At 62.9% G+C, this 230039-nt stretch carries 202 protein-coding genes, 1 tRNA gene, 3 pseudogenes and 2 riboswitches (2 of these 208 running past the window's edge); of the genes and pseudogenes, 103 read left to right on the forward strand and 103 right to left on the reverse strand.

Annotation, left to right across the window (positions count from 1 at the left end):
* The 4 genes from OVA00_RS19350 to OVA00_RS19365 form a co-directional block, all read right to left on the reverse strand.
* A protein-coding gene (locus OVA00_RS19350; protein ID WP_268089475.1) for a sugar ABC transporter ATP-binding protein crosses the window boundary here: on the reverse strand, positions 1-252 show its 5' portion. Its footprint begins 1302 nt before the window's first position; the window shows 252 of its 1554 coding nt (coding positions 1-252); the start codon lies at positions 250-252; its stop codon lies off the left edge, out of view.
* A 94-nt stretch (positions 253-346) separates the two neighbouring features.
* The gene (locus OVA00_RS19355) at positions 347-1336 is read right to left on the reverse strand and encodes an ABC transporter substrate-binding protein (protein ID WP_268089476.1); all 990 of its coding nucleotides are present in this window, start codon (positions 1334-1336) and stop codon (positions 347-349) included.
* A 167-nt stretch (positions 1337-1503) separates the two neighbouring features.
* Entirely contained in the window at positions 1504-2523 is a 1020-nt protein-coding gene (locus tag OVA00_RS19360) for an aldo/keto reductase (RefSeq protein ID WP_268089477.1), read from the reverse strand.
* Between the two features lie 35 nt (positions 2524-2558).
* Positions 2559-4064, reverse strand: coding sequence for a UxaA family hydrolase (locus tag OVA00_RS19365; protein ID WP_112772874.1), 1506 nt, complete (start codon positions 4062-4064; stop codon positions 2559-2561).
* Between the two features lie 218 nt (positions 4065-4282).
* On the opposite strand from OVA00_RS19365, the gene OVA00_RS19370 reads away from it, so the two are divergent.
* Complete coding sequence (locus OVA00_RS19370; protein WP_060608961.1) at positions 4283-5161, forward strand: GntR family transcriptional regulator; 879 nt, start codon at positions 4283-4285, stop codon at positions 5159-5161.
* 20 nt (positions 5162-5181) lie between these two features.
* Entirely contained in the window at positions 5182-6270 is a 1089-nt protein-coding gene (locus OVA00_RS19375) for a mannitol dehydrogenase family protein (protein ID WP_268089478.1), read from the forward strand.
* Here the strand turns inward: OVA00_RS19375 and hpaI are convergent.
* Entirely contained in the window at positions 6264-7070 is an 807-nt protein-coding gene (hpaI, locus tag OVA00_RS19380) for a 4-hydroxy-2-oxoheptanedioate aldolase (RefSeq protein WP_060608968.1), read from the reverse strand. The two genes, OVA00_RS19375 and hpaI, sit on opposite strands and share 7 nt — an antisense overlap.
* Before the next feature lie 127 nt (positions 7071-7197).
* On the reverse strand, positions 7198-8652 hold the full coding sequence (gabD, locus tag OVA00_RS19385; protein ID WP_060521530.1) for an NADP-dependent succinate-semialdehyde dehydrogenase: 1455 nt from the start codon (positions 8650-8652) through the stop codon (positions 7198-7200).
* 246 nt (positions 8653-8898) lie between these two features.
* On the opposite strand from gabD, the gene OVA00_RS19390 reads away from it, so the two are divergent.
* A complete protein-coding gene (locus OVA00_RS19390; protein WP_113552995.1) occupies positions 8899-9495 on the forward strand; it encodes a nitroreductase family protein in 597 nt (198 codons plus the stop codon).
* Between the two features lie 64 nt (positions 9496-9559).
* Here the strand turns inward: OVA00_RS19390 and gyrB are convergent, their stop codons facing one another.
* The 5 genes from gyrB to OVA00_RS19415 form a co-directional block, all read right to left on the reverse strand.
* Positions 9560-11995 carry a DNA topoisomerase (ATP-hydrolyzing) subunit B gene (gene gyrB / locus OVA00_RS19395; protein WP_034800121.1) on the reverse strand — a complete coding sequence of 812 codons (2436 nt, stop codon included), beginning with the start codon at positions 11993-11995 and terminating at the stop codon, positions 9560-9562.
* 135 nt (positions 11996-12130) lie between these two features.
* A complete protein-coding gene (locus tag OVA00_RS19400) occupies positions 12131-12508 on the reverse strand; it encodes a helix-turn-helix domain-containing protein (protein WP_034800122.1) in 378 nt (125 codons plus the stop codon).
* On the reverse strand, positions 12505-13074 hold the full coding sequence (locus OVA00_RS19405; protein ID WP_060583750.1) for a Smr/MutS family protein: 570 nt from the start codon (positions 13072-13074) through the stop codon (positions 12505-12507). The genes OVA00_RS19400 and OVA00_RS19405 overlap by 4 nt, the downstream gene beginning before the upstream one ends.
* Complete coding sequence (gene mltA / locus OVA00_RS19410) at positions 13067-14170, reverse strand: murein transglycosylase A (protein WP_112985727.1); 1104 nt, start codon at positions 14168-14170, stop codon at positions 13067-13069. Before mltA ends, OVA00_RS19405 begins: the two co-directional genes overlap by 8 nt.
* A 15-nt stretch (positions 14171-14185) precedes the next feature.
* The gene (locus OVA00_RS19415) at positions 14186-14890 is read right to left on the reverse strand and encodes a Tim44/TimA family putative adaptor protein (RefSeq protein ID WP_034800130.1); all 705 of its coding nucleotides are present in this window, start codon (positions 14888-14890) and stop codon (positions 14186-14188) included.
* A gap of 130 nt (positions 14891-15020) precedes the next feature.
* Here OVA00_RS19415 and OVA00_RS19420 point away from each other — a divergent pair, with 130 nt between their 5' ends.
* A complete protein-coding gene (locus OVA00_RS19420) occupies positions 15021-15518 on the forward strand; it encodes an FxsA family protein (protein WP_268089479.1) in 498 nt (165 codons plus the stop codon).
* A gap of 181 nt (positions 15519-15699) precedes the next feature.
* Entirely contained in the window at positions 15700-16197 is a 498-nt protein-coding gene (gene secB / locus OVA00_RS19425; RefSeq protein WP_060521526.1) for a protein-export chaperone SecB, read from the forward strand.
* 62 nt (positions 16198-16259) lie between these two features.
* Here secB and dnaQ read toward each other — a convergent pair whose 3' ends face one another.
* The 5 genes from dnaQ to OVA00_RS19450 are packed head-to-tail and all read right to left on the reverse strand — an operon-like array spanning position 16260 to position 19861.
* Positions 16260-16964 (reverse strand): DNA polymerase III subunit epsilon, encoded by a 705-nt coding sequence (dnaQ, locus tag OVA00_RS19430; RefSeq protein WP_060521525.1) that lies wholly within the window; start codon positions 16962-16964, stop codon positions 16260-16262.
* Positions 16957-17559 carry a dephospho-CoA kinase gene (gene coaE, locus OVA00_RS19435; protein ID WP_113293390.1) on the reverse strand — a complete coding sequence of 201 codons (603 nt, stop codon included), beginning with the start codon at positions 17557-17559 and terminating at the stop codon, positions 16957-16959. The genes dnaQ and coaE overlap by 8 nt, the downstream gene beginning before the upstream one ends.
* Positions 17559-18416, reverse strand: a complete 858-nt coding sequence (locus tag OVA00_RS19440; RefSeq protein WP_268089480.1) for a shikimate dehydrogenase — start codon at positions 18414-18416, stop codon at positions 17559-17561. The genes coaE and OVA00_RS19440 overlap by 1 nt, the downstream gene beginning before the upstream one ends.
* Complete coding sequence (locus OVA00_RS19445; RefSeq protein ID WP_060521587.1) at positions 18409-19008, reverse strand: Maf-like protein; 600 nt, start codon at positions 19006-19008, stop codon at positions 18409-18411. The genes OVA00_RS19440 and OVA00_RS19445 overlap by 8 nt, the downstream gene beginning before the upstream one ends.
* Positions 19009-19039: 31 nt before the next feature.
* Complete coding sequence (locus OVA00_RS19450) at positions 19040-19861, reverse strand: pyruvate, water dikinase regulatory protein (RefSeq protein WP_034800138.1); 822 nt, start codon at positions 19859-19861, stop codon at positions 19040-19042.
* A gap of 407 nt (positions 19862-20268) precedes the next feature.
* Here OVA00_RS19450 and hemE point away from each other — a divergent pair, with 407 nt between their 5' ends.
* The 8 genes from hemE to OVA00_RS19490 all read left to right on the forward strand — a co-directional run bounded on the left by hemE (position 20269) and on the right by OVA00_RS19490 (position 29344).
* Positions 20269-21300: a uroporphyrinogen decarboxylase gene (hemE, locus tag OVA00_RS19455; RefSeq protein WP_110819707.1), complete on the forward strand. Its 1032-nt coding sequence runs from the start codon at positions 20269-20271 to the stop codon at positions 21298-21300.
* Positions 21297-21839 carry a protoporphyrinogen oxidase HemJ gene (gene hemJ / locus OVA00_RS19460; RefSeq protein WP_089044253.1) on the forward strand — a complete coding sequence of 181 codons (543 nt, stop codon included), beginning with the start codon at positions 21297-21299 and terminating at the stop codon, positions 21837-21839. The genes hemE and hemJ overlap by 4 nt, the downstream gene beginning before the upstream one ends.
* Positions 21840-22033: 194 nt before the next feature.
* Positions 22034-23299 (forward strand): transcription termination factor Rho, encoded by a 1266-nt coding sequence (gene rho, locus OVA00_RS19465; RefSeq protein ID WP_089044254.1) that lies wholly within the window; start codon positions 22034-22036, stop codon positions 23297-23299.
* Positions 23300-23668: 369 nt separating this feature from the next.
* Positions 23669-24997, forward strand: a complete 1329-nt coding sequence (gene mnmE, locus OVA00_RS19470; protein ID WP_268089481.1) for a tRNA uridine-5-carboxymethylaminomethyl(34) synthesis GTPase MnmE — start codon at positions 23669-23671, stop codon at positions 24995-24997.
* Positions 24998-25087: 90 nt separating this feature from the next.
* A complete protein-coding gene (gene mnmG, locus OVA00_RS19475) occupies positions 25088-26971 on the forward strand; it encodes a tRNA uridine-5-carboxymethylaminomethyl(34) synthesis enzyme MnmG (RefSeq protein WP_268089482.1) in 1884 nt (627 codons plus the stop codon).
* Positions 26968-27609 (forward strand): 16S rRNA (guanine(527)-N(7))-methyltransferase RsmG, encoded by a 642-nt coding sequence (rsmG, locus tag OVA00_RS19480; protein WP_034800144.1) that lies wholly within the window; start codon positions 26968-26970, stop codon positions 27607-27609. The genes mnmG and rsmG overlap by 4 nt, the downstream gene beginning before the upstream one ends.
* 14 nt (positions 27610-27623) lie before the next feature.
* Positions 27624-28418 (forward strand): ParA family protein, encoded by a 795-nt coding sequence (locus OVA00_RS19485; protein WP_060521519.1) that lies wholly within the window; start codon positions 27624-27626, stop codon positions 28416-28418.
* Between the two features lie 35 nt (positions 28419-28453).
* The gene (locus OVA00_RS19490; protein WP_034800146.1) at positions 28454-29344 is read left to right on the forward strand and encodes a ParB/RepB/Spo0J family partition protein; all 891 of its coding nucleotides are present in this window, start codon (positions 28454-28456) and stop codon (positions 29342-29344) included.
* Positions 29345-29552: 208 nt separating this feature from the next.
* Here OVA00_RS19490 and holA read toward each other — a convergent pair whose 3' ends face one another.
* The 3 genes from holA to leuS are packed head-to-tail and all read right to left on the reverse strand — an operon-like array spanning position 29553 to position 33737.
* Entirely contained in the window at positions 29553-30587 is a 1035-nt protein-coding gene (gene holA / locus OVA00_RS19495; RefSeq protein ID WP_113079595.1) for a DNA polymerase III subunit delta, read from the reverse strand.
* Positions 30588-30598: 11 nt separating this feature from the next.
* On the reverse strand, positions 30599-31123 hold the full coding sequence (lptE, locus tag OVA00_RS19500) for an LPS assembly lipoprotein LptE (RefSeq protein ID WP_034800148.1): 525 nt from the start codon (positions 31121-31123) through the stop codon (positions 30599-30601).
* Complete coding sequence (leuS, locus tag OVA00_RS19505; RefSeq protein ID WP_034800149.1) at positions 31110-33737, reverse strand: leucine--tRNA ligase; 2628 nt, start codon at positions 33735-33737, stop codon at positions 31110-31112. The genes lptE and leuS overlap by 14 nt, the downstream gene beginning before the upstream one ends.
* Positions 33738-33960: 223 nt before the next feature.
* On the opposite strand from leuS, the gene OVA00_RS19510 reads away from it, so the two are divergent.
* Both OVA00_RS19510 and OVA00_RS19515 read left to right on the forward strand, forming a co-directional pair.
* Complete coding sequence (locus OVA00_RS19510) at positions 33961-34620, forward strand: YggS family pyridoxal phosphate-dependent enzyme (protein ID WP_060583727.1); 660 nt, start codon at positions 33961-33963, stop codon at positions 34618-34620.
* 112 nt (positions 34621-34732) lie between these two features.
* A complete protein-coding gene (locus OVA00_RS19515; protein ID WP_268089483.1) occupies positions 34733-36640 on the forward strand; it encodes a propionyl-CoA synthetase in 1908 nt (635 codons plus the stop codon).
* A gap of 43 nt (positions 36641-36683) precedes the next feature.
* On the opposite strand, the gene OVA00_RS19520 is transcribed toward OVA00_RS19515, so the two are convergent.
* Positions 36684-37553, reverse strand: a complete 870-nt coding sequence (locus OVA00_RS19520; protein ID WP_442780532.1) for a LysR substrate-binding domain-containing protein — start codon at positions 37551-37553, stop codon at positions 36684-36686.
* 140 nt (positions 37554-37693) lie between these two features.
* On the opposite strand from OVA00_RS19520, the gene OVA00_RS19525 reads away from it, so the two are divergent.
* The gene (locus OVA00_RS19525) at positions 37694-38080 is read left to right on the forward strand and encodes an ectoine synthase (protein ID WP_110819702.1); all 387 of its coding nucleotides are present in this window, start codon (positions 37694-37696) and stop codon (positions 38078-38080) included.
* 75 nt (positions 38081-38155) lie between these two features.
* Here the strand turns inward: OVA00_RS19525 and OVA00_RS19530 are convergent.
* Positions 38156-38859: pseudogene (locus OVA00_RS19530) on the reverse strand (DUF1013 domain-containing protein).
* Positions 38860-39086: 227 nt separating this feature from the next.
* Here OVA00_RS19530 and acs point away from each other — a divergent pair.
* A complete protein-coding gene (acs, locus tag OVA00_RS19535) occupies positions 39087-41036 on the forward strand; it encodes an acetate--CoA ligase (RefSeq protein WP_060583722.1) in 1950 nt (649 codons plus the stop codon).
* 124 nt (positions 41037-41160) lie between these two features.
* Here the strand turns inward: acs and OVA00_RS19540 are convergent, their stop codons facing one another.
* A complete protein-coding gene (locus OVA00_RS19540; RefSeq protein WP_034800155.1) occupies positions 41161-41361 on the reverse strand; it encodes a DUF1674 domain-containing protein in 201 nt (66 codons plus the stop codon).
* Positions 41362-41486: 125 nt separating this feature from the next.
* Here OVA00_RS19540 and htpX point away from each other — a divergent pair, with 125 nt between their 5' ends.
* From htpX to purH, 4 genes are all read left to right on the forward strand, one after another.
* Positions 41487-42446: a zinc metalloprotease HtpX gene (gene htpX, locus OVA00_RS19545; RefSeq protein ID WP_268089484.1), complete on the forward strand. Its 960-nt coding sequence runs from the start codon at positions 41487-41489 to the stop codon at positions 42444-42446.
* Entirely contained in the window at positions 42446-43858 is a 1413-nt protein-coding gene (locus OVA00_RS19550) for an RsmB/NOP family class I SAM-dependent RNA methyltransferase (protein WP_060609255.1), read from the forward strand. The genes htpX and OVA00_RS19550 overlap by 1 nt, the downstream gene beginning before the upstream one ends.
* A 213-nt stretch (positions 43859-44071) precedes the next feature.
* Positions 44072-45757, forward strand: coding sequence for a heparinase II/III family protein (locus tag OVA00_RS19555; protein ID WP_268089485.1), 1686 nt, complete (start codon positions 44072-44074; stop codon positions 45755-45757).
* 223 nt (positions 45758-45980) lie between these two features.
* On the forward strand, positions 45981-47591 hold the full coding sequence (gene purH / locus OVA00_RS19560) for a bifunctional phosphoribosylaminoimidazolecarboxamide formyltransferase/IMP cyclohydrolase (RefSeq protein WP_034800161.1): 1611 nt from the start codon (positions 45981-45983) through the stop codon (positions 47589-47591).
* A 56-nt stretch (positions 47592-47647) separates the two neighbouring features.
* Here the strand turns inward: purH and OVA00_RS19565 are convergent, their stop codons facing one another.
* Both OVA00_RS19565 and OVA00_RS19570 read right to left on the reverse strand, forming a co-directional pair.
* The gene (locus tag OVA00_RS19565; protein ID WP_268089486.1) at positions 47648-49075 is read right to left on the reverse strand and encodes an MFS transporter; all 1428 of its coding nucleotides are present in this window, start codon (positions 49073-49075) and stop codon (positions 47648-47650) included.
* 132 nt (positions 49076-49207) lie between these two features.
* Positions 49208-54001 carry an NAD-glutamate dehydrogenase gene (locus tag OVA00_RS19570; RefSeq protein WP_268089487.1) on the reverse strand — a complete coding sequence of 1598 codons (4794 nt, stop codon included), beginning with the start codon at positions 53999-54001 and terminating at the stop codon, positions 49208-49210.
* A 285-nt stretch (positions 54002-54286) separates the two neighbouring features.
* Here OVA00_RS19570 and pdxY point away from each other — a divergent pair, with 285 nt between their 5' ends.
* Complete coding sequence (gene pdxY / locus OVA00_RS19575) at positions 54287-55168, forward strand: pyridoxal kinase PdxY (protein ID WP_060609297.1); 882 nt, start codon at positions 54287-54289, stop codon at positions 55166-55168.
* A 129-nt stretch (positions 55169-55297) separates the two neighbouring features.
* The gene (locus OVA00_RS19580) at positions 55298-55951 is read left to right on the forward strand and encodes a carbonic anhydrase (RefSeq protein WP_034800167.1); all 654 of its coding nucleotides are present in this window, start codon (positions 55298-55300) and stop codon (positions 55949-55951) included.
* 77 nt (positions 55952-56028) lie between these two features.
* Here the strand turns inward: OVA00_RS19580 and OVA00_RS19585 are convergent, their stop codons facing one another.
* The 3 genes from OVA00_RS19585 to OVA00_RS19595 form a co-directional block, all read right to left on the reverse strand.
* Complete coding sequence (locus OVA00_RS19585; RefSeq protein WP_034800180.1) at positions 56029-56850, reverse strand: lytic murein transglycosylase; 822 nt, start codon at positions 56848-56850, stop codon at positions 56029-56031.
* Between the two features lie 193 nt (positions 56851-57043).
* Complete coding sequence (locus tag OVA00_RS19590; protein WP_268089488.1) at positions 57044-58078, reverse strand: aspartate-semialdehyde dehydrogenase; 1035 nt, start codon at positions 58076-58078, stop codon at positions 57044-57046.
* Positions 58079-58191: 113 nt separating this feature from the next.
* The gene (locus OVA00_RS19595; protein ID WP_268089489.1) at positions 58192-58386 is read right to left on the reverse strand and encodes a hypothetical protein; all 195 of its coding nucleotides are present in this window, start codon (positions 58384-58386) and stop codon (positions 58192-58194) included.
* Positions 58387-58563: 177 nt separating this feature from the next.
* On the opposite strand from OVA00_RS19595, the gene OVA00_RS19600 reads away from it, so the two are divergent.
* The gene (locus OVA00_RS19600) at positions 58564-60453 is read left to right on the forward strand and encodes an MFS transporter (protein ID WP_034800173.1); all 1890 of its coding nucleotides are present in this window, start codon (positions 58564-58566) and stop codon (positions 60451-60453) included.
* Positions 60454-60554: 101 nt separating this feature from the next.
* Here the strand turns inward: OVA00_RS19600 and OVA00_RS19605 are convergent, their stop codons facing one another.
* Positions 60555-61244, reverse strand: coding sequence for a phosphatase PAP2 family protein (locus OVA00_RS19605; protein ID WP_060521505.1), 690 nt, complete (start codon positions 61242-61244; stop codon positions 60555-60557).
* A gap of 230 nt (positions 61245-61474) precedes the next feature.
* Positions 61475-62587 carry a 3-isopropylmalate dehydrogenase gene (leuB, locus tag OVA00_RS19610; protein ID WP_268089490.1) on the reverse strand — a complete coding sequence of 371 codons (1113 nt, stop codon included), beginning with the start codon at positions 62585-62587 and terminating at the stop codon, positions 61475-61477.
* Positions 62588-62783: 196 nt separating this feature from the next.
* Here leuB and OVA00_RS19615 point away from each other — a divergent pair, with 196 nt between their 5' ends.
* The 3 genes from OVA00_RS19615 to OVA00_RS19625 all read left to right on the forward strand — a co-directional run bounded on the left by OVA00_RS19615 (position 62784) and on the right by OVA00_RS19625 (position 65773).
* Positions 62784-62915, forward strand: a complete 132-nt coding sequence (locus OVA00_RS19615; protein WP_268089491.1) for a hypothetical protein — start codon at positions 62784-62786, stop codon at positions 62913-62915.
* Positions 62916-62962: 47 nt separating this feature from the next.
* Positions 62963-63604, forward strand: a complete 642-nt coding sequence (locus OVA00_RS19620) for a LysE family translocator (protein ID WP_268089492.1) — start codon at positions 62963-62965, stop codon at positions 63602-63604.
* A 105-nt stretch (positions 63605-63709) separates the two neighbouring features.
* On the forward strand, positions 63710-65773 hold the full coding sequence (locus OVA00_RS19625) for a M3 family metallopeptidase (protein WP_268089493.1): 2064 nt from the start codon (positions 63710-63712) through the stop codon (positions 65771-65773).
* A gap of 17 nt (positions 65774-65790) precedes the next feature.
* On the opposite strand, the gene OVA00_RS19630 is transcribed toward OVA00_RS19625, so the two are convergent.
* Complete coding sequence (locus OVA00_RS19630; RefSeq protein ID WP_268089494.1) at positions 65791-67266, reverse strand: glycosyl transferase family protein; 1476 nt, start codon at positions 67264-67266, stop codon at positions 65791-65793.
* 165 nt (positions 67267-67431) lie between these two features.
* On the opposite strand from OVA00_RS19630, the gene OVA00_RS19635 reads away from it, so the two are divergent.
* Positions 67432-69579: a TonB-dependent receptor domain-containing protein gene (locus OVA00_RS19635; RefSeq protein ID WP_268089495.1), complete on the forward strand. Its 2148-nt coding sequence runs from the start codon at positions 67432-67434 to the stop codon at positions 69577-69579.
* A gap of 88 nt (positions 69580-69667) precedes the next feature.
* On the opposite strand, the gene OVA00_RS19640 is transcribed toward OVA00_RS19635, so the two are convergent.
* A complete protein-coding gene (locus OVA00_RS19640) occupies positions 69668-70840 on the reverse strand; it encodes a dihydrodipicolinate synthase family protein (RefSeq protein ID WP_268089496.1) in 1173 nt (390 codons plus the stop codon).
* A 297-nt stretch (positions 70841-71137) separates the two neighbouring features.
* Here OVA00_RS19640 and OVA00_RS19645 point away from each other — a divergent pair, with 297 nt between their 5' ends.
* From OVA00_RS19645 to OVA00_RS19665, 5 genes are read left to right on the forward strand one after another with little or no spacing between them, the layout of a single operon-like run.
* The gene (locus OVA00_RS19645; protein WP_034803047.1) at positions 71138-72178 is read left to right on the forward strand and encodes a LacI family DNA-binding transcriptional regulator; all 1041 of its coding nucleotides are present in this window, start codon (positions 71138-71140) and stop codon (positions 72176-72178) included.
* Positions 72175-73176, forward strand: coding sequence for a Gfo/Idh/MocA family protein (locus OVA00_RS19650; protein ID WP_268089497.1), 1002 nt, complete (start codon positions 72175-72177; stop codon positions 73174-73176). Before OVA00_RS19645 ends, OVA00_RS19650 begins: the two co-directional genes overlap by 4 nt.
* A 4-nt stretch (positions 73177-73180) precedes the next feature.
* Positions 73181-74800 carry an acyl CoA:acetate/3-ketoacid CoA transferase gene (locus OVA00_RS19655; RefSeq protein WP_268089498.1) on the forward strand — a complete coding sequence of 540 codons (1620 nt, stop codon included), beginning with the start codon at positions 73181-73183 and terminating at the stop codon, positions 74798-74800.
* Positions 74793-75572, forward strand: coding sequence for an enoyl-CoA hydratase/isomerase family protein (locus OVA00_RS19660; RefSeq protein ID WP_268089499.1), 780 nt, complete (start codon positions 74793-74795; stop codon positions 75570-75572). The genes OVA00_RS19655 and OVA00_RS19660 overlap by 8 nt, the downstream gene beginning before the upstream one ends.
* Positions 75572-77080 carry an aldehyde dehydrogenase family protein gene (locus OVA00_RS19665; RefSeq protein ID WP_268089500.1) on the forward strand — a complete coding sequence of 503 codons (1509 nt, stop codon included), beginning with the start codon at positions 75572-75574 and terminating at the stop codon, positions 77078-77080. The genes OVA00_RS19660 and OVA00_RS19665 overlap by 1 nt, the downstream gene beginning before the upstream one ends.
* Positions 77081-77179: 99 nt before the next feature.
* Here OVA00_RS19665 and OVA00_RS19670 read toward each other — a convergent pair whose 3' ends face one another.
* The gene (locus OVA00_RS19670; RefSeq protein ID WP_034803036.1) at positions 77180-78244 is read right to left on the reverse strand and encodes a LacI family transcriptional regulator; all 1065 of its coding nucleotides are present in this window, start codon (positions 78242-78244) and stop codon (positions 77180-77182) included.
* A gap of 314 nt (positions 78245-78558) precedes the next feature.
* Between OVA00_RS19670 and OVA00_RS19675 the strand changes: the two genes are divergently transcribed.
* From OVA00_RS19675 to OVA00_RS19715, 9 genes are all read left to right on the forward strand, one after another.
* Positions 78559-79791, forward strand: a complete 1233-nt coding sequence (locus OVA00_RS19675) for an ABC transporter substrate-binding protein (RefSeq protein ID WP_370689582.1) — start codon at positions 78559-78561, stop codon at positions 79789-79791.
* Positions 79792-79966: 175 nt separating this feature from the next.
* Positions 79967-80845 carry a carbohydrate ABC transporter permease gene (locus tag OVA00_RS19680; RefSeq protein ID WP_060521497.1) on the forward strand — a complete coding sequence of 293 codons (879 nt, stop codon included), beginning with the start codon at positions 79967-79969 and terminating at the stop codon, positions 80843-80845.
* The gene (locus OVA00_RS19685; RefSeq protein ID WP_034803016.1) at positions 80845-81726 is read left to right on the forward strand and encodes a carbohydrate ABC transporter permease; all 882 of its coding nucleotides are present in this window, start codon (positions 80845-80847) and stop codon (positions 81724-81726) included. The genes OVA00_RS19680 and OVA00_RS19685 overlap by 1 nt, the downstream gene beginning before the upstream one ends.
* Positions 81727-81730: 4 nt before the next feature.
* Positions 81731-82846 (forward strand): ABC transporter ATP-binding protein, encoded by a 1116-nt coding sequence (locus tag OVA00_RS19690; RefSeq protein ID WP_034803014.1) that lies wholly within the window; start codon positions 81731-81733, stop codon positions 82844-82846.
* Positions 82847-82852: 6 nt separating this feature from the next.
* Positions 82853-84352: an FAD-dependent oxidoreductase gene (locus OVA00_RS19695; protein ID WP_268089501.1), complete on the forward strand. Its 1500-nt coding sequence runs from the start codon at positions 82853-82855 to the stop codon at positions 84350-84352.
* A complete protein-coding gene (locus tag OVA00_RS19700; RefSeq protein WP_268089502.1) occupies positions 84349-85128 on the forward strand; it encodes a 3-ketoacyl-ACP reductase in 780 nt (259 codons plus the stop codon). The genes OVA00_RS19695 and OVA00_RS19700 overlap by 4 nt, the downstream gene beginning before the upstream one ends.
* A 104-nt stretch (positions 85129-85232) precedes the next feature.
* Positions 85233-86888 carry a GMC family oxidoreductase gene (locus tag OVA00_RS19705; RefSeq protein ID WP_268089503.1) on the forward strand — a complete coding sequence of 552 codons (1656 nt, stop codon included), beginning with the start codon at positions 85233-85235 and terminating at the stop codon, positions 86886-86888.
* Positions 86889-86895: 7 nt separating this feature from the next.
* Positions 86896-87213 (forward strand): Dabb family protein, encoded by a 318-nt coding sequence (locus OVA00_RS19710; protein ID WP_034803002.1) that lies wholly within the window; start codon positions 86896-86898, stop codon positions 87211-87213.
* A gap of 8 nt (positions 87214-87221) precedes the next feature.
* On the forward strand, positions 87222-88487 hold the full coding sequence (locus OVA00_RS19715; RefSeq protein ID WP_268089504.1) for a glycerate kinase type-2 family protein: 1266 nt from the start codon (positions 87222-87224) through the stop codon (positions 88485-88487).
* A gap of 111 nt (positions 88488-88598) precedes the next feature.
* Here the strand turns inward: OVA00_RS19715 and OVA00_RS19720 are convergent, their stop codons facing one another.
* On the reverse strand, positions 88599-89936 hold the full coding sequence (locus tag OVA00_RS19720) for an aspartate aminotransferase family protein (protein WP_268089505.1): 1338 nt from the start codon (positions 89934-89936) through the stop codon (positions 88599-88601).
* Between the two features lie 149 nt (positions 89937-90085).
* On the opposite strand from OVA00_RS19720, the gene OVA00_RS19725 reads away from it, so the two are divergent.
* Positions 90086-90634: a cupin domain-containing protein gene (locus OVA00_RS19725; RefSeq protein WP_034802993.1), complete on the forward strand. Its 549-nt coding sequence runs from the start codon at positions 90086-90088 to the stop codon at positions 90632-90634.
* A gap of 34 nt (positions 90635-90668) precedes the next feature.
* On the opposite strand, the gene OVA00_RS19730 is transcribed toward OVA00_RS19725, so the two are convergent.
* From OVA00_RS19730 to hglS, 4 genes are all read right to left on the reverse strand, one after another.
* Complete coding sequence (locus tag OVA00_RS19730; protein ID WP_034802990.1) at positions 90669-91901, reverse strand: pyridoxal phosphate-dependent aminotransferase; 1233 nt, start codon at positions 91899-91901, stop codon at positions 90669-90671.
* A 26-nt stretch (positions 91902-91927) separates the two neighbouring features.
* Positions 91928-93460, reverse strand: coding sequence for an L-piperidine-6-carboxylate dehydrogenase (gene amaB, locus OVA00_RS19735; RefSeq protein ID WP_268089506.1), 1533 nt, complete (start codon positions 93458-93460; stop codon positions 91928-91930).
* 89 nt (positions 93461-93549) lie between these two features.
* Positions 93550-94971, reverse strand: a complete 1422-nt coding sequence (locus OVA00_RS19740; protein WP_268089507.1) for an FAD-binding oxidoreductase — start codon at positions 94969-94971, stop codon at positions 93550-93552.
* A gap of 10 nt (positions 94972-94981) precedes the next feature.
* Positions 94982-96382 carry a 2-oxoadipate dioxygenase/decarboxylase HglS gene (gene hglS, locus OVA00_RS19745; protein WP_268089508.1) on the reverse strand — a complete coding sequence of 467 codons (1401 nt, stop codon included), beginning with the start codon at positions 96380-96382 and terminating at the stop codon, positions 94982-94984.
* A gap of 113 nt (positions 96383-96495) precedes the next feature.
* On the opposite strand from hglS, the gene OVA00_RS19750 reads away from it, so the two are divergent.
* The 3 genes and pseudogenes from OVA00_RS19750 to OVA00_RS19760 all read left to right on the forward strand — a co-directional run bounded on the left by OVA00_RS19750 (position 96496) and on the right by OVA00_RS19760 (position 107850).
* Complete coding sequence (locus tag OVA00_RS19750; protein ID WP_034802979.1) at positions 96496-97389, forward strand: LysR family transcriptional regulator; 894 nt, start codon at positions 96496-96498, stop codon at positions 97387-97389.
* Positions 97390-97750: 361 nt separating this feature from the next.
* Positions 97751-106380: pseudogene (gene ndvB / locus OVA00_RS19755) on the forward strand (cyclic beta-(1,2)-glucan synthase).
* A 315-nt stretch (positions 106381-106695) separates the two neighbouring features.
* Positions 106696-107850: an OpgC family protein gene (locus OVA00_RS19760; protein ID WP_089044281.1), complete on the forward strand. Its 1155-nt coding sequence runs from the start codon at positions 106696-106698 to the stop codon at positions 107848-107850.
* A 29-nt stretch (positions 107851-107879) separates the two neighbouring features.
* On the opposite strand, the gene OVA00_RS19765 is transcribed toward OVA00_RS19760, so the two are convergent.
* Both OVA00_RS19765 and OVA00_RS19770 read right to left on the reverse strand, forming a co-directional pair.
* Complete coding sequence (locus OVA00_RS19765; protein ID WP_268089509.1) at positions 107880-108512, reverse strand: LysE family translocator; 633 nt, start codon at positions 108510-108512, stop codon at positions 107880-107882.
* 154 nt (positions 108513-108666) lie between these two features.
* Positions 108667-110424, reverse strand: coding sequence for a glucan ABC transporter ATP-binding protein/ permease (locus OVA00_RS19770; RefSeq protein ID WP_034802972.1), 1758 nt, complete (start codon positions 110422-110424; stop codon positions 108667-108669).
* A gap of 388 nt (positions 110425-110812) precedes the next feature.
* Here OVA00_RS19770 and OVA00_RS19775 point away from each other — a divergent pair, with 388 nt between their 5' ends.
* On the forward strand, positions 110813-111553 hold the full coding sequence (locus OVA00_RS19775) for a helix-turn-helix transcriptional regulator (RefSeq protein ID WP_034802969.1): 741 nt from the start codon (positions 110813-110815) through the stop codon (positions 111551-111553).
* 119 nt (positions 111554-111672) lie between these two features.
* Positions 111673-115131 carry a pyruvate carboxylase gene (gene pyc, locus OVA00_RS19780; protein WP_268089510.1) on the forward strand — a complete coding sequence of 1153 codons (3459 nt, stop codon included), beginning with the start codon at positions 111673-111675 and terminating at the stop codon, positions 115129-115131.
* Positions 115132-115252: 121 nt separating this feature from the next.
* Here the strand turns inward: pyc and OVA00_RS19785 are convergent, their stop codons facing one another.
* The 4 genes from OVA00_RS19785 to OVA00_RS19800 all read right to left on the reverse strand — a co-directional run bounded on the left by OVA00_RS19785 (position 115253) and on the right by OVA00_RS19800 (position 117726).
* The gene (locus tag OVA00_RS19785) at positions 115253-116014 is read right to left on the reverse strand and encodes an amino acid ABC transporter ATP-binding protein (RefSeq protein WP_060586573.1); all 762 of its coding nucleotides are present in this window, start codon (positions 116012-116014) and stop codon (positions 115253-115255) included.
* On the reverse strand, positions 116011-116691 hold the full coding sequence (locus OVA00_RS19790) for an amino acid ABC transporter permease (RefSeq protein ID WP_089044284.1): 681 nt from the start codon (positions 116689-116691) through the stop codon (positions 116011-116013). The genes OVA00_RS19785 and OVA00_RS19790 overlap by 4 nt, the downstream gene beginning before the upstream one ends.
* 106 nt (positions 116692-116797) lie before the next feature.
* The gene (locus tag OVA00_RS19795; RefSeq protein ID WP_268089511.1) at positions 116798-117571 is read right to left on the reverse strand and encodes an amino acid ABC transporter substrate-binding protein; all 774 of its coding nucleotides are present in this window, start codon (positions 117569-117571) and stop codon (positions 116798-116800) included.
* A complete protein-coding gene (locus tag OVA00_RS19800; protein WP_268089512.1) occupies positions 117568-117726 on the reverse strand; it encodes a hypothetical protein in 159 nt (52 codons plus the stop codon). The genes OVA00_RS19795 and OVA00_RS19800 overlap by 4 nt, the downstream gene beginning before the upstream one ends.
* A 118-nt stretch (positions 117727-117844) precedes the next feature.
* On the opposite strand from OVA00_RS19800, the gene OVA00_RS19805 reads away from it, so the two are divergent.
* From OVA00_RS19805 to ispG, 4 genes are all read left to right on the forward strand, one after another.
* Positions 117845-118627 carry a DeoR/GlpR family DNA-binding transcription regulator gene (locus tag OVA00_RS19805; RefSeq protein ID WP_090295219.1) on the forward strand — a complete coding sequence of 261 codons (783 nt, stop codon included), beginning with the start codon at positions 117845-117847 and terminating at the stop codon, positions 118625-118627.
* Positions 118624-119010, forward strand: coding sequence for a glyoxalase/bleomycin resistance/extradiol dioxygenase family protein (locus OVA00_RS19810; protein WP_060611270.1), 387 nt, complete (start codon positions 118624-118626; stop codon positions 119008-119010). Before OVA00_RS19805 ends, OVA00_RS19810 begins: the two co-directional genes overlap by 4 nt.
* Before the next feature lie 29 nt (positions 119011-119039).
* Positions 119040-120224 carry an MFS transporter gene (locus tag OVA00_RS19815; protein ID WP_034802948.1) on the forward strand — a complete coding sequence of 395 codons (1185 nt, stop codon included), beginning with the start codon at positions 119040-119042 and terminating at the stop codon, positions 120222-120224.
* Between the two features lie 163 nt (positions 120225-120387).
* Complete coding sequence (gene ispG / locus OVA00_RS19820; protein WP_034803175.1) at positions 120388-121641, forward strand: flavodoxin-dependent (E)-4-hydroxy-3-methylbut-2-enyl-diphosphate synthase; 1254 nt, start codon at positions 120388-120390, stop codon at positions 121639-121641.
* 28 nt (positions 121642-121669) lie between these two features.
* On the opposite strand, the gene OVA00_RS19825 is transcribed toward ispG, so the two are convergent.
* The 3 genes from OVA00_RS19825 to OVA00_RS19835 form a co-directional block, all read right to left on the reverse strand.
* Positions 121670-122311: a LysE family translocator gene (locus OVA00_RS19825; protein WP_268089513.1), complete on the reverse strand. Its 642-nt coding sequence runs from the start codon at positions 122309-122311 to the stop codon at positions 121670-121672.
* Between the two features lie 82 nt (positions 122312-122393).
* Positions 122394-123449, reverse strand: coding sequence for a histidinol-phosphate transaminase (gene hisC, locus OVA00_RS19830; protein WP_268089514.1), 1056 nt, complete (start codon positions 123447-123449; stop codon positions 122394-122396).
* A 4-nt stretch (positions 123450-123453) separates the two neighbouring features.
* Positions 123454-124368, reverse strand: a complete 915-nt coding sequence (locus OVA00_RS19835) for a polyprenyl synthetase family protein (RefSeq protein ID WP_034802940.1) — start codon at positions 124366-124368, stop codon at positions 123454-123456.
* A 145-nt stretch (positions 124369-124513) separates the two neighbouring features.
* On the opposite strand from OVA00_RS19835, the gene mtgA reads away from it, so the two are divergent.
* The 5 genes from mtgA to OVA00_RS19860 all read left to right on the forward strand — a co-directional run bounded on the left by mtgA (position 124514) and on the right by OVA00_RS19860 (position 127658).
* Positions 124514-125287, forward strand: coding sequence for a monofunctional biosynthetic peptidoglycan transglycosylase (mtgA, locus tag OVA00_RS19840; protein WP_060611264.1), 774 nt, complete (start codon positions 124514-124516; stop codon positions 125285-125287).
* 102 nt (positions 125288-125389) lie between these two features.
* On the forward strand, positions 125390-126124 hold the full coding sequence (locus tag OVA00_RS19845) for a DUF1868 domain-containing protein (protein WP_268089515.1): 735 nt from the start codon (positions 125390-125392) through the stop codon (positions 126122-126124).
* Positions 126121-126768 (forward strand): glutathione S-transferase family protein, encoded by a 648-nt coding sequence (locus OVA00_RS19850; protein ID WP_268089516.1) that lies wholly within the window; start codon positions 126121-126123, stop codon positions 126766-126768. Before OVA00_RS19845 ends, OVA00_RS19850 begins: the two co-directional genes overlap by 4 nt.
* 145 nt (positions 126769-126913) lie before the next feature.
* Positions 126914-127099, forward strand: a complete 186-nt coding sequence (gene rpmF, locus OVA00_RS19855) for a 50S ribosomal protein L32 (RefSeq protein WP_034802928.1) — start codon at positions 126914-126916, stop codon at positions 127097-127099.
* A 157-nt stretch (positions 127100-127256) separates the two neighbouring features.
* On the forward strand, positions 127257-127658 hold the full coding sequence (locus OVA00_RS19860; RefSeq protein ID WP_034802925.1) for a membrane protein: 402 nt from the start codon (positions 127257-127259) through the stop codon (positions 127656-127658).
* A 94-nt stretch (positions 127659-127752) separates the two neighbouring features.
* On the opposite strand, the gene phaR is transcribed toward OVA00_RS19860, so the two are convergent.
* The gene (phaR, locus tag OVA00_RS19865; RefSeq protein WP_034802922.1) at positions 127753-128331 is read right to left on the reverse strand and encodes a polyhydroxyalkanoate synthesis repressor PhaR; all 579 of its coding nucleotides are present in this window, start codon (positions 128329-128331) and stop codon (positions 127753-127755) included.
* A gap of 223 nt (positions 128332-128554) precedes the next feature.
* Here phaR and OVA00_RS19870 point away from each other — a divergent pair, with 223 nt between their 5' ends.
* From OVA00_RS19870 to OVA00_RS19905, 8 genes are all read left to right on the forward strand, one after another.
* Positions 128555-129736, forward strand: a complete 1182-nt coding sequence (locus tag OVA00_RS19870) for an acetyl-CoA C-acetyltransferase (protein ID WP_060521477.1) — start codon at positions 128555-128557, stop codon at positions 129734-129736.
* A 13-nt stretch (positions 129737-129749) separates the two neighbouring features.
* Entirely contained in the window at positions 129750-130109 is a 360-nt protein-coding gene (locus OVA00_RS19875) for a hypothetical protein (RefSeq protein ID WP_034802905.1), read from the forward strand.
* Between the two features lie 17 nt (positions 130110-130126).
* Positions 130127-130852 carry a beta-ketoacyl-ACP reductase gene (locus tag OVA00_RS19880; RefSeq protein ID WP_034802902.1) on the forward strand — a complete coding sequence of 242 codons (726 nt, stop codon included), beginning with the start codon at positions 130127-130129 and terminating at the stop codon, positions 130850-130852.
* 653 nt (positions 130853-131505) lie between these two features.
* Positions 131506-134571 carry a helicase-related protein gene (locus tag OVA00_RS19885; RefSeq protein ID WP_192493705.1) on the forward strand — a complete coding sequence of 1022 codons (3066 nt, stop codon included), beginning with the start codon at positions 131506-131508 and terminating at the stop codon, positions 134569-134571.
* Between the two features lie 8 nt (positions 134572-134579).
* Positions 134580-134993: an RNA-binding S4 domain-containing protein gene (locus OVA00_RS19890; RefSeq protein ID WP_034802899.1), complete on the forward strand. Its 414-nt coding sequence runs from the start codon at positions 134580-134582 to the stop codon at positions 134991-134993.
* A 270-nt stretch (positions 134994-135263) separates the two neighbouring features.
* The gene (fdxA, locus tag OVA00_RS19895; RefSeq protein WP_060521473.1) at positions 135264-135602 is read left to right on the forward strand and encodes a ferredoxin FdxA; all 339 of its coding nucleotides are present in this window, start codon (positions 135264-135266) and stop codon (positions 135600-135602) included.
* A gap of 411 nt (positions 135603-136013) precedes the next feature.
* Complete coding sequence (locus OVA00_RS19900) at positions 136014-136583, forward strand: CarD family transcriptional regulator (protein ID WP_034802893.1); 570 nt, start codon at positions 136014-136016, stop codon at positions 136581-136583.
* 310 nt (positions 136584-136893) lie between these two features.
* Complete coding sequence (locus OVA00_RS19905) at positions 136894-137760, forward strand: RNA polymerase factor sigma-32 (protein WP_034802890.1); 867 nt, start codon at positions 136894-136896, stop codon at positions 137758-137760.
* A 218-nt stretch (positions 137761-137978) separates the two neighbouring features.
* Here OVA00_RS19905 and OVA00_RS19910 read toward each other — a convergent pair whose 3' ends face one another.
* From OVA00_RS19910 to thiB, 4 genes are all read right to left on the reverse strand, one after another.
* Entirely contained in the window at positions 137979-139490 is a 1512-nt protein-coding gene (locus OVA00_RS19910; RefSeq protein WP_034802887.1) for a M48 family metalloprotease, read from the reverse strand.
* A 301-nt stretch (positions 139491-139791) separates the two neighbouring features.
* Positions 139792-140511, reverse strand: a complete 720-nt coding sequence (gene thiQ / locus OVA00_RS19915) for a thiamine ABC transporter ATP-binding protein (RefSeq protein ID WP_060586556.1) — start codon at positions 140509-140511, stop codon at positions 139792-139794.
* Positions 140508-142133, reverse strand: coding sequence for a thiamine/thiamine pyrophosphate ABC transporter permease ThiP (thiP, locus tag OVA00_RS19920; protein ID WP_255380607.1), 1626 nt, complete (start codon positions 142131-142133; stop codon positions 140508-140510). Before thiP ends, thiQ begins: the two co-directional genes overlap by 4 nt.
* Before the next feature lie 7 nt (positions 142134-142140).
* Positions 142141-143169 carry a thiamine ABC transporter substrate binding subunit gene (thiB, locus tag OVA00_RS19925; protein ID WP_090295233.1) on the reverse strand — a complete coding sequence of 343 codons (1029 nt, stop codon included), beginning with the start codon at positions 143167-143169 and terminating at the stop codon, positions 142141-142143.
* Positions 143170-143220: 51 nt separating this feature from the next.
* Positions 143221-143339: riboswitch (TPP riboswitch) on the reverse strand.
* 135 nt (positions 143340-143474) lie between these two features.
* On the opposite strand from thiB, the gene OVA00_RS19930 reads away from it, so the two are divergent.
* From OVA00_RS19930 to OVA00_RS19950, 5 genes are all read left to right on the forward strand, one after another.
* The gene (locus tag OVA00_RS19930; protein WP_060586552.1) at positions 143475-143960 is read left to right on the forward strand and encodes a GNAT family N-acetyltransferase; all 486 of its coding nucleotides are present in this window, start codon (positions 143475-143477) and stop codon (positions 143958-143960) included.
* Between the two features lie 84 nt (positions 143961-144044).
* The gene (locus OVA00_RS19935) at positions 144045-144695 is read left to right on the forward strand and encodes a thiamine diphosphokinase (RefSeq protein ID WP_268089517.1); all 651 of its coding nucleotides are present in this window, start codon (positions 144045-144047) and stop codon (positions 144693-144695) included.
* A 3-nt stretch (positions 144696-144698) separates the two neighbouring features.
* Positions 144699-146525, forward strand: coding sequence for an ABC-F family ATP-binding cassette domain-containing protein (locus OVA00_RS19940; protein ID WP_090295234.1), 1827 nt, complete (start codon positions 144699-144701; stop codon positions 146523-146525).
* 159 nt (positions 146526-146684) lie between these two features.
* Positions 146685-147188, forward strand: a complete 504-nt coding sequence (locus OVA00_RS19945) for a MarR family winged helix-turn-helix transcriptional regulator (RefSeq protein ID WP_034803154.1) — start codon at positions 146685-146687, stop codon at positions 147186-147188.
* On the forward strand, positions 147185-148417 hold the full coding sequence (locus OVA00_RS19950) for a multidrug effflux MFS transporter (protein WP_060521468.1): 1233 nt from the start codon (positions 147185-147187) through the stop codon (positions 148415-148417). Before OVA00_RS19945 ends, OVA00_RS19950 begins: the two co-directional genes overlap by 4 nt.
* A gap of 99 nt (positions 148418-148516) precedes the next feature.
* On the opposite strand, the gene OVA00_RS19955 is transcribed toward OVA00_RS19950, so the two are convergent.
* Positions 148517-149734 (reverse strand): argininosuccinate synthase, encoded by a 1218-nt coding sequence (locus OVA00_RS19955; protein WP_034802869.1) that lies wholly within the window; start codon positions 149732-149734, stop codon positions 148517-148519.
* A gap of 171 nt (positions 149735-149905) precedes the next feature.
* On the opposite strand from OVA00_RS19955, the gene OVA00_RS19960 reads away from it, so the two are divergent.
* Complete coding sequence (locus OVA00_RS19960; protein WP_268089518.1) at positions 149906-150547, forward strand: LysE family translocator; 642 nt, start codon at positions 149906-149908, stop codon at positions 150545-150547.
* Positions 150548-150610: 63 nt separating this feature from the next.
* Here the strand turns inward: OVA00_RS19960 and OVA00_RS19965 are convergent, their stop codons facing one another.
* From OVA00_RS19965 to OVA00_RS19995, 7 genes are all read right to left on the reverse strand, one after another.
* On the reverse strand, positions 150611-151405 hold the full coding sequence (locus tag OVA00_RS19965; RefSeq protein WP_034802864.1) for an ABC transporter ATP-binding protein: 795 nt from the start codon (positions 151403-151405) through the stop codon (positions 150611-150613).
* Positions 151402-152280, reverse strand: a complete 879-nt coding sequence (locus tag OVA00_RS19970) for an ABC transporter permease (protein ID WP_043622284.1) — start codon at positions 152278-152280, stop codon at positions 151402-151404. Before OVA00_RS19970 ends, OVA00_RS19965 begins: the two co-directional genes overlap by 4 nt.
* 209 nt (positions 152281-152489) lie before the next feature.
* A complete protein-coding gene (locus OVA00_RS19975; RefSeq protein ID WP_090295239.1) occupies positions 152490-153443 on the reverse strand; it encodes an ABC transporter substrate-binding protein in 954 nt (317 codons plus the stop codon).
* Positions 153444-153582: 139 nt separating this feature from the next.
* Positions 153583-154818, reverse strand: coding sequence for a 23S rRNA (adenine(2503)-C(2))-methyltransferase RlmN (gene rlmN / locus OVA00_RS19980; RefSeq protein WP_268089519.1), 1236 nt, complete (start codon positions 154816-154818; stop codon positions 153583-153585).
* Positions 154819-155050: 232 nt separating this feature from the next.
* Positions 155051-155554 (reverse strand): invasion associated locus B family protein, encoded by a 504-nt coding sequence (locus OVA00_RS19985; protein ID WP_034803141.1) that lies wholly within the window; start codon positions 155552-155554, stop codon positions 155051-155053.
* A gap of 397 nt (positions 155555-155951) precedes the next feature.
* Positions 155952-156329, reverse strand: coding sequence for a YkvA family protein (locus OVA00_RS19990; protein WP_034802857.1), 378 nt, complete (start codon positions 156327-156329; stop codon positions 155952-155954).
* A gap of 86 nt (positions 156330-156415) precedes the next feature.
* Positions 156416-156733 carry a 4a-hydroxytetrahydrobiopterin dehydratase gene (locus tag OVA00_RS19995; protein ID WP_268089520.1) on the reverse strand — a complete coding sequence of 106 codons (318 nt, stop codon included), beginning with the start codon at positions 156731-156733 and terminating at the stop codon, positions 156416-156418.
* A gap of 85 nt (positions 156734-156818) precedes the next feature.
* On the opposite strand from OVA00_RS19995, the gene OVA00_RS20000 reads away from it, so the two are divergent.
* Positions 156819-157295 carry a low molecular weight protein-tyrosine-phosphatase gene (locus OVA00_RS20000; RefSeq protein WP_083523857.1) on the forward strand — a complete coding sequence of 159 codons (477 nt, stop codon included), beginning with the start codon at positions 156819-156821 and terminating at the stop codon, positions 157293-157295.
* Here OVA00_RS20000 and thpR read toward each other — a convergent pair.
* Together thpR and OVA00_RS20010 are read right to left on the reverse strand one after the other, a co-directional pair.
* Entirely contained in the window at positions 157232-157822 is a 591-nt protein-coding gene (gene thpR, locus OVA00_RS20005; protein WP_060521463.1) for an RNA 2',3'-cyclic phosphodiesterase, read from the reverse strand. The genes OVA00_RS20000 and thpR overlap by 64 nt on opposite strands.
* A 114-nt stretch (positions 157823-157936) precedes the next feature.
* Positions 157937-158578 carry an arylesterase gene (locus tag OVA00_RS20010; protein ID WP_060521462.1) on the reverse strand — a complete coding sequence of 214 codons (642 nt, stop codon included), beginning with the start codon at positions 158576-158578 and terminating at the stop codon, positions 157937-157939.
* A gap of 66 nt (positions 158579-158644) precedes the next feature.
* On the opposite strand from OVA00_RS20010, the gene OVA00_RS20015 reads away from it, so the two are divergent.
* The 4 genes and pseudogenes from OVA00_RS20015 to OVA00_RS20030 all read left to right on the forward strand — a co-directional run bounded on the left by OVA00_RS20015 (position 158645) and on the right by OVA00_RS20030 (position 163563).
* Positions 158645-159370 (forward strand): ABC transporter ATP-binding protein, encoded by a 726-nt coding sequence (locus tag OVA00_RS20015; protein WP_268089521.1) that lies wholly within the window; start codon positions 158645-158647, stop codon positions 159368-159370.
* Positions 159367-161917, forward strand: a pseudogene (locus OVA00_RS20020) (ABC transporter permease). The gene OVA00_RS20015 and the pseudogene OVA00_RS20020 overlap by 4 nt, the downstream one beginning before the upstream one ends.
* Before the next feature lie 221 nt (positions 161918-162138).
* Complete coding sequence (locus OVA00_RS20025; RefSeq protein ID WP_034802850.1) at positions 162139-162885, forward strand: Bax inhibitor-1/YccA family protein; 747 nt, start codon at positions 162139-162141, stop codon at positions 162883-162885.
* Between the two features lie 123 nt (positions 162886-163008).
* Positions 163009-163563 carry a GNAT family N-acetyltransferase gene (locus tag OVA00_RS20030; RefSeq protein ID WP_268089522.1) on the forward strand — a complete coding sequence of 185 codons (555 nt, stop codon included), beginning with the start codon at positions 163009-163011 and terminating at the stop codon, positions 163561-163563.
* Positions 163564-163681: 118 nt separating this feature from the next.
* Here OVA00_RS20030 and OVA00_RS20035 read toward each other — a convergent pair whose 3' ends face one another.
* From OVA00_RS20035 to acnA, 3 genes are all read right to left on the reverse strand, one after another.
* Positions 163682-164086 carry a DUF2794 domain-containing protein gene (locus OVA00_RS20035; protein ID WP_034802844.1) on the reverse strand — a complete coding sequence of 135 codons (405 nt, stop codon included), beginning with the start codon at positions 164084-164086 and terminating at the stop codon, positions 163682-163684.
* A gap of 314 nt (positions 164087-164400) precedes the next feature.
* Entirely contained in the window at positions 164401-165174 is a 774-nt protein-coding gene (locus OVA00_RS20040; protein ID WP_060521460.1) for a DUF1223 domain-containing protein, read from the reverse strand.
* 205 nt (positions 165175-165379) lie between these two features.
* A complete protein-coding gene (gene acnA, locus OVA00_RS20045; protein WP_034802837.1) occupies positions 165380-168070 on the reverse strand; it encodes an aconitate hydratase AcnA in 2691 nt (896 codons plus the stop codon).
* Positions 168071-168341: 271 nt separating this feature from the next.
* Between acnA and ccmA the strand changes: the two genes are divergently transcribed.
* From ccmA to OVA00_RS20070, 5 genes are all read left to right on the forward strand, one after another.
* Positions 168342-168992: a heme ABC exporter ATP-binding protein CcmA gene (gene ccmA / locus OVA00_RS20050; RefSeq protein WP_268089523.1), complete on the forward strand. Its 651-nt coding sequence runs from the start codon at positions 168342-168344 to the stop codon at positions 168990-168992.
* 63 nt (positions 168993-169055) lie between these two features.
* The gene (gene ccmB, locus OVA00_RS20055) at positions 169056-169715 is read left to right on the forward strand and encodes a heme exporter protein CcmB (RefSeq protein ID WP_034802831.1); all 660 of its coding nucleotides are present in this window, start codon (positions 169056-169058) and stop codon (positions 169713-169715) included.
* 164 nt (positions 169716-169879) lie between these two features.
* The gene (locus tag OVA00_RS20060; RefSeq protein ID WP_060611226.1) at positions 169880-170650 is read left to right on the forward strand and encodes a heme ABC transporter permease; all 771 of its coding nucleotides are present in this window, start codon (positions 169880-169882) and stop codon (positions 170648-170650) included.
* Positions 170647-170823, forward strand: coding sequence for a heme exporter protein CcmD (ccmD, locus tag OVA00_RS20065; RefSeq protein WP_082566526.1), 177 nt, complete (start codon positions 170647-170649; stop codon positions 170821-170823). Before OVA00_RS20060 ends, ccmD begins: the two co-directional genes overlap by 4 nt.
* Positions 170820-171428 carry a DsbE family thiol:disulfide interchange protein gene (locus tag OVA00_RS20070; protein ID WP_268089524.1) on the forward strand — a complete coding sequence of 203 codons (609 nt, stop codon included), beginning with the start codon at positions 170820-170822 and terminating at the stop codon, positions 171426-171428. The genes ccmD and OVA00_RS20070 overlap by 4 nt, the downstream gene beginning before the upstream one ends.
* A 260-nt stretch (positions 171429-171688) precedes the next feature.
* On the opposite strand, the gene OVA00_RS20075 is transcribed toward OVA00_RS20070, so the two are convergent.
* From OVA00_RS20075 to OVA00_RS20100, 6 genes are all read right to left on the reverse strand, one after another.
* On the reverse strand, positions 171689-172273 hold the full coding sequence (locus OVA00_RS20075; RefSeq protein ID WP_113505314.1) for a DUF2585 domain-containing protein: 585 nt from the start codon (positions 172271-172273) through the stop codon (positions 171689-171691).
* A 5-nt stretch (positions 172274-172278) separates the two neighbouring features.
* Positions 172279-172911 (reverse strand): septation protein A, encoded by a 633-nt coding sequence (locus OVA00_RS20080; RefSeq protein ID WP_089044390.1) that lies wholly within the window; start codon positions 172909-172911, stop codon positions 172279-172281.
* Positions 172912-173019: 108 nt separating this feature from the next.
* Positions 173020-174834: a signal recognition particle-docking protein FtsY gene (ftsY, locus tag OVA00_RS20085; RefSeq protein ID WP_268089525.1), complete on the reverse strand. Its 1815-nt coding sequence runs from the start codon at positions 174832-174834 to the stop codon at positions 173020-173022.
* An 18-nt stretch (positions 174835-174852) separates the two neighbouring features.
* Positions 174853-176127 carry a tRNA (N(6)-L-threonylcarbamoyladenosine(37)-C(2))-methylthiotransferase MtaB gene (gene mtaB, locus OVA00_RS20090; RefSeq protein ID WP_134885874.1) on the reverse strand — a complete coding sequence of 425 codons (1275 nt, stop codon included), beginning with the start codon at positions 176125-176127 and terminating at the stop codon, positions 174853-174855.
* Positions 176124-177035, reverse strand: coding sequence for a diaminopimelate epimerase (gene dapF, locus OVA00_RS20095; protein ID WP_134885873.1), 912 nt, complete (start codon positions 177033-177035; stop codon positions 176124-176126). Before dapF ends, mtaB begins: the two co-directional genes overlap by 4 nt.
* A gap of 92 nt (positions 177036-177127) precedes the next feature.
* Positions 177128-178141 carry an MBL fold metallo-hydrolase gene (locus OVA00_RS20100; RefSeq protein WP_034802812.1) on the reverse strand — a complete coding sequence of 338 codons (1014 nt, stop codon included), beginning with the start codon at positions 178139-178141 and terminating at the stop codon, positions 177128-177130.
* 78 nt (positions 178142-178219) lie between these two features.
* Here OVA00_RS20100 and OVA00_RS20105 point away from each other — a divergent pair, with 78 nt between their 5' ends.
* From OVA00_RS20105 to trmD, 6 genes are all read left to right on the forward strand, one after another.
* A complete protein-coding gene (locus tag OVA00_RS20105) occupies positions 178220-178702 on the forward strand; it encodes a MarR family winged helix-turn-helix transcriptional regulator (RefSeq protein ID WP_268089526.1) in 483 nt (160 codons plus the stop codon).
* 255 nt (positions 178703-178957) lie between these two features.
* On the forward strand, positions 178958-180523 hold the full coding sequence (gene ffh / locus OVA00_RS20110) for a signal recognition particle protein (RefSeq protein ID WP_034803123.1): 1566 nt from the start codon (positions 178958-178960) through the stop codon (positions 180521-180523).
* Between the two features lie 14 nt (positions 180524-180537).
* On the forward strand, positions 180538-180873 hold the full coding sequence (locus tag OVA00_RS20115) for a chorismate mutase (RefSeq protein ID WP_034802805.1): 336 nt from the start codon (positions 180538-180540) through the stop codon (positions 180871-180873).
* 37 nt (positions 180874-180910) lie between these two features.
* Positions 180911-181273: a 30S ribosomal protein S16 gene (gene rpsP / locus OVA00_RS20120; RefSeq protein WP_034802802.1), complete on the forward strand. Its 363-nt coding sequence runs from the start codon at positions 180911-180913 to the stop codon at positions 181271-181273.
* 145 nt (positions 181274-181418) lie between these two features.
* Entirely contained in the window at positions 181419-181982 is a 564-nt protein-coding gene (gene rimM / locus OVA00_RS20125) for a ribosome maturation factor RimM (protein WP_034803120.1), read from the forward strand.
* Positions 181983-181993: 11 nt separating this feature from the next.
* Positions 181994-182686 carry a tRNA (guanosine(37)-N1)-methyltransferase TrmD gene (trmD, locus tag OVA00_RS20130; RefSeq protein WP_060586617.1) on the forward strand — a complete coding sequence of 231 codons (693 nt, stop codon included), beginning with the start codon at positions 181994-181996 and terminating at the stop codon, positions 182684-182686.
* Here the strand turns inward: trmD and OVA00_RS20135 are convergent.
* On the reverse strand, positions 182668-183414 hold the full coding sequence (locus tag OVA00_RS20135) for a sulfite exporter TauE/SafE family protein (RefSeq protein WP_060521571.1): 747 nt from the start codon (positions 183412-183414) through the stop codon (positions 182668-182670). The genes trmD and OVA00_RS20135 overlap by 19 nt on opposite strands.
* Positions 183415-183741: 327 nt before the next feature.
* Between OVA00_RS20135 and rplS the strand changes: the two genes are divergently transcribed.
* From rplS to OVA00_RS20160, 5 genes are all read left to right on the forward strand, one after another.
* The gene (gene rplS, locus OVA00_RS20140) at positions 183742-184260 is read left to right on the forward strand and encodes a 50S ribosomal protein L19 (protein ID WP_043625625.1); all 519 of its coding nucleotides are present in this window, start codon (positions 183742-183744) and stop codon (positions 184258-184260) included.
* Between the two features lie 126 nt (positions 184261-184386).
* Entirely contained in the window at positions 184387-185196 is an 810-nt protein-coding gene (locus OVA00_RS20145) for a transporter substrate-binding domain-containing protein (RefSeq protein ID WP_034802798.1), read from the forward strand.
* 9 nt (positions 185197-185205) lie between these two features.
* Complete coding sequence (locus OVA00_RS20150; protein ID WP_268089527.1) at positions 185206-186027, forward strand: amino acid ABC transporter permease; 822 nt, start codon at positions 185206-185208, stop codon at positions 186025-186027.
* A gap of 243 nt (positions 186028-186270) precedes the next feature.
* Positions 186271-187680, forward strand: a complete 1410-nt coding sequence (gene leuC, locus OVA00_RS20155; protein WP_060521449.1) for a 3-isopropylmalate dehydratase large subunit — start codon at positions 186271-186273, stop codon at positions 187678-187680.
* Positions 187681-187811: 131 nt separating this feature from the next.
* On the forward strand, positions 187812-188348 hold the full coding sequence (locus OVA00_RS20160) for a SixA phosphatase family protein (RefSeq protein WP_034802788.1): 537 nt from the start codon (positions 187812-187814) through the stop codon (positions 188346-188348).
* Between the two features lie 18 nt (positions 188349-188366).
* Here the strand turns inward: OVA00_RS20160 and OVA00_RS20165 are convergent, their stop codons facing one another.
* Positions 188367-188915: a L,D-transpeptidase family protein gene (locus tag OVA00_RS20165; protein WP_090295264.1), complete on the reverse strand. Its 549-nt coding sequence runs from the start codon at positions 188913-188915 to the stop codon at positions 188367-188369.
* Positions 188916-189058: 143 nt separating this feature from the next.
* On the opposite strand from OVA00_RS20165, the gene OVA00_RS20170 reads away from it, so the two are divergent.
* Entirely contained in the window at positions 189059-189742 is a 684-nt protein-coding gene (locus OVA00_RS20170; RefSeq protein ID WP_034802783.1) for a response regulator transcription factor, read from the forward strand.
* Between the two features lie 123 nt (positions 189743-189865).
* Positions 189866-190321, forward strand: a complete 456-nt coding sequence (locus tag OVA00_RS20175; protein ID WP_034802780.1) for a cyclic nucleotide-binding domain-containing protein — start codon at positions 189866-189868, stop codon at positions 190319-190321.
* 19 nt (positions 190322-190340) lie between these two features.
* Here the strand turns inward: OVA00_RS20175 and OVA00_RS20180 are convergent, their stop codons facing one another.
* From OVA00_RS20180 to tesB, 7 genes are all read right to left on the reverse strand, one after another.
* Positions 190341-192524, reverse strand: a complete 2184-nt coding sequence (locus OVA00_RS20180; RefSeq protein ID WP_268089528.1) for a TonB-dependent siderophore receptor — start codon at positions 192522-192524, stop codon at positions 190341-190343.
* Positions 192525-192758: 234 nt separating this feature from the next.
* Positions 192759-193565, reverse strand: a complete 807-nt coding sequence (locus OVA00_RS20185; protein ID WP_034802774.1) for an exodeoxyribonuclease III — start codon at positions 193563-193565, stop codon at positions 192759-192761.
* 180 nt (positions 193566-193745) lie between these two features.
* Entirely contained in the window at positions 193746-194408 is a 663-nt protein-coding gene (locus OVA00_RS20190; protein ID WP_034803111.1) for an outer membrane lipoprotein carrier protein LolA, read from the reverse strand.
* Positions 194409-194614: 206 nt separating this feature from the next.
* Positions 194615-197272: an FtsK/SpoIIIE family DNA translocase gene (locus tag OVA00_RS20195; protein ID WP_034802771.1), complete on the reverse strand. Its 2658-nt coding sequence runs from the start codon at positions 197270-197272 to the stop codon at positions 194615-194617.
* A 236-nt stretch (positions 197273-197508) separates the two neighbouring features.
* Positions 197509-198870, reverse strand: coding sequence for an ammonium transporter (locus OVA00_RS20200; protein WP_060611213.1), 1362 nt, complete (start codon positions 198868-198870; stop codon positions 197509-197511).
* A gap of 28 nt (positions 198871-198898) precedes the next feature.
* Entirely contained in the window at positions 198899-199237 is a 339-nt protein-coding gene (locus OVA00_RS20205) for a P-II family nitrogen regulator (RefSeq protein ID WP_034802765.1), read from the reverse strand.
* A 234-nt stretch (positions 199238-199471) separates the two neighbouring features.
* On the reverse strand, positions 199472-200356 hold the full coding sequence (gene tesB, locus OVA00_RS20210; protein ID WP_060521446.1) for an acyl-CoA thioesterase II: 885 nt from the start codon (positions 200354-200356) through the stop codon (positions 199472-199474).
* Between the two features lie 84 nt (positions 200357-200440).
* Here tesB and OVA00_RS20215 point away from each other — a divergent pair, with 84 nt between their 5' ends.
* Positions 200441-201655: a ubiquinone biosynthesis hydroxylase gene (locus OVA00_RS20215; protein WP_034802758.1), complete on the forward strand. Its 1215-nt coding sequence runs from the start codon at positions 200441-200443 to the stop codon at positions 201653-201655.
* A gap of 240 nt (positions 201656-201895) precedes the next feature.
* Here OVA00_RS20215 and OVA00_RS20220 read toward each other — a convergent pair whose 3' ends face one another.
* The 4 genes from OVA00_RS20220 to OVA00_RS20235 all read right to left on the reverse strand — a co-directional run bounded on the left by OVA00_RS20220 (position 201896) and on the right by OVA00_RS20235 (position 204511).
* Positions 201896-202084 (reverse strand): Trm112 family protein, encoded by a 189-nt coding sequence (locus OVA00_RS20220; RefSeq protein ID WP_034802755.1) that lies wholly within the window; start codon positions 202082-202084, stop codon positions 201896-201898.
* Positions 202085-202095: 11 nt separating this feature from the next.
* On the reverse strand, positions 202096-202776 hold the full coding sequence (locus OVA00_RS20225) for an LON peptidase substrate-binding domain-containing protein (RefSeq protein ID WP_034802753.1): 681 nt from the start codon (positions 202774-202776) through the stop codon (positions 202096-202098).
* 192 nt (positions 202777-202968) lie between these two features.
* Positions 202969-203943 carry a thioredoxin gene (gene trxA / locus OVA00_RS20230; protein WP_034802750.1) on the reverse strand — a complete coding sequence of 325 codons (975 nt, stop codon included), beginning with the start codon at positions 203941-203943 and terminating at the stop codon, positions 202969-202971.
* A 58-nt stretch (positions 203944-204001) separates the two neighbouring features.
* Complete coding sequence (locus OVA00_RS20235; protein WP_082566535.1) at positions 204002-204511, reverse strand: prolyl-tRNA synthetase associated domain-containing protein; 510 nt, start codon at positions 204509-204511, stop codon at positions 204002-204004.
* Positions 204512-204762: 251 nt separating this feature from the next.
* On the opposite strand from OVA00_RS20235, the gene OVA00_RS20240 reads away from it, so the two are divergent.
* Positions 204763-204837, forward strand: a tRNA-Gly gene (locus OVA00_RS20240).
* A 166-nt stretch (positions 204838-205003) separates the two neighbouring features.
* On the opposite strand, the gene OVA00_RS20245 is transcribed toward OVA00_RS20240, so the two are convergent.
* From OVA00_RS20245 to OVA00_RS20285, 9 genes are all read right to left on the reverse strand, one after another.
* Positions 205004-206020 (reverse strand): aldose epimerase family protein, encoded by a 1017-nt coding sequence (locus tag OVA00_RS20245; protein WP_268090346.1) that lies wholly within the window; start codon positions 206018-206020, stop codon positions 205004-205006.
* Between the two features lie 263 nt (positions 206021-206283).
* On the reverse strand, positions 206284-207468 hold the full coding sequence (locus OVA00_RS20250) for a vWA domain-containing protein (RefSeq protein WP_268089529.1): 1185 nt from the start codon (positions 207466-207468) through the stop codon (positions 206284-206286).
* Between the two features lie 6 nt (positions 207469-207474).
* Positions 207475-208401 carry a homoserine O-acetyltransferase MetA gene (gene metA, locus OVA00_RS20255; protein WP_060521439.1) on the reverse strand — a complete coding sequence of 309 codons (927 nt, stop codon included), beginning with the start codon at positions 208399-208401 and terminating at the stop codon, positions 207475-207477.
* A 61-nt stretch (positions 208402-208462) separates the two neighbouring features.
* Positions 208463-208540, reverse strand: a riboswitch (SAM riboswitch).
* 237 nt (positions 208541-208777) lie between these two features.
* Positions 208778-209221: an NUDIX hydrolase gene (locus OVA00_RS20260; RefSeq protein ID WP_268089530.1), complete on the reverse strand. Its 444-nt coding sequence runs from the start codon at positions 209219-209221 to the stop codon at positions 208778-208780.
* Positions 209218-210057: an AAA family ATPase gene (locus OVA00_RS20265; RefSeq protein ID WP_034802731.1), complete on the reverse strand. Its 840-nt coding sequence runs from the start codon at positions 210055-210057 to the stop codon at positions 209218-209220. Before OVA00_RS20265 ends, OVA00_RS20260 begins: the two co-directional genes overlap by 4 nt.
* 103 nt (positions 210058-210160) lie before the next feature.
* A complete protein-coding gene (locus tag OVA00_RS20270; RefSeq protein WP_034802728.1) occupies positions 210161-210541 on the reverse strand; it encodes a RidA family protein in 381 nt (126 codons plus the stop codon).
* A gap of 9 nt (positions 210542-210550) precedes the next feature.
* Entirely contained in the window at positions 210551-211156 is a 606-nt protein-coding gene (leuD, locus tag OVA00_RS20275; protein ID WP_034802725.1) for a 3-isopropylmalate dehydratase small subunit, read from the reverse strand.
* Positions 211157-211311: 155 nt separating this feature from the next.
* Positions 211312-211728, reverse strand: a complete 417-nt coding sequence (locus OVA00_RS20280; RefSeq protein WP_060521436.1) for a VOC family protein — start codon at positions 211726-211728, stop codon at positions 211312-211314.
* Positions 211729-211952: 224 nt separating this feature from the next.
* The gene (locus OVA00_RS20285) at positions 211953-212207 is read right to left on the reverse strand and encodes a hypothetical protein (protein ID WP_060521435.1); all 255 of its coding nucleotides are present in this window, start codon (positions 212205-212207) and stop codon (positions 211953-211955) included.
* 125 nt (positions 212208-212332) lie between these two features.
* On the opposite strand from OVA00_RS20285, the gene OVA00_RS20290 reads away from it, so the two are divergent.
* Together OVA00_RS20290 and OVA00_RS20295 are read left to right on the forward strand one after the other, a co-directional pair.
* Positions 212333-213238: an HpcH/HpaI aldolase/citrate lyase family protein gene (locus OVA00_RS20290; protein WP_060521434.1), complete on the forward strand. Its 906-nt coding sequence runs from the start codon at positions 212333-212335 to the stop codon at positions 213236-213238.
* Entirely contained in the window at positions 213235-213441 is a 207-nt protein-coding gene (locus OVA00_RS20295) for a DUF1737 domain-containing protein (protein ID WP_034802710.1), read from the forward strand. The genes OVA00_RS20290 and OVA00_RS20295 overlap by 4 nt, the downstream gene beginning before the upstream one ends.
* Positions 213442-213698: 257 nt before the next feature.
* Here OVA00_RS20295 and OVA00_RS20300 read toward each other — a convergent pair whose 3' ends face one another.
* Complete coding sequence (locus tag OVA00_RS20300) at positions 213699-214133, reverse strand: metallopeptidase family protein (protein ID WP_034802708.1); 435 nt, start codon at positions 214131-214133, stop codon at positions 213699-213701.
* Between the two features lie 169 nt (positions 214134-214302).
* Here OVA00_RS20300 and OVA00_RS20305 point away from each other — a divergent pair, with 169 nt between their 5' ends.
* From OVA00_RS20305 to OVA00_RS20315, 3 genes are read left to right on the forward strand one after another with little or no spacing between them, the layout of a single operon-like run.
* Positions 214303-215256 (forward strand): ImuA family protein, encoded by a 954-nt coding sequence (locus OVA00_RS20305; protein WP_162741134.1) that lies wholly within the window; start codon positions 214303-214305, stop codon positions 215254-215256.
* Positions 215171-216724, forward strand: coding sequence for a Y-family DNA polymerase (locus tag OVA00_RS20310; protein WP_268090347.1), 1554 nt, complete (start codon positions 215171-215173; stop codon positions 216722-216724). The genes OVA00_RS20305 and OVA00_RS20310 overlap by 86 nt, the downstream gene beginning before the upstream one ends.
* The gene (locus OVA00_RS20315; protein WP_268089531.1) at positions 216721-220089 is read left to right on the forward strand and encodes an error-prone DNA polymerase; all 3369 of its coding nucleotides are present in this window, start codon (positions 216721-216723) and stop codon (positions 220087-220089) included. Before OVA00_RS20310 ends, OVA00_RS20315 begins: the two co-directional genes overlap by 4 nt.
* Positions 220090-220377: 288 nt before the next feature.
* Here OVA00_RS20315 and OVA00_RS40055 read toward each other — a convergent pair whose 3' ends face one another.
* The gene (locus OVA00_RS40055) at positions 220378-220602 is read right to left on the reverse strand and encodes a hypothetical protein (protein WP_268090348.1); all 225 of its coding nucleotides are present in this window, start codon (positions 220600-220602) and stop codon (positions 220378-220380) included.
* On the opposite strand from OVA00_RS40055, the gene OVA00_RS20325 reads away from it, so the two are divergent.
* Complete coding sequence (locus tag OVA00_RS20325; protein ID WP_268090349.1) at positions 220504-220761, forward strand: (2Fe-2S)-binding protein; 258 nt, start codon at positions 220504-220506, stop codon at positions 220759-220761. The two genes, OVA00_RS40055 and OVA00_RS20325, sit on opposite strands and share 99 nt — an antisense overlap.
* Complete coding sequence (gene bfr, locus OVA00_RS20330) at positions 220727-221218, forward strand: bacterioferritin (RefSeq protein WP_034802698.1); 492 nt, start codon at positions 220727-220729, stop codon at positions 221216-221218. The genes OVA00_RS20325 and bfr overlap by 35 nt, the downstream gene beginning before the upstream one ends.
* 75 nt (positions 221219-221293) lie before the next feature.
* On the opposite strand, the gene OVA00_RS20335 is transcribed toward bfr, so the two are convergent.
* The 9 genes from OVA00_RS20335 to proB form a co-directional block, all read right to left on the reverse strand.
* The gene (locus tag OVA00_RS20335; RefSeq protein ID WP_268089532.1) at positions 221294-221815 is read right to left on the reverse strand and encodes an RNA pyrophosphohydrolase; all 522 of its coding nucleotides are present in this window, start codon (positions 221813-221815) and stop codon (positions 221294-221296) included.
* A 52-nt stretch (positions 221816-221867) separates the two neighbouring features.
* Positions 221868-223082, reverse strand: a complete 1215-nt coding sequence (locus OVA00_RS20340; protein WP_034802692.1) for a divergent polysaccharide deacetylase family protein — start codon at positions 223080-223082, stop codon at positions 221868-221870.
* 246 nt (positions 223083-223328) lie between these two features.
* The gene (locus OVA00_RS20345) at positions 223329-224651 is read right to left on the reverse strand and encodes a S41 family peptidase (RefSeq protein ID WP_034802677.1); all 1323 of its coding nucleotides are present in this window, start codon (positions 224649-224651) and stop codon (positions 223329-223331) included.
* On the reverse strand, positions 224641-226035 hold the full coding sequence (locus OVA00_RS20350; protein ID WP_060611166.1) for a murein hydrolase activator EnvC family protein: 1395 nt from the start codon (positions 226033-226035) through the stop codon (positions 224641-224643). Before OVA00_RS20350 ends, OVA00_RS20345 begins: the two co-directional genes overlap by 11 nt.
* Positions 226036-226194: 159 nt before the next feature.
* A complete protein-coding gene (rlmH, locus tag OVA00_RS20355; RefSeq protein WP_268089533.1) occupies positions 226195-226677 on the reverse strand; it encodes a 23S rRNA (pseudouridine(1915)-N(3))-methyltransferase RlmH in 483 nt (160 codons plus the stop codon).
* Positions 226678-226940: 263 nt separating this feature from the next.
* Positions 226941-227372, reverse strand: a complete 432-nt coding sequence (gene rsfS / locus OVA00_RS20360) for a ribosome silencing factor (protein WP_034802667.1) — start codon at positions 227370-227372, stop codon at positions 226941-226943.
* 102 nt (positions 227373-227474) lie between these two features.
* Positions 227475-228083: a nicotinate-nucleotide adenylyltransferase gene (locus OVA00_RS20365; RefSeq protein WP_089044395.1), complete on the reverse strand. Its 609-nt coding sequence runs from the start codon at positions 228081-228083 to the stop codon at positions 227475-227477.
* Positions 228084-228099: 16 nt separating this feature from the next.
* Complete coding sequence (locus OVA00_RS20370) at positions 228100-229383, reverse strand: glutamate-5-semialdehyde dehydrogenase (protein WP_268090350.1); 1284 nt, start codon at positions 229381-229383, stop codon at positions 228100-228102.
* Positions 229376-230039, reverse strand: the 3' portion of a protein-coding gene (proB, locus tag OVA00_RS20375; RefSeq protein WP_268089534.1) for a glutamate 5-kinase. The gene runs 506 nt beyond the window's last position; only the last 664 of its 1170 coding nucleotides appear in the window; its start codon lies off the right edge, out of view — the gene reads right to left on this strand; the stop codon is at positions 229376-229378. Before proB ends, OVA00_RS20370 begins: the two co-directional genes overlap by 8 nt.

Here is a 230039-nt window from a genome sequence, read left to right on the forward strand (position 1 = left end):
ACCGGACGTGCGCTTGATGACGCCGGTCAGAAGCTTGATCAGCGTCGACTTGCCGGCCCCGTTCTCACCGACGATCGCGTGAACTTCACCGGAAAGAAAGGTCAGCGACGCCGGCTTCAAGGCTTCGACGGCACCATACTTCTTCTGCAGGGCGCGCAGCTCCAGGATAGGCTCGCCTTTCGGAACCGGATGGCGTGTCGCCACATGCAGTCCTTCGGTCCTCCCGTCGCGTGCCTCTTGCAAATCGGTCATCTGCGCATTCCTCCCATCGCAGAGATCGCTTGCGGCCGGTCCTCGTTCCGGCCGCAAGCGGGTGCGGCGGGCTCAACGCCCACCGCAGCCGTCGTCACTTGACCTTCGGGTTCAAGAGAGCGTCGATCTTCGGCTCGGCCATGTTGGCCTTGGTCACCAGATTGGCGCCGGTATCGACATTCGCCTCGACCTTCTCCTTCTTCGAGACCGCGAGCGCCGTCTTCACGCCATCATAACCCATGCGATAGGGATCCTGAACGACGAGACCGGCCAGAACGCCTTCCTTGAGGAAGCCGACCGTCTTGTCGTCGCTGTCGAAGCCGATCACCTTGATCTTGTCGCCGAGCTTGTTTTCGGCAATTGCCTGGCCGATACCCTGCGCCATGATCAGGTTGGACGCGAAGACGCCGACAAGGTTGGGATTGGCGGTGATCAGGTCGGTCATGATGTTGAGGCCGGTGGTCGCCTGGCCGTCGGCATATTTGTCGACGACGACCTTGAAGCCGGGATACTTGGTCTTGACCTGATCGAGGAAGCCTTCGCGGCGCTGGTCGAGCGAGCCGACGCCCGGAAGGCTGGTGATGATGGCGATTTCACCCTCTTCCTTGCCGCTCATTTCCTTGACCGCCGCAGCGAGACCATCGGCAGCGATGCGGCCGCCCTGGACGTTGTCGGTGGTGAGGAACGACGAGAAGGCCTTGGAGTCGGCACCGGAGTCGATGCCGATGATCGGAACGGCCTTTGCCGCCTCATCGATCGGCTTGCCGAGCGCCTTGAATTCCGTCGGCGAAATGACGACGGCAGCCGGCGCGCCCGCAACCGCGTTCTCGAGAATGCTGATCTGGCCGTTGATATCGGATTCGGATTGAGCGCCGAGTTCCGGTACGTTGACGCCGAGATCCTTGCCGGCGGCGCGGGCGCCAGCGAGCACGATCTGCCAGTAGAAGGACGTGGTATCCTTGACGATGATCGGGATCGTCACGTCCTGTGCGAAGGAGGCGACCGGCGACATGCCGGCGATCATCGCGGCGCCGGCCAAGGCGGTAAAGGCGCGACGGGTAAGGCTGCTTTTCAGAATGCTCATCCCAGGTTTCTCCTCTTGGTGCACCGTGTTCCACTTCTTGGAGATCGATCGCAGGTGCTGGCTAATCGACCTTTTATCGATAAAAAACATATTGGAATGCTAATACGACAATCCCGGCTTGGCAAGCTGCCGGAACAGCATTTCAGACGGCGCTTTAGTGCCGTCCGTTAAACCCGAACCGGCTCGTCCCCGAGCTCCGGTGCGACCAGTGTGAACGGCTCGAAGGCGGCGAAATCGGCGGCGGAAAACCGGTGCTCGACGAGCGCCATGTTCCGCGCCAGGCTCTGCGGCTTGGCGGTGCCGAGCAGCACCGAGGCGACCTGCGGACTGGCGAGCGGAAACTGCATGGCGGGTGCGGCAAGCGGCACGTTCATGCCGCGGGCGACCGCGTCCATGGCACCGACCTTTTGCCGGATATCTTCCGTTGCCGGCATGTAGTCGAAATGCGCGCCTTCGACCGGTCCCGTCGCCAGGATGCCCGAATTGAAGACCCCGCCGACGACGAGCGAAGTCTGCTTCTTCTCGCAGAGCGGCAGCAGTTCGGCGACAGCCGACCGGTCGAGCAAGGTGTAACGTCCGGCGAGCAGGATGCAGTCGAGATCGGCCTGGCGCAGGACGTCGAGACAGACCGGCACTTCGTTGACGCCAAGACCATAGGCCGCAATCGCTCCCGAGGATTTCAGCTCCTCCAACGCCTTGAGGCCGCCCTCCAGCAATTGCCGCAGATAGATCGCATTGCGGGCGGCGCCATGGGTATAGACGCCGATATCATGCACATAGAGGATATCGATGCGGTTGAGCCCGAGCCTGGCGTAGCTGAACTCGACCGAGCGCATGATGCCGCCATAGCTGTAGTCGTAGGTGACGTCGAAATTGAGCGGCTTCACATAGGAATAGTCCGGCACCTTGTCTTGCGGCACCGGATGCAGGAGACGGCCGACCTTGGTGGAAAGCACGAACTGGTCGCGCGGCTTATCGCGCAGGAAGTCGCCGACGCGGCGCTCGGCAAGGCCGAGGCCGTAGAAGGGCGCAACGTCGAAGTAGCGCATGCCCGACTGCCAGGCAGCGTCCAGGGTCGCCATCGCCGACTCGCGGGTGCATTCTCGGTAGAGGCCGCCAAGACCGGCGGCGCCGAAGCTAAACTCGGTCACCGATAGGTCGGTTCGACCGATCCGTCTCGTCTGCATTTCCCCGTTTCCTCCTCCAAGGATGCCTTACGTACTTAGAGCGTTGCGCCCAGATGCCAGGGCACGAACTCATTATCGCCGTAGCCGAAAAGCTCGCTCTTGGTCTTGCGGCCCGAAGCGGTCTCGATGATCAGATCGAAGATCTCGCGGCCAAGCCCGGCAATGCTCGCCTCCCCCGAAGCGATCACGCCGCAATCGATATCCATGTCCTCTTCCATCGCCCGGTAGAGCGCCGTGTTGCTGGTAAGCTTGATCGACGGCGCGGGCCGACAGCCGAAACAGCTGCCGCGACCGGTGGTAAAGGCAATGACATTGGCGCCGCCGGCGACCTGGCCAGTGGCCGATACCGGGTCGTAGCCAGGCGTATCCATGAAGACGAGCCCGTGCTCGGTGACGCGTTCGGCATAACGGTAGACCGCGTTCAGCGGCGAGCGGCCGCCCTTGGCGACGGCGCCGAGCGATTTTTCGAGGATCGTGGTCAGGCCACCACGTTTGTTGCCCGGCGAAGGATTGTTATCGAGCGAGGCGCCATGCATCGCCACATAGCTCTCCCACCAGGCAATCAGCCCATCAAGTTTCAGCGCCACCGCTTCGTTGACTGCACGGCTGCGCAACAGGTGCTCGGCGCCATAGATTTCCGAAGTCTCGGAGAGGATCGCCGTGCCGCCGGCCGCGGCAAGGATATCGACCGCAGCACCCAGCGCCGGATTTGCGGTGATGCCCGAAAGCCCATCCGAACCGCCACATTGCAAACCGACGATGATCTCGCTGACCGGGATCGCAATACGGCGTTCCTTGCCGACTTCAGCCGCGATTTCCTCGAGAATGCCCAGCGCCTTTTCAACGGATCGACGCGAGCCGCCGGCTTCCTGGATGTTGAAATGACGTTTCTCCGCGCCGGCGCCGCTCTGACCATAGAGCGTCAACTGGTTGACCTCGCAGCCGAGGCCGACCATCAGAACGCCGCCGAAATTGACATGGCGGGCGTAGCCGGCGAGCGTGCGGTGCAGATTGGCCATGCCGTCGCCGGTCGAGGACATGCCACAGCCCTGATCGTGCACGATCGGCACGAAACCATCGATACCCTCATATCTCGGGAGAATGCGCCTGTTCGCCTCCTCGGCAATGGCGCGACAGACGGTGGTGGAACAGTTCACGCTGGCGACGACACCGATGTAGTTGCGCGTCGCTGCCCGGCCATCACCTCTTCGATAGCCCATGAAGGTGCGGGCCTTGTCGGCATCGCTTGCCGCTTCCGGCACCCCCTGTGGGCTGATCGCCAAGCGATCCTTGTCGAAGGCGAGGTTGTGGGAGTGCACGTGGTCGCCCGGCGCGATATCGGCGGTCGCCCGGCCGATCGCCTGGGCGTATTTCACGACCGGCTCGCCGGCGCGGATCGGGCGGATCGCGATCTTGTGGCCGGCATCGACTTTCGCTGCTGCATGAACATTGTTCGGCAGGGCGTCGCCAGCGGCAATCGCCAGCGTCGCCACGACGACATTGTCCTCCGGTGCGAGCAGGATGGTGGACGGCGCAGACACCCGGTTTCTCCCAAATGATTTTTGTTCTGTCTTTTATCTACAATAGACAGATAGCCGTCAATGGGTATTATAGCGAAAACATCGGCGGCAGGCCGAGACGCCCCGGAGCGACTTGAGAGGAACAGATGTGGATGACAAACGCAGACAAAACCGGAGCGACGGGATAGAGGAGCCTTCCGCGTAAGCGCAGAAAACTTCGAACGATCCGGACGTCGCCCATGGCAAAACAGAACACCGTCTTCAAGGATGCCTATAACCGCTGCCTGAAGTTGCTGGCGGACACATCCTCGCTGCCCTCCGAGCCAGAACTCGGGCAGATGCTCGGCGTCAGCCGGACGACGGTGCGCGCGATCCTCAGCCGCTTCGAGGAACTGCAGCTGATTGCCTGGGACAAGCGCAAAAAGAGCGTGCTGCGACAACCCCGGCCCGACGATTATTTTCCGACGGAAGAGACGGATTCACTCGCCGAGATCATCGAGCGCAGCTTCATGCGCCGGATTCTCGCCGGCGGCGCCGAGCCGGGCATGCAGATCAACGAACTGGAACTGGCGCGCGACATTGGAACCGGCACGACCAGCGTGCGTGAATTCCTGATCCGCTTCAGCCGCTTCGGCCTGATCGAGAAGCGGCCGAACAGCCATTGGATCCTCAAGGGTTTCACCCGCGAATTCGCGCTGGAACTGACGGAAGTGCGCGAGATGTTCGAACTGCGCTCGGCCGCGCGCTTCGTCTCTTTGCCCGACAACCATCCGGCCTGGGAAGAGCTTCGGGAGATCGAGGCCCTGCACCGGGACATCCTAGCCGACATCGACAATCGCTACCGGGAGTTCTCCGAGCTCGACGAGCAGTTTCACCTGCTGGTGCACAAGGCATCGAGCAACCGGTTCATCGTCGATTTCTACGACATCATCGCGATCGTCTTCCACTATCACTACCAGTGGAACAAGACGAATGCCCGCCAGCGCAACGCCCGCGCGCTCGAAGAACACCTCGCCTATATCGAAGCACTGCGTTCGCACGACCCGGCCAAGGCGGAACAGGCCTGCCGGCGACACCTTCAGTCCGCTCGCGAAACCCTTCTCCAATCCATTCCATAGCCAGCTATCGGAGCCTATGCATGCCGACGCCGATCGTGCAATTCGGGACAAGCCGCTTTCTTCAGGCGCATGCCGATCTCTTCATCAGCGAAGCGTTGACGAAGGGGGAAGCGCCCGGTCCGATCACCATCGTGCAAACGACAGGGTCGAGCGAACGGTCTGGACGCCTTGCAGCCCTTGCCCGGCCGGAAGGCTTTCCCGTCATCATCCGTGGCATCCAGGAAGGCGAGACGATCGACGCGACGCAGCAAGTGACAAGCGTGGCGCGCGCGCTTTCGACCGCTCAAAACTGGGGCGAGATCCGGGCGATTATCGCCGAGGAAGCCGAAATCCTGATCTCCAACACCGGCGATACCGGTTACCAGGTCGGCGACAACGACCTGATAACCGACATTCCGCTTTCCTTTCCGGGCAAGCTGCTCCTGCTCTTGAAGGCGCGTTTCGACGCGGCGCGACGCCCGCTGACGATTCTTCCTTGCGAGCTCGTGTCGCGCAACGGCGACGTGTTGAAGGCGCTGATGCTGCGGCTCGCGGCGGAGCGGATGGGAAACAGCGCCTTTATCGACTGGCTGGACAAGGATGTCGTCTGGGCCAACACGCTGGTCGACCGCATCGTCTCCGAGCCGCTCGAGCCTGCCGGTGCAATTGCCGAACCTTATGCGCTCTGGGCGATCGAAAACCAGTCCGGCCTGCGGCTCCCTTGCATCCATCCGTGCGTGAAGCTCGTGGATGACCTGACGCCTTACGAGAAGCTGAAGCTTCACATTCTCAATCTCGGCCACACGGTGCTCGCCGAGCTCTGGCTTAGGCAAGGTCGCGACCAGAACGAGACCGTTCGGAAAATCCTGGCCGACCCCGGCATTGCCGCGCACTTGGACAAAATCTACCAATCCGAAGTGATCCCCGCCTTTGCCGCAAAAGGCCTGGAGAGCGAAGCGGCAGACTACGTGACCGCGACGCTGGAACGCTTCAGAAACCCGTTCCTCAACCACCGCCTAGGCGATATCGCCAATCATCATCGCGAAAAGATCGAACGGCGGATCGTCGATTTGCGGCGTTGGAGCCCCGGCGTAGCCATGCCCGAGCTCCAGGCAATCTGCGATCAGTAGCCGGATTCCTGCTTTTTCGGAACCGACGTCGCCTCGCCGAGAAACTCCTGGCGTAATGCCGTCGTCGCGCGCACGAGCGAGGTGACATCCGTGCCGATCGCCATGAAATCGGCGCCCATCTCGCGATAGTCTCGCGCCTGTTCGAGATCGAGCGTCATGATGCCCCGCGCCTTGCCGGCCTTCTTGATGCGCTCAAACGCGTCAGCGATCGCCGCGCGCACCTCCGGATGACCCGGCTTGCCGAGGTAACCCATGTCGGCCGCCAGATCGGAGGGGCCAATGAACAGGCCGTCGACGCCATCGAGCGCGGCAATCTCGTCGATGGCGGCAAGACCTGCGCGGCTCTCGATCTGCAGGATCAGGCAGATTTCGTCGCCGGCGGTCTGAAGATAGTCGCCGATACGGCCGAACTCCGAGGCCCGCCCGAGGGCGGCGCCGACGCCGCGAATACCATGGGGCGGATAGCGGGTGGCGCGCACCAACTGCTGCGCCTGCGCCAGGCTCTCGACCATCGGGATCAGGAGGGTCTGCACGCCGGTATCGAGAATCTGTTTGATCAGCACGGTATCGCCCACCGGCAGGCGAACCATCGGGTGGCTCGCCGATGCGGAGACGGCACGAAACTGTGCGGACAGCAGCGGGATATCGTTCGGCGCATGTTCGCCGTCGATGAGCAGCCAGTCATAGCCGCTGCCGGACACCACTTCGGCCGCATAAGGGCTGGCTAGCGCCACCCAGAGCCCAAGCTGGAAGCGGTTTTCGCGCAGGGCTGCTTTGAAAGGGTTCTTCGGTGCCGGCATGGGTCGTCTCCTCCTGCTATGCGACGGGACGAGCGATGCCTCAATCCCGCAATCACGAGATTTCTACCGGCAAAGAAAAAAACCGGCCAGAACTTTCCGGCCGGTTTTTCAGATTGGGTACCGTATCTTACGCAACGCCGCCGAGGCAGACGTATTTGATCTCGGTGAACTCCTCGATGCCGTAGCGCGAGCCCTCGCGGCCAAGTCCGGAAAGCTTGACGCCGCCGAACGGCGCTTCCGCCGTCGAGATCAGCCCGGTGTTGACGCCGACCATGCCGTATTCCAGCGCTTCGGCGACCCGGAACACCCGCGCCAGGTCCTTGGCGTAGAAGTAGGACGCGAGACCGAACTCGGTGTCGTTGGCCTGCTCGACGACATCCGCCTCGTCGGTGAAGCGGAAGAGCGGGGCCACCGGCCCGAAGGTTTCTTCACGCGCAACCGCCATCGCCTGGGTGACGTCGGCCAAAACCGTCGCCTCATAGAAGGTGCCGCCGAGCGTGTGGCGCTTGCCGCCCTGGATGACGCGTGCGCCCTTCGACGTCGCATCGGCGATGTGCTCCTCGACCTTTTCCAGCGCCGCCTTGTCGATCAGCGGGCCAAGGATCACGCCTTCGTCGAGACCGTTGCCGATCTTCAGCTTGGCGACCGCCTTGGCGAGCTTGTCGGAGAAGGCATCATAGACCTTGTCCTGAACATAGATGCGGTTGGCGCACACGCAGGTCTGGCCGTTGTTGCGGAACTTGGCGATCAGCGCGCCTTCGACCGCGGCATCGAGATCGGCATCGTCGAAGACGATGAACGGCGCATTGCCGCCGAGTTCCAGCCCGAGCTTCTTGATGGTGGCAGCACTCTGGCGGTAGAGCTCGGCCCCCACCTCCGTCGAGCCGGTGAAGGTGAGCTTGCGCACGACCGGGTTCGAGGTCATCTCGGCGCCGATCTCGCGGGCAGAACCGGTGATGACGCTGAAGAGGCCCTTCGGCAGGCCGGCACGCTCGGCAAGGATCGCAATGGCGATCGCCGAGAACGGCGTCTGGGCAGCCGGCTTCAACACCATGGCGCAGCCGGCGGCAAAGGCCGGGCCGGCCTTGCGGGTGATCATCGCATTGGGGAAGTTCCAGGGCGTGATCGCCGCAACGACGCCGATCGGCTGCTTCATGACCAGGATGCGCTTGTCGGGCTGGTGGCCGGGGATCAGGTCGCCATAGATGCGGCGCGCCTCTTCGGCAAACCACTCGACGAAGCTTGCACCGTAGACAATCTCGCCGGTCGCCTCAGTGAGCGGCTTGCCCTGCTCCAGGGTCAGGATGCGGCCGAGATCGTCCTTGTTCTCGATCATCAGCTCGAACCACTTGCGCAGCACGCCGGCGCGGTCCTTGGCCGTGCGCGCTGCCCAGGTCTTCTGGGCGACGCGCGCGGCCTCGATCGCAGCCCTCGTTTCCTTGGCGCCGAGCTTCGGCACCCGGCCGATGATCTCGCCCGTCGCCGGGTTGTTCACCTCGATCGCGTTTGCCGCGTCCGCCTCGATCCACTCGCCGCCAACGAGGGCTGCCTGGCGAAACAATGATGGGTCTTTAAACGACATGATCCGTCCTCTCTCAAATCCTACAGAACTTATACAACTTTTTTCTTGGAATCGGCAATGACCTCAAGTCGCCGTTTCTGTAATTTCCTGAGGCGCACAAGGCGCGCGGGCGCTCACGTTTCCATGCATCCAACCCGTTTCTTCGCCATCCGTCCTCATGTAGCGTTCGAAGCGAATCAAACCATGGGCCGCCAGTCGGTCCAGCGACGTTCCCAGGTTCACGCGACACCGAGAAGAGGCTTGTCCATGACGGCGACCGACAACAGAAAAGCTGACCATCCGATCGATGCCATGTTCATCGAGCGCTGGTCGCCCCGCGCCTTCACCAATGAGGAAATCGACGAAAAAACCCTGCTTTCCTTCTTCGAAGCGGCGCGTTGGGCGCCGTCTGCCAGCAACCGGCAACCCTGGCGCTTCGTCTATGCGCGCCGCGGCACAGATCGCTTCCCGGTGCTGCTCGACACGCTCGACGAGGGAAACCAGCGCTGGGCGAAGAACGCGGCAGCACTTCTGGTCGTGATTTCAAGAACGCATAATGCAGCGCAGAACGGCGAGATGCGGCACGCCTACACCCACGCCTTCGACACTGGGGCGGCCTGGTACAGCCTCGCTTTGCAGGCCTCGCTCGCGGGCTGGCACACCCATGGCATGGCCGGTATCGATCGCGACAAGGCGATGCACGCCCTGAATGTTCCCGAACACTACCGGGTCGAAGCCGCCGTTGCGATCGGCCGGCTTGCCGATTCCTCGACGTTGCCGGACGATCTGCGCGCACGCGAAATCCCGAGCCAACGCAAGCCGGTCGGCGAGTTCGCCTTCGAGGGGCGGTTCAAGGGCGAATGAAGCGCCAACGAAAAATCCCGGCTCTGAGGCCGGGATTTTCTTTATGTCTCTGCATAGGCCTCGATCAGATGTCGAGGTTTGCGACGCTCAGCGCATTCTCCTGAATGAACTCGCGACGCGGCTCGACCTCGTCTCCCATCAGACGCGAGAACAGGCCGTCGGCGTCGGTGGCGTCGGTAACCCGGACCTGCAGCAGCGAGCGGACGTTCGGATCGAGCGTCGTTTCCCAGAGCTGCTCGGCGTTCATCTCACCCAGACCCTTGTAGCGCTGCATCGACAGGCCCTTGCGGCCAGCGGCAAAGATCGCGTCGAGAAGCGCACGCGGGCCGCTGACCTCCTGCGCGCCGTCACGGCGACGCAATACCGGCGGTGCCGAGTAGATCTCTTTCAACTTTGACGCCAGTTGGTCGATATAGCGGGCATCGGACGAACCGATCAGCGCCATGTCGAGTACGGCGAATTCCTTGACGCCGCGAACCATGCGTTCGAACCGCAACCCGCCTTCGCTGGTAACTGTGCCGGTCCAGCCGCGCTCGGTTTCCTCGGCGATCACGTCGAGACGACGCGCGATCTCGGCGGCGGTCTTTTCGTACTCGTCGCGCTGGCCGTTGAGCTCGACGTTCAGCGCGCCTGCGATGGCCGCCTGCTCGACAATCGCCCGATTATAGCGCGAGTGAAGCCCGTTCATGAGGTTACGCAAGCGCAGGGCATCGGTGATCACCTCGCGCAGGTCCTGCCCGGCGCGGACTTCGCCCGATTCAAGCTGCAGCGTCGCTTCCTCGAGACCCATCGAAATCAGGTAGTCTTCGAGCGCCTGCTCGTTCTTGAGATACTGCGCCGACTTGCCGCGCGTCACCTTATAGAGCGGCGGCTGGGCGATGTAGATGTGGCCGCGCTCGATCAGTTCCGGCATCTGCCGGAAGAAGAAGGTGAGCAGCAGGGTGCGGATGTGGGCGCCGTCGACGTCGGCGTCCGTCATGATGATGATCTTGTGGTAACGCAGCTTGTCGGCGTTGAACTCGTCCTTGCCGATCGACGTGCCGAGCGCGGTGATCAGCGTACCGATTTCCTGGCTCGACAGCATCTTGTCGAAGCGCGCGCGCTCGACGTTGAGGATCTTGCCGCGCAGCGGCAGGATCGCCTGGTTTTCGCGCGACCGGCCCTGCTTGGCCGAACCACCCGCCGAGTCCCCTTCCACCAGGAAGACTTCGGACTTTGCCGGGTCACGCTCGGAGCAGTCCGCCAGCTTGCCCGGCAGCGACGAGATGTCGAGCGCGCCCTTGCGGCGCGTCAGTTCGCGCGCCTTGCGGGCAGCTTCGCGGGCGGCAGCGGCTTCGACCACCTTGCCGACGAGGATCTTGGCTTCGGTCGGATGTTCTTCGAACCAGGTGCTGAGCGCCTCGTTGACGAGGCTTTCGACCACCGGTCGCACTTCCGACGACACCAGCTTGTCCTTGGTCTGCGACGAGAACTTCGGATCGGGAACCTTGACCGAAAGCACGGCCGTCAGGCCTTCGCGGCAGTCCTCGCCCTGGAGCGTGACCTTTTCTCTCTTTGTAATGCCGGACGTATCGGCATAGGACGTGACCTGCCGGGTCAACGCGCCACGGAAGCCCGCCATATGCGTGCCGCCGTCGCGCTGCGGGATGTTGTTGGTGAAGCAGAGCACGTTTTCGTGATAGCTGTCGTTCCACCACATCGCCACTTCGACGGTGATGCCGTCCTTCTCGCCGCGGATCGATACCGGCTTGTGCACCAGCGGCTTCTTCGCGCGGTCGAGATAGGCGACGTAGGCCTCAAGACCGCCCTCGTACATCATCTCGTCCTGGCGGATGTCCGAATGGCGCTTGTCGGTGAGGATGATATGAACGCCTGAATTCAGGAACGCGAGTTCGCGCAAGCGGTGCTCGAGCGTGTTGTAGTCGAACTCGGTCTTGGTGAAGGTCTCGCTGCTCGGCAGGAACGTCACCTCGGTCCCGGTCTCATCGCCGGCGTCGCCGGTAACGGCGAGAGAGCCGTCAGCGACACCGTGGGTGAAGCTCATCTCGTGAATCTTGCCTGCGCGCCGGATCTTCAGCTTGAGCGAAACCGAAAGCGCATTGACCACCGACACGCCGACGCCGTGCAGGCCGCCCGAAACCTTGTAGGAGTTCTGGTCGAACTTACCGCCGGCGTGCAGCTGGGTCATGATGACCTCGGCCGCCGAGACGCCCTCTTCCTTATGGATGTCAGTCGGGATGCCGCGACCGTTGTCGGTTACCGTCACCGAGCCGTCCGGATTGAGCGACACCGTCACGATGTCGGCATGGCCCGCAAGCGCTTCGTCGATCGCGTTGTCCACCACCTCGTACACCATGTGGTGCAGACCGGAGCCGTCGTCGGTGTCGCCGATATACATGCCCGGCCGCTTGCGTACGGCATCCAGGCCCTTCAGCACCTTGATGGAATCGGCACCATATTCGGCGCTGGCGCCGGTTTCGGTCTCAGGATTGTCGGTCATTCAGCTACGGGTCTTTCCAGGTTCTTCGGACATGGTGATTCGTTGCGAATCACGTCTCGGACGCCTCTTGGACTATAGAAAATTTGTCCAGGGTTCCAAATCCCGGACCGCCGCGCGGCGGCCGGAAACAAGCATTCATCCCCTGTCATTATCAGGAAATGTGGCTTTTTCCAAAACATCTTGCAGCTTGCGGATCGTCTCCGGAGACAAAGCGCGAATTTGTTCGCTCAATCGGTTGGCAAAGGCCGTGTGCTCCGGCGTCAGACCCGACGTGTCGAGCACCGTTTTTGGCGAGGAGACGTTGGCAATGCGGAACAGATCCTCCGCCTCGTCCCAGATCACGTTGAAGTAACCGGTGACGCGCTGGAGGAAGTCGAAGCTCGGCGCACCGCGCTTTCCATGCTCGAGCGCCGAGAGATAAGCGGCCGAGACGCCGATCGCCTTTGCCATCTCCTTCTGCGACACGCCCTTGCGGCGCCTGAGGTCGCGCAGAGCCTGGCCGAAGGGCGTCATAGCGCGCTGCCTCTCACCCGCGCCAGGCGGACGTAGAGCGCGCCGTCGCCGCCATGGTTACGGGCGGCCGGCTCATAGGACGAAATCAGCGGCCGGAATTCGGGAAGCGAGAACCAGAGTGGCACCGCCCGCTTCAAGGCGCCGTCGCTGCCGAACGAGGTGCCCTTGCCGGTAATGACGAGCACATGTCGCAGCCCCCGCTCGTGCGCCCGCAACAGAAACTGCAGAAGCAGTCCGTGCGCTTCGCTCTGGATCATGCCGTGCAGGTCGATCCGGCCCTCAAGCACCAGGTGCCCCTTTGCCAGCTTACGCTTGACCGGCCGCTCCAGTGGATGATGCACTTTTTCGCCTAGCTTCTTCGTCAGCGCTATGCCCGGCTGCTCGAGAGCTGTTGCCGGCTGGTGCGGCCGCTGCTTGCCCTTCGCCTCTTCCGGAGGTTTTGCCTGTTCGTCTTCGGCCAGAATCTCCATCAGGTCGGCGAGTCGACCGGCCATCGGTCTCGCCGAACGGGCAACCTTGCCCCAGAGAATGCGATCCTCGGCCGAGAGTTTCTTGTCCTTAGCCATGGCCGTAACGGGCCGCGGCCGCCTTGGGAACGAAGACGTAAAAGTCGGCCGCGTTGCGAACCGCTCCGGCCCGCTCACCGGCCTCGAAACCGGATCCGGTAAAGATATCGCCGCGGGCCGGGCCAACGATCGCCGAGCCCGTATCGAGCGCCAGCATCAGACGCTGGAAGGGTTTTCCGTCATCGAGCCGCGTCAGGCTCTCGCTCGCGATAAAAAAAGGAACGCCAAAGGTGTGGATCAGCCGATCAACTGCCAATGAGCGGTTCGGTTCGAGCGAGACCTTGGCGGCGGCAATCGGCCCCAGCCGCTCGTCCTCGACGTCTGCCTCGCGGAAGAAGATGAATGACCGGTTGTGCCAGAGAACCTCATCGACCTCCTCGGGATGCGCTTCCAGCCAGTCGCGAATACTCATCATCGAAACGGTGGCGGCATCGATCTTGCCGCGCTCGATCAGCAATTTGCCAACAGCTGAGAAATAGTGCCCGGTCTTGGCCGAATAAGTGACGCGGCGACGCGAACCATCCGGGAAGCGGAGCCGTGCGGCACCCTGCACATGAACGAAGAAGACCTCGACCTTGGACTTCGCATAGGCGATCTCCAGGCCGCGGCCGGCCAGATGGCCCTGCTCTATTGCTTGCCTGTCCGGATACTCGCTGATCCGGCCACCCTCGGAGAGACCGAAGGCGAAGTAGGGATCCATGCCCTCCGGCCGGTTGCCATCGTGAACATCGACCAGATCGTCCGGTCGGCGGTAGAGCGGATAACGATAGGTCTCGTCCGCTTCGGTGCGGACATCGATCTCGGGCTCGTAAAAGGCCGTGACAAAACCGGAACCCGTTTCGGGCACGATCCGGAAGGGGACGAAATGCGCTTCGAAAAACGCCCGTGCGTTCTCTCCGCTACCAACCTGCTGCCGCGAGGCGGAGAAGGCCGGCAAAAGATCGTCGACTGAAATCCCGAGAGAACCCGCTCGATAGGGTTTGACCGTCGAGACATGCTGGTGACAGCGACGCATCGCCTCGATCACCGCGATCGGATCATCATGTTGCCAGCCCGGAAGCTCGGCGAAACGGGCTGGCTCAAGTCGATAGGACATGGGTACCGCGTCCGCTCAGTTTTCGGATTCGGTGGCGATCAGCTTCCAGTTCGGATCCCGCGAACGAATGTCGCGCGCGAAGGTCCAGAGATCGTTGACCTCCGCAACCGACTCGGCGTCGCCGTCGATCAGGCCGCCCTGCTTGTCATAGGTCGCCGAAATCAGCTGGCTGACGATGCGAACGGTGATGTTCTCTTCGCTGTCCTTCACTTCGGCGTGAATGATGTCTGCCTTGTCGATGCCGACGAAGGTGGACTTGACGACTTCGCCCTTGCGCTCGCGATCGGTGATCGCCGCGTCGAAGCCTTCATAGACCTCGCGGGACAGCAGATTCTTCAGCGTCTTTCGGTCGCCATCCGCGAAAGCCATGACGATCATCTCGTAGGCCATCTTGGCGCCGTTGACGAATTCCTTGGGATCGAAACCCTGATCCGCGTCGCTCAGCGCCCGCAGCTGGGTGTTGAGCGTCGTTCCGGTCTTGGCGAAAGCGTCGATCATTTCGTAGCGGTTTGCTTCTTCGTCCGCATTCTCGCGGCGCGGCAGCTGCACGACCTTGCCCTTGTCGCCGTTTTCCGGCCCCTGGCTCATGTCGCGTGGCGAATACGGATCAAACGGCGGCCGCTCGCTCCCGGTCCGGCGGCCCAAGACGCTGCGCAGTTGGAGGAAAATGACCACCGCGGCGATCAGGAAAAAAAACGTGATGAAGTCAAAAGAGCCCATTTCCACCCGGAACCGCTGTTAGAATTTCTCGTGGCTATTCCATATAGTCCGCAAGGATAGATCATTCAAATGGCGATGTCGCACCCTTAGACGGGGATGTGACACCAGGTTTCATTTTCGGGCAGCATCGATGCGTTCATTTCTTATCCCCCTTGCCATCCTCGGGCTTCCGTTGGCCGAGATCGCCGGTTTTGTTGTCGTTGGCCGAGAGATCGGCCTTCTGATGACGTTGCTGCTGGTTCTTGCCAGTGCATTTGTCGGCGTTATCCTGCTGAGAGTCCAGGGATTTACCGTCATTCGGCGAATGCAGGACGCCACGCGCAACGGTAGCGACCCGGGCCGGGAGGTGCTTGGCGGCGCATTGCTGTTCGTCGCGGCGATCCTGCTGGTGGTGCCGGGCTTCGTCAGCGACGTGATCGGCCTCCTGCTGTTTCTGTCTTTCGTTCGAAATGCGGTTGCCGGTTTCCTGCGCAAGCGAATGACGATCGTGACCGCGGCATCCGGTGCCGGCTGGACACGGCCGCACGAACCTCGCCCCTCGCCGCGCGTCATCGATCTCGATGAGGGCGAATTCTCGCGAACGGACGACGAGGATCCGCCGCAGGTCGGCGATCGCCGCCAGCCCTAGCCAAGAGGCCACGGTGACAGAATGCGCGAACGGCACTCTATCGCCCATATTCCGGAGCATGCTTTCAGCTTTCCGCTTGGAGCAGAAACCCAGCGCCCGCTGGAAAGCGCCGGGCCCGCAGGGTTGTAAGCCCTAGGCCGAAATGCTAGATGGCCTCACCTATTTTTGTCGAGGAACCCTTATGACGACTGATACCGCATCCAACGGCAACGGCAGCGCGCAGCAGAGCCCGACGCTGAACATCCTCGCCCAGTATATCAAGGACCTTTCCTTCGAAAACCCGGGCGCGCCGCGTTCGCTGCAGGCCCGTGACAAGGCGCCGTCGATCAATATCAACGTCAACGTCAATGCCAACCCGCTCGCAGAGAACGATTTCGACGTCGTGCTCTCGCTGAACGCAGAAGCCAAGGACGGCGACCGCGTCCTGTTCAACGTCGAGCTCGCCTATGGCGGCGTCTTCCGCGTTGCCGGCTTCCCGCAGGAGCACATGCTGCCGCTGCTCTTCATCGAGTGCCCGCGCCTGCTGTTCCCGTTCGCCCGTCAGATCGTTGCCGACGCAACCCGCAACGGCGGCTTCCCGCCGCTGATGATCGATCCGATCGATTTCGCGCAGATGTTCGCTCAGCGCATGGCCGAAGAAAAGGTCCGCGCCCAGGTTTCGAACGAAACCGCAAACTGATCGAATTTCAGATTGCTGAAACGAAAGGCCCGGCCAATGTGCCGGGCTTTTTCGTATCTGCCTTAGTCCTGGGGGTCGTATTTTGCCCAGATCGCCTTGGCGCCGATCTTCGCGATCAACGCCGCGTGGGCGGCCAGGTCCGCCTCCGAGAGCCGGTTCGGCAAGGGACGCGGCCGCTGGCCGATAAGGATCGGCGCGTCGTCGAGTTCGATTGCCTGATCGGTCGATCTGCTGGACACAAGGCCGAGTGCTGCCTGACGGCCGCCGATCATCTCGATGTAGACTTCCGCCAGCAGTTCGGAGTCGAGAAGCGCGCCGTGCTTGGCGCGGTGCGAGTTGTCGATACCGTAGCGACGGCAAAGCGCGTCCAGCGAGTTCGGCCCCATCGGGTGTTTGCGGCGGGCAAGCGCCAGCGTGTCGGTCACGCGCTCGATGGCGATCGGCGGCATGCCCAGACGCGCAAACTCGGCGTTGATAAAGCCCATGTCGAAGGTGGCGTTGTGAGCGACCCAACGGGCGTCGCCGAAAAACTCGAGGATCTGGTCGACCACATCGGCAAATGGCGGCTTGTCCTTCAGGGACTCGTCGGTGATCCCGTGGATGGCGAGCGCATCCGGGTGAACCTTGCGGTTGCCGGGATTGATATAGATGTGCAGCGTACGGCCGGTCGGAAATTGGTTCTCGAGCTCGACACCGCCGATTTCGATCACTCGGTCCTCGCGATTGTCGAGGCCTGTCGTTTCCGTATCGAAGATGATCTCACGCATCCGCGTCTCCGTTGCTGGCTGCGAGTTGGTCGACGACGGCCTTCACCTGGCCCCGGGTGACGTCGAAACTGTCGCTGGTATCGATGATGTAGTCGGCGCGTTTACGCTTTTCGCTGTCCGGCACCTGACGCGCAAGGATCATCGCAAGCTTTTCCTCGGTCATTCCTGGGCGCTTCAGCGCCCTTTGGCGCTGCAGATCGGCCGAACAGGTCACGACGACGACGCGATCGACCCGCTTGTCCGCACCCGTTTCAAACAGGAGAGGAATGTCGAGGACGACGAAGGGCGCGCTGGCGGCCTGGTTTTCCGCGAGGAACTCCTGCTCCTTGCGGCGCACCAGCGGATGGACGATCGCCTCAAGCTCGCGCAGCCGTTCCGGCGCCTGCATGAGCTGGCGCGAGAGTTCGGCGCGATCGACTTTTCCATCTTTCGTACTTCCGGGAAACGCCGCTTCCACCGGCGCCACCGCCTCGGCGCTATAAAGTTGATGCACGACCTCGTCGGCATCGTTCACCGGCACGCCGAAGTCGCGAAACATCTGGGCGGTCGTCGACTTGCCCATGGCAATCGATCCGGTGAGCCCAAGGATAATCATCAGTGCCTGTCCATGTCGTCGATAATCAATTGTCGAAGGTCGGCGTCCACCGTCGGCCGACAGCCGAACCAGAGTTCGAAGCCGGGCACCGCCTGGTGCAGAAGCATGCCCAAACCGTCGACGATCGCAAAGCCCTGCACCTCTGCCTGCGCCAGAATCGGCGTCTTCAACGGAACATAGACAATATCCGTGACGACTGCGCTCGAAGCCATAACGCCGAAGTCGATCGCCGGTGCTTTGCTGCCGTCCATGCCGAGCGAGGTGGTATTGATGAACAGTCCTGCGCCGGTCATCACGTCCTTGAGTGCGCCCATCGGATGGGCTTCCACCGCCGGACCGAACCGGTCGGCAAGTTCCTGCGCCCGTTCGACGGTGCGATTGACGACATGGATCGTCTCGATGCCGCGATCACGAACAGCCTGGATGATCGCCCGGCTTGCGCCGCCGGCGCCGAGAATGACTGCCGTCGACGTCCGGTCCCAGCCGGCCGCCCGCTCGTCGAGATTGGCAACAAAGCCGCGGCCGTCGGTATTGGTGGCATGCACCTTTCCGTCCTGAACCCACAGCGTGTTGGCGGCGCCGAGTTCCTGGCTGAGCTCATCCGGCTGATCCACCAGCCGACAGGCCACTTCCTTGTGGGGGATGGTCACATTGCCACCGCAGAAACCGGATGTCCCGTCCTTGAGGCTGGCAATGAAGGCGGCGAATTCTTCCGGCTTGACCTCGTGCGCTCGATAGCTGCCGGGCAGACCGAGCTGTTTCAGCCAATAGCCGTGGATCAGCGGCGACCGGGAATGCTTGATCGGATAGCCGGTGACGAAGGCGTGGTTAACAAATGTTTCACGTGAATCACGCATCGATCGTTCCCAGTTCGCGGAGTTTGGCAAGCAGCGGCAACATCGGAAGACCGAGGATGGTGAAGTAGTCGCCCTCGATCTTTTCGAAGAGCTGGATGCCCTCGCCTTCCAGCTGGTAGGCGCCGACGCTCGAAAGCGCCTTTTCGCCGACACGCTCTAGATGACGCTCGACGAAATCTGCCGTCAGCGGGCGCACGGTCATGTGGGCGGAAGACACATGGCGCCAGATGACATCTTCGCCACGCAAAAGGACGACGGCACTGTTCAGGCGGTGCGTCTGGCCGGAGAGCGAAAGCAGATGTGCGGCAGCTTCCGCCATGGTCTTCGGCTTGTGGTAGACCCGCGACCCCAATGACATTGTCTGATCGGATCCGATCACCAGCGCGTCTGCGAAATACCTGGCGACATCGCGTGCCTTTGCTTCCGCCAGTTCGAGCGCAACGGTTTCGGGCGCAGCGCCTTTATCCTCGAGCGGCTTTTCCAGCGCCCGCTCATCGATCTCGGCTGCCTTCGCTTCAAAGACCAGGCCGGCATTCTCCAGGAGCGCCCGGCGAAACGGGCTGGCCGAAGCCAGGACGAGCGAAGATGTCATCATTCAAGTTCCCGAATTGTTCGAATCCGCTCTAACGCAGACGTGGACGCAGGGCAACGATTGCCGCTGCCGTTTCCTCTATCGAACGGCGGGTGACATCGATGACCGGCCAATTGTTGCGCGCACAGAGCGACCGGGCATATTTCAGTTCCTCGGTGATCGAGGCCTTGTCGGTGTACTCATCGCCGTGAAAGCCTTGCGTCGTTCCGAGCACCCGGTGCTGGCGCACTTGCGAGATACGGTCGGCCGTCGCGATCAACCCGACGACGAGCGGCTTCGTCGCTTCCATCAATCTTTCAGGCAACGGTACGCCGGGGACGATCGGGATGTTCGCTGTCTTGATGCCACGGTTGGCGAGATAGATGCTGGTCGGCGTCTTCGACGTCCGGCTGATGCCGATGAGGACGACATCCGCGTCGTCGAAATCCGCCGGCAGCTGACCGTCGTCATGGTCCATGGTGAAATTGAGCGCATCGATGCGCGCGAAATATTCCGCATCCATCACATGCTGAGCACCGGATCTCCGCCGCGACGGGGATCCCAGATAGGACTGAAAGAGGTCGATGATGGGATCCAGCACGGAGACGCAAGGGACGCCCATCTCGCGGCAACGGCGATCGATGATGTCGGCGAGTTCGCGGTCGACGATCGTATAGAGAACGATGCCCGGTGCGCCGTCGATCGCGTCGAGAACCTGCAGCAGCTGTTTGCGGTTCCGGATCAGCGGATAGACGTGCTCGAGCGCATGCGAGCTTTGAAATTGGGCCGCGGCGGCGCGCCCGGCAGCAATCAGAGTCTCGCCCGTTGAGTCCGAAATCAGGTGAAGGTGGAAGTAGTTTTTCTTGTTCTCCACGCAATTCTCCTGGTGCTGTTGATAAGCCGGGATGAAACACAGCTAACGACGGGGCCTGGATCCAGGCAAGTGGAAAACAGCCGAGTTATTCACAATTGGGGCTGCGGCGGACATTGTTTCGCGGCGGATGTGGACAAGACTCACGGCGCGGACAAAGTGTCACGCATATCAACTGCTTTTCCACAGGCGCGTCAAAAATCGAACGCGACTTAAAGAACTGATTCAAAATGCCTTTCTGAGATTGACCACGTTGTTTTTCCAGAGATCGAACTCATTCTCCCTTCGCTGGGCGTCGTGATCGCCGGTCGTGGACAAGTCAGTGCGTTGTTTTAATCCTTGATACCCACCGACTCTAAGAAATAGAAACCTTCTAAATATCTTTGATTTTAAATTGGGAGAGACGATCCGTGACCGAAACACGCAGAAAGGTTCTGGAGGTTTTGGCGGGGAAGACGGTGTCACCTCCTCCGATCTGGCTCATGCGCCAGGCGGGACGCTACCTGCCCGAGTACAGGGCAACGCGCGCCGTAGCCGGAAGCTTCCTCGATCTTTGCTACACGCCCGATCTCGCAGTCGAGGTCACGTTGCAGCCGATCCGTCGCTACGCTTTCGATGCCGCCATTCTCTTCTCCGACATCCTGGTCATTCCCGATGCGCTGAAACGCAACGTGCGCTTCGAGGAAGGCCATGGGCCACGGATGGATCCGATCAATGATGATGGTATCCGTCTCCTGAAGCCTGAAGGCATCGCTGAACACCTCCAGCCGGTCTTTGAGACGGTTTCGCGGTTGCGCGCAGAGCTTCCCTCGGAAACGACGCTGCTCGGCTTCTGTGGCGCTCCCTGGACGGTTGCGACGTATATGATCGCCGGACAGGGGACGCCGGACCAGGCCCCTGCCCGTCTCTTCGCGTATCGCAATCCCGAAGCCTTCGATCATCTGCTCGCCTTTCTGGCGGATGTATCGGCTGAATATCTCGTGCGACAGATCGATGCCGGCGCCGATGCCGTGCAGATCTTCGATTCCTGGGCGGGTGTTCTCGGTGAGGAGGAATTCGCCCGCTACGCCGTCAAGCCGGTGCAGCGGATCATCGCCTCCGTTCGGGCGCAGCGGCCGCAGGCAAGGATCATCGCCTTTGCGAAGGGCGCGGGGCAGCTGTTGAACGGATATCGGCAGGCGACCGGTGCTGACGCGATCGGTCTCGACTGGACCGTTCCGCTTTCCTTTGCGAAGGATCTGCAGAAGGAAGGGCCGATACAGGGCAATCTCGATCCGATGCGGGTCGTTGCCGGCGGCGTGGCGCTTGAGGAAGGCATTGACCGCATTCTCGACGCACTCGGTCACGGTCCGCTGATCTTCAATCTCGGCCATGGCATAACGCCGCAGGCCGATCCCGATCATGTCTCGGCGCTGGTTGCCCGAGTTCGTGGAGCGCGGTGATGGCGGAGAAGCAGACCGACCGGGCGCCGGGCAACAGGGCGCGGCTCAGGGCAGCGATCGCGCTTGGTGCGTTCGTGGCGCTTCTCGTCGGTCTGTTCGTCTGGCGCCCGGATGATCTCTATCTCTGGATCAAGGCGCTGCATGTTATCGCCGTGATGTCGTGGATGGCGGCGTTGCTCTACATGCCCAGGCTGTTCATCTACCACACGGATGCGGAGCCCGGCTCCGCCCAGTCGGAAACCTTCAAGATGATGGAGTTGCGGCTCCTGAAGGTCATCATGAACCCGGCCATGATGATTTCCTGGGTGCTCGGGCTTTATCTGGCCTGGAGCGTTTATGGCTTCCAGGGTGGCTGGCTGCATGCCAAGCTTCTGTTCGTGGTGCTGCTGACCGGTGTCCACATGCGTTTCAGTCGTGCTGTGCGCGCCTTTCAGCGCGACGAGAACAGGCACGATGCGCGCTATTGGCGGTTGATGAACGAGGCGCCTACCCTCTTGATGATCCTCATCGTCATCATGGTCGTCGTGAAGCCATTCTGAATTTAATCGATTTGCGGCCTGTCATAGGCGTTTCTAATTTGCGACAGCCCCTTGCAGGGTTTCACGTGAATCGCTATTTTCTGCCATCTCCTCTTCATGGCTTGTGACAAAGACAAGAGCCTGCCCCTTCCTGCTGCAGCTCCCTAACGAATACTCGCCATCTCCCCACTACCCATACCAAACATGGATCCTTCATGGCTGAAATGAAGCTACAAGAACTCAAGAACAAGACGCCGACCGATCTGCTCGCTTTCGCCGAGGAGCTCGAGGTGGAGAACGCCAGCACGATGCGCAAGCAGGAGCTGATGTTCGCAATCCTCAAGATGCTCGCGGCCCAGGATATCGAGATCATCGGTGAAGGCGTCGTTGAAGTGCTCCAGGACGGCTTCGGCTTTCTGCGCTCGGCGAATGCAAACTACCTCCCCGGTCCGGACGATATCTACATCTCGCCCTCCCAGATCCGCCGCTTCTCACTGAAGACGGGCGACACGGTCGAGGGTCCGATCCGCGGACCGAAGGAAGGCGAGCGCTACTTCGCCCTCCTCAAGGTCAACACCATCAACTTCGATGATCCGGAAAAGATCCGTCACAAGGTTCACTTCGACAACCTGACGCCGCTTTACCCGAACGAGCGCTTCAAGATGGAACTCGACGTTCCGACCTCGAAGGATCTGTCGGCCCGGGTCATCGACCTGGTTGCGCCGCTCGGCAAAGGCCAGCGCGGCCTGATCGTCGCTCCGCCGCGCACCGGTAAGACTGTTCTCCTGCAGAACATCGCCCATTCGATCACCGCGAACCATCCGGAATGCTACCTGATCGTTCTCCTGATCGACGAACGTCCCGAAGAAGTGACGGACATGCAGCGCTCGGTGAAGGGCGAAGTCGTGTCCTCGACCTTCGACGAGCCGGCGACCCGCCACGTACAGGTCGCCGAGATGGTGATCGAAAAGGCCAAGCGCCTCGTGGAACACGGCCGTGACGTCGTTATCCTGCTTGACTCGATCACCCGCCTCGGCCGCGCCTACAACACCGTTGTTCCGTCATCGGGCAAGGTCTTGACCGGTGGTGTCGACGCCAATGCTCTGCAGCGCCCGAAGCGCTTCTTCGGTGCCGCCCGTAACATCGAAGAAGGCGGCTCGTTGACGATCATCGCGACGGCGCTGATCGACACCGGCAGCCGCATGGACGAAGTGATCTTCGAAGAGTTCAAGGGCACAGGCAACTCGGAAATCGTGCTCGACCGCAAGGTCGCCGACAAGCGCATCTTCCCGGCGATGGACATTCTCAAGTCCGGTACGCGTAAGGAAGACCTGCTCGTTCCGCGCCAGGATCTGCAAAAGATCTTCGTGCTGCGCCGTATTCTGGCGCCGATGGGCACGACCGACGCGATCGAGTTCCTCATCGACAAGCTCAAGCAGACGAAGAACAACGGCGATTTCTTCGACTCGATGAACACCTAAGACGCGTTCATCATCCGACTTTGGGAACGGTCGACCACGCGTCGGCCGGTTTTCTCGTTTCAAAACCTTAGCCGGATTCTTCGATCATTCGATTCGGTTTCGCAACAATCTCCGACTAGGCCCGCAATCAGACAGACACCGTTTCTGCTGATTCACGTGAAACACGTGCGCACCGTGAAATACGAGGATACGGCGAGGCCTTGAAATTTCGGCATTCTTTCGGCATAAGCACGCCGACCCATTGAGATAGCGTTTGCCCCGCGTGAGCGCGCTCCGCGAAGCGGAACGATCCGGTCCGGAACTTCGACGATCCCCATTGCATCGACCATCGACGCGCCCTGCGTGTCCGCGGTCTTTTCAGGTGAGCCCATGACAGCGACGCACACGATTTATGCGCTTTCCAGCGGATCTCTGCCCGCCGGCGTCGCAGTCGTGCGTATCAGCGGCGGGCGCACCGAAGCGGTGTTGCAGGCGTTGTGTGGTGGTGTGCCAACACCTCGGTCGGCGACATTGAGATCGATTCGGTCCCGTAACGGCGATGTCATCGACAGCGGCCTTGTTCTCTATTTTCGCGGACCTGCCTCCTTTACAGGAGAAGACTGCGCCGAGCTTCAGATCCATGGTGGTCGGGCGGCAGTAAACGCCTTGCTTGAGGAACTCTCGAAGCTCGAGGGTTTGCGCCATGCGGAAGCCGGTGAGTTTTCGCGCCGCGCCTTCCAGAACGGCAAGCTTGACCTGGTCGAGGTGGAGGGTCTCGCCGACCTGATTGCTGCGGAAACCGAAATGCAGCGCCGGCTCGCGATCGAACACTCCGGCGGTGGACAATCAAAGATCTATGCCGGCTGGGCGAAGCGCTTGACCCATGCGCGAGCGATGATCGAGGCCGAGCTCGATTTTGCCGATGAAGACGATGTGCCGGGCGCGGTCAGCGAGCGCATCTGGCAGGATATGTCCATGCTGTCGCAAGAGATAGCAGCACATATTGCCGATGCGCCGGTCGCGGAGATCATCCGCGACGGCCTGAAGATCGTCATCGCCGGTGCGCCGAACGCCGGCAAGTCGAGTTTGCTCAATGCACTGGCCCAGCGTGACATTGCAATCGTCACCGAGATTGCCGGTACGACCCGCGACGTTCTCTCCGTGGATCTTTCCTTAGCCGGATTCTCGGTAAAGCTCTACGATACTGCGGGGCTGCGGGAAACCGACGAGAAGGTAGAGCAAGAAGGTATTCGTCGCGCACGAGAAATTATCGAGCGAGCGGATCTGATCTTGCTGTTGGCCGATGCGCCGGACGGTTTTGATGTCATGTCCGACTTCCCATGCGACACGACGCCCGTGCTGCGCGTCGGAACCAAACTTGATCGCGGCAGTGATGGCTGGCGCGAGGGGGCCGCGGATGTGTTGGTCTCGACGAAAAGCGGCGAAGGCATGGAGGGTCTGCTGGACGCGATCGCGGCGCATCTGCCGGATCTCAGTGGGCGGACCTCGCTGTCGCTGCCTTCGCGGCGGCGCCATGTCGATAGTCTCCGGCAGGCGCAGCGATCGATTGACGACAGCTTGGCAAGGCAGGACTTGGGGCTGGATATACGCGCGGAACTGTTGCGCCTTGCTGGCGACGCAATTGGACGGATAACCGGCCGCGTGGATGTTGAGAACCTTCTCGATGTGATATTTTCTGAATTCTGTATCGGGAAATAACCAGTAGGTCAGAGCAATACAACGTGTGCGAGTCCTTCGTTGTGTTTCACGTGAAACGATTCGTGCCGGGTCAACCCCGGAGAAGAGGCAATGATGCAATTTGACGTAATCGTCATTGGCGGTGGCCATGCCGGCTGCGAAGCCGCGGCTGCGGCTGCGCGTCTGGGCGCCAACACCGCGTTGATCACGCACAAGGCATCGACGATCGGCGTTATGTCCTGCAACCCGGCGATCGGCGGCTTGGGAAAAGGACATCTGGTCCGCGAGATCGACGCGATGGACGGCTTGATGGGACGCGTCGCTGATGCCGGCGGTATTCAGTTTCGTTTGCTCAACCGCCGTAAGGGTCCGGCAGTGCGCGGACCGCGTACGCAAGCCGATCGCCGCCTCTATCGCGAAGCCATGCAGCGGGAGATCGCTGCCATCGAGAATCTGACCGTTATCGAGGGCGATGCCTTCGACCTTCTGGAAGAGCAAGGCTGCATCCACGGTGTCGTCATGAAGGACGGCCGCCGCTTTCAAGCGAACTCCGTTGTTCTGACGACGGGCACGTTCTTGAAGGGCCTCATCCATATTGGCGATCAGAAGATACCGGCCGGTCGCGTCGGTGAGGAACCGTCCGTCGGGCTCTCGGGAACCTTGCTGCGTTTTGGGTTGCGGCTCGGCCGCCTGAAGACCGGAACGCCCGCCCGCCTGGATGGACGCACCATCGACTGGGCGCGTGTTGGCCGGCAAGGTCCAGACGAAGATCCTGTGCCCTTTTCGTTCATGACCGACGGGATCGTGAATCGCCAGATCGATTGCGGTGTGACGCGGACGACGGAAGAGACGCACAAGATTATTACCGATAATATCGGCAAGTCGGCGATGTACTCGGGACAGATCGAGGGTGTCGGACCGCGCTATTGTCCGTCCATCGAGGACAAGATCGTACGATTCGGCGAGCGTGATGGCCACCAGATCTTCCTGGAGCCGGAGGGTCTCGACGACGATACGATCTACCCGAACGGCATTTCGACGTCGCTGCCGGCTGACATCCAGGAAGCCTTTATCAAGACGATCCCAGGATTGGAGAATGTCGCGATACTGCAGCCTGGTTATGCCATCGAGTACGATCACGTCGATCCGCGTGAACTGAACGCGACCCTTGCCGTCCGCAAGATGCCAGGGCTTTTCCTCGCCGGTCAAATCAACGGTACGACCGGCTATGAGGAAGCCGGCGCGCAAGGTCTTGTTGCCGGCTTGAACGCCGCCTTGGCCGCGACCAACCGTCCCGAAATCGTGTTCAGCCGGACGCAGTCCTATATTGGTGTCATGATCGACGACCTGACGTCGCGCGGGATCACCGAGCCCTATCGCATGTTCACCTCCCGCGCGGAGTATCGATTGTCGCTGCGGGCCGACAATGCCGATGCGCGCCTGACACCGCTTGCAATGGAGGTCGGCTGCATCTCGGCTGCGCGGCGCGAACGCTTTGTCGATTGGCGCGCGCGTTTCGACGAAGGACGTGCCCTGTTGGAAGGCCTCTCGGTAACGCCGGCTGAAGGTAACCGTCATGGCCTTAAGCTCAACCAGGATGGCCAACGGCGCACTGCTTTCGAGATCCTGTCCTATCCCGATCAGTCGATTGCCGGCTTGCAGCCCATCTGGCCCGAGCTGTCGGCGATTGGTCCGCGCGTCGTTGAGGCGCTTGAAATCGATGCGGTCTATGCGGTCTATATGGATCGTCAGGCAGCGGATATCGCCGGCATTCAGCGCGAGGAAAATCTTGCCATACCCGATGGCTTCGACTTCGATATGCTCTCGGGCCTCTCCAACGAGCTGAAGCAGAAGCTGAAGCAGCAGGCGCCCCGCAATCTGGCTCACGTGATGAAGGTCGACGGTATGACACCGGCAGCAGCGTCGCTGATCCTGGCGTGGGTGAAGCGACAGAACCGAACCGTAGAACGTGAAGAAAAGGCCAGCGTACAATGAAGGCGAGTCCAATCGATGTGTTGAACGGACTGCGTGTTTCACGTGAAACGAATGAACGGTTGGAGCATTTTGCCAAGCTCTTTCAGAAGTGGGCGAAGTCGATCAATCTTGTTGCGCCGTCCACGATCGAGGATCTTTGGCGCCGGCACATTGTCGATAGCTTGCAGCTCGCGCAGTTGTCTCCTGGTCCGAAGACCTGGGTCGATCTCGGCAGCGGTGGCGGCTTTCCAGGTGTCATCACGGCGATCTATCTCGCCGAACTTGGCGACGGTTGGGTCCATCTCGTTGAAAGCAACAACAAGAAGGCTGCCTTTCTGCGTGTCGCCCTGGCCGAAACGGGTGCGCGCGGCTCGGTTCACCCGGTTCGAATCGAAGAAGCAGGCGCATTGATTCCCCGCGCGGACGCGGTTTCGGCGCGCGCGCTCGCGGATTTGACCTTGCTGCTCGACTATTCTGCGCCATGGATGACGGCGAAGGAGCAGAAAGCGGTCGCCTACTTCCATAAAGGGCGGGATTACCAGCGCGAAATCGACAAAGCCGTTGGCCGCTATCAGTTTGATCTGGTAAAACATCCAAGCGTGGTCGAGCCGGATTCTGTCGTGCTCGAGATCGCAAATCTGGCGCGCAGGGCCCAGTGATCGCGAGCGGAAACATGTTTGGTGGCAAAAACCGGATCATCACAATCGCAAATCAGAAAGGCGGCGTCGGCAAAACCACGACCGCCATCAATCTGGCGACCGCATTGGCGGCTATCGGCGAACACGTTTTGATCGTTGATCTGGACCCGCAGGGCAACGCCAGCACCGGGCTCGGCATTCAACGCCGCGATCGGAACCTGTCATCCTATGAGCTGATGATGGGATCGCACGGGATCGGCGAGATCGCTCAGCAGACAGCCGTTCCGAATCTCTCGATCATTCCATCGACCATGGACCTTCTCGGCGTCGAGATGGAAATTTCGCAGGAACCGGATCGTGTCTTCCGTTTACGCAAGGCCTTGGTTAGTCCCGCCGCGATGGAATATTCCTACGTGCTTGTCGATTGCCCACCATCGTTCAACTTGCTGACGATGAACGCGATGGCGGCCGCCCATTCGGTGCTTGTCCCTCTGCAGTGCGAGTTCTTCGCGCTCGAGGGTCTGAGCCAGCTGCTGGAGACTGTGGATCAGATTCGCCGAACCGTGAATCCGAGCCTGGATATCCAGGGCATCGTCCTGACCATGTTCGATTCGCGCAACAACCTGGCACAGCAGGTTGTTAGCGATGTGCGGACGCATCTCGGCGACAAGGTCTACCACACCCTGATCCCGCGCAATGTTCGCGTCTCGGAAGCGCCTTCCTATGGCAAGCCGGCCATTCTTTATGATCTGAAGTGCGCTGGCAGTCAGGCCTATCTGCAACTGGCCTCCGAAGTCATTCAACGCGAGCGCCAGCGCAAAGCGGCATAATCATTTCGGTAGCGTAATTTAACTCGGGTGACGATATGAACGACGATAGCTCGAAGAGGCGGCTTGGTCGCGGACTGGCCGCGTTGATCGGCGAGATGGATCAGCCGTTGCAAACAGGGGCAGCTGCCCCTGCCCCGGTCAATCCGGATCGGCGCGTGCCGATCGAGTTCGTATCGCGCAACCCGCGCAACCCGCGTCGTCAGTTCGACGAAGCCGAACTCCAGGATCTCGCCAATTCGATCCGTCAGCATGGTATTGTCCAGCCTGTCGTTGCTCGCACCATCGGCGTCGATCGCTACGAGATCATCGCCGGCGAGCGCCGCTGGCGTGCCGCACAACTGGCCGGGTTCACCGAAATCCCGGTTATCATTCGCGACGTCGACGATCGCACGGCGCTTGAAATCGCTATCGTCGAAAACGTCCAGCGTTCGGATCTCAATCCGCTCGACGAAGCGCTTGGCTACGAGCAGTTGATCGCCGAGCACGGCTATACGCAGAACGATCTCGGCGAGATCATCGGCAAGAGCCGAAGCCATGTCGCCAATAGCCTGCGTCTTTTGAAACTGCCGGAACCTGTTCGGGACATGTTGTCGGAAGGCGCGCTTTCGGCTGGACATGCCCGTGCACTCATTCCGACCTCGGATCCGGCTACCCTCGCCCGGACGATCATCGCCAAGGGGCTCTCGGTGCGTGACGCCGAGCGCATCGCGCAGAACGATATTCGCGCGCAGAACGATCCGAATTACGGCAAGACCGTCCGTCGCGACGAGAAGGATGCCGATACGCTAGCGCTCGAGCGCACGTTGTCGGATAGCCTCGGGCTTGAGGTTACCGTGAACCACAAGGCATCCGGTGGTCATTTGCGCATCGCCTACAAGACGCTGGATCAACTGGAAGAAATCTGCCGGCTGCTCGAGCGGCGATAAGCCACTCGTGCGTATTTTTGCTTTGGCGTATTGATGGCGCGTCGCTCCAACGAGCGGCGCGCCTAATTATTTGATATGATGAGATCTTTTGGCGTCCAGTTGAATTTCGGACGGCGAGGTCCACCCATCTCCCTCATGCAGCCTGAAGACCTGTTGGCGAAATTCGAACACTAGGCTGCGGCAACGGGACTGGATCGACAGAGGCAGGTCAGCGTCGCGCCGATTGCACCGCGATCGCCATCAGGTTCTGCAGCACCAGGCTTTCCTCCAGGCTCGCGCGGCTGCGGCTCTGAAAGATGGTCGTCTGCAGGCGATTGAGCTCGCGGCGGATGGCCGGGCTCGACCAATGCTTCAAGGCTGCCTCGACGATCGGCTTGCGGCGAAAGTGCAGCCCACGCCCCAGCGTGGCGATCACTTGCCCCGCCTGCTGGCGGCTTGCATCCATCTCGGCGCGCATCACATCGAGCTGCTGAAACTGGCGCAGGCACGCCTGCAGCACCAGAAAGGCCGGCGTCTTGGATGTGGTGATCTTCTGCATCGCATGCAGCAATCCATCGAGGTCGCCCTTCAGCACGGCATCGACGGCATCGTCGACGGAGATGGCGCTGGCATCCCCAACGATATCGAGCACGTCTTCTTCGTCTACCGTGGACTTGCCACGGCAGTAGAGCGCAAGCTTGCGCAGCTCGTTTCGTGAGGCCAGGCGGTCGCCACCGAGCGCCTCCAGCAACCGTTGCCGTGCCGCGGTGCTGATGCCCAGCTTCTCGTCGCCGAGTTCCTTGTCGATCAGCGCCTGCAGGCTGCGCGCGTCGTCACTGTAGCAAGCGATACAGGCGACCGAACGCCCGCTCTCGCCGATCTTTCGAAGTGCGGAGCCCTTCTTGAGGTCGCCGGCTTCGACGATCACATAGCTTCCGGTCGGTGGCTCGGACGAAAGGATCTGCAACGCATCGACCAGCGGCTTTTCATTGGCTGCGCCACGGACCCAGACGAGCTTTTCTCCACCGAATAGGCCGATCGAGTTTACTTCATCGAGCAGCCGTCCGGGCGATTGCGTCAGTTCGCTGACATCGAGCTTCAACAGGGAAAACGGATCGTCGAGCGGCACGCCGCAACGGGCGGCGATTGCAGTGGCACGCTCGGAGACGAGCCCGCGGTCGGGCCCGTAGAGGATGAAAAGCCGGTAGACTCCGGCTGACTTCTGGAGAAAGGAGTCGAATTCGTGCGACTTGACCTCGCTCATGCCGACACCGGTTAGCGGCTGAGAGCCGCGGCGATGTCGGCCCGGATCAGCTCGGCGAGTTCCTTGGCTGCGCGGTTTTCACCGTCACGAACGGCGCGCACCTTGGCAAATTCCTGGACCGGGAAGTCAACGAGAGCAACGGCGGTCCGGTTGCCGGACTTGATGGTCTCGCCCGTACCGATCTTCGTCAGATTGTAGTCCGCCTTGACGACGATACGGCCGGCGCCGGCGCGGTCCTTGGCCTGATCGTAGAGCACGCCCATCGACCGGTGGGTGACGGTGAGCGCCAGGTGATACTGCGGATTCACGGGCTCGCCCTGACCACCTGCGGCCAGGAAGATCAGCGCGTTACGCACTTCCTGCTCGACACGGTCGGTGGCTTCGGAAATCTCGATCGCCGCCAGTGCCGTCGAGGTGCCGACCGGGTCGGAATAGAGCGGCCGGACCTGGCAGCCGGCGAGCGCGGTCAACATGAGCGCGCCAGCCAGAACCGGAATCGACCGGATACGGAAACCAGCTCTATCAGACAACGACATTGACGATCCTCTGGGGCACGACGATGATTTTCTTGGGGCTGCTGCCGTTGAGCGCGGACTTGACGGCATCGAGCGCCAGGACGGCGCTTTCGATCGCACTCTGATCCGCATCGCGAGCGATTGTCAAATCGGCGCGCTTCTTGCCATTGATCTGCACCGGCATGGTGATTTCGTTCTCGACGACCAAAGCGGGGTTGAACGCCGGCCAGCCGCGTTCCGCAATCAGGCCCTCGCCCCCGACCTCGCGCCAGCATTCCTCGGCGAGGTGCGGCATCATCGGTGCGATGAGGTTGATCAGGATCGTCGTCGCATCCTTCACAGCCCCCGCCAGGGCCGCGTCGGCCTTGCCGGCTGCTACCTGGGTCAGCGGTGCGGCAAGCGTGTTCACGAGCTCGTAGATGCGCGCCACGGCCTTGTTGAAGGCAAGTTTGTCGTAGTCGGCCTCGACCGCGCGCAGCGTCTTGTGCGCGGCTTGCGAAACAGCGAGAGCCTCGCCTTCGAGCGCCGGGGCGGCCTCGATTGCCCGCAGCTTCTCGGCCGCTTCGCTGATCAGACGCCACACGCGCTGCACGAAGCGATGCGATCCTTCGACACCGGCTTCCGACCAGATCACGTCACGATCCGGCGGCGAATCGGAGAGAACGAAGAAGCGGGCGGTATCAGCGCCATAGGAAGCGATGATGTCGTCGGGATCGACGACGTTCTTCTTCGACTTCGACATCTTCTCGATCGAGCCGATGGTGATTTCCTCACCGGTTTCGATCAGCGTCGCGCTACGGCGTCCATCGATCTCCTCGATGCGGATCTCGGCCGGCGTCACCCATTCGCGCTGGGCGCCTTCGCCGCGACTATAGGTTTCATGCACGACCATGCCCTGTGTGAACAGGCCCTTGAACGGCTCGTCGACGGCAACATGGCCGGTGGCCTTCATCGCGCGGGTGAAGAAGCGCGAATAGAGCAGATGCAGGATGGCGTGCTCGATACCGCCGATGTACTGATCGACCGGCAGCCAGTGGTTGGCGACCTTGGGGTCGGTCGGATTGTCTTCCCAGGGTGCGGTGAAGCGCGTGAAATACCAGGACGAATCGACGAAGGTGTCCATCGTGTCGGTCTCGCGACGGGCGTCCTTGCCGCAGTGCGGGCAGGCGACGTGGCGCCAGGTGGCGTGACGGTCGAGCGGATTGCCCGGCTTGTCGAAGGTAACGTCCGGCGGCAGCACGACCGGCAGGTCGGCTTTCGGAACTGGTACCACGCCGCAGTCCTCGCAATGGATGACCGGGATCGGGCAGCCCCAGTAGCGCTGGCGCGAGATGCCCCAGTCGCGCAGGCGGAAATTGACCTTGCGCTCGGCACGCGGCGCACCGTCGAGCATTTCCTTCTCGAGCTTCGAAGCAACGGTCTCGAAAGCGTCTTCCGTCGACAGGCCGTCGAGAAAGCGCGAGTTGATCATCACGCCGTCGCCGATATAGGCCTCGTCACCAATGGCGAAGGTCGCGGCATCGCCGTCCCTCGGCATGACGACGGGAACGACCGGCAGGTCGTATTTGCGCGCGAAGTCGAGGTCGCGCTGGTCGCCGGAGGGGCAGCCGAAGATGGCGCCCGTGCCGTAGTCCATCAGCACGAAATTGGCGACATAAACCGGCAGCTCCCAGCTCGGATCGAGCGGATGCTTGGCACGGATACCGGTGTCGATACCCTTCTTCTCTGCCGTTTCCAGCGCGGCAAGGGAGGTGCCGGCGCGGCGGCATTCCTCGCAGAATGCATCGACCTCAGGGTTGCTGGCCGCCACCTGCCTTGCCAGCGGGTGATCCGCGGCGATCGCCAGGAAGGAGGCGCCGAAGAGCGTGTCCGGACGGGTGGTGTACACGGTGAGCTCGGTTGCGTCGCCGGCGGTGCCTTCGACGATTTCCCAACGCAGCGACAGGCCCTCGGAGCGGCCGATCCAGTTCTTCTGCATCAGGCGCACCTTCTCGGGCCACTGATCCAGCGTATCGAGCGCGTCGAGCAGTTCCTGGCTGAAGTCGGTGATGCGGAAGAACCATTGCGTCAGTTCGCGCTGTTCGACCAGCGCGCCGGAGCGCCAGCCACGGCCGTCGATCACCTGCTCGTTGGCGAGCACGGTGTTGTCGACCGGGTCCCAGTTGACCTTGGACTGCTTGCGGTAGACGAGGCCCTTTTCCAGGAAGTCCAGGAACAGGTACTGCTGGCGCTGGTAATAGGCGGGGTCGCAGGTGGCGAACTCGCGGTTCCAGTCGAGCGACAGGCCCATAACCTTCAGCTGCGCCTTCATCGAGGCGATGTTCTGGTAGGTCCAGCTGGCCGGGTGCACGCCACGCTCCATGGCGGCGTTTTCGGCCGGCATCCCGAAGGCGTCCCAACCCATCGGATGCAGCACGTTGAAGCCGCGGGCGCGCTTGTAGCGCGCTACCACGTCACCCATGGTGTAGTTGCGCACGTGGCCCATGTGGATGCGGCCCGAGGGATAGGGGAACATCTCGAGCACATAGTACTTTTCGCGCGGATCGTCGTTCTCGGTCTGGAAGACTTCGTTCTTGTCCCATTCCTGCTGCCAACGGGGCTCGGCATCACGCGGATTGTATCGTTCGCTAGACATGTCTTTTCGATGTTCCGGAAGTTCTGCGGCGCATAGTGGCGCCTCATGATAGTTGGGGTGACCTTCACCACGAAACCGTCTGACGGTCAAGTTTTTGAAGGGTTTGCCGCGACACTTTGGCGGATTTGAGCCGGTCCATGGCGGAGCGGCCTTGGCAATCGGCTCAACTTTGCCTAAGCCGCTCGGTCAGTGGTTTGGAAATCCCGTGTCGGAGAGCAGGTCCATGGAAGTTCAAGAGCGGTTGCAGGATGTCGTGAGCCGGATTCAGGCAGCGGAGAAGTCTGCCGGTCGCGCCAAGGGTGCCGTCACGCTGGTCGCTGTTTCCAAGACCTTCGACGCCGACGCCATCCGCCCGGTGATTGCCGCCGGGCAGCGGGTCTTTGGCGAGAACCGCGTGCAGGAAGCGCAGGGCAAGTGGCCGGAGCTGAAGGCCGAGACATCCGGTCTCGAACTGCACCTGATCGGCCCGCTGCAGTCGAACAAGGCGGCGGAAGCCGTCGCGCTGTTCGATGTCATCGAGACGGTCGATCGCGAGAAGATCGCCCGCGCGCTTGCGGCCGAAATGCAGAGGCAGGGCCGGGCGCTTAGGCTCTACGTCCAGGTCAACACCGGGCTGGAGCCGCAGAAGGCCGGCATCGCGCCGGAGGAGACCGTTGCCTTCGTGGATCTCTGCCGCAACGAGCTGGGTCTTTCGATCGAGGGGCTGATGTGCATTCCGCCGGTGGAAGAAAATCCCGGCCCGCATTTTGCCCTGCTCGCGAAGCTGGCTGCTGCCTGCAAGCTCGAGAAGCTGTCGATGGGCATGTCAGGCGACTTCGAGACGGCCGTCCAGTTCGGCGCCACCGGCGTTCGCGTCGGTTCGGCCATTTTCGGCGCGCGCTGAGGTCCGTTCGTCACATACCGCTTTCGTCGGGGTTCCCCTCGTCTCTCATTAGCCTATCCTTGTGCACGAGGAGGCCGGACATGTCCGGCAATATGCGCAGGGAGGGACGGACATGGCGAGTCGCTATGCCGACGTGTACGCGGGCTGGAAATCGGATCCGCAGAGTTTCTGGTCAAATGCCGCCAATGCGATCGACTGGTTTGAAAGACCGGCACGTGCATTTGATGCGGACGCTGGCATCTATGGGCACTGGTTCGCCGAAGGCATCACCAATACCTGCTACAATTGCCTGGATCGCCATGTGGCCGCGGGCCGTGGCGAGCAAATCGCCTTCATCTATGACAGTCCCGTCACCGGGCGGGTCGAGCGCATCTCCTATGCATCTCTGCTCGGCGATGTAGCAGCGCTTGCCGCCGTCTACCGGAAACTCGGCGTTGGCAAGGGCGACCGGATCATCATCTATATGCCGATGATCCCGCAGGCGGCGGTTGCGATGCTGGCGGCTGCGCGCATCGGCGCCGTGCATTCCGTGGTTTTCGGCGGTTTTGCCGCCAACGAGCTCGCCGTACGCATCGACGATTGCCAGGCCAAGCTCATTGTGTCCGCAAGCTGCGGCATCGAACCTGGGCGCACCGTGGCCTACAAGCCGCTGCTGGATGCGGCGCTCGACATCGCGACCCACAAGCCGGCCCATTGCCTCGTCTTCCAACGCGAGATGGCGGAAGCCGCCATGACCGAGGGACGCGACCTCGATTTCGCTGCGGCTTTGGCGGCGGCCAAGCAGGCGGGAGAAGAGGTCGGCTGTACTCCGGTCGCCTCGACCGATCCGCTCTATGTGCTCTACACGTCGGGCACGACCGGCCAGCCCAAGGGCGTGGTGCGCGACAATGGCGGCCACATGGTCGCGCTCAAATGGTCGATGGAGAATTTCTTCGGCGTGCAGCCGGGCGAAGTGTTCTGGGCTGCGTCCGATATCGGCTGGGTCGTTGGCCACTCCTATATCGTGTATGGTCCGCTCCTCAACGGCAGCACCTCGATCCTGTTCGAAGGCAAGCCGGTCGGCACGCCGGATCCAGGCACCTATTGGCGCATCATTGCCGAACACGGCGTCGTGGTGATGTTCACCGCGCCGACGGCGCTGAGAGCGATCCGCAAGGAAGATCCGGAGGCTTCCCACGTTCGCCGATACGACCTGTCGAAATTCCGCGCGTTGTTTCTTGCCGGAGAACGGGCGGATCCCGATACGATCCAATGGGCAGAAAACGCGCTCGGCGTGCCCGTCATCGACCATTGGTGGCAGACGGAAACGGGATGGCCCGTGGCGGGAAATCCGATGGGGCTCGGGCTCCTGCCGGTAAAGTACGGTTCTCCGGCGGTTCCGCTGCCGGGATACGACGTCCAGATTCTCGACGATGCCGGACATCCGGTTGGCACCGGTACGCTCGGCAATGTGGTGGTAAAGCTGCCGCTGCCGCCCGGCTGCCTGCCGACGCTTTGGAATGCTGACCGTCGGTTCCGTGCGGCCTATCTCGACGAGTTTCCCGGCTACTACAAGACTGCCGATGCCGGCTACCTCGATGAGGATGGTTACATCTTCATCATGGCGCGGACGGATGACATCATCAACGTGGCTGGCCATCGCCTCTCCACCGGAGCGATGGAGGAGGTCTGCGCCAGCCACCCAGATGTTGCCGAATGCGCCGTGATCGGCATTGCCGACGACCTGAAAGGCCAGGTACCGGCCGGCTTCCTCGTCATCAACTCCAATGTTTCCCGTGAAACGTCGGAGATCGAGCGCGAGGTCATCAGCCTCGTGCGCGAACGCATCGGACCTGTTGCCGCCTTCCGCCTGGCCATCTGCGTCAAGCGGCTGCCCAAGACGCGGTCGGGCAAGATCCTGCGCGCCACGATCCAGAAGATCGCTGACCGCCAGCCCTGGAAGATGCCTGCGACGATCGACGATCCAGTCATCCTCGACGAAATCACCGTTGCGCTGCATGGGCGCGGCATCGGTGTATAACGATTGCTAAGCCGGCTCATGAATCTGCGAGGTGCATTCCGTATTAGGCGTGCACAACGGCCGCGAACCAATCGGCGAAACTGGCTGCCGCCTTCGAGCGTGTGACTTTGGTGATCAGGAAGTAGCTCTCGTCCTCCAGGGTGGCGACATCGGACAGGATCACCAGGTCACCGTTTTCGATTTCGCGGCGGAAGACTTCGACCGGGCAAAGCGCCACGTCATGGCCGGCAATGACCGCCGTCGCCAGAAGATTGAAATCCTGGAAAACCGGGCCACGCAACGTCTGCGTGGTCTCCTGCCCTGCTCTTGCCAGCCAATCGCGCCAGCGTGACGTCGTTTCGTCGTGCAGCAGATCGGCAGACGCGATTGCCTCTGGTGTCCTCAGCGCGCCTTTCCGCTCGAGATAACGGGGGCTCGCAACCGGCCGATTGATGCGGGAGAACAGCCGATCGGAGCGGGTCCCCTCGCTCTTGTCGGCGCCGAGCGTGATGAGGACGTCGCAGCCGGTTTCCCGCAATTGCTGTTCGGCCATCGCGTAGACGACCTTGACGTCCACCTCGCGGTGACGCTGCAGGAATTCGCCGAGTGCCGGGATCAGCCAGCGCGTGGCGATCGAGGGTATGCAGGCAACGCTCAACTGCGCCTTGGCGTTCAGCCGCAGCAACTCCGTTTCCGCGGCGATGCGCTCGAATGACGATGTCAACACGGCGGACAGGTTCTCCGCCTCCGGCGCCAGACTGACCCCACGCTTCGCGCGCATGAAGAGCGGCCGGCCGAACCACGCCTCCAGCAGCCGGATCTGGTGACTGATGGCGGCGTGCGTCACATGCAGTTCGTCACCGGCGCGGGAGAAGCTCGCCAGACGCGCTGCGGCTTCGAAGGCACGCAGCATGCCGAGTGGGGGCAACATCATCTGTAAGTTTTCCTCATCAAATCCTTGAGGAATCGTCGTTTGATTGGCTGTCGATGTCAACGAATACTGGGCTTCCAACCGAGGCGGGAGAGAGCTTTTCCGTTGGCGGATATTAGAGATGTTTACAGATGGAGAGGCCCATGTTCGTCCGCAGCCTGCAGCAGATCGAAGCAACTGATCATTTCGTTGAGTGGGGCAGCGGGACCAGTCATCGGCTGCTCACCGAGAGGGACGGTATGGGTTTCACCGTCTGCCACACGGTGGTGCGCGCCGGAACGGTATCGCTGCTCGAGTACCGCAACCATCTCGAAGCCTGCTATTGCATCGCCGGGCACGGCGAGGTCGAGGACATGCAGGGCAAGGTCTTCCCGATCAACAAGGGCGATATCTACGTGCTCGACCAGCACGACAAGCATTTCTTGCGCGGCGGCAAGGACGAAGACCTGATCCTCGTCAGCATTTTCAATCCGCCCCTTCAGGGGACCGAGCGCCACAACCTCAATGATCCATCCGGTTCGGCCTACTGAGCACGTTGCTGAGCACTGACCAACAAAAAAGCCCGGATCGTCGATCCGGGCTTTTTTCAATGGGCTGGACGGCGATCAGTACTGATCGTCTTCGTCCTCGTCCTTGTGCGGTCCGACTTCAGCGACTTGAGCTTGGCGAAGACGGCATCGGCGTCGATTTCCTTCTCTTCCTCGCGCTCGTAGCTGAAGCCCAGCTTTTCGGTTTCCTGGGCCGATTCCAGTGTCTGGCCGAGTTCGGCAGCCGTCGGCAGCGGACGGCCCTTGGAAGCGCGTTCGACTTCGAGGTCGAGGTCGATCTGCGAGCAGAGGCCGAGGGTTACCGGATCCATCGGCGTCAGGTTGGCGGAGTTCCAGTGGGTGCGCTCACGGATCTGCTCGATCGTCGACTTGGTCGTACCGACGAGGCGCGAGATCTGCGCGTCCTTGAGTTCCGGATGGTTGCGAACCAGCCACAGAATGGCGTTCGGGCGATCCTGGCGCTTGGAAACTGGGGTGTAGCGCGGGCCCTTGCGCTTGCTATCAGGTACGCGAACCTTCGGCTCGGACAGCTTCAGCTTGTGGTTGGGGTTGCCTTCGGCGCGCGCGATCTCGTCGCGCGAAAGCTGACCGGTCGCAATCGGGTCGAGGCCCTTGATGCCCTGCGCGGATTCACCGTCGGCGATCGCCTTCACTTCGAGCGGGTGCAGCTTGCAGAACTGCGCGATCTGGTCGAAGGACAGCGCGGTATTGTCAACCAGCCAGACGGCGGTCGCCTTGGGCATAAGCAGTTGCTGAGCCATGGATATAGTCCTTTTGTCCGCCGCGCCGGTGTCGCGGGCCGTGGAGTCTACCACTGATTTCCGGGAAATGTGGGCCTCTATACCGTCGTTGTCGCGAAATTGCAATTCTTCAGTTCCAAATGTCCTTTTGTCTAATTGCGGCGGGCATTTGACCTGCTATGAATGTGCGCGAAACGGGGGAGCCCTAGGAGGGGCGAACCGCACTAGGAATGCGTAGGGAGGAAAATATGTCCGCCAAAATCTATCCGGTGTTGAAGTCTGCCAAGAGCCGGACGCTGCTTGATAACGCCACTTACCTGAAGTGGTACGAGGAGAGCGTTTCCGATCCGGCAAAGTTCTGGGGCAAGCACGGCAAACGGATCGATTGGTTCAAGCCCTATACCAAGGTCAAGAACACGTCCTTCAAAGGCAAGGTCTCGATCAAGTGGTATGAAGACGGCCTTACCAACGTCTCTTACAACTGTATCGACCGCCACCTGAAGACGCATGGCGAAAAGACTGCCATCATCTGGGAAGGCGACAATCCCTATATCGACAAGAAGATCACCTACAACCAGCTCTACGAGCAAGTCTGCCGCCTTGCCAACGTCTTGAAGAAGCATGGCGTCAAGAAGGGCGACCGCGTCACCATCTATATGCCGATGATCCCGGAAGCATCCTATGCGATGCTCGCCTGCGCCCGCATCGGCGCCATCCATTCGGTCGTCTTCGGCGGCTTCTCGCCGGACGCACTTGCCGGCCGTATCGTCGACTGTGAGTCCACCTTCGTCATCACCTGCGACGAGGGCGTGCGCGGCGGCAAGCCGGTCCCGCTCAAGGAAAACACCGATACGGCAATCGACATCGCGGCCAAGCAGCATGTCATCGTCAACAAGGTTCTGGTCGTGCGCCGCACCGGCGGCAAGACCGCCTGGGCACCGGGCCGTGACCTCTGGTACCACCAGGAAATCGCGACCGTGAAGCCGCATTGCGAGCCGGCGAAGATGAAGGCGGAAGATCCGCTGTTCATCCTTTACACCTCGGGCTCGACCGGCAAGCCGAAGGGCGTGCTGCATACGACCGGCGGCTACCTCGTTTACGCGTCGATGACACACGAATATGTCTTCGACTACCGCGATGGCGAGGTCTACTGGTGCACCGCCGACGTCGGCTGGGTCACTGGTCACTCCTATATCGTCTATGGACCGCTCGCGAATGCGGCGACGACCGTGATGTTCGAAGGTGTGCCGAATTTCCCGGACGCGGGGCGTTTCTGGGAAGTGGTCGACAAGCACAAGGTCAACGTCTTCTACACCGCGCCGACGGCGATCCGCTCGCTGATGGGCGCCGGCGACGACTTCGTCAAGCGCGCCTCGCGCTCGTCGCTTCGCCTGCTCGGTTCGGTCGGCGAGCCGATCAACCCGGAAGCCTGGGAGTGGTATTACAACGTCGTCGGCGAGCAGAAGTCGCCGATCGTCGATACCTGGTGGCAGACCGAGACCGGCGGCATCCTGATCACGCCGCTGCCGGGTGCGACCGATCTCAAGCCCGGTTCGGCCACGCGGCCGTTCTTCGGAGTTCAGCCGCAGCTCGTCGACAACGAAGGCAATGTTCTGGAAGGTGCTGCCGACGGCAACCTCTGCATCACCGACAGCTGGCCGGGCCAGATGCGCACGATCTACGGCGACCATGCGCGTTTCGGTCAGACTTACTTCGCCACCTACAAGGGCAAGTATTTCACCGGTGACGGCTGCCGCCGCGATGAGGACGGCTACTACTGGATCACCGGCCGCGTCGATGATGTCTTGAACGTCTCCGGCCACCGCCTCGGTACGGCCGAAGTCGAATCGGCGCTCGTGTCGCATCATCTCGTCTCCGAAGCGGCCGTCGTCGGCTATCCGCACCCGATCAAGGGCCAGGGCATCTATTGCTATGTTTCGCTGATGGCTGGTGAAATCGGCAACGACGAACTGCGCGCCGCCTTGGTGAAGCATGTCCGTTCGGAAATCGGGCCGATCGCGACGCCGGACAAGATCCAGTTCGCTCCGGGCCTGCCGAAGACCCGCTCGGGCAAGATCATGCGCCGCATCCTGCGCAAGATCGCCGAGGATGACTTCGGTGCGCTCGGCGATACCTCGACGCTCGCCGATCCGGCCGTTGTCGATGATCTGATCGCGAACCGCCAGAACAAGGCCTGACGTTGAAAACCGCCGCGCGTCTCTTGGACGTGCGGCGGTTCTCCTCTCGTCGCCAGGTGGCCGTCGAACCATTTCGTGAGCCGGATTCAGATCGAGGTTGCAGGCGCAGGCGCCCGACCTGAACTTAGAAGTCGATCGCCCGACCCTTGATCTCCCAGTCGCCGTAGCGGGCTGGATCTTCACCTCCGCGCCCGCCGATCTCCTGCGGCAGTTCCTTCTTGATCTCCGCCTGACGCCGCTCTTCCGCTTCCTTCAGCGCCCGCACAGCGGCGGGCGGCAGCGGCTTCTTCGGGCGGTCGGCGGCGTTGTCATTGTCGTTCTGCATCTGAACGGTATCCGGATTCGAGCATCAATATTGAAGAATTGGGTGTTTGCACCCATCATATAGGATGCCGTTCCCCGGACGGGAACCCTGATTCACGTGAAACGTAGACGACCCGGAGCCTCCTGATGAACCTTGTCCGCACCGCCATGCTGCTTGCAGTCATGACCGCCCTGTTCATGGCGGTAGGCTTCGCCATTGGCGGACGGGGCGGCATGATGATCGCCTTCGTCATGGCCGCAGGCATGAACTTCTTCTCCTATTGGAACTCGGACAAGATGGTGCTGCGCATGTACCGCGCGCAGGAGGTCGATGAGCGCAGTGCCCCGGAATATTACGGCATCGTGCGTGACCTCGCCCGCAATGCCCGCCTGCCGATGCCGCGCGTCTATGTGATCGATAGCCCGCAGCCGAACGCGTTTGCCACCGGTCGCAATCCGGAGAATGCCGCGGTCGCCGCGTCGACCGGGCTGCTTCACGCTCTCGACTATGACGAGGTCACCGGCGTGATGGCGCATGAACTCGCGCACGTGCAGAACCGCGATACGCTGACGATGACGCTGACGGCAACCCTTGCCGGCGCGATCTCGATGCTCGGCAACTTTGCCTTCTTCTTCAGCGGCAACCGTGAAAACAACAATCCGCTCGGCTTCATCGGCACGCTTGTCGCGATGATCGTGGCGCCGATGGCGGCAATGCTGGTGCAGATGGCGATCAGCCGGACGCGCGAATACTCGGCCGACCGTCGCGGCGCCGAGATTTGCGGCAAGCCCCTGGCGCTCGCTTCGGCGCTGCAGAAAATCGCAGGCGCCGCCCATCAGATCCACAATGACGATGCCGAGCGCAACCCAGCAACGGCGCATATGTTCATCATCAATCCGCTCTCCGGCGAGCGCATGGACAACCTGTTCTCGACCCATCCGAACACCGAAAACCGCATCGCGGCCCTGCAGCAGATGGCGCAGGAGATGTCTTCGGTCTCGACGCCGCCGGTTCGTGCTGATAATCCCGTGCGCAAATCGCGCTCTGTGCCCTCTACCGGATGGGGTCGCGGTGGTTCCGAACCGCCCAAAGGTCCCTGGTCCTGATGTCTGCAGAAAACAACAACGATTCACGTCCGAAACGATCGCACCGCAACGGCGGCGCAGCGAAATCGAAGAAGCCCGCTCCGGCGCCGCGTGGTCCGGAGAAGCCGGGGTTGAGGGCTCGTCAGGCCGCCGCGAAGATCTTGGCAGCAGTCATCGATCGCAAGACGTCGCTCGACGGCATGCTCGACAGCGAGCACGGCAACCCGGCCTATCGCGAGCTTAACGAAGCCGACCGCGCTCTGGTCCGGGCAATACTCAATTCCGCCCTTCGCCATCTCCCGCGCGTGCAGGCTGCGATCAATTCGCTGCTGCAGACGCCCCTACCGGAGGGTGCGCGGGCGCTGGAGCATGTGCTTGCCGTGGCCGCGGCACAGATCCTCTATCTCGACGTGCCCGATCATTCCGCCGTCGATCTCGCCGTCGAACAGGCGCAGAACGATCCGCGCAACCGCCGCTTCGCCAATCTCGTGAACGCCGTGCTGCGGCGCCTGTCGCGCGAAAAGGAAGCCGTTCTCGAAAGCACGCGCCATATTCCGGCGATGCCGGAATGGTTCTTCGAGCGCCTCATTGCCCACTACGGCGCAGCCGCGGCCGAGAAGATCGCCGAGGCGCAGTTGACACCGGCGGCAATCGATCTTTCCGTCAAATCCGAGCCTGCGGCTTGGGCCGAGCGGCTTGGTGGCACCGTCCTGCCGACCGGCTCTGTGCGGCTCGGCGCATTCTCCGGCTCCATCCCCTCCTTAGCCGGATTCGATGATGGCGGCTGGTGGGTCCAGGACGCGGCTGCATCGATCCCTGCGCGGCTCTTTGGCGACCTCAAGGGCAAGCGGACCGTCGATCTCTGCGCCGCACCGGGCGGCAAGACGGCCCAACTCATTCTTGCCGGCGCCGAAGTGACGGCGCTGGACCAGTCCGGCAGCCGCTTGCGCCGGCTGAAGGGCAATCTCAAGCGGCTGGGGCTCGAGGCCGAGACCAAGGAAGTCAACATGGCGGACTTCCAGCCGGAAGCCCTGTTCGATGCGGCGCTTCTCGACGCTCCCTGCTCCTCGACCGGCACGACACGACGTCACCCTGATGTGTTGTGGACCAAGGGACCGGAAGACATCGAAAAGCTTGCCGACCTGCAGGAGCGGCTGCTTCGTCATGCGCTGACGGTGGTCAAGCCCGGTGGCACCGTCGTCTTCTCGAATTGCTCCCTCGACCCGCGTGAAGGCGAAGAGGTCGTTGCCCGGGTTATCGGCTCGGGCGATAACTGTGAGCGCGTTCCGATTTCCGCAGCGGATTGGCCGGGGCTTGAGGACGCGATCACGCCGGTCGGCGAAATGCGGACGACGCCGGCCATGCTGCCGCTCGATGCACCGTTTTCGAGTGGCCTCGATGGTTTCTACGCGGCGGTGATTCGGCGCAAATAACAGCGCAAACTAAGCTTTCAGCAGCTCGAACTGGGCCTCAAGGCCCTGTTTCACCGCATCATTTGACGCTTTCGACCGGGAAGCCTATCAAAGATGGCAGGATTGATAAAAGTTTAATGGTCTTCGCGGCACCATGCGGACGCTGGCGCGAGGTCCTGGCGCGTTCCGATGATGTGAGTGATCGTGCCAGAAATGAGGTAACCGGCGGCGTTGATGTTGTTTTCCGGCAGGCAAAGGCTTTCTTACCTGTATGTGCGTGAAGGCTGGCGCCGCGTGTCGCGTCGCCTGTCGATCGGGCGCGTCTCCACTCTGCGCTTTACGGGCTCCACCCCCAATCGCCTGATTGTTGCGCCGACGGATCTGAGGGCCGTCGATCCCTTTGTCGCGGAAGAAATTCTTGCCGGGCGCTTCCCTCTTGCCGGCCGCGTGCTCGACACGGAGGGCGAGTCGCCGTTCGAGATCGATCTGCCGTCGCGCGAATTTGCTGCCCGGCTGCATTCCTTCGGCTGGCTGCGGCACCTGCGGGCGATCCGCGAGGATGCGGGTTTCGTCCGGCTGCGGCAGATCGTCGACGACTGGATCGGCACCCATGGACGCGATCTCGGCGGCATCGCCTGGGATGCGGATATCATGGCGCAGCGCATCATCGCCTGGCTGTCCCATTCGCCGGTGGTGCTGCGCAATGCCGAGCATGGCTTCTACCGCCGTTTCCTGAAAAGCCTGGCGCTGCAGGTGCGCTATCTCAGGCATATCGCCGATACGGTGCGCGACGGCGAGCAGAGGCTTCGCGTGCGGCTTGCGCTTGCCATGGCGTCGGTTTCCATGCCGGCATCGCCCGGCGCCATCCGCAAGGCATCGCGCCATCTCGATCTCGAACTCGACCGCCAGATCCTGCCCGACGGCAGCCACTTCTCGCGTAGTCCGCGCGCGGGCCTTGAGTTGTTGCTGGATCTGCTGCCGCTCCGCCAGACCTACGTTAATCTCGGGCATGACGTGCCGTCGCGCCTCATTCCCTGCATCGACCGGATGTACCCTGCCCTGCGCTTCTTCCGGCACCAGGGCGGCGAACTCGCGCTGTTTAATGGTGCTACCTCGGTTCTGGCGCATGAACTGGCGTCAGTGCTGCGCTATGACGAGACGGCCGGCGAACCCTTCCGCTCGCTGCCGCACGCCCACTACGAACGTATGGCCATGGAAAACACCGTTGTCATCATGGACACCGGCCGGCCGCTTTCCGTAGACCTGTCGCGCAGTGCCCATGCCGGCTGCCTGTCCTTCGAAATGTCCTCGGGCAAGACGCGCTTCGTCGTCAATTCCGGCGCCCCAAAGTTTGCCGGGGAGCGATTCCGCCAGATGGCGCGGATGACGGCTGCCCATTCGACCGTGACGGTCAACGACACGTCGTCGTCGCGCTTCTCGCAATCGCGCTTTCTCGGACCGATCATGACGTCGGGCGTCAAGCACGTGACGGCGGCCCGCAAGGACGAAGCGGGCGGGCTCGAATCGGTGACCGCAAGTCACGATGGCTATCTTGCCGCCTTCGGCCTGGTCCACGAGCGTGGCATCGGTGTTTTGAACGGCGGTCGCATGGTCCGCGGTCGCGACCGGCTGTCGCGCGCCGACGGCAGCGACCCGGAGGCAAGCGATACCGCGATTGCCGTGGCGCGGTTCCACATTCACCCGGCGGTCGCCATTCGCCAGAACAGCGCCCGCGAGATCTTCCTGACGGCGCCCGATGGCGAGATCTGGCTGTTTGCCTGCCAGGATGGTGACCTTGCCGTCGAGGAGGACATCTTCTTTGCCGATCCTTCGGGTATCCGGGCCTCGCAGCAGCTGACGGTGACCTTTGCGATTGCGCAGCAGCCGGAGATCCAGTGGACGTTTTCACGCGCGAACTGAGCCTTCTGTCTTGACGACAGGCACGCCCAAGAAAGCGCCTCAAGTTTTCCGTTCGCGTTTCAGGAGCGATCGCATTGATGAATTTGGATCGATCCGATCCAGATTCATCGCGATCTTCAGGCCCGGCGAGGTTCCTTCGCCCGGCAAGCTATGCTAACGGGCAGCCATCTCAACCGCCGGAGCTTCCTCCCGGGGCGTCCGGCGCCGCCAAAGGAGCATGGTTGTGGCTGTCGCCTCCAAGAAAATCCCCGCCCCGAACGAGGTTACGGTCCGCACCGCCCTCCTCTCCGTCTCCGACAAGACGGGCGTCGTCGAACTCGCGCGCGCCCTTAACGAAAAGGGCATCCGGCTCGTTTCGACGGGCGGGACCCACAAGGCACTCTCCGAGGCTGGCCTGCCGGTCAGCGACGTTTCCGAGCTGACCGGCTTTCCCGAGGTCATGGACGGCCGCGTGAAGACGCTGCATCCGGGCGTTCACGGTGGCCTCTTGGCGATCCGTGACGATGCCGATCACGTTGCGGCCATGTCGACGCACGGCATCACCGCCATCGACCTCGCGATCATCAACCTCTATCCCTTCGAAGAGGTCAGGGCCAAGGGCGGCGACTACCCGACGACGGTCGAAAACATCGATATCGGCGGCCCGGCGATGATCCGCGCCTCGGCCAAGAACCATGCCTATGTGACGATCGTCACCGATCCGGCCGACTATCCGGTGCTGCTCGAAGAGCTTGCTTCCGGCAAGACGACCTATGCCTTCCGCCAGAAGATGGCCGCCAAGGCCTATGCCCGGACTGCCGCCTATGACGCGGCGATTTCCAACTGGTTTGCCGAAGCGCTCGACACCCCGATGCCGCGTCACCGGGTGATCGGCGGCGTACTCAAGGAAGAGATGCGCTACGGCGAGAACCCGCACCAGAAGGCAGGCTTCTACCTGACGGGCGAGAACCGCCCGGGTGTCGCCACGGCGACGCTGCTGCAGGGCAAGCAGCTCTCCTACAACAACATCAACGACACGGATGCCGCCTTCGAGCTGGTGGCCGAGTTCCTGCCCGAGAAGGCACCGGCGGTCGCGATCATCAAGCATGCCAACCCTTGCGGCGTCGCGACCGCGCCGACGCTTGCCGAAGCCTATCGCCGAGCGCTTGCCTGCGATTCCACCTCGGCTTTCGGCGGCATCATCGCGCTCAACCAGGAGCTCGATGCGGAGACGGCCGAAGAGATCGTCAAGCTCTTCACCGAAGTGATCATCGCGCCTTCGGTCAGCGATGCGGCCAAGGCAGTGATTGCCCGCAAGCCGAACCTGCGTCTGCTTGCGACCGGTGGCCTGCCGGATCCACGCATTCCGGGTCTTGCCGCAAAGACCGTCTCGGGCGGCCTGCTCGTGCAGACGCGCGACAACGGCATGGTCGAGGATCTCGAACTCAAGGTCGTCACCAAGCGCGCGCCGACGCCCCAGGAACTCGAAGACATGAAGTTCGCCTTCAAGGTGGCCAAGCACGTGAAGTCGAATGCGATCGTTTATGCCAAGGACGGCCAGACGGCCGGCATCGGCGCCGGCCAGATGAGCCGTGTCGATTCCGCTCGCATCGCCGCGATCAAGGCTGAAGAAGCCGCAAAGGCGCTGGGCCTTGCAACGCCGCTCACCAAGGGTTCGGCTGTTGCCTCCGAAGCCTTCCTGCCGTTTGCCGACGGCCTGCTCTCGGCGATCGCCGCGGGTGCTACGGCCGTCATCCAGCCGGGCGGCTCCATGCGTGACGAAGAGGTGATTGCGGCTGCGAACGAGCATGGCGTCGCCATGGTCTTCACCGGCATGCGCCACTTCCGCCACTAAGATCGTCGGGGCGGGCGCTGGGCGTCTGTCCGGAATTGGCCGCTAAGGCCCAACAGTCAGAAGCCGTCGCTTCCCCAGGATGCGGCGGCTTTTTTGCGACCGTCATCGGCCGGATAGGGCGTGCGCAGAAGGATCAGCAGGCCGATCACCAGAAAAGCAATCAGCGCCATCATGCCGATCCGTGCCGAGCCGGTGGCAAGCGTGATCGTGGCAACGGATGCGGGGGCGAGGAACGAGGTGGCCCGGCCGGACAGCGCATAGAGGCCGAAGTAGCGACCGGCCTCGTCGAGGCTGACGCTGCGGGCGAGGTAGGAGCGCGACGAGGCCTGAACGGGGCCGAAGGCGACACCGACGAGCAGGCCGTAGAGAATGTAGGCCTTTTCGGCGGCCGTGCCGAACAGGCCGCCGGTATCTTCCATCGACAGCGGCAGCAGCCCGAACAGCGTGAAGCCGGGGCCCGTCGAGACGATGCCGATCGTGGCAATCGTCAGGCAGATGAGGCTGGCGGTGACGATCACCTTGGAGCCAAGGTGCGCATCCAGCCAGCTGGCGCAGAGGCAGCCGCCGATCGCGACGATGTTGAGAATGATGCCGTAGACGCCGAGCTCCAGGGTCTGCCAGGCGAACATCGCGGCCGCGAAGGTGCCGCCGAGTGCCAGAAGACCATTGACGCCGTCCTGGAAGATCATGCGCGCGATCAGGAAGCGCAGGATCCCACGCCTTTCCCGAAGCTCGACGAGGGTGCCCTTGAGCTCCCTGAGGCCAGTGACGGTTGCCTTGCCGAGCGACATCGCCGCCTTGGTGGCATCCGGCGTGAACAGGAACATCGGCAGGATAAAGACGAGGTACCAGACGGCGGAGATCGGGCCGGTAATGCGTGCATCCTCCCCCTTCGCCGGATCCAGGCCGAACAGAGGGTCGATGCCAAGTGCCGTCTTGCCGGTCTCAGGACTTCCGGCAAGCAAGGCCACGACGGCGACCAGCACGATCATGCCGCCGAGATAGCCGAGCCCCCAGGCGATGTTGGAAATGCGCCCCACGTCCTTCTCCGGCACCAGACGGGGCATCATCGAATCGTTAAAGACGATCGAGAACTCGGCCGCGACCGTCGCGAGGATCATGAAGATCGCCGGATAGAGGATCGGCGAGCCGGGGGCTGCGAACCAGAGCATAGCCAGCGATGCGATCTTGATGACGGCGAAGAAGGCGATCCAGGGTTTGCGCGGACCGGTGGCATCGGCGATCGAGCCGAGCACCGGCGAAAGAACCGCGATGATGATGCCCGAAACCGTGAGCGTGTAGCCCCACATCGCCTGGCCGACCGCATGGTCCTCCGTCAGCCGCGATACGAAATAGGGGCCGAAGATGAAGGTGGTGATGACGGTGAAGAAGGGCTGCGCGGCCCAGTCGAACAGCATCCAGCCGCCGATGCCCGCACGGGACGTGCGTGGCTGGTCTTCAGTCCCCCCGGCCGAAATCTGCAAAGTCCCCTCCCGAAACGACTGCGCCACGCGTCCCCTCGAACGCGCGGCGCAGCCTATCTTCAATTGAACCGATTCCAAAAGGTCTGGAACCGGACGCGGGCGAAAAAACTGCCCGCATCCTCTTTTGCACCGTTACTTGGCCCTTCCGCGTGCCAGGTCGTTGAGGAGACCTGCAGCGACGGTGATCTTGGCAAGCGTCGTTTCACCCTTCTCGGTCAGAAGGCGCAGCTGGCCAGTCGCCTGGGCGACACGGACGCGCTCGCTTTCTTCCCAGGCCGCAACCGGGTTGCGCTCCTTCTTCTGTTCGCGCAGGGCTGCCGCGGTGATATCCCGGCGTGCAGCGGCGATATCGGATACGGCGCGTGACAGAGCCATGGCCTCGAACTGCTCGGTTGCCGGAACGCGATCGGATGCCGCCAGCAGGCGGTTGATGCGAAGCGTGTCGGTGACGGCGAAATAACCTTGCGCCGTGCGGCTCAGCGTCTCGCCGGTTTCTGCGGCAATCTGCATGATCTCGGGCACCAGCGTCATCAGCGCCAGTTCCGAGATTTCCTCGGCGAGCTTGGCGGGAACGCCACCCTCGACGAAGGCTGCCGTCTTCAACCGGGCTTCTTCGGCGCTCTCGCCGGACACTGCAGTGCGCATGGTCGCACGCAGCTTCTGCAGGCCGTCGCCGAGGCGCGATACGGCCTCGGAGACCGAGCCGGTCGCCGCATGGGTGCGCAGCGCCCGCTCGGTGACCAGCGTGAAGATGCGGCCGACTTCCTGGTAGAGGATGTTCTGCAGGCCGCCCCCGATCTTGTTGTCGAGCGCGTCGATCTCGTCATAGATCCGCGGCAGGTCGAAGCCGTCGAGCGCCAGCACCGCCGCCTTGACGACGTCGGCCGAGAGGAAGCCGGTGGCGTCCGTCAGGGTCGAGACAAAGGCCGGACCACCGCGGTTGATGACCTCGTTGGCGAGGATCGTCGCGATGATTTCGCGGCGCAGGCGGTGACCGTGGATATCGCCGGCATAGGCCTTGCGCATCTTGCCCGGGAAGTAACGCTCGAGCGTCGCCGTGAAGTACGGATCGTCGGGCAGCTCGCTCGCAATCAGCTCATCGAAGAGAACGAGCTTGGAGTAGGAGAGCAGCACGCCGATCTCCGGGCGGGTCAATGGCTTGCCCGCCTGGTAACGCTCGGTCATGGCCTGGTCGGTCGGCAGCGTCTCGACCTTGCGGTTGAGATGGCCGTCGGCCTCCAGCCGGGTCATGAGCCGGCCGAGCGTCGTGCGGTTGCCGAGCCCTTGCATGGCGGTCAGAGAGATCGCCAGCGACTGCTCGTAGTTGTTGCGCAGCACCAGGTGGCCCACTTCCTCGGTCATCGAGGCGAGCAGCGTGTTGCGCTTCGGACGGGTCAGGCGACCATCGCGCATGGCGGAAGCCAGCGCGATCTTGATGTTGACCTCGACGTCGGACGAGTTGACGCCCGCCGAGTTGTCGATGGCATCCGAGTTGCAGCGGCCGCCATTGAGGCCGAAGCCGATGCGGCCCTTCTGGGTGACGCCGAGGTTGGCGCCCTCGCCGATGACGCGGGCGCGGACCTCTTCGGCTGCCACGCGAATGGCGTCGTTGGCGCGATCGCCAACTTCGGCGTCCGTTTCGTTGCTGCCGCGCACATAGGTGCCGATACCGCCGAACCAGAGCAGGTCGACCTGGCTCTTCAGGATCGCGTTCATGATCTCGAAGGGCGTTGCCTTCTGCTTGTCGAGGCCGATGGCAGCCATCGCCTCAGGCGTCAACGTCACCGACTTCTCGGCACGCGAGATGATCATCGCGCCGTTCGAAAGCGTCTTGCGGTCATAGTCCTGCCAGCTCGAACGCGGCAGGTCGAACATGCGCTTGCGCTCGGCAAAGGACCCATCGATATCCGGATTCGGATCGATGAAGATATCGCGATGATCGAAGGCTGCGATGAGGCGGATCTTCTCGGACAGAAGCATGCCGTTGCCGAAGACGTCGCCCGACATGTCGCCAACGCCAGCAACGGTGAAGGGCGTCGTCTGGATGTCGGTGTCCATCTCACGGAAGTGCCGCTTGACGGTCTCCCAGGCGCCGCGGGCGGTGATGCCCATCTTCTTGTGGTCGTAGCCGGCGGAACCGCCCGATGCGAAGGCGTCGTCGAGCCAGAAGCCCGCTTCCTGTGCAAGGCCGTTGGCCGTGTCGGAGAAGGTCGCGGTGCCCTTGTCGGCAGCAACGACGAAGTAAGGGTCGTCGCCGTCATGGCGCTGCGTGTCGGCCGGCGGGACAACATCCTGGCCGACGATGTTGTCGGTGACCGACAGCAGCGTGCGGATGAAGGTCTTGTAAGCTTCGGTGCCGGCCTTGAAGATTTCGTCGCGGGTGCCGCCCACCGGAAGCAGCTTCGGATAGAAGCCGCCCTTGGCGCCGACGGGCACGATAACGGCGTTCTTGACCTGCTGCGCCTTCACCAGACCGAGCACTTCCGTGCGGTAGTCCTGGGCGCGGTCCGACCAGCGCAGGCCGCCGCGGGCGACCTTGCCGAAGCGCAGGTGCACGCCTTCGACCTCGGTGCCGTAGACGAAGATTTCGCGGAACGGATGCGGTTCCGGCAGACCGTCGAGCTGCTTCGGGTCCAGCTTGAAGGCGAGGACTGCGCGCGGTTTTCCGTCGGCGTCATGCTGGAAGTAGTTGGTCCGAAGGGTCGCTTCGATCGCGTTGACGTAGCGTCGCAGAATCCGGTCCTCGTCGAGGCTCGGAACGGCCGAGAGCGCGTCCTCGATCGCCGACAGCAGCGCGTTGCACTTCTTGGCGCGCGGCTTTTCCTCGAGCTTCGGATCCATGCGGGTCACGAACAGCTTGAAGATATCGGCGGCAATCGCCGGATACTTGTTCAGCGTGTCGGCGATATAGCCCTGAGAGTAGGTGATGCCGGCCTGTCGCAGATAGCGGGCATAGGCGCGCAGCACCGTCACTTCGCGGGCGTTGAGGCCCGCAAGTAGGATCAGCCGGTTGAAGTTGTCGTCCTCGATCGCGCCGTTCCAGGCGGCCAGGAACGCCTCTTCCAACGCCGGGCCGGATTTTTCGAGGTTCAGCGCAAGGCCATCGCGATGGATCAGCTCCATGTCGTGCAGCACGACCTTGCGCTTCTCTTCGCCATGGGCATTGACGCCGATGTCGTAGGTCTGTTCGCTGATGACCCGGAAGCCGAGGTTTTCAAGCAAAGGTACGCGGCGCGACAGCGACACGGGTTCGCTGGCGTGGAAGATCTTGAGCTCGGCGGTGTCCGGCCGCGAGACGGCGCGCGGATAGTGGTAGAACTCGATGCGGATCGGATCCGGGCCCTTGCAGGCGGCGATGTCGGCCAGATCGGCATAGGCTTCCGCCGGCGTGAAGAACGACTGGTAGGCATTGTCGACATCGAGCTCGATGCCGTCCTTGCGGGCAAGCAGGTCGAACCGGTCGATCCAGCGGGTGACGATGCCGCGAACGGCTTCTTCGAGCTTGGCCTGCGGAATGCGCGGCGTCTTGCCGGCGGAGCGGCCGATGATGAAGTGGACGCGGGCAAGGCCCCCTTCCGGGAAGGCCGGGTAGTAGGCGGAGACGCGGCCGTCATAGACCGTCTTCAGGTAGTCGCCGATCTTTTCGCGCACATCCGAATCGTACTGTTCACGCGGCACGAAGACGATGACCGAGACGAAGCGGTCGAAATGGTCGATGCGTGGCAGCACGCGGATGCGCGGCCGGTCGCCGAGCTCGTTGATCTGTTCGCAGAAGGCGGCAAGCAGGCCGACATCGATCTGGAAGAGATCGTCGCGCGGATAGGATTCGAGCGTGTTGTCGAGCATCTTGCCGGAATGGCTCTGCGGATCGTAGCCGAAGTGATCGACGATCTTTTCGATCTTGTGGCGCAGCAGCGGGATCTCGGCCGCCTGGCGGGTATACGCCGAGGAGGTGAAGAGGCCAACGATGCGCAGTTCTCCGGCGACATTGCCGTCGGCGTCGAAGCGCTTGACACCGATATAATCCATATAGGCGCGGCGATGGACGACCGATTTGACGTTGGCCTTGGTGACGATCAGGAAATCCGGGCTTTCGAGGAAGGCGAGAATTTCAGGTGTAGTCAGCACCGCGTCCTTGCCCTGGCGCAGCACGCGCACATCGGGATTGGAGAGCATGCCGAGGCCCCTGCCCTTGCCGCGCTCGACCATCGCCTTTCCGCCCTTGCCGGAATAGGTGTATTCGCGCATGCCGAGGAAGGTGAAGTTGTTGTCACGCAGCCAGCGGAGGAAGGCGAGCGCCTCGTCGCGGTCGCTCTTCTTGCGCGAGGCGTTATATTCCTCCAGCTCCTGCATCGCATGATCGAGCAGCGCGGTCATCGCTGGCCAGTCGTGCACAGCCTGGTGCACCTGCTCCAGCACGTCGCGAATGCGGTTGCTGAGCTGTTCGGCCTCGACCGGCGCGAGCTTCGTCAGATGGATCTGGATGTGGCTGACGCGGTGCGACGGATCGCTTTCCTCTTCGGGATCGAAGAGCTTTGCCGGCTTGCCCGGTTCCTTGACCAGGATGGGGTGGATCGCGAGGTGAATGTCACGGTGGGTGCTGGTGATTTCCCCCATGACCGAATCATAGAGGAACGGCATGTTGCGTTCGGTGACCGCGATGATCGACACCTCGGTGCCGCCAGGTGCTACACCGGCGACGGTTTCGACGGAAACCTGCGGCTTGCCGCCATCCCAGCGGGCGAGTTCCTGATAGGCATGGGCGGCCGTCAGCGCCAGCATGTCCGCCGAATAGAGATCGAGGTCATCGTTGCTGGCCCCACCGAAGAGGATCTCCGGCGCCAGCGCCTCGACGCCCAGTTTGATGGCGGCCGCCTTCGCTGCGTCGATGTGTCTGTCCCGCTTCGGATTGTATTTCACGCCCATGAAGTCTCTCCCATTCATGATAGGCCAAACCCTATCAGAACCATGGCTAATGGCGACCGCTTTTTACGCTGATTTCGGCAAAATCGAGCCCAAAATCGGAGAATTTCACGTGAAAACAGCTTAAATCCATTTAAATCGAAGGTAATTTCGCGAAAATTGCTCGAAAATCGAAGAAAAAGCACGAAAACGCCAGAGGCTTCTCCGGAGCCTATCTGCCATCGGCTGTTGACAGGGGGGTGACAGTCGGGTGAACAGAGTTTCGAGATCGTAGGATTGGACTGGTCGATGCCCGAAATGCCTTCCCTGCCCGGCGCCGTCATCGTCATCTCGAGCCATGTCGTGCGCGGCAAGGTGGGCAACAGGGCCGTGGTCTTCGCGCTTGAAACTCTGGGGCATCCAGTCTGGGCCCTGCCGACCGTCATCCTCCCCTGGCATCCGGGCCACGGTCGCTCGACGCGGGTCACCATTTCCGATCAGGATTTCGGGTCGGTGATCGATGACCTCATGGCAGCACCCTGGGCCGGAGAGGTGCGTGCCGTGCTTTCGGGCTACCTCGGCTCGGCCGGACAGGCCGAAAGCGTGGCCCGGCTGGTGACGGCGCTGAAGGAGCGCAATCCCAAACTGATCTACGCCTGCGACCCCGTGATCGGCGATGCTGGCGGTCTCTATGTGCCGGAAACCACGGCGGTTGCCATTCGCGACCGGTTGCTGCCGCTTGCAAATCTCGCGACCCCGAACCGTTACGAGCTTGCCTGGCTTGCCGGGGCGACGTTGGAGACGAACACGGCGATCCTTGACGCAGCGCTCGGTCTCGGTCCGGCCCGCGTTTTGGTGACGTCTGCCGTGCCGATGATGAGCGGCGGGACCGGTAATCTCTTTCTCTCGGGCAACCACGCCCTGCTTGCCGAACATCGTTTGGTCGAAAACCCGCCGAATGGTACGGGCGACCTGTTGGCGGCGGTGTTTCTCGCCCGGATCCTTGAAGGACTGTCAGAGGAACGCGCCTTGCAGATGGCGACTGCGAGCGTATTTGAGATCATCGCGCGGAGCGTCAAGCGCGGCGCTGATGAATTGACCATCGAGCAGGACGCGTCGAGCCTATCGACGCCAATGGCGATGGTGCAGATGCGCCGACTGGTTCATCCGAATCAGATGCGGCGCAAGTGAAGAAGCTGTTCACGGACCGCCACCCCTATGGCATCGTGGATTGAATTTTAGATCGCGATCATTTTCATGACGGAGGCGCAGGTGGGCGAAAGCCGGCCATGCCGCCTTGAAGCACGAGCGGAGCAATCGATGGACAAGCAGCAGCAGCGTTTTCCGGACTATCTTCTGAACGGCTACCACAACTTCATGAACGGTCGCTTCAGCGAGCAGCAGAAACGCTACAAGGCGCTGGCGGAAACCGGTCAAAAGCCGAAGACGATGGTGATTGCCTGTTGCGACTCGCGTGCTGCGCCGGAAACGATCTTCGACAGCGGCCCGGGCGAACTCTTCGTCGTGCGCAACGTCGCCAATCTCATGCCGCCCTACGAGCCGGATGGTCACTACCACTCCACTTCGGCAGCCCTCGAGTTCGCCGTGCAGTCACTGCGCGTCAGCGACATCGTCGTCATGGGCCATGGCCGCTGCGGTGGTATCAAAGCGGCACTCGATCCCGATGCGGAGCCTCTGTCACCGGGCGATTTCATCGGTCGCTGGATGCATCTGCTGAGGCCTGCGGCTGAACAAATCCAGAGCAACGACGTGATGACGCAGGCGGAGCGCCAGCGTGCGCTCGAGCGGGTTTCGATCCGCAACTCGCTTGCCAATCTGCGCACTTTCCCGTGCGTCCAGATCCTCGAGGCCAAGGGCAAGCTCCACCTGCACGGCGCCTGGTTCGACATCTCGACCGGCGAACTTTGGGTGATGGACCCGGTGACGGGCGATTTTTCCCGCCCGGGAATGTAAGCGGTCAGCAAAAAGGCCCGGCTCTTTCGAACCGGGCCCTTTGTCTGGTTGGTTATGCGTTCCGAAGGACGAAAATCCTAGAGACCGTCGATCTCGGCGCCGATGATGGCGATCGCCTGCTGGTAGACGCTTGCGGCGTTCCAGCCCTGGATCGCAGCGAAGTTCGCCTGGCCCTGCTGATAGCCGGCGCCCGGCTGCCAGCCATGGCCGCGCAGGAAATTGGCGGTGGATGCCAGCGCGTCGGCCTTGGAGCGAACCATGTCGACATGGCCGTTGCCATCGCCATCGACGCCGTATTTCAGGACGTTGGCGGGCAGGAACTGGGTCTGGCCGATTTCGCCGTGGGCGGCGCCACGCGCATCCGGGCTCAGATCGCCGCGCTGCACGAGCTGCAGGGCAGCATAGAGCTGGTTGGTGAAGTAGTCCGAGCGACGGCAGTCATAGGCCAGCGTCGAAACGGCCGAGAGCGTGTGCTCCTTGCCCATGAAACCGCCGAAGCCGGTTTCCATGCCCCAGATGGCAATCAGCGGGCCAGCCGGCACGCCGTAGCGCCGCTCGATGCTGGTAAAGAGTGCGGCGTTCTGCTGCTTCATCTTCTTGCCGCGGGAAATGATCACCTGGCCGCCGCGCTTCTGCATGAACTGCTCGAGCGACAGCTTGAAGCTCTTCTGGCCGCGGTCGGCGCGGATCGTCGCCTTGTTGTAGGAGACGCCGGAGAGTGCACGGTCGAGCACCTGCGGGCTGATGCCGTTGCCGGAGGCCTGCTGCTTGAAGTTCTGCACCCAGGCCTCAAAGCCGCTTCCATCATTGCCGCATTGGGCGGCCGATGCCACCGCCGGAAAAACTGCAGTCGAAATCAGGGCGGCAAGCCCCACTGCTGCGCACTTCGCCCTGTGCATGAAATACCCCGTCATAGCCCGAATCTCGTTGCTCTTAAAAATGCCAGCCTTCGCCGGCCGTGTCACCTACCGCAAGCGGCAGGTAACTTTATCGTGGTTTCACGTGAATCCGGGAAGGATCGGCCCCTCGTGAAACAGGAAACCCGCCAGGCTCGAAAGAGCCTGGCGGGAGTGAGTGGTTCTAATGCCGTTTTCAGGCAGCGTGCTTGCGCGGCTTGATGAGGCCACGATTGACCAGCAGCTCGGCAATCTGGATCGCGTTCAGAGCGGCACCCTTGCGCAGGTTGTCGGAAACGACCCACAGGTTGAGGCCGTTCTCGACGGTTGCGTCTTCGCGGATGCGCGAGATGTAGGTCGCATCTTCGCCGGCGCACTCGTAAGGCGTGACGTAGCCGCCGTTCTCGTGCTTGTCGACGACGAGGCAACCCGGCGCTTCGCGCAGGATGTCGCGCGCTTCGTCAGCGGTGATCTCGTTTTCGAACTCGATGTTCACCGATTCGGAATGGCCGATGAAGACGGGAACGCGCACGGCGGTGCAGGTCACCTTGATCTTCGGGTCGAGCATCTTCTTGGTCTCGGCGAGAACCTTCCACTCTTCCTTCGTGTAGCCGTCTTCCATGAACACGTCGATGTGCGGAATGACGTTGAAGGCGATGCGCTTGGTGAACTTCTTCGATTCGATGGGGTCGGCGACGAACACCGCGCGGGTCTGGTTGAAGAGTTCGTCCATGCCGTCCTTGCCGGCGCCGGAAACCGACTGGTAGGTCGAGACGACGACGCGCTTGATCTTGGCGTGGTCGTGCAGCGGCTTCAGCGCGACGACGAGCTGGGCGGTCGAGCAATTCGGGTTGGCGATGATGTTCTTCTTGGTGAACTGCGCGATCGCGTCCGGGTTCACTTCCGGAACGATCAGCGGCACTTCGGCGTCGTAGCGCCAGGCCGAGGAGTTGTCGATGACGACGCAGCCCTGCTGGCCGATCTTCGGCGAATACTTCAGCGATACGGCGCCGCCAGCCGACATCAGGCAGATATCGGTGTCGGAGAAGTCGTAGTTTTCGAGGTTCTTGACCTTGAGGGTCTTGTCGCCGAAGGAAACTTCGGTGCCCTGGGAGCGGGCGGAAGCGAGGGCGACCACTTCATCCGCGGGAAAGCCGCGTTCGGAAAGGATGTTCAGCATCTCCCGGCCGACATTGCCGGTGGCGCCTGCGACTGCAATCTTGAAACCCATGATCTAAGCTCTCTTTTCTGTCTCTCCTCGTCGGGTGAGGGGGAAACCGCGCGACCTGCCGCGAGGGTTCCTGTCCCCGGCCAAACCGGGGAGAGAGCGGAGGGCCAGAGACGTCAGACGGTTTTCGTCGTCGTTTTGGCCGTTGTTTTGCAAGCGAACGAAAAATCGACATCCTGCCCCGCGGCAAGAGCCGGCAGGATCAAAGCAGCGATGGCTGGACCGATCGGTCGCATGGTGGTGATTTCCTCGTTCGTCGCTGCTCTTACGCGGTTTTGGGCAAGAGTCAAGACATTGCCGCGCGCCGGCACGCCCCCGCCCTGCCCGCGATCGATCGCCGCATTAGACGAAAGTCATAAGCCGAAAGCATCTCTGCCTGTGATGACACTTTTCTGACATCCTCATTTCAGGCGCACCACGTCCGGACGTTCGAGGGAGGAATGCTGGACCAGCCAATGGGCGCTCCTTTGGAGTGGAGGATTATCAAAATGGCAAATGTCGCGACAGCGGACGACGCAAAAACGCGTCCGATGACCGGCGAGGAGAAGAAGGTCATCTTCGCCTCGTCGCTCGGTACCGTCTTCGAATGGTACGATTTCTATCTCTACGGTTCGCTCGCCGTCTACATCGGCGCGACCTTCTTCAGTTCCTACCCGGAAACGACGCGTAACATCTTCGCGCTTCTGGCCTTTGCCGCGGGCTTCCTGGTTCGCCCGTTCGGCGCGCTCGTCTTCGGTCGCCTGGGTGACCTCGTTGGCCGCAAATATACCTTCCTCGTGACGATCCTGATCATGGGTCTGTCGACCTTCCTGGTCGGCATCCTGCCCGGCGCTGCCTCGATCGGCATTGCCGCGCCGATCCTGCTCATCGTGCTGCGCATGCTGCAGGGCCTGGCGCTCGGCGGCGAATATGGCGGTGCGGCAACCTACGTGGCCGAACACGCGCCGCATGGGCGTCGCGGCTACTTCACGTCCTGGATCCAGACCACGGCGACGCTCGGTCTGTTCCTGTCGCTGGTGGTGATCCTGCTCGTGCAGTTCGCGCTCGGCAAGGAAGCCTTCGCCGCCTGGGGCTGGCGCATTCCGTTCCTGCTGTCCTGCGTGCTTCTCGGCATTTCCGTCTGGATCCGTCTGAAGATGAACGAATCCCCGGCCTTCAAGAAGATGAAGGAAGAGGGCAAGGGCTCCAAGGCGCCGCTTCGGGAAGCCTTCGGCCAGTGGAAGAACGCCAAGATCGCGCTTCTGGCGCTGTTCGGTGCCGTCGTCGGACAAGCCGTGGTCTGGTACTCCGGTCAGTTCTACGCGCTGTTCTTCCTGACCGGCGTCCTGAAAGTAGACGGTCAGTCGGCCAACATCATGGTCGCCGCCTCGCTTTTGATTGGCACGGGCTTCTTCGTGCTCTTCGGTTGGCTCTCCGACAAGATCGGCCGCAAGCCGATCATCATGGCCGGTTTGCTGCTTGCGATGCTCACCTACTTCCCGCTGTTCAAGGCGCTGACCTGGGCCGGTAACCCTGCACTCGCTGAAGCCCAGGCAACCGTTCGCGCAACGGTGACCGCGGCTCCCGGCGACTGCAAATTCCAGTTCAACCCGACGGGCACGGCGAAGTTCACCACCTCGTGCGACATCGCAACTGCGTTCCTCACCAAGAACTCCGTTCCCTACGACGTCGTCACGACGGCAGCAGCGGGCACGGCCGCGACGGTCAAGGTCGGCGACACCACGATCAACAGCTACGACGCAGTCGCTGCTGGCGATGGTGCCAAGGCCGCAAACGCCGCCTTCGAAAAGCAGACCAACATGGCGCTCCACAATGCCGGCTACCCGCTGGTTCGTGGCGCGGCAAAGGTTCCGGACGCCAAGCTTGACGGTTTTGTCACCGCCAACCCGGAACTGTCGCTTGACGCAGCCGCTGTCCGCGGCGGCGAAAAGACCATGGTTCCGGCCGAAAAGCTCATCGCCGACAAGCTGCTGACCAAGGATGAAGTGGGCGCTGCCACCGAAATGGCCGTCTACACGATCGCCGGCGGCGGCACCTACGCGATGGTCGCGGATCCTGCCAACGTCAACTGGACGACAATCATCGCGGTGCTCACCGTGCTCGTCATCTACGTGACGATGGTCTACGGCCCGATCGCAGCCCTGCTGGTCGAACTTTTCCCGACCCGCATCCGCTACACCGGCATGTCGCTGCCCTACCACATCGGCAACGGCTGGTTCGGCGGTCTGCTTCCGGCAACGGCCTTCGCGATGAGTGCTGCCCAGGGCGATATCTACTACGGCCTCTGGTACCCGATCGTCTTTGCAGGGATCACGCTGGTCATCGGCCTCCTGTTCCTGCCGGAAACGAAGGATCGCGACATCCACGCGATGGATTAAGCCCGGCGCTCCCGGAGAGAACAAATCCCGGGAGCACCTCAAATCTTCCCCGAGCTATTATGGCTCTCCTGACTCCGGCGCGGTCTTCCGCGCCGGCTTTTTTATTGGGTCGGCTCGCTGCGTCCGGCAAGCGGCCAACCGCCCGGGCCGAGGCGAAACAGGCGACCGTATTTGGCGAAGACAAACGCCATCATCACCGATGTCCAAAGGCCGAGCAGCAGCCCGGCGGCGACGTCGCTTGGATAGTGTGCGCCAACGATGACGCGGGAAACACCGATCGTCAGCGCCAGGACCAGAAAGAGTGGCCTCAGTCTCGGCAGCAGCATGGCGAAGACGCCGAAAAACGCACCGGCCGCAGTCGAGTGCCCGGACGGAAAGCTCTCATAGAGATCACTGGCGGCGAACGGCGTCAGGCTGTAGGCGCCGAGCTCGGCAAAGAGTTCCGGTCGTGCCCGGCCGATCAGGAGCTTCAGCGTATGCACCAACGCGCTGGCGGTGCCGATCGTCAAAAGGAAATAGGCGGCGAGGTCGCGGGCAGTGCGCGCCTTGTTTTGAAGCGCCCCCTGGCTTGCCGCCCGGCGCAGCACGAAGGCCCCCGCAAGCAGGATACCGGAAAGATAGATCATCCAGCCAAAGGTACCGAAATCGGTGATCCTTTCATTGAAGGTGACGATGTTGTCCGGCAGGCCTTGCGCGCGCTGCGACAGGAAGGGATCGAGCGGGATGAGCGCGAACACGAGGATGGCTGTTGTCAGCACGATCCATCCGGTGGCCGCAAGTGGTCGGTTCATGGTTCTCCCATCCTGCCACCCAGTCGCGCGGCAATTGTCTGTTCCTGTCGGGGCACGATGCAGGGCGCTTCCCGCGCCAGACGGCCCCGGTCCGTCTTTTCCCGATGTGTCGGTTCTTTTGGCAAATTCAAGGCCGTGAAATGCAAAACACCTCCGGATGCGCTCCGGAGGTGTTGGTTTTCGTAGGCCTGTTGGCGTCAGCGTGACGCCGATCCGGGATCGGTTGTCGCTTACGCCGACAGCGCCTTGAACTCGGCAAGGATGGCTTCGCCCATTTCGACGGTTCCGACCTTCCGTGCGCCTTCGGCCATGATGTCGCCGGTGCGGATGCCCTGGTCGAGCACGGTGGCGATCGCCTTCTCCAGATTGTCGGCTTCCGTCACCAGGTTGAAGGAATAGCGCAGGCACATGGCGAAGGAGGCGATCATCGCGATCGGGTTGGCAATGCCCTGGCCGGCAATGTCGGGTGCCGAGCCATGCACCGGCTCATAGAGCGCCTTGCGCTTGCCGCTGACCGCATCCGGTGCGCCGAGCGAGGCCGACGGCAGCATGCCGAGCGAACCGGTGAGCATGGCGGCCACGTCCGACAGCATGTCGCCGAACAGGTTGTCGGTGACGATGACGTCGAACTGCTTGGGCTGGCGCACCAGCTGCATGCCGCCGGCGTCCGCCAGCATGTGCTCGAGCTGGACGTCGGAATACTTCGCCTTGTGCGTCTCGGTCACCACCTGGTTCCACAGCACGCCCGACTTCATGACGTTGCGCTTTTCCATCGAGCAGACGCGGTTGTTGCGGGTGCGGGCCAGCTCGAAGGCGACGCCGGCGATGCGCTCGATCTCGTAGGTGTCATAGACCTGGGTGTCGATGCCACGCTTCTGGCCGTTGCCGAGATCGACGATCTCCTTCGGCTCGCCGAAATAGACGCCACCGGTCAATTCGCGCACGATCAGGATGTCTAGGCCTTCGACCAGTTCCGGTTTGAGCGACGAGGCGGCGGAAAGCGCCGGGTAGCAGATCGCCGGGCGCAGGTTGGCGAAGAGCTCGAGATCCTTGCGCAGGCGCAGCAGACCGGCTTCCGGGCGAACCTCGTAGGGCACCGCATCCCACTTCGGACCGCCGACGGCGCCGAACAGCACCGCATCGGCGGCAAGCGCCTTTGCCATGTCCTCTTCCGAGATCGCCTGACCGTGGGCGTCATAGGCCGAACCGCCAACCAGGCCCTCGTCCGTCACGAAGCCGGCACCAAGCTCGGCATTCATGTAGGCGATGATTTTGCGGACTTCCGCCATGGCTTCCGGGCCGATGCCGTCGCCGGGCAGAAGGAAGAGGTTGCGCACAGTCATGGATAGTCCTTCTCGCGGGGGAAAACTCGGCCGCGTTCTAGCGCAACTTCGTATCGAGGGAAATCGGCGAAACGAAAGATTTGTGCGCGCCCGCGAGCGGAACGTTCCCTACGGAACAGCTGATCGGTCGGGGCACTGCGATCATGGCCCAGAAGCCGCGTACCTGCCTGGCCGTCGATCCCTCGAGGAGAAAAACATGCGCAATTTTGTTCACGCCGTCGCCGCCCATATCCGCGCCACGACCAAGAACCTGACCTTTACTGGCCGGCCTTCCGGCAAGCGCTCACCCGCGTCGTCCTATAGTTGGCTTAGCTTTCCTCTTGACTGAAACGGTGCCTCCGGATCGAATGCGGGTAACACAACTGGGAACCCGCCATGTCCGAGACGCTGCTGATTGGAGCCTTTCTCGCCGCCCTCTCCTACGTCCTTATTCCCGGACCGGCGTTTCTGGCGCTGCTCGGCATCGGCGCCGGCCAGGGGCGCAAGGCAGGCGCCTTGTTCATGGGCGGACACCTTGCCGGTGACGTTATCTGGTCGACCCTGGCGCTGGTCGCAATCGTCGGCGCGCGCTCCGTCGGCACGACGATTTTCGATATCCTCGGTCTCTTCTGCGGCGCCTATCTCGGCTGGATCGGCTGGACGGCATTGCGCGCACGCCCCGCCGGCGAGAACCGCGCGTTCGTGACAGTCGAGCGTCCTTTGAGGCGCGGACTGATTTTCGGACTCACCAATCCCAAGGGCTATCCGGTAGCGCTCGCAACCTTCACGGCGCTGCTTGCCAGCTCGGCCAACGCGCTCGAGTTCGATGCGCTGCCGGCGCTGCTCGGCGTCTCGCTGATCGGATTTCTCGTGGCCGATCTGATCCTGATCGTCATCATCGGCACCTCCGTCGTGCGGCGTTTCTACCGACGCCACGAACTCGCGATCGTCCGGCTCTCCGGTCTCCTGTTCATCGGCTTTGCCGTTCAGGCGGTCTGGCACGCTGCCCCCGGGCTTCTCGGTTTGCGCAGGCCTTGACGGCAAGCCCCCTCACGACCACCTCCATTGCCTCCGCGTCCTGATGTCATAGATCAGCGACGCCCTCCCCGGCCCCGCGTCGGACCGCATGCGAAAGGATTTCTGATGACCACCAGCACCCCGCTCAATCCCGCGCTCACCGCATGGACCGGCCACGAAGGCCTGCCGCGTTTCGACCTGGTGAAGGACGAGGATTTTGCTCCGGCGTTCGACGCGGCTTTCAGGGAACATGAGGCGGAGATCGACGCGATTGCCGAAAACCCGGCGGCGCCGACCTTCGAAAACACGATCATTGCGCTGGAGATCGCCGGTGACGGACTGTCGCGCGTATCCTCGATCTTCTGGAACAAGGCCGGCGCCGACACCAACGAGACGATCCAGGCGCTGGAGCGCGATATCGCGCCGAAGATGTCCCGGCACTATTCGAAAATCGGCATGAATGCGGCGCTGTTCAAGCGCATCGACACGCTGTGGGAAGGGCGCGCAGGGCTTGGCCTCGATCTTGAAGCGACGCGCGTACTCGAGCGCCACTGGAAGGGTTTCGTAAAATCCGGCGCCAAGCTCGCAAAGCCGGAGCAGGAGCGGCTGGCAGCGATCAACGAGAAACTCGCCGGTCTCGGCGCCAGGTTCGGGCAGAACGTGCTCGCCGATGAGAAGAGCTGGGTTCTGTTCCTGGAGAGCGAGGAACAGCTCGCCGGCCTGCCGGACTTCCTGCGCGACGCCATGGCGGCGGTCGCCGAAGACCGCGGCCAGAAAGGCAAGTATGCGGTCACCCTGTCGCGCTCGATCATCGAACCGTTCCTGACCTTCTCCGACAATCGCGAGCTTCGCGAGCAGGCCTTCCGCGCCTGGATCGCGCGCGGTGAAAATGGCGGCGACACCGACAATCGCGGGCTGATCGCCGAGATGCTGGCGCTGCGGGCCGAAAAGGCGAAGCTGCTCGGCTATGACAACTTCGCGTCGCTGAAGCTCGACGATACCATGGCGAAGACGCCCACTGCCGTGAACGGCCTGCTGATGCAAGTCTGGGAAAAGGCGGTTGCCCGCGCCCGCGAGGAAGAGGCCGAGCTTGCCCGGCTCGTTGCCGAAGAGGGCCGCAATCACGACGTCATGCCCTGGGACTGGCGCCATTACGCCGAGAAGCTCCGCGCCGAGAAGTTCAATTTCTCCGAAGGCGAACTCAAGCCTTACCTGCAGCTCGAAAAGATCATCGAGGCCTGCTTCGATGTCGCCAAGCGTCTGTTCGGCATTACCGCGACGGAGAAGAAGGGCATTGCCGCCTACCATCCCGACGTGCGCGTCTTCGAGGTCAAGGATGCATCCGGCAAGCTGGTGGCATTGTTCCTTGGCGACTACTTCGCCCGGTCTTCGAAGCGCTCCGGTGCGTGGATGAGTTCGTTCCAGTCGCAGCACAAGCTCAAGCTGAAGAATGGCGCCGAAGGCGAGCTGCCGATCATCTACAACGTCTGCAATTTCGCCAAGCCCGCCGAGGGCAAGCCCGCGCTGCTGTCGCTCGATGATGCCCGAACGCTCTTCCACGAGTTCGGGCACGCATTGCATGGCATGCTATCCAACGTCACCTACCCTTCGGTGTCCGGCACGGGTGTGTCGCGTGACTTCGTCGAGCTGCCGTCGCAGCTTTACGAACATTGGCTGACGGTGCCGGAGATCCTGAAGCGTTATGCGGTGCACTACCAGACCGGCGAGCCGATGCCGCAGGCGCTGCTCGACAAGGTGCTGGCGGCGCGAACCTTCAACTCGGGCTTCGCAACAGTCGAGTTCACGTCGTCCGCACTGGTCGATATGGCCTATCATACGGCCGCGGTGACGGCGGAACCGATGGCGCTCGAAGCCAAGAAGCTCGATGAGATCGGCATGCCGAAATCCATCGTCATGCGCCATCGCAGCCCGCACTTCCTGCACGTCTTCTCGGGCGACGGCTACTCGGCCGGCTACTATTCCTACATGTGGTCGGAAGTGCTCGACGCCGATGCCTTCGCCGCCTTCGAGGAAACCGGCAACGCCTTCGATCCGGCCATGGCCGCCCGCCTCAAGGACAACATCTATTCGGTCGGAGGCTCGATCGATCCGGAGGATGCCTACAAGGCCTTTCGCGGCAAACTGCCGAGCCCGGATGCGATGCTCGCGAAAAAGGGCCTGGCTGCCTGAGCCACGCCGATCTCCGATCACGCCATCCGGCGTGATCGGTTGTTCCAAAGTCCCCGCACTGTCTCGCAAGCAGCCTCGAAGTCGTCGTGATTGCGCAGACTGACAAGGGCGGCAGCCGCCGTCGTAATGATGGTGGTTTCCGCGCGCTCGTCGCGGGCAGCACCAGTCCAAACCGCCTGCCAGTATTCGCGGCTGCTCAAGCCGGTGCGCGGTTCGGCCGGCGGCGCGATTTTCGCGGGAATGATGACGTCGGAAGCTTCGCCGCCGACAAGGCGGAAAAGGGGCGTCTGGCGGTAGGGCGTGAACTCAGCGTGGTCGCGGGTATTGCCGAGGATCGTCAACTCTCTCGTGCCGAGCAGCATGGCGATGTCGCGGCTGAGCGTTCGGCTCGAGGGATTGGCGACTCCGAGCAGGCTTGTCCGTCCGCCCATCGGATTGCTGAGGTGAATGGCGGCGTTTAGCGGCATGCGCATCTCCATCAGCCGATAGAGCCCCAGCAAGCGATAGACCTGCGGCGCAAAGGCCGAGAGCGGCAGATAGGCGATGCCTGCCGACCGAAGCGCTGTCTTGGCGGCCGTGATCGACGTGCAGATCGGGATGCCGGCTGCGGAAGCGGCCACCTCCAGCTTGTGCCGATCCGTACCCTCTTCACCGTAACTTCCATGCAACACGACGCGATGCCCGGCATCGACGACAAGCCGTGCCGCATGCAGGAACCAGGGCGCAGTCTTCAATTTGGGCGAGAGGTAGCAGGGCCAATCGAGGTCGGCGATGCCGTTTCCCGGTTCAATTGCGCCGATATGGCGGCGCATGGCGCGCACGAAACCGGCCACCTCCACCGCCGTCGGTCCGCGATAATGCAGCACCGTCATCAGCGCACCGATCTGCACCGGGTCCGCTTCGCCGGCAAGGATGATCGCCAGCGCGTCCTCGGCCTCCTCTTTGCTCAAGGGGCGGCTGCGGCCGGCGCCGGTGCCGACAGTCGCGATGCAGCGAGCCAATCGTCGTTCAGGGGCGGCATCGTCCCCGATTTCGGCCAGCTTTGCGGCGAACTGTTCCGGTGCCGGCTCCCCCTCAAGCAGGCGGCTTGGCCGGGCCGCCAGCGGTGGTGCGTCGGTCAGTGCCTGCCCTCCCCAGCCGGCGTGACCTGTCTGTGTGGGTGCGGACGCAGAGCCAGCGGAGCGTGCGTCAAGCAGGGCTTCGGTCTCTGCGGCAAGAGCGCGCACGCGTAGCCGCAGAGACTCGGCAAGCGGGGTCGGGCGCAGGCCATGACCTGTGCGCAGGAACAGCGGATCGGCATAGTCCTCACGCAATTGACCGAGCAAGCGGCTCATTGCCGAGGGCTGCAGACCGACGCTTGAAGCGGCACGGCTGACGCTGTTTTCGCGTAGCAGTGCGTCCAGCGCCAGGAGCAGGCGCAGCTTGCTCAGATCGGTCTGACGTTCGTTGGAGGCCGACGCGCCTCCTGTCACGCTCGCCGTTGCTTTCGCCATGGTTCCGTCCCGCCTTTCTGTCTCATCCGGCATATTCGCGGGCGCTGTTTTGCGTCGTTTCGTATTTGGAACGGTTCCAAAACAGCGTCGTTGACCGTCTCCCTCGCCAATAACTAAGTGGAGTTCATTACTCAAGATATATGCGGGGCGAAGATGATGAAGCGGATGGGGCCTGAGACCGAAACCGAGGGGCAGCGGCAAGGGGCCCGTTGGAACCGGTGCGGCTCGGCCGGATGGTCACGTCGTTTCGTCTGCGCCTGCCTCGCCGGCACGGCGCTGACGGCGCCGACGGAAGCCTTGGCACAGAAGGCCAAGGAAAAGGAGAAGGCGACCGAACTCGAGCAGATTGTGGTGACGGCGACCGGGTTCGAGCAAAACGTCAAGGATGCGCCGGCGAGCATCACGGTGATCTCGGGCGAAGACCTGCAAAAGCGGTCGTTCCGCGATCTCACCGATGCGCTTCGCGACGCGCAAGGGGTTGCGGTGACAGGTGTCGCCAACGAGCGCGACATCTTCATCCGCGGCCTGCCGGGTTCCTACACGCTGATTCTTGTCGACGGAAAGCGCCAGAGCACGCGTGACGCGCGCACCAATGGCAACTCCGGTTTCGAGCAGAGCTTCATTCCGCCGGCCGCCGCCATCGAGCGTATCGAGATAGTCCGTGGGCCGATGTCGTCGCTCTACGGTTCTGATGCCATGGGTGGGGTCATCAACATCATCACCCGCAAGGTCGCCGACAGCTGGACCGGCTCGTTCACCACCGACGGCACGATGCAGCAGCACAAGCAGTTCGGCAATTCGGGCCAAATGTCGTTCTACACCAGCGGGCCGATCCTGAAAGACACGCTCGGCGTACAGATCTGGGGCCGCGGCCTGAAGCGCAGTGAGGACAGGTTCCTTTCCGGCATCACCGGTTCGAAGGAACACGATCTGACGGCGCGGCTTTCCTATACGCCGAACGAGGATCATGACTTCTTCCTCGAAGGCGGGACCGCACGGCTTCGCCGCGATGCCAATGTCGGCAAGACGATCGAGCCCGGACCGCGCGCGGTCAGCACCTACAACGACAACGACCGCGATCACTGGTCGTTCTCCCATACGGGGCGCTGGGGACCGACGACGTCTGACTTCTCCATCCTGCAGGAATGGGCGGAGCGCCGGACCTACAACTACAGCCAGGCAGACGGTCGCTTCGTCAAGCAGCCGCGCGCGCCCGAGGTGCGCAACACCGTCATCGACGGCAAGTTCACCACCCCCTTCGATCTCGGCGGCAGCCACACGCTGGTGACTGGCGGGCAATATTTCGAGGCGCGGCTTTCCGACCAGAACCCGGGTCGACGCACGGGCTTGAACGAGACCTTCTCGGCGACGCAATGGGCGCTGTTTGCCGAAGACGAATGGCGCATGGTCGATGACTTCGCGCTGACTACGGGCCTGCGTCTCGATCATCATGAGGAATATGGCTACCACTTGAGCCCGCGCATCTACGGCGTCTGGAACGCGACCGACATGCTGACGGTAAAGGGCGGCATTTCCACCGGCTTCCGTGCGCCCGATATCCGCAGCATCGCGCCGGGTTATGCCTATACGACCGGCGGTGGCGGTTGCTCCTATGGTCCGACCGGCACCTGCGGCGTGATCATCGCCGACCCGAACCTGAAGGCCGAATCGAGCACGAGCTATGAAATCGGCGCGGTTTGGGACAATGGCGACGTCATTCTCGGCGGTACCTATTTCTATACGGATTTCCGGGACAAGATCTCCAACTCGATGGTGCTGGATTCGGCCGGCAATCCGGTGCGCTGGAGCGAGGACCCGAACTACCGCCTCTGGTACAACTACAATATCGACGACGCGATCATTCAGGGCGTCGAGCTGACCGCGACCTGGAATGCGACGCCGGATCTGACACTTCGCGCGAGCTACACCTACACGCAGTCCGAACAGAAGACCGGCACCTTTGCCGGCTTCCCGCTGGCGCGAACGCCGGAACACATGGCCAATCTCAGGGCTGATTGGTACACGCCGGTCGAAGGGCTAGAAGCTTGGGCTTCCGTCAACTATCACGGCGAAGAGATCGCCGCCGGCCCGCGCATCGGCACCAACGGCAAGCCGGTGACGATCAACGGCCAGCAGGGCCGCAAGTACGACGCCTATACGACGGTCGATATCGGCACGAAATATGATGTCGGCGAGGGCCTGACGCTGAACGCCGCGGTCTACAATCTCTTCGACAAGGAAGTCGAGCAGACCGATTTCAACACGGTCATGGAAGGCCGCCGCTTCTGGATGAGCCTAACGGCAACATTCTGATCATCCGGCCGGCCCCTGCCCGGCTCCCGATCGAAAACAGACGGCGCCCGGAAGGCGCCGTCTGTCATTTCTCAAGCGCCGCTCTTTCTCAGGCGCTTTGGTCCACGCCGAGGGTCGATAGCAGGCTTTTCATTCTCTGGAGCGCCAGTTCCGGCCGGTCGAGCACATTGGCGCGGTCGGCGAGGCGGAAGATATCGGCGTAGTGCAGCACCCCGCGGGCGGACTGCATGCCGGCGGGCATGGTGAAGTGGCGCTGGTGGCCGTTCAGCCAGACGAGGAGAACGACGCCGGCCTTGTAATACTGTGTCGGCGCCTCGAAGATCTTGCGGGACAGGGGCACGGTCGGCTCGATCACGCCGCGGAAGGTGGCGAGATCGTCCTTCGCCAGCGCCGCGAGTGCCTTGGAGGCGGAGGGCGCCACCGCATCGAAGATGCCGAGCAGCGCGTGGCTGTACTTCGTGCCGTCGCCCTCGATCAGCTCGGCATAGTTGAAGTCGTCGCCGGTAAAGCAGAGCACGCCTTCGGGCAGGCGATTGCGCAGTGCCACTTCCTTGGCGTTGTCGAGCAGCGAAATCTTGATGCCTTCGACCTTGTCGCGGTTGGCTTCGATGATCGAGAGCACCGTATCGAGCGCCTGGTCGAAATTCTCCGAACCCCAATAGCCCCGAAGTTGCGGATCGAACATGTCGCCGAGCCAATGCAACACCACCTTGTGCCTGGTCTGGCCGAGGATGCGGCCATAGACGAGGCGATAGTCGTCGGCCGATCGCGCGACGCGGGCGAGCGCCCGGCTTGCCATCATGATCGCCCTGCCCCCCTCGCCTTCGACGAAGCCGACCTGTTCCTCATAGGCGGCAATCACATCGTCAAGCGAGCGTGCATCGGTGGGCGCAAGATGGTCGGTGCCGGCGCCACAGGCAAGATCGGCGCCCGCTACCTGCCGCGCATCGCTGAGCGATCGGCGGATCAGCTCCTGCGCGCCCGGCCAGGCAAGGCCCATGCCGCGTTGGGCGGTGTCCATCGCCTCGGCGATTTTGAAACCCAGGCTCCAGAGGTGATGGCGAAACGCCATCGTCACGTCCCAGTCGATCGCCGGGTTGCCCCAGGGATCGAGATCCTTGAGCGGATCCGAGACCACATGGGCGGCCGCATAGGCGATGCGGTTGAAGGTCGGCGGCGTGTTGGGCCGTTCGATCGGCGTTCCGGTCAGGCGATACTGTTCAAGCGAGCCGTCTTGGCGCGGCAGCGTCAGGCTTGTCATTGGGGTTGGTCTCCTCCGCGGACGTTTGTCCTGGAATACTTTGGATCGTTCCAAATGGCAAGCGGCAATGTTTTTCAGGCGAGGCGATCCTCCTCCAGGCGATTGCGGATCTCCAATAATATCATTGAAATTCAATTAAATAATCCGTCAAACCGCAGATCGCGACGCTTCTCAAGGTGCCTTTTGTCTAGACCGAGCGCGGCTGGACGGGAAAAAAGTGATCAACCAACTCTTGACGAAATTGGAACGTTCCAATTATGAAAGAAGACAGCAGGCAGAAGAATTCGGGAGGATGCTGTGGTCAAGGAGAGGGTAACGGTCATCGATATTGCGCACGCTGCCGGCGTGTCGAAGTCGACCGTGTCGCTCGTTCTTCAGGGCAGCTCGCTCGTCAATGAGGCGACGCGCGCCAAGGTGAATGCCGCCATCCGCGATCTCGGCTATGTCTATAATCGCGGCGCTGCCAATCTTCGGCAATCGAAGTCCAAGATCATCGGCATCGTCGTCAACGATCTCACCAACAGCTTCTTTGCGGAACTCGCCGTCGGCGTCGATGCGGTCGTGCAATCGGCAGGCTTCGTGCAGTTTCTTGCCAATACCGGCGAAAAGATCGAGCGCCAGCGCGAAGTGGTCGCGTCGATGCGCGAGCATGGCGTTTCCGGCCTGATCATCTCGCCGGCGCGTGGCACCGAAGCGGCCGATCTTGCGCCTTTGGTCGAGAGCGGCATTCCCGTCGTGCTCGTCGTCCGCGACATTGCCGGTGCAAATGTCTCTTCGCTGATCTCCGACAACCACGCTGGTGCCGTGGCCGCGGTGCGTCATCTGATCGAACGTGGTCACCAGCGCATCGCCTTCCTCGGCGGCTTTTCCGACACCGCCGTCTTCGAGGCGCGCATGCGCGGCTACCGCGATGCGCTCGTCGAGGCCGGCATGCCGGTTTCGGAATCGCTGATCATCGGTTCGGCGCCGTCGCGTGCCGGCGGGGTGACGGCGGTGGAGCAGGCGATGATGCTCGCCGATCGGCCAACGGCCGCACTCTGCTTCAATGATGCGGTCGCTTTCGGCGTCTGCGATGGCCTGAGGGCCCGGCGGCTTGAGCCGGGTGCCGATTTTGCCGTTATCGGTTTCGACGACGTGATCGAGGCGAAGACAGCAGTTCCAGCGCTGACGACGGTGTCTGTCGATCCGCAAGGCATGGGCCAACGGGCGGCCGAACTGCTGTTGAAGCAGATCAAGGCCGGCAAGGCGGAGCCGGAAGCGATCGTCGGTTCGGTTCGTCTCGTCGTTCGCCAGAGCTGCGGCGCAGCAGTCGAGAGAAAAAGGGAGGCACTGGCATGACACGGTGGGGTCTGATCGGCGCAAGCACGATTGCGCGCGAATGGGTGATCGGCGCAATCCGCGCCGCCGGAGGCGAGGTCGTCTCCGTCATGAGCACGAGCGCGGAGCGCGGCGCGGCTTACGCCGAGGAGAACGGCATCGCCAAGTCGGTGACCACTGTTGCCGAACTCGTCGGCGATCCCGATGTCGACGCCGTCTATGTCTCCACCACCAACGAACTCCATCGCGAGCAGACGCTGGCGGCGATCGCTGCCGGCAAGCATGTGCTCTGCGAGAAGCCGCTGGCGATGACGCTGGAGGATGCGCGTGACATGGTGAGCGCAGCGCAGGAGGCGGGTGTCGTTCTTGCTACCAACCACCACCTGCGCAATGCCGCCAGCCACCGCGCAATGCGCGATGCGATCGCCGAGGGCAGGATCGGCCGGCCGATTGCAGCCCGCGTCTTCCACGCCGTCTATCTGCCGCCGCATCTCCAGGGCTGGCGACTGGAGAGGCCGGACGCCGGCGGCGGCGTCATTCTCGACATCACCGTGCATGACGCCGATACGCTGCGCTTCATCCTCAACGACGATCCGATCGAGGCCGTTGCCATCAGTCACAGTGCCGGCATGGGCAAGGAAGGCCTGGAGGATGGTGTCATGGGTGTCATCCACTTCCGCTCCGGCGTCATCGCTCAGTTCCACGATGCCTTCACCACCAAATACGCAGAGACCGGTCTTGAGGTGCATGGCACCGAAGGATCGCTGATCGGCCGCACCGTGATGACGCAGAAGCCGATAGGCACGGTGACGCTGCGCAACGCCGATGGCGAGAGCGAGCTCGCCCTCGACCACCGCAATCTCTACGAAACAGCGCTTTCCGCTTTCCATGCCGCTGCCCAAGGCAACGGCCGTCCATCTGCGACGGGCGAGGATGGCGTCTGGTCGCTGGCAACGGGCCTTGCCGTCGTCAAGGCGGCGGCCACCGGCCAGGCCGTGGCGATCGAAACGGGACTTTGAACTCATGTCGATGAAAAAGCACATCTCGCCGGCCGAAGCGGCTGCCCTGATCCCGGATGGCGCGGTGGTTTCGGTCTCCTCGTCCAGCGGCCTCGGCTGCCCGGATCTGATGCTCAGGGCGATCGGCGAGCGGTTCGAGACGACCGGCCACCCGCGCGACCTGACGACGCTGCATCCGATTGCCGCCGGCGACATGAGCGGCATCAAGGGCGTCGACTTTATCGCCAAGAAGGGTCTGCTGAAGAAGATCATCGGCGGCTCCTATCCCTCGGGTCCGTCGAGTGCGGAACCGCCGTTGATCTGGCAGATGATCGGCGCTGACGAGGTGGCGGCCTACAACGTGCCCTCCGGCATCCTGTTCGACATGCACCGCGAGGCCGCGGCCAAGCGCCCGGGCGTGATGACCAAGGTCGGCCTCGACACCTTCGTCGATCCGTCGCGCGAAGGCTGCGCCATGAATGCTTCGGCCGCGGCTGAGCCCATGGTTAAGAAGGTCTCGTTCGAAGGCGAGGACTGGCTCTATTTCAAGGCGATCGCGCCGCAAGTGGCGATCATCCGCGCGACGACGGCGGACGAGCGCGGCAATCTCACCTATGAGCACGAGGGCGCCTATCTCGGTGGTCTCGACCAGGCGCTCGCTGCCCGCAACAATGGCGGCATCGTCATTGCCCAGGTCAAGCGCATCACCAAGGAAGGCTCACTGAAACCCCACGACGTGCGCGTGCCGGGCGTGCTGGTGGATTATGTCATCGTCGATCCCGACCAGAAGCAGACGACCCAGACGCTCTACGATCCGGCGATTTCCGGCGAGATCTTCCGGCCGCTCGACAGTTTCCGGGTGCCGGAATTCAATATCCAGAAGGTCATTGCCCGCCGCGTGGCGCAGGAGCTTGAAGCCGGCAGCGCCGTCAATCTCGGCTTCGGCATTTCGGCCAATGTGCCGCGCATCCTGCTCGAAGAGGGGCTGCACGGTGCGGTCACCTGGGTGATCGAGCAGGGCGCTGTCGGCGGCGTGCCGCTGCTCGACTTCGCCTTCGGCTGCGCCTCCAATGCCGATGCCTTCATGCCCTCGCCCTATCAGTTCACTTATTTCCAGGGCGCCGGCTTCGATGCCTCGCTGCTCTCCTTCCTTGAGATCGATCGCAACGGCTCGGTCAACGTGTCGAAACTCTCTTTCCGCCCGCATGTGACGGCCGGCGCCGGCGGTTTCGTCGACATAACGGCACGGGCGAAGAAGATCGTCTTCTCCGGCATGTTCAATGCCGGCGCCAAGCTCGCGGTCGCCGACGGCAAACTGGTGATCGAAAAGGAAGGCAAGCTGAAGAAGCTGGTCAACGAGGTCGAACACGTCACCTTCTCAGGCCGTCGCGGCATCGAGCAGGGCCAGGACATCACCTATATCACCGAGCGCTGCGTGATGAAGCTGACGCCCGAGGGCGTGATGCTGACCGAGATCGCGCCGGGCGTCGACCTGCAGGCGCATATTCTCGACCAGTCGGAATTCCCACTGATCGTTTCCGACAGACTGAAGACCATGGATGCGGGTCTGTTCCAGGATGCGTTGCTTGGTCTTGAACTGCCGAAGAAGCCGGCGCGCCGGCTTCAGGGAGGCGACCGTGGCTGAAGGCCGTATCCGCATCGAGGTTGATGGACCGATCGCGATCATGACGATCGCCCGTCCGGAAAAGCTCAACGCTTTCGATATCGACATGCTGAAGGCGTTGGCATCGGCTTGCGACGAGATTGAAGCCGACCGCAATGTGCGTGTCGTCATCCTCACCGGCGAGGGCAAGGCATTTTCGGCCGGCGGTGACATCAAAGCCTGGGGCGGTATGGATGCGCCTGCCTTCGGGCATGACTGGGTACGGTTCGGTCATCGCGTGTTCGAGCGGCTGGCGACGCTGCGCATGCCCGTCATCGCCGCTCTTAACGGCCATGCGCTTGGCGGCGGGCTGGAACTGGCGGCGGCGGCCGATATCCGGCTGGCCGAAGCGCAGATCAAGATCGGCCTGCCGGAAACGAGCCTCGGCATGGTGCCCGGCTGGTCGGGCACGCAGCGCCTCGTCTCTCGCTTTGGCGCCCAGATCGTCAGGCGCATGGTGCTGGGCGGCGAGATGTTCACCGCCGAGGCTGCTCTGCGCGAAGGTCTGGTCGATGCCGTCGTCGAGACCGGCACGGTGCTTTCAGCTGCCCGCGATTACGCGGCGCGTGTCGCCAAGCGCGGGCCTGCGGCGCTTGAGATTTCGAAACTGATGCTCGCGTCGGCGAATGGCGAAGACAACGGATCCGCAGTCGAAGCGCTCGGCTCGATCCTTGTCGCCAAGACCGGCGACCTCAAGGAAGGTGTCGCCGCCTTCTCCGAAAAGCGTGAAGCCCAATTCAAGGGAGAATGGTAATGACCGTGCTCGTGAAACCCAAGCCGATCGAGGGCCAAAAGGTTCGCGCCTTCCAGATGCTGATCGACGGCAAATGGGTGGACAGCGCCGAGGGCCGTACGATCGAGCGCGTGGCGCCGGGCCACGGCGTCGTCGTCAGCCGCTATCAGGCGGGCACCAAGGCCGACGCCGAAAAAGCGATTGCTGCCGCACGCCGTGCCTTCGACGAGGGCACCTGGCCGCGCATGACCGCTTCGCAGCGCTCGCTGGTGCTTTTGCGCGCAGCCGATATCATTGCCGAGCGCGCCGATGAGCTTGCCTATCTCGATGCGATCGAATCCGGCAAGCCGATCAGCCAAGCCAAGGGCGAACTCGGCGGTGCCGCCGATATCTGGCGCTACGCCGCGGCTCTCGCCCGCGATCTGCATGGCGAAAGCTACAACACGCTCGGTGACGGTACACTTGGCGTCGTGCTGCGCGAGGCGATCGGTGTCGTCTCGATCATCACGCCCTGGAATTTCCCGTTCCTGATCGTCAGCCAGAAGCTGCCCTTTGCGCTGGCCGCTGGCTGCACCACTGTCGTCAAGCCGTCCGAGCTGACCTCGGCCTCGACGCTGCTGCTCGGTGAAATCCTCGAAGCCGCCGGCGTTCCCGCCGGCGTGGTCAACATCATCACCGGCACAGGGCCGGAGGTCGGCGCGCCAATGACGACGCATCCGGATGTCGACATGGTGTCCTTCACCGGCTCGACCGGCGTCGGCCGCCTGACCATGGCCAATGCTGCCCAGACGCTGAAGAAGGTCTCGCTGGAACTCGGCGGCAAGAACCCGCAGATCGTCTTCCCGGATGCCAATCTCGACGAGTTCATCGATGCCGCCGTCTTCGGCGCCTATTTCAATGCCGGCGAATGCTGCAATGCCGGCTCGCGATTGATCCTGCACCGTGACATCGCCGACGAGGTGACGCGCCGCATCGCCGAGCTCTCGGCCAAGGTGAAGGTCGGCGATCCGCTCAATCCGGAAACCCAGGTCGGCGCAATCATCACGCCGCAGCATCTGGAAAAGATCGCCAGCTATGTTTCTGCTGCTTCCAAGGATGGCGCTGCGGTTGCCCATGGCGGCGCCGCGCTCGATCTCGGCATGGGCCAGTTCATGGCGCCGACGATCCTTTCTTCCGTGCGCCCGGACATGGCGGTGGCGCGCGAAGAAGTGTTCGGCCCGGTTCTCTCGGTGCTGACCTTCGAGACGACGGAAGAGGCGATCGGCATCGCCAATGCGATCGACTATGGTCTTTCGGCCGGTGTGTGGAGCCGCGACTTCGACACCTGCCTGACGATCGGCCGCCGCGTGCGCGCCGGCACCATCTGGATGAACACCTTCATGGATGGCGCGTCGGAACTGCCCTTCGGCGGCTACCGCCAGTCCGGCCTCGGCCGCGAACTCGGCCGGCATTCGGTCGAGGATTACACCGAGACCAAGACGCTCAACATGCATATGGGGCCGCGTACCGGCTGGTGGATGCCGCGCTAAGGCTGAAACAGGGGAGGAGAGGACATGCGGACGATGGGGAGAACATTGGGGCAGGAGGCGGCGTCACGTGACGCCGCCTTGCGTGCCGTGTTCGCCCGCTCAGCCGGCCGCGCCGAAGCTCGATGGGATCTGCGGACAGAGCAGCAGCTGCAGCTTGCTGACGTCGCTTTCGCCGCCGATCTTCTGCAGGAGCACCCGGCCCATGTCCTCGCCGGTCGCCGTCAGGTCCTCGTAGATCGTCTCGACCTGCGGCTGGATGGCGCTCAGGAGATGCGAGGTCTGCTTGGCGACGATGTCGTATTCGCGTCCGAGCGTCAGCCCGCAATCGCTCATGCCGGTGATGGTTGCGAGCGCGCAGACTTCGCCGCCACACATGAAACTGTCCGGCGGATCGGGCTCGGCATAGCGCTGGCGCACGCGGTCGCGGATGGCGCCTGCCGGGCTGTCGAGATCGATGCCCGAGAGGATTTCATAGGCGCAGCCCGCCTCGCGCACGGCGGTCATGAAGCCGTGCTGAAGATGGCCGGCAAAGGTGAAATCGGCGGGACCGCTGATCAGTGCGGGCTTGCGCCTGCCCTTGGCGATCAGGCGCTTCGTCGCCTGGTACGAGAAGGTGAAGTTGTCGTAGTCGACATAGGGATGTGGGGTGGAAAGCTCCGTGCGCCCATGGGTGACGAAGGGAAAGCCGAGATCGGACAGCAATCGGACCCGGGGATCGAGCGGTTCCGTGCGCGAGAAGATCAGTCCATCGGCCATCGCGTTGCGGGTAATGTAGTTGACCGCCTCGACATTGGTCGAGTTCAGGAAGTTCGGCATGACGATCAGGTGGTAGGCCGTGCCCTGAAGTGCCTTGGCGATGCCACTCATGATCGAGGTGCCGTAGCCGAGGATTTCCTCGTGCGGGTCGAGCAGCACGCCGATGACATTGGTGCGGCCGGTCTTCAGGCGCTGGGCGGCGCGGTCGGGCGAATAGCCGATCTCGTCTGCGACCTCGCGCACTCGCTTGCGGGTATCGAGCGAGATCTGCGGAGCATCGGAAAGGGCACGCGAAACGGTGGTGACCGCAAGGCCGGTGATTTCCGCGATCGTGCGAAGGGTCGGCTTGCCGCGCTTGACGGCAGAACCAATGTCTTCGGCGTGGGCGGGCTTGGAGGGATCGGCCAATGCTAGTCTTTCTGAACGCGGGCGGGAGCGGTGTTTGTATCGTGGTGCGAGGGCATAGGCAATCGAATCATGAAAACGTTTTAAATCTCGCATTGCGGCATGGCTTGCTGCACCGCAATAGCTAATGTGAGCTATATAATTCAGTAAATTCAAACGGTTCCGAAGGTGCTAAAATACAAAATGGCGGAATGCTTGACTTGCTGAATTTATAACGTTTTAAATGGCCAGCCGCTGGCTGAAGCGGCGCGAATTCCGGGGTGGAGGAGGTTCCGCCTCGTTAACTTGCAAACGGGAGGAAAACGATGCGCAAGTTGATGACGACGACGGCCGTTGTGGCGCTGATGATGGCGGCCACCGCCGCGCGCGCAGCCGAAAATGTGGAAGTTCTGCACTGGTGGACATCCGGTGGCGAAGCCGCCGCACTCGACGTTCTGAAGAAGGACCTGGAAAGCAAGGGCATCACCTGGACCGACATGCCGGTTGCCGGCGGTGGCGGTACGGAAGCGATGACGGTTCTGCGCGCTCGCGTCACCGCGGGCAACGCTCCGACCGCCGTGCAGATGCTCGGCTTCGACATTCTCGACTGGGCCAAGGAAGGCGCACTCGGCAACCTCGACGAGACCGCTTCCAAGGAAGGCTGGGACAAGGTGATCCCGACCGCCCTGCAGCAATTCTCGAAGTATGACGGCCACTGGATCGCAGCGCCGGTCAACGTGCATTCGACCAACTGGGTCTGGATCAACAAGGCCGCCCTCGACAAGGCTGGCGGCAAGGAGCCGACCAACTGGGACGAACTGGTTGCCCTGCTCGACAACTTCAAGGCCCAGGGGATCACCCCGATCGCCCATGGCGGCCAGCCCTGGCAGGATGCGACGATCTTCGACGCCGTCGTGCTTTCGCTCGGCACCGACTTCTACAAGCAGGCTTTCATCGATCTCGACCCGGCCGCGCTCGGCGGCGACAAGATGAAGGAAGCCTTCGACCGCATGACGAAGCTGCGCTCCTATGTCGACGACAACTTCTCGGGCCGTGACTGGAACCTCGCTTCCGCCATGGTTATCGAGAACAAGGCCGGCCTGCAGTTCATGGGCGACTGGGCCAAGGGCGAATTCCTGAAGGCCAAGAAGGTGCCAGGCACCGATTTCGTCTGCATGCGCTTCCCGGGTACGCAAGGGTCCGTGACCTTCAACTCCGACCAGTTCGCGATGTTCAAGGTTGCCGACGACAAGGTTCCGGCCCAGCTCGCCATGGCTTCGGCGATCGAAAGCCCGACCTTCCAGTCGGCCTTCAACGTGGTCAAGGGCTCGGTCCCGGCCCGCACCGACGTTCCGGACACGGACTTCGACGCCTGCGGCAAGAAGGGCATCAAGGACCTGGCAGAAGCCAACACCAACGGCAAGCTCTTCGGCTCCATGGCCCATGGCCATGCCAACCCGGCTGCCGTCAAGAACGCGATCTACGACGTCGTGACGCGCGAGTTCAACGGCGAACTGACGTCCGAAGAGGCCGTCAAGGAACTGGTCTCGGCCGTCGAGGCCGCGAAGTAACGGGCTCGCTCCGGGGCGCACTCTAGGCGCCCCGGACACCCCATTCCGACATGCAGGCGCCGTCGAACCGCCGTGGCCAACAGGACGCGGGGAGGGGCGCTTTGATACCCAGAACCTCGCGCGGATGCCGATATCAGGGATTTCCCGACGGCCGCGCCAGAAGTGGTGAACGTTCATGGATAGCCGCAGTCGCCTGCAGGACCTGATACCGAAGCTGGTGCTTGCCCCGAGCTTCCTCATCGTCCTGATCTTTGTCTATGGCTTTATTGCCTATACCGGCTTTCTGTCGATGACGGACAGCAAGATGCTGCCGTCCTACAATTTCGTCGGGTTAAGCAATTATTCGAAGCTGTGGGCGCTGCCGCACTGGTGGCGGGCGGTGAGCAACCTGGCGATCTTCGCCGCGCTCTATATCGCCATCTGCTCCGTGCTCGGCCTTGGGCTGGCAATCCTGCTCGACCAGAAGATCCGGGCCGAAGGTTTCCTGCGGCCGATCTACCTCTACCCGATGGCACTCTCGTTCATCGTGACCGGAACGGCCTGGAAGTGGTTCCTCGATCCCGGCATCGGCCTTGAGAACACCATGCACCTCTGGGGCTGGGAGAGCTTCTCGTTCAACTGGATCAAGGACCGCAACTACGCGATCTACTGCGTCGTCATTGCCGCGGTCTGGCAGTCGACCGGCTTCATCATGGCGATGTTTCTGGCAGGCCTTCGCGGTGTCGACAACGAGATCATCAAGGCAGCGCAGATCGACGGCGCCAAGACCTCGACGATCTATCGCCGGATCATCATTCCTCTGATGCGGCCGGTGTTTCTCTCCGCCTTCGTGGTGCTCGCACATCTGGCGATCAAGGCCTACGACCTGATCATCGCACTGACGGGTGGAGGACCAGGCCAGGCGACCGAACTGCCGGCGACCTTCATGTATTCCTACACCTTCACCCGCAACCAGATGGGCATCGGCGCGTCCTCGGCGATCATCATGCTGGTGATGATCTTCTCGATCATCGTTCCCTATCTCTATTCCGAAATCCGGGGAGCACGACGCTGATGAGCGCTCCGAGCCCAGACAACATCATTTCGCACAACCGCCTCACCCGCGCGTTGATCTACACCGCGCTGATCCTCTTTGCGCTCTATTCGCTGTTGCCGCTCTACGTCATGCTGGTGAACTCGGTGAAGCCGCTCGACGAGATCCGCCAGGGCGGCATGCTCAACCTGCCGCAGACCTTTACGGTCGAGCCGTGGCTTCAGGCCTGGTCGACGGCGCAGATCGGCGTGCAGCCGACCGGCCTGAAACCCTTCTTCATCAACTCGATCCTGATGGTCGTGCCGGCCGTGGCGATCTCGACGATCATCGGCGCACTCAATGGCTATGTGCTGACGAAGTGGCGCTTCCCCGGTGCCAACATCTTCTTCGGCATGCTGCTGCTCTCATGCTTCATCCCGTTCCAGATCGTGCTGATCCCGATGGCACGCATCCTCGGCATCCTTGGGATAGCCGGTTCGATCTGGGGCCTGATCTTCGTCCATGTGATCTACGGCATCGGCTTCACGACGCTCTATTTCCGCAACTACTACGAGGCCTTCCCGACCGAACTGGTGCGCGCAGCGCAGATCGACGGCGCCAGCTTCTTCCAGATCTTCTGGCGCATCCTGTTGCCGTCCTCCGGTCCGATCATCGTCGTCTCGGTCATCTGGCAGTTCACCAACATCTGGAACGACTTCCTGTTCGGCGCGTCCTTCTCGGGACCCTATTCGACGCCGATGACGGTCGCGCTGAACAACCTCGTTTCGTCCTCGACAGGCGTCAAGGAATACAACGTCCACTTCGCGGGCGCGATCCTCGCCGCCCTGCCAACGCTCATCGTCTACATCGTGTCCGGCCGCTACTTCGTTCGCGGACTGATGTCGGGCGCCGTGAAAGGATAAGCTCATGTCTTTCTTGAAAATCAGCAACCTGCGCAAATCCTACGGCTCGCTCGAGATCCTGAAGGATATCAACCTGGAGATCGAAGAAGGCGGCTTCCTGGTGCTGGTCGGCCCCTCCGGCTGCGGCAAGTCCACGCTGCTCAACACGATCGCCGGGCTTGAGCCGATCACCTCAGGGGAGATCGCCATCAACGGCCGCTCGGTTGCCGATCTGCATCCCTCGAAGCGCGACATCGCCATGGTGTTCCAGTCCTACGCGCTCTACCCGAACATGACGGTCGCCGGAAACATTGCCTTCGGCATGGAAATCCGCGGCGTGCCGAAGGAGGAGCGCGAAAAGGCGATCAAGCAGGTCTCGGAAATGCTGCAGATCGGCCATCTGCTCGATCGCAAGCCGAGCCAGCTCTCGGGCGGTCAGCGTCAGCGCGTCGCCATGGGCCGGGCGCTGGTGCGCAACCCGCAGGTCTTCCTGTTCGACGAGCCGCTCTCCAACCTCGACGCAAAGCTGCGCGTCGACATGCGCACCGAAATCAAGCGGCTGCACAACCGCATGAAGACGACGATCGTCTACGTGACCCACGACCAGATCGAGGCGATGACGCTGGCGACCAAGATCGCGGTGCTGAAGGACGGCGTGCTGCAGCAGTTCGGGACGCCGGCCGAGATCTACAACAACCCGGCCAACATGTTCGTCGCCGACTTCATGGGCTCGCCGGCGATGAACCTGCTGACGGCGCGGATCGAAAAGAGCGGCTCCGACATTGCGGTCACGCTGACGCGTCCGAATGCCGAGCCGCTGAAGCTTGCGGTGCCTCAGGCCAACGGCGCACTGTCTGCCTATGCCGGCAAGGACGTCGTCTTCGGCATCCGTCCGGAAGCGCTGACCGATCCTGATGGCGCCGACCGCAATGCCAAGGTGGTCGCCGAGGGCGAGTGCCTGATCGAGGTGGTCGAGCCGGCCGGCTCCGATACCTTTGCGGTCACCCGTCTCGGCGGCAAGGAAATCGTTGCCCGGCTCAGGGCCGACGCCCGCATCGCGCCCGGGCAGACCTCGCGCCTTGCCTTCAATCTCGACAAGGCGGTGTTCTTCGATCCGCAGAGCCAGCAGCGGATCGCGTAACCAACGATGCAGGAGCAGCCGGACATCGTCATTATCGGGTCGGGGATCGGCGGCTCCACGCTTGCGGCGGGGCTTGCCGGCTCCGGTGCCCGCATCGCCATCCTCGAGCGCGGCGAGCGCCTGCCCGATACGCCGGAGGCGCGCAGCTACAGCTCGATCTTCGTCAAGGGCCACTTCCGCCCGAGGGAGATGTGGCGCGAACCCGACGGCACCGAGTTCAACCCCGGAAACTTCTACTTCGTCGGCGGCAATTCCAAGCTCTTCGGTGCGGTGCTCCTGCGCTACCGGGCCGAAGATTTCACCGAGATGCAGCATCTCGGCGGCGTTTCGCCGGCGTGGCCTTTTCCTTACGAGGAGCTGGAGCCCTGGTACGGCAAGGCCGAGCAGCTGTTCGAGGTGCGCGGCGAATTGGGCGACGACCCGACGGAGCCGTTCCACAGCTCGCCTTACACTTTCGGCCCGGTGCCGGACGAGCCGGCGATTGCGCGGGCCCGTGCAGAGCTGAAGGCGCAGGGGCTCAATCCGGCAACGCTGCCGCTCGGCGTCGACATCGACGCCTGGCTTGCCGGCGGGCGCACGCCCTGGGACGGGTTTCCGAACACCGGCAACGGCAAGATGGACGCTGAAACCGCATCGCTCGCTTCCGCACTGAAGGATCCCAATATCGAGCTCATCACCTCGGCGCATGTCGACACGCTGGAGGCGGGACCCGGCGGCCGGATCGAGGCGATCCACTACACCCACAGGGGCGAGAAGAAGAAGCTGTCGCCGAAGCTGGTAATCCTGTCGGCGGGCGCGATCAATTCGGCCGCCATCCTCTTGCGCTCCGGCGACGGCAAGGGGCTCGCCAACGCCTCCGACCAGGTCGGCCGCAACTTCATGAACCACAATTGCAGCGCCATGCTGGCAATCAACCCGTTCAAGCGCAACGACAGCATCTACCAGAAGACGCTGATGCTGAACGACTATTACCTCACCGGCGGCAGGGATGGCCTGCCGCTCGGCAACGTCCAGCTGCTCGGCAAGATCAACGGCGACATCCTCAAGGCCAATGCGCCCCTCTGGGCGCCGCGGTTTGCCTTCGATTTCATGGCCGGCCGTGCGGTCGACTGGTACATGATGACGGAGGACCTGCCGAACCCGGAAAGCCGCATCATGGTCGACGGCAACGGCATCATCATGCAGTGGCGACGCTCGAACATGGAAGCGCTGTCCGGGCTCGAAACGAAAATGCGCGCGCATTTCAAGGCGGCCGGCTATCCGATCGTGCTGTCCCAGGCTTTCGACAAACGTACGCCGTCACACCAGTGCGGAACGGTGCGGATGGGCAAAGACCCGAAAGACGCACCGCTCGACACCTATTGCCGCGCCTTCGACCACCCGAACCTCTTCGTCGTCGACGCGAGCTTCCTGCCGACATCGGCGGCCGTCAATCCGGCGTTGACCGTTGCCGCTCAGGCGCTCAGGGTCGCCGACCATATCGCCACTAGGGAGTTTCGATCATGATGTCATCGACGCGCCCCGTCGCCATCGTCACCGGCGGCCGCCGCGGCATCGGTCTCGGCGTCGCCCGTGCGCTCGCCCGCGAGGGCTTCGATATTGCGCTCACCGGCCTCGGTGCGGCGGACGCGACGACCGCCCAGACGCTGTCGGAACTTTCCGGCGACCACGGCCGGGCGATCTACATCGAAGCGAACCTTGCCGATATCAGCGGCCATGCGGCGACTGTCGAGCGTGTTCGCGCCGAGCTCGGTCCGATCCGCTGCCTCGTCAACAATGCCGGCATCGCCTCGGTGATGCGGGGTGATTTCCTCGATCTGCTGCCGGAAAATTTCGACACGATCGTCGCCACCAACCTGCGGGGAACGGTGTTCTTCACCCAGGCCGTGGTCGTCTCGATGCTGACGGATCCGGCTGATGTAGCACCGCGGTCGATCATCAACATCACCTCGGTTTCGGCAACGATGACGTCGCCCGAGCGGCTCGACTATTGCATGACCAAGGCCGGCCTTGCCGCCTTCAGCCAGGGGCTGGCGCTCAGGCTTGCCAATACCGGCATCTCGGTTTTCGAGATCCGGCCGGGTATCATCCGCTCCGACATGACCGCCGGCGTCTCGGCGAAATACGATGGCTTGATTGACGGCGGGTTGGTGCCGATGCGGCGCTGGGGCGAGCCCGATGACATCGGCAATATCGCGGCCGGGCTTGCCGGCGGCAAATTCGCCTTTGCCACCGGCTCGGTCATCCAGGCGGATGGCGGGCTTTCGATCGGCCGTCTCTAGGAAACGCGCAGGATTTTTGAGGCTCGCAAGCGGGCAGGGTTTGAATTGAACACGTCGAAAATTTGGAACGTTCCAAATTGGTGACGGCGGAGGGAAGACAGGGAATGAGCTACGACTACATCATCACCGGCGCCGGCCCGGCCGGCTGCGTTCTCGCCAGTCGCCTCTCCGAGGATCCATCGGTCCGTGTCCTTTTGCTGGAGGCCGGTGGCGGCGACTGGAATCCGCTGTTTCACATGCCGGCCGGTTTTGCCAAGATGACCAAGGGCGTTGCCAGCTGGGGCTGGGAGACCGTGCCGCAGAAGCACATGAAGGGCAGGGTGCTACGCTATACCCAGGCCAAGGTCATCGGTGGTGGCTCGTCGATCAATGCCCAGCTCTATACCCGCGGCAACGCCGCCGACTACGACCTCTGGGCGTCCGAAGACGGCTGCACCGGCTGGGACTATCGCAGCGTGCTTCCCTATTTCAAGCGCTCAGAAGACAACCAGCGCTTTGCCGACGACTATCACGCCTATGGCGGCCCGCTCGGTGTCTCGATGCCTACGGCGGCGCTGCCGATCTGCGACGCCTATATCCGCGCCGGTCAGGAGCTCGGCATTCCCTACAATCATGATTTCAACGGTCGCCAGCAGGCGGGCGTCGGCTTCTATCAGCTCACCCAGCGCAATCGCCGCCGCTCGAGCGCATCGCTTGCCTATCTTTCGCCGATTAAGGATCGCCGCAATCTGACGGTTCGCACCGGCGCGCGCGTGGCGCGGATCTTGCTTGAGGGTACACGTGCCGTCGGCGTCGAAGTCGTCACGGCCAAGGGCAGCGAGATCATCCGGGCGGAGCGCGAGGTGCTGGTAACTTCCGGCGCCATCGGTTCGCCCAAGCTCTTGTTGCAGTCCGGCATTGGGCCTGCCGATCACCTGAAATCGGTGGGTGTCGCGGTAAAACATGACCTACCGGGTGTCGGCGGCAACCTGCAGGATCACCTCGATCTCTTTGTCATTTCCGAATGCACCGGCGACCACACGTATGATGGCGTCGCAAAACTCCATCGTACGCTATGGGCCGGCCTGCAATATGTACTCTTCCGCTCGGGCCCGGTGGCGTCGTCGCTGTTTGAGACCGGTGGCTTCTGGTATGCCGATCCGAACGCCCGCTCGCCCGATATCCAGTTCCATCTCGGTCTCGGCTCGGGCATCGAGGCGGGCGTCGAAAAGCTGAAGAATGCCGGCGTGACGCTGAACTCCGCCTATCTGCATCCGCGCTCGCGCGGAACGGTGCGGCTTTCCTCCTCCGATCCGGCGGCAGCGCCGCTGATCGATCCCAACTACTGGGAGGATCCGCATGATCGCAGGATGTCCATCGAAGGCCTGAAGATCGCCCGCGAGATCATGCAGCAGGCGGCGCTAAAGCCCTTCGTGCTGGCGGAGCGCCTGCCGGGCAATTCGGTCGTCAGCGATGAGCAGTTCTTCGACTACGGCTGCGCCAACGCCAAGACCGACCATCACCCCGTCGGCACCTGCAAGATGGGCACGGACGCGATGGCGGTGGTCGGGCTCGATCTCAAGGTGCGTGGCCTTGAAGGCCTGCGCGTCTGCGACAGCTCGGTGATGCCGCGCGTTCCCTCTTGCAACACCAACGGGCCGACGATCATGATGGGGGAGAAGGGCGCCGACATCATCCGCGAGCGCCAGCCCCTGCCGCCGGCGATCTTCGCCCACGAACGCAACGACAGCCGCCCGCGCGCCCGCGCCGATATCCGTTGAGGTCCCCATGATCCGCCATTGTGTCTTCATTCGCTTCCGCCCCGAAATCTCCAGCGAGGAGAAGGCGGTGATCTTCGGGGAGATTGCCGCGCTGAAGGCCCGGCTACAGGGATTTCTTGCCGCCCATATCGGCGCCAATGTCAGCCCGGAAGTGGGCATGGACAAGGGCTTTGCCGAAGGCTTCATCGTCGACTTCACTGACGCGGCGGCGCGCGATGCCTATCTGGAAGACGAGGAGCACCGCAAGACCGGCGCCAAGATCGTTGCTGCGGCCGAGGGCGGCATTGCCGGCATCTTCGTCTACGATCTCGAAATCGCCGGCTGAGGGACGCCATGATCGATGCGCGCCTCTTCCTGACCCGGCTTTTCGAGGAAGCCGTTCGCGCCGCCGACCCCTATGAAGCGATCAAGGCGCGTCTGCCCGAACCGCCCAAGGGAAGGACCGTGGTCGTCGGTGCGGGGAAGGCTGCAAGCCAGATGGCAGCCGCCTTCGAGAAGCTCTGGCACCATCCCTTCAGCGGCACGGTTGTCGCGCGCCACGGACCGGTGGAGCGATGCGACCATATCACGGTGCTGCAGTCGGCCCATCCCGTGCCGGATAAAGCGGGGCTTGTCGCATCGGATGCATTGCTGAAGGCGGTTTCCGGCCTGACGTCCGACGACCTTGTCATCGCGCTGATCTCTGGCGGCGGTTCCGCTCTGCTGCCAGCGCCGCCCGCCCACTTGACGCTCGCCGACGAGATCGCCGTCAACAGGGCGCTGCTTGCCTCGGGCGCGCCGATCTCGGCGATGAACGTCGTGCGGAAGCACGTATCGCGGATCAAAGGCGGCCGGCTCGCTGCCGCCGCGTTCCCGGCGCGCGTCGTCAGCCTCGTTGTGTCCGACGTGCCGGGCGATAACCCGGCCTTCGTCGCCTCGGGGCCGACCGTTCCCGATCGGAGCACCGCCGAAGAAGCGCTCGAGATCGTTGCCCGTTACCGCATGGAGCTCCCGGATGCCGTGATGGTGCATCTGCGCTCGGAGGGGGCTGCGGCACCCACCCCGGACGATCCACGGTTTGCCCGGCATGAATGCCACGTCATCGCTTCGGCTGCCGTTTCGCTCGAAGCGGCCGCGGCCAAGGCGCGTGAATTCGGGATCGAGGCTCGTATCCTCTCCGACGCGATCGAAGGAGAGGCGCGCGACATCGGTCGCATGCATGCCGCCCTTGCCCGGGAGGTGGCGCTGAAAGATCGTCCCTTCGGCAAGCCGGTGGTGCTTCTGTCCGGCGGCGAGACGACGGTGACGATCTCCGGCAAGGATCATGGCAAGGGCGGGCGCAACAGCGAGTTCCTCTTGTCACTGGCGCTCGATATCGACGGTGTGGCCGGGATCGATGCGCTTGCCGCCGATACGGACGGCATCGATGGCTCCGAAGACAATGCCGGTGCCTTTGCAAATGGGCAGAGCATTGCCCGCATGCGGGCGGCTGGCATCGATCCACGTCTACATCTTACCCGGCACGACGCCTGGTCGGCCTTTGACGTGAGCGGCGATCTCTTCGTGCCGGGACCGACCGGAACCAACGTCAACGATTTCCGGGCGCTGTTGATTCGTTAGGACGCGCCTCGCGCGTAGAGACGTTAGCCGGATTCAGGTGTGCAATCGAAATGCAGACGCCGCCGCCGAGATCTTCGGCGGCGGCGTTGCCTTGTCGTGCGTCGCGTGGGCTTACTTGGCGCGCTTCAGCGCATCGCCGAGGATCGAGACGATCTCGCCAAAATGTTTCTCTTCGGCGATCAGCGGCGGCGAGAAGGCTATGATGTCGCCGGTGACGCGGATCAGCAGGCCCTTCTCGAAGCAATCGACGAAGACGTCGTAGGCGCGGGCGCCGATTGCGCCGTCGCGCGACTGCAACTCGATGCCGGCGATCAGGCCGATCGTGCGGATGTCGATGACATGAGGCAGGCCCTTCAGCGAGTGCATGGCGTCGTGCCAAGCGTCCTGCAGCTCGACGGTGCGGGTCATGAGGCCCTCGTCGCGGTAGATGTCGAGCGTGGCGATACCGGCAGCGCAGGCGGCCGGATGGCCGGAATAGGTGTAGCCGTGGAAGAGCTCGATCGCGTTTTCGGGCCCATGCATCAGCGCGTCATGCACCTTGCGGCTGGCAAAGACCGCGCCCATCGGGATCGCACCGTTGGTGAGACCCTTGGCCGCCGTCACCATATCCGGGGTTACACCGAAGAAGTCGGTGGCAAAGGCGGCGCCGAGGCGGCCGAAGCCGGTGATGACTTCGTCGAAGATCAGGAGGATGCCGTGCTTGTCGCAAATGGCACGCAGGCGTTCGAGGTAGCCCTTCGGCGGGATGAGGACACCGGTCGAGCCAGCGACCGGCTCGACGATGCAGGCGGCGATGGTTTCGGCGCCATGCAGCGCCACCAGCCGCTCGAGATCGTCGGCAAGCTCGGCGCCGTGTTCCGGCTGGCCCTTGACGAAGGCGTTCTTCGCGGGGTCATGCGTGTGGCGCAGGTGGTCGGAGCCAGGAAGCTGCGGGAAGACGCGGCGGTTGTTGAGGATGCCACCGACCGAAATGCCGCCGAAGCCGACACCGTGATAGCCGCGTTCTCGGCCGATCAGGCGCGTGCGGGTGCCCTGGCCGATCGCGCGCTGATAGGCGATCGCCATCTTCAGGGCCGTGTCGACCGATTCAGAACCCGAACCGGTGAAGAAGACGCGGTCGAGCTTCTGGCCTTCCGGACCCGGCGCGATTTCGGCGAGGCGCTCGGCGAAGTCGAAAGCAATCGGATGGCCCATCTGGAAAGACGGGGCGAAATCCATGGTCGACAGCTGGCGCTCGACGGCCGAGGCGATCTGACGGCGGCCATGGCCAGCGTTGACGCACCAGAGCCCGGCAGTGCCGTCGAGGATCGTGCGGCCATCGGTGCTGGTGTAGTGCATCCCCTCGGCGGACGCGAGCAGGCGCGGAGCCTGCTTGAACTGCCGGTTGGCGGTAAACGGCATCCAATAGCTGTCGAGAACGGGGGCGTTGGGTTTGGTGTGCTGGTTCATGGCATCCTCCTGAGTTCGGCGATTGACGCCATGATTTGATTTGCCAAACAAGTCCTTTTCTGATGTCAGTTAAGTCATTGAAATTTATTGTACCGTTGTAGCGTTTTTGCGCTATTTCGAACAACCTGAACACCAAGGGTTCGGATCATATGACCGTCGATATCGGAAGCCGGCTTCGTCATCTCCGCCTGATGCACAATCTGTCGCAGCGCGAACTGGCCAAGCGCGCCGGCGTCACCAATTCGACGATCTCGCTGATCGAGTCGAACGCCTCCAATCCTTCCGTCGGTGCGCTGAAGCGTATTCTCGACGGCATTCCGATTGGGCTTGCGGAATTCTTCTCCTTCGAACCGGAACGACCGCGCAAGGCGTTCTATGCGGCGGAGGAACTGGTCGAGATCGGCAAGGGGCCGATTTCCTACCGGCAGATCGGCGAAAACCTCTTCGGCCGCAGCCTGCAGATCCTGAAAGAGGTCTATCAGCCGGGCGCCGACACAGGGAAGGTACCGCTGGTGCATGACGGCGAGGAAGGGGGCATCGTGTTGTCGGGCCGTATCGAGGTCACCGTCGACGATGAGCGGCGGATCCTGGGACCGGGGGATGCCTATTATTTTGAAAGCCGGCGGCCGCATCGTTTCCGCTGCGTCGGGCCGGTGCCTTGCGAAGTGATCAGCGCCTGCACGCCGCCGACGTTCTAGGAGCGGACGGCGCCGAGGCGCCGTCCGGAGTTCGTCAAGAAAGCCGAGCGCAGGCGTCGGCGATGCGCTTGAGCGCTTCCTTCAGTTCCGCTTCCGAGGTCGCATAGGAAATGCGGAAGAACGGTGACAGACCGAAGGCCGAGCCCGGAACGACGGCGACATGGGCGTCGTCGAGCAGGTAGGCGCAGAAGTCCGTATCCGTTGCGATTGCCTTGCCCGAGGGCGTGACCTTGCCGAGCATGCCGGCGCAGCCGGAGAAGGTGTAGAAGGCACCTTCCGGGACGCGGCAATCGAGACCGTCGATGGCATTGAGGCCGGTAACGACGAGATCGCGGCGGCGCTGGAAGCTGGCGGTCCGTTCCTTCAGGAACTCCTGCGGACCGGTCAGCGCTGCAACCGAAGCGGCCTGGCTGACGGAGGAGGGGCAGGAGGTCGCCTGGCTCTGGACGACAGCCATCGCCTTGATCAGGTCGCGCGGACCGCCGGCATAGCCGATGCGCCAGCCGGTCATGGCATAGGCCTTGGAGACGCCGTTGACCGTGAGCGTGCGGTCCTTGAGGCGGGGCTCGAGCTGGGCCGGGGTGACGAAGCGGAAGCCGTCATAGACGATGTGCTCGTACATGTCGTCGACCAGCAGCCACACATGCGGATGCTTGAGGAGCACGTCGAGCAGCGGCCGGTAGTCGCTCGCGCTGTAGGCGGCACCCGACGGGTTCGAAGGCGAGTTCAAAAGCACCCAGCGCGTCTTCGGCGTGATTGCGGCCTCGAGCTTGTCGGCGGTCAGCCGGAAGCCGGAGGAGGCGTCGCAGGGGATCAGAACCGGCTTGCCTTCGCAGATCTGGACGATATCCGAATAGGAGGTCCAGTAGGGCGTCGGGATGACCACCTCGTCGCCCGGATTGATCGACGCCATCATGGCGTTGAACAGGATCTGCTTGGCGCCGGTCGAAACCGTGATCTCGTCCTGCTCGTAGGCAAGGCCGTTTTCACGCTGGAACTTTTCGCGGATCGCCTTCTTCAGTTCCGGCGTGCCGTCGAGGGCGGTGTACTTGGTGTCTCCGCGCTTGATCGCCTCGCAGGCGGCGTCCTTGACGAAGTCGGGTGTGTCGAAATCCGGCTCGCCCGCACCGAGGATGATGACCGGCTTGCCTTCGCGCTTCATGGCCTGCGCGCGGGCGCCGATCTTCAGGATTTCGGACACTCCGATCGAGGAGATCCGCGAGGCGGGCTCAAAGCCCGCCTCCTTGACCGTTGCGTTGATGGTCATGGTCTCTACCTACCTGGGTGCGCCGATTATTCGATGTCGAACGACACGCCCTGCGCCAGCGGCAGAGCCTTCGAATAGTTCACCGTGTTCGTGGCGCGACGCATGTAGGCCTTCCACGAGTCCGAACCGGATTCGCGGCCGCCGCCGGTTTCCTTCTCACCGCCGAAGGCGCCACCGATTTCGGCGCCCGAGGTGCCGATGTTGACGTTGGCGATACCGCAATCCGAGCCATCGACGGCGAGGAAGCGCTCGGATTCCTGCATGTCGCGGGTGAAGATCGAGGACGACAGGCCGGCTGCGACCGCATTGTGGTCGGCAACGACGGCGTCGAAGTCGCTGTACTTCATGACGTAGAGGATCGGCGCGAAGGTTTCTTCGAGAACCGGTCCGGCCTGCTTGGGCATTTCGACGAGAGCGGGCTTGGCGTAGTAGCCGTTGTCATAACCGAGCTCGACGCGCTCGCCGCCGGTGACGGTGCCGCCATGCGACTTGGCTTCAGCGATTGCCTTCTGCATGCCGTCGAAGGCAGCCTTGTCGACGAGCGGGCCGACGAGGGCGGTGGTTTCGAGCGGGTTGCCGACAGAGACCGAACCGTAGGCCTTCTTCAGGCGCGGAACGAGCTGGTCGTAGACGCTTTCATGCACGAACAGGCGGCGCATGGTGGTGCAACGCTGGCCGGCGGTGCCCATGGCGCCGAAGGCGATGGCGCGCAGCGCCATGTCGAGATCGGCCGACGGGCAGACGATGCCGGCATTGTTGCCGCCGAGCTCGAGGATGGCGCGTGCGAAGCGCTTGGCGAGGCGCGGACCGACGTCGCGGCCCATGCGCGTCGAGCCGGTGGCCGATACGAGCGGAACCTTGGGGTTGTCGACGAGAACTTCACCGACGGTGCGGTCACCGATCACGACCTGCGACAGGCCTGCCGGCGCGTCGCCAAAGCGGGCGAGCGCGCGCTCGAAGATCGCCTGCGAGGCAAGCGCCGTGAGCGGGGTCTTTTCAGACGGCTTCCAGACGACGGAGTTGCCGCAGACGAGCGCCAGTGCGGTGTTCCACGACCAGACGGCGACCGGGAAGTTGAAGGCGGAGATGACGCCGACGACGCCGAGCGGGTGCCAGGTTTCCATCATGCGGTGGCCGGGACGCTCGGTGGCGATTGTCAGACCGTAGAGCTGGCGGGAAAGGCCGACTGCGAAATCGCAGATGTCGATCATTTCCTGGACTTCGCCGAGGCCTTCGGAGGTGATCTTGCCGGCTTCGATCGAAACCAGGCGGCCGAGGTCGGCCTTGAAGGCGCGCAGTTCTTCGCCGAGCAGGCGGATCAGTTCGCCGCGCTTCGGGGCGGGAACCAGGCGCCAGGCCTTGAAGGCTTCATGGGCCTGGTCGATCTTGGCGGCGGCTTCAGCGGCCGAAACCGTCTTGAGGGCCGCGATCTTCTCGCCGGTAACCGGGCTATAGGACGGCATGTCGCCGCCGGTGTAGAGTTCCTTGGCGACGCCCATCTTTTCGAGAAGCGCTGCGGCTTCCTTGGTCACGTCGACTTTCTTGGTTGCGATGTTCATGGTCTGACTCCCGTTTTATTGGTTTAGATCATTCGTTGGAGCGAAATGTCGGCGGAAGACCGCACACACTTTCCTCATTCCGCTCTGGCCTATCCGAAACGCACACTGCCGAGCTTTCCCGGCGAGGTCAGCGTCTTCAGGCCCGCGGCCATGTCCTTGAGTTTGTCTGGTGTATAAAAGTCGTAGTAGGCCTGATTGCGGCGGCCGATCGCATGTTCCGCGCTGAAGCTGCCGTGATATTCCTCGACGGCGACGGCGAAAACCCATTCGCGTAGCCGGGGTTCGAAAGTCTCGTCCTTGAGAAGATCGCTGTTCTTCGGCACGACGAGGTTGAAGTGCACGCCGCCGTCGCCGATATGGCCGAAATCGCAGACGGTCACGTCGGGGAATTTCGAGGGCATTTCGGCCTTCATATGGTCGCAGAAGGCCATGATGTCACCCCGGCGGAAGGAGACATCGAAGGCGATCAGCTTGCCCAGGTGCTTGACGCCCTCAGACAGCGCGTGGCGTAGCGCCCAGATTTCGTGCGGCGGACCGACGAAGGCGTCGGCGAGCGGTGCCTCCTCCATCTCCCAGATTTCGGCCAGCGCCGTTTCCAACACGGCGTCGAGCGACTGTTCGCCTTCGCGCGGTGCCCAGGTGCGGTTGATCTCGGCGAGGATGACGTAGTCGGGGACTTGGCCAGCCTGGAACGGGTTTTTCAGCGACGGCACGTGGGCAAAGGCTGCCTTGACGGCATTGCTCGACATGCCCTCGAAGGCCGAAAGGTAGGCGCCGAGGCGTTCTTCCATGGCGCGCAGCAGCGGCATCACATGGGCGCCGCTCGCCGGAACCAGCAGTGCCGTTGCCGTCTGCTGCGGCAGGCGCTCGAGGTTGAGCACGCATTCGGTGACGATGCCGAAGGCGCCCGAGGTGCCGACGAAGATCTGCTTCCAGTCAACGCCGGTGTTGTTCTTGCGCAAGTCGCATTGCAGGTCGAGCACGGTGCCGTCCGCGTCGGCCAGCACCACCTTGAGGCCGAGCGTGTTTCGGCGCACGTCGCCGTATTTCAGGAAGCGTGAGCCGCCGGTATTGGTGGCGATCATGCCGCCGATGCGCGGGTCGGCGCCGAGATCGATCGGGAAGAACAGGCCGTGCTCTTCCAGCCGCCGGTTGAGATCGGACAACCGGAAGCCGGCGTCGAGCCGAACCGAGCGGTTGTCGAGGTCGAGTTCGAAGCGTTTTGCCAGCCGGTCGAGGCTGAGGATGGCTTCGTCGCCCGACTGATCCGGCGTCGAGCCGGAGACGAGGCCGGTGTTGCCGGACTGCGGGATCAGCGCGATGCCGTTGGTGACGCAATAGGCGACAGCGGCGGAAACCTCTTCGGTCGTCGCCGGCCGCAGCACGAGCGGCGTCCGGCCGCGATCATAGCGCGCGCCGGTCTCGTAGGCTTCCAGGTCTTCCAGACGCGTGACGACACCCTTGTCTCCAAGGATGTCGGTGAGCGCGTCGATGTGCAGTTGGTCGATCATCAGGGAAACATCATTCCGCAGCGATGGCGCCGGTCAAGGCCTGAATGCAGCTTTCGATCGAAGCCTGCTCAATACCGGCATAGTGATCGAACTCGTTGAGCACGGTCGCACCGAGATCGGCCTCGAAGCGCTTCTGGTTCGGGCTGGCGACGAAATCCTGCTGCGCCCCGTCGCCGAGGTTCGACTGGAAGATGCCCGCGGCGCTGACCGGCAGGAAGTCTTCATAGACGATCGCGTCGAACTGGACGAGGCCAGCGGCGATCAACGCTTCGATGTCGTGCTTGCCGGAGACGCCGGCCTTGCGGCCTTTTTCCGTCAGCGAATAACTGAAGTAGCCGAGCCCGGCTTCGCGGATGCCTGCCCAGGTGTCCGGGAAAGGCTCGAAAGCCCCGGCAAGTGCCGCTTCGTATTCGCGCGCGTTGGAACCGTCGGCCGCCGGGCGGACGATCTTGCGCGAGGCGTCGAGCAGTTCGTCGTAAAGCGCGCGGCCCTTGGGTGTCAGCGCGATGCCGCGCTGTTCGATCTCGCCGAAGCGGGCGGTGTGCGAACCTTCCTTCCAGATGCCGTCGGCATCCTTGAAGGAAACCGGCTCTTCGAGCGCCTTGAACGAGGTCTGGCGCAACAGGATCGGGCACTCGCGGGTCGGCGGGCCCTCGACGACGGCCTTCGGGGCAATCGCGTATGCCGGCATCAGCGCCTGCACCTTGTCGATGTCGAGCGTGCGCGGCGTCAGGTGGTTGATGTGGGGGCCTTTGAAGGAGACGACGTCGGCGATCAGGCGATGGGCGTCATGCAGGCGCTTGTACATGTCGGGGCTGACATTGGCCTTGTCGTGCCAACGAAATGTTTCGAGCACTTCCGAGACGAATCGCTCTGCATCCACCTTGTCGAGACCGCCGTCGCGCTCGGCCTTTTCCGTGAGTTCGACGGCGCCGGCGGTGAAGATCTGGCGCGCGGCCAGAATAACTTCGGCTTCGGCACGCAGCGCTTCATCGGCGATGAGGTCGAGACGGAGCAGCGAGGTGAAGACGCGGAACGGATTACGCTTCAACGCGGCGTCGCCGACCGGGCGGAAGGCGGTCGAATGCACGGGAACGCCAGCGGTCGAGAGATCGTAGTAGCCGACCGGGTACATGCCCATGACGGCGAAGACGCGGCGCATCATAGCGAGTTCGGCGGGGGTGCCGAGCCGAATCGCGCCGTGGCGCTCCTCGGAGATGCGGTCGAGCGAGTCCGTCGCGTCGAGGCGCTCCTTCAGCTTGGGGTCGGCGGCGAGCGTATCGTCGTTGACCTTGGCGACCAGCTCCATCAGCGTGCCGTAGGCCGGCACCTCTTCGCGGTACATGACCGACATGGCTGCGGAAAAGGCCGAGCGGATGTCGTCGGCGGATACGAAACTATTCTCTTTCACTGGGGCTCGCCTCGCGCTATGGGTGAAGGACAAGGTCATTCTCATTTCGGATCATATCCGATCGAACTGGCCATTGATCGCGTTGCTTCTGACTATGTTGATGCGAGGGCGGAATGAAGTTGAGCCGAAGACTGGTTCCCGACGTGACTACGCTGCAGGCGTTCGAATGTGCGGCGCGACACGGCAGCTTCACGCAGGCCGCAGCCGAACTGAACCTTACGCAGAGCGCCGTCAGTCGCCAGATCAAGGATCTCGAAAACCAGCTCGGGGTACTCCTGTTCGAGCGTGTGCGCCAGCGTGTGATCCTGTCGGATGCCGGGCAGAAGTTTCTGCCGGAGGTGCGCCGCCTGCTCAACCAGACCGAGGAACTGATGGTGCGGGCGATGGCGTCTGCCCGGGCGGATTCGACGCTCTCGATCGCGTCATTGCCGACTTTCGGCAGCCGCTGGCTGGTGCCGCGTCTCCCCGATTTCCTCAAGCGCCATCCGGACACGGTGATCAACATCGCCTCGCGCTCTGCGCCGTTCGATTTCGAGGAGCAGAATTTCGATCTGGCTATCCATTACGGGCAGCCGGTCTGGGCGCGCGCCACCTGCAGCTATCTCTGCAGTGAGATCATCGTGCCCGCCGCAAGTCCCGCCATGCTGGCAACCCATCCGGTTGCCTCCCCTGAAGATATCGTCACGGGGCCGATGCTCCATCTCGCCACAAGGCCAAAACTCTGGGCGCAATGGTTCGAGGCCAACGACATGGACGGGCGCGGCGCTTATCGCGGCAACCGTTTCGATCAGTTTTCCATGGTGATCGAGGCGGCGACCGCCGGGCTCGGCTTTGCTCTTTTGCCACGCTACCTGATCGAGCAGGAAATTGCCGCCGGCACGCTGCAGATCGTGCTCGACCGGCCGATGCAGACGGAAAACAGCTATTACCTCGCGGTGCCCGAGGGCAAGCTTGAAAACCCGATCAGCCTGGCGTTTCGCGAGTGGATCACCGAGCAGGTGGGCTGACCTGCGGTGCTTTTGTCGAAAATTCGTGGGAACCTTCCTCGCCCCATCACGTTTCGCCTCGTCTGCCACCCGCGATGAAGCTTGAAAGAGGGCATTTGAAAGAGTTGTATCGAACTGCCACTGGGGGCGCGCACAGCGGCCGGTTCCGGCTTGATTCGGCTGTGCGCAAAACGTCCGATCTTGTATGAGCAATCCTTGCAAGCTGTTGGCACCACGGCTAAAAAATGCCATTTTCATGCATCACCGCGGCCTTGAAAACCAATGCGCCGCCGGCTTTGCGATCTCCGATGCCCAGTCGAGGGCGGTGCCTGTTACCGCCAGATCCCGGTTTCCCGGGAAATGACGGTGGATGGGAGGACACATGACCGTGTCTAGCAACGCGCCGGCTCAGCCTGATTTCTCAGGACCGCAGCCAACCCGGCACCCCGACGAGGGCCGGGCCGATCAACCCCGGTTGGATTCAGAACCCGTACCCATGCAGCTCCAAACTACGCCGCCCACCTCACCGCGCGAACCGGAAGCGAAGCAGATCGATTACAACGATTCGATCCGCTCCACCTTCTTTTCGATGGAGGACCTCCGGCAATGCGGCGAGGATCTCGCGGCAAAGGGTGTCTCCTCGCTGCCGGGCTTCTTCCCGTTCGAGTTCCGTCCGCGGCATCGCGAGAACGAGAACGAGATCCTGCGCGTCTACCGGGCGACGGCCGCGGACGTCGAGGCCGGGGCAACGATCACGCCGGCCGCCGAATGGCTGCTCGACAACCATCACGTCGTCGAAGAGGCGATCCAGGAAGTGCGGCGCGATTTCCCGCGCCGGTTCTATCGCCAGCTCCCGACGATTTCGGTTTCGGGCACGGTGATCCCGCGCACCATGGCGCTCGCCTGGCTCTACGCTGCCCACACCCACAGCACGGTGACGCGCGAAAGCATCACGGCGATGGTCGAGGGCTTCCAGAAGCACGAGACCTTCAAGATCGGCGAACTTTGGGCCTTGCCGTCGATCCTGCGCTTCGTGCTGATCGAAAATTTGCGGCGGATTGCCATCCGCGTCGAACGCTCGCGCGGCATGCGGCGCAAGGCAAACGACGTCGCCGACCAGATCATTCGCCTCAGCGATCCGGAAAAGTCGCGCACGCTGCTTGCGGAATCGGAAGCGCTGGCGGCCGACAACACCTTCGTCGCGCAACTGCTCTACCGCATGCGTGACGGGTCGCAGACCTCGGGCGCCGTGATCGGCTGGATCGAGGATCAGCTCGAGAAGCGCGGCAGCGATGTCGAAAGCGCGCTGGTCGCCGAGCAGAACCGTCTGTCGTCCGGCAATGCGACGATGAGCAACATCATCCGCAGCCTGCGCGAGATCGACGACACCGACTGGGCCGTCTGGTTCGAAAGCGTCAGCAAGATCGATGCGGCGCTGCGTGAAGGCTCCGATTATGCGGCGCTCGATTTCGGGTCGCGCAACAAGTATCGCGACACGATCGAAAAGCTGGCGCGCCGTTCGGGGCATAGCGAATTCGAAGTGACGCAAATCGCCATCCAGATGGTGCGCGAGGCGGAAGTCGCGGCCGAGACGGAAGCGCCGCTGCAGCAGCCGAATGTCGGATCCTTCCTCGTCGGCAAGCAACGCAAGCTTCTGGAAAAGAAGATCAGCTACCGGCCGTCGGTGCTGCAGACCATCATTCGCCTCAGCCGCAGGCTCGATTGGTTTGCGATCGCCGGGCCGAACATCCTTCTGACCATCCTGGCGATGATCGCCGTCTACTCCTTCGTCAGCCCGATGGCGATCCCGAGTGGCGCGAAACTGATCATGCTGCTGCTTTTCGCGCTGCCGGCCTCGGAAGGCGCGATGGGCCTGTTCAACACGCTGGTGACGCTGTTCGTCAAACCGTCGCGGCTGGTCGGCTACGAGTTCCTCGACGGGATCCCCGAGGACGCCCGAACGCTCGTTGCGGTGCCGTGCCTGATTTCCAAGCGCGATCACGTCGACGAACTGGTGCGCAATCTCGAGGTCCACTATCTCGCCAACCCGCGCGGCGAGATCTATTTTGCGCTGGTCAGCGACTGGGCTGATAGCAAGGACGAGGAATCGAGTACCGACGCCGATGTGCTCGATTATGCCAAGCGCGAGATCGCTCAGCTTTCGGCGCGTTATGCCTATGACGGCAAGACCCGATTCTACCTGCTGCATCGCCGCCGCCTGTATAACGAGCAGGAAGGCGTGTGGATGGGCTGGGAGCGCAAGCGCGGCAAGCTGCACGAGCTGAACATGCTCTTGCGCGGTGACCGCGACACCTCGTTCCTGCAGGGCGCCAACACGGTGCCGGACAACGTTCAGTACGTGATGACGCTCGATTCCGACACGCGCCTGATGCGCGATGCGGTGACGAAGCTCGTCGGCAAGATGTACCATCCGATCAACCGTCCGGTCGTCGATCCGAAGACGCAGAACGTAATCGCCGGCTACAGCCTGCTGCAGCCGCGCGTCACGCCGTCGCTGACGACGGGCAGCGAAGCCTCCGCCTTCCAGCGCATCTTCTCCTCCAACCGCGGCATCGATCCTTACGTCTTCACCGTTTCGGACGTCTATCAGGACATTGCCGGTGAAGGCAGCTTCACCGGCAAGGGCCTCTATCATGTCGACGCCTTCGAGGCGGCGCTGAAGGGGCGCATCCAGGAAAACGCCGTTCTCAGCCACGACCTGCTCGAAGGCTCCTACGTGCGTTGCGCGCTGGTGACCGACGTCGAACTCGTCGAGGACTTCCCGACCCGCTACGAGGTGGAAATGTCGCGCCAGCATCGCTGGGCGCGCGGCGACTGGCAGCTGCTGCCCTATATCTTCAATCTGTCGAACGGGCTGTCGATGCTCGGACGCTGGAAGATGTACGACAACCTGCGCCGCTCGCTGATCCCGCTTGCCTGGCTCGTCGCCTCGGTCATGGGCTGGTACTACATGGAGCCGACCGAAGCGCTGATCTGGCAGATCGTGCTGATCTTCAGCCTGTTCGTGGCGCCGACGCTGTCGCTGATCAACGGCCTCCTGCCGCGCCGCAACGACATCGTTGCCCGAGCGCACCTGCATGCGGTGTTGAACGAAGTCCGTGCCGCCAACGCGCAGGTCGCGCTGCGCATCGTCTTCATCGCCCACAATGCGGCGATGATGGGCGACGCCATCGTGCGTTCGCTCTACCGCACGTTTGTCAGCGGCAAACTGATGCTGGAATGGCGCACGGCCGCGCAGGTGCAGAGCGCCGGCCACGGCACCATTGGCGACTATTACCGCGCCATGTGGGTTGCGCCGGCGCTGTCGGCGATCTCGCTGGCCCTTGCGGCGATTTCCGACACCGGCCTGCCCTTCATCGGCATTCCCTTTGCGCTGCTGTGGGCCCTGTCTCCAGCCGTTGCCTGGTTCGTCAGCCAGTCGGCCGAAACCGAAGACCAGCTTGTCGTTTCCGATGAGGCGATCGACGAGATGCGCCTGATCGCGCGCCGCACCTGGCGATACTTCGAGACCTTCGTCACCGCCGAGCAGCACTTCCTGCCGCCGGACAACTTCCAGGAAACGCCGCAGCCGGTTCTCGCCGAGCGGACGTCACCGACGAATATCGGCGTCTACCTGCTCTCCGTCATGTCGGCGCGCGATTTCGGCTGGATCGGCTTCGAGGAGACGATCAACCGGCTGGAGCAGACGATCGCCACCATCGACCGGATGCCGAAATATCGCGGCCACCTGTTCAACTGGTACCGGACGAATACGCTCGAAACCATGGAGCCGCGCTACATTTCGTCGGTCGACAGCGGCAATCTGGCCGGTCATCTGATCGCCGTGTCGTCGATGTGTCGCGACTGGGCCGAAGCGCCGTCGGCGCATGTCCAGGGCAGTCTCACCGGTATCGGCGACGTCGCTGCGATCCTTCAGGAAGTGCTGCGCGACCTGCCCGACGACCGCAAGACGGTGCGTCCGTTGCGTCGCCTGATCGAAGAACGCATCGTCGGCTTCCAGAACGCGCTCGCTGCGATCATGCGCGAACACGAGTTCGCTTCGATCCGGGTGATCAACCTGGCCGTTCTGGCGCGCGACATGCACAAGCTCACCGTCAATCTCGACCATGAGGTGCGCACGCCGCAAAGCAGCGAAGTGACGAAGTGGGCCAACTCGCTCGTCACCACCTGCGAAGCCCATATCGCCGATGGCGTCTTCGATCTCGGCGCAATCGAATCGCTGCGCCAGCGCCTGCTGGTGATGAAGGACCGGGCACGCGACATCGCCTTCTCGATGGATTTCGGTTTCCTGTTCCGTCCGGAGCGGCGCCTGCTGTCGATCGGCTTCCGCGTCAACGCCAACGAGCTCGACGAGGCCTGCTACGATCTTCTTGCGTCGGAAGCTCGTCTCACCAGCCTGTTTGCCATCGCCAAGGGCGATCTTCCGACGGAGCACTGGTACAAGCTCGGCCGGCCGATCGTTCCGATCGGCGCACGCGGTGCGCTGATCTCCTGGTCCGGCTCGATGTTCGAATACCTGATGCCGCCTTTGGTCATGCAGGAGCGTCAGGGTGGTATCCTCAACCAGACCAACAATCTGGTCGTGAAGGAACAGATCAACCACGGCCGTCGCCTCGGCACGCCGTGGGGCATCTCGGAAGCCGCCTTCAACGCGCGTGACCACGAGCTCACCTACCAATACACCAACTTCGGTGTGCCGACGCTCGGTCTCAAGCGTGGTCTCGGCCAGAACGCGGTCATCGCGCCCTACGCCTCGATCCTCGCCTGCATGTACGATCCGAAGTCGGCGCTCGCCAACCTCGGGCGTCTCCGCGAGGTCGGCGCGCTCGGCGCATACGGCTACCACGACGCCGTCGACTTCACGCCGACGCGCGTGCCTGAGGGCCAGAAGTGCGCGGTGGTTCGCAACTACTATGCCCACCACCATGGCATGTCGATCGCGGCTGTCGCCAACGTCGTCTTCAACGGCCGCCTGCGCGAGTGGTTCCACGCCGATCCGGTGATCGAAGCCGCCGAACTGCTGTTGCAGGAAAAGGCGCCGCGCGACATTCCGATCATGAATGCCAAGCGCGAGCCGGAATCCGTCGGCAAGGGCCAGGACGATCTCCTGCGCCCTGAGGTCCGCATCATCGAGAACCCGCTTTCGCAGGACCGCGAGACCGTGTTTCTCTCCAACGGCCACTACTCGGTGATGCTGACGGCCAACGGCGCCGGTTACGCCCGCTGGAACGGCCAGTCGGTTACCCGCTGGAAGCCGGATCCGGTCGAGGACCGTACCGGAACCTTCATCTTCCTGCGCGATACGACGACCGGCGACTGGTGGTCGGCGACGTCGGAGCCGCGACGCGCGGCCGGTGAGAAGATGCTGACGCGCTTCGGCGACGACAAGGCGGAATTCGTCAAGACCGTCGGTGATCTCACCAGCGAGGTGGAATGCATCGTCGCCACCGAACACGATGCCGAAGGGCGCCGGGTCATGCTGCTCAACACCGGCACCCAGGACCGCTTCATCGAAGTGACCTCCTATGCCGAGCCTGTGCTTTCGACAGACGAGGCCGACAGCGCACACCCGGCGTTTTCGAAGATGTTCCTGCGCACGGAAATCAGCCGCCGCGGCGATGTCATCCGCGTCAGCCGCAACAAGCGCAGCTCCGGCGATCCGGACATGGAAGTGGCGCATCTCGTCACTGACAATGCCGGCAGCGACCGCCATACGGAAGCCGAGACCGACCGTCGCCGCTTCATCGGCCCGGGCCGCACGCTTGCCGAAGCCGCTGCCTTTGATACGGATGCGGTGCTTTCCGGCACGGACGGCTTCACGCTCGATCCGATCATGTCGCTGCGCCGGGTTGTGCGCGTACCCGCCGGCAAGAAGGTCAGCGTCGTCTTCTGGACGATCGCCGCCCCAAGTCGCGAGGAGGTCGATCGCGCGATCGACCGCTACCGCCATCCGGAGACCTTCAACCAGGAGCTCATCCACGCCTGGACCCGCAGCCAGGTGCAGATGCGCCATGTCGGCGTGACCTCGCAGGAAGCGGCAAGCTTCCAGATGCTCGGCCGCTACCTCGTCTATCCGGACATGCATCTGCGCGCCGATTCGGCGACGGTTCAGGCCGGCCTCGATTCTCAGTCGAAGCTCTGGCCGCTCGCGATTTCGGGCGACTACCCGATCTTCTGCCTGCGCATCAATGACGACGGCGATCTCGGCATCGCCCGTGAGGCGCTGCGCGCCCAGGAATACCTGCGCGCCCGCGGCATCACCGCCGATCTCGTGATCATCAACGAGCGCGCCTCGTCCTATGCCCAGGACATGCAGCACGCGCTCGACTCCATGTGCGAGAACCTGAGGCTTCGCGGTCTCTCGGACGGTCCGCGCCAGCACATCTTCTCGGTGCGCCGCGACCTGATGGAGGCGGAGACGTGGTCGACCTTGCTGTCGGCCTCGCGCGCGGTCTTCCATGCCCGCAACGGCACGATCTCCGACCAGATCGCCCGCGCCAACTCGCTCTATTCGCCGGCACCGGTGAAAGGCTCCGAAAAGAGCGCCGAGTTCTCAGGCCCGCTGCTGGCAGCGCCGCAGGAGAACGGGGATGCCGCTCCGGCGGAAATCAAGGGCGATGGCCTTTCCTTCTGGAACGGCTTCGGCGGTTTCGCCGATGGCGGTCGCGAATACGTCGTGCGCCTGCGCGGCGGCGAAGCGACGCCGCAGCCGTGGATCAATGTCATCTCCAATGATGCTTTCGGCTTCCACATCTCGGCCGAGGGTGCGGCCTATTCCTGGAGCCGCAACTCGCGCGACTACCAGCTGACGCCCTGGACCAATGATACGGTCGTCAACCGGCCGGGCGAAGCCATCTTCATCCGCGACATGGCAAGCGGCACGGTCGCCACGCCCTATGCGGCGCTCTCGCGCCGCCGTTCCGTCGTCTTCGAGACGGCGCACGGGCTTGGCTATTCGATCTTCCGCAGCACCCAGGACGACCTTGAGATCGAGGTTGTCCAGACGGTGCATCGCAACCTGCCGGCCAAGCTCGTCCGCGTGTCTGTCCGCAACCGTGCGGCGTCTGCGCGGCAGTTGAGGCTCTACGGCTACAACGAGTGGGTACTTGGCAACAACCGTGCCCGTTCGGCGCCCTTCGTCCTTTCGAAATGGGACGAGACGGCCGAGGCGCTGGTGGCGACCAACCCTTACAGCATCGATTTTGCCGGTACCGATCCGCCTTCTTCGCCGTCGATGGCGGCGATGCGGCCGGCTACACCGCCAGCCGCCGGGAGTTCCTGGGCGCGATCGGCGGCATTCTGGCGCCGCAGGCGGTCACTTCGGGTGCCGATCTTTCGGGCTCCGTCGATGTCGACGGCGATCCTTGCGCCGTGGTCGCAACGGACATTTCGATCGAGCCCGGTGCCGAACGGCAGGTCACGTTCATCCTCGGCGATACCGATACGGACGATCAGGTTCGAGCCATCATCGGCGAACTGCGTGAGACCGCGTTCGACACGGTGCTTGAGGCGAACAAGACGTTCTGGCGCGAATTCACCGACATCGTGAAGGTGGAAACGCCGGATCCGGCCTTCAACGCCATGATCAACAACTGGCTGCCCTATCAGAGCCTCGGTTGCCGCATCATGGCGCGCTCGGCCTTCTATCAGGCAAGCGGTGCCTTCGGTTTCCGCGACCAGTTGCAGGATACGCTGGCGTTCCTGATCCATCGTCCGGAACTCGCCCGGGCACAGATCCTCAACGCTGCCTCCCGCCAGTTTACCGAAGGCGACGTGCAGCATTGGTGGCTGCCGGGAACAGGCGCCGGCGTGCGCACGATGATCTCCGACGACGTCGTCTGGCTCGCCCATGCCGTGACCCGCTATTGCACGGTGACCGGCACGTCCGATCTCCTTGCCGAGAAGCTTGCCTTCATCACTGGCCCGGCGCTCGAAGCGGGGCAGCACGACGCCTTCTACAAGCCGGAGATTTCCGAAGAGGTCGGCGACGTCTACGAGCATTGCGCCCGTGCACTCGATCTTGCGATCAAGCGGACCGGTGAGAACGGCCTGCCACTGTTCCTTGCCGGCGACTGGAACGATGGCATGAACCGGGTCGGCGAGAAGGGGCAAGGCACGAGCACCTGGCTCGGCTGGTTCCTCGCCGGCACGCTGCGTGGCTTCCTGCCCTTCGCGCGCGAGCGCAAGGACGAGGCGCGCATCACGCGCTGGGAGGCGCATCTCGAAGCGCTCAAGAAGGCGCTCGCGACTGCCGGCTGGGATGGCGACTACTACCGTCGCGGCTATTACGACGATGGCACGCCGCTTGGCACCAGTGAGGCTCTGGAGTGCCGGATCGATTCGATCGCTCAGTCCTGGAGCGTGCTTTCGGGCGAAGGCGATGAGCAGCGTTCGCTGAAGGCGATGGACGCAGTCATGGCTGAACTGGTCGACCCCGACCAGCGCATCGTGCGGCTGTTCACACCGCCGCTCGAGCGGACGTCGCAGGATCCGGGCTACATCAAGGCCTATCCGCCGGGCGTGCGCGAGAATGGCGGGCAATATACTCACGCCGCCACCTGGGTCGCCTTGGCCTTTGCCGAACAGGGCAGGGCGGAAGAGGCCTGGCGGGTCTTCCAGATGCTGAATCCGATCTCGCATGCCGAAAACCGCGAAGCGGCGGAACACTATCGCGTCGAGCCCTATGTCGTTGCCGCAGATATCTACGGCGAAGGCGATCTGGCGGGGCGTGGCGGCTGGACCTGGTATACGGGATCTGCCGGCTGGCTCTACCGTGTCGGCGTCGAGGGCATCCTCGGTATTCGCCGGCAGGGCGACAGGCTGGTCATCCGTCCGGTGCTGCCGGCAGCCTGGAACGGCTACTCGGCCGAAGTGACGCTCAATGGCGCGCGGCACAAGATTTCGGTCGAACGCGACAAGAAAAGTGGCGAGCCGATCGTCAGCGTCAACAATAGTGTCACAAAAAACGCGCATGAAGGCATTTTGCTGTAACGGCCGGCATTGAAGACAGGATGAAACCGGCTTTGTTCCCGCAAGGGCAAGGCCGGTTTTTCTTTGCGGATTTGCCGGCGGCGCGACCTCGACGGCTGAGCGTCGTGCAGGAATTCAAAGTCCTGCAGCGACCTTTGCGCGTCTGATAAGACGCGCGGCGCTGTAGATTTCGTGAGCGGGGTGCCGGGCGGGAAACCGCCTGCAGATGGCCTCCCGCTCTCCTTCATGGTGCCGGGCATCGCGCGAAAGGCGGGACGTCGGTACCCGTTTCAACAGGGATGGGGCAGGGGCGCCAAATCCTGGAAAACGGACCGCATGCTGCAAAAGACTTTTCAGGGTGGCGTCGACCCGATGTCCGCCCGATTGGTTCCGAAGGAGCGTGACACACGCCTTGATGTGTTCAGGGCGCTGTGTCTCCTGACGATTTTCGTCAATCACGTTCCCGGGCAATATCTCGAATACCTGACCCACAAGAACTTCGGCTTTTCCGATTCCGCTGAAGCTTTCGTCCTGATCTCGGGCCTCTCGGTCGGGATCGCCTATGGCGGCAAGTTCGTCTCCGGCGGTCGGCTGGCTATGACGCTCAAAATCTGGCGCCGGGCCCTGGCGCTTTACGTCGCCCACATCATGACGAGCATCGTAACGCTGGCGATCTTTGCCGGCGGCGCGATCTACTTCGGAAGGCAAGACCTGATCGGCGAGATCAACATCCGCCCGATGGTGGAGCAGACGGAGCAGGGCATCGTTGCCATGGTGCTCTTGGGACATCAGCTCGGCTACAACAACATCCTGTCGATGTATGCGGCGCTGTTCCTGCTGCTGCCGGGCATCCTCTGGCTGAACGGCGTCAGCAAGAAACTGCTGCTTCTGCTCTCGGCCGCGCTATGGTTCGCCGCGGGCATCTTCAAGTTCGTGCCGTCGAACTTCCTCGACGAGGGCTACTGGTTTCTCAATCCCTGGTCCTGGCAGTTCCTGTTCGTCATCGGCGTGGTGATGATGACCTATGTGCGCAATGGCGGATCGCTGCCGCGCTGGCCCTGGCTGGTCATGCTGTCCTGTGCCTATCTTGCCGTTTCCGCCGTCTGGGTCTTGTTCTCGTTCTGGAGCATCGACCTCTCCTTCGGTCTTCCGGCCGTTCTGACAGGCTTCGATAAGACCTTCCTGTCCACGCCGCGATTGCTGCATGTGCTGGCGCTCGGCTACGTCATCGCGGTGACGCCTCGGATCAGCAACCTCGCCAAACTCGACCGCGACCATCCGCTGGCGGTGGTCGGCCGGCATTCGCTACCGATCTTCATCTTCGGCACGATCCTGGCGATGTCCGGCCAGGTGCTGCTGTTCGTGACAGGGAAGAACCCGGTCTTCGGCAGCCTCTTCGTGCTCGCCGGCATCGGCCTGCACTTTGCCTATGCCTATTATCTTGAATGGCTGCGCGGCATCGCGTCTGCCAAACCGCTAAGGGCGGCGTAGCAAACGCCGCCCTTGACCGCGCGTCAGCATCAGGTTCGGGAACCCAGCGCCAGGCGGCAGGCAAGCCCCGTGAACACGCCGGCGAGAAGGTATTGCGGCATTTTCGGGAAACGCCGGAAGCCGGAAAGTCTTGCGCGCAGATGGCTGCCGACAAGGATGACCGAGCCATTCACGAGGAGGCCGATCCCGTTAAGGATGGTCGCAAGCAGAAGCATCTGCAGGACCATCGACCCGCCATTCGGGTGCACGAACTGGGGAAACAGGGCCAGCACGAACAGCGCCATCTTCGGATTGAGCAGGTTCGTCATCAGTCCCTCGCCGAAGACCCGCCGGCGTGAGAGCCGCTTGAGCGTCGACGTCGGGGACGCGCCCGAGGGATGCGAACGTACCGTCTTCCAGGCGAGATAAAGCAGATAGGCGCAGCCCGCCCAGCGCACGATCTCATAGGCAACCGGTACGGTGAGGAAGAGCTGCGAGAGGCCGAGCGCCGCCGCGAGCGCATGGCAGTAGGTGCCAAGCGCGATGCCGGCATAGGTGAGAAACCCGACGGCACGGCCCTGGCTGAGGCTGCGAGACGCAATCAGCAGCATGTCAGGGCCGGGCGTTGCGGTCAGCACGAGGCTTGCGGCGGCAAACAGAGCGATGGTGGAGATATCCGGCATTGGTGATTCCCTTGGAATTGAAGCCGGAATTCCCGTCTACCAACAATTTGGTGAATGACAAGACTTCCTGATGCGGCGCTTGTCCAAAAAGAAAAGCCACCCGCGGCTGACCGCGGGTGGCTTGATGTACGATTTGCCTGACGTCGGGCGAGCGTTACGCTGCCGTGTGGCTCATGCGGACGTCGTCGTCCGTCAGGATGCCGCTGGCGCGGAGCAGGGCTGCAAAGCGGCCGTTGCTCTGGCTGAGCTCGTTGAAACCGCCCATCTCGACGATCCGGCCCTGGTCCATGAAGACCACCAGGTCGGCCTCGCGCACCGTCGACAGGCGGTGGGCGATGATGAAGGTCGTGCGGTTCTTGCGCAGCGCATCGATCGCATCCTTGACGCGGTTCTCGGTTTCGACGTCGAGCGCGCTGGTCGCCTCGTCGAGCACCAGGATCGGCGCGTTCTTGAGGATGGCGCGAGCGATGGCCACACGCTGGCGCTCGCCACCCGACAGACGGTTGCCGCGCTCGCCGACGACCGTATCGTAACCGGTCGTGCGGCCCTCGATGAAGTCGCAGGCAGCAGCCGCTTCGGCGGCAGCCATGACTTCCTCGATCGTCGCGTCGTCACGGCCAAGCCGGATGTTTTCCGAGATCGAGCGGTTCATCAGGCCCGCATCCTGGAAGACGGTGGCGATCGAACGGCGCAGCGACTTGCGCGTCACCTTCGAGATGTCGTTGCCGTCGATCAGGATCTGGCCGTCGCGCGGATCGTGGACGCGTTGCAAGAGGTTGACGAGCGTCGTCTTGCCGGCACCCGTCGGGCCGACGATGGCGATCGTCTGGCCGGCCTTGGCGGTGAACGAGACGTTGTGCACGCCCTGGTTCGTGTTGGCAAAGTCGAAGGAGACGTTGCGGAACTCGACCTCGCCGACAACCGGCGGCAGCTCGGTCGCACCGGCCGGCTCGTCGCGTTCGCGCACGGCGTCTTCGAGGGTGAAGAAGTCCTCGAGCTTGGCACGAGCTTCGAAGATCTGCGTGACGAAGGCTTTCATCTGGTCGAGGCGGCCGATCAGCAGGTTGGCAAAGCCGATGAAGGCGATGACTTCGCCGACGCCGAGTTCGCCGCGCTGCACCAGCACGGTACCGATCACGAGGATCGCCATCATCGAGATGGTCGAGGCGACGCGGTTCAGCCCGCTTGCGAGTGCCCACCAGTCGAGTACCGGGAACTGGGCCGAGATCAGCCGCTCGGTGAATTTCTTCAGCTCGCGGGTTTCAGCCTCGATGCGGTTGTAGCTGTGTACAACCGAAACGTTGCTGATCGCGTCGGAAACGTGCGAGAAAACCGTGTGGTAGTGGTTCTCGACCGAAGCCTGGCCTTCCTTGGTGCGGCTCATGACCACCTTGCTGATCACCACATAGAGCGCGCCGAGAACGACGAGCACGAGCGACAGGCGCACGTCCATGGCAAAGGCGGTCGGAACGAGCAGAACGAGGGCGACGGCGGTCGCCAGATGCTGGCGCATGAATTCGAGCCAGAGACCGAAGAGGGTTTCGCAGGCGCGAAGCAGCGTGTGCAGGGCGTTGGACGTGCCGCGCTGGCTATGCCAGGCAAGCGGCATGGAAACGATGCGGCCGAAGGCTTCCGTCAGGAGTGTGGCGCGGCGGCCATGGGCCAGCCGGTCGGCCTCGCGGGCGACGAGCACGAAGGCGACGGTGTTGAAGACGCCGAGGCCTGCCCACATGAGCAGCATCGGCGTGACTTCGCCCTTCGACGAGATGGCGTCGATGATACGACCGAACAGGATCGGTTCGGCAATTGTGATCGCTGCCAGAACGACGTTGGCAAGCACGATCGCTGAGACGCGAAACTTGTGAACCGCAAGATACTGGAGCGCTCTTGCATACACCTGGAACAATGACACTGTCTCACCCCTTCCGGGTACCGGATTTGACGCGCCGCAGACCTTCTGCGGCGGATGCACCCGCGTCCTCGAGGTTCCTCATGGCGAGCATTAAAGCCTCGCGCCGTTAGAGCACTCGGGGCCGCGCTGAGACGGTCTTTTGCGGCAATGGGAAGCCGTAGCCGGACGCAGGACAGCCACTCGTTTTCCCGTTTCGCTCGTCTGTGAGCTTGGCGAGAATATTCATAGTCTGCTATCTGTCGTGCCAACTCCGATTTCTTGCATATTTCGCATAAGACCGGGCGTGGTATGACGGATTATCGCGGGTGCAACATGAATGGTCGCTGAACGGTGCCTTTATGTCCGGATTCGGAAATGCGACCATATGCATCGACCTGGAAGGTGATCCATGAACATTACGCTGCTCGTACAGTTTCTCGCGCTTCTGGAGGAGATGAAGACACGCGAGGAAATCATCCCGGAATTCGAGCGCCTGCTCGATCGCTGCGGCTTCGACTTCTACGGCGTCGTGCGCCAGCCCAAGCCGCATGACAACCCGCTGAGGCTGCTGCTTGCCGGTCGCTGGCCCGAGGGCTGGCCGCAGATCTATATCCGCAAAAAGTTCGTGGTGATCGACCCGACCATCCGCTATCTCGGCCATGCCCAGCGCGGTTTCCGCTGGCGCGATACGCTGTTTGCTTTCCGCTCCGATCCGCATCGCAAGCGCATGGAAAGCATGATGATCGAGGCCCGTAACCACGGTCTCTACGACGGCTACATCTTCCCGGTGCACGGCCGGCGCGGTCTGCTCGGCAACCTGACGGTCGGCGGCCGCGTCGTCGACTTGAGCCCTGTCGAGATCAGCCTGTTCGACTCGATCGCCAAGCGGCTGTTCTGGAAGCTCTTGGACCTGACCGACCCCGAGGTTTCGGCCGAGCTCGGTTCGCGCGTCGAAGTGCAAATGACGCGGCGCGAAATGGAAGCCCTCAATTATCTCGCCGACGGACTGACCTCCAACGACATCGGCAAGGTGCTGGATATTTCGAGCCACACGGTCGATTGGTACATGAACGGAATCCAGGAAAAGCTGAAGGCCAAGAACCGCCACCACGTCGTGGCGATCGCCTTCCGTCTCGGCCTAATTTCCTAAAGTCGAAAGGCATTCGGTTTCCTGTCGCATCTGAAATTGCGCTCTGCCCGGTGACCCGCTAATACTTTATTTCGCGGGTGCAGCATTTCCCGCAATATCAAGTCATTGAGGAGACCGACTTGCCTATCTCGAAGATCCTTGTTGCCAACCGTTCTGAAATTGCCATCCGCGTTTTTCGCGCTGCAAACGAACTCGGTCTGAAAACGGTCGCGATATGGGCGGAAGAGGACAAACTCGCGCTGCACCGCTTTAAGGCGGATGAAAGCTACCAGATCGGCCGCGGCCCGCATCTTGCGCGCGACCTCGGCCCGATCGAAAGCTACCTGTCGATCGAGGAAGTGATCCGCGTCGCCAAACTCTCGGGTGCCGACGCCATTCATCCGGGCTACGGCCTGCTGTCGGAAAGCCCGGAATTCGTCGATGCCTGTGACGCCGCCGGCATCATTTTCATCGGTCCGCGCCCGGCGACGATGCGCCAGCTCGGCAATAAGGTCGCAGCCCGCAACCTCGCCATTTCCGTCGGCGTTCCGGTCGTGCCGGCCACCGATCCGCTGCCGGACGACGAAAAGGAAATCCATCGCCTGGCCACCGAGATCGGCTACCCGGTCATGCTCAAGGCCTCCTGGGGCGGCGGCGGACGCGGCATGCGCGCCATTCGCGATCCGAAGGATCTGATCCGCGAGGTGACGGAAGCCAAGCGCGAGGCCAAGGCCGCCTTCGGCAAGGACGAGGTCTATCTCGAAAAGCTGGTCGAGCGCGCCCGCCACGTCGAAAGCCAGATCCTCGGCGACACCCACGGCAATGTCGTGCACCTGTTCGAGCGCGACTGCTCCATCCAGCGCCGTAACCAGAAGGTCGTCGAGCGCGCGCCGGCGCCCTACCTCTCCGATGCGCAGCGGCAGGAACTGGCCAACTACTCGCTGAAGATCGCCAAGGCGACCAACTACATCGGCGCCGGCACCGTCGAGTATCTGATGGATGTGAATACCGGCAAGTTCTACTTCATCGAAGTGAACCCGCGCATCCAGGTCGAGCACACCGTCACCGAAGTGGTGACCGGCATCGACATCGTCAAGGCGCAGATCCACATTCTCGACGGCGAGGCGATCGGTACGCCGCAATCGGGTGTGCCTGACCAGGCTGACATCCGCCTCAACGGCCACGCGCTGCAGTGCCGCATCACCACGGAAGATCCGGAACAGAACTTCATTCCCGACTACGGCCGCATCACCGGCTATCGTTCGGCGGCCGGTTTCGGCATCCGTCTCGACGGCGGCACGGCCTATACCGGCGCCTACATCACCCGCTACTACGATCCGCTGCTGGTGAAGGTCACGGCCTCGGGCAGCACGCCTCAGGAAGCGATCAGCCGCATGGACCGGGCGCTGCGCGAATTCCGTATCCGCGGTGTGGCGACCAACCTCACCTTCCTCGAGGCGATCATCGGCCACGAGCAGTTCCGCAACAACACCTACACCACCCGCTTCATCGATACGACGCCGGAACTCTTCCAGCAGGTCCGGCGCCAGGACCGTGCGACGAAGCTCTTGACCTATCTCGCCGACGTCACCGTCAACGGTCATCCGGAGGCCAAGGGCCGTCCGAAGCCGCCGGCGGATGCGGCCAAGCCCGTCGTGCCGTTCATCCAGGGCGAAATCCCCGCCGGTACCAAGCAGAAGCTCGACGCGCTCGGCCCGAAGAAATTCGCCGAGTGGGTGCGCGGTGAAAAGCAGGTTTTCCTGACCGATACGACGATGCGCGACGGCCATCAGTCGCTGCTTGCGACCCGCATGCGTACGCATGACATCGCCCGCGTCGCCGGCACCTATGCTCGTGCCCTGCCGCAGTTGTTCTCGCTCGAATGCTGGGGTGGTGCGACCTTCGACGTTTCCATGCGCTTCCTCACCGAGGACCCGTGGGATCGTCTCGCCCGCATTCGCGAGGACGCGCCGAACCTGCTGCTGCAGATGCTTTTGCGCGGCGCCAACGGCGTCGGCTACAAGAACTACCCCGACAACGTCGTGAAGTACTTCGTGCGCCAGGCGGCGAAGGGCGGCATTGACGTCTTCCGCGTCTTCGACTGCCTCAACTGGGTCGACAACATGCGCGTGTCGATGGAGGCCGTTGCTGAAGAGAACCGCATCTGCGAGGCGGCAATCTGCTACACCGGCGACATCCTGAACTCGGCCCGCCCGAAGTACGATCTCAAGTACTACACGGCATTGGCGGCCGAGCTCGAAAAGGCCGGCGCGCACATGATCGCCGTCAAGGACATGGCGGGCCTGTTGAAGCCGGCCGCCGCGCGCGTGCTCTTCAAGGCGCTGCGCGAGGCGACGGACCTGCCGATCCACTTCCACACCCACGACACCTCGGGCATTGCGGCTGCGACCGTGCTTGCCGCCGTCGACAGCGGCGTCGATGTGATCGATGCGGCGATGGACGCACTCTCCGGCAACACCTCGCAGCCCTGCCTCGGCTCGATCGTCGAGGCTCTGCGCGGCTCGGAGCGTGATCCGGGCCTCGATCCCGAATGGATCCGCCGCATCTCCTTCTATTGGGAAGCAGTGCGTTACCAGTACGCCGCCTTCGAAAGCGACCTCAAGGGACCGGCGTCGGAAGTCTACCTGCACGAAATGCCGGGCGGTCAGTTTACCAACCTCAAGGAACAGGCCCGTTCGCTCGGGCTGGAAACCAAGTGGCACCGCGTTGCCCAGGCCTATGCCGATGCCAACCAGATGTTCGGCGACATCGTCAAGGTGACGCCGTCCTCCAAGGTGGTCGGCGACATGGCGCTGATGATGGTCTCGCAAGACCTGACGGTTGCCGACGTCGAGAACCCGGCCAAGGATATCGCCTTCCCGGATTCGGTCGTCTCGATGCTGAAGGGCGATCTCGGTCAGCCTCCGGGCGGCTGGCCGGAAGCGCTGCAGAAGAAGGCGCTGAAGGGCGAGAAGGCTTACACCGCCGTTCCCGGCTCGCTGCTGCCGCCGGCCGATCTCGACGCGGAGCGCAAGGCGATCGAGGACAAGCTCGAGCGCAAGGTCGACGACTTCGAGTTCGCCTCCTACCTGATGTACCCGAAGGTCTTCACCGATTACGCGGTCGCGGCCGACACCTATGGTCCGGTCAGCGTGCTGCCGACGCCGGCCTATTTCTATGGGCTTGGACCGGGCGAGGAGCTGCAGCCGGAGATCGAGCGCGGCAAGTCGCTGGTTATCCTGCACCAGGCCAAGAGCGAGCCGGACGAGAAGGGCATGGTCAAGGTGTTCTTCGAACTCAACGGCCAGCCGCGCCTGATCAAGGTTCCGGACCGCAACCGCAGTGCGACGAGCGCCGTGCGCCGCAAGGCCGAGGGCGGCAACGCCGCCCAGCTCGGCGCGCCGATGCCGGGCGTCATCTCGACCGTCGCGGTTCATCCGGGCCAGGCGGTTAAGGCCGGTGACGTGCTACTCTCGATCGAGGCGATGAAGATGGAAACGGCGCTGCATGCCGAGAAGGACGGCACGGTCGCCGAAGTTCTGGTGCGCGCCGGCGACCAGATCGACGCCAAGGACCTGCTGATCGTCTTCGACGCGTAAGCGTTTGCCACACGGACAGACAAAAACGGCCGGATGCGAATCCGGCCGTTTTTGTTTTGCGATGGATGAGACGACGGCTGCTTAGCGCCTAGGCCAATGGAACCGGTCCCAATGCTTCCCTTCAGATCTCGTAGTCGTGCGGAGCGCTGAGCGAGGCAATGAACTTCTTCGTTCGCTCGCGCTCGGGCGCCGAGAAGATCGTCTTTGGCGCGCCGCTTTCGACGATGAGGCCGCCGTCGAGGAAGATCACCTTGTCGGCAACGCGCGAGGCGAGCCGGAGGTCGTGGGTGGCCATGACCATGGTGGTGCCTTCGCGGGCAAGCCGGCTCAGGACTTCGACCACTTCTTCCGCCAGTTCAGGGTCGAGCGCCGAGGTCGGCTCGTCGCAGAGAAGCACGCGCGGCGAAGGGGCAAGGGCACGGGCGATCGCCACGCGCTGCTGCTGGCCGCCGGAAAGTGTTGCCGGCCAGGCGTCGGCCTTGTGCGCCATGCCGACCTTTTCGAGCAGTTCCATTGCCCGGGTCTTTGCCCTGTCCGCCGGCCATTTCAGCACGGTGACGAGGCCTTCCATGACATTGCCGAGTGCGGTCTGGTGCGGGAAGAGCTGGAAGTTCTGGAACACCATGCCGGTCTGCCGGCGCAGACGCTGGATCGCCGTCCAGCCGATCTTGCGGCCAGGGGCGAATTCAAGCTTCTCGTCGCCAAGCTTGATCGATCCGGAGGTCGGGATCTCCAGAAGGTTGATGCAGCGCAGCAGCGTGCTCTTGCCGCCGCCGGACGGGCCGACCAGCGCGGTCACAGTGCCCTCGGCGAGCGTCACGGAAATATCCTTCAGCACGAGATTGTCGCCGAAGCGCTTTTCGATGTGGGAGAGCTCGATCATGTGCGTGCCTCCAGGAAGCCGCCATAGCGGGCGAAGCGTCGCTCCAGCCTGACCTGCAGGGCGGAAAGAACGGAGCTCATGGCAAGATAGATCAGCGCCGCCTCGATGTAGAGGATCAGTGGCTCGTAGGTGGTGGCGACGATGCGCTGCGCTGTCTGGAACATCTCGGGCACAGTAATGGCGGCGGCAAGCGACGTATCCTTCACCAGCGAGATGAATGTGTTCGACAATGGCGGCACGGCGACGCGGGCTGCCTGCGGCAGGATCGTGCGGCGCATCGCCTGGCTCCAGCTCATGCCGATCGAATAGGCTGCCTCCCATTGTCCGCGCGGGACCGACGAAATCACCGCGCGAATGATCTCGGAGGTGTAGGCGCCGACATTCAGCGAGAAGCCGATGAGCGCTGCGGTGAAGGCGTCGAGCAGGATGCCGGCGCTCGGCAGGCCGTAAAAGATCACGAAGAGTTGGACCAGCAACGGCGTGCCGCGGATCACCCAGACGTAAAAGCGCGCGATCCAGGCGACCGGTGCCGGCCCGAAGAGCCGGGCGACGGCGGTGACGAGCCCCAGGATCAGGCCGAAGATGAAGGAAAGCAGCGTCAGGGGGATGGTAAAGGTCAGGCCGGCCCAGAGCAGGGACGGCAAGGATTCCAGCATCAGTGGGAGCCAGGTGGTCAAGGGCGAGCCTTTCAAAAAGCGCGATCCGCCCCGGGGTCCGGAACGGATCGCTTTTCATAGCCGAGAATGGCCGGCTGAGAAACTGGCCGAGGGCCCAGTGATCGGGTTACTTCGAGACGTCGGCGCCGAAGTACTTCTGCGAGATCTTGTCGTAGGTGCCGTCGGCCTTGATGTCGACGAGCGCCTTGTTGATCGCCTCGAGAAGCTCCGGCTCGCCCTTGCGGATGATGATGCCGGAGAAGTCGGCATCGGCCTGCTCAGCGGCGATCTTGACCGGGGCGTCGGGCTTCTTCTTCTTGAAGTCGAGGAAGGAGAGGCTGTCGTTGATCGTCGCGTCGGCACGGCCGGTCAAGACGAGCTGGATCGACTGGTCGAAGCCGTCGGTGCCGACGAGTTCGGCGCCGGACGCGGAGGCGAGCTTGCCGAAGTTGCTGGTCAGCGACTGGGCCGACTTCTTGCCCTTGAGATCGGCAAAGCCCTTGATCTCTTCGTTGTCGGACTTGACGATCAGCACAGCCTTGGAGGCGATATAGGGTTCGGAGAAGTCGTACTTCTTCTTGCGCTCCTCGGTGATGCCGACCTGGTTGATGACCGTGTCGTAGCGGTTGGCGTCGAGGCCGGCGATCAGGCCGTCCCACTTGCCTTCGAGGAATTCAGCCTTGACGCCGAGCTTCTCGGCGACGGCCTGGCCGATCTCCACGTCGAAGCCGACAAGCGCGCCGGAGGCGTCGTGATAGGTGAACGGGGCATAGGTGCCCTCGGTGCCGATCTTCAAGACACCGGCAGATTTGATCGCATCGAGGTTCTCGCCGGCTTCAGCGGAGCCAAGTGCGGCAACCTGCATCAGAGCGGCGGCAAACAGCGTGGGGAGGAGTTTCATCGTGATTTTCCATCTTCTTTCTTGCCCGGCCCGTCGTCCGGATTGAGCGGACAATCGCATAAAAAATCGGCGATCTGAGCGTATAAAACACCAATTCCTGAGCGTTTTGATGAAGAATTTTCCTCGAATTGACCCCGATTGCGCGCAAAAGCCACGGTTTGTCGAAATTCGCGCGCCGCTCCGATTTGGGCGCTACGCCGGCTTGAAAACGGTTTCAAAAGTTGCTATGCGCATTTATGGCGATTCATGCACGTTTATGCACGGTTGGTGAAAATGTCAGGGGAACTCCTTCTTCGTGAGCGAAAGACGCTGATCCAGGAGCGGTTGAAGGCCAATGGCCGGGTGCTGGCTGCTGATCTTGCGGCCGAGCTCAGCGTTTCCGAAGACACGATCCGCCGCGATCTCCGGGAAATGGCGGCGGCAGGACTGTGCGAGCGCGTCTATGGTGGCGCACTTCCGGTCGCGCCGGCGGCCCACAGCACATTGCGAGAACGGGTGGCGATGGCGCCGGAACGCAAGGCGGCGCTGGCGCGCACGGCGGTCGGCCTGATCAAGCCTGATATGACCGTGTTCCTCGATGCCGGCTCGACCAATCTTGCGATCGCGCAACTGATCGAGCCGGAGCTGCCGGTCACCGTCGTCACCAACACACCGCTGATTGCCGTCGCGCTCATGGAGAAGCCGGGCGTCGATCTGATCCTGCTCGGCGGCCCGCTCAACCGTGCCGTCGGTGCGGCGATCAGCGCGCGGGCTCAGCGCGATGCGGAGCTGCTCCGACCCGATCTCTGCTTTCTCGGCACGTGCGGCGCCGACGCCGTTGCGGGCCTGACGGCGATCTATTTCGAGGATGCGGAATTCAAGCGGCTCATTGCGTTGCGCAGCCGGCGCCTGGTTGTCGCCGTCACCAGCGACAAGCTCGGTACGGCCGCCGCGCACGGGGTCGTCGATATCAATGACAAGGTGACGCTGCTGCTCGAGGCGGATGCGTCGGCCGAGCATCGGTCGGCCTTCGAGGCGACAAGGGCAGAGGTCCTGATGGCGGGAGAGACGGAATGACGACGATCACGCATGTGGCGCTCTGGACGCGGGACCTCGAGGCGATTGCCAGCTTCTGGTCGTCCTTCTTCGGCGCTGAAGTCGGCGAGATCTATGAAAGCCGACGGCGGCCGGGCTTTCGCTCGCGGTTCCTGACGCTTGGCGACGGGCCGGCATTCGAGATCATGGAAGGCCCCTGGGTTGGGCAGGCCGATCCGGCTGAAGAACGTACCGGCCTTGCCCATGTGGCGCTGTCGCTCGGCAGCGAGCAGGCGGTCGAGGCGATGGCCGCGCGCGCCGAGGCTAAGGGCATTCTGGTCGCAAAACCGCGATGGACCGGCGATGGCTTCTATGAGGCTGTTGTTCGCGACCCCGATGGAAATCTGATCGAAATCACAATTTGAGCCGGGCGACCCGGCACAGAGGCAAGACCATGGACCAACGTTCTCCTTCCGCGACCGTCCGCCAGGGCTACATGACCCGCAACCGGCTGGCGGTTTCGCTGCTCTTCCTATTGAACGGCTTCGTCATCGGCAGTTGGGCGCCGAAGATCCCGGAATTCAAGGACCGGCTCGGCATCAGCGAAAGCGTGCTCGGCCTGTTGATCCTGATGTTCGGTATTGGCTCGCTGGTGCTCATGCCGATTGCCGGCGGCTACATCGCCCGTGTGGGGTCGCAGAAGGTGGTCAAGGTCACCGCCATCATACTGTCGCCGTTGCTTCTGCTTCTGACGCTTGTCCCCGATGTCTGGACGGCGGCTGTCGCCATGTTCCTGCTTGGCGGTTTTGCCGGCGCAATGGACGTCGCGATGAACGCCAATGCCGTCGAGGTCGAGAAATCCATGCGTCGGGCGATCATGTCGTCCTGCCATGCCTATTGGAGCCTCGGCGGCCTGATCGGTGCCGGTATCGGCGGCTTCCTCATGGCCCGCTTCGGTGTGCTGCCGCATGTCCTCGTCGTCACTGCGATCTGCCTGGTACTGATCGTCGCCGCTTGGCCGATGATCCTGGCTGACAAGCCGCATCCAGGCGCAGCCAAGGAAAAGCTGCGCCTGCCGATGACGCCGCTCCCCTGGCTGATCGGCATCATGGCGCTGTTCTCGATGGTGCCTGAGGGCACAGTGCTCGACTGGGGTGCGCTTTATCTGCGCAACGAGCTTGGCGCCTCCGTTGAGCTTTCCGGCTTCGGCTTTGCCGCCTTCTCCGCCACCATGGCGACCATGCGTTTTGCCGGCGATTTCGTGCGGGATCGCTTCGGCGCCAAACGGACGCTCCGCATCTGCACCGTCACGGCACTCGTCGGCATGATCGTCGCGGGCACGGCGCCCAATGCCTATATCGCCATCCTCGGTTTTGCGATCGCCGGCATCGGCATCTCCAACATGGTGCCGATCGCGTTCTCGGCCGCCGGCAACATGCCGGGCCTGCAGCCGGGCATCGGGCTCTCGGTCGCGACCTTCATGGGCTATTCCGGCATGCTGTTCGCACCGTCGCTGATCGGCTTCGTTGCCGAGCATACGGGCTTTGCCATCATCTTCGCCTCGGTGCCGCTGCTCTTCATCGTCGTGCTTCTCTTGTCGCACCATGCGATCCATGCGGATCACGCTAAGGGGCACTGAGACGGAACGGCGCCATCAAATCGCCGTCAGGGCATGATGTCGCCGTTGACAATCAGGCTTTCCTCATCCACCTGATGGGCAAATGGCCAGGGCGAGTTGAGAAAAGTCCATGCGGGTTCTGCCCGCATCCTCGCCCGGCTCAGTGACCCACGAAGAGGCCTTCATGTCTTCCGCCTTCGATTTCGATCCGCAGCCCCGCCGCGCCTCTGTCGCCGTCGATGTCGGCGGCGTCATCGTCGGGGGCGGCGCACCGGTCGTGGTCCAGTCGATGACCAACACCGATACGGCCGATATCGATGGGACCGTGGCCCAGGTGGCCGCGCTGCACAAGGCCGGTTCCGAACTGGTGCGCATCACCGTCGACCGCGACGAGAGTGCGGCGGCGGTGCCGAAGATCCGCGAGCGGCTCGAGCGCCTTGGTCTCGACGTGCCGCTCGTCGGCGACTTCCACTATATCGGCCACAAGCTGCTTGCCGATCATCCGGCCTGCGCCGAGGCGCTGGCGAAGTATCGCATCAATCCGGGCAATGTCGGGTTCAAGGACAAGAAGGACAAGCAGTTCGCGGAGATCGTCGAGATGGCGATCCGCTACGACAAGCCGGTGCGCATCGGCGTCAACTGGGGTTCGCTCGACCAGGAACTGCTGACGCGGCTGATGGACGAGAACAAGGCGAACGGTTTTCCGCTGACGGCGCAAGAGGTGACGCGCGAGACGATCGTGCAGTCGGCGCTGCTCTCGGCGGAACTCGCCGAAGAGATCGGTCTGCCGCGCAACCGCATCATCCTTTCGGCCAAGGTTTCCGGCGTTCAGGACCTGATCGCCGTCTATGCCATGTTGTCGGCCCGCTCGGACCACGCACTGCATCTCGGCCTCACCGAGGCCGGCATGGGCACGAAGGGCATCGTCGCCTCGTCCGCTTCGCTCGGCATCCTCATGCAGCAGGGCATCGGCGATACGATCCGCATTTCGCTGACGCCTGAGCCCGGCGGCGACCGCACCCGCGAGGTGCAGGTGGCGCAGGAATTGCTGCAGGTCATGGGTTTCCGTCAGTTCATCCCTGTTGTTGCCGCCTGTCCCGGCTGCGGACGCACCACGTCCACGGTGTTCCAGGAACTCGCCCAGAAGATCCAGGACGACATCCGCCGCAACATGCCGGTCTGGCGCGAGAAGTATCCCGGCGTCGAGGGCCTGAAGGTCGCGGTCATGGGCTGCATCGTCAACGGCCCGGGCGAAAGCAAACATGCCGATATCGGCATCTCTTTGCCCGGCACCGGCGAAATGCCGGCCGCCCCCGTATTCATCGACGGGGAGAAGGCAATGACGCTGCGCGGCCCCAACATTGCCGGCGACTTCGAGACGCTGGTTTCCGATTATATCGAGAAGCGCTACGGCCGCGGTCAGGCGGCCGCTGAGTAAGCAGCCGCGCTTTGTCTACGCTGTGGCCTCAGAGCCGTGATGTCAGCAGCTTGAAGCCGGCAAAGGCGAAGAAACCGGCCATCAGGCTTTCGATCAGCCGCCTGGACTTCAGATAGGCGCGGTGTACCGGCGTGAGCGAGAAGACGATCGCAAAGCCGCAGAAGGTCATCAGACCCAAGACCATGCAGCCGCCGATAAAAGTGGCGGTAACGCCGACCGGCGCGCCCGCGGGCATGCCGAGTGACACCAGCATGATCCAGGAGAAGATCGCCTTGGGGTTCGTCAGGTGGATGCCGAGCCCCTTGAGATAGAGCCGCTTCAGCGAGGTCTGCACCTTTGCCGTCGGCACGATCGCGCTCTTGTCGCTGCGCATGGCATCGCGTAGCGCGTTATAGGCGAGCCAGAAGAGATAGCAGGCGCCGGCGATCTTCAAGACGATGATCGCGTGGCCATAGGCGCGGATCAGCGCCGAGAGACCGGAGGCCGTCAGCATTGCCCAGGTGTAACTTCCCGTCAGAACGCCAAGGGCAAGCGCCAGGCCCGCCTTTCGTCCCTGGCTGACGGAGGTGGTGATGATCGCCAGGATCGCCGGCCCCGGCGATGCGGTCGCGATCAGATAGGCGGTCCAGGCAATGAGAAGCTGCGGCAGATAGGGCGTCAGGTCGAACATGTAAGACAAGCTCCGGCTCGGTCGCCGGAGGCTAGATCAGTCCATCGCTTGTTTGAAACGGCGAAAATGTCACCGAGACAACTTAGAGGATCTCGTCTAGCGCCTCGATCAGGCGCGCGCATTCGGCATCGGTGCCGATGGTGATGCGCAGGAAATCGGAGATGCGCGGCTTGGCGAAATGGCGCACCAGCACGGCGCGCTCGCGGAGCGCCTTCATCAGCGTTTCTCCGCTATGGCCGGGATGCCGTGCGAAAACGAAGTTTGCCGACGAACGCAGCACCTCGAAGCCGCGCGCTGTCAGTTCGGCCGTGAGCCGGTCGCGCGACGCGATGATCTTGGCGCGAGTCTCCTCGAACCAGGCTTCATCCTCGATCGCGGCGATGGCGCCGGCCTGGGCCGGGCGGCCGAGCGGATAGGAGTTGAAGCTGTCCTTCACCCGCTCCAGCGCCTCGATCAGCGGGCGCTGGCCAATGGCGAAGCCGACGCGCAAGCCCGCAAGCGCGCGCGACTTGGAGAAGGTCTGGACGACCAAGAGGTTCTCGTATTTCGAGACCAGTTCTGCGGCCGACTGGCCGCCGAAATCGACATAGGCCTCGTCGATGACGACGGGCTGGTCCGGATGGCTTGCGACCAGCCGCTCGATGTCGGCGAGCGGCAAAGCGATGCCGGTCGGGGCATTCGGGTTCGGCAGGATGATCGCGCCGCAGGGCCGGTCGTAGTCGGCGAGATCGATCTCGAAGCGATCGCTGAGCGGGATCTCGACCGTGTCGATCTCGAAGAGCCGCGCATAGGTCGAATAGAAGCTGTAGGAGATATCCGGATAGAGCAGCGGCGCGTCGTGCTTCAGCAAGCCGGCGAAGATGTGCGCCAGCACCTCGTCCGAGCCGTTGCCGACGAAGACTTCTTCGGCGGTCACGCCATAGCGTACGGCGATGGCCTGGCGCAGCTTCAGCGCCAGCGGGTCCGGATAAAGGCGAAGATCGCTGCTCGCTGCCGCGGCGATCGCGTCGAGCACCTTCTCAGACGGGCCGTAGGGGCATTCGTTGGTGTTGAGCTTCACCAGGTTGGCGATGCGCGGCTGTTCGCCAGGCACGTAGGGCTTCAGCTTGGAGACGATCGGCGACCAGTATTTGCTCATGGATCTAGCTCCTGCGATTGGCGATGAAACGGGCGGCTTCGACGAGAATGGCCGAGCGCACTCCATAGGGCGCAAGCAGCGCTTCGGCTTCGGCGACCAGTTGCTCCAGCCGGTCTTCCGCCCAGGTCTGGCCGTTGAGCGCGACCAGCGTGCCCTTGCCACGGGCGGCGTCCTTGCCGGTTGCCTTGCCCATGGTCTCAGCATCCGCGGTAAGGTCGAGCAGGTCGTCGGCAAGCTGGAAGGCAAGGCCGATCTTTTCGCCGAAGGCGCGAAGCCGCGCGCGGTCCTCCTTCGCGGCGCCGGCGACGATGGCGCCAGCCTCGCAGGCAAAGCGGATCAGGGCACCTGTCTTCATCGCCTGCAGCGTGACGATCCCGGCCTCGTCCGGTGGCGACTTTTCCGCGGCCAGGTCGAGCGCCTGTCCGCCGGCCATGCCGCCGTGGCCGGCGGCGCGTCCGAGCGCCAGGATCAGTTCCACCTTCTGCGCATCCGAAAGCGCTGTCTCGGGTGCTGCGATGATATCGAAGGCGAAGGTCAGCAGGCTGTCGCCGGCAAGAATTGCCGTCGCCTCATCGAAGGCCCTGTGCACGGTCGGCTGGCCGCGGCGCATGTCGTCGTCGTCCATCGCCGGCAGGTCGTCATGGACCAGCGAATAGCAATGCACGCATTCGAGTGCCGCGCCGACGCGCAAGGCCGCATCGCGATTGCCGCCGAGCAGATCGGCGCATTCGATCACCAGGAAGGGGCGCAGACGCTTGCCGCCGTTCAGCACGCCGTGGCGCATGGCCGCGAGCAGGTTTGCCGGCCGGGCGATTTCGTCGGCTTCCGTCGTCTGGCCGAGCAGACGTTCCAGCAGACCCTCGACGGTGCGGGCATTGGTGGCGAGGCGACGGGTAAAAGGCGATGTGTCCTGGCTCATGCGCGCTCTTTGACATGGGCGAAGAGGGCTTTCAACGGGGATTCGTGTCGCAGCCGCGCGCTTTCCCTGGGACAGCCTTCTCCGCGCCTTGCCTTTTGCCAGAAAGCCCGTTCAACTCTGCCTGCGCATGCACTAAGAGAAGCGGATGGACAGCGAGGTGAACAGTCAGGCCGCGAACGTCGTTCCGGAAGCGCGCGAGGAGGGCGAATTGCCTTCCAGTCGCTGGTCTTCGCTTCGCCGGACGTTGCGCACGCGTCGCCGCCAGATCGTCCTGGCTGTCCTGGGCTTTCTCGTCCTTCCCTACGCGCTGATCGTTCTCTACCTGGTGGAGTTCATCCATCCCGTCTCGACGCTCATGCTGCGCGATCTCGTGCTGCTGCGCGGCTACGATCGGCAATGGGTCGAGTTCGATGATATCGCCCCGGTTCTCGTGCAGTCGGTGATGATGTCGGAGGACGGGCAGTTTTGCGCCCATGACGGCGTCGACTGGGGCCAGATGCGGGGCGTGGTCGAGGATGCGCTCGAAGGGGAATCCACCCGCGGCGCGAGCACCATTCCGATGCAGACGGTCAAGAACCTCTATCTCTGGAACGGTCGTTCCTTCCTGCGCAAGGGCATGGAACTGCCGCTGGCGGTCGCCGCCGACTTCGTGTGGAGCAAGCGGCGGATGATGGAGATCTATCTGAATATCGCCGAATGGGGCGACGGGATCTATGGTATCGAGGCGGCCGCCCGCCATCATTTCGGGGTTTCAGCGTCGAAGCTCTCGCGCCGGCAGGCGGCGCTGCTTGCGGTGTCGCTGCCCAATCCGAAGGAGCGCATCGCCGGAAAGCCAGGCCGCGGGCTCAAGCGCCTGGCGAACCTGATCGAGCGCCGCGCCAGCCGCTCCGGCGGTTACATCACCTGCCTTTATAATTAGGATCAGACCTTTTCATTGGATGGGCTCGTCGGGCGATGTCATGCTCGCGTTGTAGAGTTCTGCCATCTGGGCCTCTCTCCCTTCGAAAGGCCCGATTGCTCCATGACCTTGATTTCCCCCTCGCTTCTCGCCCTTGGCCGCAGCGCCAACGATGTCCCGCCGAGACATCTCGGCACGCGCTACAACACCCAAGGCCTCTTCCTGCTGGAACCGGGCAACACGGTCGTGTCTCACGTTGCCGCCGGATCGCCGTCCGAGGCCGCCGTGCTTGCGGTGCGCGACCGGTTGATGGCGATGCCCGAGGCGCGGCAGTTCGCCTTTACCCAACCGTCCAGCCTGCACATGACGATCTTCCAGGGCATCATCGAACACCGCCGGAAGCTCCCTTACTGGCCGGCTGACATGCCGCTCGATACGCCGATCGCGGTGATGACGGCGCACTATTGCGAACGCCTTGCGCATTTTGCGCCGCTGGAGCAGTTCCGCGCCCGCGTGACCGAGATTACGCCGACGGGCCTTGCACTCGAAGGCGACGGTGCCGCCGACCGCGCCTGTCTCAAGGCCTGGCGCGACGCTTTCGCGGAAGCCTTCGGCTATCGCCATCCGGATCATGACGACTACCAATTCCACATCACCTATGCCTACCCCGTCGACTGGCTCGACGATGCGGCGCTGCCGCGCTGGCAGGCGATGCTGGACGAGCAGCTCGCTTTTCTGCGCGAGCAGGCGCCGGTGATCGCGCTCGATCCGCCGGCCTTCTGCTCGTTCGAGGACATGAACCATTTCGAGGAACTGATCGTTTTCTCGGAGAGACCAGCAATCAAGGAACAGAAATGACCGGACTTACACTCTATGTCGGCAACAAGAACTATTCGTCCTGGTCGATGCGGCCATGGATCGCGATGACGGCAGCCGGCATCGATTTCTCGGACGTGGTCGTTCCGTTCGATTTCGCGGCCGGCAATCCGGAGATCCGGGCAATCTCGCCGACCGGAAAGGTGCCGCTGCTGCGCCACGGGGACCTGCTTATCTGGGAATCACTGGCGATCATCGAATATGTCGCCGAACTCTTTCCCGACGCCGGGCTGTGGCCGGCCGACCCTCAGGCGCGCGCCCGGGCTCGCAGCTATTCGATGGAGATGCTGTCAGGTTTCCGCGCTCTGCGTGGTGCCTGCCCGATGAACATCCGTCGGCCAAAGCAGGCGCTGGACGTTGGCGCGGACGTCCGCGCGGACGTGGCGCGTATCGAGCAGATCTGGACGGAGGCGCTTGTGCTTTCCGGTGGCCCGTTCCTCTTCGGGTCCTTCAGCGCGGCCGATGCGATGTACGCGCCTGTGGTCAACCGCTTCGACGTCTACGATCTCGTTGCGGATCGAGAAACGCTCGGCTACATGAACCGCGTGAAGGCACATCCGGCGTTTCTGAAATGGGAGGAGGCCGCCCGCGCAGAGCCGTGGGTCGTCGCCGAAGACGAGGTCTGAAAAGGTCGAGTCGAAAAATTGCCCGTGGGGACTGGTCAAACGGCAGTTGTCCATGTATAAGCGCGCCAAATTTCCGTGATTAACATCTGTTTTACACGGCCATTTCGGCTGCTGAACAGTGTTTGCCCGATAAGTGGAGAATGAAATGGCTGTACCTAAAAGAAAAACGAGCCCGTCCAAGCGTGGCATGCGCCGTTCGGCTGACGCTCTGAAGACCCCGACCTACGTCGAAGACAAGAACTCCGGCGAACTGCGTCGCCCGCACCACATCGACCTGAAGACCGGCATGTACCGTGGCCGTCAGGTTCTGACCCCGAAGGAAAGCGCATAAGCGTTTCCGTTCGCGGATTAGGTTCAAAGGGCTGGCTCTGCCGGCCCTTTTGTTTTGCATCTGACATGATCTTGCTTGGACGCCGTGGTATCGCTGGCGCCTTGCGTGACGACGCCGCATAAACATGGTCCACCATAAACGCGGTCAAGGAGTTCTGATGCTTGCTGCCATACCGCTGCTGATCCTGCCTTTTGCAATCTACAATCTCGCGATGATCGGAATGTTCGGCGGCCTCGCCGGCCTGAACGCCGACATGGTGTCGCTCTCCATGCTATCAGGCGCGACCTGGACGATGCGCTTCGGCGACCTTCTGATCGTCGGCGCCCTGCTGTTGCTCTTCGTCGAATTGCTGAAAGCGACGCGCACGAGCAGCCGCGCACTGATGGATCATCTGCTCTCGATGATCCTGTTCATCGTCTTTTTGATCGAATTTCTGCTGCTCGCACCGGCGGCAACGCAGCTCTTCTTCATCCTGATGACCATCAGCTTCATCGATGTTATCGCCGGCTTTGCCGTCTCGATGCGCTCGGCCGGCCGGGACGTGTCGATCGGCCTCTAGGTCCAGACGGTTCGGGGCGACGCCGCCCCGATTTCCGCGATCTCTGTTCAGGTGAGGTGAAGGCAGGAACCGTATTCCTGCCTGGTGGTCCTGCTTAGCCGAGATTGTCGAGCTTGGTCTGGAGCGCGCGAAGCTGCTCCTTCAGCTCGTCGATATCCTTGGCTTCGGCCTTCTTTGTTTCCTTCACGGGCGGCGCGGTGATGAAGGGCGAAAACATCTGCATGGCCTGATGGAACATCTCGGTGTTGCGACGCACCTGCTCTTCGACAAGTTGCAGCGGAACCTGCAGGTTTTTGCCGAGCGGCGTGTCGCCGAAGGCCTTGTTGATCTGCTCGCGCATCTGCGACTGCTGCTCGGTGAAAGCCTGCATCGAGTGTTCGAGATAGCTCGGCACCACCATCTGCATCTGGTCGCCGTAGAACGAGATCAGCTGGCGCAGGAAGGAGATCGGCAGCAGCGTGTTGCCGGTCTTGGACTCCTGCTCGAAGATGATCTGCGTCAGCACGGAATGGGTGATGTCCTCGCCGGATTTTGCATCCTGAACGATGAAGTCCTCACCCTTCTTCACCATCACAGCCAGGTCGTCGAGCGTGACATAGGTGCTGGTCCCGGTGTTGTAGAGCCGCCGGTTCGCATATTTTTTGATAACGATCTGGCCTTCGTGCTTCGCCATCAGGGTCTCCTCTCCCCCATCATCCCGTCTTTATTGCGTTTTTCAGAGTATCCGCAAAAGCGCGCCGCTGACAATGTCTTTGTGCGTTGCGGCGACGCAAGTGCAAAATCTTGCGGTTGCGTTTTAGGTGACGCTTTTGTGGCACTGCATCAAGGCGTTTGACTTGCGTCGCGCGCTTTGCCAGTCTGCCTGCATTAGGCAAGAAGATCTGAGGAAACGTCCCATGAGCAATCCCTCCATCGTGATCGCCAGCGCCGGCCGCACCGCGGTCGGTTCCTTCAACGGTGCCTTTGGCAATACGCCGGCGCATGAACTTGGCGCTGCCGTCATCAAGGGCGTGCTCGAGCGCGCAGGCGTCGAGGCTGCCGAGGTCGACGAGGTGATCCTCGGCCAGGTGCTGCAGGCAGGCGAAGGCCAGAACCCGGCGCGCCAGGCGGCGATGAAGGCGGGCGTTCCTCAGGAAAAGACCGCCTGGGGCATGAACCAGCTCTGCGGCTCGGGCCTGCGCGCCGTCGCGCTCGGCATGCAGCAGATTGCAACCGGTGATGCTGAGATCATCGTCGCCGGCGGCATGGAGTCCATGTCGATGGCGCCGCATTGCTCGCATCTTCGCGGCGGCGTGAAGATGGGCGACTTCAAGATGATCGACACGATGATCAAGGACGGCCTGACCGACGCCTTCTACGGTTATCACATGGGCATCACTGCCGAGAACGTCGCTCGCCAGTGGCAGCTCAGCCGCGAGGAGCAGGATGCGTTCGCGCTCGCCTCGCAGAACAAGGCCGAAGCCGCCCAGAAGGCCGGGCGCTTTGCCGACGAGATCATTCCCTTCATCGTCAAGGGTCGCAAGGGCGACGTCACCGTCGACCAGGACGAATATATCCGCCACGGCGCAACGCTCGATCAGATGACGAAGCTGCGCCCCGCCTTCGACAAGGAAGGCACGGTCACCGCCGGCAATGCCTCCGGCCTCAATGACGGCGCCGCAGCCACCCTGCTGATGACCGAGGCGCAGGCCTCCAAGCGCGGCATCCAGCCGCTCGCCCGTATCGTTTCCTGGGCAACCGCCGGCGTCGATCCGCAGGTCATGGGCACCGGCCCGATCCCGGCGTCGCGCAAGGCGTTGGCAAGGGCCGGCTGGGCGATCGGCGATGTCGAACTGGTGGAGGCCAACGAAGCCTTCGCTGCCCAGGCCTGCGCGGTCAACAAAGACCTCGGCTGGGATCCGTCGATCGTCAACGTCAATGGCGGCGCGATCGCCATCGGTCACCCGATCGGCGCGTCCGGCGCCCGCGTGCTCAACACGCTGCTGTTTGAAATGAAGCGCCGCGGCGTTTCCAAGGGGCTTGCAACCCTCTGCATCGGCGGCGGCATGGGCGTCGCCATGTGCGTCGAGCGGCTCTGATCGGTCTGGCGGCATGAACAGCGCCAGGTGGGTTCCATTTTCCCTGCTTCTGGCCGGTTCGCCGATCGTTTCTGCACATGCCAATCCCGCGCCTCTTAACGAGGCGCGGCTGGTAGAGTGCATGCTGGAACATACGACTTCCGACGAGGAGAGCGTTTTCAAGGACGTGATGGTCGCGGCCTTGAACGATGACGGCGGCGCATTGAAGGTGTCGCTGGAGCAGCTCTCCGCGGTGATGATGGGTCTCGCGCTGGAGAAGTGCGAGGTGGCTCTGTCCGCGCTGGCTACGCCGCAGTTTCAAGCGGCCGCCGGGCTCTACGGGCAACAGGTCGGCGAAAAGCTGATGCAGAAGGCATTCGAAAAACTGAACTGATCAAGTGGGAGGCGCATATGAGCAGGGTAGCATTGGTCACGGGTGGGTCGCGCGGCATTGGTGCGGCAATTTCCATCGCACTCAAGAATGCCGGCTACAAGGTGGCTGCCAACTATGCCGGCAATGACGAGAAGGCTCAGGCCTTCAAGCAGGAAACCGGCATCCCGGTCTACAAATGGGACGTTTCCAACTATCAGGCCTGTGCCGAGGGCATCGCCAAGGTCGAGGCCGATCTCGGTCCGGTCGATGTGCTCGTCAACAATGCCGGCATCACCCGAGATGCCATGTTTCACAAGATGACGCCGGAGCAATGGGGTGAGGTGATCGGCACCAACCTCACCGGTCTCTTCAACATGACGCATCCGCTCTGGTCGGCCATGCGTGACCGTGGCTTCGGTCGCGTCATCAACATCTCGTCGATCAACGGCCAGAAGGGCCAGATGGGTCAGGCCAACTATTCGGCGGCCAAGGCCGGCGATCTCGGCTTCACCAAGGCGCTCGCCCAGGAAGGGGCTGCCAAGGGCATTACCGTGAACGCGATCTGCCCCGGCTATATCGGCACGGAGATGGTGCGGGCGGTGCCGGAGAAGGTGCTCAACGAGCGCATCATCCCGCAGATCCCGGTTGGCCGCCTCGGCGAACCGGAAGAAATCGCCCGCTGCGTGGTGTTCCTCGCCTCCGACGATGCCGGCTTCATCACCGGCTCGACGATTTCGGCGAACGGCGGACAGTTTTTCGTCTGAGCATCAGACAAGCCGAACATTACCAGACGGCGCCTTTCGAGGCGCCGTTTCCATGCGGCGGCAGCGCTGAGAATCCCGCTCGAAATCCTGAAGTTGCGCTGGCAGTTCCGTTGCCGGAGGGGGGCGTAGACACTATATCTTGTGGAGAACAAAGGTGGAATGACGCGCGGTCTGCGAGTCGCTGCCGAATGTTCCCGCACTGGTCGCGACTCTAAACTGCGATTCTCATTCTCTCTCTTGGGTGAATCCCTGACGAATTTCGTGAAAAATTTTCCAGGCTTTCCAGAGTCTTGGATTCGGAATCCTTGGACCTGTCAGGCAATGGCAGAGCCGGGATTGTTGCGCGCCAAAGGGCCTGATGCGCGGAATCAGCTCCAGATTCAGCATGTGGTGCAACGTTCGGCGTTGAAATCTATATGTAGTCGTGAACATACAGTGAATCACAATGAGTCGTCGATTCGTCGCCGATTCGTTCCACGGCTGTTCCAATTGTCGATTGCGCCGACCACAACAGGTGGTGCAATGGGCTGAGAGATGCCAAGCGATGGTTTTAGTTGTCGGCGCCCCTTGCGTTTGGCTCGGTGCGTGGGCATGTGTTTGCCGCCAGCGTGAAAAGACGCTGCCGTAATTTCTGAATGCCCGGGATCGATGACGTGTCCGTTCACCCCATGATCCTGAGCGGCCGCGGTGTCACCGCGGTGCTCGGGCCTACCAATACCGGCAAGACGCACTACGCGATCGAGCGCATGATTGCGCACGACAGCGGCGTCATCGGCCTGCCGCTGCGGCTGCTGGCGCGCGAGGTCTATACGCGCCTGGTCGAAAGGGTCGGCCACCACAACGTCGCGCTGATCACCGGCGAGGAAAAGATCACCCCGCATCGCGCGCGCTATTCGGTCTGCACCGTCGAGGCCATGCCGCGCGAGACGACGGCGTCCTTCGTCGCGATCGATGAAGTGCAGCTTGCCGGAGATCTCGAGCGCGGCCATATCTTTACCGATCGGATCCTGCACCTGCGCGGTCGCGGCGAGACGCTGCTGCTCGGTGCCGGAACGATGCGGCCGATCCTCGAGCAGTTGCTGCCCGGCATCACCGTCGTCGAGCGGCCGCGCATGTCGCAATTGCTCTATGCCGGTTCGAAGAAGATCACCCGCCTGCCGCACCGCACGGCAATCGTCGCCTTCTCTGCCGACGAGGTCTATGCGATCGCCGAGCTGATCCGCCGCCAGCGTGGCGGTGCCGCCGTCGTGCTCGGCGCGCTGTCGCCGCGCACGCGCAATGCGCAGGTGGCGCTCTACCAGGAAGGTGACGTCGAATACCTGGTCGCGACCGACGCGATCGGCATGGGCCTCAATCTCGACGTCGACCATGTCGCCTTCGCGCAGGACCGCAAGTTCGACGGCTATCAGTTCCGCAATCTCAACCCGGCCGAACTCGCGCAGATCGCCGGCCGCGCCGGCCGGCACTTGCGTGACGGTACGTTCGGTGTGACCGGCCGCGTCGATCCCTTCGACAACGAGCTGGTCCACCGTATCGAGGCGCATGAATTCGATCCGGTGAAGGTGCTGCAATGGCGCTCGAAGGCGTTCGACTACGCGTCGATTGCCGCTCTGAAGAAGAGTCTTGAGGCCGCGCCGACGGTTCCCGGCCTTGCCCGGGCGCTACCTGCAGTAGACCAGCAGGCGTTCGAGCATTTGGCCCGCTACCCTGAGGTCGTCGACATCACGACCAATGCGGAGCGGGTGGAAAAACTGTGGGAAGCCTGCGCGCTGCCGGACTATCGGCGCATTACACCGGCTCAACATGCCGACTTGATCTCGACGATCTACGCGGATCTTGTCCGCCGCGGTACCGTAAACGAAGATTTCATGGCCGAGCAGGTCAGGCGGGCCGATCATACGGACGGTGAGATCGACACACTTTCGGCGCGAATCGCGCAGATCAGGACATGGACTTATGTGTCGAACCGGCCGGGATGGCTGGCCGATCCGACACACTGGCAAGAAAAGACGCGGGAAATTGAAGATCGATTATCCGACGCACTACATGAACGGTTGACGAAACGCTTTGTTGATCGCAGGACATCTGTGCTCATGAAGCGCCTGAGAGAGAATGCTATGCTGGAAGCTGAAATCAGTGTGAATGGTGATGTCTTCGTTGAAGGTCATCACGTAGGACAACTAACCGGTTTCCGGTTTACGCTGGCGACCGGCGGCGATGGCCCGGATGCCAAGGCTGTGCAGGGTGCTGCCCAGAAGGCGCTGGCGCTCGAGTTTGAGGCACGCGCCGCGCGGCTGCATGCTTCCGGCAACAACGACCTGGCGCTTTCGTCGGATGGTCTTGTGCGCTGGCTCGGCGATCCCGTCGCCCGTCTGACGGCAAGCGACCACGTCATGCGCCCGCGCGTCATCCTGCTGGCCGACGATCAGCTGCAGGCGAACGCCCGCGAGCACGTTCTGGCGCGCATCGAGCGTTTCGTGAACCATCACATCGGAACGGTCTTGAAGCCGCTCGACGATATTTCGCGCGCTGAAGATCTCGAAGGTCTCGCCAAGGGCCTCGCCTTCCAGCTCGTCGAAAACCTCGGCGTGCTGTTCCGCCGCGATGTCGCAGACGACGTCAAGTCGCTCGACCAGGACGGTCGCGCTTCGATCCGCAAGTACGGCGTTCGCTTCGGCGCCTACCACATCTTCCTGCCGGCGCTCCTGAAGCCGGCTCCGGCTGAACTCATCACGCTCCTCTGGGCGTTGAAGAACGACGGCCTCGACAAGCCCGGCTATGGCGACCTCATCCCGATGCTCGCCGCCGGCCGTACGTCTGTCGTTACCGATCCGTCTTTCGAGCGGACCTTCTACAAGCTCGCCGGTTTCCGCTTCCTCGGAAAGCGTGCGGTGCGCATCGATATCCTCGAGCGCCTCGCTGACCTCATCCGACCGCTCCTTCAGTGGAAGCCGGGCACGCAGCCGCGTCCGGAAGGCGCCTATGACGGCCGCCGCTTTACCGCGACCACCTCCATGCTCTCGATCCTCGGTGCAACGCCCGACGACATGGAAGAGATCCTGAAGGGCCTCGGCTACCGCGCAGACAGCGTCAAGGCCGAGGAGGCCCAGGCCTTCCTCATGGGTCAGGATGGTGGTGCTGCCGTTGCTGCCGCCGCTTCCGAACCGGTCGCTGCCGTTGATGACGCCGATGCCGGCGACAGTGCGGCAGAAGCCGAGACTGCAGTCGTCGAGGCACCTGCTGCCGAGGCCGAAAAGGCCGAAGCTGACGTTGCCGTCGCTGCCGACGGGGCCCAGCCTGCTGAGGCTCAGGTGACCGAGACCCAAGTGACGGAGACCGGCGAGCCGGTCGAAGCCAAGCCCGTTCTGCTCTGGCGTCCTGGCACCCGTCAGGACAACCAGCGCCAGGGCGGTGGCCGCCACGAGGGCGACCAGCGTCGCGGCGGTCAGCGCCACGGGCGTGGCCAGGGCCAGGGCCAGGGCGAAGGACGTGAAGGCGGGCGCAAGGGTGGTCAGCAGGCGCGTGGCAAGCGCCATGACGGTGGCAAGCCGGAAGGCGGCCTGCGCCAGGATCGCGGCGAGCGTCATGATCGTCACGACCGCGGCGGCAAGCCGGGTCAGGGCAAATTCGAGGCGCGTCCGCCGCGTCGCGAAAAGCCGGTGGATCCGGATTCGCCCTTCGCCAAGCTTGCTGCTCTCAAGGAGCAGATGAAGAAGTAAGGTAGACCATGGAAAAACAGCCTGCGTCCAACCCGGCATCGCGCCAGCGTCTCGACAAGTGGCTGTTTTTCACGCGGCTGATCAAATCCCGATCGCTTGCGCAAAAGGCGATCGAGGGTGGCCGTGTCGCCGTCAACGACGAGCGCGTGACGCAGTCGTCGTTTCAATTGAAGACGGGCGATATGCTCGAACTTGCGCTCGACCGGCGCAGTCTGATCGTCCGGGTCGTGGGCCCGGGTGAGCGGCGCGGTCCCTATGAGGAAGCGCGTCTGCTTTACGACGATCTGACGCCAGAGCAGCCGAAGGAGAAGTTGTCGGCCTACGAGCTTGCCACGCGCGAGCGCGGAGCGGGCCGGCCGACGAAGAAGGAGCGGCGGGAAACCGATCGGCTAAAGCCCGATTTCGATCCGCGCGAGGACTGATAGGCGCCGCCAACCCTGCCCGCCGCTGGCTGTAAAACACGAGGCGCTTTTGCGCGACAGCCTTTAGAAAACTCTGCCTTTGCCGTGGCGTTTCGCGCATTGAATATTCTTGCAAAGGGTCCATAAAGCCTTTACCTGACAGACCCACGTTGGGTGCATCGGGTTTGCTTCGGCAGCTATGCGCGCCGGACATTCCTAGCATGCGCGGACGACGAGCATCACCATTGATTGCCGTCTGCCATCAAACGTGAGCATTGGCTGGAGTACCTCATGACGTATGTCGTGACCGACAATTGCATTCGCTGCAAGTATACCGACTGTGTTGAAGTCTGCCCCGTGGACTGCTTCTACGAGGGTGAGAATTTCCTCGTCATTCATCCCGACGAGTGCATCGATTGTGGCGTTTGCGAGCCGGAATGTCCTGCCGAGGCGATCAAGCCGGATACCGAGCCGGGTCTTGATATGTGGCTGAAACTGAACGCGGATTTCGCTTCGAAGTGGCCGAACATCACCGTCAAGCGCGATCCGATGCCGGAAGCGAAGGAGATGGACGGCGTCGAAGCCAAGTACGAGAAGTTCTTCTCGACCGAGCCGGGCCAGGGCGACTGAGACGAAGCGGTCGCCGCCGTTCGTCGAGGCTGACGAAGCAAAGCTGCCCCCGGGGCGCAAAGCTGGGGAAAACACGAGCCGCGCTCGCAGTTGCGAGAATGGTGGCTTGATGGCTGCCATGCAGCAAATTATTGATTTCGGCACTTTTTTGTGATAGGTTCCTTCTACTGATCCACAGAGGGTGTTTTTGCGCGCCCGAAAACCATCACGAAAGCAAACGATCTCCAAAACGCGGTTTCTCCCTAGTACGCAACATGGCGTTGCTCTGTTGTGACCGCATTTTATGAGGCTGTTTGCATTCCTTGGACGGACCAGGATGTACCCACCCGGCGGTATCCCCGTCTATCCCGGGCCTCACTGACCCGGCCCCGGCCAGAATGGCCGGCGCGAAACAGGGAGTTTTTGAAACGAATGACGACCCAGCAGAAAAAATCTTCGACACGCCAGGGCTTCAAGACCGGTGAATCGATCGTCTATCCGGCCCACGGCGTTGGCCAGATCGTGGCGATCGAAGAGCAGGAAGTCGCCGGCATGAAGCTTGAGCTTTTTGTCATCGATTTCGAGAAGGACAAGATGCGCCTGAAAGTGCCAGTGGCCAAGGCCGTCAGCATCGGCATGCGCAAGCTCTCCGAAACCGATTTCGTCGACCGCGCGTTGAAGGTTGTGCAGGGCAAGGCTCGCGTGAAGCGCACCATGTGGTCGCGCCGCGCCCAGGAATACGATGCCAAGATCAATTCCGGCGACCTGATTTCCATCGCGGAAGTCGTGCGCGATCTCTACCGCGCCGAAAACCAGCCGGAACAGTCCTATTCCGAACGCCAGCTCTACGAAGCTGCCCTCGACCGCATGGCGCGCGAAATCGCTGCCGTCAACAAGATGTCGGAAACCGAAGCTGTTCGCCTCGTCGAGGCCAACCTCAGCAAGGGTCCGAAGCGCGGCAAGGCGATCGACGAAGACGACGCTCAGGACGAAGCTGCATAAGCTGTCCGACTGCACTGAGACTACCAAAAAGCCCGGCCATCGCGCCGGGCTTTTTCTTTGATCGCATGGAACTTTTGCCGTCCGGGCGCATTTATAAAGGCCGGCAGAAGTGCGCCGCTTTCGCGCCGGGCGATCTTGCTTCTGTGATCCCGTCACCGTTCAGGTTCGTGACTTCGAAGTTAGGGCGCCGCGTCGTTTCTTCAAGTTTCGACATCGCGGCGCGAGACGCCCCCTGCTGCCGGACACTGCATCCGTCCGGCCTTTTGGACTTCACACGCAATGGCGCCCGGCGCCAGTCACGGAGTGATCGATGAAGACTCTCACTGCAGACCGGCGGATGATCAAGATCGCAATGGAGGCGCCCTATCTCGAGCGCGACGAGGAGCACAAGCTGGCGCAAGCCTGGCGAAACGACAACGATCAGGAAGCCCGCAACAAGATCGCCATGTCGCATATGCGTCTGGTAATCTCGATGGCCGCGAAGTTTCGCAATTTCGGGCTGCCGATGGGCGATCTCGTCCAGGAGGGCCATATCGGTCTCCTGGAGGCGGCGGCCCGTTTCGAGCCGAGCCGCGAGGTCCGCTTCTCCACCTATGCCACCTGGTGGATCCGAGCGTCGATGCAGGACTATGTCCTGCGCAACTGGTCGATCGTCCGCGGTGGCACCAGTTCGGCGCAGAAGGCCCTGTTCTTCAACCTTCGGCGTCTTCGCGCCCGGCTTGCCCAGGGCGACAGGCAGCTTACATCGCAGGCTATGCATGAGGAGATTGCGGCTGCCCTCGGCGTCAGTATCGCCGACGTGCAGACGATGGATGCACGTCTCTCCGGCAGCGACACCTCGCTGCAGGCGCCGGTCGGCGGCAGTGATTCCGATGGCGGTGAACGGCTGGATTTCCTCGCCAGCGACGCGCCGCTGCCGGACGAGCAGGTGAGCGAGATGATCGACGGCGAACGGGCACGTGTGTGGCTGCGCGACGCGCTGTGCGCGCTGACGGAGCGCGAAATGCGCATCATCCGCGCCCGGCGGCTGACGGAAGAAGGAGCGACGCTCGAAGAGCTCGGCATCGATCTCGGCATATCCAAGGAACGTGTGCGCCAGATCGAAACTCGGGCGCTGGAGAAGCTCCGGGCGGCCTTGGCGACGCGAGCGCCGGCGCTGACCGCAGGCATTCATTGACCGCCTGACGCCGACCGTCTGCCGCCATGCCCGTACTATTCGCCGGAACCCCGCATTGCGCCGGGAAGCGGCACTGTCCGCTGTCAATTTGGCGATGACGATTGGCGCAGCGTGCTTTCGTTCGTGACCGTTCAGGCGCCTCGCGACGTGCTTGCCTAGCAGATGGCAGGCAATTCACGCCCGCAACCGAACGCGCTTCAGCTGCGCCTGTCTCAATCCTATTCGGAAACGATCTTCACCCTGTCGCCCGGCTTCACCGTCGAGCTGACCTGCATCGCATTGATCACCCGGAAGAGGTCGAGCTTACGATCGGTTCCCATCATGCGGGCCGACAACGTGGTGATCGTGTCGCCGGGCCGGACCGTCACCACCCGGATCCGCAGCGGCTTCAGCGACTGCGTCTCAGCGGCCGTCATGCGGCGGAACGTGCTGCGCAACTGGTTTGCGGTCGGCTCGAGTGCGCTCGACCCCTTGGGCACGGCGGTCAGGAAGCGGTAGATCCGCGTGTCGATGCGGATGACCGTCACGTCGAAATCCCAGCGGTCGGCGGAGGCGCGCGCGGTTGCGGCTTCCAGGCCGTTGACGCTGATCTGCCGGATCGTGTCGGGCTTCAGGCCGGTGACCCAGCCGCTGGCGATATAGTCCGTCAGGCTTCGGCCGCCCGTGTCGGCGACGCCATCGAAGCGCACGGCGATGTCGCCGGCGCCGGTCGCCAGAACCGCTTCGGCCTTGTTGTCGATCTGGAACCCGGCGGGCACGTCGAAGCGGATGCCGAGCTGGCCGTGCAGGAAGGTCTGGCCGCGCACGTAGCCCTCCTGCGGGCTGTCGCCATAGAGCAGGCCGTCGATGCCGGCGAGATAATAGTCGCGACCGCGGTCGCCGCTGGTGCCTTCCGGACCGAAGGCGCGGGCGTGCCGACGCGCGAGATCGACACGCTGCGGCGCGTTCGGGTGGCTTGACAGGAAGTCGAGGCTCTGGTCGGATTCCGGATCGACCGCCGTGAAGCGGCTATAGGCGGCCATCGAATCGAGGAAGCGCGCCGCTGCATAGGGGTCGTAGCCGGCTTCGCCGAGCATGCGCACGCCGATCACGTCGGCCTGAAGTTCCTGGTTGCGCGAGAAGGCCGCGAGCCGGAGCTTGCCGCGCGCGAGCGCCTGCTTGCCGGCGATATCGGAGGAGAGGACTTCGGAGACCACGCGGCTGGCGATCACTTCGGCTTCCTCGCGCTGCTGACGCTCGATGCCGTGGTTGGCGGTGACGTGCGCCATCTCGTGCGACAGCACGGCTGCGACCTCGGAGGCATCGTTGGCAAGCGCCAGCAGGCCGCGGGTGACATAGAGATAACCACCGGGCAGCGCGAAGGCGTTGATCGCCGGCGAGTTCAGGATGGTGATGCGATAGGACTGCTGCGGATTCTCGGAGACCGCCGTCAGCGCGCCGGTGATGCGCGCGACCAGGCGCTCGGTCTTGGCGTCCTTGTACTCGCCGCCGTAGCTTGCGACGATGCGCGGATGTTCGCGCGCGCCCAGCTGCGCCCGCGGATCGTTCTTCTGGACTTCCTCGACGATCTGCGGATTGGAGGAGGGCGAAACGGTCGGCTGGTAGGTCTGCTCGATCACGGATTGGCATGCGGAAAGGAGCGTGGTCGCAAGCAATGCAACCACGGCGCGTCCACGCAGCCGTCCGCCCTTCGGCGGGAACCGGTCGTGTGTGACTGTATGCCTCTCCATGCCTCAGCCCGTTCCCATCCATCGCTCCGCCCGCATCCTGCGGACAAGTGGTACGACAGCGTTGAAAGTCCTACTTTTTCAGCCCGGCAGCGTTGCTCTGCCGCGACCTCTCAGTCCTGGTCTTGCTGTATCTGATTTCAGCGCCACCTGCCTAGTTTGTCTCGGTAGAAATAGTTGCCCCGTGGTATCACGGCAACGGATGCGGGAATATTCGCGCCCTTGCCGGATATTTCGCGCGTCGCATGGCGCCGCGGTCAAATTGTGGCAATCGGCCAAGGGCGTGGAGAATCCGATCCGTCCTTCAAGTATTGCCGAGAAAGCGGTCGATCGCCGCATTGTCCCGCCGCGCCAGGAAGCGGTCGAGGGTGTCGTTTGCGATGATACGCCCCTGGTCGAGAAAAAGCACGCCGTCGGCCAGGGCCTTCACGTCTTCGGGATGGTGTGTGATCACCAGGATCGTGTTGCCTTCCTCCTCGTGCAGTTCCCGCAGGAGCGTGCGCATGCCGGCGCGCATGCCGGGATCAAGCGCTGCGAAGGGCTCGTCGAGCAGCAGCAGGGGGCGCTTTCGCACAAGCGCGCGGGCGAGGGCGACGCGCTGGCGCTCGCCGCCTGAAAGCGTCGGCGGCAGCCTTTTCCCGAAGCCTTCGAGCCCGACGCGGCGGAGCGCGTCTTCAATCTTCTCGCGGTCGGTTGCGCTCAGCCGAAGCGCCGGGTCGATGCCGAGTCCGATGTTGGTCGCGACGTCGAGATGGGCGAAGAGGTTGTTGTCCTGGAAGATCATCGAGACCGGCCGTTCCGACGGCGCCCGATCGGCAACGTTCTCGCCGAGAATGCGCACCTCGCCGCGATCGGGATCCTCGAACCCGGCAATGAGGTGGAGCAGCGTCGATTTGCCGGAGCCCGAGGCACCGGCGACAGCGACGATGCCCCCCTTGGCGATGGTGCAATCGAAGGTGAGCTTGGCCGTTTCGAAACGGACCTCGACATCGCGCAACTCTATCGCGGGAACGGGATCGATCATGCTTTGCGTCCTTCCGGCCGGCTGTCATTGGCCGTGCCGAGGATGGTGAATATCAGGCAGAGAAGCCCGAGGAAAAGGGCGAGACCGGCGGCGTCGGCGGTGCGGTAGCTGCCCATACGGCTATAGAGCAGCCACGGCAGCGTCACCATGTCTTGGCTGCCGAAGAGAGCGACGGCGCCGAGGTCGCCGAGCGACAGCGCCATGGCGAAGGAAAGGGCCATCAATAGCGGCTTGCGCAGCGCCGGAAAGTCGATCCATCGCAGACGATCAAAACCACGAATGCCAAGGCTTGCCGTCAGCCGTTCGGACCGTGCCGCATGGGTCGCCATTGCCGGCGCGAGGATGCGGTGGACGAAGGGCAGCGCCATCAGCGCGTTGATCGCAACGACGATGGCAGGTGCAAAGCGCGCGACGTCACCGAAGGGACGCAAAAGCAGAAACCATCCGGCGCCGAGCACCACCGGCGGCACCAAGAGGATCAGCGAGGTGCTGGCACCGATGGCACCGGCAAAGCCGCGGGAGAGCGACGTCGCGTGACGCGGCGCGGTGGCGGTTGCCGCCGCCCGGATCATCACGGCTGCCATGGTGACGGAGGCGAGTGCCGAGGCGAGCGCGATTGCCGCACTCGTCCGCAGCGCCCGGTGCACCGCCGGATCGCGGGCGAGCTTCAGCAGATCGGCTTCGAGTCCGGAGATGAGAACCGCGACCAGCGGCGCGCCGAGAAACAGAAAGGCAAGCGTGATCCAGGTGCCATCACTCAGGCGCGCGATCCTTGACGCGCCATCGAAACGGCGCACAGTGCGGCCACCGGTCATGCCCTCTTCCGGCTCGGTCGCCAGATGACGAAGCAGGAGCAGCAGCAGGCCGGTCATGGCGATCTGCAGGGCTGACAGCGCGATCGCGCGCGGCGGATCGAAATCGAAACGCAGCGCCTGGTAGATCGCCACTTCGATTGTGCTGGCCGCAGGCCCGCCGCCGAGCGTCAGCACGAGGGTGAAGCTGGTGGCGCAGAGCATGAAGACGAGGCCGGCGGCACCCGGCAGGAGGCCGCGCAGCACGGGCCATTCGATGAAGCGAAAGAGTGCGCGTGACGGCATGCCGAGATTGGCGGCGCTGCGCCAGTATTCGGCGGGGATGCGCTCGAGCCCGGCCAGGAACAGGCGCGCTGCAAGCGGCATGTTGAAGAAGACGTGGGCAAGCAGGATGCCGAACAGGCCGTAAATGCTGACGGGCTGCGCGAGGCCGAGCCAGCGCAGGCCGGAATTGAGGAAACCCTGCCGCCCCCAGATCTCGATCAGCCCGAGTGCGCCAACCAGAACCGGCAGTCCGAGTGGCAGCGCCATCAAGCGCAGCAGCCAGATGCGGCCGGGGAACTGCGGTCGTCGCGCTAGCGCCCGGGCGACGGGGATGGCAAAGAGCACGGACAGCAACGTCGAGAGGGTCGCCTGCAGCAGCGTGAAGCGGGTGACGCGCCAGATGTAGGCGTCGAACAGCGCATCGTCGCTCGCGCCGCCCGTCTGGCTCAGCAAGGCGACGATCGCAAGACCGACGAAAAGGACGAAGACGCCGAGGCAGGCTGCCCCGGCGACCACTGTCATACGATTTTCGCGCAGTGCGAACAATCCGGCCTCAGTTCTTGCTCATGGCGGCAAGCCATTCGTCGATCCAGGCCTTGCGGTTCTTGGCGACGTCCTCCGAGGGCAGGAGGAAGGTGTTTTCCGGCTTGACCAGCTTATTGAAGGCGTCCGGCAGCGGCTCCTTGGTCGCTGCGACCGGCATCATCCAGTTCGTCGTCGGGATGATCGACTGGAAGTCCGGACCGGTCATGAAGGCGAGGAACTGCTTTGCCAGTTCCGGCTCCTTGGCGTTCTTGGTCATGCCGGCGACTTCGATCTGGATGTAGTGCCCTTCGGAGAAGGCAGCGGCCTGATAGCGCTCGGTGTTTTCCGCGACCATGTGGTAGGCCGGCGACGTGGTGTAGGACAGCACCATCGGCGCCTCGCCCTTGGTGAAGAGGCCATAGGCTTCCGACCAGCCGGGGGTGACGGTCAGAACGCGGTCCTTCAGCTTCGTCCAGGCGGCACCCGCCTCATCGCCATAGACGGCCTTGACCCAGAGCAGGAGGCCGAGGCCCGGCGTCGACGTACGCGGATCCTCGATGACGATCTTCTGCGACGGGTCGCCTTCTACCAGCTCCTTCAGGCTCTTCGGCGGCGTCTTCAGCGTCTCGGTGTCGTAGACGACGGCGAAGTGGCCGTAGTCATAGGGCAGGAACGTGTCGTCGGAGAAGTTGCCGGGAACGGTGACGCCGGTTGCCTCGACGCCGTGCGGCGCGAAGAAGCCCGTTGCCTTGGCTTCCGCAACGAGGTTGGTGTCGAGGCCAAGCACGATGTCGGCCTTGGAAGCCTCGCCTTCGAGCTTCAGGCGGGTGAGCAGCTCGACGCCGTCGGCCACGCCGACATAGTTGACCTTGCATTCGCAGGTCTTCTCGAAGGCTTCTGCGACCTTGGCGCCCGGGCCCCATTCGGTGATAAAGCTCTCATAGGTGTACACCGTCAGCGTCTTGTCGGCGGCGGTCGCGGCGCCGGAGAAAACAAGGCTCGCGGCCGTCGCAAGGGCTAGCCGGCTAAAGAATTTAAGTTGCGATGAATTGGACATGGCGAGGACCTCTCTCCCAAAGTTCGTTGTTGCATGGGAAAAGGGCGTATCGATCCGATCGCGTCTAATCCCTCCGCCGGTATGAGCCGGATCAGGTTCCGCGGGTTGGCGTTTTGACGCCTCTCAGCCTCCGGCCGCAATGCGGTCGGGAGGCACCCCGTTAGAGCGGCAAGAGATTTACCGCTGCCTCGGTCCCATGGCAAGCGATGTTTACGGCGAAGCAAGGGGACGCCTGGCCAGCACAATGGCTCGTGTTTGCGTATGCCGCCAACTGCGCTACACAACGGCAGCGAGGAGGAAATGTCATGCCCGATATGCTTGTTCGACTTTATGCCCTGCCGGCTGAACCTCAGTCGAAGCTTGGCCTTGGCATCAGCATTCGCCGCGCCATGGCGCCGGAGCGCCGCCTGGTCGTTTCCTGGATTGAAAAGACTTTCGGTGCCGGATGGGCGGGCGAGGCGGAAGCCGCCTTTTCCTCCACCCCGACGCGCATGCACGTCGCTGTCCATGACGAAAAGATCGTCGGCTTTTCCTGCCACGACGTAACGGCACTCGGCTTCTTCGGTCCGACCGGCGTCGACGAAAGCATGCGCGGGCAGGGGATCGGTGAGGCACTGTTGCTTGCAAGCCTCACGGCCATGCGCGAGGCCGGCTATGGCTACGCGATTATCGGCGGCGTCGGGCCGGCGAAGTTCTACGAGCGGGTGGCCGGCGCCGTCGAAATTCCGGATTCGACCCCCGGCATTTATGCCGGCATGCTTTTTCCCGATCCGGTGCCCGAGGGGCATTGATGGTCTGACCAAAATATCGAGAACCGCTCGTTCGACGGTTTTCTTCGTTTTCCTTCGGCGGTCCTTTGCGCTATGGGCTTTGCCATGGCTCGATCGACCTTCACCATTCTGCTTGGCGGCGCCCTTTCGCTGACCGACCGGCTGGCTCACCAGCTGGCCGCAAGTCGCTTCATTGCGGCTGACGGCGGCATGCGCCATGCCCGATTGCTCGGCATCGTGCCGGATGTCTGGGTCGGTGATTTCGACTCGACCGAGGAAGCCCTTCTTGCGGACTACGCCTCCGTCTCGCGCGAGCCCTATCCGGCGGCGAAGGCCGCGACGGACGGGGAGATCGCGGTCGAGGCGGCGCTGTCGCGTGGAGCCGATCGCCTGATTTTCGCCGGCGCCCTCGGCGGTACCCGCAGCGATCACGCCTTCATGCACCTGCTGCATGCCGTCGCCCTTGCCGAGCGTGGCCTTTCCGTGTTGATGACCTCGGGCGAGGAAGAGGCCTATCCGCTGCTGGCCGGCTCGCTCGACCTCGACCTACCCAAGGGCTGCCTCTTCTCGGTGCTCGGGTTGACCGAGCTTACCGGTCTTTCGATCGTCAATGCGCGCTATCCGCTCGACGATTTCACCTTGCCGTTCGGCTCGTCCCGAACCGTTTCCAACGTTGCGGAGGGTCCCCTTCGCTTCACTCTCCAGAGCGGTCGCGCCATTGTGCTCGCCCGCCCCTATGATCTTTCCGGAGCCTGAGCCTTGGCGCCTCCCATTCTGAAACTCGACGACATCTTCCTCACCTTCGGCGGCGCGCCGCTGCTAGCCGGCGCCAATTTTCAAGTCGAACCGGGCGACCGCATCTGTCTGGTCGGCCGCAACGGCTCGGGCAAGTCGACGCTGATGAAGATTGCCGCGGGCCTGGCCGAGGCGCAGTCGGGCGAAATCTTCCGCCATCCCTCCGCGACCATCCGCTATCTGCACCAGGCGCCGGATTTCGACGGCTACGACACGGTGCAGACCTATGCCGAGGCAGGACTCGGCCCGAGTGACGATCCCTATCGCGTCGCCTATCTGCTGCAGCACCTGGGGTTGACCGGCGAGGAAGACCCGAAGCGCCTTTCGGGCGGTGAGGCGCGTCGCGCGGCGCTTGCCCGTGTCATGGCGCCGGAGCCGGATATCCTGCTGCTCGACGAGCCGACCAACCATCTCGATCTGCCGACGATCGAATGGCTGGAAGACGAACTGATCCGCAGCCGTTCGGCGCTCGTTCTGATCTCGCACGACCGGCGCTTCCTGGAGAAGGTCTCGACCGCGACCGTCTGGCTCGACCGTGGCCAGTCGCGGCGGCTCGACCGCGGCTTTGCCCATTTCGAGGCTTGGCGTGACGAGGTGCTGGAGGCCGAGGAGCTGGAACAGCACAAGCTCGGCAAGGCGATCGAGCGCGAGGAACATTGGCTGCGCTACGGCGTGACCGCTCGACGCAAGCGCAACATGCGCCGCCTCGGTGAGCTGCAGACCATGCGGGCGACCTATCGCGGCCACAAGGGGCCGCAGGGAACGGTACAGGCGACGGCCGCCGACGCCAAGGAATCGGGCAAGCTGGTGATCGAGGCGGAGAAGGTCACCAAGGCCTATGGCGAGCGCACCATCGTCGCGCCGTTCTCGATCCGCGTGCACCGCGGCGACCGCATCGGTCTGGTCGGCCCGAACGGCGCCGGCAAGACGACGCTCCTGAAGATCCTGACCGGACAGATCGAGCCGGATACGGGCACGGTCAAGCTCGGCACCAATCTCGAAATCGCGACGCTTGACCAGAAGCGCGAAGACCTCAATCTCGACGACACGCTGGCGCACTACCTGACGGACGGGCGCGGCGACAACCTGCTGGTCAATGGCGAGCAGCGCCACGTCACCGGCTACATGAAGGACTTCCTGTTCCAGCCAGAGCAGGCGCGCACCCCGATCCGCGAGCTTTCGGGCGGCGAGCGCGCAAGGCTGATGCTGGCGCGCATCCTCGCGCGAGCAACCAACCTTCTGATCCTCGACGAGCCGACCAACGATCTCGACATCGAGACGCTCGACCTTTTGCAGGAGATCGTCGCCGGTTTTGCCGGAACTGTCATCCTCGTCAGCCACGACCGCGACTTCCTCGACCGCACCGTCACCTCGACGATTGCGCCGGCCAATCCGGAGGCGCCGGATGGACGCTGGATCGAGTATGCCGGCGGCTATTCCGACATGATGGCGCAGCGCAAGGGCGCGATCGAGGAGAAGCGCAAGGCCGAGAAGGCGGAAAAGGCCAAGGCCGATGCAGCCGCACCGGCCGCCGAAGCGCCGAAGGCTGCCAAGGGTAAGCTTTCCTACAAGCAGAAATTCGCGCTCGAAAACCTGCCGAAAGAGATTGCCAAGGCGGAAGCCGAGGCTGCCAAGCGCGAAGAAAAGATGGCGGACCCCAATCTTTTCACAAAAGATCCAAATGCTTTTGCGAAGCTGGCGCAGGAGCTGGAAAAGCTGCGTGCCGACCTCGCTCGCATGGAAGAGGAATGGCTGGAACTCGAAATGCTGCGCGAGGAGCTTGAGGGCTGAGACACAACAAAGACGGTCCCGCGCGGGATTGCGAAGGTAATACGTTGAATCCTTGCGAGTTTTACCGTTAAACTGGCAAGGGAAAGATGGCCTTCCGCGTTGAACGTTTTCACAGGGTATGATAAGTAAAACTTATTATATCACCTGTGAACGATCATGATGCCCTTCAAGCTAGAATCCGAAACCATTGGAATGCTTCTGACCGATGTCTCGCGCCTCTTGCGCGGGGCCTTCGACCGCAAGGTCAATGCCATGGATCTGGGCATCACGCCTGGCGAGGCGCGCACGCTGATCCAGGTGGCGCTCACCGAGGGCATCAAACAGGCCGAAATCGCCACACGCATGGGCATTGAGCCTATGACGCTGTCGGCCTATCTCGACAGGCTGGAGGCGAACGGGCTCGTCGCCCGCGTTCCCGATCCGGCGGATCGCCGCGCCAAGAATGTCGTCATCACCGAAAAGGCCGGTCCGTTGTTCAACGAGCTGATGACCGGTCTTCGCGAAATGATGGATGCCTATACGGAAGGGCTGGACTCGGAAGCGCGCGCGCTTCTCTGTTCCAACCTGCGCATCCTGCGTGACAATTTGCGTCAGCTCGATCCGTGCCTTGCCGGTAAGGAGACAGCGGAGAAGGCCGAAGTCCGGGTCGGAGCCGCGCAATGACGCGTCGCATGAGCGAGCGGCGCACAAGCATCATCGGTGCCTTCCTGGTGGCGCTCGGCCCCGTTTCCATGGCGCTGTATACGCCGGCGATGCCTGAACTGGTGCGCGCCTTCTCCTCCAGCGAAGCGGCGATCAAGATGACGCTGTCGCTCTATTTCGCCGGCTTCGCCTTTGCCCAGTTGGTGTCTGGCACGCTCTCCGATGTCATCGGTCGCCGCCGCGCGACGCTGATCTTCATGGCGATCTACCTCGTCGGTAGCCTGATGGCGGCCTTTGCGCCTTCCGTCGCGGTGCTTTTGGCCGGCCGCCTGGTGCAGGGCATCGGCGCCTCCGTCGGGATGACCGTGGCGCGGGCGATCGTGCGCGACCAGTTCACCGGGACTGAGGCCGCACGCATCATGAACATGATCGGCATGATGCTGGCCCTCGGACCCGCCGTGTCCCCGACGCTTGGCGGCCTGGCGCTCGGTCTCTTCGGGTGGCAGTCGATCTTCTTCCTGATGGTCGGCTTTGCCGCCATGGCCTGTCTCACCGTGCAGTTTTTCATGGCCGAGACCGCGACCCCGGATCCGGCCAAGGGCCACTTGAAGCCCATCCTTGCGGCCTATCGGCGGTTGGTGAGCGACAGCCGCTTCGTTTCCTCGACACTTGTGATCGGCGGAGCGGTCGGCGCACTTTATGCCTGGGCGACCATGCTGCCCTTCGTACTGATCAATGCGGTGGGGCTGACACCGACCGAGTTCGGCGTCGGCATGCTGATGCAGTCGGGCCTTTTCTTTTCGGGAACCGTGGTGGTGCGGCTGCTGATGCGGCGTTTCACGCCGCAGGCGCTGGTGCCGGCCGGCCTCGTCTTCATCGGTGCGGCCAGCCTCGCGCTTGCCTACACCATGCACATTCTGCAGCCGAGCTTCCTCTCGGTCATGCTGCCGATCGGGATTTATGCCTTCGGCATCGCCTTCGTCATGCCCTATATGATGACGGCGGCGATGGCGCCGTTTCCGGACATCGCTGGCACGGCGTCGGCAGTGATGGGTTTCGTACAGATGGGCTCGGGGCTGCTTGGTGGCGCGATCGCCGCTGCGGTCGGCGCTCCGGTGCTGGCGCTCGGCACGATCATTCCATGCTTCGGCCTCGTCTGCATCCTGAGCTATGTCTGGTATAGCCGCAATGTTCGCTCGCAGCCGCTCGCCGTGCCGGTCAAGGATCCGCTTTCGGAAGCGGCGGAGTAGAAATCTGGTGCGGCATCGGCATCGATACCGCTTCGGCCTGCATATGAAAAAGCCTCCGCGAACGGGTCGCGGAGGCTTCTTTTTTCAGAACGCGTCGTCTTAGCGGTTGCGCGCGGCCAGCGTGCGCAGGCGCAGCGCGTTGAGCTTGATGAAGCCGGCGGCATCCTTCTGGTCGTAGGCGCCCTGGTCGTCCTCGAAGGTGACGAGCTTGTCGGAGTAGAGCGACTTGTCGCTCTCACGGCCGATGACCATGACGTTGCCCTTGTAGAGCTTCAACGTCACTTCGCCTTCGACATGCTCCTGGCTCTTGTCGATTGCGGCCTGCAGCATCTCGCGCTCCGGTGAGAACCAGAAGCCGTAATAGATCAGCTCGGCGTAGCGCGGCATCAGCTCGTCCTTGAGGTGGGCGGCGCCGCGGTCGAGCGTGATGCTCTCGATTGCGCGGTGCGCGGAGAGCAGGATGGTGCCGCCGGGGGTCTCGTAGACGCCGCGCGACTTCATGCCGACGAAGCGGTTCTCGACGAGGTCGAGACGGCCGATGCCGTTGTCGCGGCCGTACTCGTTGAGCTTGGCAAGCAGGGTTGCCGGCGACAGGCGTACGCCGTTGATCGAGACGGCGTCACCGCGCTCGAAGCCGATCTTGATGACGGTGGCCTGGTCGGGAGCGGCTTCCGGCGAGATCGTGCGCATGTGCACGTACTCAGGGGCTTCCAGTGCCGGGTCTTCGAGAACCTTGCCCTCGGAGGAGGAGTGCAGCAGGTTGGCATCGACGGAGAACGGCGCTTCGCCCTTCTTGTCCTTGGCAACCGGGATCTGGTGCTTCTCGGCGAATTCGAGCAGGTCGGTGCGGCTCTTGAACGACCAGTCGCGCCACGGCGCGATGATCTTGATGTCCGGGTTCAGCGCATAGGCGGAAAGCTCGAAGCGAACCTGGTCGTTGCCCTTGCCGGTCGCGCCATGGGCGATCGCGTCGGCGCCGGTCTTCTTGGCGATATCGATCAGGTGCTTGGAGATCAGCGGGCGGGCGATCGAGGTGCCGAGCAGGTAGACGCCTTCATAGACGGCGTTGGCGCGGAACATCGGGAAGACGAAATCCTTGACGAATTCCTCGCGGACGTCCTCGATGTAGATCTCCTTGATGCCGAGCATTTCGGCCTTCTTGCGGGCCGGCTCGAGCTCTTCGCCCTGGCCGAGGTCGGCGGTGAAGGTGACGACTTCCGCGCCGAGTTCGGTCTGCAGCCACTTCAGGATGATCGAGGTGTCGAGACCGCCCGAATAGGCGAGAACGACCTTTTTCACGTCTTTATGCGATGCCATGGTTTCCGTCCGTCTGGTCTTGGGGAGGGCGGCGATGCCGCGTGCAAATCTGCGGCACTTTAGCCAGAACCTGCGGCGATACAAGCGCTAGAACGCTTGACGATGCGAATCCGCTGGCAAAAGCGCAGGCGCAGGATTACTGGAGGCGACCCCCGTGCCGAGGAAACGACGATGGACTTCATTCCCAGCCTGCCGACCCTCCTGACCTTTGCCGCTGCGACGCTGCTTCTGGCGGCCACACCCGGCCCGGACATGACGCTTTCGATCAGCCGGGCGCTCGCCCAGGGCAAGAAGGCCGCGCTCTTCGTCGTGCTCGGCACCAGCTTCGGCATCGTCGTGCATACGCTGCTCGTCGCGTTCGGCATCTCTGCGCTGATCACCGCCTCGCCAACCGCATTCACCATCCTCAAGACCGGCGGTGCCGCCTACCTGCTCTGGCTTGCGGTGCAGGCGATGCGCTTCGGCTCCAGCATTTCGGTGCAGAAGGTCGAGCCGGCGGAAGGCAAGGCGCTTGCCAACATCTCGGCCGGCTTCTGGGTGAACCTGTTGAACCCCAAGGTCATCATCTTCTTCATGACTTTCCTGCCGCAGTTCGTCAGCGCCGATGATCCCTCGGTCACCGGCAAGCTTCTGTTCCTCGGCCTGTTCTTCATCACCATCGGCATGCCGGTGAACATGCTGGTCGTCTTCACCGCCAACTGGCTTGCCTCCTGGCTGCAGCGCAACAAGGGCGTGATGCGGGCACTTGATTTCAGCTTCGCCGGCGTCTTCTCGGTGTTTGCGGTGAAGATTTTCATGACGACGGCTCGGTAAACAAAAACAAAAAGCCCGGACATCTTGGATGCCCGGGCCTTGTTGTGAATTAGTCTTCTGTACTCAGCCGATCAGCAGCGCATCGTCGTCGAGCGTCTGGCCGCGGATGCGGCGGAACATGGCGATCAGGTCCTCGACCTGCAGTTCCTTGCGGCTGTCGCCGGCGACGTCGAGCACGATCTCGCCGCCGTGGAGCATGATGGTGCGGTGGCCGTAGTCGAGTGCCTGGCGCATCGAATGGGTGACCATCATCGTCGTGAGCTTGCGCTCGGAGACGATCTTCTGCGTCAGGTTCATCACGAACTCGGCCATGCCAGGGTCGAGGGCTGCCGTATGCTCGTCGAGCAGCAGCACTTCGGAGCCTGCGAGCGTCGCCATGACCAGCGAGACCGCCTGGCGCTGGCCACCGGACAGAAGGTCCATGCGGTCGCCCATGCGGTTTTCAAGGCCGAGGTTGAGCTCGGCGATGCGTTCGCGGAAATGTTCGCGGCGCTTCGGGCCGAGGGCGGCTGTGAGGCCGCGGGCTTCGCCACGCTTGGCGGCGAGTGCCAGGTTTTCCTCGATCGAGAGCGCGCCGCAGCTGCCGGTCAGCGGATCCTGGAAGACGCGAGCGACGAGGCCCGCGCGCGCAGCGGTACCCTTGCGGCTGACGTCTGTCTTGCCGATCGTCACCTGGCCGGCACTCGGCAGCACATCGCCGGCGAGCACGCCGAGCAACGTCGACTTGCCGGCGCCGTTGGAGCCAATGACGGTGACGAAGGAGCCCTGCTCGATCGTCAGGCTGACGCCGTTCAGCGCCTGCTTCTGCAGCGGCGTGCCCTTGCCGAAGATGACCTCGATGTTGTTGACGCTGATCATGCCGCACCTCCACGACGCAGACGGGGAAGGACGAGGGCGAAGGTGACGAGTGCCGCGGTCACGAAGTTGAGGTCGGAGGCCTGCAGGCCGAGCATGTCGGTCGACAGCGCCAGCTGGATCGCTATGCGGTAGAGGATCGAGCCGAGCACGCAGCCGATCAGCGCAATCAGGATGCCGCGGGCACCGAGCAGCGTCTCGCCGATGATGACCGCCGCAAGCCCGACGACGATGGTGCCGACACCCGAGGTGACGTCAGCAAAGCCGTTGGTCTGGGCGAACAGCGCGCCACCGAAGGCGACGAGCGCGTTGGAGATCGCCATGCCGAGATAGATCTGGCGGTTGGTGTCGACGCCCTGTGCGCGGGCCATGCGGGCATTGGCGCCAGTGGCGCGCATCGCAAGGCCGGCATCGCTCTCAAGGAAGCGCCAGACGATGATGACGGCGACGACCACGAGCACGCCGATAAACAGCGGCCGGACGTAGAAATCGCGCAAGCCGAGGCCGTAGAAGGGTGACAGCATCGTGTCGGCGTTGATCAGCGCGACGTTCGGCTTGCCCATGACGCGCAGGTTGACCGAGAACAGCGCGATCATCGTCAGGATCGAGGCGAGCAGGTTGAGGATCTTGAAGCGCACGTTGAGCATCGCCGTGACGATGCCGGCTGCGGCACCCGCGACCATCGCCACGCAGGCGGCAAGCCACGGATTGACGCCGGCGATGATCAGCACTGCGGTGACGGCGGCGCCCAGCGGAAACGATCCGTCGACCGTGAGGTCGGGAAAATCGAGAACCCGGAATGCGAGAAAGACGCCGAGGGCAACGAAGGCATAGACCAGCCCCAGCTCCACGGCTCCCCAGAAAGCAATTAGACTCAACCCCAGACCCTCTTTTCTACCTGTCGCGCCTGATTGTGCTTATGAGCGCGACGCTCCCGCTTGGCACATGGGGCGCACGGCCGGGCGCATGTGCGGCTTAGAAACTTGGAGCGGCCTCCGGTATTCCGGGCCCCTCATAGCGAACCGCCCCCGTATGGAACGGAGGCGGGCAAAACGCAACAAACTTGAACCTGAAAAGGCCTAAAGCCTTATTCAACGACGCGGGTTGCGCGCTTTACGACACTTTCCGGAAGGGTGACGCCCATTTTCTCGGCGGCCTTCTTGTTGATCACCAGGTCGGAACCGGCGGCAACCTTGACGCCGATATCACCCGGGTTTTCGCCCTTGAGGATGCGAACGACGATTTCGCCAGTCTGCTTGCCGACGTCGTAGTAGTTGAAGCCGAGGGCTGCGAGCGAGCCGCGGGCAACCGAGTCCGTGTCGGCGGTGAAGAGCGGCAGCTTGGCTTCTTCGGCGACGGCGACGGCACCTTCAAGTGCGGAGATGATCGTGTTGTCGGTGGGTACGTAGATCGCATCGGCGCGGCCGACGAGGGCACGGGCAGCACCCTGGACTTCAGCCGACTTGGTCGCGGCGGACTCGACGACGGTCAGGCCGGCCTTTTCGGCCTCGGTCTTCAGCACCGCGAGCAGCGAAACGGAGTTGGCTTCGCCGGAATTGTAGAGGTAGCCGATCGACTTGGCGTTCGGCAGGATTTCCTTGATCAGGGCGACGTGTTCGGCAACCGGCGACATGTCGGAGAGGCCAGTGACGTTACCGCCGGGCTTGTCCATGTCCTTGACCAGCTGGGCGCCGACCGGGTCGGAAACGGCGGTGAAGACGACCGGGATATCGCGGGTCGAGGAGACGACCGCCTGTGCCGACGGCGTCGAGATCGGAACGATCACGTTCGGCGCTTCGCCTGCGAACTGGCGGGCGATCTGCGCGGCGGTCGCCGGGTTGCCCTGGGCCGACTCGTAGATGAACTTGAGGTTCTCGCCTTCCTTGTAGCCGGCGGCGGTCAGCGCGTCCTTCACGCCGTCGCGTGCCGCGTCGAGTGCCGGATGCTCGACGATCGCGGTTACGGCGACGGTCACCTCATCGGCACGGGCGGGCAGGGTGAATGCCACCGTGGCGGCAAGGGCGATGAGAAGTGAGCGCATGGGTTGTCCTCCAATTGATGTCCCGCTTTCTTAGGAAACCGATGACATGAAATCAATCGATAGGAACTGCATCACCCATCAAAGTTCTTCATCGATGGGTGATGGGCGAGGAACGAAGGACCCGAGGAGGCGCTTCGTCTCAATCTTCGCCGTGATTGGCGATCATCATCGCTTCGAAGGCGAGGCGGTCGACCTTGCGCATGCGCTCGGATTCCGACTTCAGCTGGCCGCAGGCGGCAAGGATGTCGCGGCCGCGTGGTGTGCGGATAGGCGAGGCGTAGCCGGCCTGGTTGATGAAGTCGGCAAACTTCTCGATGTGCTCCCAGTCGGAACACTGGTAGTTGGTGCCCGGCCAGGGGTTGAAGGGGATGAGGTTGATCTTCGCGGGCACACCCTTCAGGAGCTTCACCAACTGCTTGGCGTCTTCGAGGCTGTCGTTGACGTCCTTCAGCATCACGTATTCGAAGGTGATGCGGCGGGCGTTGGAAAGGCCGGGATAGGCGCGGCAGGCGTCCATCAGTTCCTTCAGCGGGTACTTCTTGTTGATGGGCACCAGCATGTCGCGCAGGTCGTCGCGCACGGCATGCAGCGAGATCGCCAGCATGACGCCGATCTCTTCGCCGGTGCGATAGATTTCCGGCACGATGCCTGAGGTCGACAGCGTGATGCGGCGCTTGGACAGCGACAGGCCTTCGCCGTCAGAGGCGATCAGAAGGGCGGTCTTGACCTGCTCGAAATTATAGAGCGGCTCGCCCATGCCCATCATCACGATGTTGGTGATCTTGCGGCCTTCGGCCGGCACGATCGCGCCCTGCGGGGTGTCGCGCTCCGGGAAGTCGCCGAGCCGGTCGCGGGCAAGCAGCAGCTGCGCGAGGATTTCCTCGGCCGTCAGGTTGCGCACCAGCTTCTGCGTGCCGGTGTGACAGAAGGAGCAGGTGAGCGTGCAGCCGACTTGGCTCGAAATGCAGAGCGTGCCGCGGCCTTCCTCGGGAATGTAGACGGTCTCGATCTCGACCGGTCGTCCGGCGCCGCGCGCCGGGAAGCGCAACAGCCACTTGCGGGTGCCGTCGCCGGAAATCTGTTCCTCGACGATCTCCGGGCGCGCGATGGTGAAATGCTGCTTCAGCATCTCGCGCATGTCCTTGGACACGTTCGTCATGTGATCGAAGTCGGAGACGCCACGCACGTAGAGCCAGTGCCAGAGCTGGCTGACGCGCATCTTGACCTGGCGTTCTGGCACGCCCTTTTCGACCAGTGCCTTGGCCATGTCCCCGCGCAGAAGTCCGATCAGCGACGGCTTTTCCGCCTCTACGGCTGCGCGCACCTGCGGCGCCTTGGCGATTTCCACCCGGTTCAGAATTTCAGTGGCTGCCATGCTCATGATGTCCTGTCATACGGCGAGAGGCCGTCCGGAGAGCGGGTCCGGAAATCGTCCTGATGCGCGAATTGAAATCGGTCGAGCCATCGAAAGCGGCCTATCGGGGCGCGGAGGCTCTCAAGTTGGCCGCCCTTTAGCATTGTTTTGGCTGGGAGTCACGAGGCAGGCCCCTTGAACGCAAAAGGCCGGCTTTGCAGCCGGCCCCTACGCGTGACTTTCGGTCTCGCGATTACTTGCAGGCTTCGATCTGCTTCAGCGCAGCGGAGATGCCCGAGAGCGAGTAGGAGTAGGAGGTCGCGGTACCCTTGCGCGACTTGGCGTTGACCGACATGGCCTTGCCGTTCTTCATGGCGGCAACCAGTGCCGGCTCTTCGGCAGCATTTTCGACCCAGGCCGAATTGCCCTTGGTGAACATCACGAAGGTGCGGCCGTCGATGACGACGTTGACCTTGGAGTTTTCCTGCAGAGCATAGCCCATCATTGCCTGAGGCTCGTAGCTGATGTTCTGGCCGGGGCGCTGGGAAACGAGGAAGAAGATGTCGCCATGGTCGACGCCGGCCGGGCTCTTTTCCTTCGGAACCGAAAGGACGTAGCAGACCTTGCCGCCGCCGGCATTGTAGGAATAGGCGCCCCAGGCGTTGAACTGCTGGATGCGCGTCGGAGACTGGGCGGCAGCCATGCTGGCGGTGGCCAGAACGAGTGCGATTGCGGTTGCGATCTTTCTTACAAACATGAGGTCCTGCCGCTTTTCTTGCTTTTCGATCACCCGAAACAGGTCAGACGGGCGACGCGTAGTCATGATTTGATTTGTTTTGACTTAATTCAGGTTACCAAACCGTCAACGGTGGCCGAAAACCGCGGCTTTAGCCCCGAAATGGAGCGGTTTGCCCCATCGCACAGTGCCTTTCGACCGCCGATTCGCGCCTTCGCCGAACCGGGCTCGATCGAGGATGCGCGTTGCCTCGGAATGCCCGTTCCAGAAGGTTTCCTGCCCCAAGCCATTGCATGGCGTCAGCCGCACCAATGCGCGCGACCAGCGTCACTTGCAGATCTATGCCACAAAGAATTGGGCAAGAGTTTGACTTTCGGGCGGGAATGCGGCGCCACAACCGGACAGGCGGCGTCCGGCGTCAGCTCTCCGGCGTATCGGCCAGCGTCTCGTCGGCCTTGGTATAGTGCGTTTCCTTGATCTGCCCGCTGATGGCAGCAAAGGCCGCGGTCAAGACGGCAACGTCATCGGAGAAGCCGACGACGGCCAGCACGTCGGGGATGATATCGATCGGCAGCACGAAGTAGGCGAGGGCTGCAAGCAGGATGCCGCGGGTGCGTGTCGGGGTCTTCGGATCGATGGCGCAGTAATAGGCGGCAACCAGGTCGCGGCTGAATGGGATCTGGCGGGCAGCTCGGCGAAAGGTCGGCCAGAAGCGGCGCTTCACGCGCTTTTCCCGCCGCTCCTGCTCGGATTCTTCGCCAGGCAAGAGAATTTCACCAATCTTGATGTCGTCCATCGTCCCGCTTCCGCTATATTCTCGGGCGCCAGGCGTTCTCGTGAACGCGCGGCGCTCCGGCGCTTTCAATATGGGAATTCCGCGTCCTATTTCAAATGATCGGGCATGCGGCCTGCCGCAGCCTTGTCCATGCGCGTCGCCAGCTTGAAGTCGAGTTCGCTCAATCCGCCGGCGTCATGGGTCGTCAGCGTCACGTCGACGCGATTGTAGACGTTGAACCATTCCGGGTGATGGTTGAGCTTCTCGGCGACGATCGCGCATTCGGTCATGAAGCCGAAGGCCTCGACGAAGTTCTTGAAGCGGAACGCCTTCCAGATCGAGTTGCCGTCTTCGGCCCGCACCCAACCTTCCATCTTGTGAAGGTTGTCGGCAATCGTCGCTTCGTCCAGTCTCTCCGCTGCCATCGCTTGTCTCCTCCCATGCGCCTGTTCGAAGCCCGAGCTGTCGCGTATAAGCGTCAACTGTCTCCAGCCTTCGAATCTGAATAGCATGAAACCGGTCAGAGTTCTTTTCGTTTGTCTCGGCAACATCTGTCGGTCGCCGCTTGCCGAGGGCGTGTTGCGCGCATTGGCGGAGCAAAAGGGATTGGCTCTAGCGCTGGAGATCGATTCGGCCGGAACCGGCGCCTGGCATATCGGCGATCCGCCGGACCGGCGATCGATAGAGACGGCGCGGCGGCACGGCATCGATATTTCTACACTGTGCGGACGCCAGGTGGCGGAGGCAGATTTCAGTGATTTCGACCTCATCCTCGGCATGGACGAGAACAATGTCCGCACGCTGAAGAGGCTCGCGCCGGATGGCACGGCGCAGAAGGTGCATCTCTTTCTCGATTATGCGTCAGGCGACCTGCGGGACGTGCCGGATCCCTATTACGAAGGGCGGGAAGCCTTCGAGGCGCTTTACCAGATGCTGGAGGCCGGATGTTCGTCGTTGCTCGAAAGGCTCGGCGAACGCACCTCGTGAAGCGGGAAAACCTCTTCCGTCAGGTACGGTCCGCCGCCGACTGAATCGCGCGACGAGAGCAGCACGAAGCGGGAGACCGTGAACAGCGAGGTCATGAAGTTGCCGCGCCCCGAGAGGTACTCGACCACGTCTTCGACACGGCTGGAGCGCAGCCGCGCCAGCGTCACGTGCGGGGTGAACTTGCGCGGGTCCGGCCCCAGTCCGAGCCTTTGGCAGATGCGCTCGATTTCGGCCTGCAGCGCATACATTTCCGGATGGTTGGTAACGCCGGCCCAGACCGAGTGAGGCTTCTTCGAGCCGAAGGCGCCGGTGCCGTTCAGTTGCAGTTGGAATTCAGGACGTTCGATGCGATCGAGTTTGTCGATGATCTCGTCGGCGGTGCGCCAGTCGACGTCACCGATGAAGCGCAGGGTGATGTGGTAGTTCTCCACATCGATCCAGCGAGCTCCGGGAAGACCTCCGCGCAGCAATGAAAGACTCATTGCAGCATTGCGCGGAATTTCGAGGGCGGTGAATAGTCTCGGCATGGCGAGCTCCCCGAATCTCTTGCAGATGTCTTAGCGAATCACGCATCGCATCTGCACGCAACTGGTATTTGACGCTTCAGAATATTAACGTTGCCTTAACTGTGGACGATGTCATCACTCCGTCTTGTTCAGCGTTGCCAGAAACCGCTCGACGACGGGCAGGGCCTTCTCGACCATGACGCCGACGCCGTCGCCATTGGGATGCATGCCGTCTTCGAGCTTGAGCTTGGCCTCCGTCACCACGCCGTCGAGAAAGAACGGATAGAGTTCCAGCCCATATTTTTTGGCGAGTTCCGGATAGATCGGGTTGAAGCGGGCGGCGTAGTCGGCGCCCATGTTCGGCGGCGCCATCATGCCGGCGAGCAGCACGGCGATGCCGCGGTCCTTCAGCCGGGTGATCATCGCCTCGATGTTCTTGCGGGTCTCTTCAGGCGCGATGCCGCGCAGCGCGTCGTTGGCGCCAAGCTCGAGGATCACGCCCTTGGTACCATCCGGCACCGACCAGTCGATGCGGGCAAGACCGCCGGAACTCGTGTCGCCGGAAACGCCGGCGTTCGCGATCGTCACGTCGAAGCCCTTTTCCTTCAGCGCCTTTTCGAGCCGGGCCGGGAAGGCGTCCTCCGGCGGGAGCTGATAACCCGCCATCAGGCTGTCGCCGAACCCGATGAGGCTGATCGTCTCGGCGCGTGCCGTCCATGATAACGCAAATGTCATCATCAGTGCCAAGAAAACCCGTTGAAATCCTTTTAATGCCATGGGCCTGTTCCTAAATCCCGAATGCCGTTTCTGTTCCCCACTTCGTTTCATATAGGGTTGTTTCGCTTGGCCAGCACCATCATCGAACTTAAAAACGCGGATCTGACGCTGGGCGAGGCGGCCGCCTCGGTGCATGTGCTGAAAGGCATGAGCCTGACGATCAATGCAGGAGAATCGGTCGGCATCGTCGGCCCGTCCGGTTCAGGCAAGTCGACTTTGCTGATGGTGCTTGCCGGGCTCGAGCGGCTGGATTGCGGCGAGATCGTCATCGACGGCACGCCGCTGCACCGGCTCGACGAGGACCGGGTGGCGGACTTTCGCGGGCGCAACATCGGCATCGTCTTCCAGTCCTTCCACCTCATTCCCAACATGACGGCACTCGAAAACGTCGCCGTGCCGCTCGAACTGGCCAATGTGTCGGGCGCCTTCGAGATCGCGCGCAAGGAGCTTGTCGCCGTCGGCCTCGGTGAGCGGCTCAGCCATTATCCCGGCCAGCTCTCGGGCGGCGAGCAGCAGCGGGTGGCGATCGCCCGGGCGCTTGCGCCCTCGCCGAAGCTTCTGATCGCCGACGAACCAACCGGCAACCTCGACGCCGAAACCGGACGGCAGATCGCCGATCTGCTTTTCGCCGAACAGCGTGACCGCGGCATGACACTCGTGCTCGTGACCCATGACGCCGCCCTTGCCGACCGCTGCGCGCGGCAGGTGCGGGTGCGCTCGGGCGAGATCGTTGCCGGCGGCGCCGCGGACCCCGTGGCCGTGGCGCCGGTCCAGCAGGCGGCCTCGGCATGATCGGCGCGCCTTCGGTACGGCTGCGGCCGCTGCTTGCCCTGCGGCTGGCGCTGCGTGAAATGCGCGGCGGGCTCAAGGGCTTCTACATCTTCCTCGCCTGCATTGCGCTGGGTACGGCGGCGATTGCCGGCGTCAACTCGCTGTCGCAATCGATCACAGCGACGATCGCATCGCAGGGTCAGGAACTGCTCGCCGGCGATATTCGCTTCGAGCTTAACAATCGTGTCGCAACGACCGAAGAGCGCGCCTATCTCGATGGTCTTGGAACCGTTGCGGTTTCCGCTGGCCTGAGATCTATGGCGCGGCTGCCCGACGGTTCCAATCAAGCCCTGGTGGAACTGAAGGCCGTCGATGCGGCCTATCCGCTCTATGGCACGCTGGAAAGCGAACCCGACAGGCCGCTGCACGACCTCATCGCACGCGATGGCGACGTCTTCGGTGCGGTCGTGGCGCCTCTGCTGCTCGACCGCCTGGACGTTAAGGTCGGAGACGAAATCCTTCTCGGCAACGCCCGTGTCCGGATCGCCGGCACGATCACGCGCGAGCCGGATGCGCTTTCCGACGGCTTCGGCTTCGCGCCCCGCCTGATGGTCTCGGACGAAGCCCTGGCGGCGACGGGACTGGTGCAGACCGGAAGCCTCGTCGAGCACACATACAAGGTGAAGCTCGCCGATCCGGCAGGGGTCGCGGCCGTTCGCACCGAGGCGGAGAAAAGCCAGCCGGCAGCAGGCTGGTCGATCCGCACCAGCGGCAACGCAGCACCGGCGCTGACGGCCAACATCACGCGTTTCTCGCAGTTCCTGACGCTTGTCGGCCTGACGGCGCTGATCGTCGGCGGCGTCGGCGTCGCCAATGCGGTGCGCGCCTATCTCGATGCCAAGCGCAGCGTGATCGCGACCTTCAAATGCCTGGGCGCGCCCGCGGCGTTGGTGGCGATGATCTATCTCGCACAGATCCTGATGATCGCCTTGATCGGCATCGTCATCGGGCTCGTGATCGGGGCTCTGATCCCCTTTGTCGCGGCGCAGTTTTTGGCCGACCTGTTGCCGATTTCGACCGCCTTCCATCTCTATCCGGGCGCGCTCGGGCTTGCCGCCCTGTTCGGCGTGCTGACGGCGCTGACCTTCGCCATCCTGCCGCTCGGACGGGCGCGCGCCATTCCTGCGACCGCACTCTTCCGCCAGCAGGGTTTCGATCCCTCGGGTTTTCCGGCCTGGCCCTATCTGCTCGGCGCCGTCGCGTGTCTTGCCGCGCTCGCCGGCCTGGCGATCTTTACGGCTTACGACCGCTATATTTCGCTCGTCTTCCTCGGCGCGATTGCCTTCGCCTTCATCGTGCTCAGGGCCGTTGCGCTCGCGATCGCCTGGCTCGCGCGCTGCAGCCCGCGGGTCAATTCGCCGGCTCTCAGACTGGCGATCGGCAACATTCACCGTCCGGGTGCGCTGACCTCCTCGGTCGTGCTGTCGCTTGGGCTCGGTCTGGCGCTTCTGGTGACGCTGGCGCTGATCGACGGCAATCTGCGCCGCGAACTCACCGGAAGCATGGCGGAGCGAGCGCCGAATTTCTTCTTCGTCGATATCCAGGGCAGCGAGATTGAAGGTTTCCGCTCGGTGCTGAACCAGGCGATCCCGAAGGGCAAGGTCATCGAGGTGCCGATGCTGCGCGGCCGCATCACCGCCTTCAACGGTGAGGACGTGAACAGCCGCAACGTGCCGCCTGCGGGCCAATGGGTGCTGCGCGGCGACCGCGGCATCACCTACGCCAAAAACAAGCCGGAGAATTCGACGCTGTCCGAAGGCGCCTGGTGGCCGGCCGACTACAGCGGCGAACCCCTGGTTTCGTTCTCGTCCGAGGAGGCCGGCGAACTCGGCCTGAAGATCGGCGATACGGTCACCGTCAATGTGCTCGGCCGCAACATCACCGCCAAGATTGCCAACTTCCGCAATGTCGAGTGGGAATCGCTGTCGATCAACTTCGTCATGGTGTTCTCGCCGAACACCTTTGCCGGCGCGCCGCATGCCTGGCTGGCGACTGTGATCGATCCGTCGGCGACGCCGGAAGAGGAGGCGGCGGTCCTGAAGGCCGTCACCAATGCCTATCCGACGATCACCAGCGTACGGGTGAAGGACGCTCTCGACATTGTGAATGGGCTGCTCGGTCAGCTGGCAACGGCGATCCGGGCGGCCGCCCGTGGCGCTCGTCGCCTCCGTGCTGGTGCTGGCCGGCGCGCTTGCGGCCGGCAACCGGGCGCGCGTCCATGATGCGGTGGTCCTGAAGACGCTGGGGGCAACGCGGGTGACGCTGATCAAGGCGTTCAGCTACGAATACGCGATCCTCGGTCTTGCAACCGCAGTTTTTGCGCTGTTCGCCGGTGGTATCGCCGCCTGGTTCGTCGTCAACCGCATCATGACGCTGCCGTCGAGCTTCCTGCCCGACGTGGCGATCGTGACGGTTGTGGCAGCGCTGGTGATGACGGTCGGCATCGGACTTGCCGGTACATGGCGCATTCTCGGGCAGAAGGCGGCGCCGGTCCTGCGCGAACTTTGACCGGACCGAGTTAACCGTAAATCCCTATTGCGCCGGCCTGAATCGGCCCGGTGCAACGGAATCCGGGAGTGCCGGGTCTTGTGTGCAGCGGGTTTCGGCATCATATTTGTCCACAGGCATGCTGGAGCTCCGCAGCGGCGCCTGGGCGTGGAAGCTCATCTTCCAGGGCGATACTCGCCGCCCGACACCGTAACTTCCACCGGAGCTTGAATGAGGAAACAATGGCTGATCTGAGAAATTACCAAACCCGAATGTCGCCCGCCGGCGCTCAGGCGGGTGCCGTGATTGACGAAGGCCTTCGCGCATACATGCTGAAGGTCTACAACCTGATGGCGCTTGGTCTGGCGATCACTGGCGTCGCGGCCTACCTGGCCTTCCAGATGGCGTTTTCGGATGGCCAGCTGACTGCCTTCGGTGCTGCGATCTATACGAGCCCGCTGAAGTGGGTGGTGATGCTGGCGCCGCTGGCGCTCGTGTTCTTCATGAGCTTCCGCATCAATAGCATGAGCGTTTCTGCCGCGCAGACAACGTTCTGGATCTATGCGGCCCTGATGGGCCTGTCGCTGTCGTCGATCTTCCTGATCTACACCGGCCAGAGCATCGTTCAGACGTTCTTCGTGACGGCCGCCTCGTTCGGCGCCCTGTCGCTTTACGGCTACACCACGAAGAAGGACCTGTCCGGCATGGGCTCGTTCCTGATCATGGGTCTGTTCGGCGTCATCATCGCGTCGATCGTCAACATCTTCCTCGCCTCTTCGGCGCTCGCCTTCGCGATCAGCGTGATCGGCGTGCTGATCTTCGCTGGCCTCACCGCCTACGACACGCAGAAGATCAAGGAAATGTACTACGAAGCCGATGACAGCACCGTTGCCGGCCGCAAGGCGATCATGGGCGCGCTGACGCTCTACCTCGACTTCATCAACCTGTTCATGTTCCTGCTCCAGTTCATGGGCAACCGGAACAACTAAGTCTGAACAGCACACGGAAAAGGCGGCTTCGGCCGCCTTTTTTGTTTGCTGAAGCAGCTTGAAAGCGTCCGGACTCCGTGGGAGTGAAAGGACGACGAAACCTTGGGATCAAAGTCTTTAGCCATGTCCCTGACCCTGCGCGACGCCACCCTGGCCGATCTTCCCATTATCACCGAGATCTATCGCGAATCCGTGTTGCACGGCGTTGCGACCTACGAGATCAACCCGCCATCCGAAAAGGAGATGCGGGCCCGGTTCGAAACGATCATCGGCAGCGGCTACCCGTACATGGTTGCGGTAGACGCGGGCGGGACGATCATCGGTTATGCCTACGCATCCGGCTTCCGCACGCGCACGGCCTATCGTTTCCTGGTCGAGGATTCCGTCTACCTGGCGCCGGAAGCGCGCGGCAAAGGTGCCGGCAAGGCGCTGCTGGTCGAGCTCGTCCGGCGTTGCACTGAACTCGGCTTCCGCCAGATGGTCGCGGTGATCGGCGGTGCCCATCCAGCCTCGATCGCCGTGCACCGGTCGCTCGGCTTCGAACTCCAGGGCACGATGAAAGCGACCGGCTTCAAGCATGGCCGCTGGCTCGACACGACGATCATGCAGCTCGCGCTCGGCGAGGGCCAGGCGACCGACCCGCCGGAAGACGTCTATCCGGACACCCTCTACCAGTGACCATCGCTTGCTGAAGAATGTCAGTCGGCGAAGCGCCTCGCAGCGCGCCGTAGGCAGGTCGTGCCGTTGCTGCCCGTGACGTCGGCGTGCGTCTCCTGATGGCACCCTTTCCCGCTGGTCAGGTTTCCACCAGCCTCAGCACCTTGTCGAATACCTTGAGCACCTGGGCGAGCTCGTGACCGCGCTTCAGGATCGTGCCGTGAATGTTCAGCACGCTATAGGCGCCCTGTTTCGCGGCCAGTTTCGGGTTCTTCTCGATCCGGTAGAGCGGCATTTCGCCCGAACGCTTGAACACTGAGAAGACCGCGCGGTCCCTCAGGTGGTCGATCGCGTAGTCCCGCCACTCGCCTTCGCCGACCATACGGCCGTAGACCCACAGGATCTGATCCAATTCGCGGCGATGGAAAGTGATGGGGGGAGCGTTCTTGGCGTTCTTGTATTCGTGAAGATCGACGACCACTTCGGAAGTGGTTTCGCGCTGATGGCGCGCCTCGCCTTGCGGCAAATCCGGCTCATCGGTCATCGGCAATCCGGCCTTCTGTTGTGACAGAACGATTACAGTGTGCCTGACACGAGCCGAAAAGCAAGCCGGAAGCCATGGGACGATGAGGTCATTTCTTGCCTCTGCCCCATTTCAGTCAAACCGGCGCCCCAATTCATCGCAAAACTCGCGGGCGCTGACGGACAGAGTCGTTGCCACCGTATGTCCGGTCAGATCGTCATGCTGCGGGAGTTCACCGAACGCAGTTATGGCCGGTTCGGTCCGGTAACTTCGAACCCTCAGCCCCAGCCCCTCGATGCTGCCGGGCCGAACCAACCCCTTGCGCTTCGCCGTCCCTACAATTTGCCCTGAGGGCCGGCGAGCACGGCCGCAGCGCCGATGATGGCACCCGGCGTTTCCTTGTCCTTCATCGATTGCAGCAGGATCGCGCAGCCGCTGTTTCCCGGGCGCTCGGTCAGCACCGTCGCCGGCAGCGTGAAGGACGCGGGCTGGCCGTCCCACATGCCGATCGTCTGTATGTCCCGCACCGCATGCCAATAGGGGACTTCCTTGCCGCTGTTCTCCCCCTTCTCCATCTTCACGATCTTGGCGCGGTCGAAATAGACGACGACGACATTGGCCTTGCCGATGCCGCTACCGATTGTGATCTGGATTTCTTCGCCGAGGATCTTGGCGTCGACGGGAACGGCAAGCCCTTTGCCTTCCGCCTTCATCGTTTCCAGCCGCGTCTTGATTGCCTGCAGGTTGCCGCCGTTCAAGTGGTCGCGGCCGTTCAGGATCGCCTGGGGCGTGTAGACGCCGTTGCGCCCGAGCATGCGCGCATAGGCATATTGCCGCTCGGTGTTTTCCTTCGATGCCAGCGTGTCGGCCCAGCCGAGATAGTTCCAGTAGTCGACGTGATAGGCGAGCGCCACCACATCGCCCTCGTCGACCAGCGACTTCAGCGCCGCATCCGCCGGCGGACAGGACGAACAGCCCTGGCTGGTGAACAGTTCGACAACGCCCTTGACCGCCTGTTTCTCCTGCGCCCCGGCAGGGGCACCGGCGGCTGCGAGCAGCCCGAAAGCCAGTGCAACAGGGCGAATGAAAGAACGGTCTGCGGATGTCATGGCGTCACTTCGTTACCGGCCGGCGGCCTACTCCTTGTGGGGGAGTTCACTACATACGACGCCCCTGCATCAACGGGAAGTCACGTTGGAGTGAGATGGCAAGTGAGCGCGATCCAGCACCCGATCGTTGGCCGGTGCACCTCAAAGAAAGAGCCGGGGCGCCTTTCGGCGTCCCGGCTCCAGAGCCTTGTATGCGCTCGCGCGATTAAGCGGCGAGGTCGCGCAGAACCGTCTGCAGGATGCCACCGTTGTTGACGTAGGTCACTTCATCCAGCGTATCGATACGGCAGACGAGCGGCACATCTTTCACGCTGCCGTCGCCGTAGGTTACCTTGGCAACGCGCTTTTCGCGCGGCTGGACATTGGCGAGATTTTCGATCGTGACGATCTCATCGCCCTTGAGGCCAAGCGATTCCCAGGTCGTGCCTTCCTCGAAGACGAAGGGAATGACACCCATGCCGACGAGGTTCGAGCGGTGGATACGCTCGAAGGACTGCGCGATGACGGCCTTGACGCCGAGCAGGTTGGTGCCCTTGGCAGCCCAGTCGCGCGACGAACCGTTGCCGTATTCGACGCCGGCGAAGATGACGAGCGGAACGCCCTCTTCCTTGTACTGCATGGCGGCGTCGTAAATCGACATCTCTTCCTTGGACGGATAGTGGATGGTGTAGCCACCTTCCTTGCCGTTCGGGCCGAGCATGTGGTTGCGGATGCGGATGTTGGCAAACGTGCCGCGCATCATCACCTCATGGTTGCCACGACGCGTGCCGTACTGGTTGAAGTCGGCAACGCCGACGCCGTGACCGATGAGGTAGGCACCGGCCGGCGAGGCCGCCTTGATCGAACCGGCCGGCGAGATGTGGTCGGTGGTGATCTTGTCGCCGAAGAGACCAAGCACGCGGGCGCCCTTGATGTCGGAGATGCCCGAACCGGACTTGCCCATGCCGACGAAGTAGGGCGGGTTCTGCACGTAGGTCGAACCGTCGTCCCAGGCATAGGTCTGGCCCGGAGGAACCTGAACGGCCTGCCAGTTTTCGTCGCCCTTGAACACGTCGGCGTACTTGGTCGCGTAAAGTTCGCGGGTGACGTACTTGAAGATGAACTCCTGGATTTCCTTGGAGGTCGGCCAGATGTCCTTGAGGAAGACTGGCTTGCCGTCCTGGTCTTCGCCGAGCGGCTCGTTGGTCAGGTCCTTCTGGACGGAACCTGCAAGCGCGTAGGCGACGACGAGCGGCGGCGAAGCGAGGTAGTTCGCCTGGACGTCCGGCGAAATGCGGCCTTCGAAGTTACGGTTGCCCGAGAGAACGCCGGCGGCGATCAGGCCCTTGTCGTTGATCGTCTTCGAGATCGGCGCCGGCAGCGGGCCGGAGTTGCCGATGCAGGTCGTGCAGCCGAAGCCGACGAGGTTGAAGCCGAGCGCGTCGAGGTCCTTCTGCAGGCCGGACTTGGCGAGATATTCGCCGACGACCTGCGATCCCGGTGCGAGCGAGGTCTTGACCCACGGCTTGGACTTCAGGCCCTTGGCGACCGCGTTGCGGGCGAGCAGGCCGGCAGCGATCAGGACCGACGGGTTGGAGGTGTTGGTGCAGGACGTGATCGCAGCGATGGCAACGTCGCCATGGCCGAGATCGAAATCGGTACCTTCGACGGCATAGCGGTTCGAAAGCTGCCCCGGCTTCTTGTAGTCGCCTTCAAGCGAGGTTGCGAAGCCCGATGCGATGCTTTCGAGCGGGATGCGACCTTCCGGACGCTTCGGGCCAGCCATGGCCGGAACGACGTCGCCGAGGTCGAGTTCGAGGGTGTCGGTGAAGACGAGCTCGGAACCGTCACCGTCACGCCACATGCCCTGAGCCTTGGAATAGGCTTCGACCAGCGCGATGCGCTGCTCTTCACGGCCGGACATGGTGAGGTAGTTGATGGTTTCGCTGTCGACCGGGAAGAAGCCGCAGGTGGCGCCGTATTCCGGACCCATGTTGCCGATGGTGGCGCGGTCGGCGAGCGTCATGTTGTCGAGGCCCGGGCCGAAGAATTCGACGAACTTCGAGACAACGCCCTTCTTGCGCAGCATCTGCACGACCATAAGCACGAGGTCGGTCGCGGTGACGCCTTCCTTGAGCTTGCCGGTGAGCTTGAAGCCGATGACCTCAGGCAGGAGCATGGAGACCGGCTGGCCGAGCATGGCAGCTTCCGCTTCGATGCCGCCCACGCCCCAGCCGAGAACGCCGAGACCGTTGATCATGGTGGTGTGGCTGTCGGTGCCGACGCAGGTGTCCGGGTAGGCGGTGACGACGCCATCTTCTTCACGGGTCCAGACGGTCTGGCCCAGATACTCCAGATTGACCTGGTGACAGATGCCGGTGCCGGGCGGAACGACGCGGAAGTTCTTGAACGCCTGCTGGCCCCACTTCAGGAAGCGGTAGCGCTCGCCGTTGCGCTCGTACTCGAGCTCGACGTTGCGGGCAAAGGCGTTCGGGGTGCCGAATTCGTCGACGATGACGGAGTGGTCGATGACGAGGTCGACGGGAACGAGCGGGTTGATCTTTTCCGGGTCGCCACCGAGCGAGACCATGGCGTCGCGCATCGCCGCGAGGTCGACGACAGCAGGCACGCCGGTGAAGTCCTGCATCAGAACGCGGGCCGGACGGTAGGCGATTTCGTTTTCAGCCGTGCCCTTGTCGTTGAGCCAGGCGGCAACGTTCTCGATGTCCTTCTTGGTGACGGAGCGGCCATCTTCGTTGCGCAGCAGGTTCTCGAGCAGAACCTTCATCGAATAGGGCAGCTTGGAAACGCCGGCGAGACCGTTCGCCTCAGCCTTGGGCAGGCTGTAATAGACGTAGTCGACACCGTTGACGGTGAGCGTGGAGCGACAATTGAAGCTGTCTAGGGATTTGGACACTGGATAATACCCCGTTCCGTCTGATCGCCAAAAACTGACGTACGAACGCCCGAGCGCCTGTGAAGCGCGAATTGGGATGCGGGTGCGGCCATTTCCGCTGTCCGTACGTGGAAATTCATTCCATGTTCGGCGCTAGGATGAAATTCACGCCGACCGCTGGCGTGTTGGCCGCCTTATAGATAATTTCTCCAAAACGTGCCAGAGCAACGAAGGTCGAAACGGGACTTTTTTTTGCCCTGCGACAAAGAGAGTGAAGGGAAGCTGAAAATTCATGCGCCTCATGGCTGAAGGGTTGAGCGCGACGCGCGGTGAGGACCTGATTTTTAACGATATTTCCTTTATTCTCGACGCCTCGGAAGCCCTTGTCGTGACGGGTCCGAACGGCTCCGGCAAGTCCACTTTGCTGCGGGTTCTGGCGGGGTTGTTGAGGCCCGAAAGCGGGCACCTGAAACTTGAGAATGGCCCCTCGGAAATCGCCCATCCATCCGAGCTCAGCCACTATCTCGGACACCGCAACGCGATGAAGCGCGAACTGACCGTCGCGGAAAATCTTTCCTTCTGGCGAGACTTCATGGGTGATTCGCCCGGGGGGCGCGGCGCCGCGCTCACCGAGGCGGTCGAAGCGGTCGGCCTGCCGGATATCGCCCATCTGCCCTTCGGTTATCTCTCGGCCGGCCAGCAGCGGCGCATGGCGATGGCCAAGCTGGTCATTGCCTATCGCCCGATCTGGATCCTCGACGAGCCGACCGCAGCGCTTGACGCCGGCGCCGACCGGCTGTTTGCCGATCTGGTGAAGGCGCATCTTGGCAAAGGCGGCATCGTCATTGCGGCGACCCACCAGCCACTCGGGCTCGACCGCACGAAGGAGCTGCACATGACGGGGTTCGAGCATCTGGCAGGAGATCGCTGGCATGATGCATAGGGTCGCAATGCCTGGAAGCCCATTGCCGGAAAACGCGCGCGTGCCGATCCGGAGGTTGCCGCTATGATCGCGCTCTTTTTCCGCGATCTCAAACTGTCGATCCGCGCCGGCGGCGGGGCGATGATCGGCGTGCTCTTCTTCATGACTGTGGTGGCAGTCATTCCCTTCGGTGTCGGTCCCGACCTGAACCTGCTTTCGCGCATCGGTCCGGCGATCCTGTGGATCGGCGCGCTGCTCGCCTCGCTGCTCGGCCTCGACCGGCTGTTCCAGGCGGAGCGCGACGACGGCTCGCTCGACCTGATGCTGATGCAGGAAACGCCGCTGCTTTTCACCGTCTTCGTCAAATGTGCGGCGCATTGGGCGGCGACCGGCCTGCCGCTGGTGATTGCCTCGCCCTTGCTCGGCCTCTTCATGAACATGAGCGAGATCGCCATCGGCGCCACCATGCTGACGCTTCTGATCGGCACGCCGGCGATCACCTTCATCGGTGCAGTGGGGGCGGCCGTTGCCGTGTCGCTGCCGCGTGGCGGGCTGCTGGTTTCGATCCTTGTTCTGCCGTTGGCGATCCCGGTGCTGATCTTCGGTGTCAGCGCTGTCTATGCGGCGATCGAGGATCCGGCGCCGTTCCTGCCACCTTTGATGATCCTTGCGGCAATCACCCTGTTCTTCGCCGTCATCGGCCCGGTTGCCGCCGCCGCAGCACTTCGGCACGCGTCCGATTGACGCAATCGGGTCAGAACGGGCGAAAGTGTTTGCGGCATTCCCATGGATTTGTCGCTAAGCCGTTCAGATCGATAACATTTATGATCCGCGTTCCAACTCGATCGTGATCGGGCGATTGACGCGGATCAATTGCAGGCGGGCGCCTTAAGCGCTAAAGAGCGACCATGAGCGAAAACAGCCTGGCCATCCGCAAATTCAGCGATCTCGCCAACCCGACGCGGTTCCTGGCGCTGGCCGACCGTTTGTTGCCCTGGCTTTCCGGGCTGACGGCGCTGTTCTTCGTTGCCGGCGTCTGGCTTTCCTTCACGACGGAAGGTGATTACCAGCAGGGCGAAACGGTGCGCATCATGTATGTGCACGTGCCCGCGGCCTGGCTGTCGATGATGTGCTATTCGGTGATGGCCTTGGCAGCTCTCGGTACGCTCGTCTGGCGCCATCCGCTTGCCGACGTCTCCTCGCGCGCGGCAGCCCCGATCGGCGCCTGTTTCACTTTCCTGGCGCTCGTCACCGGCTCGCTCTGGGGCAAGCCGATGTGGGGCACCTGGTGGGTCTGGGACGCGCGGCTGACCTCGGTCTTCGTGCTGTTCCTGATGTATCTCGGACTGATGGCGCTCAACCGCGCGATCGACGACCCGGCGCGGTCCTCCAAGGTTTCGGCCATTCTGGTTCTCGTCGGCTTCGTCAACATCCCGATCATCAAGTTCTCGGTCGAGTGGTGGAACACGCTGCATCAGCCGGCGAGCGTCATGCGGCTCGACGGACCGACGATTGATCCGGAGTTCCTGTGGCCGCTGATCGTGATGGCGGTCGCCTTCACGCTGCTGTTCTTCACGCTGCACATCGCCGCCATGCGCAACGAAATCCTGCGCCGGCGCGTCACGGCGCTCAGGCGCCTTGCGGCCCGTGCTGCCGGACGGGGAGCCCGCGCACAATGATGAGCCACGCCGCCTACGTTTTCACGAGCTATGGAATAGCCACGCTGACGGTCCTCGGTCTGATTGCCTGGGTCGTGCTCGACGGTCGTGCCCGCCGGCGTGAACTCACCGAACTCGAAGCCGCAGGCATCCGCCGGCGCTCGGCCGAACCGGCTTCCGGAGAAACACGATGAGCAACGCACCCGCTCCGGGTAACGAGGAGCGCAAACCCGGCCCCATGCGTTTCGTGCTGGCGGCGCTGCCGCTCGTCATCTTCGCCGGGCTTGCGGCGATCTTCTGGAGCCAGCTCAATTCCGGCAAGGACGTGAGCGAAATCCCCTCCGCGCTGATCGGCACCAAGGCGCCAAAACTCGACATGCCGGCGCTCGAAGGTGCGACGCGCGATGGCCAGCCGATGCCGGCTTTGACCGGTGCGGCGATCAAGGGCAAGCTGACGCTCGTCAACGTCTGGGCCTCCTGGTGCGTGCCTTGCCGGCAGGAGCATCCCTTCATCCTGGAACTGTCGAAGGATCCGCGGCTGACCGTCGTCGGTATCAACTACAAGGACCAGAACGAAAACGCGCTCAGGTTCCTCGGCGAACTCGGCAATCCCTTCTCCGCCATCGGCGTCGACCCGCGCGGCAAGGCGGCGATCGATTGGGGCGTCTACGGTATTCCGGAATCCTATCTCGTCGGCGCTGACGGCACGATCCTCTACAAGCGCGTCGGCCCGTTCGACGAAAACAGCGTGAAGACGGGTCTGCTGCCGGCGATCGAAAAGGCGACTGCGGGTTCGTAACCGCTCCCGGCATTAGCTCTCATTCGGATGGGAGGGATTTGCTCCTCATCCGCCTGCCGGCTCCTTCTGCCCGCAAGCGGGGCGAAGAAGACACGTAGCGCTCGGTTGCCCTAAACTCTCGCATCGCATCGACGGCATAAAACCGTGCTTCCCTGCCGGGCAGTCGTGGAATGAAGTGAGTGCCTCAAGTCCCTTCGCCCCATCTGCGGGAGAAGGTCGCGGATGCGGGATGAGGGGCTGCGACGGCGACCGAAGCCCGCTTAAATCCCCGCCTGCCAGTCCCTGACCGCATCCAGCGGCCAGACGAGCATCAGTACGTTGAGCGTGAGATTGTCGCGGATCAGCCAGCCGGTGAAGAGCTCGAAGACGATGGCGACCGTTACGGTCAGCCAGACGGGCATGCGGGCGGCAAACAGGAAGCCGGCGGCCATGGCCAGTGTATCCATCGTCGAATTCAGGATGCTGTCGCCGAAATAGTCGAGCGAAATCGTTGCGGAGCGGTAGCGGTTGATCACCATCGGCGTGTTTTCGGCGATCTCCCAGGCGGATTCGATCACGGTCCCAAGGAGGAGCTTTGCCGTCAGCGGCTTGCCCCGCAGGAGCAGATGGCCGAGGCCGTAGAACAGGAAGCCGTGGATGATGTGCGACGGTGTGTACCAGTCGGCGATATGCTGCGAGTTGCCGCTGGATTTGACCACGGGCTCGAACAGTTTGACGTAGCCGCATTCGCAGATCCAGAGGCGACCCATCAGATGCTGGGTGACGATCTGGATGATGAGAACAGCAAAACAGGCGGCGAGCCAGAGGAGTGCGTGCCGGTTGCGGCTGTCATTCTCCTCGAGCATCGTGCTCACTCGGCGTTCTCCTGGTCAAGCGAGTGCTTCATGATCAGCGGCATCTGGGCGAGCGTAAAGAGAATGGTGATCGGCATCGTGCCCCAGACCTTGAAGGCGACCCAGAAATCGGTCGTGAACGAGCGCCAGACCACTTCGTTGAGCACGGCGAGGACCAGGAAGAACAGGCCCCAGCGCAGCGTCAGCTTGCGCCAGCCGGCCTCATCCAGCTTGAAGGCGGAGTGGAAGACGTAGCCGAGCAGCGACTTGCCGAACAGCAGGCCGCCGAGCAGGATCGTGCCGAACAGCGTGTTGACGATCGTCGGCTTCATCTTGATGAAGGTGTCGTTCTGCAGCCAGAGCGTCAGCGCGCCGAAGACGAAGACGACGATGCCCGAAATCAGCGGCATCATCGGCAGGGTGCGGGTCAGCACCCAAGAGACGGCAAGCGCGATTGCGGTCGCGGCCATAAACAGGCCGGTGGCGATGAAGATCGGACCGCCGAGTTCGGCGAGCGCCGGAAAATGCCCGGCCAACCATTCGCCACGCGAATTGGCAAAGAAGAAGACCATCAGCGGCCCAAGCTCCAGCACCAACTTGAGCAAGGGGCTGACTTCCTTCTGCGGCTTGGCAGCCTCGATCGACGACATCTGGGGGTCCTGTTTCTGCATGTACCTGCTGCTCATAACACCAGCTTTGCGGCAAAACCATATCAAGGCAACGGGCCGGCGTAACTACGCGCAGGCCCGATCGCCCCGTCAGGCGGCAACGCCGGCGATCGCCTCGGCAAAATCCTTGGCTTCGAACGGCTCGAGATCGTCGATCCCTTCGCCGACGCCGATGAAATAGACCGGCAACTTGTGCTTGGCGGAGATGGCGACGAGGATGCCGCCGCGCGCCGTGCCGTCGAGCTTCGTCATGATCAACCCGCTGACGCCGGCGACGTTGCGGAAGATCTCCACCTGCTGCAGCGCGTTCTGGCCGGTCGTGGCGTCGAGCGTCTGCAGCACGGTGTGCGGCGCATCCGGATCGAGCTTGCCGAGCACGCGCACGATCTTTTCGAGTTCGGCCATCAGTTCCGCCTTGTTCTGCAGGCGGCCGGCGGTGTCGATGATCAGGACGTCGGACTTCTTCTCGCGCGCCTGCTGGAAAGCCTCATAGGCAAGGCCAGCGGCATCGGCGCCGAGTTTGGACGAGACGATTTCGGAGTTGGTGCGCTCGGCCCAGATCTTCAGCTGCTCGATCGCCGCGGCCCGGAAGGTGTCACCGGCGGCGAGCATGACTTTCAGGCCCGCGCCGGAAAGCTTGGCGGCGAGCTTGCCGATCGTCGTGGTCTTGCCGGTGCCGTTGACGCCGACCACCAGGATCACGTGCGGCTTGTGGCTGAGATCGAGTTCCAGCGGCTTGGCGACGGGCGAAAGCACCTTGGTGATCTCGCCGGCCATGATGCGCGACACGTCCTCGCCCGAGACATCCTTGCCGTAGCGTTCCGAGGCGAGCGTGTCGGTGATGCGCATCGCCGTTTCGACGCCGAGGTCGGCCTGGATCAAAAGGTCTTCGAGATCCTGCAGCGTCGCTTCGTCGAGCTTGCGCTTGGTAAACAGGCTGGCGATCTGGCCGGTCAGTTGCGACGAGGTGCGCGCGAGGCCGCGGCGCAGGCGCTGGTACCAGCTGAGCTTTTCCTTCGGCGCGGCGACGAGTTCTTCCTTGGGCTTGCGCTCTGTGGCGGAGAAGCCCTTGGGCAAAGCGGGCGTAGCAGTGGGCTCGGCCTCGGCTGTCTCGGTCGGCGCGACGTCGGTGGCGGCTTCTGCTGCGTTGGCTTCTGCGGTCTCGATGCTTTCGCGGAGGGCTGCGGCTTCACCCCCGTCTGCCCTGCCGGGCATCTCCCCCACAGGGGCGGAGATCACGCTGGGCTCGCTCTCGAGTTCGGAAGCAAGCGTTTCGGTTGGCGTGACCTCGTCTGCTTCGGCAGTCGTGACGTCGCTTGCCGTGGGTTCGGCATCGTCAGCAGCTTCCTCGATTCTCTCGACGATTTCGGCCTCGCGGGAGGCTACGATGATCTCATCGGAGGGAGCAGGCGCCTTGTGCGCAACAGGCGCCGCAGTCTCGGTGGCAGCTGTTGCTTCCTCAGCTGTGGCCTCGGTCTCCGTCTGCTCTCTCCCCTTGAGGGGGAGATGTCCCGAAGGGACAGAGGGGGGTATCGCGGCTTCAGTCTCGGCCGGCGTTACCACAGCTTCGACCGGGGCGGCTTCGTCGCGCGCCAGCTCTTCGGCGTCGTCGGAGGCCGGGCCACCGGCCGTCTCGATCTCGGCCTCAAGCACCGGATCGTCGTCGGACAACGGCAGGGTCTCGATGTCGACAGGTGGTTCGAAGGCGGTTTCCGGGCTCTCTTCGACGATCTCTGCCTCGGCAACGGCGGCAGGCGGTTCGACCGCCTCGGCGCTCGGCTCCGGCTGCGCCTCGACTTCGGGCGCAGAGACGATCGTCTCCTCCGGTACACCTTCCGGCGGCTTCGTTTCCTCCACCGCGCCCTTGCCGAAGGTGAAGATCCTCTTGATGAAACCCATTGCCATTCAGGAATTCCGCATAAATCAGGCCGCAGCCATCTGTTTTACCTGCATCGTCAGATGCTTGCCATTGTGGCCGGTGATTGAGACCGGGACAAGCGCACGGGGCGTCAGGTCAGCCGCGTCGACGAGCGTGAAGTTTTGTGTGTGGGCAAGCCCGTTGTTCTCGACCAGGATCGTCTGCTCGCTGCCGACCATGCCTTCGAGGTGGCGGGCGTAGAGCGTCGCGCCGACGGCGCGAAGCCGCGCAGCACGATCCTTGACGAGCGCCCGGTCGAGTTGCGGCATGCGTGCCGCCGGCGTGCCGGGACGCGGGCTGTAGGGAAAGACGTGCAGATGCGCGATGCCGCAGTCCTCGGCGAGGCTCGCGGCATTTTCGAACATCTCTTCGGTCTCGGTCGGAAAGCCGGCGATCATATCGGCACCGAGGCTGATATCGGGGCGCAAGCGCCGGACCTGATCGGCAAAGGCGCGGGCGTCGGCGCTCGAATGACGGCGCTTCATGCGCTTCAGGATCAGGTCGTCGCCATGCTGCAGCGACAGGTGCAGGTGCGGCATGAAGCGCGCCTCGTCGGCGATCAGGTCGAAGAGGTGTTCGTCGGCCTCGATGCCGTCGATCGAGGAAAGCCGCAGGCGGCGGATTTCTGGAACCTGTTTCAGAAGCGTCTTCGCCAGCAGCCCGAGGGTCGGCGTGCCCGGCAGGTCGGCGCCGTAGCTGGTGGCATCGACGCCGGTCAAGACGATCTCGCAATAGCCACTCTCAACCAGCCTGCGCGCCTGGTCGACGACGGCGCCCATCGGCACGGAGCGGGAATTGCCGCGGCCATAGGGGATGATGCAGAAGGTGCAGCGGTGGTCGCAGCCGTTCTGCACCTGGATGAAGGCGCGCACGTGGCCATCGATGTGCTTGACCATCTGCGGCGCGGTGGCGCGCACGCTCATGATGTCGTTGACCCGCAGCTTTTCTTCAGCCGAGACGCCGAAATCCGGCAGTGAACGATAGGAGGCGCTCTTCAGCTTCTCCTCGTTGCCGAGCACGGCGTCGACCTCGGCCATTTCGGCAAAGGTCTCCTTTTCGGTCTGCGCCGCGCAGCCGGTGACGATGATGCGGGCATGCGGATTGTCGCGCCGGGCACGGCGGATCGCCTGGCGCGCCTGGCGCACCGCCTCGCCGGTGACGGCGCAGGTGTTGACGAGGATGGCGTTGTTCAGCCCCGCCTTTTCGGCTTCCGCCCGCATCACTTCGGATTCGTAGGTATTGAGTCGGCAGCCGAAGGTTATGACCTCGACGCCGCTCAAAGCGCTCGGGCTCCGCCCGTTTCGGCTTCGTCGCGCTGCCAGGTGCCGGTCGTCGGGTTCAGCGTGCCGGACCATTCCCATTCGGCAGGTCCCGTCATGACGACATGATCGTCGTGCTCACGCCATTCGATCGTAAGCTTTGCCGGGGCAGGGGCGGATGCGACGTCGATCGCCACCTTGCGGCCGGTGCGGCCGGTGCGCGCGGCGCTGACCGCAGCCGCGCAAGCCGCCGAACCGCAGGCAAGCGTCAGCCCGGCGCCGCGTTCCCAGGTGCGGGTGCGCAGCGACGAGGGCGAAAGCACCTGTGCCAGCGTGATGTTGGCGCGCTCGGGGAACATCGGATGGTTTTCAAGAAGCGGGCCGAAGCGATCGAGATCGAAGGACATCGGGTCCTTGTCAACCCAGAAGACGGCGTGCGGATTGCCCATCGACATGGCCGAGGGCGAGTGCAGGACGGGATTGTCGATCGGTCCGATCTGCAGTTCGATGCGGCTCGTATCGGCAAATTCCTCGGCAAGCGGGATCTTGTCCCAGGCAAAGACCGGCTTGCCCATGTCGACCGAGATCGTGCCGTCCTCATGCTCGGTGGCGTTGAGGATGCCTGCAATGGTCTGGAAGGTGAAGACCTTCTTGCCGGTTTCGGCGGCCAGTGCCTGGACGACGCAGCGCGTGCCGTTGCCGCAGGCCTGGGCCATGGAGCCGTCGCAATTGACGATATCGATCCAGGCGTCGGTGCCCTGAGCCTTGGGGTCGTGGATCGCCATGATCTGGTCGAAGGCGGTTGCCGGATCGGCATTGAGCGCGATCGCAGCGGCCGGCGTCACCCGATCCTTCCGACCGCGCATGTCAACGACGAGGATCTTGTTTCCAAGCCCGTTCATCCTGGCAAATTGCACGTTGTCGGTCATGTCGCGATTGTCCAAACGGGCCCGCTCCGGGCGGGCCATCCTTCATTCGGGCTGTATATGGCGGAAAAGCCCGGAAAATACCAGTGCCGCCTTTATTCGGCTCCCTCGCCGCCGGTCGGTACATCGAAGATTTCGCCGGGGCGAAGCGGCCGGAAGCGGCTGCGGGCGATGCCCGCCGCATCGAGCGCCCGTTCCAGCGCCTGTCGCGGCTCTTCGACGCCTTCGTCGGTCAGGCGAAACGTACCCCAATGGTGGCCGGCGACATGGGCGGCGGCGCAATCGACCATGCCGCGCACGGCTTCCTCCGGGTTCTGGTGCTGGTCCTGCATGAACCAGCGCGGCTCGTAGGCCCCGAAGGGCAGGTTGGCGAGGCGGAAGGCGCCGTGTTTTTCGCGGGCGGCGCGATAGTTGATGCCGTCGTGAAAGCCGGTATCGCCGACGTGGTAGATCTTGCCGGCCGGCGTCTCCACGACGAAGGCGGCCCAGAGCGCCATGCGCCGGTCGCGCGAGCCGCGCGCCGACCAGTGGTGGCAGGGCTCGGCGTGAAGAATGACGTCATCGCCGCAATCGAGCTGGTCGCCCCAGTCGACCACGTCGATCTCGACGTCGGGAACGGCGCGGCGGATGATCGTGTCGTTGCCGAGCGGCGTGACGATGCGGGGAGCATGTTCCTCGTGAAGGGCTGCCAGCGTCTCGACATCGAGGTGGTCGTAGTGATTGTGGGTGACGAGCACGATGTCGATCGGCGGCAGGTCGTCGAGTTCGATGCCGGGCGCGTTGCGGCGCTGCGGGCCGGCAAAGGCAAACGGGCTGGCGCGATGCGACCAGACGGGGTCGGTGAGAATGTTGAGCCCATGCACTTGGATGAGCAGCGTCGCGTGTCCGACCATCGTCACGCGCAGGCGATCGCCTTCGACGCTGAGTTCAGGCTTCACCGGCGCGAACGGGCTTGGATTGTGCGCGGGCCAGCGCACCTTGCCGCTGCCGAACTGCCAGCGCAGGAGATCTGCCGCGCCCTTGGGCGGTTTGCCGTCGGGATTGAAGAACCTGGTGCCGTCGAAATGATCGGTGACGGGACCTTGGTAATAGGGATTGCGTGTCTTCATCCGGGCGGTTCGCCTTGGTTGAAAGGTCAAGGTTTAATAAATTCTTGAAGACAGCAACTGGATTGCTATCGTGGTTCCATGCTCGTTCGATTCGACCCGCAAGAACGTCTCTACAAGACCCTGAAGCTGGTCCGCTCCATCCATCTCAATATGCAGCGCTCGGCAGAACATATGCTCGACGGTGCCGGCATATCAGTGGCGGAGCGGGCGGTTCTCGAACTTTTTTGCGAAACGCCGCTGACGGTGCCGGAAGCCGGACGGCGCCTGTCGATGAAACGGCAGTTCGTGCTCAGGGTCGTCAACGGGCTGATGGACAAGACGTTGCTGGAAAGACGGCCGAACCCGGAACACCGCGGCGCCTATCTTTGCGCGCCGACGGCGGCCGGGCGTGATCTGTTCGCGGAAATCCATCGCCGCGAGGTGGAGTTGCTGCATGCCCTGCTCGGCGATATCAACCAGACCGAAGTGGTGGCCGCACTTCGGGTGATGACGCGGGTGTCGACCGCCTTCGAGCAGCTGGCTGGCGAACTCGACGACGCCGGCAAGGACGAGGCGCTCTGAGCCGAAAGCGCCTCATTTGCCTGCCGTCCTTGACTTTTGCCGCGCTTTCCTGTTTATCCGCGCCAATTCCTTCGCAAGCTCAAGTCTTCGAAGCCACCGACCGGGTCCCGTAAAGGTATAAAGAGAACCCGGAGGTCAACACCCGACAGCGCGTGGCGCCCTCGGGTGGTTTTTGGCTTTGCGCCTTGTTTTCTGCGCGAAGGAACCCACGTTTCCGGCGAGTTGATCGCCACCGGAAACCAGAAGGAAGTGAGAATGTTCGAGAGCCTCCAGGACCGCCTTGGTTCCATATTGAATGGACTGACCGGCCGCGGCGCATTGTCGGAAGCCGATGTTTCCGCTGCGCTCCGCGAGGTTCGCCGTGCGCTGCTCGAAGCCGACGTCGCGCTCGACGTCGTGCGCTCCTTCACCGAGAAGGTTCGTGAAAAGGCCGTCGGCGCCGAGATCCTGAAGTCGATCAAGCCCGGCCAGATGGTCGTCAAGATCGTCCATGACCAGCTCGTCGAGATGCTCGGCTCCGAGGGCGTAACGATCGACCTCAATGCGCCGGCGCCGGTCGTCATCATGATGGTCGGTCTGCAGGGCTCCGGTAAGACGACGACCACCGGCAAGATCGCCAGCCGGATGAAGACCAGGGACAAGAAGAAGGTCCTGATGGCTTCGCTCGACACGCGTCGTCCGGCAGCCCAGGAGCAGCTTCGCCAGCTCGGCGTGCAGACCGGCGTCGACACGTTGCCTGTTATTGCCGGCCAGTCGCCGACCGATATCGCTGCGCGCGCCGTTCAGGCTGCCAAGCTCGGCGGCCACGACGTCGTCATTCTCGACACGGCGGGCCGTACCCATATCGACGAGCCGCTGATGATCGAGATGGCGGAGATCAAGCGGAAGTCCAATCCGCATGAAATCCTGCTCGTGGCAGATGCGCTGACCGGTCAGGACGCCGTCAACCTCGCCCGCAACTTCGACGAACGCGTCGGCATCACCGGCCTGGTGCTCACCCGTATGGACGGCGACGGCCGTGGCGGTGCAGCGCTGTCGATGCGTGCGGTCACCGGCAAGCCGATCAAGCTCATCGGCGTCGGCGAAAAGATGGGCGAACTCGAAGAGTTCCACCCTCGCCGGGTCGCCGACCGTATCCTCGGCATGGGCGACATCGTCTCGCTCGTCGAGAAGGCTGCCGAGAACATCGACGCCGAGAAGGCGGCCGCCATGGCTGCCAAGATGGCCAAGGGCAAGTTCGACCTGAACGACCTCGCAGACCAGCTCGGCCAAATGCAGAAGATGGGCGGCATGGGCGGCATCATGGGCCTGATGCCCGGCATGGCCGGCATGAAGGACAAGATGGCCGCGGCCGGCCTCGACGACAGCCTGTTCAAGCGCCAGCTCGCCATCATTTCGTCGATGACCAAGGCCGAGCGCGCCAACCCGGATCTGCTCAAGCACTCGCGCAAGAAGCGCATCGCCGCCGGTTCCGGCACCGATGCCGCCGACATCAACAAGCTTCTGAAGATGCACCGCCAGATGGCGGACATGATGAAGATGATGGGCGGTAAGGGCAAAGGCGGCATGATGAAGCAGATGATGGGCGGCCTTGCCAACAAGATGGGCCTTGGCGGCCTCGGTGGCGGCGGCATGCCTGATCTCTCGAAGCTCGACCCGAAGCAGCTCGAAGCCCTGCAGAAGCAGGCGGAAGCCGCCGGTCTGAAGCCGGGCGGTATGCCGGGCCTTGGCGGCGGTGGCCTGCCAGGTCTGGGCGGCGCCAAGCTTCCGGGTCTTGGTGGCGGCTTCCCCGGCCTTCCCGGCCTGCCGAAGAAGAAGTGAGGATCGCTTAAAAGATGATTGATCCCGAAATCAAAAAGGAATTGGCGGGCTACCGGCAGTCGATCGACAATATCGATGCCGCGCTCGTCCACATGCTGGCTGAACGCTTCCGCTGCACCCAGGCAGTCGGCGTTCTGAAAGCCAAGCACGAACTGCCGCCGGCCGACCCGGCGCGCGAAGAATACCAGATCGAACGCCTGCGCCGCCTGGCTAAGGATGCCAATCTGGATCCGGATTTCGCCGAGAAGTTCCTGAACTTCATCATCAAGGAAGTCATCCGGCATCATGAAGCCATCGCCGCCGATCGCTCGCATTCCGCGGGCAACGCCGGCACAAACCATTCCGCTTGAACCAAGCGGTCAAGAAAGCCTGCAAGGAGTTACTCAAATGGCACTGAAAATTCGTCTCGCCCGTGGCGGTTCCAAGAAGCGTCCTTACTACCAGATCGTCGTTGCCGACGCCCGCAGCCCGCGTGACGGTCGCTTCCTCGAGAAGATCGGCTCGTGGAACCCGATGCTCGGCAAGGACGACGAAAAGCGTGTCGAGCTCGACGCCGAGCGCGTCAACCACTGGATCGCCCAGGGCGCCCAGCCGACCGACCGCGTTCTGCGCTTCCTCGACCAGGCCGGTCTCGCAAAGCGCCCGGCTCGCAGCAACCCGACCAAGGGTGCCCCGGGCAAGAAGGCTCAGGAGCGCGCTGCTGAAGCCAAGCAGAAGGCTGAAGACGCCGCTGCTGCTGCTGCTGAATAACAGCCGGCGAACGGTCCGGAGAGTGATCGGCGGGCATCTGCCGACGCAGCTCTCCGGCTGGCCGTGACTTAAGGAAACGGGTGGCATTTCCATGCCGCCCGTTTTCCGTTATGTGCACCGAGATATACCGAAACGGACGCGGACGATGAGCAAACTCGAAAACCCGGTTCTGATGGCGACGATCGGCGCGGCGCAGGGCCTGCGCGGCGAGGTCAGGGTCAAGTCCTTTACCGATGATCCGACGGCGCTCGGCGAGTATGGCAATCTGCACAGCGCAGACGGCCGTGTGTTCGAGGTGCTGGAGATTCGCGAGGCGAAAAACGTCGTCATCGTTCGCTTTCGCGGCGTCAATGACCGCAATGCCGCCGAGGCGCTCAACGGCCTCGACCTGTTCATCGAGCGCGACAACCTGCCCGACGACGATCTCGACGAGGACGAGTTCTTCTATGCCGATCTCGAGGGCCTGGAAGCGATCGACGGCAATGGCACGAGCTACGGCAAGGTCAGCGGTGTCTTCGATTTCGGCGCCGGCGATCTCCTTGAGCTGAAGGGGCCAGGCCGACGTCCGGTGCTGATCCCGTTTACCGAATGGTCGGTGCTGGAGATCGATCTGGAAGCGGGGCGGCTGCTGGTCGATCCGGTTGCGGCCGGCCTGACCGACGACAAGGACCAGGATCCGGGTAGCCCGTTTTCCGCGAAGCGCAAGTGAGCGTTGCGGCCATGACGTTTCGCGCCACCATCCTGACGCTCTATCCCGAAATGTTTCCGGGCCATCTCGGCGCCTCGCTTTCCGGCAAGGCGCTCGAGCGTGGCCAGTGGTCGATCGAGCCGGTGCAGATCCGTGATTTCGCCGAGGACAAGCATCGCACTGTCGACGACACGCCGGCTGGCGGCGGCGCCGGCATGGTGCTGAAGCCGGATGTGCTCGCGCGCGCGATCGATCGTGTCTCGGAGAACGACGATCGGCCGCGATTGCTGATGAGCCCGCGTGGCCGACCGCTGACACAGGAGCGGGTGCGTGAACTCGCCGTCGGCCCCGGCGTCGTCATCGTTTGCGGACGCTTCGAAGGTGTCGATCAGCGGGTGATCGACGCCCGCGGCCTCGAAGAGGTTTCGATCGGCGACTATATTCTTTCGGGCGGCGAGCCGGCGGCCCTCACGCTGCTCGATGCCGTGGTGCGCATCCTGCCGGGTGTCATGGGCAACGAGCTTTCGGGTGTGCATGAGAGCTTCGAAGGCGGGCTGCTCGAGCATCCGCACTACACCCGCCCACAGGTCTTCGAAGGCCGCGAAATCCCGGCAGTGCTGACCTCGGGCAATCACGGCGCCATTGCCAAATGGCGCGAGGCGGAGGCGCGGCGGCTGACCGCCGAGCGCCGGCCCGATCTTCTTAATCAGCCCGTGAAGAAGTAATAGGCGGCAAGCAGCAGGCCGACGGCGACGACCAGCGCGCGGATGACCGCCTGCGGCACGCGTCTTGCTGCCCAGACGCCGCTGTAGCCGCCAAGGGCGGCCCCTGGCACCATGATTGCCGCGTGCAGCCAGGACACGACTCCGCCGGCGGCAAAGACGACGATGGCGATCGCGGCAATGACGATCGAGATGAAGTTCTTGAGCGCGTTCAGCCGGTGATAGCCGCCGCCGGTCGCAAGCCCCAACACTGCCAGCATCATGATGCCCATGCCGGCGCCGAAGAAGCCGCCGTAAATGGAGGTGACGAACTGGGCGCCGATGCCGACCGGATTGATCGCATGCTCGTCGACGCGGGCCTTGGGCTTCAGGAGCGGCCCGGCAGCGAAGATCGCCGTTGCCGCCAGCAGCAGCCAGGGCACAAGCGCGCGGAAGGAGGCATTGGAGAGCGAGATGAGCAGCAGCGCGCCGGCCAGACCGCCAAGTGCGGAGATGACGCCGAGCAGGATCGCATAGCGCTTGTCGGCGCGGATCTCCTTGGCATAGGCGAGCGCCGAGGTGATGTAGCCTGGAAACTGGATGATCGACGAGGTCGCGTTGGCGACGATTGGCGAGAGACCGCCAAGCGTCATCGCCCCGAAGGTAAGGAAGGTTCCGCCGCCGGCAATGGCATTGACGACGCCGGACAGGAAGCCGGCCGCAAACAGCATGAGTATTTCGAAGATGTTCATGGTCTCCCCCGACCCCTCATGCTCGGGATAGCCGGTGGTTGTGCCGGCCGCAAGTCCGTTGCATCGGACAATCATCACGCGCGTGTTTGCGTATTTTCTGATAAATTCGGCTTTCCTGGCGCGGATGCCTTAGAAATTATGGCCTTCGGGGATGACAAGGCAGTGCGATTGGTGTAAGTGCCGGCCCGGTTCGGGTTCCATGCCCGCCGACCAAAACAAAGAATGGCGAATCCGCTCCTGCCGGTATCCGGCAAGACCTGAAGGCTGGCCCGACAGGTTCATCGAGAGCGCTCTGGCTGTTTCAGAAGAACTTGAAAGGTTAGACCGATGAACATCATCCAGCAGCTGGAAGCCGAACAGGCCGCCAAGATCGCCGCCAAGCGCACGCTCCCGGAATTCTCCGCAGGCGACACGCTCCGCGTCAACGTCCGCGTTGTCGAAGGCAACCGTACCCGCGTCCAGGCCTATGAAGGCGTTTGCATCGCTCGTTCGGGCGGCGGCATCAACGAAAGCTTCACCGTTCGCAAAATCTCCTACGGCGAAGGCGTCGAGCGCGTATTCCCGGTTTACTCTCCGCTCGTCGAGAGCGTCGAAGTGGTTCGCCGCGGTAAGGTCCGTCGCGCCAAGCTCTACTACCTGCGCGACCGTCGCGGTAAGTCGGCTCGTATCGTCGAGAACACCGGCACGCGCGCCCGCAAGCTGAACGAAGCCGAGCGTCAGGCGATTGCCGAGGAAAAGGCACGCATCGAGGCTGAAAAGGTTGCAGCAGCTCAGGCGCTCGCCGCCGAGAAGGCAGCAGCCGAAGCCGCCGAAGCAAAGGCAGCAGCGGAAGCCGCAGCAGAATAACATTTCAATCCCTAGGGATTGTTGGAAAGGCGGCCTCGGCCGCCTTTCTTTTTTGGTACTATCCGCTTGTCTTTTCGACGGAATTTGTGACATTTTCCGCTGCCACACTTTTCGGGAGCTCCTCCAATGACAATCCGTCGCCACGTGCTTGCGGGCATCGCAGCCGCACTTGCAGCACCTTTTGCGTTTTCTGCACCGGCGCTGGCCGCCGACCTGCCTGACCTCGGCGGCAAGACGGTCGTCGTCGTCACGGAGAACGCCTACCCGCCGCTGCAGTTTGTCGATCCGAAGTCCGGCGAAGCCAAGGGCTGGGAATACGACGCGATGAACGAGATCGCCAAGCGGTTGAATTTCAAGGTCGAATACCAGAACACCAGCTGGGACGCGATGATCCAGGCGGTGCATGACGGTCAGTACCAGATCGGCATGACGGGCATCACCATCAAGGACGACCGCAAGGAAAAGGTCGATTTCTCGGACCCCTACATGCGCTCGCAGCAGTTCATGCTGGTGCGCAGCGACGAGGCCCGCTTCAACGATGGCAAGAGCTTCGGCGCCTTTGCCGACGGTCTCGTCGGCGCACAGCCGGGTACCTCGCCGTTCTACACCGCCGTCTACGAAATGCTCGACGGCAACGAGCAGAACCCGCGCATCAAGCTGTTTGAGACCTTCGGCGCGACCGTTCAGGCGCTGAAGGCCGGCGACGTCGATGTGGTCCTGACCGATAGCGTCGCCGCCAAGGGCTATGTCGATTCCTCCGAAGGCAAGCTCAAGGTCGTCGGTGGGCCGCTCGGCACCGAGGATTTCGGCTTCATCTTCCCGAAGGGCTCGGATCTCGTGGCTCCGGTCAACGCCGCGATCAAGGCGCTGAAGGAAGACGGTACCTTCGACGCCCTCGATAAGAAGTGGTTCCTCGAATACAAGATGGGCGGCTGATAGCAGGCTATGGCCGCTCCACAATCTTCAGACATGTCCGGCAAGGGCGACTATCCCTGGTGGTTGGTCGCCCTTGTTGTGATCGCTGTGGCGCTCGCCGCCGTGATCATCAGCAATGACATCTTCTCGGAAGTCTTCACCGTCGTCTTCAAGGGCCTTGGCGTCACCGTCTTCGTGACCCTCATGGGCTTCGTGCTGGCGACGACGCTCGGCCTCGGCATCGCGCTGATGGCGCTCTCCGAGCACTCGTCCCTTCGGCAGATCGCCCGCTTCTATACGGAAGTCATCCGCGGCGTGCCGATCCTGGTGCTTCTGTTCTACATTGCCTTCGTCGGCGCGCCGGGGCTCGTCGTCGCGGCCAATTTCATCTCAGCACCGCTGATCAGCGCCGGCTGGATGGAGCCGGTTGTCGTGCGCGACATCTCCTTGATGTGGCGGGCGATCCTGGCGCTGATGATCGGCTATTCTGCGTTCATCGCCGAAGTGTTCCGGGCGGGCATCCTCTCGGTAGACAAGGGGCAGGTCGAAGCCGCCAAGGCGCTGGGGTTTTCACGCTACCAGCGCTTTCGTCTCGTCATCTTTCCGCAGGCGATCCGCGTGATCCTGCCGCCGCTCGGCAACGATTTTATCGCCATGGTCAAGGACAGTTCGCTCGTCTCGGTGCTCGGCGTCGCCGACATCACGCAGATGGGCAAGGTCTATGCCTCCGGCTCCTTTCGCTTCTTCGAGACCTATTCGATCGTTGCCTATGTCTATCTCGTGCTGACCATCGGTCTGTCGCTGGGATTGCGGGGGCTGGAGCGGCGGCTCAGGCGCGCGGAGCAGCGCTGAGTCCGTTTCCGGCAATTGCCGACCTGTCAGAAAATTGATATGAACACGGCCATGGAATCCAAATTCGGATGTAGCGAGCAGAAAATCGTCGTGCTGCAGGACCACAAGCGCCTGCCGGCACGCTTCTTTGCGCGCGTCCACGGGGCGCTTACAAGCCGCCTATCCTGATCTCCTGATCAGTGCTTCCGGCCGCCTTGCCGCCGGCTTTCCTACTTTTTTTGAAAACTCGATGGATATACCGCCATGAGCGCACCGCGTACCCTCTATGACAAGATCTGGGACGATCACCTGGTCAACGCACAGGACGACGGCACCTGTCTTCTCTACATCGACCGTCACCTCGTTCACGAAGTGACGAGTCCGCAGGCCTTCGAAGGTCTGCGCATGGCCGGCCGCAAGGTCCGTGCGCCTGAAAAGACGCTCGCTGTCGTCGACCACAATGTTCCGACTTCGGCCGACCGTCACCTCGGCATCAAGAACGAGGAAAGCCGCATCCAGGTCGAGGCGCTCGCCAAGAACGCCGCCGACTTCGGCGTCGAATACTACTCGGAAAACGACAAGCGCCAGGGCATCGTGCACATCGTCGGCCCCGAGCAGGGCTTCACCCTGCCGGGCATGACCATCGTGTGCGGTGACAGCCACACCTCGACACATGGCGCCTTCGGTTCGCTGGCCCACGGCATCGGCACGTCGGAAGTCGAGCACGTGCTCGCGACCCAGACGCTGATCCAGAAGAAGGCGAAGAACATGCTGGTGCGCGTCGACGGCCAGCTGCCGCCGGGCGTCACCGCCAAGGACATCATCCTCGCCATCATCGGCGAGATCGGCACTGCCGGCGGCACCGGCCACGTCATCGAGTTTGCCGGCGAAGCGATCCGCTCGCTGTCGATGGAAGGCCGCATGACCATCTGCAACATGACGATCGAAGGCGGCGCCCGCGCCGGCCTGATCGCGCCTGACGAAACGACGTTCGCCTATATCAAGGACAAGCCGCGCGCACCGAAGGGCAAGGCCTGGGACATGGCGCTCGACTACTGGAAGACGCTGCACACGGACGAGGGTGCGCATTACGATCGCGTCGTCGTGCTCGACGCCGCCAACCTGCCGCCGATCGTCTCCTGGGGCTCGTCGCCGGAAGACGTCATCTCGGTTCAGGGCATCGTTCCCAATCCGGATGAGATCCAGGAAGAGAACAAGCGGGCCTCCAAGTGGCGCGCGCTCGACTATATGGGCCTGAAGCCGGGCACGAAGATCACCGACATCGCCGTCGACCGCGTCTTCATCGGCTCGTGCACCAACGGCCGCATCGAGGACCTCCGGGCCGTGGCCGAGGTGGTCGAAGGCCGCAAGGTCGCCTCGACCGTTTCGGCGATGATCGTTCCGGGATCCGGCCTCGTGAAGGAACAGGCCGAGGCCGAAGGCCTCGACAAGATCTTCCGCGAAGCGGGCTTCGACTGGCGCGAGCCGGGCTGCTCCATGTGCCTGGCGATGAACGACGACCGGCTGAAGCCCGGCGAGCGTTGCGCCTCCACATCGAACCGCAACTTCGAGGGCCGTCAGGGCTTCAAGGGCCGCACGCATCTGGTCTCGCCGGCGATGGCGGCAGCCGCTGCGGTCGCGGGTCATTTCGTCGATATCCGCGAATGGAAATAGGCCGGGTCTGAGCTTTTCCGGCGTCAATGGCCGCCCTTCGGGGCGGCCTTTTTTATTTGGCGCTCTCCCCACCCGCGCGCCTGAAATGGGTTAAGCTGTGCGGGCCGAGGCACCTTGGGGAGAATGATGGGATGAGCGACGATCTGCCTGTGCAACGCTACCGTCTGCTGCTGTTGCGCCATGCCAAGTCCGCCTGGCCGGACGGCGTCGCCGACATCAACCGACCGCTCGGCGAGCGAGGCCGCAAGGCGGCGCCACTGATGGGGGGCTATATGGCTCGGCATGCGCTCGTGCCGGATCTCGCCCTCGTCTCGACCGCGAAACGGGCGCAGGAGACCTGGACACTGGTAGCCGCTGCCTTGCCGCCCGGCATCACGGTCGAAAACACCCGGGCGATCTATGAGGTGGAGGCCGCCCAGATCCTCAGCGTGCTTCGTGCAACCGACCCGGCCATCAGGACGCTGCTGATCGTCGGCCACAATCCCGGCATGGAGGACCTGGCGCATGAACTCGTCGGCTCCGGCGATGCGGATCTGCGTATGCGCATGGCGGACAAGTTTCCGACGGCGGCGCTTGCCGTCCTTGAATTCGAAGCGACTGGCTGGCGTGAGCTTCTGTCCGGCGGGGCCAGGCTCGCGCGCTTCGTGACGCCGCGTTCGCTCGATTGAGCCGATCGGACGTCGAGGTCAGATTACCTTCACGACGGTGCCGCGGCGCATATGCGGGATCAGCCGACGCATCGCCGGCAGGCTGACGGCGACGCAGCCCTGCGTCGGCTCGTAGCCCGGCCGGATCAGGTGAAAGAAGATCGCCGAACCGGCATTTCGCCGGCGCGCGAGCAGGTTCCAGTCCATCACCAGGCAGATGTCGTAGAGCCCGTCGTCACGCATTAATTCCTCATGGCTCGGCTGGAAGGGCGCCTTGACCGGGCGATTGTAGAGCGCGTGGCGTGTCGCGTCGCACCACAGCATGCCCGTGCGCGTCGTCCGGGTCGGCAGCGGCGTCGGCGGCAGGAGGAGGCGGTCGCGCCTGACATAGCCGCCGATCAGCTTCATCGCGGCGCGTGGCGTGGCGCCATCGCCCTCGCGCTTCAGGCTGGTAATGCCGCTTCGCCCGATGGCGGCGTGCTCGACGCGGCCGTCGAACGAGACAAGTGCTCGCTTGCGATCGCGCGGTGCGGCGCGCACGGTGATGACAGATTTGGCTGGTCTTCTTCCCGACGTTTTCTTGAGCATCATTCTCACGGATTTTTGCTTTGCCCGTGATTTGGGGGGCACCATAAGCACGGTTACGGATATAAAGAGGTAGCAACGCTGGTTCGCTTGCCAACACAGGCATTTGAGCTAGTTTGAAAACGGAAGCAAACAGGAATTGTCCCATGGCGACCCGTACCATTCTTCTTGTCGATGACGACAATGACCTGCGCGAGACCCTGGTCGAGCAGCTCTCGCTCTACGAGGAATTCGACCTCATCCAGGAAGCGACTGCCGGCAAGGGCATCCAGACGGCGCGTGCCCAGCAGGTGGACCTGTTGATCATGGATGTCGGCCTGCCGGACATGGACGGTCGCGAAGCGGTGAAGCTGCTGCGCAAGGGCGGCTTCAAGGCGCCGATCATCATGCTGACCGGCCACGACACCGATTCCGATACGATTCTCGGCCTTGAGGCCGGCGCCAACGATTATGTGACGAAGCCGTTCCGTTTCGCCGTACTGCTCGCCCGCATCCGCGCGCAGCTGCGCCAGCACGAGCAGAGCGAGGACGCAACCTTCAGTGTCGGGCCCTACACGTTCAAGCCGAGCCAGAAGCTGCTGACGCTCGAAAACGGCCAGAAGATCCGGCTTACCGAAAAGGAAGCGGCGATCATCCGCTATCTCTACCGCGCCGACCAGAAGGTGGTGACGCGCGACGTGCTCTTGGAAGAAGTCTGGGGCTACAATTCCGGCGTGACCACCCACACGCTCGAAACCCACGTCTATCGTCTGCGCCAGAAAATCGAGCGGGACCCTTCCAATGCCGAGATTTTGGTGACAGAGAACGGCGGCTACAAGATCGTTCCGTAGCCGGGGTGCGCAGGGTGGCAATCCACTTCTCGCGCGTTCTCCGTAGACTGTTGTTTGCATGGGTCGCGTGCGCGATCCGGTCCATCGGGACCGGCACTGGCGTGACCGTGGGAGGTTAGCCGCTTGGCGCTCAACGACGATATCGTGCTTCTGTCCAACGTGCCGCTGTTTGCCGATATCAGCGAGGACAAGCTGAGGCTGATCGCCTTCGGCGCGGAGCGGCGCCGCATCTTCAAGGGACAGGAGCTGTTTCGCGAGGGGGCGCCGGCCGATTGCGCCTATGCGATCGCCAGCGGCAGCTTGTCCCTGTCGAAGGCCGGTTTCGACGGTTCTGAGACGACGGTCTCGACCGTCAGTCGCGGAGCGCTTCTGTCGGAACTGGCGCTGATCTCGATGGTCGAGCGTAAGTTCACGGCAACGGCCGAGGAAGACAGCGAAGTCATTCGCATCAATCGGCCGCTCTTCCGCCGCATGCTGGAGGAATATCCTGAAGTGGCCGAGCTCGTCGAAGCGCGCATCCGCGAAAACCTGCAGGCGATGATCCGCCGGGCCGGCGCGCTCGCCGGCCGTTTTGCTTGAACCGCGCTACGGTTTCTCGCTACCACCGATATTTCAGCGAACCGAGCACGGTGCGGCCCTGGCCGAAATAGCAGTAGCCATCGGTGCAGACCTCTTCGCGGCGATCGCCGAGATTGGTAGCGCTGACGGCGAGCAACAGTCCGTCGAGTTCGGGGTTCTTGACGCCGAAGTCGTAGGCGATCGAGGCGTCGAAGTAGACGGCGCCGCCGTTCTTGGCGGTGTTGGCATCGGATGTGTAGGAGCTTGACGCCAGCCGTACGCCGCCGCCGAGGCTGAGGCCCGCAAGCTGCGTGTCTTCGGGCAAAAGATAGTTCACCCACAGCGATGCGACATGGCGCGGCTTCGTCGACGGCACGTTGCCGATCAGCGACGGATCGACGTTTCCGGTGATTTCAGCGTCGTTGTAATTATAGGCGGCGATGAAGCTCAGGCCGTTGTCGAACTCCCGGCGTCCTTCCACCTCGAAACCATTGGTCGTCACCTCGCCGGCCGACTTGTAGTAGTAGCCGACGGGAAGGGACGGGTCGGACACGTATTGCGGCGCGCCGCTTTCGACGATCCGGTAATAGGCCGCGCTCAGTGAATAGGCTTCGCCTTCCGGCTGGTACTTCACGCCCAGTTCGACCTGCTCGCCGGTCGTCGGATCGAGCACGCGGCCATCGGCCGAAAGCTCTGTGCGCGGCACGAAGGAGGTGCTGTAGCTGGCATAGGGCGCGATGCCGTTGTCGAAGAGGTAGAGCAGGCCGGCCTGCCCGTTGAGCTCGCCATCGTCCTTGCGATCGAAGACGCCGGTGTTCTTGTTGGTGCTGGTCTGGTCGACCCAGTCGTAGCGAAGGCCACCAACGGCGCGCCAGTTGCCTACCTCCAGCTGATCCTGGACATAGATGCCCGTCTGCCGCAGGTCCCGCCCGCTGAAGCTGGTAAGCGCTGGCGTCGGACCGCCGACGCCGAAGGTCGGATTGTTGAGATCGAAGCGATAGGCCGGATCGACGGCGCCGAAACCGAGGCCGAAGTCCGCGGTGATCCAGGTGTAGTCGAGGCCGGTCAGCAGCGTGTGCGAGGCCGCACCGGTGTCGAAGTTGGCTTCGAGCTGGTTGTCGATCTGGTAGGCGCGCTGGTCGTCCTTGATGGCGACGGGTGAGCGGTCAAAGACGCCGGGCGCGACCTCCGTCCCGAACTGCAGGTAACGGGCCTTGACGTCCAGATCGCTGACGCGGCCGTGCTGGCGGAAGGTCAGGCCGTTGTCGAACTCGTGCTCGAACTTGTAACCGGCCTGGACCTGGCCGACCTTCTGGTAGTCATAGTCCGGGTCGCTGTAGCGCAGCAGCCGGCCGTCATGCTCGAGCACCCGCGGGCTGGCGTCGCTTTCGCCCTTCTGCCCCAGGCCGTAGACCGTCAGCGACGTGCCTTCGTCCGGCTTCCAGGTGAAGGAGGGCTGCAGCAGGTAACGATCGTCGGCAACGTCGTAGTTGGTCTCGCCGTTTCGCAGAAGCCCGACGATGCGATAGAGGACGTCGCCGTCAGCCGTTACCGGCCCGCCGACATCGAAGGCGGCCTGGGCGCGACCGATCGTGCCATATTGCAGCTCGACCTCGCGGTGGGGCTCCTCCTCCGGCATCTTCGAGATGCGGTTGACGATGCCGCCGGCGCCGGCAGCACCGTACATGACCGAGACCGGACCTTTCAGGATCTCGATCCGCTCGAGGCCGTAGACCTCCGTCGGGAAGGTGCCGTAGTTCATGTAGGGCTGGCGCAGGCCGTCACGGAAATCGCCGGTCGTCGTCGTCTCGAAGCCGCGGATATAGATCTGGTCGAAACGCGGATCGAAGCCGAAGGCGCCGGTCGTGACGCCGGCGGCATAACGCGTTGCCTGGATCATGTCCTGCACGCCGCGTTCTTCGAGCTCCTTGCGCGTGACCACCGAGACCGAGCGGGGCGTTTCGATCAGCGGCGTGTCGGTCTTCAGCGCCGAGACGTTGCGTGTCGGCACGATCGTGTCGTTATCCTCGGCTATCGTCGCAGCTGCCTTGCCGGCCGTCGCTTCGATCTTTTCCAGACGGGTGGTCTTCTGGCTTTCGGCCGATTGCGCATGGGTCGCTGTCGGCGAAAGGATCACGGCGACAGCGCTTGCGGCGAGCACGGTGGTTGCGGACAGCGCGCGGCGTGAGGCGCGCAGGAAGGTGGTCGGCAAGGTCTTTGGCATCTCTGGCCCTCTTGCGGGCGCACGAAAACCCTCCGGCCAAAGCCAGAGCAAAGCACCCGAATATCAGTGAAAACGACGGCTGAGCGGCCATCGGAGGCGGTGTCCCCGCCGCCCGACAAGAGGGATAGTCCGTTTGGAAATGCGCATCAAGAAAAATATGATTCTTTTAGTCATGTTTATCTTGATGGAACAGCGGGCGCCGAAGGCGCGTGCCGCCGCCCAGAAAATGACGTCCTAGATGTCGAAGTGCGCGATGACGGGCACGTGGTCTGAGGGGCGCTCCCAGCCGCGCGCTTCCCGCAGGATGTCGACGTTCTTGAGCGCCGGCGCGAGGTCGGCGGACGACCAGATATGGTCGAGCCGGCGGCCACGGTCGGCAGCTTCCCAGTCCTTCGCCCGGTAGCTCCACCAGGTGTAGAGCTTGGTCGGGGATGGCGTGTGCTGGCGCATCAGATCGACCCAGCCGCCGCCGTTCATGACCGTGGTCAGCCCCTCGGTTTCGATCGGCGTATGGCTGACGATCTTCAGGAGCTGCTTGTGCGACCAGACGTCGTCTTCCAGCGGCGCGATATTGAGGTCGCCGACGAGGATCGAGGAAATGCCGGCCTCGGCTTCGGCGTGCAGCAGCTTCATCTCCTCGACGAAATCGAGCTTGTGGCCGAATTTCGGATTGATGGTGCGGTCCGGCTCGTCGCCGCCGGCAGGCACGTAGAAATTATGCAGCCGGATCTTCTTGCCGCCGGCCTCGAAAACGACCGAGAGATGGCGGGCGTCGCCGATGCCGCAATAGTCGCGGCGATCGCTAAGCTCATGCAGCGGCAGGCGCGAGATCGTCGCCACGCCGTGATAGCCCTTCTGGCCGTGCATCTCGATATGATTGTAGCCGAGCGCCTTCAGGGGCTTGGACGGAAACTGGTCGTTCGGGCACTTGGTTTCCTGCAGGCAGAGGATGTCAGGCTGCCAGGTCTGCAGCAGATGCTCGACCAGCGGCATGCGCAGGCGAACGGAGTTGATGTTCCAAGTGGCGACGGAAAGGGCCATGCGTCATTCCCTGATCGGCTGGGGCCGGACGCTCGCGAAGGGAAGGCCGGCTCGGGATGGATGTTTGACCCGAGCTTTAAGCAGGTCCGGCGCGCCGGGACAAGGAATGCCTGAACGAGGCCGCACTAAAAACCGCGCGTCCTATGGACGCGCGAAGGTCGGCTTGGCGCGTGATGTCGCTCAGCCGCCGCGCTTGTTGCGGACCTCGTCATAGGGGATCTGGAAGACCTTGTCGTCCAGCGCCATACCGGTCTTCACATTGAAGATCATGACCGAGGTGTCCTTCTTCTGCGCGTCGGTGATGGTCCACTGGCGCAGATCGTAGGTCTTCGGGTCGAACATCATGGTGATGGTCGAATCGCCGAAGATCGAACGGTCGCCAAGCACGATGGTGATGAGGTCGGACTCTTCCTTGACGTCGCGCACCATCTTGCCGGTCAGGTCGATCCTCTCGCTGAGCAGCAGGTTGAGCGGAGTCTTCGACAGCGGATAGATGTCCCAGGTCTTGAGCTTCATGTTGCCGATGACGACGGACTTGCCGTCGGCGATGACGCGCATCGGCGAGGGGGCCTCGTAGTTGAAGCGGATGCGGCCGGGACGGCGGATATAGAATTTGCCGCCGGTCTGCTCGCCGCGCGGGCCGAACTGGACGAATTCGCCGGCCATGGTCTTCACCGAGGAGAAATGGTCGGCGATCTTCTGGGCAGCGCTCGGGGCCTGGGCGAAGGCCTGGCCGAGGTCGAGACCGGTGCCGCCGATGCCGCCAAGTGCCGCAAGCCCGCACACGAAGAGGCGGCGCGACATTACCGGGTGGTTGCGCTCGCCAGTCTTAGTCTCTGTCATCTCGGTCTCCTTCATTTACGAATCATCTGGAGCGCAAGTGCGGCGCCTTCAAGGCGCCATTTTCGAGCTTTTTCGCTCGCGCTCTCACATGACTGTTACCGGTTTGGCCCTTTATCCAGGGCCTCTGCCCGCATCCGCCGGGCGTCTTTTCTATCAATGCATTCGCCTCACGCGAATCTGCGGTAATTGCCCTGTGGTCCGGTGACTTACTCTTCGGTCGGAACGAGGATCTCGCGTTTGCCGGCGTGGTTCGCCGGCCCGATGATGCCCTCCTGCTCCATGCGCTCGATCAGCGATGCGGCACGATTGTAACCGATCCCGAGGCGTCGCTGCACGTAGGAGGTGGAGGCCTTGCCGTCGCGCAGGACGACCGCAACCGCCTGGTCGTAAGGATCGTCGGAATCGGCGAGATTGGAGGTGCCGGCCGGGCCGCCGCCCTCGCCATCCTCGTCGTCATCCTCGGTGATGGCATCGAGATATTGCGGTACGCCTTGCGTCTTCAGGTAGGCGACGACCTCTTCGACCTCGGTGTCGGAGACGAAGGGGCCGTGGACGCGCTGGATGCGGCCGCCGCCGGCCATGTAGAGCATGTCGCCCATGCCGAGCAGCTGTTCGGCGCCCTGTTCGCCAAGGATGGTGCGGCTGTCGATCTTCGAGGTCACCTGGAACGAGATGCGGGTCGGGAAGTTTGCCTTGATCGTGCCGGTGATGACGTCGACCGAGGGGCGCTGCGTCGCCATGATGACATGGATGCCGGCGGCGCGGGCCATCTGGGCGAGCCGCTGCACGGCGCCCTCGATGTCCTTGCCGGCGACCATCATCAGGTCGGCCATTTCGTCGATGATGACGACGATGTAGGGCATTGGCGCCAGATCGAATTCTTCCGTCTCGTACATGGCTTCGCCGGTCTGGCGGTCGAAGCCGGTCTGCACCGTGCGGGTGATCTGTTCGCCCTTGGCAAGCGCCTGCTCGACGCGGCTGTTGAAGCCGTCGATGTTGCGCACGCCGATCTTCGACATCTTCTTGTAGCGCTCTTCCATCTCGCGCACCGTCCACTTCAGTGCGACGACCGCCTTCTTGGGGTCGGTCACAACCGGCGAAAGCAGGTGTGGGATGCCGTCATAGACGGAAAGTTCGAGCATCTTCGGGTCGATCATGATCAGGCGGCACTGATCGGGGCTCAGCCGATAGAGCAGCGACAGGATCATGGTATTGATCGCGACCGATTTGCCCGAACCGGTGGTGCCGGCGACGAGCAGATGCGGCATCTTGGCGAGATCGGCGACGACGGGCTCGCCGCCGATCGTCTTGCCGAGCGCCATGGCAAGGCGGGCCTTGGAGGTCTCGAAATCGCGCGAGCCGATGAGTTCGCGCAGATAGACGGTTTCGCGCCGCTGGTTCGGCAGTTCGATGCCGATGGCGTTGCGGCCGGGAACGACGGCGACGCGAGCCGCGATCGCGCTCATCGAGCGGGCGATATCGTCGGCAAGGCCGATGACGCGGGAGGACTTGATGCCCGGTGCCGGTTCCAGTTCGTAGAGGGTAACGACCGGGCCAGGGCGAACGTGGATGATCTCGCCCTTGACGCCGAAATCTTCAAGCACGCCTTCGAGCATGCGGGCGTTCTGCTCCAGCGCATCGGGCGAGAGCGAGGCGTCGCGGCCGACGTTTTTCGGCTCGGCAAGGAAATGCATCGGCGGCAGCGTGAAGTCGCCATCGTTGTCGTCGACGAAGGAGCGCTGGGCTTCGCGCTCGACGCGCTGGCCCGTCTTCGGGCGAGGAGCAGGCGTCGAAACGCGCGAGCCGCCCTTGGGCAGGCCCTGCTTCGGCGGTGCCGCCTTCGGCGCCCAGTCGGCGGCTGCATCGTAGTCTTCGTCGTCGGGCAGAATGCCGGCGGGGCGGCGCTCGTCGATGTCGAAGGGCAGATCGTCGTCCTCGTCGTCGGCCATGATCGGCGGCGGGGTGAGGATGCGGCGCTCGGAGCGGTCGAGCGAGGGCTCGATGCGGTCGCCGGCGGCCATCGGCTTCGGCCGGGCGGGCTCGTTCAGTGTGCCGAACTCGTCGTTGTTGAAATCATAGGGTTCGTCGTACTGGCGCTTGGGCGTGGCTCGGGTGCCGCTCATGCCGAAAATGCGGCGCATGCGCGCGTGCATGGTGTAGCGCATATGGGCGAAGGAGCCCATCAGCAGGGTGAAGGGGCCTTCGCTGTCGTCCTCGTCCAGTTCGTCGCGCACGGTGCGCGCCTTGCTCGGCGTCGGCTCGGCAATTTCCTCTTCCTCCTCCTCGTCGCTGACGCCGATCAGGCCGGCGCTATAGACCAGGCACCAGGCGGCGGGGACGGCGAAGATGCAGGCAAGAATGGTCGCAAGCGTGCCGGTCGGGAAGGCACCGGTAAAGAGCGCGGGGAAGCGCAGGATCATGTCGCCGAAGACGCCTCCAAGGCCGTTGGGCAGCGGCCAGGTGATGGGGGCGGGAACACAGCTGAGTGCTGCGCCGGCAAGCACCGAGCCGACGAACCAGAGGCCGAGGCGCTTGAAGACCTTGTCGAAACGTTTGCCGCCGATCAGCACCAGGGCCCAGGCGACGGCCGGCAGGAGGGCGACGACGCTGGCCAGCCCGAAGAACTGCATGAAGATGTCGGCAAAGGCAGCACCCGTGTAACCGAGCACGTTGGTCGGCGCTTGTGACGTGGCGTAGGAGAAGCTGGGATCGGCGACGTTCCACGTCGAGAGCGCTGCGACGGCCAGCGCCAATGCGCCGAACAGCGCAAAGCCCGCCAGCGACGCGATCTGTCGCCAAACGAAGGTGGTTAGCACGAACCGGTTGGAACGGCTGTCAAGCGCTGCCGGATTGCTTCTGCTCATGTTGCCTGCTGCCCGTCTCGATCTTCACGGCGCATTGCGCGCCATGGAATCAACCTAAGCGGTGTACGGTTAATGCGACATTAACCATGCGTAGTTGGCGCTAAAATAGCAGTCGCAGCCGGACCGATCGGCACGAAAAAAGGCCCGGAGCTTCCGATCCGGGCCAAGGGCGATCCGCGTGGGGCGGATCGCGACGGGACTGTAGGCGGCGCCGAATTGCCGGCGCCGCGATCCGCTTAGCTGTGGTAGGCGGCTTCACCGTGCGACGAGAGGTCGAGGCCCTCGCGTTCGGCTTCGACGGAGACGCGCAGGCCGACGATCGAGTCCACCAGCTTGTAGAGGATGACGGAGACGACGCCGCACCAGACGATGGTGATGGCAACCGCGGTCAGCTGGGTCATGAACTGGCCGCCCATGGTGACGCCGTCGGCATAACCGATGCCGCCGAGCGACGAGGAGGCGAAGATGCCGGTGGCAAGCGCACCGAAGAAGCCGCCGACGCCGTGGACGCCGAAGACGTCTGCCGTGTCGTCATAGTGGAACTTGTTCTTCACGACAGAGACGAAGAAGTAGCAGAGCGGCGAGACGAGCACGCCCATGACGATCGCGCCCATCGGGCCGGCAATGCCGGCGGCGGGCGTGATGGCGACGAGACCGGCGATCATGCCCGAGGCGGCGCCCAGCATCGAGGCCTTGCCGCGGGTGAAGGTTTCGACGGCCGACCAGGAAAGGATGGCGGCTGCGGTTGCAAGGAAGGTGTTGACGGTCGCGAGCATGGCGCCGCCCGAGGCTTCGAGGTTCGAGCCGGCGTTGAAGCCGAACCAGCCGAACCAGAGCATGGCAGCACCAACCAGCGTCAGCGTCATCGAGTGCGGTGCCATCATGTCGCGGCCGTAGCCGGTGCGCTTGCCGACCATGATCGCGCCGATCAGGCCAGCCACGCCGGCATTGATGTGAACGACGGTGCCGCCGGCGAAGTCAAGCGCGCCCATGCCGAAGAGTAGGCCGTTGCCGTCCCAGACCATGTGGGCGATCGGGAAATAGACGAAGGTCGCCCAGAGCACCGAGAAGAGCACGGCTGCGGAGAACTTGATGCGCTCGGCAAAGGCGCCGACGATCAGCGCCGGGGTCAGTGCCGCGAAGGTCATCTGGAACAGCATGAAGATGTATTCCGGAATGACGACGCCTTCCGAGAAAGTGGCCGACGTGCTCTCAGTGGTGACGCCGGCGAGGAACATCTTGGCGAAGCCGCCGAAATAGGGGCTGGTCGAGCCGCCGAAGGCGAAGGAATAACCGTAGACGACCCAGACGATCATCATCGTTGCGCCGATCACGGTGCACTGCATCAGCACCGACAGCATGTTCTTGGCGCGCACCAGGCCGCCGTAGAACAGCGCGAGGCCCGGGATCAGCATGAAGAAGACGAGAAGCGTCGAGATGAACATGAAGGCGGTATCGGCCTTGTCCGGCACCGGCACGGCTGCGGCTGCGGCCGCCGCCGGTGCCGCTTCCTGCGCGAAGGCCACGGCCGGCGCAAGCAGGGCGGCGGTCATTGCGCCCAGGCGTCCAAGAGAGGTGGAAAGCTTAAGTGATGACATCGAGGTAGTGCTCCCTGAACGGCGTGGTTTACAACGCTTCTGAATCGGTTTCGCCGGTGCGGATGCGCACCGCATGGTCAATGGCGTAGACGAAGATCTTTCCGTCGCCGATCTGGCCGGTCTTGGCGGCTGCGGCGATCGCTTCAACGGCCTTGTCGACGAGTTCTGAAGGAACGGCGATCTCGACCTTCAGTTTCGGCAGGAAGCTCACGGCATATTCGGTACCGCGGTAGATTTCGGTATGTCCCTTCTGGCGGCCGTAGCCTTTGACTTCGGTCACGGTCAGGCCCTGGATGCCGACAGCAGTGAGGGCTTCGCGAACCTCATCGAGCTTGAACGGCTTGATAATGGCCATCACAATTTTCATCTGGTTTCATCCTTGTTCGCCTCCGGCGGAGGCCGTCTCTCCTTGCTGCGGAGCGCCAGAGCGCCGTGCAACCGAACCATGACATTCAAGGGGCGTGCCAGATTCTGACGCTCGACTTAAGGTAATGAAAACAAATAGAAAAAAAGAAAGCCGCAGCACGATTGCTGCGGCGCATCAAAAAATCGTCACTTTATAAGATTAAAAAATAGGCAGAACGAAGATTCTGCTTATTTCCTATTCAGATGCCTTTTTCCGGATCAACCCTTCCTGGGCGACAGAGGCGATCAGCACACCGGAACGCGTAAAAAGGCTGCCTCTGGTCATCCCGCGGGCACCATGTGCACTCGGACTGTCCTGGGTATAGAGCAGCCAGTCGTCCATCTTGCAGGGGCGGTGGAACCACATGGCGTGATCCAGGCTCGCCACCTGCAGGTTCCGGTCAAAGACCGAAGTGCCGTGCGCATAGAGCGAGGTGTCGAGCAGGGTCATGTCGGAGAGATAGGCAAGGATCGCTGCCTGGATATGGCGCTCGTCCGGAACCGTGCCGACGGCCTTGACCCAGACATCCTGGATCGGCTTGCCGTCGTTGCGGGTAAAATAGTGCTGCAGCGACGCCGGCCGGATCTCGATCGGCCGCGGCCTTTCCCAATAGCGCCGGATTGCTTCGGGCGCGTGGACGAGAAACTTCTCTTTGAGTTCCTGTTCGCCCGGAAGCGTCTCGGGCATGGCGAGATCAGGCATGTCGATCTGGTGGTCGAAACCGTCCTCGTCATACTGGAAAGAGGCGGACATCGAGAAGATCGCCTTGCCGTGCTGGATGGCGACCACCCGCCTGGTGGCGAAGCTCGAACCGTCGCGGATGCGGTCGACTTCATAGATGATAGGTACGGAAGGATCGCCCGGCCGCATGAAATAGGCGTGCAGCGAATGCACGTAACGCCCCTCATCAACGGTTCGCTGCGCTGCCACCAGCGCTTGGCCGATCACCTGGCCGCCGAAGACGCGCTGCCAGCCGACCTGCGGGCTACGGCCGCGGAACAGGTTTTCCTCGAGCTTTTCGAGATCGAGAATGGCCAGCAGCGCATCCATGGGGGTGGAGGTCTCGGTGGGGCGCGACATTTCGGCTTTCTCCGATGGTAGGAACGTCGATGGCATTGATCTATATAGACATAAAACGATGCTCAAGTGCGACGGAGAAAGCCGATGCTCGATGTCTTGATTGCCGGTGGCGGCTATGTCGGCCTTTCGCTCGCGGTTTCGCTGAAGAAGGCGGCGCCTCATCTCGACGTGATGGTGATCGACGGCGCGCCGGAAGGCGCCTGGAAGAAGGACCAGCGCGCTTCCGCCGTTGCGTCCGCGGCCGAGCGCATGCTCGACGTGCTTGGCGTCTGGGATGAGATCGCGCCGGAGGCCGAGCCGATCCGCCGCATGGTGATTACCGATTCGAAGGCGGCCGATCCGGTGCGGCCTGTGTTCCTGACCTTCGACGGTGACGGCGGCGAGGGTCGTCCGTTTGCCCATATGGTGCCTAATACGGCGATGGTCGGCGCACTGCGCGGTGCCTGCTCGGCGCTCGGCGTGGTCAATCGCCAGTCGACCATGGTCGAGAGCTTCAAGAGCGGCGACCACGCAGTTGCCGTTACGCTTGCCGGCGGCGAAGAACTGGAGGCCCGTCTTTTGGTTGCCTGTGACGGCGTGCGCTCCAAGCTGCGCGATGCCGCCGGCATCAAGACCGTCGAATTCGACTATGGCCAGTCCGGCATCGTCACCACCGTCGAGCATGAGCGGCCGCACGAGGGCACGGCGGAGGAGCATTTCCTGCCGGCCGGGCCTTTCGCCACCCTGCCGCTCAAGAACAATCGCTCGTCACTGGTCTGGACCGAGCGCACCGAGGACGCCGAACGCCTGGTCAAGGGCGACGATTTCCTGTTCGAGGAAGAACTGGAGCGCCGCTTCGGCCACAAGCTTGGTCACCTGAAGGTGGTCGGCGGACGGCGGGCCTTTCCGCTCGGCCTGACGCTTGCCCGCGATTTCGTGAAACCACGCTTCGCGCTTGCCGGTGACGCCGCCCATGGCATTCACCCGATCTCGGGGCAAGGGCTCAATCTCGGCTTCAAGGATGTGGCAGCACTTGCCGAAACCATCGTCGAGGCGGATCGTCTCGGGCTCGACATCGGTTCGCTCGCGGTGCTTGAGCGCTACCAGAGCTGGCGGCGTTTCGACACGTTCCGCATGGGTGTTACGACCGACGTGCTCAACCGGCTGTTTTCCAACGACATCACCCCGGTCCGGATCGCCAGGGATTTCGGCCTGGGCCTCGTCGACCGGCTGCCATCTCTCAAGAGCTTCTTTATCCGCCAGGCGGCCGGTATTGCCGGGGAGACCGATCCGCGGTTGTTGTCGGGTCAGCCGATCTAGGCCTTTGTGGCTGCAGTTTGCCCCTCTCCTCGGGTTTAACCCGAGGACTAACCCTCTCCTCGCAAGCGGGAGAGGGGACGCCTCGCTGCGTTTGCACATGTTTCGTTTCACGATGGAGGAACGAGAAGTTTGGCGCCGAGCTTGCCACGGGTTTCCTTCGCCCCGCTTGCGGGAAGAAGGTGGCCGGCAGGCCGGATGAGGGGCAGTCGAGAACTGTACGGGTAACGGGCCGACGCCGGTTCAATCCTCGATCTTGCGTGCTTCCGAGATCAGCATGATCGGTACGCCGTCGCGGATGGGATAGGCGAGGCGCGCCTTTTCCGAGATCAGTTCATTGGCTTCGGCGTGATAGCTGAGGCGTCCCTTGGTCAGCGGGCAGACGAGCAGTTCGAGCAGTTTCGGATCGACCTTGCTGGCGTTGATATCCATCTATTCGTCGCTCACTGCAAAATGCTGTCCATATCGCCGAAGTCGCGCGCAAGCACGATTTCGGTGATGGCGATCAGGGTTTCGGCGCGGGTCTTGAGATCGGGGGCCTCGAGCAGCGCCTGTTTCTCCGCCGGGCCATAGGGCGACATCATCGCCATGGAGTTCACGAGCGTGCGGTTGCTCGCCCGCTCGACGCTTTCCCAGTCGGCTTTCAGCTTGTTGGCTTCGAGATAGGCCTTGAAGGCGGCCAGAAGCGCTGCCCGGTCGACGAGGGTCTCGTCGTCGCGGTTTTCGAGGTCTGCCGCAAAGGGGCCGATGCGGAAGCGACGGTAGCCGCGGGTGCCCCCGACTTCCGAAAACAACCGGTAGCGGCAGACGCCTGTGAGCGAGGTGATGTAGCGGCCGTCGCCGGTCTCGGCAAAGGAGGTGATGCGACCAATGCAGCCGACCTCGCAGAGCGCCTGCATCGGTCCGGTGGCGGTGTCGTTGCGACCCTCGCAGAAGGACGGCTGTACGATGCCGATCAGGCGGTTGCCGGAAAGGGCGTCATCGAGCATGGCGAGGTAGCGCGGCTCGAAGATGTTGAGGGGAAGCTGGGCGCCGGGAAGCAGCAATGCACCGGTCAGCGGAAACACCGGAATGATCTCCGGCAAGTCCTTCGGACCGAGATAGCGTGCATTTCCGACGTGCATTTCCGATAGACCCTGCCGGTATTCGCTTTGCCCCGCCAAGGAAGCGTGGTCAACCAGATCAAAAGATGGTGCGCTGCTTGAAAATCTCAAGGGACGAGCTCGTCGATCTTCACAGGTGAAGATGGATCGTGATCGGATCCGCTTACGAAAAGGGGCGCAGATAGCGCCCCTTTCAAAGACATGTCTGACGGCTCAGGAGAACAGGATCGACGAGAGCTTGCGCCGCGCGGCGATCGTTGCCGGGTCTTTCGGGCCCCAGACCTCGAAGAACGAAAGCAGCTCGCGCCGCGCACCGTCGTCGTCGTAAGCCCGGTCGCGCTTCATGATCGTGAGCAGATGGTCGGCCGCAGCCATCCGGTCGCCCTCGACGTTGCGGATCTTGGCGAGCAGCACGCGCGCCTCGTGATCATCGGGGTTTGCGGCGAGGCGCCGTTCGAACTCGTTGGGATCGCCGAGCTTGCGGGCTTCCTCGATCTGGTCGAGCTTCTTGCCGATGGCGGCAATGCCGGCGTCCTTGGCAAGATCTTCCGGCAGGCTGGACAGCGCCTCGCGGGCCTCGGCAAGCTGGCCGAGCGCGATCATGCAATCGACCATGCCGGCGATCGCCAAGACATTTTCCGGGTCGGCCTGCAGCACGGCGCCATAGAGGCCGGCGGCGTTCTCGGCATCGCCGGCATCGATGAGCGCCTTGGCGTCGGCGAGAACCGCCTCGATCTCGGCCTTGCTGTCGTCAACGGCGGGACCGGCGATCTTTTCGATGAACTGCTTGATCTGGCTTTCCGGAACTGCGCCCATGAAGCCGTCGACCGGGCGTCCGCCGACGAAGGCGATGACGGCCGGGATCGACTGGATGCCGAGCTGGCCGGCGATCGAGGGATGATCGTCGATGTTCATCTTGACGAGCTTGACGCGGCCTGCGGCTTCCGTGACCACCTTTTCGATGACAGGGGTCAGCTGCTTGCAGGGACCGCACCAGGGCGCCCAGAAATCGACGAGAACGGGCTGCTGCCTGGAGGCTTCGAGCACGTCCTTGGTGAAGTTGGCAGTGGTGGTTTCCTTGATCAGGTCACCGCCCGACGCGGCCGCCGGCGCCGGCTGGCCGAAGGAGGCCGAAGCCGTCATCTGAGTGCCGAAAGACCCTGCATAGGGATTGTCGCTGCCCGTCATTCTTCTCTCCTCGCCGGCTCGTCCGCCAGCTTACTGCATTCGCGCCAAAGATCGTATGTCAGGCCGTGACTTTCAAGACAAGCGGTTCGTGTCCGGTCGCTTCCATGAAGCGCAACAGATCCTTCGAAGCGATCGAGGTCGTTGCGTCGTTGGAAAGCGGGTGGCAGTTGACGATATCGAACGTCATCAGCGCCTCGTCGAGGATGACCTTGACGTTGCCCCCGGTGTCGTTGATCGCGCCGAAGGCGGTTACGGCCCCCGGAATGACGCCGAGATACTCCATCAGCTTCTCCGGCTTGCCGAAGGATACCTTGCTTGCCGCGCCGATCACCTGGTGCACGGTCTTCAGGTCCACCGTCGCGTGCTCCTCGACGGTGAGCAGGAAATAGTTGTCCTTCTTGTCCTTCACGAAGAGGTTTTTCGTGTGGCCACCGGGCATCTCGTCACGAAGCGCCACCGATTCGGCCACGGTGAAAACCGGAGCGTGGTTCTTCGTCTTATGCTCGATTCCAAGTCCATCGAGAAAATTGAAGAGGTCTTCGGCGGTTTTCGGCTGTGATTCACGCATGATTCTCATCCCCAGGGCGTTCGTTTCGTCTCTGCTTTAGGGGAGAAGGCCGTCAGGACGCAATCTCACAGGCGGCGAAGCCGGCCGAAAACGCGGCATTTCCGGGCTTTGCGAAGGGTGTCCAAAAAAATATTCGATTTCTCGTCATTTCCCTGTTGCATTCCAAAATCGCTTAGGCCATATACCGCCCGTCGCCGCAAGACAGCGCCGACGCCACGGTCCACCGACTACCCCCGGACCTTGGATGATGAGCGGGTGTAGCTCAGGGGTAGAGCACAACCTTGCCAAGGTTGGGGTCGGGCGTTCGAATCGCCTCACCCGCTCCAATTTCTCCCAACCACTTCATTTCACAGTCATTTCTGAAATGAAACGGCATTTGCCGTCAGGCATTCCATGCGCAGACAGTGCCGTCCGCACCATGTGGTTCGGACCGCCGAGACGGCTCCTTTTGCATTTTGCCTTTGTTGGTAAAGCCGGTCGCCGTTTCCGCGCTCAGCTCTTCATGAACACATAGTCCGTCTCCTGCCGGCGGATCTCGCCGGGGCGAAGTACCGCGTTCGGGAAGCTGGCGTGGTTGGCCGCATCCGGCCAGATCTGGGTTTCGAGACAGAAGCCGGCAAAGGCGCCGTAACGGCGGCCCTCGAGGCCGGGGACGGGGATGTTCAGCTTTGCGCCGGTATAGAGCTGCACGCCGGGCTCGGTCGTCAGCACTTCCATCGTGACACCCGAATCGATGCTGCGAGCTAGCGCCACCGAATGTTTCGCCATGCGTTCGTTCGAAAGGCAGAAATTATGGTCGTAGGCGATACGCTCGCCTTCGGTCTGGCGGCTGAGCCGCGTCATTTCCCGCAGATCGAAGGCAGTGCCCTCGACCGGGCGGATCTCGCCCGTCGGCACCTGGTGTTCGCTGGTGGGCAGATAGTGGTCGGCGGCGATCATGATGTCGTGGCCGAGGGCGTCGGCGCTGCCGTCGAGATTGAAATAGCTGTGCTGGCAGACATTGGCGAGCGTCGCTCGGTCGGTCTCGCTCTCGTAGACGACGCTCAAGACGCCGCCGGGCTTCAGCTGGTAGGTGCAGGTGACCTTGCAATTGCCGGGATAACCGGCGCGGCCATCCGGGTCGGTAATGGCGAGCGTGATGCTGTCGGGCGTCTGCTTTACGATCGTCCAGTTGCGCTTGCCGATATTGTCGCTGCCGCCGTGCAGATGCGTGACGCCCTTCTCGTTCAGTTCGAGCTGGTAGGCCTCGCCATCGAGCGTGAAGCGGCCGTTGCCGATGCGATTGGCGCAGCGTCCAGGCGTGGCGCCGAGATAGGGCGAGTGGGCGAGGTAGCTTTCGAGATCGGTGAAACCGAGCACAAGCGGCGGCTCATGGCCTTCCAGGCGAAGGTCCTGGATCACCGAGCCCCAGGTCAAGACATGGGCGGTGAGGCCGCCACCGGAGAGCACCACACGATGGACCGGCTCGCCGGATGGCAGGTGGCCGAAGATTTCCGTGTTCTGATGCATATTCACCGCTGGCTCCCACTACAGCGCTGCGCGTCTCCCCAGACGCACAAAGGTCGCCGTACACTTTTGAATTGCTGCATGTTTTGTCCTTGGCTCGGTTAGGATCCAAGGAAACATGCAACGGTGCGATCGCAGCAACCTGCGTCATTTCCAAAGGCACGGCAACCGGAAAATCATACTAAATGCGGCCTGGCGCCGTCTCCGGCCTGAGAGCAAAAACATCCAGCTATTCAAGGTGCTATAGCGACCTCTCGGCAGACATGTCAGCGCGACAGCTGCTTGGTGGCCTCCTGCAGGCCGGCGAGCGTCAAGGGGAACATTCGTCCCTCGAACAGGCCCTTCACCATCGTGATCGACTGGGTATAGCCCCAGTGCTGTTCGGGCACGGGATTGAGCCAGATGGAGCGCGGAAAATGTGCCGTCAGACGAGAGAGCCAGAGGGCGCCCGCCTCGTCGTTCCAGTGCTCGACCGAGCCGCCGGGGTGGCTGACTTCATAGGGGCTCATCGAAGCGTCGCCGACGAAGATGGCGCGATAGTCCCCGCCGTAGGTGCGCAGCACTTCCGTCGTACGGGTAATGTCGACACGGCGGCGGCGATTGTCCTTCCACAGGCCCTCGTAGACGCAATTGTGGAAGTAGAAATGCTCCATATGGCGGAACTCGCTGCGAGCCGCTGAAAACAACTCCTCGACGATGCGGATATGATCGTCCATCGATCCGCCGATATCGAAGAACATCAGAAGCTTCACCGCATTGCGGCGTTCCGGCCTCGTCACCACGTCGAGATAGCCGTGTTCGGCGGTGGCGCGGATCGTGCCGGAGAGGTCGAGTTCGTCGGCGGCACCCTGGCGCACCCAGCGCCGGAGCCGCTTCAGGGCCACTTTGATGTTGCGCGTGCCGAGCTCGATCGTGTCGTCATAATCCTTGAACTCGCGCCGGTCCCAAACCTTGACGGCGCGGCGGTGGCGCGACTGGTCCTGGCCGATCCGCACACCCTCGGGATTGTAGCCATAGGCGCCGAAGGGCGAGGTGCCGGCGGTACCGATCCATTTTGAGCCGCCCTGATGGCGGCCCTTTTGCTCCTGCAGCCGCTGGCGCAAGGTCTCCATCAGCTTGTCGAAGCCGCCGAGTGCCTCGGTCAGGCGTTTTTCTTCCTCGCTCAGATGCTTCTCTGCGAGCTTGCGCAGCCAATCCTCGGGGATGACGGCCTCTTCGCTCGCTTCCATCGGGTTGACTGCTTCGAGACCCGAAAAGCAGTGCTGGAACACCCGGTCGAAGCGGTCGATATGGCGTTCGTCCTTCACCAGTGCCGTGCGCGCCAGATAGTAGAAGGCTTCGACGTCGAAGGTGGCGATGCCCGCCTCCATCCCCTCGATCAAGGACAGGAATTCCCGGAGCGTGACCGGGACCTTCGCTGCCTTGAGTTCGAGGAAGAAGGGAATGAACATCTGACCTCAGCTTTTCCCGGTGCCGATCTCCGCGAGATCGTAGGGCGTCGTCTGGTACATCTCGTTGATCCAGTTACCGAAGAAGAGATGCGCATGGCTGCGCCAGCGGTTCTGCGGCGGCAGGGTCGAATCGTTGTGCGGGAAATAGTCGTGCGGCATCTTGATCGGCACGCCCGCATCCACGTCGCGGAAGTATTCGTCCGACAGCGAGGTCGAATCATACTCCACGTGGTTGAACATGTAGAGCCGGTTGCCCTTTTTCTCGTGCACGAGGCAGACGCCCATCTCCTTCGATTCCATCAGAATTTCGAGGCTCGGCACCTTGTCGATGTCGGCGCGGCGCACTTCGGTCCAGCGCGAAACGGGGACGGCGAAATCGTCGGAGAAGCCGTTGAGGTAGACGGAGGAGCGGTTGAGGTTCTGGTGGCGGTAGACGCCGAAGGCTTTTTCCTTCAGCGGATACTTCGGCACGTTGTGGAAGTGATAGATCGCCGCCATCGCGCCCCAGCAGACGTTGAGCGTCGAATGCACGTTGGTCTCGGTCCAGTCGAGGATACGCTTCAGCTCGTCCCAATAGGTGACGTCTTCGTATTCGAGCGTCTCGACCGGGGCGCCGGTGATGATGAAACCGTCGAACTTGCGGCCCTGCACTTCTTCCCAGGTCTCGTAGAAGGAGAGCAGGTGATCTTCCGAGGTGTTCTTGGCGCGGTGAGCGCCGATGCGCACCAGCGACAGTTCCACCTGCAGCGGCGAAGCGCCGATCAGGCGCGCCATCTGGATCTCTGTCTTGATCTTGTTCGGCATGAGGTTCAGGAGCCCGATCTGGAGCGGGCGGATATCCTGACGGATCGCCACGGTCTCGGTCATCACCCGCACGCCCTCATGCGCGAGGGTTTCGAAGGCGGGCAGCGTATCGGGAATCTTGATGGGCATGGGCTTCCACTCGATCAATACAAAAAAACCGGCGGCGATTGATCGCGACCGGTCCTCGGAAATCCAACTTTCCTCGGCCCTTTAGCGACTTGTTTAACGTGGCTGCAAGCCGGCCGGCCAAATCACCACGGAGAATTTGATAGCGCGAGTGGGCCGCGGGGGTCAAGAAAAACGATTCGCGTAGGGGGCGGCTGCCCCTCATCCCGCTGCCGCGACCCCCGCTGGCGGGGAGAAGCGGCCTTGCCGCACCCGATCGTTCCACGAGCTAAGCTCAGTGGCCGTTCGGCCCATCTTGGTAGCCGGGTTCGCTGTCGGCACGTCTCGGCTTGGGGGCAGCCGTCGTCCTCGTCCCCTCTCCCCGCCCGCGGGGAGAGGGTCAGGGTGAGGGGGGAGCCTGCAGCAAGCTTAGAGCATCCCGCATGCCATAACCCAGCCGGCGGTCAGCCTGATCGATACCGAGCCAGAAGAAACGAAAGCGGATCGGGTCACCGCCGCCAAAGGGCGTCATTTCCTGATGTATCCAGGTCTGCCGTTGCTCGCCGGCAAGGGCGATGTGGAAGTAGTGCCGCCGATGACAGATCGTCCTGCCGTCCTTCGGGTAGTGGTAGTCCTGCGTGACGAGATGGGTGAGTGCTTCCGGCGGCGTCAGCCCGGTTTCCTCGATGAATTCCCGCTGAGCCGATGTCTCCGGGCTTTCGCCTGGTTCCATCGTACCGCCGGGTACCTGCAGCTCGATGTCTGGGAAATCCGGCTCGTCGAAGACCAGCAGGCGGTTCTGCCACGTGGCGTAGATCAGGACCTTGTGCGCGTCCGGCCTCATCCGTCGCGGCGGGCCATGAAGGCGAGGCGCTCGAAGAGGTGCACGTCTTGTTCGTTCTTCAGGAGCGCACCATGCAGCTTCGGCAACATGGTCTTGGCATCGGCCCTGAGGTCGGCCGGATCGACCTCGTCGGCGACGAGCAGGCGGATCCAGTCGAGCGCCTCTGACGTGGAGGGCTTCTTCTTCAGCCCCGGCACCTGGCGGATGTCGTAGAAGGCGGCGAGCGCCGCCGAAAGCAGCGTCTTGCGGATGCCGGGATAATGCACCTCGACGATGCGGGCGAGCGTGTCTGCATCGGGGAAGCGGATATAGTGGAAGAAGCAGCGGCGCAGAAACGCGTCCGGCAGCTCCTTCTCGTTGTTGGAGGTGATGATGACGATCGGCCGGTGACGCGCGCCGATCATCTCGCCGGTCTCGTAGACATGGAATTCCATGCGGTCGAGCTCCTGCAACAGGTCGTTCGGAAACTCGATGTCGGCCTTGTCTATCTCGTCGATCAGAAGCACCACGCGGCGATCGGCCTCGAAGGCCTGCCAGAGCTTGCCCTTGCGGATATAGTTCCGGACCTCGTTGACACGCTCGTCGCCGAGCTGGCTGTCGCGCAGCCGCGACACGGCGTCATATTCATAGAGGCCTTGCTGTGCCTTGGTCGTCGACTTGACGCTCCATTCGATGAGTTCGAGGCCAAGTGCGGCAGCGATCTGGCGGGCAAGCTCGGTCTTGCCGGTGCCGGGCTCGCCCTTGACCAGCAGTGGGCGCTCCAGCCGGATCGCGGCGTTGACGGCGATCATCAGGTCCTTGTCGGCGATATAGTCGGCGGTGCCTTGAAATTGCATGGGCGTCTTCCGGTTCAGCGTAAGTCAGGCGAAGTCATGCCCTATGGACTATCGCATAATGGCTTAAATCGGAATCGTTTTGAGGGTGGGCGCAATCAGGGGGTCAGCCGCGAAGCGCGGTGACCTCGATCTCGATCAGCATTTCCGGGCGGATCAGGTCGCAGACGATCATGGTTGCGGCCGGGCGGATCTCGCCGAAGACTTCGCCGAAAATCGGGAACACCCGGTCGGCGAAGCTGGCATCGGTGACGTAATAGTGGTTGCGCACCACGTCCTTCATCGAGAAGCCCGCTTCCTTCAGCGCGCCCTCGATCGTCTTCAGGCAATTGCGCGCCTGCTCTTCCACCGTCTCGGGCATGGTCATGGTGGCGTAGTCATAGCCGGTCGTGCCGGAGACGAAGCACCAGTCACCCATCGCGACGGCACGCGAATAGCCTGCCGTCTTTTCGAAGGGCGAGCCCGAGGAGATGAGCTTGCGCGCCATATCTTCGTTTTAAGCCCAGGGGCGCGCGGCGCCGACCGTCTTTTCGAAGCTGTCGATGGCGGTTGCCTTTTCCAGCGTCAGGCCGATGTCGTCGAGGCCGTTCAAGAGGCAGTGACGCTTGAAGGCGTCGACCTCGAACTTGACCGAACCGCCGTCCGGACCGGTGATTTCCTGGGATTCCAGGTCGACCGAGAGGATGGCGTTGGAGCCGCGCGAGGCGTCGTCCATCAGCTTGTCGAGGTCAGCCTGGCTGACGACGATCGGCAGGATGCCGTTCTTGAAACAGTTGTTGTAGAAGATGTCGGCAAAGGACGTGGAGATCACGCAGCGGATGCCGAAGTCGAGCAGCGCCCACGGAGCATGCTCGCGCGAGGAGCCGCAGCCGAAGTTATCGCCGGCAACGAGAATGCTGGCGTTCTGGTAGGCCGGCTTGTTGAGCACGAAGTCCGGGTTGACCGAGCCGTCTTCATTGTAGCGGGCTTCGGCGAAGAGGCCCTTGCCAAGGCCGGTGCGCTTGATCGTCTTCAGGTAGTCCTTCGGAATGATCATGTCCGTGTCGATGTTGACGACGGGGAGGGGGGCGGCGACACCGGTGAGCTTGACGAATTTTTCCATAACTTCAGGCCTTCGATTTCAGAAGAATGTTGCGCTAGCGTTTAGATGAGTTTTGCGCCGAAATGAAGGAAAATCTGTTCAAATACGCTTCGCCGGGCGGGTGAAAATGCCCGCCCGGCGAGAGCTTCGTCCGGATCTCGATTGTCTGCAGGGACTTAGCTTGCCTTCACCGGGCTGTTCATGGCCCAGAGAACGCCGAAGGGATCGCGGAGCTGGCCGTAGCGGTCGCCCCAGAACATCACCTCGATCGGCATCACGACCTCGGCGCCGGCGGCAACCGCACGGTCCCACCAGGCATCGATGTCGTCGACGGTGAGCGTCAGGGTGAAGGCCTGCGGCTTTTCCAGCGGATGGCCGTATTCCGGATAGGCATCGGCGAGCATCAGCGAGCTGCCGTTGACATAGAGGTGGATGTGCATCGTGCGGCCCTGCTCGTCGAGCGGGTGCCGGCCCACTTCCTTGGCCCCGAAGGCGCGCTGGTAGAATTCGGACGCCTTGGCGGCGCCATCGACCTGAAGATAGGGCAGAAGGCCGTTGAGGACCGGTGCCGGCTGCTGCGTCTGGGTATCCATATCGTTCTCCATCCTGTTCGAAGAGCCAGTACCGTGCTGGCCTGCCTCAAGGACGGACATGGAATCTCTGATCCGACATGGAGTCGAAAAAAAATCGCGGCCGGCTGCATGACGGTTTTTGAAGGCCACCAACAGGGTTCGAGCCGATCACGGATCGGCCCGATTGCAATGATCGCCGGGGATCGATTCCGACGCCCAGGGATCGATTTCGACACTCAGGGGGATCAGAGGTCGATGATCGTGCCGCGGCCGTCGTTCCAGATGCGCATCTCGCGCTGGCCCTGGGCCGCACCTGCGGCAGCCGGGCGCGCGGTGGCGCGGGCAGGCCTGAAATTCAGCCGGGTGGCAATGGCGCTGCCGACCACGACGACGGCGGCGATGCCGGCCAGTGCCAGCGCCAGCGAGGCGGTAAGCACAAAGGCCGCGAACGTGATGGTCAGGGCTGCGGCCGTAAAGAGAACAGAGCGAATGCTTTGCATAATCGTCACCTTTCTGATGGCGATGTGGGGGCGCGCCTTCGGACTTGCAAGAGGTGGGCTTTCGAAAGGGGTGCGGCGGTTCGCCTCGTCTTGCGGAACGCGGCAAAGGCGGGCACAACTGAAGCATGAACAAATCGAGCGAACATCACCCCGTACGCCTGCGCCGCTCGGTGCTTTGCGTGCCGGCCGACAATGCCCGCGCGCTTGCCAAGGTCGCGGAACTCGCGACGGATGCCGCGATCTTCGATCTCGAGGATGCGGTAGCGCCCGAGCTCAAGGTGGAAGCGCGTGCGGCGCTGGTGCAGTATCTGACGGAAAGCCGGCCGGATTGCGAGATTGTCATTCGCATCAATGCGATCGGCTCCGACTATGGTCAGGGCGATCTTGCTGCAGCGCTTGCGGCCAATCCCGACGCCATCCTGTTGCCGAAGGTCGAAAGCCCGGCGGATATCCAGGCGGCGGCCGACTGGCTCGACGAGAACGATGCGCCGGAGACGCTGCGCCTATGGGCAATGATCGAGACGCCACGCGGGGTGATCAACGCGCCGGCAATCGCCGAGGCCGGCCGTACCTTCAGTGGCAGGCTCGATTGTTTCGTCGTCGGCCTCAACGACCTGCGCAAGGAGACCGGCGTTCCGGATCGTCCGGGCCGGCCCTATCTCATCCCCTGGCTGATGCAGATCCTGCTTGCCGCGCGCGGCGGCGGGCTCGATGTCATCGACGCCGTGTTCAACGATTTCCGCGATGGTGCCGGTTTCGACGAGGAATGCCGGCAGGGCCGCGACATGGGTTATGACGGCAAAATGCTGATCCATCCAGCGCAGATCGGCCCGGCGAACGAGCGCTTCGGCGTCGATCAGATCGCCGTCGACGAGGCGCGCGCGATCATCGCCGCCTTCGCGCTGCCCGAAAACGTCGGCAAGGGCGTCATCAACCTCAGCGGGCGGATGGTCGAGCGGCTGCACCTCGACCAGGCCGTCACGCTTGCCGCCAAGGCGGACCTCATCGAAAAACGAAAGACAAGATCTTGAAACTCTTCCGCTTCCTGACCGGCCCTGACGACGCTTCCTTCTGCCACAAGGTGACGGCGGCGCTAAACCAGGGCTGGAGCCTGCATGGCTCGCCCACCTATGCTTTCAATGCCGACACGCAGCACATGCAGTGCGGCCAGGCGGTGGTGAAGGAGGTCGAAGGCAAGGAATACACCCCGGATATCAAGCTGTCGGAGCAGTAGTCGAGGCTGTTTGCCGTCGCGCAGGTTTGCCCCTCTCCTCGGGTTTAGCCCGAGGACTAACCCTCTCCCTGCAGGCGGGGCGAGGGGACGCGGTTGATGCTCACAATCGGCGTGTGAGGCCTGCTTTCTGGAATCGGTCGTGCTCCGATTGGGATGCGAACGGTATCGCGAGTTTCCTTCGCCCCGCCTGCGGGGAGAAGGTGCCGGCAGGCGGATGAGGGGCTGCCCTCACCGCGCGATGATAGGCAAATGAAGTGTCAGCCGCCGACGTGCTCGACGCTGGCCTCGATCCGTTCCATGTCGTCGTCGGAGAGGCCGAAATGGTGGCCGATCTCGTGGATCAGCACGTGGGTGATGATGTCGCCCAGCGTCTCCTCGTTCTCCGCCCAATAGTCGATGATTGGGCGGCGGTAGAGGGTGATGCGGTTCGGAAACTGGCCGGTTTCCATGGTGAAGCGTTCGCTGATGCCGCGGCCTTCGAAGAGGCCGAGCAGGTCGAAAGGCGTTTCCAGCGCCATGTCCTCGAAAACGTCGTCGCTCGGGAAGTCGGCAACTTCGATGATAAGGTCGGTCGTCAGCTGGCGGAATTCCTGCGGCAGGTGGCCATAGGCCTCCAGCGCAAGCTGCTCGAAAGTGGTAAGCGTCGGTGCGTGGCGTTCCCGCCAATCATCGGTCTGGTCAATGCGGGCCATAGGCACTCCTTGTTGCCCTCCATATAGCGATTTTGCCTTTGTTTTTCGAGTGTTGAATTCCTTGACCACAGGGACAGGAATAAATTCTTAGAATTGGCTGTTGACTCATTTAGGAAGCTCTGGAATCTAATAGAACATAACATGAACATTCTGATGGGAGTTGACCGTCATGGCCGACACAGCCGTGCAGCGGGAGACGGTACTTTCGCTCCGAGAAACCATAGCCAGGATCGAAAACCGTCGGCTTCCGGGCGTCGTGCGCGCCGCCAAGGCGGCCGATCCCGGCGGCTTCCGTCAACGGGAAGAAGACGAGCCTGGCCGCAAGGCGCTGGCGCTCGGCGTTCCCGATCTGGACGATCTTCTCGAAGGCGGCCTGCCGCTCGAAGGCATGACGGAAATCCGCAATGCCGAGACGCGCGATGCCGGTGCAGCCGCCGGTTTTGCCGCAGCACTCAGCGTGCTCTGTCAACGGGCGCGGCTTGAAAAGGGCGAGCCGGCCGCCCCCGTTCTCTGGATCAGCCAGTCGATGGCTTCCGCCGAGGCGGGCATGCCCTATGGGCTGGGTCTGAAGGCCTTTGGTCTCGATGTCCGCGGCCTCGTCTTCAGCCTGCCACGCACGATAAAGGATGCGCTCTGGATCGCCGAGGCCGCGCTTTCCGTGCCGAGCTTCTGTGCCGTCATCCTTGAAATTCGCGGCAACCCGGCTGCCCTGGCACTCAGCGAGAGCCGACGCCTGCATGTGCGCTCGCGCGCTGGCCACGTCCCCCTTCTGCTTCTGCGCCAATCCGGACACGAGGAGGCGAGCAGCGCCTTCTTCCGCTTCCTCGTCGAGCCGGCGCCGGCGCGCGAGCGACCGCTACCGGATGGATCGATGCTTCGCGGCAGCATCGGCCATCCCGTCTTTCACGTCATTGCCGAGAAGAGCAGGGCTCCTGCGCCGCTCGGCTTCTTCCTGGAGTGGAACCCCCATGACCGCCGCCTTTACCCCGTCGAGCCCCTACCAGCCGCTGCTGCGGCAGATCCAGAACCAGCGCATTCTGTCGCTCGCCTTTCCGCATCTTCCGGCCGATCGGGTCGCGCGCAAGCGCTGGGGGAACTCGTGGCTTTCCCGCGGGCGTCCTGAGCATCCGCCCGTCGTCTTCGCCGACAAGGTGAAGAGCGCAATGCGTCTCGTTGCGCTCGATGGTTACGCCGAGAAGCGCGGGTTTCATATCGGTCAAGGTGTTGCCGAGGCGCGGGCCATGTGTCCCGAGATCGACGTGCTGCCGGCCGATCCCGCCGCCGACCGGGCGCTGCTTGCGGGCCTTGCGGACTGGTGCTGCCGCTACACGCCGCTCGTCGCGCTCGATGGCGACAGCGGTCTCTTTCTCGACATTACCGGCTGCGCCCATCTTCTCGGCGGGGAAAAGGCGCTGCTCGACGACCTGCTCGCTCGCCTTTTCCATCTGGGTGTCGAGGCCCGGGCGGCGATCTCCTCTTCGGCCGGGCTCTCCTGGGCGGTAGCGCGTTTCGGCTCCGGCGGCATTCTCGCCGAGGACGAGGCGGCGCGGATGCTGGCGCCGCTGCCGATAGCGGCGCTCCGGCTGCCGCGGGAGACGATCGAAACGCTTGGCCGGATCGGGCTCAAGCAGATCGGCGACATCCTCGAGGCGCCGCGCGCGCCGCTTGCCCGCCGGTTCGGCGCGACCCTGCTTCTGCGTCTCGACCAGGCGCTCGGGCGCGAGGACGAACCGCTGTCGCCACGACTGCCCGTCGCCGCGCTTTCGGCAGAGCGCCGTCTCGGCGAACCGGTCCAGGGCGAAGACGATATTTTGGGCCTGACGGAAGAACTGGCACTGCGGCTGAAGCCGGAACTGGAAAAGCGCGGCGAGGGTGGGCGCCTGTTCGAACTGCTGCTTTTCCGCGTCGACGGTGCGGTCTTTCGCATCGCCGCCGGCACGTCCTCGCCGCTCAACGAGCCGCGTCGCGTCGCCGGTCTCTTCCGCGAACGCCTGCAGGCGGTGCACGAAGATCTCGATGCCGGCTTCGGCTTCGAAATCCTCAGGCTTTCGGTGCCGAAGAGCGAAAAATACGAGGTGATGCAGGAGGATTTCTCCGGCACGCCGGATCGCGAGCGTCCGCTTGCCGCCTTTGCCGACCGGGTCATGGCGCGCTTCGGCGCAGAAAGCCTCATGGTGCCGGCGCTCTCGGAAAGCCATGTGCCGGAGCGGGCGGCAAGCTTCCGGCCGCTCACGGACCTGGCGCTGATCGGCAAGGCAGAGGAACCGGGAAACAACATCCCGGCGCCCCTGCTAGCTGCCGCCGCCCGGCCGCAGCGGCTCTTTCCAAGTCCCGAGCCGGTGGAGGCGGTGGCCGAAGTGCCGGAGGGGCCGCCGAGAAGCTTTCGCTGGCGGCGTACCTTGCACCGCATTGCGCGCGCCGAAGGGCCGGAGCGGATCGCCGGCGAATGGTGGCTCGACGGCGAGCCGGCGCTGGAGCGCGACTATTTCCGCGTGGAGGACGATAGCGGCCGGCGGTTCTGGCTGTTTCGCGAAGGACATTATGGCGCGTCAGCCCCGCCGCGCTGGTTCATGCATGGAGTCTTCGCATGAGCGACGCTACCCCCTATTTCGAGATCGGTGCCTGGTCGAATTTCTCCTTCCTCGAAGGCGCTTCTCATCCGGGCGAGATGGTGGTTGCGGCGAGCCGTCTCAAGATATCAGGCCTCGGCATTGCTGATCGCAACACGGTGGCCGGCGTGGTGCGCGCCCATGCGCAGGCCAAGGTGGAGAAGTCGGCCTTCCAGCCCGGCGCGCGGCTCTCCTTTGCCGAGGACTTGCCCGACGTGCTCGCCTATCCCTTAAACCGCCGCGGCTGGGGCAACCTCTGCCGGATGCTGAGTGCCGGAAACCTGCGTGCCAGGAAGGGCACCTGCACGCTCTACGAGACCGATCTCATCGAATGGGGCGAGGATCTGCTTCTCGCCGTGCTGCCCGGCCCGGTGATCGGCGCACCGGAGGCAACCCTGCTTGCCGATTTCCTCAAGCGGCTGAAGCCGCATTTCGCCGATCGGCTCTATCTGGCGCTGGTGCCGCGTTATGACGGCTTCGACCAGCTTGCCTTTGCCGGGCTTGCGACCATCGCCCGCCACGCGGCAGTCAAGCTCGTCGCCACCAACAGTCCGCTGTTCCACGCCGCCGGCCGCCGGCCGCTTGCCGATGTCGTCACCGCCATTCGCGAGCATGTGACGATCGCTTCGGCCGGCTATCGGCTGCACGCCAATGCCGAGCGGCATCTGAAGGCACCTGGCGAAATGGTCCATATCTTCCGCGATTATCCGGAAGCGATCGCCAATACCGGGCATTTCTTTGGGCGTCTGAAGTTCTCGCTGTCGGATCTCGAATATCAGTATCCGGATGAGAGCATTCCGGGCGAAACACCGACGCAGACGCTGCGGCGGCTGACAATGGAGGGCGCGCGCGAACGGTATCCCGGTGAGATTCCTCAGAAGGTTTCGACGCAGATCGAGTATGAGCTCGAGCTGATCGCGGGCAAGCGTTACGAACCCTACTTCCTGACGGTGCGCAACATCATGCAGTTTGCGCGCAGCGTTCATATCCTGTGTCAGGGCCGCGGGTCGGCGGCGAATTCCACCGTCTGCTATTGCCTGGGCATCACCGAGGTCGACCCGTGTGAGACCACCCTGCTTTTCGATCGTTTCCTCTCGACCGAGCGGGACGAGCCGCCGGACATCGACGTCGATTTCGAGCACGAGAAGCGGGAAGAGGTGATCCAGCACATCTACCGTACCTACGGCAAGGAACATGCCGGGCTGACGGCCGCCGTCATCAGCTACCGGGCGCGCTCGGCCGGCCGCGAAACCGCCAAGGCTTTCGGGTTCTCGGAAGACGTGCAATCGGCGCTTGCCGGTTCGGTCTGGGGCTGGTCGGTCGCCGATTTATCTGAGCGCGAGGCGCAGGCTGCGGGTCTCGATACGAAGGACCCGACGACCGTGAAGGTGCTCGACTATGCGACCGAGCTGATGAGCTTCCCGCGCCATCTCTCCCAGCATGTCGGCGGCTTCGTGATGACCCGCGACCGGCTCGATGAAGTCGTGCCGATCATGAACACGGCCATGCCCGACCGCTACATGATCGAGTGGGACAAGGACGACCTCGACACGCTGAAGATCCTGAAGATCGACGTGCTGGCGCTCGGCATGCTCACCTGCATCGCCCGCGCCTTCACGCTACTCGACCGGCATTACAACGAGCAGAAAAACCTGCATCAGCTCTTCAAGGATCATCAGGATGCCGTCTACGACATGATCTGCCGCGCCGATACGATCGGCGTCTTCCAGATCGAGAGCCGGGCGCAGATGAGCATGCTGCCGCGGCTGAAGCCCAGGAAATTTTACGACCTCGTCATCGAGGTGGCGATCGTCCGGCCCGGACCGATCCAGGGCAACATGGTGCATCCCTATCTGAAACGGCGGGAGCAGCATGCTTTGAAGATCCCCATCGAGTATCCGAGCAAGGAACTGGAACTCGTTCTGGAGCGGACGCTCGGTGTTCCCCTGTTTCAGGAGCAGGCGATGCAGATCGCGATTACCGCCGCCGGTTTTTCACCCAGCGAGGCTGATCAGCTACGTCGGGCCATGGCGACCTTCAAGCGTACCGGCACGATCCATACCTTCCACGAGAAGATGATCGAAGGCATGGTCAGGAACAACTATCCGCGCGATTTTGCCGAGCGTTGCTTCAAGCAGATCGAGGGTTTCGGCGAATACGGCTTTCCCGAAAGTCATGCCGCGTCCTTTGCGCTGCTCGTCTATGTCTCGTCCTGGCTCAAGACCTATTACCCGGATGTCTTCTGCGCGGCGCTCTTGAACTCGCAGCCGATGGGGTTTTACGCGCCCGGTCAGTTGGTGCGCGATGCGCGCGAGCATGGGGTCCGGGTGCTGCCTGTCGATATCAACCACTCGGTCTGGGATGCGGATCTCGAAGAGGGGGGGCTCGACAAGAGGGCCATCGAGCCGCGCCACCGCGAGATGGAGACTGTGATCAGGACGACGAAGGCGATGCGCCTCGGCTTCAATTCGATCAAGGGGCTGAACCAAAGGGAACTCGAGGACAAGCTCGTCGCCAATAGGGGGGCCGGTTACGGATCGGTTCGCGATCTCTGGCTGCGCTCCGGCCTCTCCCGTTCCGCGCTCGAAAGGCTTGCGGATGCGGATGCCTTCCGCTCGATTGGGCTCGATCGTCGCAAGGCGCTCTGGGCGGTGAAGGCGCTCGACGAAAAAAGTGCGGCCGAGCGGCTGCCGCTTTTCGAGGGGGCTGCGAGAGAGGAGTTGCGGCCGGAGCCCGCGATGATCTTGCCGGAGATGCTGGCAGGCGAGCAGGTGATCAACGACTATCGTTATCTCTCCTTCTCGCTGAAGGCGCATCCGGTCTCCTTCCTCAGAGACACGCTTGCCGCGCAAGGGATCGTCCAGAGCCGCATGCTTGCGACCGCTCCGGTCGGGCGGCGGGTGACCGTTGCCGGGCTGGTGCTCGTCCGCCAGCGCCCGGGTTCGGCCAAGGGCGTCATCTTCATGACGATCGAGGACGAGACCGGTGTTGCCAATGCGATCGTCTGGCCGAAGGTGTTTGCGACCTATCGGCCGGTGGTCATGGGTGCGCGTCTCGTGAAGATCCGCGGCCGGCTGCAGCGCGAAAGCAGCGTCATCCATGTGGTCGCCGAGCACATCGAGGATATCACGCCGATGCTCGGGTTGTTGCGCAAGGAAGCGCGGCGGTTCGGCGCAAGCGAGCGTGCCGATGAGGCACTGAGACCGACCGGCGACGCGCGCATGAAGCGGGCGCAAGGCGACCAGCGCCTACCGATCCCCCGCCATTCCGGCAGCAGTTCCAGCAACCCGGATCGAGCGACAGCCGAGGTGGCCGACGTGATGCCGAAGGGGCGCAATTTCCATTGAAAGCCCGACCCGGCTTTGCTGTCTCCCGATTGTGTGGGACGGTTTGGCGAAGGGACGGCCAGATACGTCGGAGGGATTCCATGGAATGCTTCCGGCGCGGGGTCATGGGCAGGGTTTCCCGCCGTCGCGACCGGAGGTGTGTAAAAATGTCGCAGGCTGTGCGCCTCATGACCCATTCAGGGTTTGCAGGCGCAGTCGCTCAGGAATCTCTAAAATTCTGAAAAGGCGAAGTTTTTTGTCAAGTTTAGAGTCGTTCTAATCCACCCGCAACTTCCGCTCGCGGAGTTTTTAGTTGACACTAAATGTCCTGTTTTGCTTTATGCGCTGATACAGGGCGTTGCGTACGACAGGCGAGACGACATGCTGGTTTGCAGCTGCAATTTCATCACGGAAAAAGAGATCGAGGACACGATCATTGGTCTCCTCGACGAGGACTGTTGGCAGCTGATCGTGCCGGCGAAAGTCTACCACGCGATGGAAAAACGCGGCCGTTGCTGCGGCTGTTTCCCCAATGTCGTCGACATCATCATCCGCACCACCGAGCAATATCACGCGCACCGCGACTCGACGGACGCAGAGATATTTGATTTCATGACCCGCCTCAGACAATTCCATGACGACAACCGGAGGGCGGATCTTGAAAGGCGACAAAAAAGTCATCGAGCAGCTTAACGAAGCGCTCTATCTCGAACTCGGTGCCGTCAACCAGTATTGGCTGCACTACCGCCTCCTCGAGGACTGGGGCTATACGCTTCTCGCCAAGAAGGAGCGGGCCGAATCCATCGAGGAGATGCAGCATGCCGACAAGCTCGTCGCGCGCATCATCTTCCTTGAAGGCCATCCCAACCTGCAGACGGTTGCGCCGCTGCGCATCGGCCAGAACGTCAAGGAAGTGCTGAAGGCTGACCTCGCCGGCGAATACGACGCCCGCACCGCCTACAAGAAATCCCGCGACATCTGTCACGCCGCCGGAGACTACGTCTCCATGAAGCTCTTCGAAGAGCTGCTCGCCGACGAGGAAGGCCATATCGACTTCCTCGAAACCCAGCTCGAGCTGCTCGACAAGATCGGCGAAGAGAAATACGGCCAGCTCAATGCCGCTCCGGCCAACGAGGCCGAAGCCGACTGAGCCTGGTAAAAGCTTGCAAACACAAAGGCCGGCGATATCGCCGGCCTTTGTCGTTCCAGGAACAGCAGGTCCGGTTCACGGCGCCAGATGCGTGAAAGCCGCAACCACTTCCTCGTAGACCTTGCGCTTGAACGGCACGATCAGCTCCGGCAGGTCGCGCATCGGCTTCCATTCCCAGGCGTCGAACTCCGGCTCGTGTCCGCCCGGCGGCGGGTTGATGGCGATCTCGTTTTCTTCGCCTTCAAAGCGGAAGGCATACCAGCGCTGCGTCTGGCCGCGATACTTGCCCTTGAGGCCGATACCGATCAGATGTTCGGGCAGGTCGTAGTTGATCCAGCCGGGCGCTTCGGCCAGCAGCGAGACGGTGCTCATGCCGGTCTCTTCGTAAAGCTCGCGATAGGCGGCCTTCAGCGGATCCTCTCCCTTGTCAATGCCGCCCTGCGGCATCTGCCATTGCTGCGGCGAGCCGTCATATTCGGAATTGCCGACGGCGATACGATGACCGGCCCAGACGAAGCCCGCCCGGTTCAGCACCATCACCCCGACACAGGGGCGATAGGGAAGGTCATCCGCCTTCAGTTTCTTGTCCTTGCTCATCGGCTGCCTCTTCTGTGCAAACGTTCATTGGTCCCGTGGGGACGGCTTTAAGCTAGTTCTGTTGCGGATCCTTGACGAGCGCGGAAACGCCGACGATCTCGATGCCGCGCCCCTGCGCTTCACCGATCCAGGAGGCAATCGCGCCGACGCTCTCGTCGAAGGCAGAAGCGACGCCAATGGCGGTACCGTTGCGGCGCGCGATGCGTTCGAGTTCATCAAGCTTCTTCAGGATCGCGTTGCGGCTGAGTTCGCTGTCGAGCGTCAGGTCGGCAAAGCCGTGCGGCACGTCGAAGGCGCCGGCAAGCTTGCCGGACAGGGACTGCGCCGAGGTGCCATCGTCGAGGAACAGCAGGCCGCGCTTGCCGAGATCGCGCATGACCGGCTCCAGCGCATCGGCATCGGACAGGAAGCGGCCGCCAAGATAATTCATGACGCCGGTATAATTGGTGATCTCGGCGAGGTTGCGGTGCAGTTCCGCGAGGTTCTTCTTTTCGCCGAGGCCGACGCGCAGCGCATTGGGGCCCGGATCGTTGGCCGGATAGTCGAACGGCTCCATCGGAAGCTGCAACAGGATCTCGTGGCCGCTGCGGCGCGCTTCCTGCATCCAGCGCTGCAGGCTGTTTCCAGCCGTGGCAAAGCCGAGCGTCACCTCGCCCGGCAGGTCGCGGATCGCCTTCTGGGTTCCCGTCTGGCTGAGGCCGAGCCCGCCGACGACAAGTGCGATGCGTGTGCCGCGCGCGCCCGACCAGGGGCGCGCATATTGATCGAGCGGCCGCAGCCCGTCGGGGCCGATGATCGGCAGGCGCCCGGCGGGGCTTTCTTCCAGCAGGTCGTCATTGGGCATCGCCGCCATGCGCGGATCCTGGCCGCGGATCGGACCGACATTGATGAGCGCCGGTCCCTTGCCGTCGCGGCTGCGCGGCGAGAACGTCGTGACGGTGGAGCCGTCGTCGGTAAGCGTGCGCTCGACATCGGCGCCGGAATAGGCCGTTCCCGGTGCCATCGTTCCGGAGCCGACGCCCGTCTGGCCGCTGGCCGGGTTGGATGCCTTGTCGCCTGGGCTCTTCGCTTTCTCGGCCGTTACGACCGGCGATGCGGAATCACGCCGCAAACCGTCCGGCGAAAGCGTGTTCCAGGCGGAAATGCCAATCACCGCGGCGATGCAAAGGCCGGCAAGAGAAAACCCGAGCGTTCGCTGGGGATTGCGCTTCGACACTGGCTTGGCCCGCCGGTTCTGGCCGAGCGGAGCATTGAGATCAGTTCCCAAACGAAGCCTCGGTCGAGCTGTGGGATGTTGCCGCTAGAGCGAGGCCGGCGCCAGGACGCGTGCCGATCCTCTCCCGTCGCACGCCGTATGCCTTCGAAAGAATCAGTGGCCGCGGCAGCGCTTGCTAACCCTATAATTTAGTGGCGAAGGCTTGACCAGTGCATCGGCCGGCCCAGTCATGGGGCCAAATGCGAAGCGCCGCATGTTCGGGTGAACATGCGGCGCTTCGTTTCGTGTCTGTGAGGCTTACTTCTTCAGCTGAGCCTGCTCGGGGCTCGCCGGGAAGGACGGGTCCGTCTTCTTGCCGCGCAGAAGGTCGAGCGCGTAGTTCAGCTGCAGGTCGTCCTTGGCTTCCGGCGGCACATAGGCGACCGAGCCGGAGCCTTCGTCGGTCTCGCTCTGGCCCTGGATGTGGCCGCGCAGATCGGACTCGCCCTGAGCCTCGACCTTGCCGAGCAGTTCCGGCGGCAGAGGCTGTTCGACCTTGATGTCAGGCGTGATGCCCGTGCCCTGGATCGATTTGCCCGACGGCGTGTAGTAGAGCGCGGTCGTCAGACGCAGCGCACCGGCTTCGCCGAGCGGGATGATCGTCTGGACCGAACCCTTGCCGAAGGAGCGCGTGCCGAGCACGGTCGCGCGCTTCAGGTCCTGCAGGGCACCGGCGACGATTTCCGAAGCGGAGGCCGAGCCGCCGTTGACCAGCACGACTACCGGCTTGCCATCGGTCAGATCGCCCGGCGTGGCGTTGAAGCGACGGGTCTCGTCCGGGTTGCGGCCGCGGGTCGAAACGACTTCGCCACGTTCCAGGAAGGCGTCGGAGACGTTGATCGCCTGGTCGAGCAGACCGCCCGGGTTGAGGCGCAGGTCGAGCACGTAGCCCTTCAGCTTGTCGGCCGGCACTTCCGCCTTGATCTTCTCGATGCCCTTCTTCAGGTCGTCATAGGTCTTTTCAGTGAAGGATATGACGCGCAGGTAGCCGACGTCGCCTTCGGTGCGGAACTTGACCGCACGAACGGCGATGACGTCGCGGACGATCGTCAGTTCGATCGGCTTGTCCGCGCCCTTGCGCAGGATCGTCAGCTTGATCGGGGTGCCGATGGCGCCGCGCATCTTTTCGACGGCGTCTTCGAGCTTCAGTCCGCGAACATCCGCACCGTCGATCTTGGAAATGAAGTCGCCGGCAAGCACGCCGGCGCGGGCCGCAGGTGTGTCGTCGATCGGGCTCGTGACCTTGACGAGGTCGTCTTCCATCGTCACTTCGATGCCGAGGCCGCCGAATTCACCGCGCGTCTGGGTGCGCATGTCCTCGGCATCGGTCGAGTTCATGTAGCTCGAATGCGGGTCGAGCGAGGAAAGCATGCCGTTGATCGCGTTCTCGATCAGCTTGTCGTCCTGCGGCGGCGTCACGTATTGCGCCCGCACGCGTTCGAACACGTCGCCGAAGATTGCCAGTTCGCGATAGGTCGAGGTGTTGGCAGCGACGGCCGGAACGACAGCCGAATAAACCACGCCCATCGCGGTCGCGCCCATCAGCGCCCCGACCAGAACAAGTGAAGCCCTACGTATCATTTCGCGCCTTTCCAACCTCTGCTGCGGTCCACCATGGTCGGGAATCAACCGGTTTTCCGTCTTTTCGGAATTCAATGTAAAGCGTCGGCCGGTCCGTTTCCAGCGCCAAGGCCGCAGCGCTCGCCACTCTTTTTGCGCCCATCGTCGCCAGCGGTTCTCCGGCGACGACGAACTGCCCAGTCTGAACGCTCACCTTCTCCATCCCCGAAAGCACGACGTGGTAGCCGTCGCCCGGGTTGAGAATGATCATCTGCCCATAACTGCGGAAATTGCCTGCATAGACGATCCAGCCATCTGACGGCGCAGTCACCAGCGCGCCGGGATTGGTTTCCAACATGATCCCTTGCAGGGAATGCCCCGTCCCGTCTGCATCGCCGAATTTGCGCAACAGCGATCCCGCGGCCGGATAGGCAAGCTTGTTCCTCAGCTCCGAAAACACATATGCGGGCGCAATGCGGTTTTTGTCAGGCACCGCATTGCGGGCGAGTTCCCGCGCCGCCTCGCGCTCTGCCTCACTCATACGACGGCGTTCTTCCTCCTGCGCGCGCGCCGCTTCGGCAGCCTCGCGAACGGAGGAGATCTGGTCCTCGAGTGAGCCGATCAGGCCCTGGAGATTGGTCGCCTGCGAGGCCAGTTCCTGCGCCTTGCGCTGCTCGGCCGCAAGTTCGCTGGCGCTCGTCTGGCGCAGCTTTTCCTTTTCGGCAACCAGCATCGACATGCGGCGCTCTTCCTCGACATTGGCGGTCATTGCCGCAGTCAGGTCCTCGCGCTGCCGGTCGATGCCGATGCGGATGTCGGCGAGCGCCTTGAGGTCGGCCACCAGGTTTTCGGTTTCCTTGCGCAGGCCGGGCACGACGGCGCCAAGCAGAATGGCGCTGCGCACGGAGCCGAGCGCATCCTCAGGGGTCACCAGGATCGCCGGCGGCGGGTTGCGCCCCATCCGCTGCAGGGCGGCGAGCACCTCGGCAAGCACGCCCCGGCGTGAGCGCAGCGAGCGACGGACCGTGTCTTCCTTGGTTCTAAGGTCGCTCAGCTTCTTCTCGCCATCGACGATCTGCTGTTCGAGATCCTGGCGTTTCTTTGCGGACTCGACGATTGCGGCGCGCAGCGTCTCGTTGGTCTTGTCGATTTCGGCAATGGTTTCCGTCAGCGCATTGGCGCGCTCCTGGGAAAGCGTGATCGTCTTGGAGAGCGCATCCAGTTCGCTGCGCGTACTGTTGCGGCGAAGCGTGAGGTCGGCGGCGGGGTCGGGCGGGCCCTGCTCCTGACCGGTCGCGGCGGCGGGCGGCGTGGCCTCCTGGGCGCTCGCCGGCAGGCCGATCGCAAGCGCAAGCGCAAAGGCCGCCGCAGTACGGGCAAGCCGTCCTGTGCCGTCTCTTCCCATGCCGAAAACGCTGGTCCTGCCTCGGGGCGTCATCCGTTGCGTGCGTCCATCCGAAAATATGAGGAAAAAACCTAATCTGATTTGGCGCGCACGACCAAGCATATTCTCGTTATCGCCGCGTGTACCGGGAGAGGTTGCCCGAAAAGCAGCCCCGCCGCTTCAGACCCGATGATAGGGGTGGCCGGAGAGAATGGTGACGGCCCGGTAGAGCTGTTCGGCGATCAGGATGCGCACGAGCTGGTGCGGCCAGGTCATCTTTCCAAGGTTCAGCACCGCATCGGCGCGGGCATGAAGGTTCGGATCGAGACCATCGGCGCCACCGATCGCGATCATCAGGTCACGCTTGCCGCTGTCGCGGAACGTGCCGAGAAGCGATGAGAAGCCTTCCGAATCCAGCGCCTTGCCGCGTTCGTCCAAGAGCACGAGCAGACTGCCTTCGGCCAGTGCCTTTTCGAGCTGTGCGGCTTCCTCGCGCTTGCGCGTCTCGGCGTTCGAAGCACGACTTTCGTTGACTTCGACGACGCGGGAAAGCTCAAGCCCGATCGCCGGACCGGCCTTGGAGAAGCGATCGAGATAACGGGCCGCAAGATCCTTTTCCGGCCCCGCCTTGAGGCGGCCGACTGCGAAAAGTCCGATACGCATGACCTTGTCCGTCCTCGCTTGCGCTGCAACGCGCACTGCATAGTTCCTGAAATCGTGTCGATTCAAGGAGAATCTTATACCGCGTTCCTGGAGCCTTGCAGCGTCGTTGCGCGCCTTGTCCGGTTGACGGGCCTGCAGGTTACGATCAGTCGCAACAAATATCCGGCTGACAACGCCGCCCAAGGCGGCGCCAGCCCTTCACATTCATGCATGACCGCAACTCGGCTCGTCCGGCATTCAGCTGCGCGGCGACCCGGTCGGTCTCAATGCAAGGTGCCGTCCTCGATCTCGGGAGCCGCCCACATCTTCTCGATGTTGTAGAACTCCCGGATTTCCGGCCGGAAGATGTGAACGATCACATCACCGGTGTCGATCAGCACCCAGTCACCGCCTTCCAGACCTTCGACACGGGCATTGCCAAAGCCCCCGTCTTTCAGGTCGGTCGTCAGGTGATCTGCAATGGCCATCACATGCCTGTTCGATCGCCCGGAGACAACGACCATGAAGTCTCCCAGCGCCGACTTTCCGGCAATGTTGATGCTGACGATGTCTTCTGCCTTCGAGTCCTCTAGGCTCTCGAGGACCAGTTGAAGCGCACGGACAGCGGCTTCGTCGCTAGATCCCGTGCTGCGCGGGAATGCGGTAACCGCATATCCCTTGGCGTGTGCTGTTGTCAGGGTCTTTCCTTTCCACATGAACAGAACAGGCACTTCCGATTCGAACAAAGATCGAACCGTCCATGAATGTAGGCATCAAACCGTAGCTGTTTCAAGACAGCAGAACTGAATCCCTGGAAATCATACTCCACCGGCGGCGCGAAGCGCCGTCGAACTCATCGATGAGCGAGGTCCATGGATGAAGGTCCAGGCTGGCGCGCGGTGGAAGGGGAGGCGCCGCGCGTCGTCCTCGTCGATGCGAGCATAGTCGAAGGTTTTCGCCATGCGCGAGGAGAGATAGGCGAGCGTCGAGCCCGGCCGATCGATGACGGCGATCGGGAAAGTGCGGGCGATCTTTTGCCAGTTCTGCCAGCGATGGAAGCTCTTCAGGTTGTCGGCGCCCATGATCCAGACGAAGCGAATGTCGCGGTTTCGCGCCTGCACGATTTCGAGCGTGCGGGCGGTATAGCTCTGCCCCAACGCCTTTTCGAAGGCCGTCACCTTGATGCGCGGGTTGTGCGCGATCGCTTCGCTCATGGCGATGCGGTCGGCAAGCGGCGCCAGATTGTTGTGGTCCTTCAGCGGATTGCCAGGGGTCACCATCCACCAGAGCTGGTCGAGCCCGAGCCGTTGGATCGCCGTGTCGGCAACGAGCACATGGCCCTCATGCGGCGGGTTGAAGGATCCGCCGAAGAGGCCCACCACCATGCCGGCTTCGACATGGGGCATGCGCAGGTAGCGGGCGTTCACCCTGCCTGCCGTCACCTCAGGGCCTGACCTGTCCAGCACCACGCACCCGATACTTGAAAGAGGTCAGCTGTTCGACGCCGACCGGTCCGCGCGCATGCATCTTGCCCGTGGCGATGCCGATTTCACCGCCCATGCCGAATTCGCCGCCATCGGCAAACTGGGTCGAGGCGTTATGCAGCAAGATCGCGGAATCGATCTCCGAGAAGAAACGCTCGACGACCCCGGGATCCTCGGCGATGACGGCCTCCGTGTGGGCCGACGACCAGGTGCCGATGTGCTCGATCGCACCGGCGATCCCGTCGACCAGCTTCACCGAGATGATGGCGTCGAGATATTCCGTTGCCCAATCCTCGTCGATCGCTTCCTTCAGGCCGTCGACCGCGCCTGAGAGCTCGTCGGAGACGCGTACTTCGCAGCCCGCTGACAGCAGGGCGTTCAGCAACGGCTTGACCAGTCGGTCGGCGTCGTTGCGGTCGATCAGCAGTGTTTCGGCAGCACCACAGATACCGGTGCGGCGCATCTTGGCGTTGACGACGATCTTTTCCGCCATGGCGAGATCGGCAGAGGCATCGACATAGATGTGGCAGAGGCCTTCGAGATGGGCAAAGACCGGCACGCGCGCTTCGTTCTGCACCCGGGCAACGAGGCTCTTGCCCCCGCGCGGTACAATCACATCAATCGTGCCGCCAAGACCCGAGAGCATGGCGCCGACGGCCGCGCGGTCAGAGACCGGCACCATCTGGATCGCATGTTCCGGCAGGCCGGCGGCTTTGAGGCCTTCGACGAGGCAGGCATGGATCGCGCCGGAGGAATGGAAGCTGTCGGAGCCGCCGCGCAGGATAACGGCATTACCAGCCTTGAGGCACAGCGCGCCGGCGTCAGCCGTCACGTTCGGCCGGCTTTCATAGATGACGCCGATGACGCCGAGCGGCGTGCGGACGCGCTCGATATGCAGGCCGTTCGGGCGATCCCATTCGGCAATGATGTCACCGACCGGATCCTTGAACTCGGCAATCGCGCGAATGCCGTTTGCCATGTCGCGGATGCGGCCTTCGCTCAACGTCAGGCGGTCGATGAAAGAGGCGGCGACGCCGCCTTCGCGGGCGTTTTCAAGGTCGATCGCATTGGCCGAGAGGATCTCGTCCGTGCGGGCGACGATCGCATCGGCCATGGCGATCAGGGCGGCGTGCTTGCGTTCGGCGCGGGCGATGGCAAGCGGTCGGCTGGCGGCCTTGGCGTTGCGGCCGATCTCCAGCATGACGGTCTCGACGTCGCCCTTGTTTTTCACCTCGTCAAGCATGGACTTCATCCTTCCGGCTGCCCTCGGCCTCAGCGCGTTTTCCGGTCATCACCATATCGTCGCGGTGCACCATGGCGGCGCGGCCGGCATAGCCGAGGATCGCGGCGATCTCGGCCGATTTCTTGCCGGCGATCTGGCGGGCTTCGTCGGCATCGTAGCCGGCAAGACCACGGGCGATCTCGCGGCCGGAGGTGCCGTGAATGGCGATGGTGTCACCGCGGCTGAAGCTGCCCGTCACGTCACGGACGCCGGCCGGCAGCAGGCTCTTGCCCGAGCGCAGCGCCTCTTCGGCACCGGCATCGACGGCAAGCGTTCCGGCTGGTAGCAATTGACCGGCAATCCAGGTCTTGCGCGCGGTCACCGGCGAGCCTGATGGTGCGAACCAGGACGAACGGGCGCCGTCCTCGATCGCTGCCAGCGGATGGTTCGGCTTGCCTGAGGCGATGATCATGGCGCAGCCGGCGGTCGTGGCGATCTTGCCGGCATCGATCTTGGTGCGCATGCCGCCGCGCGAAAGCTCGGATGCCGCACCCCCGGCCATGGCCTCGATCTCAGGGGTGATCTCGGCGATCGTTTCGAGGAAGCGGGCGTTCGGGTCGAGATGCGGCGGGGCCGTGTAGAGCCCATCGATATCGGAGAGCAGCACCAGCAAATCG

This window comes from Ensifer sp. SL37, assembly GCF_026672675.1.
GTDB classification, from domain to species: domain Bacteria; phylum Pseudomonadota; class Alphaproteobacteria; order Rhizobiales; family Rhizobiaceae; genus Ensifer; species Ensifer adhaerens.

Bases quoted from the DNA above. Each gene is read 5' to 3' on its own strand.
- OVA00_RS19355 (WP_268089476.1), bottom strand. From the start codon at position 1,336: ATGAGCATTCTGAAAAGCAGCCTTACCCGTCGCGCCTTTACCGCCTTG.
- OVA00_RS19360 (WP_268089477.1), bottom strand. From the start codon at position 2,523: ATGCAGACGAGACGGATCGGTCGAACCGACCTATCGGTGACCGAGTTT.
- OVA00_RS19370 (WP_060608961.1), top strand. From the start codon at position 4,283: ATGGCAAAACAGAACACCGTCTTCAAGGATGCCTATAACCGCTGCCTG.
- OVA00_RS19375 (WP_268089478.1), top strand. From the start codon at position 5,182: ATGCCGACGCCGATCGTGCAATTCGGGACAAGCCGCTTTCTTCAGGCG.
- hpaI (WP_060608968.1), bottom strand. From the start codon at position 7,070: ATGCCGGCACCGAAGAACCCTTTCAAAGCAGCCCTGCGCGAAAACCGC.
- gabD (WP_060521530.1), bottom strand. From the start codon at position 8,652: ATGTCGTTTAAAGACCCATCATTGTTTCGCCAGGCAGCCCTCGTTGGC.
- OVA00_RS19390 (WP_113552995.1), top strand. From the start codon at position 8,899: ATGACGGCGACCGACAACAGAAAAGCTGACCATCCGATCGATGCCATG.
- gyrB (WP_034800121.1), bottom strand. From the start codon at position 11,995: ATGACCGACAATCCTGAGACCGAAACCGGCGCCAGCGCCGAATATGGT.
- OVA00_RS19400 (WP_034800122.1), bottom strand. From the start codon at position 12,508: ATGACGCCCTTCGGCCAGGCTCTGCGCGACCTCAGGCGCCGCAAGGGC.
- OVA00_RS19405 (WP_060583750.1), bottom strand. From the start codon at position 13,074: ATGGCTAAGGACAAGAAACTCTCGGCCGAGGATCGCATTCTCTGGGGC.
- mltA (WP_112985727.1), bottom strand. From the start codon at position 14,170: ATGTCCTATCGACTTGAGCCAGCCCGTTTCGCCGAGCTTCCGGGCTGG.
- OVA00_RS19415 (WP_034800130.1), bottom strand. From the start codon at position 14,890: ATGGGCTCTTTTGACTTCATCACGTTTTTTTTCCTGATCGCCGCGGTG.
- OVA00_RS19420 (WP_268089479.1), top strand. From the start codon at position 15,021: ATGCGTTCATTTCTTATCCCCCTTGCCATCCTCGGGCTTCCGTTGGCC.
- secB (WP_060521526.1), top strand. From the start codon at position 15,700: ATGACGACTGATACCGCATCCAACGGCAACGGCAGCGCGCAGCAGAGC.
- dnaQ (WP_060521525.1), bottom strand. From the start codon at position 16,964: ATGCGTGAGATCATCTTCGATACGGAAACGACAGGCCTCGACAATCGC.
- coaE (WP_113293390.1), bottom strand. From the start codon at position 17,559: ATGATTATCCTTGGGCTCACCGGATCGATTGCCATGGGCAAGTCGACG.
- OVA00_RS19440 (WP_268089480.1), bottom strand. From the start codon at position 18,416: ATGCGTGATTCACGTGAAACATTTGTTAACCACGCCTTCGTCACCGGC.
- OVA00_RS19445 (WP_060521587.1), bottom strand. From the start codon at position 19,008: ATGACATCTTCGCTCGTCCTGGCTTCGGCCAGCCCGTTTCGCCGGGCG.
- rho (WP_089044254.1), top strand. From the start codon at position 22,034: ATGGCTGAAATGAAGCTACAAGAACTCAAGAACAAGACGCCGACCGAT.
- mnmE (WP_268089481.1), top strand. From the start codon at position 23,669: ATGACAGCGACGCACACGATTTATGCGCTTTCCAGCGGATCTCTGCCC.
- mnmG (WP_268089482.1), top strand. From the start codon at position 25,088: ATGATGCAATTTGACGTAATCGTCATTGGCGGTGGCCATGCCGGCTGC.
- rsmG (WP_034800144.1), top strand. From the start codon at position 26,968: ATGAAGGCGAGTCCAATCGATGTGTTGAACGGACTGCGTGTTTCACGT.
- OVA00_RS19485 (WP_060521519.1), top strand. From the start codon at position 27,624: ATGTTTGGTGGCAAAAACCGGATCATCACAATCGCAAATCAGAAAGGC.
- OVA00_RS19490 (WP_034800146.1), top strand. From the start codon at position 28,454: ATGAACGACGATAGCTCGAAGAGGCGGCTTGGTCGCGGACTGGCCGCG.
- holA (WP_113079595.1), bottom strand. From the start codon at position 30,587: ATGAGCGAGGTCAAGTCGCACGAATTCGACTCCTTTCTCCAGAAGTCA.
- lptE (WP_034800148.1), bottom strand. From the start codon at position 31,123: ATGTCGTTGTCTGATAGAGCTGGTTTCCGTATCCGGTCGATTCCGGTT.
- leuS (WP_034800149.1), bottom strand. From the start codon at position 33,737: ATGTCTAGCGAACGATACAATCCGCGTGATGCCGAGCCCCGTTGGCAG.
- OVA00_RS19510 (WP_060583727.1), top strand. From the start codon at position 33,961: ATGGAAGTTCAAGAGCGGTTGCAGGATGTCGTGAGCCGGATTCAGGCA.
- OVA00_RS19515 (WP_268089483.1), top strand. From the start codon at position 34,733: ATGGCGAGTCGCTATGCCGACGTGTACGCGGGCTGGAAATCGGATCCG.
- OVA00_RS19520 (WP_442780532.1), bottom strand. From the start codon at position 37,553: ATGATGTTGCCCCCACTCGGCATGCTGCGTGCCTTCGAAGCCGCAGCG.
- OVA00_RS19525 (WP_110819702.1), top strand. From the start codon at position 37,694: ATGTTCGTCCGCAGCCTGCAGCAGATCGAAGCAACTGATCATTTCGTT.
- acs (WP_060583722.1), top strand. From the start codon at position 39,087: ATGTCCGCCAAAATCTATCCGGTGTTGAAGTCTGCCAAGAGCCGGACG.
- OVA00_RS19540 (WP_034800155.1), bottom strand. From the start codon at position 41,361: ATGCAGAACGACAATGACAACGCCGCCGACCGCCCGAAGAAGCCGCTG.
- htpX (WP_268089484.1), top strand. From the start codon at position 41,487: ATGAACCTTGTCCGCACCGCCATGCTGCTTGCAGTCATGACCGCCCTG.
- OVA00_RS19550 (WP_060609255.1), top strand. From the start codon at position 42,446: ATGTCTGCAGAAAACAACAACGATTCACGTCCGAAACGATCGCACCGC.
- OVA00_RS19555 (WP_268089485.1), top strand. From the start codon at position 44,072: ATGTTGTTTTCCGGCAGGCAAAGGCTTTCTTACCTGTATGTGCGTGAA.
- OVA00_RS19570 (WP_268089487.1), bottom strand. From the start codon at position 54,001: ATGGGCGTGAAATACAATCCGAAGCGGGACAGACACATCGACGCAGCG.
- pdxY (WP_060609297.1), top strand. From the start codon at position 54,287: ATGCCCGAAATGCCTTCCCTGCCCGGCGCCGTCATCGTCATCTCGAGC.
- OVA00_RS19580 (WP_034800167.1), top strand. From the start codon at position 55,298: ATGGACAAGCAGCAGCAGCGTTTTCCGGACTATCTTCTGAACGGCTAC.
- OVA00_RS19585 (WP_034800180.1), bottom strand. From the start codon at position 56,850: ATGCACAGGGCGAAGTGCGCAGCAGTGGGGCTTGCCGCCCTGATTTCG.
- OVA00_RS19590 (WP_268089488.1), bottom strand. From the start codon at position 58,078: ATGGGTTTCAAGATTGCAGTCGCAGGCGCCACCGGCAATGTCGGCCGG.
- OVA00_RS19600 (WP_034800173.1), top strand. From the start codon at position 58,564: ATGGCAAATGTCGCGACAGCGGACGACGCAAAAACGCGTCCGATGACC.
- OVA00_RS19605 (WP_060521505.1), bottom strand. From the start codon at position 61,244: ATGAACCGACCACTTGCGGCCACCGGATGGATCGTGCTGACAACAGCC.
- leuB (WP_268089490.1), bottom strand. From the start codon at position 62,587: ATGACTGTGCGCAACCTCTTCCTTCTGCCCGGCGACGGCATCGGCCCG.
- OVA00_RS19615 (WP_268089491.1), top strand. From the start codon at position 62,784: ATGCGCAATTTTGTTCACGCCGTCGCCGCCCATATCCGCGCCACGACC.
- OVA00_RS19620 (WP_268089492.1), top strand. From the start codon at position 62,963: ATGTCCGAGACGCTGCTGATTGGAGCCTTTCTCGCCGCCCTCTCCTAC.
- OVA00_RS19625 (WP_268089493.1), top strand. From the start codon at position 63,710: ATGACCACCAGCACCCCGCTCAATCCCGCGCTCACCGCATGGACCGGC.
- OVA00_RS19630 (WP_268089494.1), bottom strand. From the start codon at position 67,266: ATGGCGAAAGCAACGGCGAGCGTGACAGGAGGCGCGTCGGCCTCCAAC.
- OVA00_RS19635 (WP_268089495.1), top strand. From the start codon at position 67,432: ATGGGGCCTGAGACCGAAACCGAGGGGCAGCGGCAAGGGGCCCGTTGG.
- OVA00_RS19640 (WP_268089496.1), bottom strand. From the start codon at position 70,840: ATGACAAGCCTGACGCTGCCGCGCCAAGACGGCTCGCTTGAACAGTAT.
- OVA00_RS19650 (WP_268089497.1), top strand. From the start codon at position 72,175: ATGACACGGTGGGGTCTGATCGGCGCAAGCACGATTGCGCGCGAATGG.
- OVA00_RS19655 (WP_268089498.1), top strand. From the start codon at position 73,181: ATGTCGATGAAAAAGCACATCTCGCCGGCCGAAGCGGCTGCCCTGATC.
- OVA00_RS19665 (WP_268089500.1), top strand. From the start codon at position 75,572: ATGACCGTGCTCGTGAAACCCAAGCCGATCGAGGGCCAAAAGGTTCGC.
- OVA00_RS19675 (WP_370689582.1), top strand. From the start codon at position 78,559: ATGACGACGACGGCCGTTGTGGCGCTGATGATGGCGGCCACCGCCGCG.
- OVA00_RS19680 (WP_060521497.1), top strand. From the start codon at position 79,967: ATGGATAGCCGCAGTCGCCTGCAGGACCTGATACCGAAGCTGGTGCTT.
- OVA00_RS19685 (WP_034803016.1), top strand. From the start codon at position 80,845: ATGAGCGCTCCGAGCCCAGACAACATCATTTCGCACAACCGCCTCACC.
- OVA00_RS19690 (WP_034803014.1), top strand. From the start codon at position 81,731: ATGTCTTTCTTGAAAATCAGCAACCTGCGCAAATCCTACGGCTCGCTC.
- OVA00_RS19695 (WP_268089501.1), top strand. From the start codon at position 82,853: ATGCAGGAGCAGCCGGACATCGTCATTATCGGGTCGGGGATCGGCGGC.
- OVA00_RS19700 (WP_268089502.1), top strand. From the start codon at position 84,349: ATGATGTCATCGACGCGCCCCGTCGCCATCGTCACCGGCGGCCGCCGC.
- OVA00_RS19705 (WP_268089503.1), top strand. From the start codon at position 85,233: ATGAGCTACGACTACATCATCACCGGCGCCGGCCCGGCCGGCTGCGTT.
- OVA00_RS19710 (WP_034803002.1), top strand. From the start codon at position 86,896: ATGATCCGCCATTGTGTCTTCATTCGCTTCCGCCCCGAAATCTCCAGC.
- OVA00_RS19715 (WP_268089504.1), top strand. From the start codon at position 87,222: ATGATCGATGCGCGCCTCTTCCTGACCCGGCTTTTCGAGGAAGCCGTT.
- OVA00_RS19720 (WP_268089505.1), bottom strand. From the start codon at position 89,936: ATGAACCAGCACACCAAACCCAACGCCCCCGTTCTCGACAGCTATTGG.
- OVA00_RS19725 (WP_034802993.1), top strand. From the start codon at position 90,086: ATGACCGTCGATATCGGAAGCCGGCTTCGTCATCTCCGCCTGATGCAC.
- OVA00_RS19730 (WP_034802990.1), bottom strand. From the start codon at position 91,901: ATGACCATCAACGCAACGGTCAAGGAGGCGGGCTTTGAGCCCGCCTCG.
- amaB (WP_268089506.1), bottom strand. From the start codon at position 93,460: ATGAACATCGCAACCAAGAAAGTCGACGTGACCAAGGAAGCCGCAGCG.
- OVA00_RS19740 (WP_268089507.1), bottom strand. From the start codon at position 94,971: ATGATCGACCAACTGCACATCGACGCGCTCACCGACATCCTTGGAGAC.
- OVA00_RS19750 (WP_034802979.1), top strand. From the start codon at position 96,496: ATGAAGTTGAGCCGAAGACTGGTTCCCGACGTGACTACGCTGCAGGCG.
- OVA00_RS19760 (WP_089044281.1), top strand. From the start codon at position 106,696: ATGCTGCAAAAGACTTTTCAGGGTGGCGTCGACCCGATGTCCGCCCGA.
- OVA00_RS19765 (WP_268089509.1), bottom strand. From the start codon at position 108,512: ATGCCGGATATCTCCACCATCGCTCTGTTTGCCGCCGCAAGCCTCGTG.
- OVA00_RS19775 (WP_034802969.1), top strand. From the start codon at position 110,813: ATGAACATTACGCTGCTCGTACAGTTTCTCGCGCTTCTGGAGGAGATG.
- OVA00_RS19785 (WP_060586573.1), bottom strand. From the start codon at position 116,014: ATGATCGAGCTCTCCCACATCGAAAAGCGCTTCGGCGACAATCTCGTG.
- OVA00_RS19795 (WP_268089511.1), bottom strand. From the start codon at position 117,571: ATGAAACTCCTCCCCACGCTGTTTGCCGCCGCTCTGATGCAGGTTGCC.
- OVA00_RS19805 (WP_090295219.1), top strand. From the start codon at position 117,845: ATGTCAGGGGAACTCCTTCTTCGTGAGCGAAAGACGCTGATCCAGGAG.
- OVA00_RS19810 (WP_060611270.1), top strand. From the start codon at position 118,624: ATGACGACGATCACGCATGTGGCGCTCTGGACGCGGGACCTCGAGGCG.
- OVA00_RS19815 (WP_034802948.1), top strand. From the start codon at position 119,040: ATGGACCAACGTTCTCCTTCCGCGACCGTCCGCCAGGGCTACATGACC.
- ispG (WP_034803175.1), top strand. From the start codon at position 120,388: ATGTCTTCCGCCTTCGATTTCGATCCGCAGCCCCGCCGCGCCTCTGTC.
- OVA00_RS19825 (WP_268089513.1), bottom strand. From the start codon at position 122,311: ATGTTCGACCTGACGCCCTATCTGCCGCAGCTTCTCATTGCCTGGACC.
- hisC (WP_268089514.1), bottom strand. From the start codon at position 123,449: ATGAGCAAATACTGGTCGCCGATCGTCTCCAAGCTGAAGCCCTACGTG.
- OVA00_RS19835 (WP_034802940.1), bottom strand. From the start codon at position 124,368: ATGAGCCAGGACACATCGCCTTTTACCCGTCGCCTCGCCACCAATGCC.
- mtgA (WP_060611264.1), top strand. From the start codon at position 124,514: ATGGACAGCGAGGTGAACAGTCAGGCCGCGAACGTCGTTCCGGAAGCG.
- OVA00_RS19845 (WP_268089515.1), top strand. From the start codon at position 125,390: ATGACCTTGATTTCCCCCTCGCTTCTCGCCCTTGGCCGCAGCGCCAAC.
- OVA00_RS19850 (WP_268089516.1), top strand. From the start codon at position 126,121: ATGACCGGACTTACACTCTATGTCGGCAACAAGAACTATTCGTCCTGG.
- rpmF (WP_034802928.1), top strand. From the start codon at position 126,914: ATGGCTGTACCTAAAAGAAAAACGAGCCCGTCCAAGCGTGGCATGCGC.
- OVA00_RS19860 (WP_034802925.1), top strand. From the start codon at position 127,257: ATGCTTGCTGCCATACCGCTGCTGATCCTGCCTTTTGCAATCTACAAT.
- phaR (WP_034802922.1), bottom strand. From the start codon at position 128,331: ATGGCGAAGCACGAAGGCCAGATCGTTATCAAAAAATATGCGAACCGG.
- OVA00_RS19870 (WP_060521477.1), top strand. From the start codon at position 128,555: ATGAGCAATCCCTCCATCGTGATCGCCAGCGCCGGCCGCACCGCGGTC.
- OVA00_RS19875 (WP_034802905.1), top strand. From the start codon at position 129,750: ATGAACAGCGCCAGGTGGGTTCCATTTTCCCTGCTTCTGGCCGGTTCG.
- OVA00_RS19880 (WP_034802902.1), top strand. From the start codon at position 130,127: ATGAGCAGGGTAGCATTGGTCACGGGTGGGTCGCGCGGCATTGGTGCG.
- OVA00_RS19890 (WP_034802899.1), top strand. From the start codon at position 134,580: ATGGAAAAACAGCCTGCGTCCAACCCGGCATCGCGCCAGCGTCTCGAC.
- fdxA (WP_060521473.1), top strand. From the start codon at position 135,264: ATGACGTATGTCGTGACCGACAATTGCATTCGCTGCAAGTATACCGAC.
- OVA00_RS19900 (WP_034802893.1), top strand. From the start codon at position 136,014: ATGACGACCCAGCAGAAAAAATCTTCGACACGCCAGGGCTTCAAGACC.
- OVA00_RS19905 (WP_034802890.1), top strand. From the start codon at position 136,894: ATGAAGACTCTCACTGCAGACCGGCGGATGATCAAGATCGCAATGGAG.
- OVA00_RS19910 (WP_034802887.1), bottom strand. From the start codon at position 139,490: ATGGAGAGGCATACAGTCACACACGACCGGTTCCCGCCGAAGGGCGGA.
- thiQ (WP_060586556.1), bottom strand. From the start codon at position 140,511: ATGATCGATCCCGTTCCCGCGATAGAGTTGCGCGATGTCGAGGTCCGT.
- thiB (WP_090295233.1), bottom strand. From the start codon at position 143,169: ATGTCCAATTCATCGCAACTTAAATTCTTTAGCCGGCTAGCCCTTGCG.
- OVA00_RS19930 (WP_060586552.1), top strand. From the start codon at position 143,475: ATGCCCGATATGCTTGTTCGACTTTATGCCCTGCCGGCTGAACCTCAG.
- OVA00_RS19935 (WP_268089517.1), top strand. From the start codon at position 144,045: ATGGCTCGATCGACCTTCACCATTCTGCTTGGCGGCGCCCTTTCGCTG.
- OVA00_RS19945 (WP_034803154.1), top strand. From the start codon at position 146,685: ATGCCCTTCAAGCTAGAATCCGAAACCATTGGAATGCTTCTGACCGAT.
- OVA00_RS19950 (WP_060521468.1), top strand. From the start codon at position 147,185: ATGACGCGTCGCATGAGCGAGCGGCGCACAAGCATCATCGGTGCCTTC.
- OVA00_RS19955 (WP_034802869.1), bottom strand. From the start codon at position 149,734: ATGGCATCGCATAAAGACGTGAAAAAGGTCGTTCTCGCCTATTCGGGC.
- OVA00_RS19960 (WP_268089518.1), top strand. From the start codon at position 149,906: ATGGACTTCATTCCCAGCCTGCCGACCCTCCTGACCTTTGCCGCTGCG.
- OVA00_RS19965 (WP_034802864.1), bottom strand. From the start codon at position 151,405: ATGATCAGCGTCAACAACATCGAGGTCATCTTCGGCAAGGGCACGCCG.
- OVA00_RS19975 (WP_090295239.1), bottom strand. From the start codon at position 153,443: ATGCGCTCACTTCTCATCGCCCTTGCCGCCACGGTGGCATTCACCCTG.
- rlmN (WP_268089519.1), bottom strand. From the start codon at position 154,818: ATGGCAGCCACTGAAATTCTGAACCGGGTGGAAATCGCCAAGGCGCCG.
- OVA00_RS19985 (WP_034803141.1), bottom strand. From the start codon at position 155,554: ATGTTTGTAAGAAAGATCGCAACCGCAATCGCACTCGTTCTGGCCACC.
- OVA00_RS19990 (WP_034802857.1), bottom strand. From the start codon at position 156,329: ATGGACGACATCAAGATTGGTGAAATTCTCTTGCCTGGCGAAGAATCC.
- OVA00_RS19995 (WP_268089520.1), bottom strand. From the start codon at position 156,733: ATGGCAGCGGAGAGACTGGACGAAGCGACGATTGCCGACAACCTTCAC.
- OVA00_RS20000 (WP_083523857.1), top strand. From the start codon at position 156,819: ATGAAACCGGTCAGAGTTCTTTTCGTTTGTCTCGGCAACATCTGTCGG.
- thpR (WP_060521463.1), bottom strand. From the start codon at position 157,822: ATGCCGAGACTATTCACCGCCCTCGAAATTCCGCGCAATGCTGCAATG.
- OVA00_RS20010 (WP_060521462.1), bottom strand. From the start codon at position 158,578: ATGGCATTAAAAGGATTTCAACGGGTTTTCTTGGCACTGATGATGACA.
- OVA00_RS20025 (WP_034802850.1), top strand. From the start codon at position 162,139: ATGGCTGATCTGAGAAATTACCAAACCCGAATGTCGCCCGCCGGCGCT.
- OVA00_RS20030 (WP_268089522.1), top strand. From the start codon at position 163,009: ATGTCCCTGACCCTGCGCGACGCCACCCTGGCCGATCTTCCCATTATC.
- OVA00_RS20035 (WP_034802844.1), bottom strand. From the start codon at position 164,086: ATGACCGATGAGCCGGATTTGCCGCAAGGCGAGGCGCGCCATCAGCGC.
- OVA00_RS20040 (WP_060521460.1), bottom strand. From the start codon at position 165,174: ATGACATCCGCAGACCGTTCTTTCATTCGCCCTGTTGCACTGGCTTTC.
- ccmA (WP_268089523.1), top strand. From the start codon at position 168,342: ATGCGCCTCATGGCTGAAGGGTTGAGCGCGACGCGCGGTGAGGACCTG.
- ccmB (WP_034802831.1), top strand. From the start codon at position 169,056: ATGATCGCGCTCTTTTTCCGCGATCTCAAACTGTCGATCCGCGCCGGC.
- OVA00_RS20060 (WP_060611226.1), top strand. From the start codon at position 169,880: ATGAGCGAAAACAGCCTGGCCATCCGCAAATTCAGCGATCTCGCCAAC.
- ccmD (WP_082566526.1), top strand. From the start codon at position 170,647: ATGATGAGCCACGCCGCCTACGTTTTCACGAGCTATGGAATAGCCACG.
- OVA00_RS20070 (WP_268089524.1), top strand. From the start codon at position 170,820: ATGAGCAACGCACCCGCTCCGGGTAACGAGGAGCGCAAACCCGGCCCC.
- OVA00_RS20075 (WP_113505314.1), bottom strand. From the start codon at position 172,273: ATGCTCGAGGAGAATGACAGCCGCAACCGGCACGCACTCCTCTGGCTC.
- OVA00_RS20080 (WP_089044390.1), bottom strand. From the start codon at position 172,911: ATGTCGTCGATCGAGGCTGCCAAGCCGCAGAAGGAAGTCAGCCCCTTG.
- ftsY (WP_268089525.1), bottom strand. From the start codon at position 174,834: ATGGCAATGGGTTTCATCAAGAGGATCTTCACCTTCGGCAAGGGCGCG.
- dapF (WP_134885873.1), bottom strand. From the start codon at position 177,035: ATGACCGACAACGTGCAATTTGCCAGGATGAACGGGCTTGGAAACAAG.
- OVA00_RS20100 (WP_034802812.1), bottom strand. From the start codon at position 178,141: ATGAAGACACGCAATCCCTATTACCAAGGTCCCGTCACCGATCATTTC.
- OVA00_RS20105 (WP_268089526.1), top strand. From the start codon at position 178,220: ATGCTCGTTCGATTCGACCCGCAAGAACGTCTCTACAAGACCCTGAAG.
- ffh (WP_034803123.1), top strand. From the start codon at position 178,958: ATGTTCGAGAGCCTCCAGGACCGCCTTGGTTCCATATTGAATGGACTG.
- OVA00_RS20115 (WP_034802805.1), top strand. From the start codon at position 180,538: ATGATTGATCCCGAAATCAAAAAGGAATTGGCGGGCTACCGGCAGTCG.
- rpsP (WP_034802802.1), top strand. From the start codon at position 180,911: ATGGCACTGAAAATTCGTCTCGCCCGTGGCGGTTCCAAGAAGCGTCCT.
- rimM (WP_034803120.1), top strand. From the start codon at position 181,419: ATGAGCAAACTCGAAAACCCGGTTCTGATGGCGACGATCGGCGCGGCG.
- trmD (WP_060586617.1), top strand. From the start codon at position 181,994: ATGACGTTTCGCGCCACCATCCTGACGCTCTATCCCGAAATGTTTCCG.
- OVA00_RS20135 (WP_060521571.1), bottom strand. From the start codon at position 183,414: ATGAACATCTTCGAAATACTCATGCTGTTTGCGGCCGGCTTCCTGTCC.
- rplS (WP_043625625.1), top strand. From the start codon at position 183,742: ATGAACATCATCCAGCAGCTGGAAGCCGAACAGGCCGCCAAGATCGCC.
- OVA00_RS20145 (WP_034802798.1), top strand. From the start codon at position 184,387: ATGACAATCCGTCGCCACGTGCTTGCGGGCATCGCAGCCGCACTTGCA.
- OVA00_RS20150 (WP_268089527.1), top strand. From the start codon at position 185,206: ATGGCCGCTCCACAATCTTCAGACATGTCCGGCAAGGGCGACTATCCC.
- leuC (WP_060521449.1), top strand. From the start codon at position 186,271: ATGAGCGCACCGCGTACCCTCTATGACAAGATCTGGGACGATCACCTG.
- OVA00_RS20160 (WP_034802788.1), top strand. From the start codon at position 187,812: ATGAGCGACGATCTGCCTGTGCAACGCTACCGTCTGCTGCTGTTGCGC.
- OVA00_RS20165 (WP_090295264.1), bottom strand. From the start codon at position 188,915: ATGCTCAAGAAAACGTCGGGAAGAAGACCAGCCAAATCTGTCATCACC.
- OVA00_RS20170 (WP_034802783.1), top strand. From the start codon at position 189,059: ATGGCGACCCGTACCATTCTTCTTGTCGATGACGACAATGACCTGCGC.
- OVA00_RS20180 (WP_268089528.1), bottom strand. From the start codon at position 192,524: ATGCCAAAGACCTTGCCGACCACCTTCCTGCGCGCCTCACGCCGCGCG.
- OVA00_RS20185 (WP_034802774.1), bottom strand. From the start codon at position 193,565: ATGGCCCTTTCCGTCGCCACTTGGAACATCAACTCCGTTCGCCTGCGC.
- OVA00_RS20190 (WP_034803111.1), bottom strand. From the start codon at position 194,408: ATGACAGAGACTAAGACTGGCGAGCGCAACCACCCGGTAATGTCGCGC.
- OVA00_RS20195 (WP_034802771.1), bottom strand. From the start codon at position 197,272: ATGAGCAGAAGCAATCCGGCAGCGCTTGACAGCCGTTCCAACCGGTTC.
- OVA00_RS20200 (WP_060611213.1), bottom strand. From the start codon at position 198,870: ATGTCATCACTTAAGCTTTCCACCTCTCTTGGACGCCTGGGCGCAATG.
- OVA00_RS20205 (WP_034802765.1), bottom strand. From the start codon at position 199,237: ATGAAAATTGTGATGGCCATTATCAAGCCGTTCAAGCTCGATGAGGTT.
- tesB (WP_060521446.1), bottom strand. From the start codon at position 200,356: ATGTCGCGCCCCACCGAGACCTCCACCCCCATGGATGCGCTGCTGGCC.
- OVA00_RS20215 (WP_034802758.1), top strand. From the start codon at position 200,441: ATGCTCGATGTCTTGATTGCCGGTGGCGGCTATGTCGGCCTTTCGCTC.
- OVA00_RS20220 (WP_034802755.1), bottom strand. From the start codon at position 202,084: ATGGATATCAACGCCAGCAAGGTCGATCCGAAACTGCTCGAACTGCTC.
- OVA00_RS20225 (WP_034802753.1), bottom strand. From the start codon at position 202,776: ATGCACGTCGGAAATGCACGCTATCTCGGTCCGAAGGACTTGCCGGAG.
- trxA (WP_034802750.1), bottom strand. From the start codon at position 203,943: ATGACGGGCAGCGACAATCCCTATGCAGGGTCTTTCGGCACTCAGATG.
- OVA00_RS20235 (WP_082566535.1), bottom strand. From the start codon at position 204,511: ATGCGTGAATCACAGCCGAAAACCGCCGAAGACCTCTTCAATTTTCTC.
- OVA00_RS20245 (WP_268090346.1), bottom strand. From the start codon at position 206,020: ATGCATCAGAACACGGAAATCTTCGGCCACCTGCCATCCGGCGAGCCG.
- OVA00_RS20250 (WP_268089529.1), bottom strand. From the start codon at position 207,468: ATGTTCATTCCCTTCTTCCTCGAACTCAAGGCAGCGAAGGTCCCGGTC.
- metA (WP_060521439.1), bottom strand. From the start codon at position 208,401: ATGCCCATCAAGATTCCCGATACGCTGCCCGCCTTCGAAACCCTCGCG.
- OVA00_RS20260 (WP_268089530.1), bottom strand. From the start codon at position 209,221: ATGAGGCCGGACGCGCACAAGGTCCTGATCTACGCCACGTGGCAGAAC.
- OVA00_RS20265 (WP_034802731.1), bottom strand. From the start codon at position 210,057: ATGCAATTTCAAGGCACCGCCGACTATATCGCCGACAAGGACCTGATG.
- OVA00_RS20270 (WP_034802728.1), bottom strand. From the start codon at position 210,541: ATGGCGCGCAAGCTCATCTCCTCGGGCTCGCCCTTCGAAAAGACGGCA.
- leuD (WP_034802725.1), bottom strand. From the start codon at position 211,156: ATGGAAAAATTCGTCAAGCTCACCGGTGTCGCCGCCCCCCTCCCCGTC.
- OVA00_RS20280 (WP_060521436.1), bottom strand. From the start codon at position 211,728: ATGGATACCCAGACGCAGCAGCCGGCACCGGTCCTCAACGGCCTTCTG.
- OVA00_RS20285 (WP_060521435.1), bottom strand. From the start codon at position 212,207: ATGCAAAGCATTCGCTCTGTTCTCTTTACGGCCGCAGCCCTGACCATC.
- OVA00_RS20290 (WP_060521434.1), top strand. From the start codon at position 212,333: ATGAACAAATCGAGCGAACATCACCCCGTACGCCTGCGCCGCTCGGTG.
- OVA00_RS20300 (WP_034802708.1), bottom strand. From the start codon at position 214,133: ATGGCCCGCATTGACCAGACCGATGATTGGCGGGAACGCCACGCACCG.
- OVA00_RS20305 (WP_162741134.1), top strand. From the start codon at position 214,303: ATGGCCGACACAGCCGTGCAGCGGGAGACGGTACTTTCGCTCCGAGAA.
- OVA00_RS20315 (WP_268089531.1), top strand. From the start codon at position 216,721: ATGAGCGACGCTACCCCCTATTTCGAGATCGGTGCCTGGTCGAATTTC.
- OVA00_RS20335 (WP_268089532.1), bottom strand. From the start codon at position 221,815: ATGAGCAAGGACAAGAAACTGAAGGCGGATGACCTTCCCTATCGCCCC.
- OVA00_RS20345 (WP_034802677.1), bottom strand. From the start codon at position 224,651: ATGATACGTAGGGCTTCACTTGTTCTGGTCGGGGCGCTGATGGGCGCG.
- OVA00_RS20350 (WP_060611166.1), bottom strand. From the start codon at position 226,035: ATGGGAAGAGACGGCACAGGACGGCTTGCCCGTACTGCGGCGGCCTTT.
- rlmH (WP_268089533.1), bottom strand. From the start codon at position 226,677: ATGCGTATCGGACTTTTCGCAGTCGGCCGCCTCAAGGCGGGGCCGGAA.
- rsfS (WP_034802667.1), bottom strand. From the start codon at position 227,372: ATGTGGAAAGGAAAGACCCTGACAACAGCACACGCCAAGGGATATGCG.
- OVA00_RS20370 (WP_268090350.1), bottom strand. From the start codon at position 229,383: ATGCTTGACGAGGTGAAAAACAAGGGCGACGTCGAGACCGTCATGCTG.